The organism is Paenibacillus sp. J22P15 (assembly GCF_056269345.1).
On the sequence record NZ_JBWDNT010000001.1, the window covers coordinates 1 to 230,686 of the forward strand.

At 44.3% G+C, this 230,686-nt stretch carries 205 protein-coding genes, 7 tRNA genes, 1 riboswitch and 2 other annotated features (1 of these 215 cut by a window edge); of the genes, 165 read left to right on the forward strand and 47 right to left on the reverse strand.

Features of this window, described 5'->3' with window-relative positions; genetic code table 11:
• The 6 genes from AC0YN6_RS00005 to AC0YN6_RS00030 all read left to right on the forward strand — a co-directional run.
• The coding region (locus AC0YN6_RS00005; RefSeq protein WP_475744239.1) for an ABC transporter permease subunit at nt 1-487 on the forward strand (487 nt) is incomplete at its 5' end.
• Nucleotides 488-503: 16 nt separating this feature from the next.
• Nucleotides 504-1,388, forward strand: a complete 885-nt coding sequence (locus tag AC0YN6_RS00010) for a carbohydrate ABC transporter permease (protein WP_475744240.1) — start codon at nt 504-506, stop codon at nt 1,386-1,388.
• A gap of 24 nt (nt 1,389-1,412) precedes the next feature.
• Nucleotides 1,413-3,413: a hypothetical protein gene (locus tag AC0YN6_RS00015; RefSeq protein ID WP_475744241.1), complete on the forward strand. Its 2,001-nt coding sequence runs from the start codon at nt 1,413-1,415 to the stop codon at nt 3,411-3,413.
• Between the two features lie 361 nt (nt 3,414-3,774).
• Nucleotides 3,775-4,044 carry a hypothetical protein gene (locus AC0YN6_RS00020; RefSeq protein WP_475744243.1) on the forward strand — a complete coding sequence of 90 codons (270 nt, stop codon included), beginning with the start codon at nt 3,775-3,777 and terminating at the stop codon, nt 4,042-4,044.
• The gene (gene galA / locus AC0YN6_RS00025; RefSeq protein WP_475744244.1) at nt 4,034-6,409 is read left to right on the forward strand and encodes a beta-galactosidase GalA; all 2,376 of its coding nucleotides are present in this window, start codon (nt 4,034-4,036) and stop codon (nt 6,407-6,409) included. Before AC0YN6_RS00020 ends, galA begins: the two co-directional genes overlap by 11 nt.
• Before the next feature lie 656 nt (nt 6,410-7,065).
• Nucleotides 7,066-8,694, forward strand: coding sequence for a hypothetical protein (locus tag AC0YN6_RS00030; protein WP_475744246.1), 1,629 nt, complete (start codon nt 7,066-7,068; stop codon nt 8,692-8,694).
• A 698-nt stretch (nt 8,695-9,392) separates the two neighbouring features.
• Here AC0YN6_RS00030 and AC0YN6_RS00035 read toward each other — a convergent pair.
• Nucleotides 9,393-10,520, reverse strand: coding sequence for a glycosyltransferase (locus tag AC0YN6_RS00035; protein WP_475744247.1), 1,128 nt, complete (start codon nt 10,518-10,520; stop codon nt 9,393-9,395).
• 75 nt (nt 10,521-10,595) lie between these two features.
• Between AC0YN6_RS00035 and AC0YN6_RS00040 the strand changes: the two genes are divergently transcribed.
• From AC0YN6_RS00040 to AC0YN6_RS00090, 11 genes are all read left to right on the forward strand, one after another.
• Nucleotides 10,596-11,432 carry a class I SAM-dependent methyltransferase gene (locus AC0YN6_RS00040; RefSeq protein ID WP_475744248.1) on the forward strand — a complete coding sequence of 279 codons (837 nt, stop codon included), beginning with the start codon at nt 10,596-10,598 and terminating at the stop codon, nt 11,430-11,432.
• A 47-nt stretch (nt 11,433-11,479) separates the two neighbouring features.
• Nucleotides 11,480-12,565, forward strand: a complete 1,086-nt coding sequence (locus tag AC0YN6_RS00045) for a glycosyltransferase (protein ID WP_475744249.1) — start codon at nt 11,480-11,482, stop codon at nt 12,563-12,565.
• Nucleotides 12,562-14,466 (forward strand): glycosyltransferase, encoded by a 1,905-nt coding sequence (locus AC0YN6_RS00050; RefSeq protein ID WP_475744250.1) that lies wholly within the window; start codon nt 12,562-12,564, stop codon nt 14,464-14,466. Before AC0YN6_RS00045 ends, AC0YN6_RS00050 begins: the two co-directional genes overlap by 4 nt.
• 86 nt (nt 14,467-14,552) lie before the next feature.
• Nucleotides 14,553-14,870, forward strand: coding sequence for an alpha-helical endospore appendage domain-containing protein (locus AC0YN6_RS00055; protein ID WP_475744251.1), 318 nt, complete (start codon nt 14,553-14,555; stop codon nt 14,868-14,870).
• Nucleotides 14,871-15,027: 157 nt separating this feature from the next.
• Nucleotides 15,028-15,351: an alpha-helical endospore appendage domain-containing protein gene (locus AC0YN6_RS00060; protein WP_475744252.1), complete on the forward strand. Its 324-nt coding sequence runs from the start codon at nt 15,028-15,030 to the stop codon at nt 15,349-15,351.
• Nucleotides 15,352-15,383: 32 nt separating this feature from the next.
• A complete protein-coding gene (locus tag AC0YN6_RS00065) occupies nt 15,384-15,767 on the forward strand; it encodes an alpha-helical endospore appendage domain-containing protein (protein WP_475744253.1) in 384 nt (127 codons plus the stop codon).
• A complete protein-coding gene (locus AC0YN6_RS00070; protein WP_475744254.1) occupies nt 15,748-16,302 on the forward strand; it encodes a hypothetical protein in 555 nt (184 codons plus the stop codon). The genes AC0YN6_RS00065 and AC0YN6_RS00070 overlap by 20 nt, the downstream gene beginning before the upstream one ends.
• 223 nt (nt 16,303-16,525) lie before the next feature.
• Complete coding sequence (locus AC0YN6_RS00075; protein ID WP_475744256.1) at nt 16,526-17,689, forward strand: exosporium glycoprotein BclB-related protein; 1,164 nt, start codon at nt 16,526-16,528, stop codon at nt 17,687-17,689.
• A gap of 103 nt (nt 17,690-17,792) precedes the next feature.
• Entirely contained in the window at nt 17,793-19,271 is a 1,479-nt protein-coding gene (locus AC0YN6_RS00080; protein WP_475744258.1) for a BclA C-terminal domain-containing protein, read from the forward strand.
• A gap of 162 nt (nt 19,272-19,433) precedes the next feature.
• Complete coding sequence (locus AC0YN6_RS00085) at nt 19,434-19,757, forward strand: ArsR/SmtB family transcription factor (RefSeq protein ID WP_475744259.1); 324 nt, start codon at nt 19,434-19,436, stop codon at nt 19,755-19,757.
• Nucleotides 19,758-19,819: 62 nt separating this feature from the next.
• Nucleotides 19,820-21,277, forward strand: coding sequence for an NAD(P)-binding domain-containing protein (locus tag AC0YN6_RS00090; RefSeq protein WP_475745486.1), 1,458 nt, complete (start codon nt 19,820-19,822; stop codon nt 21,275-21,277).
• 127 nt (nt 21,278-21,404) lie between these two features.
• Here the strand turns inward: AC0YN6_RS00090 and uppS are convergent, their stop codons facing one another.
• Nucleotides 21,405-22,121, reverse strand: a complete 717-nt coding sequence (gene uppS / locus AC0YN6_RS00095; protein ID WP_475744260.1) for a polyprenyl diphosphate synthase — start codon at nt 22,119-22,121, stop codon at nt 21,405-21,407.
• A 30-nt stretch (nt 22,122-22,151) separates the two neighbouring features.
• Complete coding sequence (locus tag AC0YN6_RS00100; RefSeq protein WP_475744261.1) at nt 22,152-22,949, reverse strand: lipid II flippase Amj family protein; 798 nt, start codon at nt 22,947-22,949, stop codon at nt 22,152-22,154.
• Nucleotides 22,950-23,216: 267 nt separating this feature from the next.
• On the opposite strand from AC0YN6_RS00100, the gene AC0YN6_RS00105 reads away from it, so the two are divergent.
• The 3 genes from AC0YN6_RS00105 (at nt 23,217) to AC0YN6_RS00115 (ending at nt 26,234) form a co-directional block, all read left to right on the forward strand.
• The gene (locus tag AC0YN6_RS00105) at nt 23,217-23,900 is read left to right on the forward strand and encodes a FadR/GntR family transcriptional regulator (RefSeq protein ID WP_475744262.1); all 684 of its coding nucleotides are present in this window, start codon (nt 23,217-23,219) and stop codon (nt 23,898-23,900) included.
• A 169-nt stretch (nt 23,901-24,069) separates the two neighbouring features.
• Complete coding sequence (locus AC0YN6_RS00110) at nt 24,070-25,227, forward strand: trans-sulfuration enzyme family protein (RefSeq protein WP_475744263.1); 1,158 nt, start codon at nt 24,070-24,072, stop codon at nt 25,225-25,227.
• Between the two features lie 116 nt (nt 25,228-25,343).
• On the forward strand, nt 25,344-26,234 hold the full coding sequence (locus tag AC0YN6_RS00115) for a helix-turn-helix transcriptional regulator (RefSeq protein ID WP_475744264.1): 891 nt from the start codon (nt 25,344-25,346) through the stop codon (nt 26,232-26,234).
• A 16-nt stretch (nt 26,235-26,250) separates the two neighbouring features.
• Here the strand turns inward: AC0YN6_RS00115 and AC0YN6_RS00120 are convergent, their stop codons facing one another.
• On the reverse strand, nt 26,251-27,165 hold the full coding sequence (locus tag AC0YN6_RS00120) for a phytanoyl-CoA dioxygenase family protein (RefSeq protein WP_475744266.1): 915 nt from the start codon (nt 27,163-27,165) through the stop codon (nt 26,251-26,253).
• Nucleotides 27,166-27,498: 333 nt separating this feature from the next.
• Here AC0YN6_RS00120 and AC0YN6_RS00125 point away from each other — a divergent pair, with 333 nt between their 5' ends.
• Together AC0YN6_RS00125 and AC0YN6_RS00130 are read left to right on the forward strand one after the other, a co-directional pair.
• A complete protein-coding gene (locus tag AC0YN6_RS00125; protein ID WP_475744267.1) occupies nt 27,499-28,860 on the forward strand; it encodes a sodium-dependent transporter in 1,362 nt (453 codons plus the stop codon).
• A gap of 199 nt (nt 28,861-29,059) precedes the next feature.
• Nucleotides 29,060-29,506 carry a hypothetical protein gene (locus tag AC0YN6_RS00130; protein WP_475744268.1) on the forward strand — a complete coding sequence of 149 codons (447 nt, stop codon included), beginning with the start codon at nt 29,060-29,062 and terminating at the stop codon, nt 29,504-29,506.
• A 101-nt stretch (nt 29,507-29,607) separates the two neighbouring features.
• Here AC0YN6_RS00130 and AC0YN6_RS00135 read toward each other — a convergent pair whose 3' ends face one another.
• Both AC0YN6_RS00135 and AC0YN6_RS00140 read right to left on the reverse strand, forming a co-directional pair.
• Nucleotides 29,608-30,462 (reverse strand): SDR family oxidoreductase, encoded by an 855-nt coding sequence (locus AC0YN6_RS00135; RefSeq protein WP_475744269.1) that lies wholly within the window; start codon nt 30,460-30,462, stop codon nt 29,608-29,610.
• 47 nt (nt 30,463-30,509) lie between these two features.
• Nucleotides 30,510-31,574: an alpha/beta hydrolase gene (locus AC0YN6_RS00140; protein WP_475744270.1), complete on the reverse strand. Its 1,065-nt coding sequence runs from the start codon at nt 31,572-31,574 to the stop codon at nt 30,510-30,512.
• A gap of 167 nt (nt 31,575-31,741) precedes the next feature.
• Between AC0YN6_RS00140 and AC0YN6_RS00145 the strand changes: the two genes are divergently transcribed.
• The 4 genes from AC0YN6_RS00145 (at nt 31,742) to AC0YN6_RS00160 (ending at nt 35,943) form a co-directional block, all read left to right on the forward strand.
• On the forward strand, nt 31,742-33,367 hold the full coding sequence (locus AC0YN6_RS00145; protein ID WP_475745487.1) for a PhoX family protein: 1,626 nt from the start codon (nt 31,742-31,744) through the stop codon (nt 33,365-33,367).
• A 69-nt stretch (nt 33,368-33,436) separates the two neighbouring features.
• On the forward strand, nt 33,437-33,652 hold the full coding sequence (locus tag AC0YN6_RS00150; RefSeq protein ID WP_475744271.1) for a twin-arginine translocase TatA/TatE family subunit: 216 nt from the start codon (nt 33,437-33,439) through the stop codon (nt 33,650-33,652).
• Nucleotides 33,653-33,659: 7 nt separating this feature from the next.
• Entirely contained in the window at nt 33,660-34,397 is a 738-nt protein-coding gene (gene tatC, locus AC0YN6_RS00155; RefSeq protein ID WP_475744273.1) for a twin-arginine translocase subunit TatC, read from the forward strand.
• Between the two features lie 94 nt (nt 34,398-34,491).
• On the forward strand, nt 34,492-35,943 hold the full coding sequence (locus AC0YN6_RS00160; protein WP_475744274.1) for an amidase family protein: 1,452 nt from the start codon (nt 34,492-34,494) through the stop codon (nt 35,941-35,943).
• Nucleotides 35,944-36,094: 151 nt separating this feature from the next.
• Here the strand turns inward: AC0YN6_RS00160 and AC0YN6_RS00165 are convergent, their stop codons facing one another.
• The 5 genes from AC0YN6_RS00165 to AC0YN6_RS00185 all read right to left on the reverse strand — a co-directional run bounded on the left by AC0YN6_RS00165 (nt 36,095) and on the right by AC0YN6_RS00185 (nt 41,716).
• The gene (locus tag AC0YN6_RS00165; protein ID WP_475744276.1) at nt 36,095-36,304 is read right to left on the reverse strand and encodes a DUF2536 family protein; all 210 of its coding nucleotides are present in this window, start codon (nt 36,302-36,304) and stop codon (nt 36,095-36,097) included.
• A 51-nt stretch (nt 36,305-36,355) separates the two neighbouring features.
• Nucleotides 36,356-37,729: a sugar porter family MFS transporter gene (locus AC0YN6_RS00170; protein ID WP_475744277.1), complete on the reverse strand. Its 1,374-nt coding sequence runs from the start codon at nt 37,727-37,729 to the stop codon at nt 36,356-36,358.
• A 225-nt stretch (nt 37,730-37,954) separates the two neighbouring features.
• On the reverse strand, nt 37,955-39,298 hold the full coding sequence (locus tag AC0YN6_RS00175; protein WP_475744278.1) for a response regulator transcription factor: 1,344 nt from the start codon (nt 39,296-39,298) through the stop codon (nt 37,955-37,957).
• A complete protein-coding gene (locus AC0YN6_RS00180) occupies nt 39,273-40,724 on the reverse strand; it encodes a sensor histidine kinase (protein ID WP_475744280.1) in 1,452 nt (483 codons plus the stop codon). The genes AC0YN6_RS00175 and AC0YN6_RS00180 overlap by 26 nt, the downstream gene beginning before the upstream one ends.
• The gene (locus tag AC0YN6_RS00185) at nt 40,721-41,716 is read right to left on the reverse strand and encodes a sugar-binding protein (RefSeq protein WP_475744281.1); all 996 of its coding nucleotides are present in this window, start codon (nt 41,714-41,716) and stop codon (nt 40,721-40,723) included. The genes AC0YN6_RS00180 and AC0YN6_RS00185 overlap by 4 nt, the downstream gene beginning before the upstream one ends.
• Nucleotides 41,717-42,205: 489 nt before the next feature.
• On the opposite strand from AC0YN6_RS00185, the gene AC0YN6_RS00190 reads away from it, so the two are divergent.
• On the forward strand, nt 42,206-43,585 hold the full coding sequence (locus AC0YN6_RS00190) for a M48 family metallopeptidase (protein ID WP_475744282.1): 1,380 nt from the start codon (nt 42,206-42,208) through the stop codon (nt 43,583-43,585).
• 66 nt (nt 43,586-43,651) lie between these two features.
• Here the strand turns inward: AC0YN6_RS00190 and AC0YN6_RS00195 are convergent.
• Nucleotides 43,652-43,728, reverse strand: a tRNA-Pro gene (locus tag AC0YN6_RS00195).
• An 8-nt stretch (nt 43,729-43,736) separates the two neighbouring features.
• Nucleotides 43,737-43,812 (reverse strand) — tRNA-Thr (locus tag AC0YN6_RS00200).
• A gap of 94 nt (nt 43,813-43,906) precedes the next feature.
• Here AC0YN6_RS00200 and AC0YN6_RS00205 point away from each other — a divergent pair.
• Nucleotides 43,907-44,143, forward strand: coding sequence for a glycerate kinase (locus tag AC0YN6_RS00205; protein ID WP_475744283.1), 237 nt, complete (start codon nt 43,907-43,909; stop codon nt 44,141-44,143).
• Here AC0YN6_RS00205 and AC0YN6_RS00210 read toward each other — a convergent pair.
• The gene (locus tag AC0YN6_RS00210; protein ID WP_475744284.1) at nt 44,100-45,419 is read right to left on the reverse strand and encodes a hemolysin family protein; all 1,320 of its coding nucleotides are present in this window, start codon (nt 45,417-45,419) and stop codon (nt 44,100-44,102) included. The two genes, AC0YN6_RS00205 and AC0YN6_RS00210, sit on opposite strands and share 44 nt — an antisense overlap.
• Nucleotides 45,420-45,674: 255 nt before the next feature.
• On the opposite strand from AC0YN6_RS00210, the gene AC0YN6_RS00215 reads away from it, so the two are divergent.
• From AC0YN6_RS00215 to thiI, 11 genes are all read left to right on the forward strand, one after another.
• The gene (locus AC0YN6_RS00215; protein ID WP_475744286.1) at nt 45,675-46,442 is read left to right on the forward strand and encodes a DUF1836 domain-containing protein; all 768 of its coding nucleotides are present in this window, start codon (nt 45,675-45,677) and stop codon (nt 46,440-46,442) included.
• 77 nt (nt 46,443-46,519) lie between these two features.
• Nucleotides 46,520-46,604: riboswitch (cyclic di-GMP riboswitch) on the forward strand.
• Between the two features lie 85 nt (nt 46,605-46,689).
• Nucleotides 46,690-48,447: a methyl-accepting chemotaxis protein gene (locus AC0YN6_RS00220; protein WP_475744287.1), complete on the forward strand. Its 1,758-nt coding sequence runs from the start codon at nt 46,690-46,692 to the stop codon at nt 48,445-48,447.
• A gap of 181 nt (nt 48,448-48,628) precedes the next feature.
• On the forward strand, nt 48,629-49,540 hold the full coding sequence (locus AC0YN6_RS00225) for a UbiA family prenyltransferase (protein WP_475745488.1): 912 nt from the start codon (nt 48,629-48,631) through the stop codon (nt 49,538-49,540).
• 29 nt (nt 49,541-49,569) lie between these two features.
• Nucleotides 49,570-50,298 carry a DUF6081 family protein gene (locus AC0YN6_RS00230; RefSeq protein WP_475744288.1) on the forward strand — a complete coding sequence of 243 codons (729 nt, stop codon included), beginning with the start codon at nt 49,570-49,572 and terminating at the stop codon, nt 50,296-50,298.
• Nucleotides 50,299-50,320: 22 nt separating this feature from the next.
• On the forward strand, nt 50,321-51,724 hold the full coding sequence (locus AC0YN6_RS00235; protein ID WP_475744289.1) for an ATP-binding protein: 1,404 nt from the start codon (nt 50,321-50,323) through the stop codon (nt 51,722-51,724).
• On the forward strand, nt 51,717-52,415 hold the full coding sequence (locus tag AC0YN6_RS00240) for a response regulator (RefSeq protein WP_475744290.1): 699 nt from the start codon (nt 51,717-51,719) through the stop codon (nt 52,413-52,415). The genes AC0YN6_RS00235 and AC0YN6_RS00240 overlap by 8 nt, the downstream gene beginning before the upstream one ends.
• Before the next feature lie 83 nt (nt 52,416-52,498).
• Entirely contained in the window at nt 52,499-53,224 is a 726-nt protein-coding gene (locus tag AC0YN6_RS00245) for a YwaF family protein (protein WP_475744291.1), read from the forward strand.
• Between the two features lie 81 nt (nt 53,225-53,305).
• Nucleotides 53,306-53,908 (forward strand): nitroreductase family protein, encoded by a 603-nt coding sequence (locus tag AC0YN6_RS00250; RefSeq protein WP_475744292.1) that lies wholly within the window; start codon nt 53,306-53,308, stop codon nt 53,906-53,908.
• A gap of 784 nt (nt 53,909-54,692) precedes the next feature.
• The gene (locus tag AC0YN6_RS00255) at nt 54,693-55,367 is read left to right on the forward strand and encodes a lytic transglycosylase domain-containing protein (RefSeq protein ID WP_475744293.1); all 675 of its coding nucleotides are present in this window, start codon (nt 54,693-54,695) and stop codon (nt 55,365-55,367) included.
• Nucleotides 55,368-55,462: 95 nt separating this feature from the next.
• Complete coding sequence (locus tag AC0YN6_RS00260) at nt 55,463-56,611, forward strand: cysteine desulfurase family protein (protein WP_475744294.1); 1,149 nt, start codon at nt 55,463-55,465, stop codon at nt 56,609-56,611.
• Nucleotides 56,612-56,613: 2 nt separating this feature from the next.
• Nucleotides 56,614-57,834: a tRNA uracil 4-sulfurtransferase ThiI gene (thiI, locus tag AC0YN6_RS00265; RefSeq protein WP_475744296.1), complete on the forward strand. Its 1,221-nt coding sequence runs from the start codon at nt 56,614-56,616 to the stop codon at nt 57,832-57,834.
• A 903-nt stretch (nt 57,835-58,737) separates the two neighbouring features.
• Here the strand turns inward: thiI and AC0YN6_RS00270 are convergent.
• Entirely contained in the window at nt 58,738-59,433 is a 696-nt protein-coding gene (locus AC0YN6_RS00270; protein WP_475744297.1) for a TerC family protein, read from the reverse strand.
• A 138-nt stretch (nt 59,434-59,571) separates the two neighbouring features.
• Between AC0YN6_RS00270 and AC0YN6_RS00275 the strand changes: the two genes are divergently transcribed.
• From AC0YN6_RS00275 to AC0YN6_RS00305, 7 genes are all read left to right on the forward strand, one after another.
• Nucleotides 59,572-60,234, forward strand: coding sequence for a TerC family protein (locus AC0YN6_RS00275; protein WP_475744298.1), 663 nt, complete (start codon nt 59,572-59,574; stop codon nt 60,232-60,234).
• Nucleotides 60,235-60,402: 168 nt separating this feature from the next.
• A complete protein-coding gene (locus tag AC0YN6_RS00280) occupies nt 60,403-60,885 on the forward strand; it encodes a hypothetical protein (RefSeq protein ID WP_475744299.1) in 483 nt (160 codons plus the stop codon).
• Nucleotides 60,886-60,925: 40 nt separating this feature from the next.
• Nucleotides 60,926-62,767 (forward strand): translational GTPase TypA, encoded by a 1,842-nt coding sequence (gene typA / locus AC0YN6_RS00285; protein ID WP_475744300.1) that lies wholly within the window; start codon nt 60,926-60,928, stop codon nt 62,765-62,767.
• Between the two features lie 180 nt (nt 62,768-62,947).
• Nucleotides 62,948-63,259, forward strand: a complete 312-nt coding sequence (locus AC0YN6_RS00290) for a YlaH-like family protein (protein ID WP_475744302.1) — start codon at nt 62,948-62,950, stop codon at nt 63,257-63,259.
• Nucleotides 63,256-63,528, forward strand: a complete 273-nt coding sequence (locus AC0YN6_RS00295) for a hypothetical protein (RefSeq protein WP_475744303.1) — start codon at nt 63,256-63,258, stop codon at nt 63,526-63,528. Before AC0YN6_RS00290 ends, AC0YN6_RS00295 begins: the two co-directional genes overlap by 4 nt.
• 17 nt (nt 63,529-63,545) lie before the next feature.
• Entirely contained in the window at nt 63,546-64,595 is a 1,050-nt protein-coding gene (locus AC0YN6_RS00300) for an LCP family protein (protein ID WP_475744304.1), read from the forward strand.
• Between the two features lie 81 nt (nt 64,596-64,676).
• Entirely contained in the window at nt 64,677-64,919 is a 243-nt protein-coding gene (locus AC0YN6_RS00305; RefSeq protein ID WP_475744305.1) for a hypothetical protein, read from the forward strand.
• Between the two features lie 39 nt (nt 64,920-64,958).
• Here the strand turns inward: AC0YN6_RS00305 and AC0YN6_RS00310 are convergent, their stop codons facing one another.
• A complete protein-coding gene (locus AC0YN6_RS00310) occupies nt 64,959-65,498 on the reverse strand; it encodes a YhcN/YlaJ family sporulation lipoprotein (RefSeq protein ID WP_475744306.1) in 540 nt (179 codons plus the stop codon).
• Nucleotides 65,499-65,617: 119 nt separating this feature from the next.
• Here AC0YN6_RS00310 and AC0YN6_RS00315 point away from each other — a divergent pair, with 119 nt between their 5' ends.
• A complete protein-coding gene (locus AC0YN6_RS00315; RefSeq protein ID WP_475744307.1) occupies nt 65,618-66,949 on the forward strand; it encodes a PhoH family protein in 1,332 nt (443 codons plus the stop codon).
• A 136-nt stretch (nt 66,950-67,085) separates the two neighbouring features.
• Nucleotides 67,086-68,378, forward strand: a complete 1,293-nt coding sequence (locus AC0YN6_RS00320; RefSeq protein WP_475744309.1) for an extracellular solute-binding protein — start codon at nt 67,086-67,088, stop codon at nt 68,376-68,378.
• A 76-nt stretch (nt 68,379-68,454) separates the two neighbouring features.
• Here AC0YN6_RS00320 and AC0YN6_RS00325 read toward each other — a convergent pair whose 3' ends face one another.
• A complete protein-coding gene (locus AC0YN6_RS00325; protein ID WP_475744311.1) occupies nt 68,455-69,555 on the reverse strand; it encodes a coiled-coil domain-containing protein in 1,101 nt (366 codons plus the stop codon).
• A gap of 73 nt (nt 69,556-69,628) precedes the next feature.
• On the opposite strand from AC0YN6_RS00325, the gene AC0YN6_RS00330 reads away from it, so the two are divergent.
• Nucleotides 69,629-70,786: a class I SAM-dependent methyltransferase gene (locus AC0YN6_RS00330; protein ID WP_475744312.1), complete on the forward strand. Its 1,158-nt coding sequence runs from the start codon at nt 69,629-69,631 to the stop codon at nt 70,784-70,786.
• Nucleotides 70,787-70,892: 106 nt separating this feature from the next.
• Here the strand turns inward: AC0YN6_RS00330 and AC0YN6_RS00335 are convergent, their stop codons facing one another.
• Entirely contained in the window at nt 70,893-71,129 is a 237-nt protein-coding gene (locus tag AC0YN6_RS00335; RefSeq protein WP_053375484.1) for a DUF2626 domain-containing protein, read from the reverse strand.
• Nucleotides 71,130-71,404: 275 nt separating this feature from the next.
• Between AC0YN6_RS00335 and AC0YN6_RS00340 the strand changes: the two genes are divergently transcribed.
• From AC0YN6_RS00340 to ftsZ, 22 genes are all read left to right on the forward strand, one after another.
• Nucleotides 71,405-72,055 (forward strand): RsfA family transcriptional regulator, encoded by a 651-nt coding sequence (locus tag AC0YN6_RS00340; protein ID WP_475744313.1) that lies wholly within the window; start codon nt 71,405-71,407, stop codon nt 72,053-72,055.
• Nucleotides 72,056-72,240: 185 nt separating this feature from the next.
• Nucleotides 72,241-73,242 (forward strand): ketopantoate reductase family protein, encoded by a 1,002-nt coding sequence (locus AC0YN6_RS00345; protein ID WP_475744314.1) that lies wholly within the window; start codon nt 72,241-72,243, stop codon nt 73,240-73,242.
• A gap of 6 nt (nt 73,243-73,248) precedes the next feature.
• Nucleotides 73,249-73,644 carry a DUF3397 domain-containing protein gene (locus AC0YN6_RS00350; protein ID WP_475744316.1) on the forward strand — a complete coding sequence of 132 codons (396 nt, stop codon included), beginning with the start codon at nt 73,249-73,251 and terminating at the stop codon, nt 73,642-73,644.
• Between the two features lie 151 nt (nt 73,645-73,795).
• Nucleotides 73,796-75,436 carry a bacillithiol biosynthesis cysteine-adding enzyme BshC gene (bshC, locus tag AC0YN6_RS00355; RefSeq protein WP_475744317.1) on the forward strand — a complete coding sequence of 547 codons (1,641 nt, stop codon included), beginning with the start codon at nt 73,796-73,798 and terminating at the stop codon, nt 75,434-75,436.
• Nucleotides 75,437-75,456: 20 nt separating this feature from the next.
• Entirely contained in the window at nt 75,457-76,719 is a 1,263-nt protein-coding gene (locus AC0YN6_RS00360) for an adenosylhomocysteinase (protein WP_475744318.1), read from the forward strand.
• 111 nt (nt 76,720-76,830) lie between these two features.
• Entirely contained in the window at nt 76,831-77,835 is a 1,005-nt protein-coding gene (locus AC0YN6_RS00365; protein WP_475744319.1) for a DUF4349 domain-containing protein, read from the forward strand.
• A 145-nt stretch (nt 77,836-77,980) separates the two neighbouring features.
• Entirely contained in the window at nt 77,981-78,418 is a 438-nt protein-coding gene (mraZ, locus tag AC0YN6_RS00370; RefSeq protein ID WP_475744320.1) for a division/cell wall cluster transcriptional repressor MraZ, read from the forward strand.
• 29 nt (nt 78,419-78,447) lie between these two features.
• Complete coding sequence (gene rsmH / locus AC0YN6_RS00375; protein ID WP_475744321.1) at nt 78,448-79,398, forward strand: 16S rRNA (cytosine(1402)-N(4))-methyltransferase RsmH; 951 nt, start codon at nt 78,448-78,450, stop codon at nt 79,396-79,398.
• Between the two features lie 14 nt (nt 79,399-79,412).
• The gene (ftsL2, locus tag AC0YN6_RS00380) at nt 79,413-79,814 is read left to right on the forward strand and encodes a cell division protein FtsL (protein ID WP_475744323.1); all 402 of its coding nucleotides are present in this window, start codon (nt 79,413-79,415) and stop codon (nt 79,812-79,814) included.
• Nucleotides 79,815-79,870: 56 nt separating this feature from the next.
• A complete protein-coding gene (locus tag AC0YN6_RS00385) occupies nt 79,871-82,129 on the forward strand; it encodes a penicillin-binding transpeptidase domain-containing protein (protein ID WP_475744324.1) in 2,259 nt (752 codons plus the stop codon).
• Nucleotides 82,130-82,263: 134 nt separating this feature from the next.
• Nucleotides 82,264-84,204 carry a stage V sporulation protein D gene (locus AC0YN6_RS00390; protein ID WP_475744326.1) on the forward strand — a complete coding sequence of 647 codons (1,941 nt, stop codon included), beginning with the start codon at nt 82,264-82,266 and terminating at the stop codon, nt 84,202-84,204.
• 76 nt (nt 84,205-84,280) lie between these two features.
• Complete coding sequence (locus AC0YN6_RS00395; protein WP_475744327.1) at nt 84,281-85,768, forward strand: UDP-N-acetylmuramoyl-L-alanyl-D-glutamate--2,6-diaminopimelate ligase; 1,488 nt, start codon at nt 84,281-84,283, stop codon at nt 85,766-85,768.
• Complete coding sequence (locus AC0YN6_RS00400) at nt 85,765-87,180, forward strand: UDP-N-acetylmuramoyl-tripeptide--D-alanyl-D-alanine ligase (protein ID WP_475744329.1); 1,416 nt, start codon at nt 85,765-85,767, stop codon at nt 87,178-87,180. Before AC0YN6_RS00395 ends, AC0YN6_RS00400 begins: the two co-directional genes overlap by 4 nt.
• A gap of 4 nt (nt 87,181-87,184) precedes the next feature.
• Nucleotides 87,185-88,141, forward strand: coding sequence for a phospho-N-acetylmuramoyl-pentapeptide-transferase (gene mraY, locus AC0YN6_RS00405; RefSeq protein ID WP_475744330.1), 957 nt, complete (start codon nt 87,185-87,187; stop codon nt 88,139-88,141).
• 78 nt (nt 88,142-88,219) lie between these two features.
• Nucleotides 88,220-89,659, forward strand: a complete 1,440-nt coding sequence (gene murD, locus AC0YN6_RS00410; protein ID WP_475744332.1) for a UDP-N-acetylmuramoyl-L-alanine--D-glutamate ligase — start codon at nt 88,220-88,222, stop codon at nt 89,657-89,659.
• A 46-nt stretch (nt 89,660-89,705) separates the two neighbouring features.
• The gene (gene spoVE, locus AC0YN6_RS00415) at nt 89,706-90,803 is read left to right on the forward strand and encodes a stage V sporulation protein E (protein ID WP_475744333.1); all 1,098 of its coding nucleotides are present in this window, start codon (nt 89,706-89,708) and stop codon (nt 90,801-90,803) included.
• A gap of 6 nt (nt 90,804-90,809) precedes the next feature.
• On the forward strand, nt 90,810-90,953 hold the full coding sequence (locus AC0YN6_RS00420) for a hypothetical protein (RefSeq protein WP_475744334.1): 144 nt from the start codon (nt 90,810-90,812) through the stop codon (nt 90,951-90,953).
• A gap of 395 nt (nt 90,954-91,348) precedes the next feature.
• On the forward strand, nt 91,349-92,254 hold the full coding sequence (murB, locus tag AC0YN6_RS00425) for a UDP-N-acetylmuramate dehydrogenase (RefSeq protein WP_475744335.1): 906 nt from the start codon (nt 91,349-91,351) through the stop codon (nt 92,252-92,254).
• Between the two features lie 15 nt (nt 92,255-92,269).
• On the forward strand, nt 92,270-93,538 hold the full coding sequence (gene murA, locus AC0YN6_RS00430) for a UDP-N-acetylglucosamine 1-carboxyvinyltransferase (protein ID WP_475744336.1): 1,269 nt from the start codon (nt 92,270-92,272) through the stop codon (nt 93,536-93,538).
• 111 nt (nt 93,539-93,649) lie between these two features.
• Entirely contained in the window at nt 93,650-94,420 is a 771-nt protein-coding gene (locus AC0YN6_RS00435; RefSeq protein ID WP_475744337.1) for a cell division protein FtsQ/DivIB, read from the forward strand.
• 219 nt (nt 94,421-94,639) lie between these two features.
• The gene (gene ftsA, locus AC0YN6_RS00440) at nt 94,640-95,881 is read left to right on the forward strand and encodes a cell division protein FtsA (protein ID WP_475744338.1); all 1,242 of its coding nucleotides are present in this window, start codon (nt 94,640-94,642) and stop codon (nt 95,879-95,881) included.
• Nucleotides 95,882-95,999: 118 nt separating this feature from the next.
• On the forward strand, nt 96,000-97,115 hold the full coding sequence (gene ftsZ, locus AC0YN6_RS00445) for a cell division protein FtsZ (protein ID WP_475744339.1): 1,116 nt from the start codon (nt 96,000-96,002) through the stop codon (nt 97,113-97,115).
• An 819-nt stretch (nt 97,116-97,934) separates the two neighbouring features.
• On the opposite strand, the gene AC0YN6_RS00450 is transcribed toward ftsZ, so the two are convergent.
• Nucleotides 97,935-98,618 (reverse strand): DNA-binding response regulator, encoded by a 684-nt coding sequence (locus AC0YN6_RS00450; RefSeq protein ID WP_475744340.1) that lies wholly within the window; start codon nt 98,616-98,618, stop codon nt 97,935-97,937.
• A 526-nt stretch (nt 98,619-99,144) separates the two neighbouring features.
• Between AC0YN6_RS00450 and spoIIGA the strand changes: the two genes are divergently transcribed.
• The 3 genes from spoIIGA (at nt 99,145) to sigG (ending at nt 101,710) form a co-directional block, all read left to right on the forward strand.
• A complete protein-coding gene (gene spoIIGA / locus AC0YN6_RS00455) occupies nt 99,145-100,062 on the forward strand; it encodes a sigma-E processing peptidase SpoIIGA (protein WP_475744341.1) in 918 nt (305 codons plus the stop codon).
• Nucleotides 100,063-100,100: 38 nt separating this feature from the next.
• The gene (sigE, locus tag AC0YN6_RS00460; RefSeq protein WP_054027973.1) at nt 100,101-100,823 is read left to right on the forward strand and encodes an RNA polymerase sporulation sigma factor SigE; all 723 of its coding nucleotides are present in this window, start codon (nt 100,101-100,103) and stop codon (nt 100,821-100,823) included.
• A gap of 104 nt (nt 100,824-100,927) precedes the next feature.
• Nucleotides 100,928-101,710: an RNA polymerase sporulation sigma factor SigG gene (gene sigG, locus AC0YN6_RS00465; RefSeq protein WP_475744342.1), complete on the forward strand. Its 783-nt coding sequence runs from the start codon at nt 100,928-100,930 to the stop codon at nt 101,708-101,710.
• Between the two features lie 54 nt (nt 101,711-101,764).
• On the opposite strand, the gene AC0YN6_RS00470 is transcribed toward sigG, so the two are convergent.
• On the reverse strand, nt 101,765-102,193 hold the full coding sequence (locus AC0YN6_RS00470; RefSeq protein WP_475744343.1) for a DUF3995 domain-containing protein: 429 nt from the start codon (nt 102,191-102,193) through the stop codon (nt 101,765-101,767).
• 258 nt (nt 102,194-102,451) lie between these two features.
• Here AC0YN6_RS00470 and AC0YN6_RS00475 point away from each other — a divergent pair, with 258 nt between their 5' ends.
• From AC0YN6_RS00475 to AC0YN6_RS00515, 9 genes are all read left to right on the forward strand, one after another.
• Nucleotides 102,452-102,733: a YlmC/YmxH family sporulation protein gene (locus AC0YN6_RS00475; RefSeq protein WP_475744344.1), complete on the forward strand. Its 282-nt coding sequence runs from the start codon at nt 102,452-102,454 to the stop codon at nt 102,731-102,733.
• Nucleotides 102,734-102,914: 181 nt separating this feature from the next.
• The gene (gene pgeF, locus AC0YN6_RS00480) at nt 102,915-103,766 is read left to right on the forward strand and encodes a peptidoglycan editing factor PgeF (protein ID WP_475744346.1); all 852 of its coding nucleotides are present in this window, start codon (nt 102,915-102,917) and stop codon (nt 103,764-103,766) included.
• 3 nt (nt 103,767-103,769) lie between these two features.
• A complete protein-coding gene (locus AC0YN6_RS00485) occupies nt 103,770-104,489 on the forward strand; it encodes a YggS family pyridoxal phosphate-dependent enzyme (protein WP_475744347.1) in 720 nt (239 codons plus the stop codon).
• Nucleotides 104,490-104,492: 3 nt separating this feature from the next.
• Nucleotides 104,493-104,948: a cell division protein SepF gene (locus tag AC0YN6_RS00490; RefSeq protein WP_475744348.1), complete on the forward strand. Its 456-nt coding sequence runs from the start codon at nt 104,493-104,495 to the stop codon at nt 104,946-104,948.
• 10 nt (nt 104,949-104,958) lie between these two features.
• Nucleotides 104,959-105,225, forward strand: coding sequence for a YggT family protein (locus AC0YN6_RS00495; RefSeq protein ID WP_475744349.1), 267 nt, complete (start codon nt 104,959-104,961; stop codon nt 105,223-105,225).
• Between the two features lie 18 nt (nt 105,226-105,243).
• Entirely contained in the window at nt 105,244-106,026 is a 783-nt protein-coding gene (locus AC0YN6_RS00500) for a YlmH family RNA-binding protein (protein ID WP_475744351.1), read from the forward strand.
• A 95-nt stretch (nt 106,027-106,121) separates the two neighbouring features.
• Entirely contained in the window at nt 106,122-106,619 is a 498-nt protein-coding gene (locus tag AC0YN6_RS00505) for a DivIVA domain-containing protein (RefSeq protein ID WP_475744353.1), read from the forward strand.
• A gap of 78 nt (nt 106,620-106,697) precedes the next feature.
• Nucleotides 106,698-107,002, forward strand: a binding site (T-box leader).
• A 48-nt stretch (nt 107,003-107,050) separates the two neighbouring features.
• Nucleotides 107,051-110,149 carry an isoleucine--tRNA ligase gene (gene ileS, locus AC0YN6_RS00510; RefSeq protein ID WP_475744354.1) on the forward strand — a complete coding sequence of 1,033 codons (3,099 nt, stop codon included), beginning with the start codon at nt 107,051-107,053 and terminating at the stop codon, nt 110,147-110,149.
• Nucleotides 110,150-110,293: 144 nt separating this feature from the next.
• Nucleotides 110,294-110,632, forward strand: coding sequence for a DUF5665 domain-containing protein (locus AC0YN6_RS00515; RefSeq protein ID WP_475744356.1), 339 nt, complete (start codon nt 110,294-110,296; stop codon nt 110,630-110,632).
• On the opposite strand, the gene AC0YN6_RS00520 is transcribed toward AC0YN6_RS00515, so the two are convergent.
• The gene (locus AC0YN6_RS00520) at nt 110,633-111,364 is read right to left on the reverse strand and encodes a TraR/DksA C4-type zinc finger protein (RefSeq protein WP_475744357.1); all 732 of its coding nucleotides are present in this window, start codon (nt 111,362-111,364) and stop codon (nt 110,633-110,635) included. It abuts the gene before it with no gap.
• A 228-nt stretch (nt 111,365-111,592) separates the two neighbouring features.
• On the opposite strand from AC0YN6_RS00520, the gene lspA reads away from it, so the two are divergent.
• From lspA to AC0YN6_RS00600, 16 genes are all read left to right on the forward strand, one after another.
• On the forward strand, nt 111,593-112,114 hold the full coding sequence (lspA, locus tag AC0YN6_RS00525) for a signal peptidase II (protein ID WP_475744358.1): 522 nt from the start codon (nt 111,593-111,595) through the stop codon (nt 112,112-112,114).
• Nucleotides 112,095-113,033, forward strand: coding sequence for an RluA family pseudouridine synthase (locus AC0YN6_RS00530; protein WP_475744359.1), 939 nt, complete (start codon nt 112,095-112,097; stop codon nt 113,031-113,033). Before lspA ends, AC0YN6_RS00530 begins: the two co-directional genes overlap by 20 nt.
• A 118-nt stretch (nt 113,034-113,151) precedes the next feature.
• Nucleotides 113,152-114,387 (forward strand): LL-diaminopimelate aminotransferase, encoded by a 1,236-nt coding sequence (locus tag AC0YN6_RS00535; protein ID WP_475744360.1) that lies wholly within the window; start codon nt 113,152-113,154, stop codon nt 114,385-114,387.
• A 338-nt stretch (nt 114,388-114,725) separates the two neighbouring features.
• The gene (gene pyrR / locus AC0YN6_RS00540; RefSeq protein ID WP_475744362.1) at nt 114,726-115,301 is read left to right on the forward strand and encodes a bifunctional pyr operon transcriptional regulator/uracil phosphoribosyltransferase PyrR; all 576 of its coding nucleotides are present in this window, start codon (nt 114,726-114,728) and stop codon (nt 115,299-115,301) included.
• A complete protein-coding gene (locus tag AC0YN6_RS00545; protein WP_475744363.1) occupies nt 115,298-116,197 on the forward strand; it encodes an aspartate carbamoyltransferase catalytic subunit in 900 nt (299 codons plus the stop codon). Before pyrR ends, AC0YN6_RS00545 begins: the two co-directional genes overlap by 4 nt.
• 40 nt (nt 116,198-116,237) lie before the next feature.
• On the forward strand, nt 116,238-117,524 hold the full coding sequence (locus AC0YN6_RS00550; protein WP_475744365.1) for a dihydroorotase: 1,287 nt from the start codon (nt 116,238-116,240) through the stop codon (nt 117,522-117,524).
• Between the two features lie 59 nt (nt 117,525-117,583).
• Nucleotides 117,584-118,729, forward strand: a complete 1,146-nt coding sequence (gene carA / locus AC0YN6_RS00555; RefSeq protein WP_475744367.1) for a glutamine-hydrolyzing carbamoyl-phosphate synthase small subunit — start codon at nt 117,584-117,586, stop codon at nt 118,727-118,729.
• Nucleotides 118,716-121,940, forward strand: a complete 3,225-nt coding sequence (carB, locus tag AC0YN6_RS00560; protein WP_475744369.1) for a carbamoyl-phosphate synthase large subunit — start codon at nt 118,716-118,718, stop codon at nt 121,938-121,940. The genes carA and carB overlap by 14 nt, the downstream gene beginning before the upstream one ends.
• Before the next feature lie 135 nt (nt 121,941-122,075).
• Entirely contained in the window at nt 122,076-122,813 is a 738-nt protein-coding gene (gene pyrF / locus AC0YN6_RS00565) for an orotidine-5'-phosphate decarboxylase (RefSeq protein WP_475744370.1), read from the forward strand.
• Entirely contained in the window at nt 122,806-123,453 is a 648-nt protein-coding gene (gene pyrE, locus AC0YN6_RS00570) for an orotate phosphoribosyltransferase (protein WP_475744371.1), read from the forward strand. Before pyrF ends, pyrE begins: the two co-directional genes overlap by 8 nt.
• A gap of 179 nt (nt 123,454-123,632) precedes the next feature.
• Complete coding sequence (locus AC0YN6_RS00575) at nt 123,633-125,360, forward strand: methyl-accepting chemotaxis protein (RefSeq protein WP_475744372.1); 1,728 nt, start codon at nt 123,633-123,635, stop codon at nt 125,358-125,360.
• Between the two features lie 186 nt (nt 125,361-125,546).
• Nucleotides 125,547-126,278, forward strand: a complete 732-nt coding sequence (locus tag AC0YN6_RS00580; RefSeq protein WP_475744374.1) for an ABC transporter ATP-binding protein — start codon at nt 125,547-125,549, stop codon at nt 126,276-126,278.
• On the forward strand, nt 126,250-127,317 hold the full coding sequence (locus tag AC0YN6_RS00585; RefSeq protein ID WP_475745489.1) for an efflux RND transporter periplasmic adaptor subunit: 1,068 nt from the start codon (nt 126,250-126,252) through the stop codon (nt 127,315-127,317). The genes AC0YN6_RS00580 and AC0YN6_RS00585 overlap by 29 nt, the downstream gene beginning before the upstream one ends.
• A 3-nt stretch (nt 127,318-127,320) precedes the next feature.
• Nucleotides 127,321-130,245, forward strand: a complete 2,925-nt coding sequence (locus tag AC0YN6_RS00590; protein WP_475744376.1) for an FtsX-like permease family protein — start codon at nt 127,321-127,323, stop codon at nt 130,243-130,245.
• A gap of 20 nt (nt 130,246-130,265) precedes the next feature.
• Nucleotides 130,266-131,156, forward strand: coding sequence for an ABC transporter ATP-binding protein (locus tag AC0YN6_RS00595; RefSeq protein ID WP_475745490.1), 891 nt, complete (start codon nt 130,266-130,268; stop codon nt 131,154-131,156).
• 5 nt (nt 131,157-131,161) lie between these two features.
• The gene (locus AC0YN6_RS00600; RefSeq protein ID WP_475744377.1) at nt 131,162-132,676 is read left to right on the forward strand and encodes an ABC transporter substrate-binding protein; all 1,515 of its coding nucleotides are present in this window, start codon (nt 131,162-131,164) and stop codon (nt 132,674-132,676) included.
• A gap of 66 nt (nt 132,677-132,742) precedes the next feature.
• On the opposite strand, the gene AC0YN6_RS00605 is transcribed toward AC0YN6_RS00600, so the two are convergent.
• Nucleotides 132,743-133,255, reverse strand: a complete 513-nt coding sequence (locus tag AC0YN6_RS00605) for a 2'-5' RNA ligase family protein (protein WP_475744378.1) — start codon at nt 133,253-133,255, stop codon at nt 132,743-132,745.
• A gap of 141 nt (nt 133,256-133,396) precedes the next feature.
• On the opposite strand from AC0YN6_RS00605, the gene AC0YN6_RS00610 reads away from it, so the two are divergent.
• The 5 genes from AC0YN6_RS00610 to AC0YN6_RS00630 all read left to right on the forward strand — a co-directional run bounded on the left by AC0YN6_RS00610 (nt 133,397) and on the right by AC0YN6_RS00630 (nt 134,343).
• Entirely contained in the window at nt 133,397-133,561 is a 165-nt protein-coding gene (locus AC0YN6_RS00610) for a hypothetical protein (protein WP_475744379.1), read from the forward strand.
• 108 nt (nt 133,562-133,669) lie between these two features.
• Nucleotides 133,670-133,746, forward strand: a tRNA-Met gene (locus AC0YN6_RS00615).
• A 37-nt stretch (nt 133,747-133,783) separates the two neighbouring features.
• Nucleotides 133,784-133,860 (forward strand) — tRNA-Ile (locus AC0YN6_RS00620).
• A gap of 20 nt (nt 133,861-133,880) precedes the next feature.
• Nucleotides 133,881-133,966 (forward strand) — tRNA-Leu (locus AC0YN6_RS00625).
• 291 nt (nt 133,967-134,257) lie between these two features.
• Nucleotides 134,258-134,343, forward strand: a tRNA-Leu gene (locus AC0YN6_RS00630).
• A 125-nt stretch (nt 134,344-134,468) separates the two neighbouring features.
• Here AC0YN6_RS00630 and AC0YN6_RS00635 read toward each other — a convergent pair.
• Nucleotides 134,469-134,984 (reverse strand): RNase H family protein, encoded by a 516-nt coding sequence (locus AC0YN6_RS00635; RefSeq protein ID WP_475744380.1) that lies wholly within the window; start codon nt 134,982-134,984, stop codon nt 134,469-134,471.
• Between the two features lie 291 nt (nt 134,985-135,275).
• On the opposite strand from AC0YN6_RS00635, the gene AC0YN6_RS00640 reads away from it, so the two are divergent.
• From AC0YN6_RS00640 to AC0YN6_RS00650, 3 genes are all read left to right on the forward strand, one after another.
• Nucleotides 135,276-135,671, forward strand: coding sequence for an RDD family protein (locus AC0YN6_RS00640; protein ID WP_475744382.1), 396 nt, complete (start codon nt 135,276-135,278; stop codon nt 135,669-135,671).
• Nucleotides 135,672-135,838: 167 nt separating this feature from the next.
• Nucleotides 135,839-136,327: a hypothetical protein gene (locus tag AC0YN6_RS00645; RefSeq protein ID WP_475744384.1), complete on the forward strand. Its 489-nt coding sequence runs from the start codon at nt 135,839-135,841 to the stop codon at nt 136,325-136,327.
• Between the two features lie 48 nt (nt 136,328-136,375).
• Nucleotides 136,376-137,068 carry a uracil-DNA glycosylase gene (locus AC0YN6_RS00650; RefSeq protein ID WP_475745491.1) on the forward strand — a complete coding sequence of 231 codons (693 nt, stop codon included), beginning with the start codon at nt 136,376-136,378 and terminating at the stop codon, nt 137,066-137,068.
• 62 nt (nt 137,069-137,130) lie between these two features.
• Here the strand turns inward: AC0YN6_RS00650 and AC0YN6_RS00655 are convergent, their stop codons facing one another.
• On the reverse strand, nt 137,131-138,084 hold the full coding sequence (locus AC0YN6_RS00655; protein WP_475744385.1) for an S-layer homology domain-containing protein: 954 nt from the start codon (nt 138,082-138,084) through the stop codon (nt 137,131-137,133).
• Nucleotides 138,085-138,280: 196 nt separating this feature from the next.
• Between AC0YN6_RS00655 and AC0YN6_RS00660 the strand changes: the two genes are divergently transcribed.
• Nucleotides 138,281-138,353: transfer RNA gene (locus AC0YN6_RS00660), tRNA-Val, on the forward strand.
• A 923-nt stretch (nt 138,354-139,276) separates the two neighbouring features.
• Here AC0YN6_RS00660 and AC0YN6_RS00665 read toward each other — a convergent pair.
• On the reverse strand, nt 139,277-140,161 hold the full coding sequence (locus AC0YN6_RS00665; protein WP_475744386.1) for a helix-turn-helix domain-containing protein: 885 nt from the start codon (nt 140,159-140,161) through the stop codon (nt 139,277-139,279).
• Nucleotides 140,162-140,961: 800 nt separating this feature from the next.
• Between AC0YN6_RS00665 and AC0YN6_RS00670 the strand changes: the two genes are divergently transcribed.
• Nucleotides 140,962-146,982, forward strand: a complete 6,021-nt coding sequence (locus AC0YN6_RS00670) for a discoidin domain-containing protein (protein ID WP_475744387.1) — start codon at nt 140,962-140,964, stop codon at nt 146,980-146,982.
• Nucleotides 146,983-148,177: 1,195 nt separating this feature from the next.
• On the opposite strand, the gene AC0YN6_RS00675 is transcribed toward AC0YN6_RS00670, so the two are convergent.
• The 3 genes from AC0YN6_RS00675 to AC0YN6_RS00685 form a co-directional block, all read right to left on the reverse strand.
• Complete coding sequence (locus tag AC0YN6_RS00675; protein ID WP_475744388.1) at nt 148,178-149,281, reverse strand: acyltransferase family protein; 1,104 nt, start codon at nt 149,279-149,281, stop codon at nt 148,178-148,180.
• 815 nt (nt 149,282-150,096) lie between these two features.
• Entirely contained in the window at nt 150,097-150,264 is a 168-nt protein-coding gene (locus AC0YN6_RS00680; protein ID WP_475744389.1) for a Spo0E family sporulation regulatory protein-aspartic acid phosphatase, read from the reverse strand.
• A 191-nt stretch (nt 150,265-150,455) separates the two neighbouring features.
• Nucleotides 150,456-150,629 (reverse strand): YjfB family protein, encoded by a 174-nt coding sequence (locus tag AC0YN6_RS00685; RefSeq protein ID WP_475744390.1) that lies wholly within the window; start codon nt 150,627-150,629, stop codon nt 150,456-150,458.
• Between the two features lie 181 nt (nt 150,630-150,810).
• On the opposite strand from AC0YN6_RS00685, the gene AC0YN6_RS00690 reads away from it, so the two are divergent.
• Nucleotides 150,811-150,978, forward strand: a complete 168-nt coding sequence (locus AC0YN6_RS00690) for a hypothetical protein (protein WP_475744392.1) — start codon at nt 150,811-150,813, stop codon at nt 150,976-150,978.
• Nucleotides 150,979-151,116: 138 nt separating this feature from the next.
• Nucleotides 151,117-151,368, forward strand: a complete 252-nt coding sequence (locus AC0YN6_RS00695) for a DUF3892 domain-containing protein (RefSeq protein WP_475744394.1) — start codon at nt 151,117-151,119, stop codon at nt 151,366-151,368.
• An 81-nt stretch (nt 151,369-151,449) separates the two neighbouring features.
• Here AC0YN6_RS00695 and AC0YN6_RS00700 read toward each other — a convergent pair whose 3' ends face one another.
• Entirely contained in the window at nt 151,450-152,178 is a 729-nt protein-coding gene (locus AC0YN6_RS00700) for an MBL fold metallo-hydrolase (protein ID WP_475744395.1), read from the reverse strand.
• A 131-nt stretch (nt 152,179-152,309) separates the two neighbouring features.
• Here AC0YN6_RS00700 and AC0YN6_RS00705 point away from each other — a divergent pair, with 131 nt between their 5' ends.
• The 3 genes from AC0YN6_RS00705 (at nt 152,310) to AC0YN6_RS00715 (ending at nt 153,671) form a co-directional block, all read left to right on the forward strand.
• Nucleotides 152,310-152,513, forward strand: a complete 204-nt coding sequence (locus AC0YN6_RS00705) for a hypothetical protein (RefSeq protein ID WP_475744396.1) — start codon at nt 152,310-152,312, stop codon at nt 152,511-152,513.
• Between the two features lie 168 nt (nt 152,514-152,681).
• On the forward strand, nt 152,682-153,245 hold the full coding sequence (locus AC0YN6_RS00710) for a stalk domain-containing protein (RefSeq protein ID WP_475744397.1): 564 nt from the start codon (nt 152,682-152,684) through the stop codon (nt 153,243-153,245).
• 117 nt (nt 153,246-153,362) lie between these two features.
• Nucleotides 153,363-153,671: a DUF1292 domain-containing protein gene (locus AC0YN6_RS00715; protein ID WP_475744398.1), complete on the forward strand. Its 309-nt coding sequence runs from the start codon at nt 153,363-153,365 to the stop codon at nt 153,669-153,671.
• An 81-nt stretch (nt 153,672-153,752) separates the two neighbouring features.
• Here AC0YN6_RS00715 and AC0YN6_RS00720 read toward each other — a convergent pair whose 3' ends face one another.
• Together AC0YN6_RS00720 and AC0YN6_RS00725 are read right to left on the reverse strand one after the other, a co-directional pair.
• Nucleotides 153,753-154,169, reverse strand: a complete 417-nt coding sequence (locus AC0YN6_RS00720; RefSeq protein ID WP_475744400.1) for a DUF1885 family protein — start codon at nt 154,167-154,169, stop codon at nt 153,753-153,755.
• 131 nt (nt 154,170-154,300) lie between these two features.
• Entirely contained in the window at nt 154,301-155,770 is a 1,470-nt protein-coding gene (locus AC0YN6_RS00725; RefSeq protein ID WP_475744401.1) for an aminotransferase class I/II-fold pyridoxal phosphate-dependent enzyme, read from the reverse strand.
• Nucleotides 155,771-155,944: 174 nt separating this feature from the next.
• On the opposite strand from AC0YN6_RS00725, the gene AC0YN6_RS00730 reads away from it, so the two are divergent.
• Nucleotides 155,945-157,138, forward strand: a complete 1,194-nt coding sequence (locus AC0YN6_RS00730) for an MFS transporter (RefSeq protein WP_475744403.1) — start codon at nt 155,945-155,947, stop codon at nt 157,136-157,138.
• A gap of 67 nt (nt 157,139-157,205) precedes the next feature.
• Here the strand turns inward: AC0YN6_RS00730 and AC0YN6_RS00735 are convergent, their stop codons facing one another.
• Genes AC0YN6_RS00735 through AC0YN6_RS00745 form a run of 3 tightly spaced genes read right to left on the reverse strand, consistent with a single transcriptional unit; the run spans nt 157,206 to nt 159,695 of the window.
• Nucleotides 157,206-157,868, reverse strand: a complete 663-nt coding sequence (locus tag AC0YN6_RS00735) for a TetR/AcrR family transcriptional regulator (protein ID WP_475744405.1) — start codon at nt 157,866-157,868, stop codon at nt 157,206-157,208.
• Nucleotides 157,869-157,917: 49 nt separating this feature from the next.
• A complete protein-coding gene (locus AC0YN6_RS00740; RefSeq protein ID WP_475744406.1) occupies nt 157,918-158,937 on the reverse strand; it encodes an ABC transporter permease in 1,020 nt (339 codons plus the stop codon).
• Complete coding sequence (locus AC0YN6_RS00745; protein ID WP_475744407.1) at nt 158,937-159,695, reverse strand: ABC transporter ATP-binding protein; 759 nt, start codon at nt 159,693-159,695, stop codon at nt 158,937-158,939. The genes AC0YN6_RS00740 and AC0YN6_RS00745 overlap by 1 nt, the downstream gene beginning before the upstream one ends.
• Before the next feature lie 251 nt (nt 159,696-159,946).
• On the opposite strand from AC0YN6_RS00745, the gene AC0YN6_RS00750 reads away from it, so the two are divergent.
• A complete protein-coding gene (locus AC0YN6_RS00750) occupies nt 159,947-162,976 on the forward strand; it encodes an efflux RND transporter permease subunit (protein WP_475744408.1) in 3,030 nt (1,009 codons plus the stop codon).
• Between the two features lie 81 nt (nt 162,977-163,057).
• Here the strand turns inward: AC0YN6_RS00750 and AC0YN6_RS00755 are convergent, their stop codons facing one another.
• Nucleotides 163,058-163,705, reverse strand: coding sequence for a DUF1054 domain-containing protein (locus AC0YN6_RS00755; RefSeq protein WP_475744410.1), 648 nt, complete (start codon nt 163,703-163,705; stop codon nt 163,058-163,060).
• 656 nt (nt 163,706-164,361) lie between these two features.
• Here AC0YN6_RS00755 and AC0YN6_RS00760 point away from each other — a divergent pair.
• The 3 genes from AC0YN6_RS00760 (at nt 164,362) to gndA (ending at nt 168,591) form a co-directional block, all read left to right on the forward strand.
• Nucleotides 164,362-166,068, forward strand: a complete 1,707-nt coding sequence (locus tag AC0YN6_RS00760) for a proline--tRNA ligase (RefSeq protein WP_475744412.1) — start codon at nt 164,362-164,364, stop codon at nt 166,066-166,068.
• Between the two features lie 232 nt (nt 166,069-166,300).
• Nucleotides 166,301-166,897, forward strand: a complete 597-nt coding sequence (locus AC0YN6_RS00765; protein WP_475744413.1) for a hypothetical protein — start codon at nt 166,301-166,303, stop codon at nt 166,895-166,897.
• A 281-nt stretch (nt 166,898-167,178) separates the two neighbouring features.
• Nucleotides 167,179-168,591: an NADP-dependent phosphogluconate dehydrogenase gene (gene gndA, locus AC0YN6_RS00770; RefSeq protein WP_475744415.1), complete on the forward strand. Its 1,413-nt coding sequence runs from the start codon at nt 167,179-167,181 to the stop codon at nt 168,589-168,591.
• A gap of 14 nt (nt 168,592-168,605) precedes the next feature.
• Here the strand turns inward: gndA and AC0YN6_RS00775 are convergent, their stop codons facing one another.
• Nucleotides 168,606-168,929, reverse strand: coding sequence for a hypothetical protein (locus AC0YN6_RS00775; protein WP_475744416.1), 324 nt, complete (start codon nt 168,927-168,929; stop codon nt 168,606-168,608).
• A 145-nt stretch (nt 168,930-169,074) separates the two neighbouring features.
• Between AC0YN6_RS00775 and AC0YN6_RS00780 the strand changes: the two genes are divergently transcribed.
• The 6 genes from AC0YN6_RS00780 to ptsP all read left to right on the forward strand — a co-directional run bounded on the left by AC0YN6_RS00780 (nt 169,075) and on the right by ptsP (nt 176,062).
• Nucleotides 169,075-169,599, forward strand: a complete 525-nt coding sequence (locus AC0YN6_RS00780; protein ID WP_475744417.1) for a shikimate kinase — start codon at nt 169,075-169,077, stop codon at nt 169,597-169,599.
• Between the two features lie 76 nt (nt 169,600-169,675).
• On the forward strand, nt 169,676-170,971 hold the full coding sequence (aroA, locus tag AC0YN6_RS00785; protein ID WP_475744418.1) for a 3-phosphoshikimate 1-carboxyvinyltransferase: 1,296 nt from the start codon (nt 169,676-169,678) through the stop codon (nt 170,969-170,971).
• A gap of 54 nt (nt 170,972-171,025) precedes the next feature.
• The gene (locus AC0YN6_RS00790; RefSeq protein ID WP_475744420.1) at nt 171,026-171,460 is read left to right on the forward strand and encodes a CoA-binding protein; all 435 of its coding nucleotides are present in this window, start codon (nt 171,026-171,028) and stop codon (nt 171,458-171,460) included.
• A gap of 140 nt (nt 171,461-171,600) precedes the next feature.
• Nucleotides 171,601-172,233, forward strand: coding sequence for a hypothetical protein (locus tag AC0YN6_RS00795; RefSeq protein ID WP_475744421.1), 633 nt, complete (start codon nt 171,601-171,603; stop codon nt 172,231-172,233).
• A gap of 203 nt (nt 172,234-172,436) precedes the next feature.
• A complete protein-coding gene (locus AC0YN6_RS00800) occupies nt 172,437-174,323 on the forward strand; it encodes a glucose PTS transporter subunit IIA (RefSeq protein WP_475744423.1) in 1,887 nt (628 codons plus the stop codon).
• Complete coding sequence (ptsP, locus tag AC0YN6_RS00805; protein WP_475744425.1) at nt 174,320-176,062, forward strand: phosphoenolpyruvate--protein phosphotransferase; 1,743 nt, start codon at nt 174,320-174,322, stop codon at nt 176,060-176,062. The genes AC0YN6_RS00800 and ptsP overlap by 4 nt, the downstream gene beginning before the upstream one ends.
• On the opposite strand, the gene AC0YN6_RS00810 is transcribed toward ptsP, so the two are convergent.
• Complete coding sequence (locus AC0YN6_RS00810) at nt 176,059-176,589, reverse strand: type 1 glutamine amidotransferase domain-containing protein (RefSeq protein WP_475744427.1); 531 nt, start codon at nt 176,587-176,589, stop codon at nt 176,059-176,061. The two genes, ptsP and AC0YN6_RS00810, sit on opposite strands and share 4 nt — an antisense overlap.
• Before the next feature lie 51 nt (nt 176,590-176,640).
• On the opposite strand from AC0YN6_RS00810, the gene AC0YN6_RS00815 reads away from it, so the two are divergent.
• The 4 genes from AC0YN6_RS00815 to AC0YN6_RS00830 all read left to right on the forward strand — a co-directional run bounded on the left by AC0YN6_RS00815 (nt 176,641) and on the right by AC0YN6_RS00830 (nt 179,500).
• On the forward strand, nt 176,641-177,078 hold the full coding sequence (locus AC0YN6_RS00815; RefSeq protein WP_475744428.1) for a VanZ family protein: 438 nt from the start codon (nt 176,641-176,643) through the stop codon (nt 177,076-177,078).
• 189 nt (nt 177,079-177,267) lie between these two features.
• Complete coding sequence (locus AC0YN6_RS00820; protein ID WP_475744429.1) at nt 177,268-177,651, forward strand: hypothetical protein; 384 nt, start codon at nt 177,268-177,270, stop codon at nt 177,649-177,651.
• A gap of 140 nt (nt 177,652-177,791) precedes the next feature.
• Nucleotides 177,792-178,796 carry a catabolite control protein A gene (ccpA, locus tag AC0YN6_RS00825; RefSeq protein ID WP_475744432.1) on the forward strand — a complete coding sequence of 335 codons (1,005 nt, stop codon included), beginning with the start codon at nt 177,792-177,794 and terminating at the stop codon, nt 178,794-178,796.
• 5 nt (nt 178,797-178,801) lie between these two features.
• Nucleotides 178,802-179,500, forward strand: coding sequence for a 5'-methylthioadenosine/adenosylhomocysteine nucleosidase (locus AC0YN6_RS00830; protein ID WP_475744433.1), 699 nt, complete (start codon nt 178,802-178,804; stop codon nt 179,498-179,500).
• A 77-nt stretch (nt 179,501-179,577) separates the two neighbouring features.
• On the opposite strand, the gene AC0YN6_RS00835 is transcribed toward AC0YN6_RS00830, so the two are convergent.
• Nucleotides 179,578-180,762, reverse strand: a complete 1,185-nt coding sequence (locus tag AC0YN6_RS00835) for an acetoin utilization protein AcuC (protein WP_475744434.1) — start codon at nt 180,760-180,762, stop codon at nt 179,578-179,580.
• A gap of 50 nt (nt 180,763-180,812) precedes the next feature.
• The gene (locus tag AC0YN6_RS00840; RefSeq protein WP_475744435.1) at nt 180,813-181,448 is read right to left on the reverse strand and encodes a GNAT family N-acetyltransferase; all 636 of its coding nucleotides are present in this window, start codon (nt 181,446-181,448) and stop codon (nt 180,813-180,815) included.
• 239 nt (nt 181,449-181,687) lie between these two features.
• Between AC0YN6_RS00840 and acsA the strand changes: the two genes are divergently transcribed.
• Nucleotides 181,688-183,412: an acetate--CoA ligase gene (gene acsA / locus AC0YN6_RS00845; protein WP_475744436.1), complete on the forward strand. Its 1,725-nt coding sequence runs from the start codon at nt 181,688-181,690 to the stop codon at nt 183,410-183,412.
• An 83-nt stretch (nt 183,413-183,495) separates the two neighbouring features.
• On the opposite strand, the gene AC0YN6_RS00850 is transcribed toward acsA, so the two are convergent.
• Nucleotides 183,496-183,879, reverse strand: a complete 384-nt coding sequence (locus AC0YN6_RS00850; RefSeq protein WP_475744438.1) for a VOC family protein — start codon at nt 183,877-183,879, stop codon at nt 183,496-183,498.
• Nucleotides 183,880-183,919: 40 nt separating this feature from the next.
• Nucleotides 183,920-186,988: a transglycosylase domain-containing protein gene (locus AC0YN6_RS00855; RefSeq protein ID WP_475744439.1), complete on the reverse strand. Its 3,069-nt coding sequence runs from the start codon at nt 186,986-186,988 to the stop codon at nt 183,920-183,922.
• 122 nt (nt 186,989-187,110) lie between these two features.
• Nucleotides 187,111-187,376: a binding site (T-box leader), on the forward strand.
• Between the two features lie 54 nt (nt 187,377-187,430).
• Here AC0YN6_RS00855 and tyrS point away from each other — a divergent pair.
• The 3 genes from tyrS (at nt 187,431) to AC0YN6_RS00870 (ending at nt 190,904) form a co-directional block, all read left to right on the forward strand.
• Complete coding sequence (tyrS, locus tag AC0YN6_RS00860) at nt 187,431-188,687, forward strand: tyrosine--tRNA ligase (RefSeq protein WP_475744441.1); 1,257 nt, start codon at nt 187,431-187,433, stop codon at nt 188,685-188,687.
• 132 nt (nt 188,688-188,819) lie between these two features.
• Nucleotides 188,820-189,347, forward strand: coding sequence for an NfeD family membrane protein (locus AC0YN6_RS00865; RefSeq protein ID WP_475744442.1), 528 nt, complete (start codon nt 188,820-188,822; stop codon nt 189,345-189,347).
• A 30-nt stretch (nt 189,348-189,377) separates the two neighbouring features.
• Nucleotides 189,378-190,904 (forward strand): flotillin family protein, encoded by a 1,527-nt coding sequence (locus AC0YN6_RS00870; protein WP_475744443.1) that lies wholly within the window; start codon nt 189,378-189,380, stop codon nt 190,902-190,904.
• Between the two features lie 51 nt (nt 190,905-190,955).
• On the opposite strand, the gene rpsD is transcribed toward AC0YN6_RS00870, so the two are convergent.
• Nucleotides 190,956-191,558 carry a 30S ribosomal protein S4 gene (gene rpsD / locus AC0YN6_RS00875; protein WP_475744444.1) on the reverse strand — a complete coding sequence of 201 codons (603 nt, stop codon included), beginning with the start codon at nt 191,556-191,558 and terminating at the stop codon, nt 190,956-190,958.
• A 362-nt stretch (nt 191,559-191,920) separates the two neighbouring features.
• Between rpsD and AC0YN6_RS00880 the strand changes: the two genes are divergently transcribed.
• The 5 genes from AC0YN6_RS00880 (at nt 191,921) to AC0YN6_RS00900 (ending at nt 196,715) form a co-directional block, all read left to right on the forward strand.
• A complete protein-coding gene (locus AC0YN6_RS00880; protein WP_475744446.1) occupies nt 191,921-193,876 on the forward strand; it encodes a sensor domain-containing diguanylate cyclase in 1,956 nt (651 codons plus the stop codon).
• A gap of 145 nt (nt 193,877-194,021) precedes the next feature.
• On the forward strand, nt 194,022-194,759 hold the full coding sequence (locus AC0YN6_RS00885; RefSeq protein WP_475744447.1) for a hypothetical protein: 738 nt from the start codon (nt 194,022-194,024) through the stop codon (nt 194,757-194,759).
• A 35-nt stretch (nt 194,760-194,794) separates the two neighbouring features.
• Nucleotides 194,795-195,910 carry an aminopeptidase gene (locus AC0YN6_RS00890; RefSeq protein ID WP_475744448.1) on the forward strand — a complete coding sequence of 372 codons (1,116 nt, stop codon included), beginning with the start codon at nt 194,795-194,797 and terminating at the stop codon, nt 195,908-195,910.
• 138 nt (nt 195,911-196,048) lie between these two features.
• On the forward strand, nt 196,049-196,291 hold the full coding sequence (locus AC0YN6_RS00895; protein WP_475744450.1) for an HPr family phosphocarrier protein: 243 nt from the start codon (nt 196,049-196,051) through the stop codon (nt 196,289-196,291).
• 136 nt (nt 196,292-196,427) lie between these two features.
• On the forward strand, nt 196,428-196,715 hold the full coding sequence (locus tag AC0YN6_RS00900) for an Fpa/YlaN family protein (protein ID WP_475744451.1): 288 nt from the start codon (nt 196,428-196,430) through the stop codon (nt 196,713-196,715).
• Nucleotides 196,716-196,745: 30 nt separating this feature from the next.
• Here the strand turns inward: AC0YN6_RS00900 and cax are convergent, their stop codons facing one another.
• Complete coding sequence (cax, locus tag AC0YN6_RS00905; RefSeq protein WP_475745492.1) at nt 196,746-197,804, reverse strand: calcium/proton exchanger; 1,059 nt, start codon at nt 197,802-197,804, stop codon at nt 196,746-196,748.
• A gap of 242 nt (nt 197,805-198,046) precedes the next feature.
• Between cax and AC0YN6_RS00910 the strand changes: the two genes are divergently transcribed.
• A complete protein-coding gene (locus tag AC0YN6_RS00910; protein ID WP_475744452.1) occupies nt 198,047-198,430 on the forward strand; it encodes an Asp23/Gls24 family envelope stress response protein in 384 nt (127 codons plus the stop codon).
• A gap of 62 nt (nt 198,431-198,492) precedes the next feature.
• On the opposite strand, the gene ftsW is transcribed toward AC0YN6_RS00910, so the two are convergent.
• Both ftsW and AC0YN6_RS00920 read right to left on the reverse strand, forming a co-directional pair.
• Nucleotides 198,493-199,647, reverse strand: a complete 1,155-nt coding sequence (gene ftsW, locus AC0YN6_RS00915) for a putative lipid II flippase FtsW (RefSeq protein WP_475744454.1) — start codon at nt 199,645-199,647, stop codon at nt 198,493-198,495.
• 10 nt (nt 199,648-199,657) lie between these two features.
• Entirely contained in the window at nt 199,658-200,002 is a 345-nt protein-coding gene (locus tag AC0YN6_RS00920; protein ID WP_475744455.1) for a YugN family protein, read from the reverse strand.
• Between the two features lie 348 nt (nt 200,003-200,350).
• On the opposite strand from AC0YN6_RS00920, the gene AC0YN6_RS00925 reads away from it, so the two are divergent.
• Nucleotides 200,351-201,547 (forward strand): amidohydrolase, encoded by a 1,197-nt coding sequence (locus AC0YN6_RS00925; protein WP_475744456.1) that lies wholly within the window; start codon nt 200,351-200,353, stop codon nt 201,545-201,547.
• Between the two features lie 84 nt (nt 201,548-201,631).
• Nucleotides 201,632-202,057: a CBS domain-containing protein gene (locus AC0YN6_RS00930; RefSeq protein WP_475745493.1), complete on the forward strand. Its 426-nt coding sequence runs from the start codon at nt 201,632-201,634 to the stop codon at nt 202,055-202,057.
• Between the two features lie 56 nt (nt 202,058-202,113).
• Here the strand turns inward: AC0YN6_RS00930 and AC0YN6_RS00935 are convergent, their stop codons facing one another.
• Entirely contained in the window at nt 202,114-202,962 is an 849-nt protein-coding gene (locus tag AC0YN6_RS00935) for a thermonuclease family protein (RefSeq protein ID WP_475744458.1), read from the reverse strand.
• Nucleotides 202,963-203,164: 202 nt separating this feature from the next.
• Here AC0YN6_RS00935 and AC0YN6_RS00940 point away from each other — a divergent pair, with 202 nt between their 5' ends.
• The 7 genes from AC0YN6_RS00940 to AC0YN6_RS00970 all read left to right on the forward strand — a co-directional run bounded on the left by AC0YN6_RS00940 (nt 203,165) and on the right by AC0YN6_RS00970 (nt 210,445).
• Entirely contained in the window at nt 203,165-204,865 is a 1,701-nt protein-coding gene (locus tag AC0YN6_RS00940) for a DNA repair helicase XPB (RefSeq protein WP_475744460.1), read from the forward strand.
• The gene (locus tag AC0YN6_RS00945; protein ID WP_475744462.1) at nt 204,862-206,901 is read left to right on the forward strand and encodes a helicase-associated domain-containing protein; all 2,040 of its coding nucleotides are present in this window, start codon (nt 204,862-204,864) and stop codon (nt 206,899-206,901) included. Before AC0YN6_RS00940 ends, AC0YN6_RS00945 begins: the two co-directional genes overlap by 4 nt.
• A gap of 70 nt (nt 206,902-206,971) precedes the next feature.
• A complete protein-coding gene (locus AC0YN6_RS00950) occupies nt 206,972-207,466 on the forward strand; it encodes a YlbF/YmcA family competence regulator (RefSeq protein ID WP_475744463.1) in 495 nt (164 codons plus the stop codon).
• Nucleotides 207,467-207,559: 93 nt separating this feature from the next.
• Entirely contained in the window at nt 207,560-207,823 is a 264-nt protein-coding gene (locus AC0YN6_RS00955) for a YlbG family protein (protein WP_053375618.1), read from the forward strand.
• A 287-nt stretch (nt 207,824-208,110) separates the two neighbouring features.
• Entirely contained in the window at nt 208,111-208,536 is a 426-nt protein-coding gene (locus tag AC0YN6_RS00960) for a hypothetical protein (protein WP_475745494.1), read from the forward strand.
• A gap of 131 nt (nt 208,537-208,667) precedes the next feature.
• The gene (locus AC0YN6_RS00965; RefSeq protein WP_475745495.1) at nt 208,668-209,579 is read left to right on the forward strand and encodes a selenium metabolism-associated LysR family transcriptional regulator; all 912 of its coding nucleotides are present in this window, start codon (nt 208,668-208,670) and stop codon (nt 209,577-209,579) included.
• Nucleotides 209,570-210,445: a PHP domain-containing protein gene (locus tag AC0YN6_RS00970; protein WP_475744466.1), complete on the forward strand. Its 876-nt coding sequence runs from the start codon at nt 209,570-209,572 to the stop codon at nt 210,443-210,445. Before AC0YN6_RS00965 ends, AC0YN6_RS00970 begins: the two co-directional genes overlap by 10 nt.
• Before the next feature lie 137 nt (nt 210,446-210,582).
• On the opposite strand, the gene AC0YN6_RS00975 is transcribed toward AC0YN6_RS00970, so the two are convergent.
• Nucleotides 210,583-212,346 carry an Rqc2 family fibronectin-binding protein gene (locus tag AC0YN6_RS00975; RefSeq protein ID WP_475744467.1) on the reverse strand — a complete coding sequence of 588 codons (1,764 nt, stop codon included), beginning with the start codon at nt 212,344-212,346 and terminating at the stop codon, nt 210,583-210,585.
• A 180-nt stretch (nt 212,347-212,526) separates the two neighbouring features.
• On the opposite strand from AC0YN6_RS00975, the gene AC0YN6_RS00980 reads away from it, so the two are divergent.
• The 17 genes from AC0YN6_RS00980 to pknB all read left to right on the forward strand — a co-directional run.
• On the forward strand, nt 212,527-215,310 hold the full coding sequence (locus AC0YN6_RS00980) for a calcium-translocating P-type ATPase, SERCA-type (protein ID WP_475744468.1): 2,784 nt from the start codon (nt 212,527-212,529) through the stop codon (nt 215,308-215,310).
• A 120-nt stretch (nt 215,311-215,430) separates the two neighbouring features.
• Entirely contained in the window at nt 215,431-216,261 is an 831-nt protein-coding gene (gene dapF / locus AC0YN6_RS00985; RefSeq protein WP_475744469.1) for a diaminopimelate epimerase, read from the forward strand.
• A gap of 30 nt (nt 216,262-216,291) precedes the next feature.
• Complete coding sequence (locus AC0YN6_RS00990) at nt 216,292-218,169, forward strand: bifunctional homocysteine S-methyltransferase/methylenetetrahydrofolate reductase (RefSeq protein WP_475744471.1); 1,878 nt, start codon at nt 216,292-216,294, stop codon at nt 218,167-218,169.
• A gap of 340 nt (nt 218,170-218,509) precedes the next feature.
• Nucleotides 218,510-218,770, forward strand: a complete 261-nt coding sequence (gene remA, locus AC0YN6_RS00995) for an extracellular matrix/biofilm regulator RemA (protein WP_005548256.1) — start codon at nt 218,510-218,512, stop codon at nt 218,768-218,770.
• A gap of 13 nt (nt 218,771-218,783) precedes the next feature.
• Nucleotides 218,784-219,401, forward strand: coding sequence for a guanylate kinase (gene gmk, locus AC0YN6_RS01000; RefSeq protein WP_475744473.1), 618 nt, complete (start codon nt 218,784-218,786; stop codon nt 219,399-219,401).
• A gap of 16 nt (nt 219,402-219,417) precedes the next feature.
• Nucleotides 219,418-219,627, forward strand: a complete 210-nt coding sequence (gene rpoZ / locus AC0YN6_RS01005; protein ID WP_475744474.1) for a DNA-directed RNA polymerase subunit omega — start codon at nt 219,418-219,420, stop codon at nt 219,625-219,627.
• A 244-nt stretch (nt 219,628-219,871) separates the two neighbouring features.
• On the forward strand, nt 219,872-220,060 hold the full coding sequence (locus AC0YN6_RS01010; RefSeq protein WP_475744475.1) for a hypothetical protein: 189 nt from the start codon (nt 219,872-219,874) through the stop codon (nt 220,058-220,060).
• Between the two features lie 21 nt (nt 220,061-220,081).
• The gene (locus AC0YN6_RS01015) at nt 220,082-220,624 is read left to right on the forward strand and encodes an NUDIX hydrolase (protein ID WP_475744476.1); all 543 of its coding nucleotides are present in this window, start codon (nt 220,082-220,084) and stop codon (nt 220,622-220,624) included.
• A gap of 117 nt (nt 220,625-220,741) precedes the next feature.
• Nucleotides 220,742-221,266 (forward strand): YfiT family bacillithiol transferase, encoded by a 525-nt coding sequence (locus AC0YN6_RS01020; protein WP_475744478.1) that lies wholly within the window; start codon nt 220,742-220,744, stop codon nt 221,264-221,266.
• Between the two features lie 139 nt (nt 221,267-221,405).
• On the forward strand, nt 221,406-222,617 hold the full coding sequence (coaBC, locus tag AC0YN6_RS01025) for a bifunctional phosphopantothenoylcysteine decarboxylase/phosphopantothenate--cysteine ligase CoaBC (RefSeq protein ID WP_475744479.1): 1,212 nt from the start codon (nt 221,406-221,408) through the stop codon (nt 222,615-222,617).
• Entirely contained in the window at nt 222,617-225,109 is a 2,493-nt protein-coding gene (gene priA / locus AC0YN6_RS01030; protein WP_475744481.1) for a primosomal protein N', read from the forward strand. Before coaBC ends, priA begins: the two co-directional genes overlap by 1 nt.
• Before the next feature lie 42 nt (nt 225,110-225,151).
• Nucleotides 225,152-225,637 (forward strand): peptide deformylase, encoded by a 486-nt coding sequence (gene def / locus AC0YN6_RS01035; RefSeq protein ID WP_475744482.1) that lies wholly within the window; start codon nt 225,152-225,154, stop codon nt 225,635-225,637.
• A gap of 4 nt (nt 225,638-225,641) precedes the next feature.
• Nucleotides 225,642-226,598, forward strand: coding sequence for a methionyl-tRNA formyltransferase (fmt, locus tag AC0YN6_RS01040; RefSeq protein WP_475744483.1), 957 nt, complete (start codon nt 225,642-225,644; stop codon nt 226,596-226,598).
• Nucleotides 226,595-228,115, forward strand: coding sequence for a 16S rRNA (cytosine(967)-C(5))-methyltransferase RsmB (rsmB, locus tag AC0YN6_RS01045; protein WP_475744484.1), 1,521 nt, complete (start codon nt 226,595-226,597; stop codon nt 228,113-228,115). Before fmt ends, rsmB begins: the two co-directional genes overlap by 4 nt.
• A 100-nt stretch (nt 228,116-228,215) precedes the next feature.
• Nucleotides 228,216-229,262, forward strand: coding sequence for a dual-specificity RNA methyltransferase RlmN (gene rlmN, locus AC0YN6_RS01050; RefSeq protein ID WP_475744486.1), 1,047 nt, complete (start codon nt 228,216-228,218; stop codon nt 229,260-229,262).
• Between the two features lie 7 nt (nt 229,263-229,269).
• A complete protein-coding gene (locus AC0YN6_RS01055; RefSeq protein WP_475744487.1) occupies nt 229,270-230,031 on the forward strand; it encodes a Stp1/IreP family PP2C-type Ser/Thr phosphatase in 762 nt (253 codons plus the stop codon).
• Nucleotides 230,032-230,036: 5 nt separating this feature from the next.
• Nucleotides 230,037-230,686 carry the beginning of a Stk1 family PASTA domain-containing Ser/Thr kinase gene (pknB, locus tag AC0YN6_RS01060; protein WP_475745496.1) on the forward strand. It continues 1,462 nt past the right edge of the window, so 650 of the gene's 2,112 nt are visible here — the first part of the coding sequence; the start codon lies at nt 230,037-230,039; its stop codon lies off the right edge, out of view.

A 230,686-nucleotide genomic window follows, 5' to 3' on the forward strand; every position in this document is an offset into this window, starting at 1 on the left:
CAATCAGTTATTCGCTGTATTCGGTCTGCAGTCGACAATGTTCCTCGCCAGCAACGAATGGTTCCCGTGGATTATCGTAGGGAGCGACGTATGGAAGGAATTCGGCTTCGGCACAATAGTCTATCTGGCCGCTTTGACCGGTATAAACCCGGCATTGTACGAGGCGGCGGCGATGGACGGTGCCACCCGATGGCAGAAGTTGAAGTACATTACGCTGCCGAGCTTGAAACCAACGATAATACTATTGGCTACGTTGAGCCTGGGCAATGTGCTGAACGCCGGGTTCGATCAGATTTTCAACCTATATAATCCGCTCGTCTACGAGTCCGGAGATATTATCGATACGTATGTCTACCGGGCGGGGCTCCTGCAAGTGCAGTACGGATTGGCCACTGCGGTCGGTTTGCTGAAGTCTGTTATCAGTTTCGTGCTGATCATCATTTCTTATTATCTTGCTTCGAAGTTTGCCAATTATCGCATTTTCTGAGGAAGGGTGAAGCTTCTTGGTCCGTAACATTACATTATCCTCCCGGTTGACCGACAGTGTAATCGGCACTATCCTTGTCCTGTCATCACTGTTGTGTCTGTTCCCGATTTGGTATACAGTGATGGTTTCATTAAGCGATAAATCGGCTGTGGCAGCAGGGTTGGTCACATGGCTCCCGGTTGATTTCACGATCGCTTCTTATCGTAAAATTTTGGAGGAGCAGGCCTTCTTCAACTCCTTCGGTATATCCCTGCAGCGAGTAGGGCTTGGAGCTCTAATTAACTTCGGCGTCTGCGTACTGATGGCATACCCGCTGTCGCGCAGCACGCATCAATTCCGGCCGCGCAACGTCTATATGTGGCTCCTCGTCTTCACGATGCTGTTCAGCGGCGGCCTTATTCCATGGTTCATAACGATCAAGTCGTATGGACTTCTCGATACGATCTGGGCGCTCGTGCTGCCAGGAGCCGTCCCGGTCTTCAATGTTATTCTGCTCGTCAACTTCTTCCGCAGCCTGCCGAAGGATCTGGATGAAGCCGGTATGATGGACGGTGCGGGACCATGGTATATGCTTTTTAAGATCTATATCCCGCTATCCGTTCCGGTATTGGCTACAATTACACTGTTCAGCATCGTCGGGCATTGGAACTCGTTCTTCGACGGGCTTATCCTGATGAATAAGCAGGAGCATTATCCGCTCCAGACTTATATTCAGCAACTCGTTGTCCAGATCAATACCGACAATATGACGACGGAAGAGCTGCGGCAGGCTGCCATGCTTTCGAACAAGACATTGAATGCGGCCAAAATCGTTATTTCGATGATTCCCATTTTGGTGGTCTATCCGTTCATGCAGCGGTATTTCATTCAAGGCATTATGTTGGGCTCGGTCAAGGAATAGAAATTGGAGGAGGATTGGGTCTCAATGTCCAAACCATTTATATTAGCTAACAACCATTTTCAAATCGAAGTGGACAAGGCAACCGGGGGGCTTCGTTCACTGGTTCACCCCAAGGATCCGTACGGCATGAATTGGATCGAAGGGAGCCGTGTTTGGGGCAACTTCATATTGAATAAAAATGAACATACCGACTCGATGGCTTCGCGCACAGAAATCCAATTTACCCCTGATCAAGTTACATCGATCTATACTACGAACAAGTTAAGAATCACCGTAGACCGATGCTTTAATTCAAACGGCCTGTTTCAAGAGAACTACCGTATCCAGAACATCACTTCGGTCACCCAATCCTTAGGAAAAGCCGATTTAGGGATTCTGGCTACCTTTAATGATAATTACCAAGACGCGTCCATCTGCATGACTATGCGCTGTCATGCGCATCTGTGGTGCGCAGAAAGCATGAGTTATGTGAACGCATTGCGAATGGGCGGACAAGCTCCGCACCTAGGACTTGTCTTAACTTCCGGCCAGTTGTCCAGTTACAGTGTTCTCCGTGAGGAAACATCCAATGATCGGGGGGATTTCGTCCTGCATCCCCCTTTACTGACACTGGAGCCTCACCAGAATTATGAGTTGTCATGGGTGATGTTCTGGCACGAAGGCGCAGATGATTTTTACAAGAAGGCACTTTCCATCGCGAGCTTTGTAACCGTGAGTGCTTCGGAGTACACCTTATTTCCAGGTGAAACCGCGGTCATCCGAGCCGAAATTGAAAATACTTGGGATGAACTCGACATCAGGGTGAATAACGAGCCGTTGCCTTATGAGGAAACGAAAAATACGGTATGCGCTCACTTTCAGCCAGATGAGCCGGGAGACTATCGGATCACGCTTTATAACGGCTCAGCGTCTACTCATTTAAACGTCCTGAGTGTACCTCCTCTTGATAAAATCTTGGCCGCACGGTGCCAATATATTGTGGAGAAGCAGCAATGCCTGGATAAGAACAGTCCTCTCTACGGCTCTTATTTGATTTACGATAAAGAATCGAAAGAACAATATTACGGACAAAATCATGATGATCATAATGCGGGTCGCGAGAGAATTGGAATGGGCGTCCTGCTGGCGTCATACCTAAGCCGGCAGCCGAAATCAACTGTTGATCATGAGATGATGGCGAAGAGCTTGGAGTTGTATTACGACTTTATGCTGCGCGAGTTGTATGATGAGAAGAGCGGCACGGTTTTCAACAATGTGGGCCGTAATAACGAGTGGCACCGGTTATACAATTATCCCTGGGTCGCAATTCTTCATCTGGAAATGTTCAAATGGAAAGGCGACCCGGTTTACCTGCAAAGAATGATGCAAACCATAAGAGCTTATTACCGCAACGGCGGTCATGATTATTATTGCATCTGCTTGCCGATGTCGGAGTCCATTCGAATTCTGGAGGAGCATGGTTATGAACAGGAAAGTCATGAATTATTAGCCTTGTACCGAAAACATGTGGACCGAATCGTCGAGATCGGGACGAACTATCCGCCGCACGAAGTGAGGTACGAGCAGGGTATCGTGGCCCCTGCAGCCACTTACATCACAGAGCTCTATCTGTTGACCGGCGAAGCACGCTATTTAGAAGCTGCGGAACTGCAAGTTCAGATTCTATCCTTATTCAACGGCGATCAGCCGGATTATCATTTGAATCAAATTGCCATTCGTCACTGGGACGGATATTGGTTCGGTAAACATGCTCTCTTGGGAGATACCTTTCCCCACTACTGGAGCACGTTAACGGCTATTGCCTACAAGTACTATTATCAAGCGACCGGTCGGAGTGAATTCAACAAGAAAGCGAACACGATTCTTCGCGGTAATTTATGCTTGTTCGATGCGGATGGTTTTGGTTCATGTGCGTATCTGTATCCCCACTCGGTCAATCATAGGATGGCAAGATACTATGACCCTTGGGCCAACGATCAGGACTGGGCATTGCTGTATGCGATGAAATTTTTGGATCTCCCATGAGGCAGAAGTATTAGATTTACTACCGTAACGTTGTATATGCAGAAAAATTCCACCGGATCGGGAACAGTGTATGGCGGGGATATCGGATTGACCAAGTTTGAGATTACAGACCCAATACAAGTACGATAGAAACAAAAGAAGTGAAGTTTGCGGCAGTAACCAATAAAAAAGGCGTCAGGATTAAAATAAATGTTGCTAATTTGCAGTGGTCGCATTACGCTCTTAATGAAGTTAGTGTTTATAACAACTAGCAAGTAAAACCAACTGCAATTCCGCTTTAATTTAATAAACTTGATATTGAATACAAGGATATGAGCCTCGGTATTAAACCGAGGCTATTCCAATAGGGAGAGGCACACGCATGCATACATTGAAAAAGACCCATGTCATATTCAAAAAGCACTTGGATATCAGGTTTACGGATTTGGTGCAAAAGGTGGTTGCACCAGTATTGTCTCCCGGAGAGAAGCGGATGCTTCGATTCGATCAGACCTTTGCTCCGCTTGACGGAGGGATGCATTTTAACTTGCATAATAATATATGGGGAACAAATTTCCCCATGTGGTTCGAGGAAAATATGAAGTTTAGATTTGTATTGAACTGTCTAGCGGGGTGCATCCATGAAAAATAGTCCAAGAACAATAGATCATTTCGATTCCGACTGGATGTTCCATTTGGGTGATTTACCCGTTATGCACGCGGTCAAAGGGGGAATGACGGGAGGATTAACCGACTGCGAGGATATTGCGGAAGGGGAATGGTTAAAAATCGCCTATTTCGACGAGAGAGAAAAGGCGGTCATTCGAGACCGGGAATGGAAATCCGTTAATCTCCCTCACGACTGGTGCGTGGAAGGGAATTACGTATACGACGGAGATAAGGTTAAACATCATAGGAGTCACGGATATCTCCCTGTTGGAATCGGGTGCTATCGCAAGGTTTTTGCAATTCCTAAGGAAGATCTCGGGAAGAAGATCTCAATAGAGTTCGATGGGGTAATGCGTAACAGTACGGTTTGGGTTAACGGACATTTGATGGGTACTCATCATAGCGGATACACAGGTTTTAACTATGACCTTACGGATATATTGCGTTACGGTGAAGAAGGAGAAAATGTCGTGTTCGTAAAGGTCGATGCCAGCGACTACGAGGGTTGGTGGTATGAAGGATGCGGCATATATCGTCATGTATGGCTGGTTAAGACGGATAGACTTCACGTGGAGAGACATGGAACATACGTGACTACACCCTCTGTGAGTGAAAATGAAGCCCAGGTTCATACTATGACAAGCATTTATAATGAGCATGCACAAACAATGAAATATAGCCTTCATACATTAATTGTGGATGGATCGGGACTAGTCGTCGCTTCTAGTGCAACAGAAGGAACAATAGCCGGAGATAGTCGAACAGAAGTTGAAATTGCAATGTCAGTCATTGCGCCAATACTTTGGGCGCCTGAGCAACCTTATCTTTATGAAATCAAGACCGAAATTTATGATGCTAAAGATAATCGGTTATTGGATGTGTACAGAACTCCCCTTGGAATAAGGACCATAGCGTTTACGGCGAACGATGGCTTTCTTCTGAACGGCAAGCCATATTTGATAAAAGGAACGTGTAATCATCAAGATTTTGCGGGAGTAGGAGTCGCACTTCCGGATCAAGTAACCGAATATAAAATCAAACTCCTCAAGGAAATGGGATGTAACGCCTACAGATGTGCCCACCATGTTCCTTCACCGGAGTTGCTGGATATATGCGATCGATTAGGAATGCTCGTAATGGACGAGAACAGAAAGTTGGATGTATCTCCCGATGGAATAGCTGATTTAAAAGAGATGCTCTATCGGGATCGCAATCATCCGTCCGTAATCATATGGAGCATGGAAAACGAGGAAATATTGGAAGGGACCATCATTGGTGCTCGGATGCTGGATACTTTATCTCGAATCACGCATTCGATCGATCCTACCCGTCCAACCATTGCTTGCATGAACCATGGATGGAACGAGGGTGGCTATAGCGATTCAGTGGATATTACGGGCTATAACTATGGTCAAAGAGAAGATCAATATATTCGCGACCATGAGCAGATTCCGGAGCGGATCATGATCGGAAGCGAGAGCACGAGTTGTACGACTACTCGTGGAATCTATGAGAATGATGCAGTTAGAGGGTACTGTTCTTCCTATGGAGACAATATTCCCGGGTGGTCATGTTCGCATGAAAAGTCATGGCAAGATGTCGTCAATTATCCGCATTTAACCGGCATTTTCGTGTGGACGGGCTTTGATTACAGGGGGGAGCCGACGCCTCATCAATGGCCTTGCATTGGCTCGCATTTCGGAATCATGGATAGCTGCGGATTTCCAAAGGATGCTTACTTTTACTATCAAGCCGCCTGGACAGATAAGCCGATGGTACATGTGATGCCCCATTGGAATTGGCCGGATAAAGTTGGTCAGGAGATTGATGTGTGGACATATAGCAATTGCGAGACGTTGGAGTTACTACTTAACGGCCGAAGTCTGGGAGAGAAGGTTGTTGACCGAAACGCACGAATGGAGTGGAAAGTCGGCTACGTTCCTGGCGAGTTGAAGGCGATTGGAAGGACGGCTGGAAAGGAAATCACGCAGAAGGTGATCACTACAACAGGAGTTCCTGTTGCGATTCAATTAGAGTCCGATAAAGTCCAAATGAGTGGTAATGGTACGGATATCGCAATGATTAGCATTTCAATTCGCGACTCTAATGGTGAAGTTGTTCCTACTGCGGATAAACAAATCAAATTTTCAATTGAAGGTCCTGGCCAAATTCTCGGCGTAGGCAATGGGAATCCGAGTAGCCACGAGCCGGATAAATCTAACCAGAGAAGAACATTCAACGGTTACTGTTTAGTTATCATACAAGCCAATAAAGACTCAGGAGAAATTAAGTTAAGTGCAACTTCAACTTCTTTGGAATCATCCACCGTTGTCATTCATGTTATTTAAGGAGAGAACACCGTGAATCCTTTTCAAGTTGAAGGCAATGTTTCCTACATGGCTACTTAAATACAAGAATATAAGACTGTGTTGTAACGACCCGATCTATTTGGGCAAAATTATTGCTTACTACGATGTATTAGTGCTGAATGAAAGAGGAGACAAGTGGCAGTTTCTTACTGTCGATGAGCTCCTATGCATTTTTCACATTCCAGATTGGTTCAGGTTCCCTTCGCATATCCCTGTTTACCGAATCTACGAGATGATCGGGCAAAGTGTTTGCGGAAAAGTCATACGTGCATTTGCCAATGAAATATGCTCGATGTTCTTTCGACGGCAAGCCGGTATCCGAAGTAAGGACCCTGAGAGATGTTGGTATAACAAGAGAACAGGGCGGGCAAATCGGCTTTGTTTTTGGTTAATGGTACGTTGATTGTTAACTAAGAGGTTCCGTCTTTGGAGAAATATTGGATTATTTTTATCGTCCCACTCTTTTGGTATTTTCTCGTTCCTGGATCCATCATGACAGTGACCATGAGCTTGATTTATTGTTTGATTGGGAAAAAGAAGCCAGATGCTGACCGCTTCTGGCTTTGACCACCTTTTTCAAAAGGACTCCGTCCATTTCACTGGTTGATATAACTGAACAAAAGGAGTTAAAAATAATGAATAGTAAATTGAATAATGGTAAGTTAGTTATTTCATTTCAAGAAACTCCTAATTTCGAACCGGTTCAGGAGGATTTTACATTGTCCTTTAAAGTCGATGATAAGACAATAAACTCCAATATTAACACATTCGTATATGACGGCACGACTAAAACTGCAACCTTTGTATTTGATCCCATCGTCAATTACAACTCGGTGGAAAAAACAGTTAAAGTAACTGCTAAGTATGATGTGATTGAAGTAAGTGAGATTTTTATATTGCCTGCGGGAAGCAACAGCACTCCAGTCACATCGAATGCGACAATTGAAAATCTTTCTCCGAAGCTGGGTACAGAACCGCATGTAAAAGGCATATTGAAAGTAAGGTATACTTTTAATGATGCTGAGGGAGAAACAAAATATCAGTGGTATATTTCTGATGCAGTCGACGGAGAATACTCGAAGCTGCAAGGGATTAACACGCAAACGATTATTTTGTTGGATAAATATGTTGGGAAATACCTTAAATGCGAAGTGAAAGCTGTTGATATTCACGGCAATAGGGCAGCCATCTCAGTTATGAGTGCGGCGACTGGACCGGTGCTGGCAACGGAGGGGAATCCTCTTACCGATTGGTTTCTTGAGGCACAATATGGCGTCTCACATCATATTCTTTCCGAGTTTGTAAATCTGGATTTTGTTTCGACTAAGCCGGGTGAAGAATGGGATCGAAATCAACAGACATGGAATGAGTTTATTGGGGAATTTGATGCGGAGAAATATGCAGAACAAATCAGTCAAACCGGAGCAAAATATATTATTGTAACTCTGGGACAAAATGCGGCGGAATACTGTGCGCCAAACGAAGTTTACGACCAATATTTGCGTGAAGCAGGTCTTTTAGGAGAGGGAGAAGTAAATCCCAAAACGGTTTCTATGGCAAATGATCTGCCTATGAAGATTGCGGACGCAGTGGCACCGTATGGTATCAAGGTTATGCTCTATCTACCGTCTAATCCTCCACACAGCGCTCACTGGAACCCCGGAGAATATCGAGTGACCGTGGACGCTCTTAAGGGAATACGCGACTCCAATGGTCCCGTCAGTCAAGAAGCGAAGAAAATACATGTTGAAATGGTAGAATGGTGGTCGAAACATTACGGGGATAAGATTGCTGGATGGTGGTTTGACGGAATGTATCCAGGCGGTATATTGGAAAGCCAAAATAATATGTCACTGGAATATAACGTATCCACTCTAGCTAATGCTGCGAAATCTGGAAATCCTTATAGTATCATAACGTTTAATCAAGGAACAAATCCGTCAATTGCATTTGCTAAAAACACGGAGTACCATGATTATACTGCTGGAGAAATCAATGATTTCGATATTTTCCCATATGAAGGTCGTTGGGCGAAAAATACTACTGATGTTCAAAACTTCTTATTTGGACCCCTTGGCAAAGGTGGATGGGGTTGGGGCGCCGCCGGCACTTCTAAAACAATAGAGTATGTCGAAAATAAAGCGAGAACTGCAATTGAAAAATCGTATGTAATAGGTTTTGACACGAAGGTAAATCATTTTGGTGAGATTGACCCGGCACAGTTGGCGCAGCTGATAGAGTTAAAGGGAAGGCTCATAGAATAGCGAATACACCCGACACGAGTGGCCATATAACCGTAGTAACCGTCCTGTGGGCCAGCCTGAAACGAACGAAAGCGCCGGTTGGCATTTGTACCGTTGGTTCCGTTCGACCTAAGGACGAAGATAGCAAAAATATATTGCATCGTATAATAGCAGAGTTAAATTGACCGTTGGGGCAAGATACTCAGTATATAGATTTTGTGGTCAAACTTTAATTTGTGCTAGATACATTACGGTGAACCTTATCACAAGTAGGGCGAAACCCATGAATTTGAGTGGATATTGAAAGTTTTACCAATTTTGAATTAATTGGTTTTGGGTTATTATTAATTGTTGCATATTGTGACTGTATTGGCTGTCAATCAATTGTTTGGTATAAAGGACAGAAGATCCTTGATTCCACTAATGGGTATGATTATCTTCTTCTTATCTATGTTACTATTTTCTAACGTCGTTGAACTGAAGAGCTTTTTGAAAACGATGATACCTGTTGATGTAACTTTCGTGTTCATGATTCCTTTTATTATGTTGATTTTCCATTATATAAGAGAGAAAGTTAGCTGGGAACAGAAATAACAAATTTCATAGTCCGATTCGAAGTGTGCAAAATTTTTGTTGAAATAAATACAGCGCGAAAAAACTTCTTGGTTTACCGAGAAGTTTTTTTGCGCTGTTTGCGTACAAATATAGGAAAGACATTATCAATTGATTGCTTGAAGCCTGTGAAGCGCATCTTCAGCTATGGTATAGGTGGGGGAAAGTTCATGGGCCTTTTCATAGGCGGTAATTGCTCTTGGAATATTTCCAAGTCCTTCCCAACATAGACCTGAATAATACCAAGAATGGAAGCTGCCTGCTCCGCGTAAGGTTAGATGGTATCCTATCGTTTCCCCTAGCTCTAAGCAATGCTGAAATACGTCTATTGCCGCAGAGTACCACCCCTTCAAATAGAAAATTACGCCTTTATAAAAATGAAGATCGACATAATCCGGATATAACGCAATGGCTTTATCGATACCTGGCCAAGCTCCATCAATGCTTCCGGTGTTCAAAAGGATGGCATATTTCAGTTTATACAACATAGAGGGCGGCATTTTGCTTCCTTGAACGAATCGGACAATCGATAAATTTACATACTCAAAAGCTTTATCATATTGACGGATTCGATAGTACTCACTAGCCATGTGATATTCAATCCACGGATTGGATGATGAGGCAGGTGAGCTTGCTTCCCGTTGCAATAAATTCATGTTGCGTTCAAATTTGTTTTTTTGAATCGTGATTGGCTCCATATACCCCCGGTGGAGTAATTTAAGCGGAACAGTTTCCATCACTTCGGTATGGTTACGATCAGGAAAAAGATCATCGATATTCAGTGTTTCATGAATTGCATATTTGAACTTAAGCCCGATATGGTTACGGAAAAAACGGGGATGAGCTATATGAAAAGCTTCGTCTGTATTTGGCGAATCCCCAATATAATTAATTAAATGAAGGGATAAAACGGAGGCCTGTGTCTCTTCAAGCACCTTATATAAATCATAATCACCAAGAGGCAACAATTGTTCATCTGCATCCAGATAAAGGATCCAATCTGACTTTGCGTGTGTGAGTCCATAGTTTCTAGCATTGGCAAAATGATCATTCCATTCGTAGGAAATTACAGAAGCCCCCAAGGATCGGGCAATCTGAATGGTCTTGTCAGTTGAGCCTGTATCCACGACGATCATTTCATCAATCCAATCTCTGACACTGAGCAAACAGGTTTCGATCAGGTGCTCCTCGTCTTTCACAATCATACACAGCGAAACAGTTGGGCGATTCGTCAAGGTACACCTCCGGTTTTCACGCTATGACCATAGATATGCGACAAAAAACAAATAAATGAAAGAGGGGATGATCTCATGCAGCCATGCCCGCTTTGTAAAGCAAATGAAAGCAGTATTTTCCATTCGTATGCTAATTTTACACTTATGATGTGTTTGTCCTGTCAGCTTGTTTATCAGATGCAGGTCGATAAAATTCGTCAGGAGCAGCTAATTAATAATATTTATGATAGAGATTGGGTAGCCATGAGGGATCTATATGCGGTGAATACACTAAGGGAGCATGCTTCTTTCAGCGTTTTAATGCTGGATATGTTTTTCCATAATAAAGGGAAATTGCTTGAGATCGGTTCTGGAACCGGTGAGTTTCTGTGGTTGGCTCGGGAAGCAGGTTGGCAAGTGCAGGGACTTGAGCCGTCGGCCGTTGCTTGCGAATATGCGAACGAACGTTATGGTGTGAGTATCAGAAATGAACTTTGGGGATTGAATCTTTTTGAGGAGGATGAAAAGTTTGATGCGATTGTATTTTGGCATGTCCTAGAGCATATTCCATCTCCGATCTCTTTTATGGAGCAAGTGAGTTCTGTATTAGCCCCGGGAGGGAGGGTAATATTCAGTTTGCCCAATCAACATTCGATTACAAATGCATTAAAAGGAGTTTCATCACCGCTGTTTACAGAAGAGGACCATTTGTTTCATTATGCTAAGAAACATATTGAACAGCTTATGACTTTAAGCAATTTTGAGATTATATCCTTATTTTCCAGAGAGGAACCGGCACGGCTCGAAAATGATTTGCAAATCCATCCTATGGCAATTCCATCACTGTCTGAAAAGGATAAAATAAAGATGATGATTGGGCTGCAGGCAAGATGGCACGGACATGAAATTTTTTGCGTAGCGAGCCATCGCTAGGAGTAAATTGACGCAGCCGAACCTCGTAGCTAGGGAGGAATAGCCCATTGATAACAATAAGCTTATGTATGATTGTCAAAAATGAGGAACTTTCGCTTCACCGATGTCTACAGTCAGTTGGAGACATAGCGGATGAAATAATAATAGTAGACACAGGTTCTACGGATCGAACCAAGGAAATAGCTTCTTCTTTTACAGAGCATATATACGATTTAATTTGGAAGGATCATTTTGCTGAGGCTAGAAATTTTGCTTTTTCTAAAGCGACGAAAGACTATATCTTATGGCTGGATGCTGATGATGTAATGGAGGAAGCGGACGGTAGGAAATTCGCAGCGCTTAAAGCGTCCATCGACCCGTCTGTCGACAGCGTGATGATGCCATATCACTTAGCTTTTGACGCCGATAACAAAGTAATAACGAGTCTTAAACGCAACCGTTTAGTTCGGCGAACATGTGGTTTTCGGTGGGAAGGACCCGTTCACGAAGTACTGATCGTAAGCGGGCACGTGATACAGTCAGACATTGCCATCACACACAAGAAAGATAAGCAATATACAGATCGCAATTTGCGTATATATCAGCAGCGAGAGGCCGCGAATGAGCTCTTTTCTCCTCGAGATCTATACTATTACGCAAACGAGCTAAAAGATCATGGGCTTGATGAAAAAGCTGTTACGTATTACGAGCGATTTCTTGCCACGAAACAGGGGTGGAGTGAGGATTGTTTTGCCGCATGCTTAAAGATGGGGGATTGCTACGGCAAACTATCGAATCGGCAGATGCAGTTGAGAGCTTGGTTTAGAACGTTGCTATATGGGAAGCCAAGAGCGGAGATGTGCTGTCAGGTAGGCAATTTTTTTATGGAGGACAATCGGCTCGAAATTGCGATCTATTGGTATCAGAAGGCAACAACGTTAGGTGAACCCGCAGCGTATGTTGGTATGGTTGATCATGCCGCGTGGACGTGGCTGCCGCACCTGAAGCTCTGTTTATGCTACGACCGAATGGGACAGAAGCGGAAGGCGGAGCTGCATAATGAGATTGCAGCCGTCTATAACCCGGCGCATCCCAGCATTTTGCACAATAAAGCTTATTTTGCGAATCTTCGGCGGGAGGAGAAGGCACTTTGAGTCCTAAAAAGCGCGTGCTGATTGGAAGTCCTATTCGCCAAATTCCTGAAATACTTACTCCTTTTCTTACCTCACTTGTTGAGCTTGAGCACAAAAACTTCGTCGTGAGCTATTTATTCGTCGATGATAATGAGGAAGAAGCTTCACAGCAATTACTTCGTCAATTTCAAACGGATTATGGCAGGACAGTCATTCACATGGAGGAGAAACATCTCGAAACCTATGAGAAGGATGAGTACACCCACCATTGGCCGGAAGAAACGATATGGAAAGTAGCCCGAATGAAGGACGCTATCCTCTCTTATGCCATGGGAAACAGATTCGATTATGTATTTCTAGTTGATTCCGATCTCATTTTGCACCCCCACACCTTAGAGCTGCTTGTTTCAGCGAACAAAGATATTATCTCCAACATTTTTTGGACGAAATGGCAGCCAGATACGATGGAGATGCCCCAAGTTTGGATTAGCGACCAGTATACGCTGTATCACAAAACCAGAAAGGAATCATTATCCGATGAGGAGTCAGCTATTCGGACTTGGCAGTTCTTTGGACAACTAAGAGTGCCGGGTATCTATGAGGTTGGCGGGCTTGGCGCGTGCACCTTAATCAGCCGCAAAGCTATTAAAGCGGGTGTTTCTTTTGCTGAGATTCCTAATTTATCATTATGGGGAGAGGATCGCCACTTTTGCATACGTGCGCGAGCTATCGGCTTTTCACTCTATGTACACACCCATTTTCCAGCTTATCATATTTACCGCAAATCGGATTTAACCGGTGTTGATGCCTACAAGCAAAGCGGCAAAGCTGTGAGTACGATTGACCGAAAGATCACAATCAGTTTATGTATCATTGCCAAAAATGAAGAAAATGCGCTTCCTATTTGTCTGCATTCCGTTCGCGGCATTGCTGACGAAATTATTATTGTCGATACAGGCTCTACGGACAGGACAAAGGAAATTGCCTCAAGGTTTACGGATCAAATTTATGATTTTTCTTGGGTGGACGATTTTGCTGCAGCCCGAAACTTTGCTTTTTCTAAAGCTACACAGCAGTATATCTTATGGTTGGATGCAGATGATACGCTGACAGAGAAAGATCGTTTGCTATTTCTTGAATTAATTCGGACGTTGGAGCCGTCTACTGATCGCGTGACGATGAATTACAATCTCAGCGTTGATGAGCATCAGAATGTGACGTATAGTCTGCGCAGAAATCGGCTTGTGCGCCGAGAGTGTCATTTTCAATGGATTGGCGCTGTGCATGAATATTTATCAACTAGCGGCACCGTGCACCATAGTGAAATTGCGGTCACCCATCGGAAAGATAAAACACATACAGATCGCAATTTACAAATCTATCGGAAAAAACTCGCTAGAGGAGATCTTTTAAGTTTACGTGATCAATATTATTATGCTAACGAATGCAGGGAACATGGTTATTATGAGGAAGCAGTGATATATTATGAAGCTTTTCTTCAATCACTGGACGGTTGGCAGGAAGACAAGATTGCCGCTGCGCTTCACTTGGCAACTTGTTACAACCATTTACGACAGAGAGATCAACAGCTCATTGCGTTGTTTAGGGCATTTGAATATGATGTGCCGCGTGCAGACTGCTGCTGCCGAATCGGGTCTATTTTTCTCGAGGAACAAGATTATTTGCAAGCGATTTATTGGTACGAGTCTGCTGTGCAGTCTCCCAAGCCGAAGGAATCGATGGGTGTTATTGATCATTCGTCCTGGACGTGGCTGCCGCATGTACAACTTTGTTTGTGTTACGACCGGGTCGGCAAGCTAGATAAAGCGAAATTTCATCATGATATTTCCTATTCCTACAATCCAAAGCACCCATCTGTTATCTACAATCAAAAATACTTTGAACAAATTGGAATAAAATAGAAATTAAAATACAAGTTCAATAAAACAAGTTCACGTGCATATATATTAGAAGCTTAAGCAATAAGATTGAGACTGGAGGGAATAAAATGTCACAAGCAAATATTCCTAATATTACTCCGCAAATATCACTTACAGTAGGAGGGACTGTCAATTTATTATTAGCTTCCATCGCTTTGGAAGAGCTGGCATTGGCACATATCGTCAATGCGGAAGCTGAGAAAATACAATATGTGCTTGGCACACTTTTTCCAACAGTTACTCCTCCGCCAACGACTAGCATCTCGAATCTTTTGCTCATTAATAACAGTGTGAGGAGAACTTTACAAGATGTGATTAAGAAAGAAATGCTGCTGCAATTTAAAATGGAAAATATTTTGGAGCATTTCCCAAATCAAACTCCATAAAATGGTTCTGCAACAAAAAAGCCCGCAAGGGCTTTTTTTTTATTTCTCAAAAAGATATTAAAAAAAACATGAATGGAGACAACCATCATATACTAAATTGAAGCAGCGGATATTTGCCGTAATAGATCTTATTTCATAAACACAGGAGTTGAAAGACATGTCCATGCCTAATATTCCTGACATTAAACCAGAGATTATTCTTAAACGAAAAGAAGTTATAAATTTATTATTGACCTCAATTGCTCTTGAGGAGATCGGACTTTCTCACATCATTAATGCCGAAGCGGAGAAGCTGCAGCATGTCCTGAAAGACCGCTGTCTGACCATTAACGAAGCATTGCTTATTAATTCAAGCGTGGATCGAATGATGCGAAATGTTATTAGCAATCAGATGCTGCTGACATTTAAATTGTCGGATATTTTGAAACTCGAAGAAAAGGATGAGCTCACGGAGTATCTCATAGATGAATGTGAAGAATAAGTGTTAATTACAGGCGAAAGGGGAGTGAATCGGTGAGTGCCCATACAAAGCTTCCATTCGAGCAAGTAGCTCCTTCCTATTCATCTGCGATCACTCATTTGCTGCAGTCTCTTGCTTCTGAAGAGGAATCCCTCGCGAAACTAATGCGAACAGAAGCGGATAAAACATCATCTTTTATCGGAAGAGATCTCGATTTCCCGACTGCACCTACCACACAGGAAATTCTCATTTACAATCACAGTTTCATTCAATTTCTAGACTCCATGGTGATGACCCAATGGTTAATGCTTAAGAAGCTGCACACCATTTCGAATATGCAGTTCCTTCAAACAAGATCGTCAACGCTGCTTAAAGAAAAAGCGGCAGAAAATATTATGGAACTGGAAAACTTGGAGTATGATCACTTCGACTATTGATCAATCCGTAAAACAATGTGCAGCTGCAATTTCTCAGTTTAGTTTATCCGTTTTTCGGCTTATTGAAGCTTTATTGTATCGTATGAAGAGTCAAGAGGATGAAGTCAAAGATGTTCTATCTTTTCAAGTTTGTGTCTTGCTCACTTCTTTATTGGATATCCATGCAGCTCAAAAACGTAAAAATCAAAGTCTTTCCTTGATCGAAAAAAATGAAAATGAGCTATTTATATCATCTGAAGTGCAAGAAATGATTACAAAAATACAAGCACTTCTCCAGCAACCAGTTCTTTCATCTAATAAGGAATGTATAGAAAGGTTAGTTGATCTTGAGGTCATGTATCGGAATAATCCGATACGTGCTGAAGCTGAAATTCCGGAAAATTTAGAAACTCGCGAGGCTGAATCTGAACAAGCCCAGGTTGTAAGCACTCATCCCATCGTGGAAGTGACGAGAAATCAAACCAATAAGTCAGCATCACCGCCGCTGATGCTTACACAGCGTAAAAGAAAAGGCAACTCTAAGATACGATCGTAAGTAAAGATTAATGATTATGAAATGGGAGTACATATATAAGGGTTGTCCCTCAGTCATGAAGTGACTTGTGGGACGGCCTTTTTTGACTTTGTAGATGTCTTCGATCATTACGTATTTATTTGATTAAGGGATCATGCCTCTTAAATAAATTTCTGAATCAATATGTGATCACCATTCGAAGATCAGAGAATATTGTGTAACTATCGAATGGAGGTTGAGATACATGTCACAAGCCAATATACCGAATATTTCACCTAATATTTCCGTAACACGCGACCAAGCGATTAACTTATTGCTTTCGTCGATTGCTATGGAAGAACTGGGATTAAGCCATATACTCAATGCGGAAGGTGAAAAACTCCAGTATGTATTGGGAACATTACCGGGATTAACGGGACCGCCAGCAACAATCAGTGATATTTTATTAATTAATGACAGTGTAAAAAGTACGATTAATACGGTAGCGAGAAAAGAATTCCTTCTACAATCCAAGTTGGAAAGCATTCTTGAGACCCCTATCTCTGTAGGAGCCACAGGCCCTGCGGGTCCAACTGGTCCAACGGGTGGGCCAGCACTTGGTCCGACTGGTCCGACGGGAGCGCAGGGAGTTGCAGGAGCGACTGGAGCAACTGGACTTACCGGTGCAACAGGGGCTGGTGCAACAGGTGCGACTGGTGTTGCTGGACCGACGGGTGCAACGGGATCAATCGGAGTGACAGGTCCAACAGGAGGAGGTGCGACAGGTCCGACTGGTGTTGCTGGACCGACGGGTGCAACGGGATCAATCGGCGTAACGGGTCCGACCGGTGCAGGGGCAACGGGAGCAACAGGAGTAGCTGGCGCAACTGGCGCAACTGGACTTGATGGATCTGGACCAATTATTCCTTTTGCGTCAGGATTGCCGGCGAGTTTGACGACCGTTCTCGGCGGAGTGGTGGGCACCGTTAGTTTAGTCGGTTTTGGCAACATGGCGGCAGGCGTTACAATTTTAGGTGGCGTTATTGATTTAACAGGTGCAGGAGGAACACTGCTTAACTTATCGTTTTCCATGCCAAGAGCAGGAACCATAACGTCTATCGCTGCCTATTTCAGTACAACAGCAGCATTGTTATTGGGGGGTTCAACCGTAACAATTACTGCTCAATTATGGAGCTCACCAACGCCGAATAACTCATTCTCGCCTATCCCAGGCGCTGTGGTTACTTTGGCTCCGGGCTTAACAGGAATTTTACCGATTGGTACGATTACTAACGGTATTACGACAGGCTTGACTATACCGGTTACGGCACAAACAAGGCTTTTACTCGTATATTCCTGTACAGCTACTGGATTATCGTTGGTAAATACCGTTCTTGGTTACGCGAGCGCTGGGGTATCCATGGTATAAACCGAAAATAAAGGCATAACGAAAACAAGGGGTTGACTTCGACAAATAGTCAACTCTTTTCGTATTTCATTGCGTCAATTGAAAAGATCGGGGGGAGTTCAAAATGTGTGAAGGTGATTTTCCTAATATTACACCAGCTATCTCAATCACAAGAGAAGAAGCCATTAATCTACTGCTTGCCTCTATCGCAATGGAGGAGCTGGGATTAAGTCATATATTGAACGCTGAAGGAGAGAAGCTGCAGTATGTTTTAGGAACTCTACCCGGTGTAACACCTATTGCAGTGACGATAAGCGACATTCTACTTGTCAATGAAAGCATAACGAGAACGATTGCAGCTGTGAGTTTTGAGGAGGCCATCCTGCAAGCTAAATTAGCGGATGTCCTATCTGCGCAAACATTACCAGGTCCGACGGGCCCTACTGGAGCTACAGGACCTTTAGGCGGTCCATCAGGACCAACGGGAACGACTGGAGCGACGGGTGTAACGGGTGTAACGGGAGCGACGGGTGCAGTAGGAGCTACGGGTGCAGCGGGAGCGACGGGTGCAACGGGAGCGACAGGTGCAGTGGGAGCGACGGGTGCAGTAGGAGCTACGGGTGCAGCGGGAGCGACAGGTGCAGTGGGAGCGACAGGTGCAGTGGGAGCGACAGGTGCAGTGGGAGCGACAGGTGCAGTAGGAGCGACAGGTGCAGTGGGAGCGACAGGTGCAGTAGGAGCGACGGGTGCAGTGGGAGCGACAGGAGCAACGGGAGCGACGGGTGCAGTAGGAGCTACAGGTGCAACGGGAGCGACGGGTGCAGTAGGAGCGACAGGTGCAGTGGGAGCGACAGGTGCAGTGGGAGCGACAGGAGCAACGGGAGCGACGGGTGCAGTAGGAGCTACAGGTGCAACGGGAGCGACGGGTGCAGTAGGAGCGACGGGTGCAGTGGGAGCGACAGGAGCAACGGGAGCGACGGGTGCAGTGGGAGCGACGGGTGCAGTGGGAGCGACGGGTGCAGTGGGAGCGACGGGTGCAGTGGGAGCGACGGGTGCAGTGGGAGCGACGGGTGCAGTGGGAGCGACAGGAGCAACGGGAGCGACGGGTGCAGTGGGAGCGACGGGTGCAGTGGGAGCGACAGGTGCAGTGGGAGCGACAGGAGCAACGGGTGCAACGGGAGCGAGGGGGGAGACAGGTACTAGCCTTACAGCAAATTCAGCGTTTGCGGCGAATACTTCAGGCACTTTATTGGTTGTATTAGGTGGTCTCAATATTCCGCTACCTAATAATCAGGATATTGGTCCTGGGATCACCATTAATGGTGCCAATACTACTTTTACGCTTGCGAATGCGGGTCGATATTACATTTCCTATAAAATAAGCGCCACAGCTGGAGTGCTCGCGCAGTCTCGCGTTTTATTAAATGGTGGTTCCGTTCCAGCGTCTGTGACAACGCCTGCGGTCGCCACGTCATCTTATTTAGCTGATTTTATAATTACAGTGACTGCGGGATCAACTATTATTCTCCAATTATTCGGGTTAGTTGCAACTGTTATATTGTCACCTCCGGGAGCGACCATAAATATCATTCGACTTAGCTAATAATGATAATGAGGGACGTCTTCCTGTTGTCAATTCCAGTACTTCAATAATATTGACATTATCAGATCGGATATGATAAATTGAGCTCATAATATATAAATCAAAAAAAATTGATTTAAAGAAAATAATGCTTTTCCAAACGGATAGCGGAAGGTGATCAAGATGGTTCCAAATGTTTCGTTCAAAGCATATGAAGCAAAATTCAAAGCGCTTGCCGATGAAAAACGTCTTCATATCCTATATGAATTGGTTCAACGCGGAAATACTTGTGTGTGCGATCTCGTCGAAATCATCAATATGCCGCAGTCGAAACTGTCATACCATTTGAAAATATTGTTGGACGCAGGATTTCTTCTTAAAGAAACACGCGGTACATGGAGCTACTATGAAATCAACCCAGATGAAGTTGCTCAAATCCTCTCAGAAAAGCTTTGCTGTATCTTCATGCCAAATACAAATACAAGCGGCGGTAACAATTGCTGCTAATTTTTTTTTGTATATTAATCAAAAAAAATTGTTTTAAAGGAGGAAATCGAATGAAAAGTGTAATGAAAAATATAAAGATTACTCATGCGAAAAAGCAAGCTAGCTGTTGCGGAGTACCAGCTAAAGACGCGAATCAGCTGCCCGTTGCCGTTATAGGAGCAGGACCCGTAGGTTTAGCTGCAGCCGCGCATCTGATCGCAGAAGGAGTACCCTTCGTGCTATTCGATGCTGGAGAAGATGTGGGCTCGAACATGATGAAATGGGCGCATGTACGACTGTTTTCGCCGTGGGAGTTCAATATTAATAAGGCAGCCAAACAATTATTGCTCTCATATGGTTGGATCACTCCAGATAAGGATGCAATCCCTACTGGCAAGGAGATAGTTGAAACGTATTTAAGGCCTTTGTCGCAGCTGCCGGAGATGAAGCCTTATATACATTTGAATGCCAAAGTAACGGCTGTTAGCCGTAAGGGTGTAAGCAAAGTCAGTACAGAGGGCCGAGAACAGCTTCCTTTTGTCATCCATGTTGATAAGAACGATGAACGGATAGTCTTTGAGGCAAAAGCAGTTATCGATGCATCCGGCACGTGGTTAAATCCCAATCCAGTTCATTCAGCTGGTGTCTTTACAGCAGATGAGCAGTCACTTCAAAGCCAGATTTTTTATGGCATCCCTGATATTTTAGGAGATCAAAAGGCACGTTACAGCGGAAAGAAAGTGCTCGTTGTTGGCAGTGGTCATTCGGCTATTAACACGCTTTTGGAACTGGGGACGCTAAAGGAACAGGTCAAAGAGACTGAAATAGTCTGGGTACTTAGAAAATCGAATCTTGAAGCCGTATATGGCGGACGTGATCTTGATAACCTTCCAGCAAGAGGAGAGCTTGGGATACGTATTCAGCAATTAGTGGAATCAGGATTTGTCAAAGTGATGACCTCATTTCATATCGAAGAGTTAAACAAGCATGGGGAAAAAATTCAAGTCATTGGTTCTGTAGGGAGTGACACAGCTGCGCTTGATGGGATTGATGAAATCGTTTCAAACACAGGTTCCCGTCCTGATCTATCTTTTGTACGCGAAGTTAGAGTGACGACAGATTCAAGTCTAGAAAGTGTTTTGGCGTTAGCCCCGCTCATCGATCCCAACGTTCATAGCTGCGGGACGGTTAGACCGCATGGTGAAAAGGAGCTGCGACAGCCAGAAAAGGATTTCTATATCGTGGGGTCCAAAAGCTATGGGAGAGCACCAACGTTCTTGATGGCGACTGGATATGAGCAAGTAAGATCAGTTGTAGCTGCTTTAGTAGGGGATATGGAAGCAGCAGGAAGAGTTGAACTAGAGCTGCCTGAAACAGGAGTATGCAGTATTGGCAGCAAACCACGCAGTGCACCTGAAACAGCCGAAGACACGAACGGTTCGTGCTGCACACCAGAGTTTAAATCAGAGTTACCGACAAAGCCTTCTGCTTGTTGCGGCTCTAGCGATTCAGAAGTTCAGGAGGAACAAAGACAATCATAACTGTACACACTATTAAAAACCGAATTGAGCGCTTCCTAGAACTAGGAGAATGAGGCGTGAGTGTTTAATAGATTGCCCCATGCGGAAGCTCCACATGGGGCTTTTTCGCAAATAAAAAATTAATAATTTATTCGCGTTCTTTTCTCTTTGAATAGTTTTGTATCGCTTCTCTTAATAAAGAAAAGTTAAAATCCGGCCAACTCTTATCAGTAAACCATAATTCAGCGTACGCTCCTTGCCATAGGAGGAAATTGCTAAGCCGCTTTTCACCGCTGGTACGAATGATCAAATCTACTGGCGGATAGCTTGCGGATGCAATCGTTGCCTCGAATGTTTCTTCGATCGTTTGTGCATTTGCCCCGCTCGCTATAAGCTTCTTTGCAGCTTGAACAATTTCCATACGTCCCCCATAGTTCAAAGCCATGTTTAGCTGCATGCCGGTGTTGTTTTTCGTTATATCACATGCCTTATGAATGACATCTATTGTAGTTTGTGGAAAAGAACTTATGTCACCGATATAAGTTACTTTTACATTTTTTTTATTCAACTCATCAATTGTATTATTCTGAAAATACTTAACTGGAAGCTGAAGCAAATATTCGACCTCGGCTTTCGGTCTTTTCCAGTTCTCGGTAGAAAACGCATATAAAGTTAAGCAGCTAAGCTTTAATGATATCGATTGTTTAATTATTTTTTGCATCGTTTTCATTCCAGATAGGTGTCCTATATTTCTAGGCAGTCCTTTTCGAGTGGCCCATCTTCCGTTGCCGTCCATAATAATCGCGATATGCTTTGGAAAATATTTATAATGACTATGCTTGAAAAATAGATGTGACCACAGCATGACTTTCCTCCTCAAGCAAGTTAATCATTTTTATAATCGAGAAACTACCCACAATATCATGTATGCTGCCGGGACGAGTAATAATTGGGCTAGCAATGTACCCATCACACGAGACAACATTAGCAGTCCAAATACTTTGGTTAAGGCGGCGCTCCTCTTCTCCCCCTTTAGCACTTTATCTGTCAATAAGCCAATTTCGGGATCAATAAGAAGTGCAAGCAATATCGTTGCTACTCCATTGATTAGTCCAGAAGATTGAGAGGCGGTAATTGCATGTTCTGATGTAATGGACGATGCAAGCAATGCTGCCAGAACACCAATGGTATAAATCGCTGTGACGATAATATTGAGTAGAAACAGTCGTTTTGGAATGCCGCCGATTCTTAATCGAGCCAACATTTCAAGCTTAGGGAGACGGAAGAGTGAACGCGAGTTTTTTATTTTTTGGATAGATACCGTCGTTCTCAGCATTCCTGGGATGGACCCTGCTACCTCCAAATGGGAAATGACCCGCCTAGCCAGCATGACTGCGGTTGGAAATGCAATCATAGCAACAATCGTTCCGAGCGATGCACTAAAGATAATCATCCGGAATTGCTCGATCAAGGAGTACTCCATCGAAGTTTGGGCAGAATCTATGAGTTTGCCCATCAAAGGGGCTTGTACCATATTGGCTGTACGTGATACGAGCAGAATGATACCGGTTAAGGAAATAGCAACTGCTATCTTTCCCATCCGAACCCCGGCGAGTCGAAGCGCGTAAGTAATCGTCTCCGCAAAATGAATAATAAACGTAAAGCTGCAAACTAGAATGATCTGCTGGAGCATCGCAGCACCTCTTTCCCCAAATGGAGGTAAATAGGATTCTACTAACATTAAAAAGGAATTGTCGTAATTAAAAAATAGAAAGTATAATATCAAGTTTTTCTTATTTTATGATCAAAGCAGCGTTTTCAGCTCTTAAATAGCAATTTTTGTTGTGAAAGTTATAAACATAGCATTTCTAGTGGTTGACAAAGAAGGAAGAGTTTTATTGACATTTTACAGGTAATCGAATAAGATCCACCTATCTGATAGTCAAAAGGGATGATAGTGATGATACAGAAAGTTAAGAAACAAAATGTTCATGAGCTGGTCTCGGAGGAGATTCAAAAATACATCGAGGCAAAAGGATTGCAGGAGGGGGACAAGCTTCCTTCCGCTGAAGAGCTTACGAAATTGTTAGGCGTAGGACGTTCTTCTTTGCGTGAAGCATTGAGGTATCTTGAAGCTGTCGATATTGTCAAAGTGGTTAATGGAAAAGGGATTTTTGTTAATGATTCTGATTCCTTTCGCTATAGCGGCAAGGTAAAGATAGAGAACGAGAAGAAGTTTCTCCTTCATATTTTGGACGTGCGCAGAGCATTGGAAGGAAAGGCGGTAGAGCTGGCTGCGATACGAATTAGTGATGAAAAGATTGAGAAAATGCGCATATGCTTGGCTGAATACGATGAATGTAAACGCATAGGTGCGGATACTTCGGCAATCGATTATGAGTTTCACCAGCATATTTATGATGCTGCAGCTAATCCACTGCTTCACAGCGTGTATGAATCCATCTCTGAATTAATCAAACGTTTCTTTGCCGGCCCGTTCGGTGTGAAGGAATTATTAGATAATACGTATCCGTTTCATCGCACTTTATTTGATGGTCTAGCCAAACATGATGTTCAGCATGCAGTATCCGAATTTAATAAAATGATGGATATCATCGAGGAAACGATACGTCATTTTGAATAAATATTAGTTATTGACAAAATGAAAGTGCTTACATTATATTTAACCTATCATACAGGTAGATAGTATGACACTATGTCTCTCATCGTAGAAGGACTAACGCAGGGAGCAGAAAAGGGTTAATAAATTCATAGAATGGATAGAGGGAAACGACAAGATGGAGAGAAAAGAAATGGATAAACAGCTGCATACAAAAGTCTCTCACGATCAGGTAGATATACAACATTACGGTGCCGTAACGATACCGATCTATCAGAATAGTATATTTACATTTGAGAATTATGAAACCTTCGATATCGCGATGCAGGATGTATTGTCCGCCAACGTGTATTCACGAGGAAATAATCCAACAGTTAATTACTTGGAAAGTAAAATCGCCGAGTTGGAGGACGGAGAGCAGTCGCGTTGCTTTGCATCCGGCATGGCTGCAATTTCAGGCACCTTACATGCGCTGCTGAGTTCAGGTGATCATGTTATCTGCGTTGAACAAGCATATGGTCCAACACGGGCATTTCTGAATGAAATGACGGAAAGATATCAGGTAGAAGTCACTTATGTAGATGGCAGCTTGCTTGCTGATTTCGAGGATGCTTTGCAGCCGAATACAAGGATTATCTATTTGGAAAGCCCTACTTCAGGCCTCTTCCAGCTGCAGGATCTCGAAGGAATAGCCAAACTGGCTAAGAGAGCTGGAGCCATTACGATGATTGACAGCAGCTGGGCAACCCCGTGCTTTCAACGGCCGCTGACCATGGGCATCGATCTTGTGCTTCATTCCATGACTAAGTTTTTCTCCGGTCACAGTGATAGTTTAGGCGGAGTAGTCACAGGCGAGGCTTCGCTCATTAATCAAATTGAGAACAAAGGGTATATGCTTTTAGGAGGAGTTATGACGGCCCATACAGCGTCATTGATGATACGTGGTTTACGTACGCTTCCGCTTAGAATGGAGCGGCATCAGAAAAGTGGTATGATCGTTGCGGAATATTTGGAGAAGCATCCAATGGTCAATCGGGTGAACCACCCAGGTCTCCGTTCTCATCCTCAGCATGAACTTGCCCTAAAGCAGCTGGACGGATATAGCAGCTTGTTCTCTTTCGAAACAAAACTTCCTGTCGCTGTCATGAAGAAGTGGGCCGATGCGCTGCATTATTTCCGGATTGCTGTCAGCTGGGGAGGCTATGAGAGTCTCGTTACGGTGAATGCGACTCCAGAACGACGAAATCCTGACGGAACGAACCCTTCGGTGGTCAGAGTATACATTGGGATGGAAGATACGAATACGCTGATAGAAGACATGGAGAAAGCATGGGAGCTAGTGAAAGCATAGGAGGGGATTTCTAGTAAACTGCATCTCAATTGTTAGATATGAACTAACAATTGGGATGCAGTTTTTCTATGTTTATAAAAAGCGCGATACACTGTATTCTATAGAGGATAAACTAGATGTATTTGATAACGACATATGAAAGGACCTTTGCCGTGGATCATTATCATCTTTCGGATATAAGTCCGGTTGAAACACTCGGACTGCTGAATCATTATTACTTTCCACCATATATCACACTTGCTCACATGTTTCATGCACCCAAAGGCTGGGAAATAAGAAATCGGGAAATGTCGCAGTTTGTTTTGCAATATGTCGTTGACGGTTTCGCTTATTATCCGATCGAAGGGCGCCAATACGAGACAAAGAGGGGAGACCTTCTGTTTCACCGACCCTACGAACGCCACTCCATCCTAACCGTCGATTCCGAACCCTATGTATGTATTTCAATCGTATTTCATTTTGGTACGGAATTTTTCCCCTATGACGACTTGTTCCGCGACAATCATCTGCTGGGCAATTATGCGGACCAACAGGTAGAAACATTGCTTTCTCAGCTCGTCATGCATTATCGCCAGCCGGGTCTCAATCATCAAATCCGTTGTCAAAGTCTGTTGCTCCAGATTTTTGCTGAAGCGGCACAGTGGGTCGAAGCACAAGTGAATCAAACGAAAAGCGACTCTCTGTACATGCCAAAACTCGTATTAATGAAAAATTATTTGCACGACCATTTTAATTGCGACATTCAAATCAAGGATCTTGAGCAGGTGTCCGGATTAAGCAAGAACTATATCTTGCTCTTATTCCGAAAGCATTTAGGCATATCTCCTATTCAATATCTTGCTTGGATCCGGATCAACAAAGCTAAGGAACTCGCCATTCACAGCAATTTGTCGATTAGCCAAATTGCCGAAACGGTAGGCTATTCTGACGTACATACCTTCGGACGGATGTTCAAGAAAAAAACTGGGCAGAGTTTATCCCAGTTTTGTTCCAATTTGATTTGCTAATCGACGGATCAAATCCTTATTCAGCTCGCCAGTATTTGTCGTGCCGTAAGCGATACGTTTCCGGTTGCTTAGGCTCGGCAACGGCCAGCGCGCCTGAGGGACGGTATTCAAACGGCTTCTCGTCCTGAGTGTATGACGCCTGCTTCCGGTGTTCGATACAAGCAAGGAGTACTTGTTGTTTGAGCGTCAAATATTCGAGCGTATGCGGCCCGAATTCGACTTCTACTTCCCCGGGGCGAAACTCGAAATAGATCGTGCGGCGCAGCGCATTGCCTTCGCCCTCCGGCGAACCATGGAGCAGTTGGATGTTGTGCAAAATGACATCGCCTGGGTTCATAGGCACGGGTACTGCCCCTTCAAAGTCGAAACCCTGCTGCGAACAACGCAATTGCGATGCTTCGGCATCCCAATGGTTGCTGCCTGGGATGACCCATAGGCAAGATTTTTCGTCCGCAGAATCCAAATAAAAATCGACATTGAATATCGGCCTTGGATCTGTGCAACCATGCGGTACAGCAGCGTCACGATGCCATGGAACACTTGCAGCATTGTTAGGGACCTTGACGACGAGCGAGTCCCAGGTCGCGATAAAATTGTTCCCCTGAAGTTTCTCCACCGTCCTTAAAATAAATGGATGGCCCAAAAGCACCTTGTTGGCATCCTGTTTATCGACCACAAATTCCGTGCGCCAATAGACTCGTTCTCCATCATTGCGAATCCTATATAAGAAATCAGGATCATTGGCTTCTCCCGCGATTCCTTTCTCTACTAGTTCGAAATTTTGATCCTGCAGTAATTGAAGCTCATCGCCTTGAACGACATTCCGTATGATAAGAAACCCATTGTCGATAAAAAACTGAGCTTGTTCATCCGTAATCACCTCTTGGATACCGGCATCAGCTTCTAGAAAATGTGATTTTGACAAACTCATTTCGTTTGCCTCCTTATTCGTTCGATTACCTCCACAATACAGGATCTGTCCACAAAAAGATTTAGCCAAAATGAATATTTTAGTTGCCAAAAGCACTTCTAATTCGTTCTTGAAGAGATAAAAAGGTTGACCTTTAGGTGTTGCCATACTATAATTTCGTATATCAAAACGGACAAAAACGGTTATTTAACAGGTTGGAAACAAAATTTGTATTCAATTAGTGTGGTACCGCGTGAATAGCCACGTCCCTATCGTTAATGATAGAGATGTGGCTTTTTTTGTATTTACATTGTTTTACAAAAGACATAATAAACGTAGACTGGATTGATTATCATGCAAACAGCAGAGAAATGGTCATCGAAGATTGGTTTTATTTTATCAGCAGCGGGTTCGGCTATAGGCGTAGGTGCAATATGGAAGCTGCCTTATGTGACAGGAGTGAGTGGGGGAGGAGCCTTTTTCCTTCTATTTATTTTATTCACTTTCTTTATGGGGTTTCCATTGTTGTTAGCAGAGTTTGTTATAGGTAGAAGTACTCAAAAAGAAGCTATTAGTGCTTACCGCAGCTTAGCTCCAAGTAGTAAATGGCATTGGATTGGGAAGTTAGGGGTATTTACCTGCTTTCTTCTTTTGTCTTTTTATAGTGTAATCGGCGGCTGGATTGTTATCTATTTTGTTAAAGGCTTGTTTGGCGGAATCATTAGTGATGGAGCGGATTATGGAGCCGTCTTCAACGAGACGATCGGAAATCCGATTTTGGTTGTTGCCGCTCAATTTGCATTTTTGGCTTTTACAGTTGTAGTTGTGGCAAAAGGGATTCAAAATGGCATTGAAAAAGTGAGTAAAATTATGATGCCGACATTATTTGTACTATTCATTGTCCTAATCGTTCGGTCACTTACACTCGAAAACGCTATGGAGGGCGTGAAATTTTTTCTAGCACCAGATTTCTCGAATATTACCTCTGAAAGCATTCTGTTTGCGATGGGGCAAGCCTTTTTCTCCTTAAGTGTCGGTGTATCCGTCATGGTTACCTACAGTTCATATCTTTCCAAAAAGGAAAGCTTAATTCAACCGGCTATTTCAATCGTTACAATGAATTTGTTAATTGCTTTATTAGCGGGATTAGCTATTTTTCCGGCTGTATTTTCACTAGGACTAGAACCAGCGGAAGGTCCAGGTTTGTTGTTTGTCGTGTTACCCGCGGTGTTTGATCAAATTATTTTTGGGGAAGGTTTCCTGTTAGGATTTTTAGCATTATTTTTATTTGCTACTTTAACTTCGGCCTTCTCAATGTTAGAAATCATTGTTGCCTCTTTAGTAAAGGGGAAAGAGGAGAAGCGAAAAAAATATGCATACATTAGTGGTGCATTCATTTTTGTAGTAGGCATTCCTTCTGCATTATCTTACAGTGTTTTTGCAGATCAATTAATTTTCTCGAAAAACTTGTTTGATTCAGCAGATTATTTAGTTAGTAATATATTAATGCCGCTTGGCGTGTTTTTAATTTCGATTTTCGTACCGCTTAAGATTAAGAAAAGTGCTTTGAGAGAGGAATTATTGCAGCATTCTCGTTTAGGGGCTTCTGCATTCCATATATGGTTTTTTATTATCAGGTTTATTATCCCTTTAGTAATTATCATCGTTTTTCTTGATATTACTGGAATACTTGATAAATTAGTTTCTGTTTTTTAATACGAATACGCAATTAATGCAAAAAGATTCAGCCAGTCCATCAAAGTAATTAATTTAATTAATAGTTGCATATTACCCCTCTGCTGCAAGCGGCATTATTGTTTAATGTCCGAATCTATAAAACAAACATATGACTAGTTACGAAAGATAGAGTTGATTCATATGTTGTAAGTAGCTTCTAAGAGGAGGTAATGCGCAAATGCCAAAAGGTAAGAAAAACAATGTAACAGGTAGCGGTACAACAGGCGGCAATCGTACGGGTGGAAACAACACAAGCGGCAATCGCACGGGTGGAAACCGTACAGGCGGTACTGGAGGAAACCGTACAGGCGGTACTGGAGGAAATCGTACAGGCGGTACAGGAGGAAACCGTACAGGCGGTACAGGAGGAAACCGTACAGGCGGTACAGGAGGAAACCGTACAGGCGGTACAGGAGGAAACCGTACAGGCGGTACAGGAGGAAACCGTACAGGCGGTACTGGAGGAAACCGTACAGGCGGTACAGGTGGAAACCGTACAGGCGGTACTGGAGGAAACCGTACAGGTGGTACAGGAGGAAACCGTACAGGTGGTACTGGTGGAAACCGTACAGGCGGTACTGGAGGAAATCGTACAGGCGGTAAAAGTAGAGGCAAGCGTCCTTAAGTAATGTAGTCGTCACAATTGGGTTAGTCATACCTGGTCAACAAAAACAGCTTATTTCTCTTTCGAGGAATGAGCTGTTTTTCGTATACTAATCATAATCATCATTTCCCCTTGCGCGTCATTTCAGCTAGAGCATCCCATTGCTCGCCTTTCACCTCAGATAAACTGTTGAACTGACCTGCTCCTTGCAGCCATTCACCGCCGTCAATCGTGACAACTTCACCATTCATATATTCAGCGTAATCGGAAACGAGGTAAGCCGCTAGATTGGCGAGCTCATCTTTATTGCCGACACGTTTTAAGGGAATTCGGTTGATCATCTTCTCTTCGAGCTCAGGGGTAGGTGCGAGGCGCGACCATGCGCCTTCGGTAGGAAAAGGACCAGGTGCAATTGCAAGTTGGCGAATACCGTAAGGTGCCCACTCAACGGCCAGTGACCTCGTAAGAGCTAATACACCTGCCTTCGCAGCAGCTGAAGGTACGACATAACCGGAGCCGGTTGAAGCATAAGTAGTGACAATATTCAGCATTGTCCCGCCTCTGCCTTGTTCGATCCACCGCTTACCTACCGCAAGTGTCGTATAAAAAGTTCCGTGTAAAACGATTTGTAAAACAGTATCTACCGCTCTTGGAGATAGCTTTTCAGTTGGGCTGATGAAATTACCGGCAGCATTGTTAACAAGAATATCGATTTGTCCAAAATGATTCTCGACAGCTGCAATCAGCTCATTAATTTGTGCGGGATCTCGAACATCACAGCTTTTGTAGAACACGGCGCTGGCGGGAACGCTCATCTCCTCAGCTGCCTGTTTGAGAACGGCTTCACGGCGGCTGGCAATGGCGAGTTTAGCGCCAAGCGCAATAAATTTTTCGCCCATAGCGCGGCCGAGGCCAGTTGCTCCTCCAGTTATGAGAACGACCTTCCCTTGCAATAGATCATTTGAAAAAGGTCCCATTGCTACAACCTCCTATGAATCAATATGATTCTGTTTGATTATTCATATCAAGGAGGTCTGCAGGTTATGTGCAAAATAAAGAAGGAGCTGGGCGAAACTATCCGTTCAAAATGACTTACAAAGTCAGTCACTTTCTGCTCATAGGTGGTTGTATCCGTGCCATAGGACATCCCGTGACCAGCCCCCTCAGCAATGTAAAGAGCTTTCTCAGCTTTACAAGCCTTATAAAGCCTCGACACCATTTCAGTAGGTACAAAGGTGTCGGCTGAACCATGAATAAACAACATGGGCAGTTTGTTGTAATTCAGCTGCCTTATCGCAGATGCTTCTTGGAAGCTGTAACCTGCTAATAGACGTGTTAATAAGCTGGTCGTATGCAAAATAGGAAAGGCAGGCAATTTATACATTCGCTTGAGCTGATAAGCAAGCTGATCAAAAACCGATGAATAGCCGCAGTCCTCCACGCAGACCTTAACTTGCTTCGGTACATCTTCTCCGCTGACCATCATTACGGTTGCCCCGCCCATAGAGATGCCATGCAGTACAATTTGCACATTTTCTCCTAGCTCATCGATAACTTTGCGTATCCAAAGAAGATAGTCCTTCCGATCCGGCCAGCCGAAGCCGATGTAATCGCCTTCACTATCGCCATGTCCCCGATCATCGGGCATTAAGACGTTGTAACCCAGCTTCTGATAATAAAATTTAGCGAAGCTGCCCATCTCTTTTCCTTGCGATGAATAGCCGTGTGCGAGAATGACGGTTTTGGAGGTTGGAGTTTTGGCTGCAAGGTAATATCCAACCAGGGAGAGGCCGTCAGTTGAAGTCATTTGCCACACTTCATAAGCTTGTTTCTCCACCCATTCCACACCAATCTCCTCTACCGGAGTAGGTTCAGCATCAGCTGCTAATGCAATATCAGCTTGAGCGCCAGTGTCCTTATTGCCATGAATCTGCTTTAAATCTTGATTGTTATTCAAAAAGTTTTTGGAGTTTCGTTTAATTGCGAGGTAGTAAAAATAATAACTAAGTGCGGCAAGTAAGACTAAAAACAGGATTGTTATGCCTCCTATACCAAGAACTACGTTGCTTATCAGCATTGTCATAGTCATACATTCCTCCAGGCAGGCGCTTTATCTGTTATTGTTTCTTTTTGATTGAAAATCATTCTGTTGTTTACAATTTTTTCAAATGGAGGTGACAATCCGATGATCTTCTCCAATTATGCTTGTCTGTGAGTGGATCATAATTATGAGGAGTGGGAAAATTGAACAAAACGATGGACAGAAAAACATTTCTTTCGTATTTGGGTACAGGTGCAGCGGCACTTGCTACAGCTTCGGCTGGTTTAGGCGCATTGAATGGTAAAGCATCTGCGATGTCATCAACAGCTGATCATCTGTTTGGATTTAACACGAATCGAGTAAGCGGGTACTTCGAGCCCATTTCCCCCTCTAAGGAAGATCAGCTCCTTCTGCCAAAAAACTTTAAATATGACGTTGTAGCTGCTTTTGATGATGTAATTAACGGAGCGGGAGAAAAGTTTGGCGCAGGTTGCGACTATAATGCTTTTTTTCCTCTGAAAGGGTCAAATACTAGAGGGCTACTGGTCAATAATCATGAATACAGCACTATTTTCTCTATCGGGCCGATTAAGGATGGCAAGATGACAGCCGATCAGCTGCACAAAAATTTATATTATCAAGGGATGTCTGTAATCGAAGTATATCGTGACGAAACCGGAACGTGGAAAATGGACAAAACTTCCATGTACGCGCGCCGAATTAATGGATATACAAAATTCGAATTGACAGGTCCGGCTAAAGGAGAAACGGCGGTAGGCAACGCTATGACAGCTGTTGGAACATTTGCGAATTGTTCAGGCGGCATTACGCTGTGGAATACAGTGCTTTCCTGTGAAGAAAACTTTGCGGAGACGGCAGCGGCATCCAAGCTCCCAGAGACGCATTATGGATGGGTAATTGAGATTGATCCGTTCGATAAATCGTACTTGAAGAAGCATACTGCGCTAGGACGTTTCAATCATGAGAATACAGCAATGGGGCTAGCTGCTGACGGCCGAGTTGTTGTTTATATGGGCGACGATAAGAAGGATGCATGTGTATACAAATTTATTAGCAAGGGGAAATATGACAAGTCTAAAGGCCGTGCTAACTCTGCTCTGCTTGCGGATGGCACATTGTATGTGGCTAACCTGAAGAGCGGGAAATGGATGCCGGTAACACAATCTGAAGTCAGCAAAGCAGTGAAAGAAAAGCCAGATTTGCAGAAAAAATTCCGAACGCAGGGCGACGTCGTAACCTTCTGTCAGGAAGCAGCTTTGCTTGTGGGCGGTACGCCTACGGATCGTCCAGAGGATATTGAAATTTCTCCGTTCGATAATACAATCTTCATTTGTCACACAAACAATGATAACCATGGAAATATTCACGGCCATATTACACGAATATTCGAAACGAATAATGACCTTGGCGCATTGGAGTTTGATTTTGAAATTTTTGCTGCTGGCGGCCGTCAATCTGGGTTCAGCTCGCCTGACAATCTGGCGTTTGATTCCAATGGACATCTTTGGGTCGTAACAGACATATCGAGCAGCAGTCAGAACAAAGGCGTACATAAGTCATTTATGAATAATGGATTATTCGTTATTCCGACGAGCGGGCCAGATAAGGCAATGGCTCTGCAATTCGCTTCTGCGCCAGTTGAGAGTGAATTAACGGGACCATTCTTTACGCCTGACGAACAAACCTTATTTCTGTCCATACAGCATCCAGGAGAGAACACAACCGATTTGAGCAAGCCAACCAGTCAGTGGCCTCATCGTGCCGGTGAAAAAATTGCGAGATGCGCAGTCGTTGCGATCAGCGGATTTAAGCTCGGTTAATGATTTAACGATTGGCAGCCGCAGAACGAGTGTCTGCGGCTGAAACATAAGATGGAAGGGGTTGTCGTTATGCCGTTTGGCAATATTGGAATTGGAGGGTTAGTATTAATCCTTATTATTGCCCTCATTATTTTTGGTCCTTCGAAGCTTCCAGAGCTCGGCCGTGCATTCGGCAGAACATTAAGCGAATTTAAAGGGGCTACCCGCGGCCTTGTAAATGGGGATGATGACGAGAAACATAAAGAAGAAGAGACGTCCAAGGTTTCTTCATCGATTGTGAAGTGAGATGAGTATGAGTGATCCGAATGATCAAAGTTTGATTGGACATTTGGAGGAGATGCGGTCGAGACTCATTCGAACGTTAGTTGCGTTTCTAGTAGCGATGGCAGCAGCCTTCATTTATGTTAAGGATATTTATGGGTGGCTGGTAAGGAATATGGATCAGAAGCTTGTGCTGCTTGGTCCTTCGGATGTGATCTGGGTATATATGATGATCGCAGGTGTCGTCGCCATTGCGATAACTTTGCCGATAGCTGCGTATCAAACCTGGAAGTTCGTTACGCCAGCCGTGCCTGAAAATGCTCAGCGGGCAGCACTTGTCTTTATTCCGAGCATCAGTCTTTTATTCGTGATCGGCATATGCTTTGGTTATTTTATTTTGTTCCCGATGGTTCTTCATTTTATGAACCAAATGGCGGCTAATGAATTTGTGACGATGTATACAGCGCAAAAGTATTTCACATTTATGATCCATATGACCGTTCCCTTTGGTCTGCTCTTTGAGATGCCGGCGATCGTCATGTTCCTTACGAAGCTAGGCCTTCTTAACCCTGTCAAGCTAGCTAAAGCACGGAAGCTTGCATACTTTATTCTAGCACTCATAGCGATTACAATAACGCCGCCAGATATATTATCGGACATTATCGTTATTGTGCCGCTGTTCTTGCTCTACGAAATCAGTATTTCCATTTCCAAAATGGTCTATCGAAAGCAGTTGAGACTCGTGAGTAACGAGAATAGTACAGCATAATAAAGCTTCCAATGATGATGATGTCCTTTACCAAGAAATAGTATATACTAGGCTCATATCGTACTTATTCGGGACATATGAGGGGCTAAGGGGCATGGAAATCGTAGAGGCAACCATTTCTTCCATTCAAGCAGCTTTGGAATCTGGAGAGCTCACGTCTCGTGAGCTTGTGCTGTATTATTTTGACCGAATCGCAGCTCATGATAAAGATGGCTTAACGATAAATTCGGTGCTTGAGCTTAATCCCGATGCTTTATTTATTGCCTCAGCTCTCGATAGCGAACGGGCTGTTCAAGGTCCAAGAGGTCCGCTTCACGGTATTCCGATATTACTCAAGGATAATATTAATACAGGCGATAATATGCATACTAGTGCAGGCTCACTTGCGCTTGCAAACTCTTACGCAGGAGCAGATGCTTTTATAGTGAAGAAGCTTCGCGAAGCGGGAGCAATTGTATTAGGCAAAGTGAATATGACGGAATTTGCTAACTTTATGACGGAAGGCATGCCGTCCGGTTATAGCTCTCGAGGCGGTCAGGTTCTCAATCCTTACAATATTTCAACGCCGACAGGAGGCTCAAGCGCAGGCTCAGGGGTCGCTGTGGCGTGTAATTTTTGCATGGCTTCGATTGGGACGGAAACGTCGGGTTCGATATTAAACCCTGGTAATTTGAGCTCAACTGTCGGTATTAAACCGACGGTTGGGCTTGTGAGCAGAACAGGTATTTTACCGCTCTCCAATTCACAGGATACAGCAGGCCCTATGGCAAGGACGGTAACGGATGCTGTACACGTATTAAACGCCATCGTCGATCATGATACTGAAGATGCGGCTATGGGAGCGGGGTACTGGCGACAACAGCAGGATTATCGTATGTTTCTTGATCCAGATGGGTTAGAGGGCGCACGAATTGGTATTCCTAGAGACTATTTTTTTGAGGAGTTAACCGACGAGCAGCTTGAGATATTTAATGGGGCAGTAGCCCTTATGAGAAAACAAGGTGCGATTATTGTTGATCCGGCGGATGTAAGGACCGCACGCCAAATCGTTTATTCTTCGGTTGTGTTGAACGAATTCAAAACCTCAATTAATGCTTATTTATCCAAGCTGCCGCCAGGAGCGAAGATTCGTACGCTTAAGGATATTATCGCTTATAATAACGAGCATCCTATTGAGACGTTGAAGTATGGACAAACGACGCTGCTGCGCGCTGAGACTACGACAACAGGCACGCAAACCGAGCGGCAGTACCTTCATGATCGAATGACAGATCTTCGATTGTGCAAAGATGAGGGAATTGATGCGACCATGGAGGAGCATAAGCTGGATGCACTGCTTTTTCCAGCAGATTTTGGAGCAAGAATTACTTCCCGTGCAGGTTATCCTTCTATAGTGGTTCCAGCAGGCTATACTGCTAAAGGAGTTCCATTTGGTGTCACGTTCGCAGCAAGAGCATTCGAGGAACCAACGCTAATTAAACTCGCGTATTCGTATGAACAGCATAGCAATGTAAGACGTCCGCCGTCATTAAAGAGCTTTATTTAAAATTTTTTCCAGGAATCCGCGAACAACAGCGATCGGAAGAACGTTCGACTGTGTAGTGAATTTGGGAACCAAATTTATTCTGAATAGAAAGGGGCTATCCCATCGTCATCTTTGATGACTTTTGGGACAGCCCCTTTGCTGCACTAGCGCTCTATTTCTTCGCCTTAAAGTGTACAACTGCGGTATAAAGCATTTTTTCGATCTTGGGATTAAATACAGCTTGATGACTAACATGGTATACCTCTAGCAGCAAACCTTTATTATTATCAATCTGCTGTTCGATCTTATGCTCCAGCGTTTTCATATCATAGGCTTCAAAAAATTCAATCTTGTTATCAAGTAAATCTAAGCGGAAGTCCATTTGATTATCTCCTAAAAATAGATTTATATTTTAATCTATTATACAGAGATATTACTTTGCCCACAAAGATTCAATTTCTTCGAGTGATTTCCCTTTTGTCTCTGGTACAATTCGCCATGTGAACAAAAAGGCGAGCAATGCCATGCTGCCATAAATCCAGAACGTAGCGGCAGGTCCCGCAGAGCTAAGCATTGGCGGGAACGTTTGTGACACGACGTAATCTGCTGCCCACAGTGCCATAGCAGCGATAGCAGTCGCTTTTCCGCGGATACGATTCGGGAAAATTTCAGACATGATAACCCATACGACCGGCCCAAGAGATATTGCGAATGAGGCAACATACAGCAATATAAAGATAAGCACAAGCGGGCCGGATGTATGTCCCGTTTGGAAAGCGAGGCCGATGACGAGTAAACATATCGTCATTGAAGCCGAACCGACGAGAAGCAATGCTTTACGACCCACTTTATCAATGAGCCACAACGCAATTAACGTAAACACTAAGTTGATGAAGCCAACTAATATCGTTTGTACGAGTGAAGCGTTGGTGCCCGCGCCTGTTTCTTTGAAAATTTCAGGTGCATAATACATGACAGCGTTAATACCGGTAACCTGCTGGAGTACTGCTAATCCTACACCTACGATTAATGCTATTCGAAGACCGGGTGAAAACAGCTGCCGGATCGAACCGCTTTCCTGCTCGAACGAGTGCTTAATATCGATTACTTCTTTTTTAGCAAGCGTCTCGCCATGGATGCGTAATAAAATTGGAAGTGCAGCCGCTGCTTTTCCTTGCTTGATCAGCCACCTTGGGCTCTCAGGCACAAAAAACAGCAAGATCAAAAACAACAAGCCCGGAATTGCGCCTACTCCAAACATCCAGCGCCAAGCTGAGGCAATACCCCATGCTTCATCGCCTGAACCGGAAATCCAAAGATTGATGAAATAAGTAAGGAAAATGCCAGTCACGATGGCAAGTTGATTTAGCGCAACGAGTCTGCCGCGATATTTGGCTGGAGCAATTTCGGCATTGTAGAGCGGGCATAGTGTAGAGGTGATTCCAATGCCGATACCGCCGATAATTCTTGCAACAATAAATGCCGAGAACGTGTCCGGTATTGCTGAGCCTATCGAGCTGATAATAAATAATATTGCGGCTGCAATAAGCACTTTCTTACGTCCGAAGCGATCTCCCAAAATACCAGACATAGCCGCACCAACAATACAGCCAATGATTAAGCTTGATACTGCCCAGCCAACCTCAAGCTTCGATAAATCGAACCGATCCTCCATAAAACCGACAGCACCTGAAACGACTGCTGTATCGAATCCGAATAATAATCCGCCTAGAGCAGATACAATAGAAACAAGTGTCACAAATTTCATGCTTACTTGTTCATTTTTGGTAGAAATCGGCATTTCCATATTCGTTTCTCCTCTCTGACTAACCTATCCTTCATGAAAACGAACTTTATTATATCATGTGAAAAGTATGATTCCGCTCGTAAAAACCTTCATTAAAAAGTGTTATTCCTGCACTTATTTTGCTCAATACGATCAATATAATCCCATACTGAAAAATTAGCATTATGTTGTCATCAGAACACAAAAAAGTCCATGCAGCACGACATGGACCTTACTTATATTTGTTTATTTCGTCTGACCTCGGTAGTCGGAGGGGGTAACGCCTGTAACCTTTTTGAAGACACGGCTAAAATAGTTAGGATCATTATAGCCGACCTCAAAGCACACTTCCTTCAAGCTGAGCTGCCCCGTCGCCATTAGTGCTTTTGCTTTATCGATCCGGAGTGCGGTGACATAGTCGATAAATGTCGTGCCCACTTGCTGTTTAAATATTTTGCTGAAATAGTGGGGATTAAGATGGACAGAATCTGCGACTTCCTCAAGTGATAGGTCTTCGGTATATTTGTCCCCAATAAACCATTTTGCTCGTTCCAGTACCGTTTGCGTTTGTTGCTCGCGCTGCGCTCGAATGCGCTGCATTGCGGAGAGTACATAATCTTCTGGAATGGCTTCAATTTTTGCAGATTGCACCTTCTCGCTTTCGGAAGGAGGAGCTATGTGCTGTGTTAATTCGTCAAAGTGGCATACCTTCCCATATTGCTCGTAATAGTTGGAGGCGAATACGGCTTCAAAATAGGATTTACGCAGTCCTTCTGCACCAGAGCGGGTCTTCCCGATTCCGATTAAAATGTCTACCTCCAGCTGGCGCGCAACAGCAGCAATAAGTTCTTCGCTGAATACGGTTCCAGCTTCTTTCCAATCTGCATCCATTGATTTAGGTTCATGGTTGATGAAGATTGCTATATGGCGATCAATTAAGGAGCTTACAATACATTTTGATACATTGGTTTTGACAAAGCTTCTAATCGTATCGTAAATTTTGTGTTTAAGGTTGGCCTTTATTGGATCGGGAAAAGCAATTACGATCGCGCAGCCATTCCCGAGAGGGAAGTTAAGCCATTCTGATAACTGTTCAATGTCGGTATTCGTAATATGATCAACCATAAACATCATAGCGAGCTCATTCTCTGCTAAGGGCATCAATTGCGATAGCTTATGCCTTAACTCTAACTCATCAGAACGTTTTCGTTTGTCTAGCTCCAGATGGTGTATTAGCTGCTGGAGCGTTTGAACGATCTGCTCGCGTTTGGCAGGCTTGAGGAGATACTCCGTTACACCAAGCGAAAGCGCCTCTTTGGCATAAGCAAAATAATCATAAGCTGTCACCATGACAAACTTTGTATCCGGTAATTTATGCTTAATTTCGCGTATGGCCTCTAAGCCTTGAATGCCGGGCATATTTACATCCATCATAACAATATGGGGGCGATATTCCTCTGCCTTTTCAATCGCTGCTCGTCCATTTTCGGCATGAATGATTTGAAACATATTCGGCAGCATTCGCTCCACAATCAACTCAAGGCCTTCTCGCTCAAGCGCCTCATCATCCGCGATCAATAGTCTGTACATCCGAGTGTTCACCTTTCTTACTAGGAGGAATATGAATGGTAACTGTCGTTCCAACACCTAGTTTGCTTTCGATATCGACTAACCCAGCTGCGCCATAAAATAATTGCAGCCGCTTAAACACATTTTTTGTACCCAAGCCCGTAGATTGATTGGTGAACGTGTCAGTTTCCATCCGCAACAGCGCCTTCCTAACCTCGTCCGTCATTCCTTGACCATTGTCTGATAGGGAAATACGAACCCCATCATGCTCTTGTTTTATCGCAAGGCGGATGATCGCACCTTTTTCCATCCGTTCAATCCCATGCAAAAAAGCATTTTCTACAATAGGTTGGAGCGTGAGCGCAGGTATGGGCTGCTGGAGCACGGATGGATCGATATCCATATCCAGCTGAATACGGTCACGAAAGCGTGCTTGCTGAATGGTGAAGTATTCCTTCACATGAGCAACCTCATCGCTGAGCGTGACGGAATGCTCCAAATTTCGCAAATTGTATCTTAATAAATTTGACATCGAAACGATCAGATCGCTCGTTTTATCGGCTCCTTCAATGAGCGCAAGCTTGGATAACACATTTAAAGTATTAAAGAGAAAATGCGGATTAATTTGGCTTTGCAGCGCTTGAAGCTCTAATTCCTTGACCAGTCGATCTTTCTCCAGGCTTTCTTTATCTTTCTCGATGAATACGAGCAGGTCACTGGACATTTGCTCAAATGCGTTAGACAATAGCCCAAGCTCATCTTGGGTTTGCTGCTGATTAGAGCGCTGAAGTAAATTACCCTCGGAAATTTGCCTTGCACGAGTGACAAGCGTGCTGACAGGCCCTGTAATGCTGCGCGAGATCCATACGGCTAGTAAGATGCTCAGCAGCGTATTGGTTATGAACACGGCGGCCCCAAGCAGGTACATACGCTTATTTTCAGCTTGGACACGCTCGTAAAGCGGCTGATAGATGCTTAACTCCATATCGACGAGCTGCTGACCATCCTCACGAATGAAGCTTGCAGTTTTCTCTGCATTCTCATAATGAGCTAAAGCTGACATCGAGCTCTTCGTCGAGACAGCTGCAAAAGCGGCTTGCTGCTGCTCTAAAAAAGTATCCAGCAGATGGATATAGCTCGTAATGACTGAGGAACGAAGGGAGGCTTTGGCTTGCTGCTCAAGCTGCATCCGATGTTCTTTTATTTCAGTTAAGTTTTGCTTGTATAGTGCATTATTTCTGTCATCTGGATTAAGCAAGTAGCTATGAAGCGAGCCAAGGCTGTTTTCAACGGTCTGTGAGGTCTGGTTGTACAAGAGAAGGCGATCCATCATTTGATTATAGCCTTGCTGAACTATTTTTCCACTTTGAAACAAGAAGAAGGTGATGAGATTGACCAGCAGCACGAGCAATGGGATGAAGATCAACAGCTTTGTACGAATGGTCATGGTCTTGTTTCTCCATTTTGTTGATTTAACGTATGTTGATCATGGACTGTTATTTTTGTAAAATGCTGCGTTGGAACTGTTTTTCCATGGACATAATCGTTCAACTGTGAGACAGCATCATAACCCATGTCGTAAGGTTGCTGGACAATTGTGGAATGGATACTGCCGCTGCGGATACGCTCCAACGTTTCATCCAATGCGTCAAATGCATAAACTCGCAAGTTGCTTGTCCGATTGCGATCAACTGCCCCCGCAATGCCAATACCATCCAAAGCACTTAATCCGACGATATGGTCCAGCTGAGGAAATTTGAGGAGCAGCTCTTCCGCTGCTCCAGCAGCCTGAAGACGTGAAATATTCGAGGAGCGGACGCCAACGAGAGTCAGCTCGGGATATTGTGCGATTACGGAGCGAAAGCCCTCTAACCGCAGCTGTTGATTGGGCGCTTGCTCATTGCCAAGAAGAACAGCAACTTGACCCCTATGTCCCGAAGCTTCGGCAACTAACTCGCCCATGACTTTACCGGCATCCCTGTTATTCGAACCTACATAGGATAGTCGCTGGCTGCCTGGTTCATCTGTATCTATCGTTACAACCGGGATATGTTGGCTCACTGCTTGATCAATTAAGTCTTTATATTGCGGGTCATTGATTCCTTGTACGAGCAGTGCATCAGCTTTGGCTGCGATTGCCTTCTCGAGCAGCTTGATTTGCTCAGCAGGATTAATGCGGAACGGTCCTGTATATTGGAGCTGTATCCCATATGCAGCAGCTGCGTCTCGCGCGCCTTGTTCGATCGACCGCCAATAAGGATTATCGAGTTCTTGAGAAATGAGTACAACATGATAGGGTGGAGCTTCAGTGACTTCGTTGGTTAGAATCGGCTGAAGTAATTCCCTTATTCGCAGCGTAGAGGCAAAAAAACTTAGCAAAAGACTCAAAAATACAATAAAAACAATAGCGATTCCAATGTTCCAATTTCGATTAGTCATGATACAGCTCCCTTAAAACTTCGTAGCATATTGAACCATTATACAAGAGGTGTGTAATTTTCAGAAATTGGCGATCGTTAAAGGGAGGTTCTTCCACTGATTATCCAATGATTTGAAAAGTTACGAATTTGTTAACGGATCTAATGAAAATAATCTGATCGTATCTTGTAAAATATAGTGAGTAGATGAAGAGGGGGTACATAAAGATGGGTGTTCCTGCAGGGGTTTGGATTTTTTCGGGTATTATCGTTGTGCTGCTCACATGGTTAACGCTATGGGTTACAAAAAAAGCCTATTCGAAAAAATGGGATGAATCTGACCAGTAGCTTATGTAATGAATAAACATTCGTTAAGAATAACGGAGCATTAGACTCTTTGGCCAAGCTGCTGAAGAGTTTTTTTGTATTTTGTTAATATTCGGCAGGTTATATAATAACGATGGGAATTCGTGTATAATGTGGGTATTATTTTTAAAGGAGATGCCTTTTCTTGAATTCGTACGATTTGGAAAGATCACTGGTAAATAAGAAAGAGAATCGTTATTTTGTACTCGCACTCATTTTTAGTATTATGGTTTATCTTGGGCTGTTTTTTTCCATTGTTTTTATGTTCATTATTCCTTTGCTATTTCTTCTGCCATTGTTTGCACAGGCGATTATGATGGCTAGCATTCGAATTAATGGCGTTAGGATCACGCCTCGGCAATTTCCTGAAGTGTTCGCAATAGCGGAAGAGCAGTGCGCAAGGATGGGTTTTTCCGTTGTTCCGGATATGTATGTGATGGAGTCAAGCGGCATATTAAACGCGTTTGCCTCGCGGTTCTTTGGCCGTAATATGGTGGTGCTCTATGCTGATCTATTCGAGATCATCCAAACTGGTGGAGCTAAGGAACTGACTTTTGTAATAACACATGAACTCGCCCACATCAAGCGGAATCACTTGACGAAACAGCTGCTCATTTTACCGGCTTTATGGCTTCCTTTTCTGGGAGAAGCCTATTCACGTGCATGCGAGTATACTTGTGACCGGATGGCTGCCTATTTCATCAATGATGCAGAAGCAGCTATGAATGGTTTAACAGTATTAGCCGTAGGTAAGACGCTGTATAAGCAGGTAGACCGTGAAGAGTATTTGTTGCAAAGCAGCTATGAAAAAGGATTATTTGTCTGGCTCGCAGAGAAGCTTTCTACGCACCCTCCTTTACCAAAGCGTATTCATGCCATTCAGCAGTTCGCAGGTATCGCAACTAATATCGTCTATAAATCATCGCGTGTAGGACTAATTGTTGGATTGGCGATTGTTCTAGTAATCGGCGGGTCGATCTCTATAGGAGTCATTTTCTCGAAATCGATTGATACCTTTATGATGACCTTAGGGGATACGCAAGCGGAGAACGGGCTGCTTGGAGCTGCCTCGGATTCTGATTTGGAGCTAGTTCAATCGTTGCTTGATTCCGGTGCTGATCCTAATGTTACGGATAATGAAGGCTGGACAGCGCTAATGTGGGCAGCACAATTGAATGAATTAGCTATTGGTGAATTATTAATTGATGCGGGAGCAAACATGGATTTGGTAGAGGAGAGCTATGAAGAAACGGCTTTGACGATTGCTTTATATAATGAGAGTATGGAAATGATCGAGCTTCTGCTAGAGAAGGGCGCCAATCCTAATTTACACGACAGCGCGGGATGGACACCTCTAATGACTGCAGCAAGTAACGGCAACATGGAGGCGGCGAGGCTATTACTGGAAGCAGGGGCTGATCCTATGAAATCCGATGAAAGGGGTTATACAGCAGAGGATTATGCGCTTGAGGCTGGTTTTATTGAGCTTGCCGAACTGCTTCGAGAAATAGGGGAGCAAATATAAAAAAAAGAAGCTTGAGTAATCAAGCTTCTTTCTCTTATGTATATTCGAATTTCATTATGTTTAGGATGGTCGGGACGACACGATTTGAACATGCGACCCCCTGGTCCCAAACCAGGTGCTCTACCAAGCTGAGCTACGTCCCGAGAAAAGATGGTGCCGTCGAGAGGACTTGAACCCCCAACCTACTGATTACAAGTCAGTTGCTCTACCAGTTGAGCTACAACGGCAAGTGATATTCGCTAAACACAAGATGTATTATCGCATACAACTAGATAGAATTGCAAGTGTTTTTTCAAAAAAAATTTTAAGAGGATGATAGAGATGAAAATAATAGTCGCACCTGACTCTTTTAAAGGGTCTGCAAGTGCGGTGCAAATCGCAAACGCAATGGAAGCCGGTATACGAAAAGCACATCCGAGTGTAGAATTTCAAGTTTGTTTTAGATTCAGAATACATAAAAAAGAAGCAGCCTATGCGATTAGCAATGGCTGCTTCGATCTTGTTAATGATTTGTTTATGCGGTTTCGCCTTCAACTGCAAGTTCATTTTGCTGAATGAGCATTTCGACTTTGCGAATTCGGTTTTTACTCGTTTCACGGATAATAAATTTATAATTCTCGTAATAATGTTCTTTGCCTGGCTTTGGATCCGTTATTTGACTATACAACCAGCCGCCGACCGTATCAACATCTTCTTCCTCGAAGTTCATGCCCGTAAGATCACTGAGCTCACTTAGAGATACTTTACCATCGAGCAAGTAGCAATGATCTGCTAGCTGTTCAATTTCTTTACGCTCGTCAGCATCGAATTCATCTCGAATTTCTCCAACGATTTCTTCCAAAATATCTTCAATCGTAATAAGACCAGACGTTCCACCGTATTCATCCACGAGAATAGCGATATGAACACGTTCAAGCTGCATCCTTTTTAGCAGCATTTTTACTGGTGTAACCTCGGACACGCTAAGTACAGGATGTACAAGTTTTTTGAAATCGAGATCACGGTCTGACTCATATTCTAGAAAAAGCTGTTTCGTATTTATCATCCCGACAATATTGTCCTTGCTCTCAGAAGCAACTGGGAAACGCGTATATTGTTCCTTGCGAATAATTTCCATGTTCTCTGCTAACGATTTATTTGTGTATAAGCAAATCATATCGGTGCGGGGCACCATAATTTCTTTGGCCAGCAATTCATCAAACGCGAAAATGCGGCTTACATATCCGTATTCTGTATTGTTAATCTTTCCGCTTTGGTAGCTCTCATTAAGAATAATTTGAATCTCTTCTTCAGAATGCGCCTCTTCATGCTCTGTAGCAGGCTTTAATCCGAACAGGCGAACCAGTGCGTTAGCCGAGCCGTTAAGCAGCCAAATGAAAGGATATAAGAGCTTGTAGAATAAAATAATTGGTTTTGCTGTTAAGAAGCTAATAAATTCAGCTTTTTGGATCGCCCAAGTTTTTGGCGCGAGCTCACCGACTACGACGTGCAGGAATGTTACTGAAATAAATGCAATGAAAAAGGAAAGAATATGACTGATATCATCGTTAAGAGCAAAACGTTCAAATAAGGGTAAAAGCATTTTTTCAACTGTCGGTTCTCCCAGCCAGCCCAGCCCGAGCGCTGTGATAGTAATACCTAATTGGCAGGCTGACAAGTAGGCATCCAGATTACTCGTAACCCGTTGAACGGCAAGTGCGTTCTTCCGGCCCTCAAGCACTAACTGATCGATCCGACTGGAGCGAAGTCTAATGATGGCGAACTCCGTTGCGACGAAAAAAGCAGTTAATAAAATAAGAAGAGCAATCATGAATAAATTGAATCCTATACCCATTTTCGTTTCTCACTACCCTTTTATGTTTATATTTTTTTATTCTTATGATCTACTATAACGAATGATTACACGAAATGACAAACGCCAAATGCAACGGTAAAAGCCTTTTTTACGCTTAAAAAGCGATTTAACAAGGTGGAAAGGCTTATTCTCATCGATTATCTAGTCTTTACAAGCGTCATTCTCCGGCATATGATGAGTTCATATGAACTTGTAATACTTGAAAGTAAGAAGAATGCGCGAGGAGGAAGGGTTATGGAGTCCTTTACGCTTACTCGAAAAGAGATGGCTTGTTTGCTGCTCGCTTTGGACGGAAGTCATAATCAGAAGCCGCTGCAAGTGCTGCAAGCCGCATGGACCAAAACGCATCAATGTGATTTGGAGAAAGGCTCGGGATTGCCTGCGTTTCTATCTACGATGCTGCCTCCAATTATTGAAAAGTTGATCAAAGGGAATGAGCTGAAAGGCTTTTCACTTCACGAAATTGCTGCGTTAGGACAATTAATCGAATATTCGAATCTGTCGATTACCTCCATGCAAAATTGGGTGAAGCGAGATTTTAAACCTTATTTCGATTGTCCGAAGGCTGGCAAAAAATATTCTCTTAACCAAGCAGCGCTATTGTTCATTATTGATGATTTAAAGTCAAATCTAGATTTTGAATCAATACGCAAGCTGTTTGAGATCGTATTTAAGAAACCAGAGGATGATACGGACGATTTAGTTGGGCCTATTGAATTATATGCATCATACACCAGTATGTTTGAGGAGCTCGACGCCAATAACGATCAACTGCTCGATATTTCCGGTCATTTGAAGGAAAATCCGCATCAAGATTTATTGACAGAGCACGTCATTCGTTCATCAGCGAATCAATTTGCAAGCAGATTACCTAATTTATCGGAAAAGCAACGGGAAGCGGTACGAAATATTTTGCTTGTTGCGGTAATTTCGATTCAAACCTCTTATTTTCATTCCTTAGCGCGGCGCTATTGCAATGCAACCTTATTTCTAACTACTTAGTAAATTCATTCTAATGGGATGTACAGATTTGCTGAGTTGTCTTATACTGGGTTGTGTTGTAAATACAAAAATATACAAACTGAAAAAGGCAAATTAGTCGAAAGTCTAAGACGCAAAGTTATGGGCCTAAAGTGTATGCACTATGGCTGCCAGACCGCCGGTAGGATAATAAGCTATTCTAAGCTGTTCACCTCCTGGGGCTGGATAGCTTTTTTTGTTTTTCAGGTGACAGAGGAGAGAAAGCGGAATGGATTCAAAGGTTTGGAGAGAGAGAGCAAACATACTGTTTAAGAAAATGAAACTGAAGAAAATAACGAGCAAATTAATGCTTATCACCGCAATTATTACTCTTTTTAATGTAAGTTCAGGTGTGCTCATTTATGTTCAAAATCATTCGGTAGCCAGCTCAGTTAGAGATACTGAAAATTTGCTGAGTGCAGAGCGTAACTATCAAGACATCACTAGTCAATTGCTGAAAGCGATGCTGCTTTTGGTTGATGCGATCGAAAATGGAAAAAGCGATGCGACGCTCATTATGGACAATTTAGAGATATTGCCAAGTCAAATCGACGAACTGGAGAAACAGCTTATTGAAATGGATAAGAGATATCCTCCCGCTTCCGAGGACGGTCCATTTTATGCGAATCAGATACCGGTTCTAAAGCTGGCGTTAGACGATCTAAGAAAGACAGATACGGATGTCACCAACCTATCTTCAGATGAGAAGTCGCTGCGAATTAGTAATTTAATAAGTGTGTATACCATTATTTTGAGTTATTCAAACGATGTCATTCATGAACGGTTGACCAATGATGCGAATACGACGCAGCTTTTATTGGATGGAGATATATCCCGTGCGAACATTATTATTCTCATCAACGTTATTTTACTTGTCGTGCTGCCAGCCATTATGATCTTTGGTGTGACTCAGACCATAAAGTCGGGTCTTCTAGGTATTACTCGACGTATTCGGTCTTATGGCGATAATGATTTTACAAGTCAAGAGAGGCTGACTCGCTCTGATGAGTTCGGAGAGATCGATCATGCCTTAGCGGAAATGGGAGATCAGCTTCGAGTCACAATCAAAGCAACGCTGGAAGTCAGCGAATCGGTACTTCAAGTATCGCGTAATATGGATACGATGATTGGAAATAACCGTAAAGCGTCTGAGGATGTGAAGGGTCAGGTCGATCTTGGCAGACAAGTATTGCTCTCGCAATATGACGATGCTTCATCAATTTCAGCTGTTACCGAGCAGATTTCTGCGAGTTCAGAGCAGATAGCAGCTTCGAGTGATTATATAAACAATGACATGCTTCAAATGAAGCAGTCATCCCATGACGGCACGCAGCAGATGGCTGGCGTAGTGTCCATGGTAAATGAGACTGTGGAGCAGTTTGCCAAGCTAACCGAGGCATTCCAAACGATGAACGACCGTTATAATAATGTATCTAAGTTTTTGACTGGCATTCAGGATTTGAATACACAGACGAATTTGCTGTCACTCAATGCTTCGATGGAATCGGCTAGAGCGGGTGAGCATGGCAGAGGCTTCGCAGTCGTTGCGGATGAAATCCGTAAGTTATCTAGTCAGACCGATATGATCTCGAAGCAGATCACGAAGGAACTGACTCTTATACAAACGGATGTAGCAGCTAGCAGCCGTACGTTGGGAAGCTTTGCAAGTGTTATTAATACGACTCGTCAAGCATCGGAAACCGCCAGCGTCACTTTCCAAGCGCTGGAATCACAGAGCAGCATGCTTTCTGATCAAGTGAGTGAAATCTCCACTGCCATCAGTGAAATTACAACTGGCATGACACACATTGTTACTGCAGTTGACAAGCTGCTGAGTACGTCCTCTGACGTTAATGGGAAAATGGAGCATATGAGCGAGTTATCTGTTAAGCAAAATGATATTTCTGATGATTTGCGCTCCCTTGCGGAGAAGTTGACTCTTTCCTCTCATGATTTGACGGAAAAGGCTTCTGTTTTTAAGGTGTAATCATTGAAATCATTATAACTTTTCAACTAGAGCAGACATCATCTTAGGTTTTGAGGTGGTGTCTGTTTCTTTATAAAGCAGGATAAGCGAGTAAAGTGCCGAATTTAATCCATGAGTTGACGCATAGCAAATGGAAATGGTTCAATTGAACTATCGACAACAGAGAGGGCAGTGGCAGCTTATGTTTAAACAATTTATGAAAGCATCCAGGGTCAGAGTATTACCTGTTATGCTTATACCGGTGGCGCTGGGCGCACTCGGTGCCTTTGTATGGAACGGCATATTCAATCCATTATTATTTATTATCACATTGGTTGGAGCAGGATCAGCCCATTTATTTTCTAATATGATTAATGATTTATGGGATTATTATAATGGTACAGATATGGCCGCTCAATCAACAGAAGGAGCGATTGCGACCAATTCAGGGTATTTGACCAAAGGAACCTGGAATATTCGCACCTTTGCAGTCTTAACATGGACACTATTTGGCATTGCGGCGATTTGCGGCATTATTCTCAGCATAGCTAGCGGCTGGCTTGCACTTTTATTTGGCGTACTTGGAGCGTTGATTGCCTATTTCTACGTAGCTCCGCCGATCAAATTCGGTTACCGAGGAAAGGGCTACAGCGAAGTGGCGATACTGTTCTCCTTTGGCATATTGCCTGTTGTAGGAGCATATTACGTACAAACATCGCAGCTTGATTTTCGGGCTCTATTGCTTTCACTTCCAATTGGACTATTGACTACCCTTATTTTGTTCAATCACCATTTCTTGCATTGGCAAGCTGATAAGCAAGCGGGAAAGCGAACATTAGTGGTGGTTTGGGGCGAGAAAAAGGCATTGTTTTTTTCAAGGATTTTGCTTTTCCTAGCCTATATTTCACTCATCGTATGTGTGTTAGCGGGTGCATTACCGATTTATGCTCTGCTTGCTGTACTAACAGCCATTCCCATCTATACGGTTTATGGAAAACTATCTGCAAATAATCCCTCAGCAGCGTATTTGCCGCTAATGGGAGCATCATTGCAAGCAACCATGCGATGCGGAGCGATTATGATTGTTGCTTTAATCATTCAAGGGCTTATTTAAAACTTACAACTTAGAAAGAGGTCATGGAAATGGGAAAACAATGGACTTTAGGTGATTTTCACACGATACTTAATGAAGGCGAAGTTTGGAAAATCGGCGGATTTCCGCTGCAAGACGGCTCCTTCTGGGAGTACCGAGAGCCGAATGCAGTCGTTATTGTACGTAACGGAATATTGTATGTAAGAGCGCCGCTAAGCCGCTCAAACGATCAAATTCAAATTCTCGATAATGCTAAACATATGTATTATTCTGCTGAACCTGTTATTGTACCAGAGTCTGGTGAAATCAGCTTCGAGCTGCAAATACGAGCTCGCTCGCAAAATACGGCGCCCGGCGATCTTTATGACGGCTATGTATCATTAAATTTGCTTGATTTCACAACTGGCGGAGCACTTGATTTCTTTGCTGGAAATGACAAGTATGCCAGTGTCTATGCTGTTCTCCCTTTCCCGGGTGTAACGGTGCCTGAGACGGATAAAACGAGATATTTCTGTGTGTTTAAAGAAGACACGGACTTTGAGGCACGGGAGTTCAATACGTACAAAATTACTTATAATCGTACTGATGATGAAGTTGTTTTTTATGTGAATGGTCGTGAGGTGCGAAGAGAACGCGGAGTTCCAGTTAAATTTAATCAATTTACCGTTGCTCTTGGTATTATGACAGAGAAGGATCTGACACCTGAGGGCAGCGTATCGGTACATGGACAGACCGTTATTGGAGAATACTCGCCAATTACGATTGAAATCAAAGAGTAAGCTGTTGTGAAGGAGCTGCGTTATGTTATTCGTTCTAATTGCTTTGTGGGCTATTGCAGCCATCATATGGCTCTCCGATCGGCGAGCATCCGTTAACCATTGGTTAGGCGCTGTGGCGTTTAGCGGGGGAGCGGGTGCGCTTGCCGCCGTGCTAGACTTGCAATGGGTGCCAGCTGCGGCGGAAGCAGGAATGAATCAGGTAGCGCAGCAGCTTCTTTACCGCTTGCAAGCGATCTCCTCATTAACCTCATATTACTTCTTGCCTTATTCATTCGTGATGTTTGCTATTGCTTACAGACCCGTTCGGCTTCCTAAATTATTGAAGCAGCTTATGCCATTTTTGCTACTCATTCCGATTGTTTTATGTGTTTTGTTTACGCCTTTCTATACGACTGTATATCCGATCTCTTTTAAGATCGTTGTATGGTGGGCAGTTCCTTATATTTTGTACGGAGCGGTACAGGTATTGCTTAAGCGGCAGCTGCACGCGTCCTTCTCGCGTACACATTGGATTATTTGTTCGACGGTGCTTCCGCCGGTCATGTTCTGTATGGTGATGAATTACGTGCTGCCAAGTTTTGGGATGCTGCGAATGTGGGTTTATAATACTTGGATTGTTGGTCTTGCCGTTACAGTATTTGTTGTTGCATTGTTCACTTACGGCTTTATGGGCGTGCGAGTTAAGGTTGATCGCAGAAGATATGACTCCACATTAAGAGCGGTCACATCGGGAACGGCAATTCTAAATCATGCGATAAAAAATGACGCGGGAAAAATGCGGCTCTTTTCCGAAAAAATGAAGGCATACGCTATTGCAACGGATCAACAAGAGCTGCTTGCCGATGTTGAGACGGTGCTAAATGCATCACGTCACATGCAAGAGATGCTCCAGCGAGTTCATCGTCGTACAGAGGATCTGACGCTGCGTGTCGAGATGGTGAATATAGCGGCACTTATTGAGAAGACGCTTGAAGGATATGTTCCGAGTCTAGGCAGCATCAAGCTGCAGAGCTCTTTAAGCGAAGGCTGGGAATGTCGCATCGATCCAGCACAGGTAAGCGAGGCATTAGGTAATATTATTGCTAATGCGATAGAAGCTATGCAAGGCAGCGGAGAATTGTTTATTCTGTTGAATGAGACGAAGAGAGAGCTTATTATTGAGGTCAGAGATACCGGTCCAGGTATGAAAAAGAGTGAGATGACGAATGTGCTTGAGCCGTTCTACACGACAAAAAGCGGCAGCGACACGAATTTTGGACTTGGACTGCCATATGCGTATCATGTTATGCGAAAGCACAAAGGAATGCTCGGGTTACGAAGCATACCGGGTGTAGGTACCTCTGTAAATATGACTTTTCCGAAACGAAATGTTCATGCCCAAAAAATAGGAGTAAATGTTGCGCAGAGGAGAGAAGCAAATGGATAACATCCGTGTATGGATCGTTGAGGATGATCCGGATTGGCTTCGGGGTCTTGTAGCTTATTTAAATAAAGAGTCAGATATGGATGTCGTATGGACGGCCAGCAGGGCAGAGGATGTTAGACATGCGCTCCAAGAAGGCAAGCAGCAGTCTGCTCCTGCTGATGTTGTGTTGATGGATATCATGCTTGAGGGACGGCCAGAGGGTGTTTTACTGGCGGAAGAGGTTGCTTTATCAACTGGCGCACGTGTCATTATGCTTACTTCCATGGAAGAGAAGGAGCTCATATTCCGTTCCTTCCAAGCAGGTGCAATCGATTATCAAATTAAATCTGATTTTGAAAGCTTGCCTGCCTCGGTTCGATCTGCTTCTCGAAGTCAATCTCCGATTAACGCGGCTGTTGCCGAAAGGATGCGGGAGGAATTCCGCCGACTGAAGCAAATGGAGCGCGAGTTTGAGGCAAAGAAGCTAGGGGATCTCATTACGCCATCTGAGCTGCAGCTGCTGGATTTAATTGATCAGGGATTCACACAGCCGCAAATTGCTGACAAGCTGGTTGTCTCGATCCGTACCGTCAAGAACCATGTCAATCATATACTCAAAAAGCTGAATTTGAGCGGTTCACGCGAAGCAGCAAATAAAGCCAAGGAAATGGGCTTATTTCATAAGAAGAAGGACGAGGATAGTACCATCTAAAGTTGGTACTATTTTTTTATGTCATTTTTCACAAAATAGAGATAAGAAGAATGCTTACAGCAAAGGGATGGAGGGCTTTTTCAATGGATTTTGTGATGTTTTCTGCTGCGCATTATGGGGGATTGGCAGCTCTCATCTTGGCTGTTTTGAGTATTATCGTTTGCCGGAAACGAATGAGGCAGCCGAAAATGAACAAGTTCATTCGTGTAGGTATGGCAATATTGCTAATTTGCTGTGAGCTCTCACTCCAGATTTCTTACATCCAAAATCAGAACTGGGGAATCGGATCACTGCCATTCCAGCTGTGCAGCTTGATGCTATTGGTAAGTGCAATCGTGATGATCTGGAATCCGAAAAAACTTTACGATGCTGTATTTTTTCTTGGAAGCATGGGTGCGCTGCAAGCTCTGTTGACGCCCAACTTAGACGAAGCGTTTCCGCATTTTCGATATTTTCATTTTTTCATTGCACATATCGGTATTGTTAGTACTGCGTTGTTCATTGTAGCTGTGGAACGCTATCGACCTACTTTTCGCTCTGTGGTGCAGGCTCAAATATGGCTGCATGCACTAGCCATACCGGCGGCAATTATGAACATTGTATCGGGTACAACCAATTTTATGTTTTTGGCGGGAAAGCCTGAAACGGCATCGTTGCTTGACTTGCTGGCTCCTTGGCCATGGTATTTGATTCAACTTGAGTTCATTGCTTTTATTATTTTTTTATTGCTTTATGCTGCTGTGAGGCTGCTCGATCGATGGATAAATGGTAAGACGTTTGAAATGGGAAAGGCTGCCGAGGAGTCATAATAATGCTCACAGTGGGAATAATGAAAGGTATTGGTTTGATGCATCTAAGATGACATAAGATATTGAGAGGCAGGAGAAACAATGACATCACAGGCTTTTTTGGACGCAATTCGTAAAAGACGCTCTATCTACGGAATTAGTAAGGAGACGGTTATCTCCGACGACAAAATTGTGGAATTGGTACATCAAGCTGTTAAACACACGCCATCATCATTTAACTCACAAAGCACACGAGTAGTCGTATTGCTTGGCGACAGTCATGATAAGTTTTGGGATATAACGACAAATACGCTTCGCAGCATTGTTTCAGCAGATCAATTCGAGTCTACCGGGCAAAAAATGGCTTCATTCAAGAGCGGCTACGGCACTGTATTATTTTTTGAGGAAAAACAAGTTATTGATGGCTTAATGGAAAACTTCCCGAAGTATGCACATAACTTCCCGATCTGGTCACAGCATACGAATGGCATGCATCAGTTTGTAGTATGGACAGCACTTGAGAATGAAGGCTTCGGCGCATCACTCCAGCATTATAATCCACTTATTGATGAGGAAGTAAAGAGCACCTGGTCATTACCTGACTCTTGGCAGCTGATTGCACAAATGCCATTTGGCAAACCAACAGCAACGCCAGGTGAAAAAGAGTACCAACCAATTGAAGAACGAGTAAAAGTGTTTAAATAAGAACTATTTTAAGTTATACGATGAAAGATTGAGTCGCCTTGAACTATCACGAAAACGGCCCTGCAGGTCTAAGCCCGCATGGCCGTTTTTGGATTTTTATCGATCGTCCATCCGCGAATAACAGCGATCGGAAGGACATTCGACTGCGTTTGGGAACCACATTCTGAATAGAAAGGGGAGGGGCTATCCCATCGTCATCTTTGATGACTTTTGGGACAACCCCATTTTCCTGAAAACGATCAATTCTACACAAATAAATCTAGAAACTAGATCTATCATGCTGCCCATTCCACCAATGCGCCTCTATAGCGCCGGATTATCAGTAATAAGTCTAGAAACTAGACCTATTTCCCTGAAAACGATCAATTCTACACAAATAGATCTAGAAACTAGATCTATCATGCTGCCCATTCCACCAATGCGCCTCTAAGGCGCCGGATTATCGGAAATAGGTCTAGAAACTAGACCTATTTCCCTGAAAACGATCAATTCTACACAAATAGATCTAGAAACTAGATCTATCATGCTGCCGATTCCGCCAATGCACCTCTAAAGCGCCGGATTATCAGTTACCTCCACTTTAGGGACATCCTCTATCTATTTTGCTTATAACAGAGAAGGCTATAGCTTTAAGTTACTCTAGATCCTTCAAACCGAGTAGCTAATCCGCTAATATCGAGTAAGGGAAACTGGCTGTTTGCTCTAAAAACATGTACAATTGAAACCGATATACTTAAAGTAGACTATACATGCAATCGCATAATTACATAGCTAGGAGGATATTATGAGTATTGACCCTCGGATTATTAAGACATTATTGCAGCTACAGCTTGCACCAAGCTTAGATTTACAAGCAGCATTTAATCCCTTGCAAGCGACTAAAGGCGATGGTTCAGCTTCCTTATTTGATTCTCTTTTATCCCATTATATGTCCGACAATTCTTCAGAAAATAATTCCGCTGCACCGGTGATGCCGGCAGATGCGCTTGCTCAGCTCAATTCATTGAGCGGTCTAAATAACATTGCTTACAACAGCGAAGACGTGAAGAGCAGTTCACCAACGGCATATGACGAATTGATTCAACAAGCTTCCGCTAAATATGGCGTAGATTCTTCGTTAATCCAAGCGGTAATTAAAACCGAATCTGGCTTCCGAGCAGATGCCGAGTCGGGTGCAGGCGCTAAGGGCCTTATGCAGCTTATGGACGGTACGGCAAGAGGGCTAGGTGTAACCAATTCATTTGATCCCGCGCAAAATATTGAAGGCGGAACAAAGTATTTATCGATGCTGCTAAACAAATATAACGGAAATGAGCATGTTGCTTTGGCGGCTTACAATGCAGGTCCTGGTCGGGTGGATCGGACAGGAATTCGTACTAATGAGCAGTTAATAGAAAATCTTGAAGCGTTGCCGGAAGAGACTCAACGTTACGTTGCTAAGGTGCTTCAAGCTAGGTAAGTAAAACATCAGCAATAAGATCACGATTTAGCGAGCCGTCTTATAAGCGGCAGCGATCGATGATCTTTTTCTTTTTGAAAAGGAGACAAACGAACATGCTATATTTTGATCATTGCGCTTCATCTCCGCCGTATGAGGAGGTTGTACAAACGATGATGGAGGTGATGAGGTCGCAATATGCGAATCCCTCCTCACTTCATCGTGCAGGTACCAATGCGAATAAATTAATTGAACGCTCACGTGCCGTTTTAGCTGAGCAACTTCAAACTTCTAATGGTAAATGGATATTTACTTCGGGCGGCACAGAGTCCAACAATATCGCCATAAAGGGAATCGCACGCCAGTACGCGGGGCGAGGCAAGCATTTGATAACGTCGCAAATTGAACACGCATCGGTGTACGAATCTTTTGCGCAGCTAGAGCAAGAGGGATTCCAGGTCACTTATCTGACAGTAAACAAGTCTGGTCATGTTGACATTGAACAATTGAAAGCAGCTCTGACAGATGAGACGATACTCGTAAGTATTATGCATATTAATAACGAAATCGGTACAATTCAACCTATTGAACAGATTGCGCAATTGCTAAAACAATATCCAAAGGTCATGTTTCATGTGGATGCAGTTCAAAGTTTAGGAAAGCTGCCGATTCGTATTGAGGATTGGGGTATCGATTTGCTCAGCGGCTCAGCACATAAGCTAAGAGGACCTAAGGGCGTTGGTTACCTGTACATTCGAGAGGGGATTACACTTTACCCTTTGTTTTCTGGAGGCTCGCAAGAGTTTGGCCTTCGTGCAGGAACGCATAATGTGCCGGCGATTATCGCATCAGCGAAAGCGCTGCGCATGTCGCTAGAGTCGATGGTACAGCGAGAAGAGCGTTTGAAGGCACTCAAACTGCAGCTTATTGCGCAGATTGAACAGATTCCAGAGTTTGGGATTAATGGAACTGAGCCGGCTGCAGCACATATTATTCATTTTTCATATCCGGGAATGAAGCCTGAGGTTATCGTTCATATGTTAGAGCAACATGGTATAATGGTCTCAACGAAATCGGCCTGCTCTTCGAAGGATGACAAGCCAAGCCGCGTGCTGCTTGCAATTGGTGCAAGTCATGCGCAAGCAAGCGGGGGCGTTCGAATTAGTCTGGGTGATGAACATGACGAGCGTGATATTACAGCCTTAGTTGCTGGACTGCGCCATGTTGTTAAACAACTTAAGCCGCTTGAGAGGAGATTGACTTAACCTTGCTTTATGATCAGATTGTACTTCGTTATGGAGATCTAATGGTAAAAGGAAGAAATCGGAATAAATTTGAGAAGCGAATGCTTGATCAAGTTAAGCAGGCATTGATGCCTTACGATAATATTACTTATTTCAAATCATTTGGACGACTATTTGTTAAGTTAAATGGACATCCATATGAGCCGATTGCAAACCGATTGAAAGATTTATTTGGCATTGTTTCTTTAAGCCCAGTCGTCAGCACAGAGCCCGACCTTGAGAAAATAAGAGCTGCCGCACTTGCTCTCATGCAGTCATTGCCAGTGAAGCCAACTACGTTCAAAGTGAGTGCTAAACGTGCTTGGAAGGAGTTTCCTCATAATTCACAGGAAATGAATCATTTGGTGGGCGGTCATGTACTGCGTGCGATTCCAGATCTGAAGGTAAACGTTAATAAGCCGGAAATTGAACTGCGTGTAGATATTCAAGAAGAAGCGACATACGTGTTCTACGACGTAATACAGGGCGCTGGCGGGTTTCCCTTCGCTTCTAATGGCAAAGCTATGCTATTGCTATCTGGCGGCATAGACAGTCCCGTAGCAGGCTGGCTGGCCCTTCGTAAAGGCTTAGAGGTAGAGGCAGTGCACTTCCATAGCTATCCCTTCACTAGTGAGCAGGCCAAAGATAAAGTTATCGAGCTAGCTAAGCGCTTATCTTATTTCAGCGGAGAGCCGATTAAGCTCCATCTTGTGCCGTTTACAGAAATTCAGACGACATTTGTGCAAGCGAAGAGCGATAATCTCATTATTACGTTGATGAGAAGGGCAATGCTTCGCATAACGGAGCAGCTAGCGCAGCGCAATGGGGCAAATGGAATCGTTACAGGTGAGAGCTTAGGTCAAGTGGCGAGTCAGACGCTTCCAAGCATGAACGTGATTGGACGCGCGACTGAGCTTCCAATGCTTAAACCATTGATAATGATGGACAAGCATGAAATCATTCGCTTGGCGGAGAGAATTGGAACGTTCGAGACGTCGATACTGCCTTATGAAGATTGCTGTACATTATTTTTACCTAAATCACCAAGCACAAATCCGAATCTTCGAATCGTCGAGAAAATTGAGGCGCTCATTCCGAATTATGATCAATTGCTGACAGCCGCTGTTGAAGGAACGGAAGAGCTTTTGCTCACACCTGAGCTTCAAACAGCTGTGTCAACTGCAGGAGAAAATAGCTGGTTCTAATATAAACGGAAATAAGGCAGGTATGAGGGTCCTCGAAAAGAGGCAAGCACTCATAAAAAAAGGAGGATATCCCTAAAGTAGAGGTAACTGATAATCCGGCGCTTTAGAGGCACATTGGCGGAATAGGCAGCATGATAGATCTAGTTTCTAGATCTATTTATGTTGAATTGGTCGTTTTCAGGGAAATAGATCTAATTTCTAGATCTATTTCTGATAATCCGGCGCTTTAGAGGCACATTGGCGGAATAGGCAGCATGATTGATCTAGTTTCTAGATCTATTTATGTTGAATTGGTCGTTTTCAGAGAAATAGGTCTAGTTTCTAGACCTATTTCTGATAATCCGGCGCTTAGAGGCACATTGGTGGAATGTGCAGCATGATAGATCTAGAATCTAGATCTATTTGTGTAGAATTGGTCGTTTTCAGAGAAATGGGGCTGTCCCAAAAGTCATCAAAGATGACGATGGGATAGCCCCTTTCTATTCAGAACAAATTTGGTTCCCAAGTTCACTACGCAGTCGAATAATCTTCCGATCGCTGTTGTTCGCGGATTCCTGGAATGAATTGGACGAAGAAGGAATCCACGAACAAAGGCGACCGCTGGCGCTTCTCCAGAATCATTCGACCTGCTCCGTTTGGTAGAACCTTGAATATTTTAAAACAAAAGATACCTGCCCTTGTTAGAATGGAAGTACCACCAACCATTTCTAAATAAAGAGAGGATTCTTATGTACATCGAATATACGACGATCGATAAAAATCCAAAAACGGCCTTGCGGGCTTAGACCTGCAGAGCCGTTTTCGTGATTTCAAGGCGACTCAATCGTAATTAACTTAAAAAGTTTACCCCTTTTGAGACGGCCTCTTCTTATATATTGTTCTATCGCTGCTTGTGTATCTCGATTATTGAGGTTCGCTGCTTTTTTGTTGTGCACGTTTCTTTTTTTGTTTATTGGTCAACATACCAGCTACGATTGTGATAACGACCACAAGTATGACGAAGGACCAGAAGACGAGCTGGTTCTCGAAAAATTGTTTGAATGATTTTTCATGGGTAATCATCTTCGCCGCAGTATAAGCGAGAACGGCTGATCCCACATAGACGATCCATTCAAAGCGATTGATTAGCTTGATAAAGATCGTACTGCCCCACACAATGACTGGTACGCTAATAAGAAGCCCCAGTATAACGAGCAGCGTGTCACCGTGTGCTGCACCAGCTACAGCGATTACGTTATCAATACCCATTGCAGCATCGGCTATAACAATCGTCCGTATCGATTGCCACAGTGTATTACCAGATTTTATGTCATCATGTGCGTCTTCTTGTACGAGCAGCTTATAAGCAATCCAGACCAGAAGAAGGCCTCCAATAAGATTAAGCCAAGGAACGTTTAGGAGTTGAACGACAAGCAAAGTTGCAATAATGCGTATGCCGATTGCTCCAGCTGTTCCCCAAATTACTGCTTTCTTTTGTTGCTCTTTAGGGAGATTTCTTGCTGCCATCCCGATAACGATAGCGTTGTCTCCGGCCAATATTAGGTCGATGAAAACGATGGTCAGCAGGGCGGAGAAAAACTCGACTGAAAATAGTTCCATAAGTTATTTCCTCCTTCCATAAACAAGTACTCCTGAATTTCAATTTTAATTACGTTTTTTGGTAAAGATGGATTCACATTTTTTTTGGACATATTCCTCACGGCTTGGTCATACAGCTGATAAGAGGGGGTAATTATTTTGGACAGCCTTATTATATTTATCGAAATCGTCTTAATTAATGTATTGCTGAGCGGAGATAATGCGATTGTCATTGCGATGGCTAGCGGACAGCTGCCGCCAGAGCAGCGCAAACGTGCAGTGTGGTGGGGAGCAATGGCTGCAGTAGGGCTTAGGTGCGTACTTACACTGGTTGCCCTTAAGCTGCTGCAAGTTCCTTTCTTGCAAGCAATTGGAGCTTTGTTATTGTTCTACATCGCTGTAAAGCTGCTTGCTGATGCAGGTGAACAAAATGATACACATACAGTTAAAAAAGCTAAAACAATCGGACAAGCGATTTGGACAATTGTAGTAGCTGATTTTGTAATGAGCTTGGACAATGTATTAGCTATTGCTGCTGTCGCAGACGGAGATCCTGTTCTTATTTTGCTCGGAATTGCACTGAGCATACCTATGATCATTTGGGGAAGCCAGATGCTGGGAACACTTTTGCAGAAATTTCCTGCCCTTTCATATATCGGTGCTGCGTTGCTCGCGTATGCCGCTGGGGGCATGCTTATGCACGATCCAGGCATGAATCAGCTGCTTTTTCACAGCTCTAAGACGCTTGCTGAAGCAATTCCAATATTATGTGTACCGCTCGTTATCGTGCTTGCAATTGTCAAAAAGAAGGCTGTTTCATAAGGTTTAGGACATGCTCCGTTCACGCAAAATATTGCGGAACGGATTTTTTTTTGATTTGACCCTCGCAACATACTGGTATTTTTGCCTCAGTTCCTATAAACTAATATAGATAAAAACTGTCGTCTTTCGTCAATATATGCGAATGGCGCTGTAAGGAGCGGAACGCGAATGCCTAATAACAAATATTCCGCAGGAATTATTTTGCTGTTAGCCGGGGTCGTTATTTTGTTGGGCAAGTTAGGTGTATTCAGCTTTCTGGGCGCAATCTTCTGGCCGCTGCTCGTCTTAATTCCCGGTGTGCTTCTGCATGTTCTCTACTTCGGCAGATTAGTTCCGGCGGTCGTGCTTATCCCAGGCGGAATGCTCGTCGTATATGCCCTGCTGTTTGTCGTTTGTAACCTTTTTGGATGGGATAGTATGAAATATTTGTGGCCGCTGTTTATATTTGGGGTGGCAGCTGGTCTTTACGAATATTATTTGTTCGGTTCATCCAGACCGCGTGTAGTACTCACGGCATCGATTGCGCTTGCTGCCGCATCGGCTGTGTTTGTCATTCTTGTGCTTTTGTGGAGCTGGGGGATTTATGCGATTGCTATTGCATTAATTGCAGCAGGTGTTTGGATGATGCTAAGCAAACGCAAGCGTTGGTAACAGTTTTAAATAAAAAAACAAATGGAGTGGATTACAAGTTATGCAAGCAAGAGAGAATTTACGGAATATCGCAATTATTGCCCACGTCGACCACGGTAAAACGACATTGGTTGACAAACTGCTACAACAATCAGGCACGTTTCGCGATCATGAAGCAGTGCAAGAGCGCGCAATGGATTCAAATGAAATTGAGCGTGAACGCGGTATTACGATTTTGGCAAAAAACACAGCTATCAACTATAAAGATTATTTGATCAATATCGTTGATACACCTGGACATGCTGACTTCGGCGGCGAAGTTGAGCGTATTATGAAAATGGTTGATGGCGTACTTTTGGTCGTTGATGCGTTTGAAGGCTGTATGCCGCAAACGAAATTCGTTTTGCGCAAAGCGCTTGAATCGAATCAAACTCCAATCGTTGTTGTGAACAAAATTGACCGTCCAAACGCAAGACCTCAAGAAGTTGTAGATGAAGTTCTTGATCTCTTTATTGAACTAGGTGCAAACGATGAGCAGCTTGAGTTCCCAGTTGTTTATGCATCTGCTTTGATGGGTACTTCAAGTCTTGATCCTGAGAAACAAGATGAGAACATGGAAGCTCTTTACGAAACAATTGTAAGCAACATCCCATCACCAACTGAAGACACAGAACAACCATTGCAATACCTTGTTACTTTGCTTGATTACAATGAATACCTTGGTCGTATTGCTATTGGTCGCGTAAACCGCGGTATTATCAAACAAGGTCAGCAAGTTGCAGTTATGACTCGTGAAGGCGGCGTGAAACAAGCAAGAATCGAGAAACTGTTTGGTTTCGTAGGTTTGAAGCGTGTTGAGATCGAAGAAGCTGGAGCGGGTGATATCGTAGCGATTGCTGGTATTCGTGAAATCAACATCGGAGAAACTATTGCTGATCCCCAAAATCCTGAAGCTTTGCCGGTTCTAAAAATCGATGAGCCGACGCTTCAAATGACTTTCCTCGTAAACAACAGCCCGTTTGCAGGCCGTGAAGGGAAATGGGTAACTTCCCGTAAACTTCGCGAGCGTCTATTCAAAGAGCTTGAGACAGACGTAGCACTGCGCGTTGAAGAAACTGACAGCCCGGATGCATTTGTCGTTTCAGGTCGCGGTGAGCTTCATCTTGGTATTCTTATCGAGAACATGCGTCGTGAAGGCTTCGAGCTTCAAGTTTCCAAACCTGAAGTAATCATTAAGGAAATGGATGGTTCGAAAGTAGAGCCTTACGAGCGTCTTCTTATTGATACACCTGAAGAGAGCATGGGCGCTGTAATGGAGAGCCTAGGAACGCGTAAAGCAGAAATGCTTAACATGATCAACAACGGCAACGGTCAGGTTCGTCTTGAATTCAAAATCCCTGCTCGTGGTTTGATTGGATATCGTACACAGTTTTTGACTTTGACACGCGGCTACGGCATTATGAACAATGCTTTTGACAGCTATGGACCACTTGCTGGCGCTGGTGTAGGCGGACGTCGTCAAGGCGTTCTAGTGGCAAGTGAGAACGGTGTATCGACGTTCTACGGCATGATGGGCGTAGAGGATCGCGGTATTCAATTCTTGGAGCCAGGTACAGAAATTTATGAAGGTATGATCGTTGGCGAGCATACGCGCGAGAACGACATCATCGTAAACATCTGTAAAGTGAAACAACTGAACAACATTCGTTCAGCTGGTAAAGACGATACCGTCACATTGAAGAGCCCGCGTCTATTCTCACTTGAGCAAGCACTCGAGTACTTGAATGATGATGAGTTCTGTGAAATTACACCGAAAACCATTCGTCTTCGTAAGAAAATTTTGAACAAAAGCGAGCGCGAGCGTGCGGACAAAAACCGTAAAAATGCTCAAGCAAGCGTGTAAGATCAAATTTCTAAATGAACGTAAGGTTTTGCTCCTGCAAAGCCTTACGTTTTCTTTAAAATATAAGTGGGATTATAAGTTGTTTAACTTATAATCCCACTTATATTTCACAGTATTACAAGTTCTGTGCAACTAAAGAACAGCAAAAGTCGTTTACAATCATAGAAGGGGGTTAGTAATATGCAAGCGTGGTTAAGCGATCATAAGCTCGTTTCTTATTTGATCATTCTTGGTTTTACAATATACATATTTAATAAGGTATTTCGTGCACAGCAGAAATTGCCATTACTGAAAGAAATTTTAGTATACGCATTGATTGCCTTCGGTTCATTCGTTCTGATGATTTTGCAGGTGGATAAGCTGCCGATCATTCAATGTATGGGAGTGGCTGTACTTATGATGCTTATGCTCCGCGGTCGTCAATTGTATGACAAATGGAAGGGCAATAAACCAAGCGAGAACCCGTCTCATAATACGGAATCAGGCAAATGAAGTTCGAGGACGCACTATTTAACTGGCTTCAAATTAAGCTAGTTGCTGATACTCGTCCCGAAGATCAAGCTGCAATTGATACACTTACATTTTTTGAGCAAATATTGACGGAAGATCATGGTTTGTCTAATTTTATTGTAACAAAGACTGACGATACGATGATTCATGTTAAATACGAGAAGGATGGCCGTACTAAGCTGCAGCTCTATCCTCGTGAGCTGTGTGAGCAGCTATTAAAAGACATTGAATCAAATCCTAAATACAACTGAACTTGAAGGTGGAACATATGAGCAAAGGACCAACAGCATTACCACCAAGAACGGGCTCTCGTCAACCAGCAAAACCAAAAAAACAAAAACCGCGCAAAAAACGCTCTTTCTTAAAAATCTTTTTTTTATTGCTCTTTTCGATTCTCCTTATCGCAGCTGCGGGTATAACTTATTTGGTGTTAAAAGCGGATAAAGCGATCGATAATATTTCATCACCAGTTGAGAAAGAGGTTGTCATTCCAGCAGGCGAAGCGGTAAATGAAAAATCAGTCGCAATGCTATTGATGGGTATTGACGCGCGTTCTCATGGCGGTGGTTTGAACACGGATGTTATGATGGTTGCTGTATTTAACCCGAACACAAAGACCGCTACAATGGTTACAATTCCACGTGATTCAAATATCGATGTAGATGGGTATCGAGCACGTAAAGCGAACAGTTTTTACGCTGATTTTTATATGAACGCGCTTAATAAGAAGAAGCTAGGGAAAGAAGCGGCCTATGCGGATGCCAAGCAAGAAGTGCGAAATGTCATGAGCAAGCTCTTCGACATTGACATAAAATATACTGCAGTCATAAATTTTCAAGGTTTTGCTGATGTTGTGGATGCACTAGGCGGCGTCGAAGTGGATGTTGATATGCGAATGAAATATAAGGATTCTGCGGATGGCACTAATATTGATCTTGAGCCAGGCTTCCAGAAGCTTAGCGGTGAGAAAGCACTCGATTTCGTCAGATACCGCAAGTCCAATAATGGGAAAAATATGTCAAGTGACTTTGAACGTAACGCACGGCAAAGTCAAGTCATCGGAGCTCTTACAGACAAGATGAAATCATTTAACGGTGTAGCAAAAATTGGATCTGTTATGGATGCAGTAGGTAAAAACCTTACGCTAGATATGCCGTCCAAAGAAATCAAAAATATGATGAGTACTTATTTGGGTCTCAGTCGAGGAGATATTGAGTTTATACCGCTTGAAGGAACTTGGAGAAGTCCTTATGTTTATTTGGACGAAGCAAAGCTGAATGAAGCACAAGCTGCACTCCAAGCAAAATTGGCTGAATAACCGTAGACGATAGCTAATATGATAGCTATAATAAATCTACAGAAGTCATTTTTGAAATCTGTTCAGAAGGAGGTCATGCGAATGACCAATACCGTATCCCTAATATCCAAGCTACCGATCGAAGCCTTGCATAAGCAATCTATCGTTCAATTGCATAAGATTGATACGGTTTCTGACCAATTGACTTCTAACATTTCGAGCGGGTGGCACGCGATGAACAACGCAGCCTGCTTGTCTACTACCCTTGTGTGTGAGAAACAGAATAAGAGCCTTGCTGCGAGCAACCTTGTTGTACAGGTTCTCGCGCTTATGAAGAAAGCCTAGTGATTTGCTCACTAGGCTTTTTGTGCCTTCATAGGGTCTTTACAATTTCTTATTCTTTTTTGGTACTTCCTGTTTTTCGAGTTCCTGCGGCATGACATCACGAGGCATCTGTGGAATTATTCTTCCTATAATATCGGCCATTTCCTCTGCGAAACCTGTTATAGGTCGGCCACGACGAATGTCAGCACCGATTTCATTAATTCTCTGTGCTATATCGATATCCGCTGTTACAAGTGCATCTATGCCGTATGGATCTTTACGAAATGCTTCGGCAACCGAATATTTAATTGTGCCGACTCTTGAACGCTCCATCTTGGCGTCAACATCGATGCCGACAATTGCAGTATTTCCGAACACGACACAGTGCGCGTTCGTTACTCCTTCAATTCCTTTGGCCAACTGCTCCAGATGTACCGCAACCTGCTCCGAGTTTTTAATTTCTTTTTTTCTTGGCTCAGTTTGCTGCGTATGGACACGGCCATTATTTCGTGGAGAGGGTGATGTTTCATTACGTGCGACGGTGCTGCAACCTGTCGCTACAATCGCAACAATGATCGCTGAAGTAAGCCATTTGAACATGTTTGCCACCTCTTTTTTCTCGATGAAAAGCTGATAGTCACCTGTCCGCCATAGTTTACCCGCAGCAGCGTTATGCTATGTATGGCCTCGAATGAATATCCAACACCGGGAGGGTTCTCATGAAAAAAATATTCGTGCTCGATACAAATGTGCTGCTTCATGATCCGCAAGCGATTTTTGCTTTCGACGATAATGAAGTTATAATTCCCGCGGTCGTGTTGGAGGAAATTGATTCTAAGAAGAGGTTGGCAGATGAATTAGGACGAAATGCGCGTTCGATCTCGCGATTACTCGATAAGATGAGAGAAAAGGGGCATTTGCATGAGGGGATAGAGCTTCCAAGCGGAGGCGTTCTTAAGGTGGAATTAAATCACCGTAGTTTTATGCGAGTGCAAGAAATGTTTGGTGAAATGACTAATGATAATCGGATTTTGGCGGTTGCGCTGAATTACCATATAGAGCAGGAAAATGAACCTGAGAAACAAAGCATTGTATTAGTAAGCAAGGACGTACTCGTTCGAATCAAGGCTGACGTTCTTGGCTTGCAGGCACAGGATTATTTATCAGATAGAGTGGTAGTATCGTCGGATTTCTATGCGGGTTATTTGACACTCTACGTTCATCCCGCTGTCATTGACGAGTTTTACACTTATCGTTTTCTAACCGTGAACAACATGCACTTGAAGATCCGATTGAATCCGAATGAGTTCGTAATTTTGCGTGATGAAATGGGAACCTCGAAGTCCGCGCTGCTGAAAGTTAGTCAGGACGGAGCAAGACTTGAGCCATTATTTTTGAGCAATGATGCTGTATGGGGAATAACGGCTCGCAATGCTCAGCAGCGTATGGCGCTTGAGATGCTCCTAAATGACGATATCCCGCTCGTGACGCTTACAGGTAAGGCTGGTACGGGTAAGACGCTTCTCGCACTTGCAGCAGGCCTTTTGAAGACAGAGGATGAGCATAAGTATAAGAAGCTGCTAATCGCGAGACCGGTTGTTCCCATGGGGAAGGATATCGGGTATCTACCAGGCGAGAAGGAAGAGAAGCTGCGACCGTGGATGCAGCCGATTTATGATAATTTAGAATATTTGTTTGATACGAAGAAATCAGGTGACATCGATAAAATTTTGATGGGAATGGGAAGCATTCAAGTTGAGGCGCTAACCTATATTCGCGGTCGATCTATTCCGGGACAATTCATCATCATTGACGAGGCACAAAACCTTACGAAGCATGAAGTGAAGACGATTGTGTCGCGGGTTGGGGAAGGCAGCAAAATTGTTCTCATGGGTGACCCTGAGCAAATTGATCATCCTTATCTGGATTCCATCAGTAACGGTTTAACGCATATTGTGGAGCGTTTCAAATCGGAAGGAATTAGCGGTCATATGACGCTGGAGAAAGGGGAACGATCCAAGCTGGCTCAACTAGCAGCTGACTTACTGTAGTATAGAAATGAGGCCCCCTCTTCGAAGAGGGGGTATTTTTTATTGTTACAGCATTTTTCTAAAGGTTCATTTGGACAAAAAAACATTTTATTGATATCCTATTTTCAGTAGATTCATGGATGAAAGGAAGTAGGCTGTGACTCCCAGAAAATACGTGCTGGTTCTATTCGGCGCATTACTGTTAGCAGCGTTATTACTTATCCCATTCTCAAGAAATACAAATACGGTTAGCATCGGAAAGCCGGACGGCAAATCAAATGTGCTGCCAGCCCCTGGTGCTCTTGTTGTTGATCAGCTGTCAGACATTTCTGTAAGCGTTTCCTTGCCTTACTTACAATACCAGCAGCTGCAGGAACTGAATCGGAGTTTTATGATGAAATATCCACAAATTAAAGTGGAATTGTCCAATGTCCCTGAGAAAGAAGAAGCATATACACTCTGGTCGCTTCAGAGTCAGCAGAGAGAAGCAGCAGATATTATACTGTTAGATAATGGATTTGTTAGATCGTTTGCCGTACAAGGGTTTCTAAAGCCTGTAGACAGCATTATGACAGGTGATATGCTTACGGATCAAATGTCGGGATTGTTAGACTCTCTCAAATGGAACGGATATCTATGGGGAGTTCCGAAGGACTTGAACCCTTACATAATCGTATGGAATAGTACTCTGCTTATGGAGGCAGGGCTTAAGACACCTCCTGCCGATTGGGCTTCCTTTCAGGCTGCCGCTTTAAAAACGGTGGAGCTTCATCCGGAGGTGAGCATTGTCAATTGGAGCGCAGGTGATTTGCAGCAGCAGCTTGTGTGGTTAGCTGCATTCCAAGCGAAACCAATCCATCTGCTGAAGATGTTTCCACTCAGTGAGCACGAAGCTATACAGCTAGAATGGTTCCAGCAAATGGAACCGTATTTGAGCCGAATCCATACGGATGCGACCAACCAATTAAGCGGGGCATTTCAAGACAATCGTCTGCTGGCAGCAGTTATTCCTTGGGATCAATACGAGCGTTTACATGAGAGCTTGGGCGATAAACTCAGTATCGATCGAGAGCAAGTGAATTACCCGTGGCTGAATGGACGAAGCTATGTGATCTCTTCGAACACGGATAATGAGGATGAAACGATGCTATGGGTTCAAGAGATGACCGATCTCATGAATCAGCAGCTGACGTATGACAGTTTAGGTTATTTGCCTGCTAGAGCTTCCTTATACGCTATTAACAGCTCGCTGCTAAGTGAACAAAGTCATATACCGCCTGCTTGGTGGAAGAAAGTGCTGAACACCAAGCTGTCAGCAGAAGAAACTCCGATTCCAGATCCGCTTTGGCCTGAGAAATGGTGGCAAAGAGAGCAATTATGGAAGAAGCATTCCGAAGGCTCGTTTCAGCTCGCAGCATATATTCAATCGTTTACCGCACTTGAGGAATAACCCAAAGAGAAAGAGCCTGCCGCATTGTGTAATGACGGCAGGCTCTTTGGGTATAGTTGATGTACGATAGCAAGGGTTACAGCTTAATGCTAAGCTTTATTGTGAGCTCGCCGTCTTTCATATCAACAGCATTCGCTTTGAGAAAGGAAACGATTAAATCGGGGTAAAACCCAAGATCAAATTCCTTCTCCAATGCGCTGCGAGTAGTGTCTGGCAGAGTGAATCCGTTAAAAGAAAGTTCATCTACATGAAATAGGATGGCGTTTTTGGGATCATTCTCAATGGTATAATGACCTGTAACTTTTATTTCCATATTGTCTCGTTTTCCTTGAGCAATGACTTTTCCATCAATAAATTCAAATGAAAAATGTTTGAAAATATCATTTTGCTCGCGTAGAAATGCATTTAAATCATCTTCGGGCACTCGAATCGTATACTGAAAACCCTTAATCTCAAGCAATTCCTTATTTTCTTGCACCCAGCTTGGCAGGTTCTGCATTGCCTTTGAGAGCGCTCGGAAATATTGTTTGACCTCGTTTACACCTGACGTTTCCCAGTAAGAGGTTAGCTCTTTCATCAAAATACGTATTCGATCTTCATCCGAACGTCCAGTAAGCTGCTCATCAAGCTGCTTCTCAAGCGCTAATACGCGCTCTTTCTGTGTCAGGAGTTGTTTCTCTAATGTGTTTAGCTCATTTTTCCTCGTTTCAAGCTTCTCATAACCATCCTTAACTTTCTTATATTGCTCGACATATGTATTCAAGGTATGCTTGTCATGAGTAAGTATAATTTCTGCATAATCGAGCATTTGAAATAACTCCGATAATGAATCAAACGATAGAAGTGCGCTAAGTAAAAAATCCCGTTCTCCCATATAGTAAGCACGCAGGACATTTCCTGCTTCCTCTTGCTTGTCCGTAATTTGCTGTTCCTGAAGCAGCAGTTGCTTCTCCGTATCCGTCATGGTCAGCATAAGCTGCTGTTTCTGTTCTTGTATGCGGATAATTTCTTTATCAATTTCAACAACAGACAAGCTCTTTTCAAGCAGAGAATGCATATCCTCCTCATCAACCGGAAGGGCCCACACGGGAATCTGAAGCAGAAGCAAAGCGATTAGAAGCATCGATGTTGCTGTTATAAGTAATCGATTGCGCCTGGCTGGCAATGTCAACGGCATCGTCCCTCCTCAGCATTCATTTTATGCGGCAATCCATTCTATTATATCTTACATTTGGAAAAGGATGAACTTTATGATGAAGGAAAACGCACTGGCTGCTTCGATAGCAGCAACTATTGCCGATTCAACTGCTTGCGGATGGCGAATAGATAAGACTGACGAAGAGCAAACTTTCAGATGCATTTCGTTTTATGAGTATATGAATGCTTGTTTATATGATGCAAGATTCGGCTATTACCGCTCAGGACCGATTAGAGTTGGTAAAGAGGGTGATTTCTATACGAGCTCAGGAATTGGACGAGTGCTGGCGGGGGTTCTTGCTAAATATGTGTTGAACTATGCGAAAATTGTGAATGAGCCGCTTAACCTTATCGAATGGGGGGCAGGCACGGGCAGATTATCAGCTCAAATAGCTGAGGCAGGCTGCAATCAAAGCTCAAAGTGGATGAGCAGCATCCAATCTATTCTTATTGAGGATCATTCAGCCCATGTTCAAGCGGCGCAGAAAGCTTTTGAAGAGGTTGACTGCTTATTTGGTAAGATGCCGCTGCTTGTTTCGTCAGATGATGCTTGGGAAGCGAGTTGGTTGATGCAGCCGGCGCTGGTGCTTGCAAACGAGCTGTTTGATGCGTTCCCAGTACACCGTGTTCAACGGGTAAATGGGCAGTTGGTTGAGCTTGGCGTTGCTTGGAATGCTGTGCAAGGTTTTTTTGAGGTACATATGCCAATTACAGATACGCGTATATATGAATGGTTTGAACGAGATGGTGTGCAATTGCTGGAGGGACAACAAACTGAGGTACATACAGGTGCTGTCGATTTCCTTAAGCGATTGGGAACGGTAATGAAAAAGGGGCGGCTTATTATTATTGATTATGGACATGAAGCCGAAGAATATACGGCTGAGCACCGTATGCTGGGTACTTTTTTATGTTATTCGCATCATCAAACGAACACAAATCCGTATATTCGAATCGGTGAGCAGGATATGACTTCACATTTGCCATTTACATTTATTCGTCAGGAGGCTGAGGAGTGCGGTTTTCAGGTGAAGAGCTATATGACGCAGAAGCAGTTTTTAATTGAGAACGGAGTACTGGATATGCTTCAGAACCATAACAGCACCGATCCCTTTAGCAAGGAAGCAAGGTTGAATAGATCGATTAGACAGCTTCTGCTTAGTGATCAAATGAGCGAAACGTTTAAGGTGATGGTAATGGAGAAAACATAGCCAGGAATAAGAAAAAAGGTGTCAGTCCATAAGGAGCTGACACCTTTTTCTTGTTAAGCGTGGCTTATTATGTAGCTTGCCTTGGCGTATTTCGCTGACGCCTTTGTTAGAACGGCAAGTCCATCTTGAAGACCGACCAATACGTGAAACCCACGAATGAAATGATCATATATCCCCAGAACATTACGATGTAAGTTCTCTCGGAGAAATTCAAGTAGCCTAGAAATACGAAAGCAACGGCTTGTGCAAAAAACAATAGCGCAAATTCCGTCATATGGCCTGCAAAAGCCATAAGTCCGATTACCAGGGTCCAAAAACCTAGTACCCGATACATGCGTGCCATGATAACATCCCCCTCTCGCTGCGACCCGATTTTCTAATGATCATTATAACGTTTGAAGAAATAAGTGTAAACCATAATAAGTAACAAATCGCAAACTTTTTGTTTATTTGCTGATAACTCATGCTGAGTTAGATATAGTTTGCTCAAATATAGGACTTAACATGTATGAGTAATTGAAAATTTGGTTATACAAATTAGTATCCAATAGATTCTATGAACTCTACCAAGGGCATAGAGATAAAGTAAGCGCCTTTACGTTAGGAGGTTTTTGTTGCATGACAGCAATTAGACAAGATGCGTGGAGTCCAGACGATGATCTCATCCTCGCCGAGGTTACACTACGCCATATTCGCGAAGGAAGTACTCAGCTTGCAGCTTTTGAGGAAGTGGGCGAACGAATCGGACGTACATCCGCAGCATGCGGATTCCGTTGGAATAGTTGCGTTCGCAAACGCTATGAGGATGCAATACAAATCGCAAAGCAGCAGCGCCAGAAGCGTAATTATTTAAAAAAACAAACGATTATCGCAACGCCGCATGTATCATCAATTGCCGTTTTTGAAACGGAAGAACGTGGATTTAAGCAAGATAGCGGTTCGATTGAGGAAGGTTTATCGGTAGATGCTGTCATTCGTTTTCTTCGTGGATGGAAGACGACCTATCAGGATTTAACTCGCCAACTCAAATGGTATGAGAAAGAACTGAAAGAAAAAGAGGAAGAGCTATACCGTTTGCGTGATCAGAATGAGAGATTGTCCAAAGAGGTTAACAATGTTCAAACCGATTATCGGGCTGTTAACGATGATTACAAGACACTCATTCAGATTATGGATCGAGCGAGAAGGCTTACCGTGTTAACAAGCGAAGATGAAGCTAAGTCAAGATTCAAGATGGACGCTAACGGTAATTTAGAACGGATTGAATAAGTTATTATGTGTAAAATAGAGGGGCTAGCCTGCAATGCGGGTTAGCTTCTCTTTATTTTTTATATCATTCCATTTAAAGTAATAATAATCCAGTCAGACATATATCAGTTGCAATAATTTCGGTAAATTTGATACGATTATTAGCAATATAGCGATGAGCAGCAGATGTTCAGAAGGAGACTAATGTGCAAATTGATGTTGTGGGAGGCGGTTCGCTAGGACTGCTTTATGGGGCGAAGCTAGCAGAAGCGGGTGCTAATGTTACGATATGGACGCGCAGTAAGGTACAGGCGGATCTGCTTAACGACCAAGGAATTAGGCTTAGAGAACTTGGCGGGAAGAAAGAGCAGTTGATTCGTGTGAAAGGCTTATGCAGCGGATCGGTATCTGACCAAGGAAGAGCACACAACATAGAAAACAGGGATCATAATTTTCGCTGGGTACTGCTTACAGTTAAACAGACAGATATGGATGATCGGTTTCTAAATATGCTCGCTTTGCTGCTCAGCAGCTTTGACACGGAGCGTACTGCTGTTGTTTGTTTGCAAAATGGGATTGGCCACTTGGAGAGAATTCAATCCAAGCTTCCTCCGTATCCTTTGTTCGCGGGCGTGACAACGGAAGGAGCAAAGCGGCTCGATTCTCGTTCCGTTGAGCATACAGGCAAAGGACAGCTTTGGCTTGGGAAATGGGAAGGAAATGAGCGCAAACAAGATGAATCTCTAGATATCTCGCAAAAAATGTTGATTTCCTTGTTAGAATCGGCAGGATTTGCCTCTTATCTGTCGAAAGACTTGGAGAATCGAATATTTAAAAAGCTGCTTATCAATGCAGTGATCAATCCATTAACGGCTATTTTGGATGTCGAGAACGGACAATTGCCTCATCATCCTTCCGGAGTGAAGCTCATGGAAGCGCTGTATGCAGAAACCGAAAGCGTACTCGTAAGCGCTGGAATGTCATTGCCAGAGGACGGCTGGGAGCTAATCATGAACGTCTGCAAGCAAACGAGTCATAATATTTCATCCATGCTTAGTGATGTTCGCGCAGGAAGAGTTACTGAAATTGATGCGATTAATGGCGGAGTTTTGCGGCTGGCTGAGAAGAATGGGCTGCAGGCGCCATTAAATCAAGCAATAGTAAAGATGGTGCAAGCGCTGCATCCTAAGCTGAATATGAAGGAGTGATGACTAATGGAAGTGATTTGGGATAGCATCAAAATGGCATACGCTTATTTGGCTGTCATTCCAATCATCCCCTTCACCATCATATTATTTGGTTATGGGGCGTATATACAGGATCGGAAGAAAGCGTTTCGAATCGCGATGGATGTTACTACAGCGCTGCTGATTGGCTGTGTGGCCGTATTGTTTGATGACCTTTTTAACAGCAAATTTGGAATTTACGGTATTTTGCTATTCATGCTTCTAGGCGGAGGATTACTTGGAAATGCGCAGTTCCGCAAGCGCGGAGCGGTGGACGCCAAAAAAGTTTTTCGGACGATCTGGCGGCTTAGTTTTTTTACGATGAGCTTGCTGTATATCGTATTTATGTGCTTCGGTATCGGCAAATTGGTTCTAAGCACCTAACTGCATTTTAAAATTACTAAACGCCTCTAATAAGTAGGGGTGTTTTTATTTTGACGGACGGCTTCACCTTTGTGTACAATTGAATCGTTGAGCTTTTTTTAATTATGAAGTCGCTTTGACGACTATTAAGCGGGAGGTTATGGGCATCGCTATGAGAACAGATACCTATGCATTGCCTAGTGCTCAGCCTTTGACTGAGGCTTATATACATCGGAATGATGATCGTCTGAATGAATTATACGGCTATCATGCGGGATCGGACCAAGATTGGGTTAAACGCAGCAAGCGTTTAGAGCAAAGCGGAGACGTTAGAGCTGAGGCTGTAGAAGTAGCACGTGTGCTTCGTATATACAATGAATCAATTAATGCAGCGCCGGAAATGTTTGCTTCTATTTCTGCTATTGCGGAAGGAGCTCCAGTAGTTGTCGGAGGTCAGCAAGCGGGTTTGTGGACAGGACCGTTACTTGTCATACATAAAGCGGTATCGATCATTAGTGCGGCGAAATCCGCGAGCGAACAGCTTGGGCGGACCGTTGTACCTGTTTTTTGGGTCGCAGGCGAAGATCATGACTGGGACGAGGCCAACCATGCTTACTTCATTACAGCAGAGCAGGAGCTTCGCAAGCTGTCGGTAACGCGTCCTGAAGGGGCACGCACATCCGTGAGCCGCATTAGTATTTCAGACGAAGCATGGGAAGAGCTGCTTGCAGAGCTCGAGCAAACTCTGCCGCATTCGGAGTTTAAACCTGTTATGTTGGAAGAATTGCGTCAAATGTCAAATCAAGCAGAGTCATTATCTGATTTTTTTGCGATGATTTTGAGTCATTTGTTTGGGAAACAGGGCTTAGTTATGATCGATGCTGATTATGAGGGCATTCGTCGTTTAGAAGCTCCAATGTTCAGGAAGATTATCGAGAAGAACGATGACTTGGAGAAAGCGTATGCTGCTTCTGCTGCAAAGGTGAAGGAGCTTGGTTATAGTCTTCAGGCAGATGTAACGCCTGGCAGCGCCAATCTATTCCTATTCAACACGGCAAACGGTGAAGAAAGAACGCTTCTTCACAAGAAGGACGGACAATTTCAAGATCGGAAGGAGCAAGTCTCGCTTTCAAAGGAACAGCTCCTTCAAATCGCTGATGAGAAACCGCAGCAGCTTAGCAATAACGTCCTAACGAGGCCGCTTATGCAGGATTATCTGTTCCCTGTGCTTGCGACTGTGCTCGGACCTGGCGAAATTGCATATTGGGCGTTAACTGGAGATGCTTTCCGCACGTTAAATATGGAGATGCCAATCATTGTGCCGCGAATGTCCTATACATTAATTGAAGGAACCGTAGCCAAGAATATGGACAAGTATGAGCTTTCCTTTGAAGATGTTATGGAACATTTCGATGATCGCAAGGGAAAATGGTTGAAGGCGCAGGATGGATTGTCCATTGAACAGCAATTTACAGAAGCAAGGGAAACGTTTGAGCAGCTATACAAACCTCTGCTTGAACTGTCAACGTCTGTTCAACCGTCGCTCTCTAAGCTCGGGGACACCAATTTGCAAAAAATTGTTGAGCAAATCAACTATATGGGCTCGAAGACAGTTGACGCCTTCAATAAACAATTCGAAGCTTCCACGCGTCAGCTTGATCGTATCCATCTGTCTATTAAACCGCAGAACAAACCACAGGAGCGCGTGCTTAATATGACAGCCTACTGGAATCGATACAGCTTGACTTGGCTTGAGAAGCTGCTTGAAGCACCATATAGCCGTACAGGCGGACATGAAATTGTATATTTATGAAATAATGGGAGGTAGTTAGAGTGAGTAGAGCAAATCAAAGTATTGTCGCCGATTTATCGTTGGCGCCGGAAGGTCATTTAAAGATTGATTGGGTAGCCGCGCATATGCCGGTATTGAATACCATTCGTGAGCAATTTGAGAAGGAACAGCCGTTTAAAGGACTGAAGGTTACAATCGCTCTCCATTTGGAAGCGAAAACAGCTTATTTGGCTAAAGTGGTTAAAGCGGGCGGTGCTGAAGTCACAATTACGGGCAGCAATCCATTATCTACACAAGATGATGTTTGTGCCGCTCTTGTAGAGGATGGCATAACCGTCTATGCGAAATATAATCCAAGTGCGGAGGAATTTAAGGCGCTTAATGTTAAAGCCCTTGAGTGGAAACCGGATCTAATTATTGATGATGGCGGTGACCTTGCTACAATTCTTAACTCGGAGCATCCAGAGTTTGGTGAAAACCTGCGCGGTGGAGCGGAAGAGACGACGACAGGAATCATTAGGTTGAAAGCGATGGAGAAGGATGGTTCACTGAAATTCCCGATGGTCGCTGTGAATGACGCCTATTGTAAGCATCTTTTTGATAATCGCTACGGTACGGGGCAATCGGTTTGGGATGGTATTAATCGGACGACCAACCTTATGGTTGCTGGTAAAACAGTTGTCGTTGTCGGTTATGGCTGGTGTGGTAAGGGTGTTGCAATGCGTGCGAAGGGTCTTGGCGCCAATGTCGTTGTAACTGAGATCGATGCGATTAAAGCGGTCGAAGCGTATATGGACGGTTTTGCTGTGATGCCGATGATCGAAGCGGCGAAGGTAGGAGAATTTTTCGTTACGGTAACAGGTAATCGTGACGTCATTCGCGGAGAACATTATAAAGTGATGAAAGACGGAGCGATCATTTCAAACGCCGGTCACTTTGACGTTGAAGCGAACAAACCTGAACTTGTTGCCTTATCTTCAAGTGTACGTACCGTTCGTCGCAATATCGAGGAGTACAAGATGGAGGATGGCCGGAGCATCTACTTGCTTGCAGAAGGTCGCCTTGTTAATTTGGCTGCTGGTGATGGTCACCCTGCAGAAATTATGGATATGACCTTCGCGCTTCAAGCGGTTGCTCTAAAGTATGTAAATGAGCAATATAAAACGATTGGCAGCAGAGTCGTTAATGTGCCTTACGAGCTTGATGAGCAAGTTGCTAGACTTAAGCTGCAGTCGCTCGGTTTCGGTATTGATAAGCTGACGACAGAGCAGTCAGCATACCTCGACAGTTGGAAAGAAGAATAGAAAAATGATGAAGCCGCGAGCAATCGCGGCTTTTTTTGTTGCAACAATACTACTGTAACCTTTTATTCCCAGCCTGCGTCTAAAGGTAAATAAAAAGTAGGGGGGATTTTCTTGTATAGACATAAAAAAGAAATTGTAGCGTTCATCTCAATAATCGTTTTAATTGGTATGTTAGTGGGTTGTTCTTCCTCTAATAAAAATGCAAGCAGCACTCAAAGCTCGGAATTCGCAATGATGGATTCTACAGCACCGGGGAACATGGATGGGGAGACGAGCTATGTTGCGACTGAAACAGCTGCTAAGGATGAATCGCTTTCTGTCAAGGCAGATGACCAGGGCAAAACCATTGGCGGGGGGATAGATTCTCAGTTGGCCATCGGTACAGATGGTTTCAATCAGAAAATTATTTATACTGCTGCTTTAAGTATGCAAGTAGACGAACTGGCAACCGCTGCAACCTCGCTTCGCAACGCGATCCATCAAAGCGGTGGTTATCTCTTGCAATTTCAAGATACGAAGCATGAAGGAGAAATCGGTTCAAGCTACACGATCAAAGTGCCTGCAGCGGGGTTTATGTCGTTTATTGATCGAGTGGAGCAAATTAAACATAACGCCTTTGAACGGAATATCGGAGGCAAGGATGTATCTGAGGAATATGTTGATCTTGAATCAAGGCTAAAGGCGAAGCAGTTAGTTGAGACTAGGCTGCTAGGGATGATGGATAAAGCGACTAAGGCGGATGATCTGTTAAAATTCTCACAGCAGCTCTCAGCGGTGCAGGAGGAAGTTGAACGAATCAAAGGACGGGTTCGTTATTTGGATAATAACGTAGCTTTCTCAACCGTGGAGCTGCGAATGTACCAAACGAATCAAACGCTAAAAAATAAAAGTTTGGATAAACCGCATCTTGGCGGCAGGATGTCTGATGCATTGATTAGTACTACGAAGGTTTTATGGGATGCTATTAATTTATTGCTGGTTGTATTAGCAGGCGCGTTGCCAGTGTTAGCTGTACTTGCTGTTATTTCGATCCCCTTGTTTTGGCTTAACAGGAGATGGAGAAACAAAGAACCAAAGCAAGCCAATCGAGATAAAGAAGAGCCTCCTGTGCTGTAATGATTAATAATCTTTAATACTGTGAAATATTTTAGAAAATCCTGCTCATTGAGCAGGATTTTTATTTTAGGTGGCGAACTACTGTAACTAGGTGGGGAAAAGTGGGGCAAAGTGGTGGAAATAGGGGAAGGGGTGGTTCGAAGTCATGTTTATGGGTGAATATCAACATAGCATTGATGAGAAAGGCCGAATCATCATACCTTCGAAATTCCGAGATTCGCTAGGCGCCTCTTTTATTGCAACCCGCGGTTTAGATAATTGCTTATTCGTATATCCCATGAGTGAGTGGAGCGTCTTGGAGCAGAAGCTCAAATCGCTGCCGCTTATGAAGTCAGACGCACGTGCATTTACTCGGTTTTTCTTTTCGGGAGCGACCGAATGTGAGCTGGATAAACAGGGAAGGGTAAATATACCTAGCCATCTTCGCGAATATGCGAAGCTGGATAAAGATTGTATGGTGCTCGGCGTATCCAGTCGTGTTGAGATATGGAGTAAACAGACATGGGACGGTTATTATGAGCAATCAGAGCAAACCTTTAACGAGATCGCCGAGAAACTCGTAGATTTCGATTTCAACTTCTAGAATGGACAACAAGAATGGGGGGCTTAGGCGTGTTTCAGCATGTAACAGTACTTTTGGAAGAAGCGGTTGACGGTCTGGCAATTAAGCCGGACGGCATCTACGTCGATTGTACGCTTGGAGGAGCGGGGCATAGCGAATTAATTGCGTCCCGTTTAGGCGAAGGAGGGCGGTTAATCGCATTCGATCAGGATGACTGGGCGCTGGATAATGCCCGTGTTAGGCTTGCTCCTTATATAGATAAAGTTACACTTGTAAGAAGCAATTTCCGCGATTTGGAGCAGGAGCTTAGAAACTGCAACGTTCCAATGCGGGGTGGTGTACCGCAAGTCGATGGCATATTATTTGATCTTGGCGTTTCTAGTCCGCAATTGGATGAAGCAGAGCGCGGATTTAGCTACAATCACGATGCTCCTCTAGATATGCGTATGGATCGAGAGGGTGATCTAACTGCTCATGAAATCGTAAATACATGGGAAGAACGTGATATTTCCCGTATATTGGACCGTTACGGCGAAGAGAAATTCGCTCGTTCTATTGCTAGGAATATTGTGAAAGCAAGGGAAAAGGCACCTATCGAGAAGACAGGTGAGTTGGCAGAACTAATCAAGAATTCGATACCTGCTGCTACAAGGCGTACAGGCGGACATCCCGCCAAGCGGTCCTTTCAAGCGCTTCGTATCGCTGTGAACGACGAGCTTGGCGCTGAGGAAGAGGCGCTCGAGCAGACCATTCGTTGTTTGGCACCTGGAGGCCGGGCATCTGTTATTACTTTTCATTCACTTGAAGATCGTATATGCAAGCAGATATTTGTGAAGTTTGTAGAGAAATGTACTTGTCCAGCTGATTTTCCATTATGTGTCTGTGGAAATGTCGGGCAGGTGAAATTAGTCAATCGGAAGCCGATTGTGCCTACAGAGAGAGAACTAGAGCTTAACCCGCGTGCGAGGTCGGCAAAGCTTAGAGTCGCAGAAAAATTGTAAGAGGGGGATTTGAATTGGCGTATGTGAATGGCAATTTAGCACTGCAACCTAAGCGGAAGCAGGATCAACAAACAGTTATCAAGGAAACGAAACGGCTTGTAAAGACTCGTAAATCTTTACCTGTTCATGAAAAATTGTTGTATATGTTTACTATACTAATATGCGTTGCAGTTGCTGGTGTCATAATTTTACGCTATGCACAAATCTATGACATGAGAGTTGAAATTAAAAAACTCAACAATGACTACCAAACGATGAATGTTGAGATGGAAGACTTAAAGAAACAAGTTGAGGTGCTCAGTGATCTTGATCGTATACGCAAGCTTGCTGAGACTCAAGGGATGGTTAGCTCAGTTGAGGGTGGAATTACCGTGAACACAGGTGACGACGTGATAAAATCAGCAATGAGTGAATAGGGTGTGTGATGATGAAAAAAAGAATTAGAATGAGGACACTTTTTTTTGGAGGGGTAATGACCCTCCTTTTTCTCTTTTTAATAAGCAGAATTTATATCGTACAAGTTGTTGAAGGTGCTGATTGGTATAATCTAGCGAAAACCAGATGGTCTACTGAAGAGAAGATGTTGGCTAAGCGCGGGACAATAGCCGACCGCAATGGCAATGTATTGGCAATGGACACAATGGCCTATAATGTTTCTGTTAATCCGAGGCTGATAGACGAGCAGAAACTTACAGAGGAAGTCATTAATGGCTTGCACGACATACTTGAAGTACCGAAGGATGAACTTCGGAAAATTGTAACCGCAAAAAAAGATGACGGGAATTATTATGCTTACCGGGAGGTGCGTAACGGGGGCTGGCAAATAGACAAAGCGCATGCCGATAAAATTAAAGAGTTTCGTAAAGAATTGTCCGAAGAAAAGGGGTTATATAGCGTCGGTATCGACTTGGAAGAAAATTTAAAACGTTATTACCCTCAAAATACTCTAGCGTCGCAGCTAGTAGGCTATTTGGACAAAGAGGGCACAGCGATGACAGGTGTTGAGGCATCTTTCAACGAGCAACTGCAGGGTAAGAACGGTTATATCAAGTATGAAAAGGATGGGGAGTACGTTCAGCTCGCTGAGGGAGAAGTAGATTTTAAGCCGGCAGAAGATGGTCAAGACATGAAATTAACGATAGATAATGAGATTCAGTATTACGTAGAGGAAGCGCTTCGGGAGATTATGGAGAAATATGCTCCAAAAAGCGCAACAGCTATTGCGGCAGATCCCAATACGATGGAGATTCTCGCTATGGCAAATGTGCCGCAGTATAATCCAAATGAATATTGGAAAAACAACGCGAACTCTTATAATCATGCCATAAAATCATTGTATGAGCCAGGCTCTACTTTCAAAATTATGACACTGGCTGCAGCTGTTGAAGAAGGTGTGTTTAATCCGGAAGAGGAGTATCAATCAGGTCAAATTAAAATCAAAGGTGTACGTAATCCCATTCGTGATATCAGGACTAACTGGGGGAAAATCACGTTTATGGAAGGATTAAAGCGTTCCAGTAACGTCGCGTTCGTCAAGCTTGGTTATGAACGATTAGGCGAACAGAAGCTGAGAGAATATTATACGAATTTTGGTTTTGGGCAAAAAACAGGAATTCAGCTTGGAAATGAGCTTAGCGGCACTATTAACTTCCGTTATCCTAGTGAAATCGCAAATGCGACCTTTGGTCAAGGTGTTGTTACGGTTACTCCTATTCAACAGGTTGCGGCGGTCGCTGCGGTTGCTAACGGCGGGAAGCTGCTTCAACCGCAAATCGTGAAAAGTATGACGGACCCGACAACCAAGACGACAACGACTTTTGAACCAAAGCTGGTCCGTCAAGTTATATCAGAGGATACCTCTAAGAAGGTTGGCGAATATTTAGAGCAGGTTGTATCCGACCAGGAAATAGGTTCTGGTAAAAACGCTTATATTGATGGCTACCGTGTTGCAGGTAAAACAGGAACAGCCCAAAAGGTTACTACAGTAAATGGTAAAGCCGGATATTCAGATTCAAAGTACGTCGTTTCCTTTATTGGATATGCGCCGGTTGACAATCCCAAAATCGTCGTTTATGTTGTCGTCGATGAACCGAATTCTGCGTTTGCTTCAGGAGGCACTGTAGCAGCACCGGCGTTTAAGCAAATCGTTCAAAAAAGTTTGCGAAAAATGGGTGTTGCCCCTAGTTATTCAGATGATTCCAAAAACGTGAAAAAGGAAGCAACGATAACTGTTCCGGATTTAACTGAAATGAACGTTGCTCAGGCCAAAGCAGAATTGAAAGCAAAAGCAATGACGTCTGAATTAGTTGGCAACGGTAAAACCGTGCTGCAGCAAATTCCAGCTGCTGGTTCTGCTGTACATCCTACACAGCGGATATATCTCATAACGGAGGCGAAGGAAAAGCTGGCTATTCCTGACTTGACGGGTGTATCACTCAGGGATGCGCTAGAATTAACGTCGCTAATCGGTATTAGGCTTATTCCTGAGGGACAAGGCTATGTCGTATCTCAGAAGGAAGAGACGTTAAATAACGTAAGAGTGTTGAAGGTCGTACTTGCTCCGCCGAACAGCGTTCAGAAACTGCCTAACCCAGAGGATGCGAAAGACGCGGACAATAAGGAAAGCAAACCTGAAGCGGAAGGCGAAGAGGGCGAGGGTCAGTCTTCAAAGAATGAAGAGCAAGCAGCTGATTCCGATACAAGCAATAACGGGAACGAAACACCACAGTAAAACATTTGTTCATTCCATAGTAAGCAGGCTGCCTTGTTAATGCTTGTTCTATCGTCCGCTTGTCCCGAATAATCTGGGAATGAGCGTAATCGTGCGCTCCTTTCGAAACAGGTCAAGCGGAGGGGGAACAAGTAATGAAGGTATCCAATGTAACAGTTAGACGACGTTTATTTATCGTGCTTATACTTGCCGGGGTGTCATTCCTGGCATTATGTGTGAGACTTAGCTTTGTACAACTATGGCAAGGTGAGGAACTGGCAGATAAAGCTGAGGATTCATGGAGAAGGAACATTCCGTATGTGGCAAAGCGCGGTGAAATTGTTGATCGCAACGGTACTGCGCTCGCATACAACGTAAGTTCTCCTACGGTGTATGCCATTCCAGTTCAAATTAAAGACAAGCAAGCTGCGGCTGCTGCTCTTGCCCCGCTGCTTGATATGTCGCAGGAAACGCTGTACAAAAAAATTAAAACAAAAGCCTTAATTGTGAAGCTTGGACCAGGCGGTCGTAAAATTACTCTTGAAAAAGCTGAACAAATTCGTGATCTGGGTCTCCAAGGCATCGTTGTGGCGGAAGATAACAAACGATTTTATCCTTTTGGCAGTTTAGCAGCGCATGTGCTTGGATTCACGGGAATTGACAATCAAGGCTTAACAGGGATAGAAGCGAAATACAATAAGGAGCTTAGCGGTATCGGCGGCAGTGTTTCTTTCTTGTCAGATGCGGCAGGTAGGCAAATGCCTAATTCATCAGATACCTATGTGGAGCCTAAAGACGGTCTTACGATGCAGCTTACGCTCGATAAGCAGATACAGACGGTTATGGAACGCGAGCTTGATCAAGCGATGACGAATTTGCAGCCAGATGGTATAATCGCGATTGCGATGGATCCGAATAATGGAGAAATTCTCGGGATGGCGAGCAGACCTACCTATGAACCAGACAAGTATCGTGAGGTTCCAGCGGAGGTTTACAATCGAAATCTACCCATATGGATGACATATGAGCCAGGTTCTACTTTTAAAATTATTACGCTTGCTGCGGCTCTGGAAGAAAAGAAAGTAGATTTAAAAAATGAGCGTTTTTTTGATCCAGGTGCTGTTGAGGTAGGCGGGGCTAGACTTCGCTGCTGGAAAAAGGGCGGGCACGGCAGCCAGACTTTCCTAGAGGTCGTTGAAAATTCTTGCAATCCAGGTTTTGTAACGCTTGGTCAGAGACTTGGCAAGGATATGCTATTTGATTACATTAAAAATTTCGGCTTTGGCACGAAGACAGGCATCGATATTGGCGGCGAGGAAAATGGGATTCTGTTTAAGCTTAGTCAGGTAGGTCCCGTAGAACTGGCGACAACTGCTTTTGGCCAAGGGGTGTCCGTTACACCGATTCAGCAAATAACAGCGGTTTCCGCAGCGATAAATGGCGGTACGCTATATAAACCCCATGTAGCAAAGTCATGGATAAATCCGGAAACGGGAGCGACCGTAGAAAACGTGGAGTCGGTTGCGGTAAGAAAGGTCATATCCGAGGAAACGTCCAAACAAGTGCGCGAAGCGCTTGAGAGCGTTGTTGCGAAGGGAACCGGTCGAAATGCGTTCATTGACGGTTATCGTGTGGGCGGGAAGACAGGAACTGCGCAAAAGGTTATTAACGGGCGTTATTCACCGAATGAGCACATCGTTTCTTTCATCGGCTTCGCTCCTGCTGATGATCCGAAAATCGTCATTTACGTCGCAGTAGACAATCCTCAGGGCATTCAGTTCGGCGGTGTTGTAGCGGCGCCAATCGTACGCAATATGTTGGAAGATGCGCTCACTATTTTGGAAATTCCAGCTCGTGAGAAGCAGATTGATCGCATTTATAAATACGGAGAAACGCCAATTGTGACTGTACCGAATTTGATAGGCAAAACCGTGTCGGATTTGTATGAGGATATGAATATGAATTTCAATCTAACTACTGCAGGCTCTGGCAAAACGGTCATCAGGCAAGCTCCAGCTGCCGGAACTCGAGTGGATCGCGGATCAACAATTCGGATCTATTTGGGTGAAGAAGATAATATATCCCATTCACATTGACTATAATGGTAGTTAACGAGGGTGCTGCAGGCGGGTGCTTGGATAATCCGTCGGCGCTTAAGGGAGGAGCTGGCAGATGCGTGTAAAAGATCTTGCAGAGTTGCTTGTAACCGCACGGCTGATTGGCGATGGGGAAACAGAATTGACCGGCATTGAGACCGATTCGCGTATAATAAGTGAAGGCCAATTGTTTATTTGCTTGAGAGGGCATACGGTCGATGGACATTTGTTTGCACCGGAAGTGGTCGCCTCAGGCGCAGCAGCACTGATAGCAGAACGTGAGCTGGATCTGCCGGTACCGCAAATTATTGTAAGAGATTGCCGTCTTGCCATGGCTGTTATTGCTAATTATTATTATAAACAGCCTAGTCAAGCGATTAAGCTGATCGGTGTAACGGGAACGAATGGAAAAACAACAACGACATATTTAATTGAGCAGATTCTAAACGACCAAAATAAGCCTACGGGTGTTATCGGTACGATTGAGCGTCGCTATGCTGGTCAATCGTTCCCGATGACGGGTACGACGCCTCAAACACTTCAGCTGCAGCGTTATCTCGGTGAGATGCGAGATGCGGGTACGAAATATTGTGCGATCGAAGTTTCTTCCCATGCACTGGAGCAAGGACGGGTGAAGGGCTGTCGCTTTCGGACAGCAGTATTTACCAATCTATCGCAGGATCATTTAGACTATCATGAAACGATGAGCCGTTATGCAGCGGTAAAAGGATTATTTTTCTCTAGGCTCGGAAATGTCTATGCGGCAGCGGAAAGTGAGCGCTCTTATGCGGTTATTAATGCTGATGATGCTCTATCGGAGGAATACACGGAGCTGACAGCGGCAGAGGTTATTACTTATGCAATCGACATGGAAGCGGATGTTCGCGCTTCAAATATTCGAATCACTGCGCAGGGAACTACCTTTCATGTTCAAACGTTTCGAGGCGAGACGGATGTAACACTGCAAATGGCTGGCAAGTTCAATGTTTACAATGCACTTGCTGCTATTAGCGCGGTGCTTCTAGAAGGTGTGAAGCTAGAGGGGATTGCCGCTAGTCTTAGCGCTATACCCGGTGTTCCTGGCCGAGTCGAGGCGGTTAATGCCGGGCAGGCATTTGCTGTTATTGTAGATTATGCGCATACACCGGATGGATTGGAAAATGTACTCAAAGCAATTAAACAGTTTGCGGAAAATCGGATCATATGTGTATTTGGCTGCGGAGGCGATCGGGATCGCACGAAGCGGCCGCTTATGGGGAATATTGCAATGAAGTATGCGGATTATGCCATTATAACATCAGATAACCCGCGCTCAGAGTCTCCTGAACTTATACTAAAGGATATTGAGGACGGACTAATAAAAAGCAATATTGATTGTTCAACCTATGAATTAATTGTTGATCGGAAAGCAGCAATTCAAAAAGCTGTTGAAATGGCAAGCCTCGGCGATGTAGTATTGATTGCGGGGAAAGGCCATGAAACCTACCAGGATATAAACGGAGTTAAATATCCATTTGATGATCGAAAAGTAGCGAAAGAAGCGATAAGGGGAATCATACATTGATTAAACGTACCATCAAGCAAATTGCCGAAATGAGCGGCGCAAAATGGAATGGAAATAACGCAGAACTTAATATAACGGGTGTAACAACTGACTCGCGGCAGGTTGCAGCGGGACAGTTGTTCGTTCCGCTTGTCGGGGAGAACTTCGACGGGCATGCCTATCTGGAGCAGGCGATTCAGAACGGAGCGGTTGCTGCCCTTTGGAAGAAGGGCCGTGAGGTGCCTGCTTCCCTTGAAGGAGTACCGCTGCTCATCGTTGGTGATACACTGGTAGCTTTGCAGCGGCTGGCGACAGCTTACCGAAGTGAGCTTTTCGTTCGTGTTGTCGGAATTACTGGCAGCAACGGGAAAACGACGACAAAGGATATGGCAGCTGCCATTCTAGGAACCTCCTATAAAGTTCATAAGACAGAAGGAAATCTGAATAATCATATTGGCTTGCCGCTGACGGTGCTTCAACTTGAGGAGGACACGGAGGTAGCCGTGCTCGAGATGGGGATGAGCGGCTTCGGCGAGATCGAGCTGCTAACAAAGATTGCTCAGCCGGACGCTGCAATTATTACGAATGTCGGTGACGCTCATTTGCTGCATCTCGGTTCTAGAGCCGGTATCGCAAAGGCGAAGCTGGAAATTGCACTTGGACTTAGTGAGGATGGTTTGCTGCTTTATAATGGTGATGAGCCGCTTCTTAAAGCCGAGCTCGAGCGCTCGATACTCCCAGCAGGCATCGTACGCCGCACTTTTGGATTAGCAGAGCAAAATGAATGGTCTGCTACTGATATCAGCATTGAATCGGAAGCTGCGACATTCACAGCTATTTATAATGGGACGCCAAGTGGTCTAGGGGCTGTTCGAATTCCCGTTCCTGGCCAGCATAATGTGAGCAATGCGCTTGCTGCGATTGCGATTGGTCGTTTCTTCGGCGTGCCTGCTGCAAAAATTATTGAAGGTTTAAGCAGCCTTAAGCTGACGGGCATGCGTATTCAGCCTGTTCGTGCTTTCAACGGTGCCATGATTCTGAATGATGCATATAACGCTAACCCAACAGCCGTGCGTGCGGCGATCGATCTTGTAGAACAATTGGATGGATATACTCGCAAGTTGATCGTGCTTGCGGATATGCTCGAGCTTGGGCCGGAAGAGCAGGGATTGCACTTTGAGGTTGGCGCATATATTACGCCAAGTAAGGCGGATACCGTCCTTACGTACGGACCATTAGCTCAGCATATTGCAGAAGGCGTTAAGTCACGCTTCCCGAACGATGCAGCGAAGGAAGCTATTAAACATTTTGAAAACAAAGAAGAGCTTGCAATGTGGCTTCGCAACGAGCTGCAGCCGACGGACATCGTTCTTATAAAAGGTTCACGCGGCATGCAAATGGAACAGATTGTCCAAGCTTTGGAAGTGGGGTGAGGATATGGATATGATGGTCATTTTATTTTCGATTGGTGCTTCATTCCTGCTAGCGGTTCTGCTCGGGCCATTGTTCATACCCGTACTTCGCCGCTTAAAGTTTGGTCAGCAAATTCGCATGGAAGGCCCGCAAAGTCATTTGAAAAAAAGCGGAACTCCGACAATGGGCGGCATTATCATTATGGTCGCCCTCATGATTGCGTTCTTGAAGTTTTCTGATAAAACAGCAGAGTTTTGGGTGCTGCTAACGGCATCGCTTGGATTTGGCCTAGTGGGTTTCTTGGATGATTATATTAAAATTGTATTCAAAAGATCGTTAGGACTGACTGCAAGGCAGAAGCTGTTTGGTCAACTGCTCTTTTCAATTATCGTGTGTGCGATGCTCTATAATATGAACCACAGTACTGTACTATCAGTACCAGGTACAGGCTGGGGATTTGATTTAGGATGGTTTTATTATCCCTTTGTTGTCATTATAATGTTCGCAGCGAGCAATTCAGTTAACTTTACCGATGGTCTCGACGGTCTTCTTGCCGGTACGAGCGCTATTGCATTTGGTGCATTCACGGTAGTAGCTCTGCAAACCTCGGCTCATGAATCGGCTGTGTTCTCTGCAGCAATGGTTGGCGCGGTATTAGGCTTTCTTGTATTTAACGCTCATCCAGCTAAGGTATTCATGGGAGATATGGGTTCTTTAGGTATTGGAGGCGGTATTGCCGCGGTCGCTATTTTGACTAAAACTGAGCTGTTGCTTATTATTATCGGCGGTGTTTTTGTACTTGAGATGTTATCTGTTATTTTGCAGGTTGGCTCCTTTAAGCTCAGAGGGAAACGTATTTTCAAGATGAGTCCGATTCATCATCATTTCGAACTCGTCGGTTGGTCAGAATGGAAGGTAGTTACGGTGTTTTGGCTCGTAGGTTTGGTATTTGCAGCAATTGGTCTTCTATTTGTAATATAATGGATATAATTAAAAAGAATAAGCGGTTTTTAATCGATTAAGAACCGCTTCATGTATCTATAGAAGGGACTGTCAGAAATGAATCATCCGGCATCTTATGAAGGCCGCCGAGTTGTCGTAATAGGCTTGGCTAGAAGCGGGGTAAGCGTTGCGAAAGTATTTCATCAATTAGGTGCGGAAGTCGTAGTGAACGACATGAAAGCTCGTGAATTATGCCCCGAAGCGGACGAACTGACTGCTTTGGGCATTTCTGTGCTATGCGGTTATCATCCAGATGATCTAATCACAGAGGAAACAGCGCTGTTAATTAAAAACCCTGGAATCCCCTATACCTCTCCGCCTATACAGCGGGCAGAGGAGCTTGGTGTTGAAATTATTACTGAGGTAGAAGCAGCTTATTGGCTGTCACCTGCACCAATTATCGGTATAACAGGCTCAAATGGTAAAACGACAACGACGTCTTGGATCGGCGAAATATTAAGCGCGGCGGGCTTAAGTCCAATCATAGCTGGAAATATCGGTCGTCCACTATGCGAAGCAGCTTTGGAAGCAACGCCCGACCAGTGGATCGTTGCTGAGCTAAGCAGCTTTCAATTGAAAGGAACAAGCGAGTTCCGTCCACATATCGCTCTTTTGCTTAATATTGCGGAGACACATCTGGATTATCATGGCGATATGGATGACTATGTGAATTCAAAAGCCAAAATATTTGATAATCAGTCAGAGGAGGATGTTGCGGTCATCAACTGGGATGACCCCGAATGCAGAGCGTTATCCGAGTTTCTGATCGCACAGCTTCTGCCGTTCTCTCTCTATGAGCGACTTGAGACAGGCATTTACATAGAACCGCCGTACGTGCGGGATTTGGCTGACTCTGAGCAGGAAGATGGAGCGATCGACAGACATATCATCTTCCGCCAGTCGGAAGATACGGCAATATCAATTTTGCCTGTCGCAGAGCTTGGTATTCCAGGCCGTCATAATGCGGCTAATGCGCTTGCAGCTATTGCTGCCAGCTTAGCGGCAGGTGTAACTCCGGAACAGCTTATAGAGCCGCTCAGGGAGTTTAATGCTGTAGAGCATCGTTTGGAATTTGTGCGAGAAGTGAACGGAGTCAAATACTATAACGATTCGAAAGCGACAAATTCGGTTGCAACGACTATCGCAGTTCAATCGTTCACAGCGCCTGTCGTGCTTGTAGCGGGAGGGTTAGATCGCGGCTCAGATTATATGGAGCTCGTTCCTGTATTTCGCGAACGACTGAAAGCGCTCATTGCATTTGGTCAGACTCGGGAGAAGCTTTCCCATGTAGCTGAACTAGCAGGTTTAGGTAAGGTCGAAACCGTCGAACCTAGTGAGGACGCCGAGTCCGTCCTTAAGCAAGCGGTGAAACAAGCTGCAGCGATCGCTGAGCCGGGAGATATCGTTTTATTGTCGCCGGCTTGTGCAAGCTGGGATATGTTTACATCGTATGAGCAAAGAGGGCGCATTTTTAAAGATTCGGCGCATACCTTGTAAGTAGGGGGCATGTCCCTACTTTTCCATGCTAAGAGGTGTGTTTGCTATGGCCAAAGCGCGTTCTGCCCCGGATATTTGGATGCTGACTGCAATTGGGCTCATTCTGGCTATCGGGTTAATTATGGTGTACAGCGCTAGCGCAGTGCTTGCTTTTCATGAATTTGGTGATCGTTTTTACTTTGTGAAGCGTCAGGTGTTATTTGCCGGTCTAGGGATAGGTGCATTAATCTTTACGATGAATACACATTATACCATTTGGAAAAAGTGGGCACCGATGGCTTTGATTATTTGTTTCGGGCTGCTGCTGCTCGTTCTAATCCCTGGTATAGGTGTAGTTCGCGGCGGTGCAAGGAGCTGGCTTGGTATTAGCTCCTTTGGTATTCAGCCTTCGGAGTTTATGAAGCTGGCGATGATATTATTTCTGGCCAAATGGCTCTCGGAGAAGCAGCAAACGATCACACAATTCACGAAAGGGCTAATGCCGCCGCTTGGTTTAGTTGGACTTGCCTTCGGCCTAATTATGCTGCAGCCGGATCTAGGTACGGGGGCAGTTATGGTAGGCGCCTCTATCATATTGATTTTCACAGCTGGCGCAAGAATGAGTCATTTGGGCGGTTTGGCGTTTATCGGTATCGCAGGTTTTGTCGGACTCATTATAGCTGCACCATACCGATTAAAGCGAATAACGAATTTTCTTGATCCTTGGGCTGATCCGCTTGGCGGGGGCTATCAAATTATTCAATCTTTATATGCCATTGGACCCGGTGGTTTAGTTGGGCTTGGACTAGGCATGAGTCGTCAGAAATTCAGTTACCTGCCAGAACCGCAAACCGATTTTATTTTCTCGATCATAGCAGAAGAACTCGGTTTTATTGGCGGAGTTACACTTATATTATTGTTTTTAGTGGTCATTTGGCGAGGGATACGCGCTGCCATTGCAGCTACGGATACTTTCGGAAGCTTGCTTGCTGTTGGAATTACGGGTATCATCGGCGTTCAAGTATTGATTAACATAGGTGTCGTTATCGGCATGATGCCTGTTACGGGAATTACTTTGCCGCTCGTTAGCTATGGGGGTTCATCCCTTACTCTTCTGCTGACAGCACTAGGTATTTTGTTGAACATATCTCGATATTCGAGGTGAGGCTTTATGCCTAACGTTTATATTGGCAAAGGCTTGTTTTTCGATAAAATAACAACCAACGTCCGGCTATTGATCGGTTTGGAGTTTGCTGACCAGCGACTGCAACGATTAAAGCCGGATATTGTTGTTTGCGGACACCTCTTTCATTGAATTAAACAGACAAATCTCTGGAAGGAAAACTTAGGGATACTGTCTTTACTAAATAAATAAGCAGAAGCGCTCGGATTACTCCGTTCTTTGACAGCTGTTTCAGCTTCATATGGTGGATAGAGCTTTCAATGAGCTAACTTGCTCTGTGTAGGCAATTGTCACACAAGAGCCTATATAGGCATAAGATACACTATATTCGTGACCGTCGCTCGAAAGGAGCGTTTAATGCAACAGATGAACTGGATGCAGCGTTTTTGCTAGCTAAAGGGAATCGCGAATTGTTTTATTTTATTGTACAGCTTGCATGTGTTTACGAGGTGGTATTGCTTCGCAAAACCTAAGCTTATGCTTACGAAGTAGGTTTTGCTTCGCAAAACCTTGAGGAGGTTCAACTAATGGAAGCATTTAAAGCGGAATTGGAACAAGCTGATTTTGGCGAAGTTTTGTACAACGAACCGCTATCGAACTATACAACATGGAAAATCGGTGGTCCCGCCGATATTTTAATCCTCCCTCGAAGCAAAGAAGAATTGGTAGCGGCGGTTCGGTTGTTGCAAAAACATCAAATCCCGTGGACTAATTTGGGCAGAGGCTCAAACATGTTGGTGAGTGATAAAGGGATTCGCGGCGTTGTAATTAAACCGCACAGAGGGCTCGATAACTTGCGCTTTGAAGGATCGCTAGTAATAGCCGGTGCTTCATATTCATTAATTAAGCTGTCAGTCATGGCTGGTAAGCAAGGTCTGACCGGACTTGAGTTTGCAGGGGGAATCCCGGGTACGGTTGGCGGAGCCGTCTATATGAATGCTGGCGCGCATGGATCAGATGTGTCACGTATTTTTAAGTCAGCTGATATTGTACTGGAGACAGGAGAATTGGTTCGCTACGATCGAGAGGCTATGAATTTCTCTTACCGCCATTCTATACTTCACGAGCAAAAAGGTATTGTCGTTGAGGCAGCCTTTGAGCTTGCAGAAGGGGATAAGAAGGAAATACTCACAATGATGGCCTCCTACAAAGAGAGAAGATTGAGAACGCAGCCACTGCAGCTTGCATGCGCTGGCAGCGTATTTCGCAATCCACCTAATGATTACGCCGCTAGACTCATTCAAGAGGCTGGTTTAAAGGGTGAACGACTCGGAGGAGCGCAAGTATCGGAGCAGCACGCCAATTTTATTGTGAATACCGGGCAAGCAACAGCTGAAGACGTTCTCGCCCTCATGACTCATATAAAAAGCACTGTTCAGGACCGCTATGGCATCCTGTTGGTGCCGGAAGTATTGGTGGTGGGTGAGCGGTAATTCGGAGGTGATACATTGGACAAATTGGTGATTGAAGGCGGGAAACCTCTCTCAGGAACCATAGTTATCCAAGGAGCGAAAAATGCCGCTTTGCCGATTCTGGCTGCCAGTCTATTGGCCGATGGCACAACAACGATTGATCATGTGCCTGATTTGCTGGATATCGATGTCATGCTGAACATTTTGCGCGAATTAGGATGCCGCGCCGAGCATACGGGAGGAACTGTTGTGCTGGATACTGAACCTGCACATACATCTCACGTGCCGGAATCGTTAATGAGACAGATGCGATCTTCTATTTTCTTAATGGGGCCATTGCTTGCTAGGTTTGGTGAGACCCAGGTTTATCTACCAGGGGGATGTGCGATCGGTGAGCGAAAAATTGATCTTCATTTGGAAGGTCTTCAAGCTCTAGGTGCAGAAATAGAAGAGCTGGGTAACCGGATCATATGCCGTGCAGACAAATTACGTGGTGCCGATATACATCTAAGTTTTCCAAGTGTTGGAGCAACGGAGAACATTATGATGGCGGCTACATTAGCTGAAGGCCGAACAACGATAAGCAATGCAGCACGAGAACCGGAAATTCAAGACTTGCAAGGGTTTTTAAATGCGATGGGTGCAAAAATTATGGGAGCCGGAACCGACACGATAACGATAGATGGGGTACAGTCGCTAACGCCTTGTCGTTATAAGGTTATTCCGGATCGCATCGTTGCGGGGACCATCATGGTAGCCGCCGCCGCGACACGCGGTCAAGTCACGCTTCAAAATACGCAGCCAGCCCATTTATCCTCCTTGATGCATGTTCTGCGCCGGGCAGGTGTTCAAATCGTTGTCGACGGTGATATAATTAAAGTAGGCAGTGCAACAAGGCCTAAAGCGGTTGAAAGAATCGTAACCTCTCCATACCCGGCTTTTCCTACTGATTTGCAGTCTCAGGTTATGGTGCTGCTTACGCTTGCAGATGGTGTGAGCATTTTGAAAGAAACGATTTTTGAAGGCAGATTGAAGCATGTCGATGAGTTGTCCCGCATGGGTGCAGATATTCGCGTAGATATGAATGCCGCATTCATTCGCGGAGTCCCGAGGCTTTATGGTGCGACGGTGGAAGCAACAGATTTGCGGGCGGGAGCTGCCCTTGTAATAGCTGGTCTGGCAGCGCAGGGAAGGACAGTGGTTGAGCAAATTCACCACATCGATCGAGGCTACGAAAAAATCGAAACGATGCTGTCAAGGCTGGGTGCGCGTATTTCACGAAATTCACCAGTGCCTAATAACTAATACTATGCGTATGAGCTGCAAGATAGAAACAGCCGGTACCCTATTGATGCTAAGCGAAGGCTAATGCTGAGAGGTTAACCGGATGTTTTTTTGGGAAAGAAGGGACAAGTTATGAGTGCGCAAATGCCAGTACTGAAGGAGCCTGCAAAAAAACGAATGGGCAGTCGAAAGTTAATGACTGTACTCATACTTTTATTTGTGGCACTTTTGGCAGTATTATTTTTTAATTCCTCAATTAGCAAAATATCTGAAATACAAATTGAGGGAACTAGATTCGTTACGAGAGAAGAAATAGGAAAGTCAGCCGGGATCCTGGTGGGTGATGCCTTCTTCCGTACTACGTCCTCTACTATAGAAGATAGAGTTCTAACGTTGCCGCAAATTAATGAGGTAAGTGTAACGAAGGTGTTTCCTGGGTTGTTAAAAATTGCGGTGGAGGAGTTTCCTGTTGTTGCGTTTGAGCTATCCAAGGAAGGAGAAATGACGGCACTTCTGTCAAATGGAACAACTGTGGAAGCAGACAGTGATGAAATGCAGCTTGTAGACAAGCCAGTGCTGTCAGGATGGTCAGATGAAGATCCCGTAAAGGCGGAGCTGACGAAGCAGCTAGCCAAAATCTCAACAAAGCAGCTTTCCGATTTATCAGAGATTATACCTAATCCTTCTGCTGCATATCCAGACCGAATTGTAATATATACACGTACTAAGTTTGAAATAGTTACAGCAGTCTCCGTTCTTCCAGAAAAGATTGAAGCGTTAAATGCGGTTATCGAAACACAAGAGCCTGGTAAAATTACAATGCTTCTAGCGGATACATATGTACCTTTTCAAACGGATAGTCTAGAAAAAAAAGATTCTGAGGAAAAAGAGACTACTCAATAGGCTGAAAGAATGGTAGAATTTTATTTATCGCATTATTACTCGATGAAGCTCTACTACAATTGGAATATAGAGTATCGCAAGGGGCGTTGCTCGACACAAAACGAGAAAAAAACGAAAATCTTGCTGAAAAAAGAGGGAAAATAATAAGAGCGTTGAATATGTAGAAAGACCTTAACATGTGAAAAAATAATTATTTATTTGAAACGGAGGTGCCGCAAGATGAGCAGCAACGACATCATCGTCAGTTTGGACATCGGTACATCCAAAGTTCGTGCTATTATTGGTGAAGTGAATAATGGATCCATTAATATTATTGGAGTTGGATCTGCCGACTCAGAGGGTATTCGCAAAGGAGCAATAGTAGATATTGACCAAACTGTGCAATCAATCCGAAATGCAATTGAGCATGCGGAGCGCATGGTAGGCATTCAAATATCAGAAGTTTACGTAGGTATTCAAGGCAATCATATTGCTTTGCAAACCAATCGTGGCGTCGTTGCAGTATCCAACGAGGATCGTGAAATTGGCGAAGAAGATATTGAACGTGTATTGCAAGCTGCTAAAGTAGTAGCGCTCCCTCCAGAGCGTGAAATCATTAATTTGGTGCCCAAGCAGTATTTAGTTGATGGTTTGGAAGGTATTTCAGATCCACGCGGTATGATAGGTGTACGTCTCGAGGTGGAAGCTACAATCGTCACAGGGACGAAGACTGCTATACATAACCTTATGCGTTGTGTAGAGAAAGCGGGCCTTCGTATTTCTGGCGTCATTTTGTTATCATTAGCATCAGGCGTTGTTTCGCTGACTAAAGATGAGAAAACGATTGGCACTGTACTTACAGACATAGGAGCAGGATCCTGTACGATTGCGATCTATGATCAAGGTGGGCTAGCGGCCACTTCTACGCTTCCAATAGGCGGCGAATATGTAACTAATGATATTGCTTATGGTTTACGTACACAAAGCGAGCAAGCTGAGAAAATTAAATTGAAATATGGATGCTCTAACGTATTGGATGCAGCTGAAGAAGTGAAGTTTAAAGTTGTACGTATGGGCAGCAATGTTGAAAAAGAGTTTTCACAGGTTGATCTAGCTAGTATAATTGAGCCTCGGATGCAAGAAATTTTTCAAATGGTACGACAAGAAGTACGTCGACTCGGTTATGGAGACAAGGTTAACGGATATGTGTTGACCGGCGGCTCTGTGTCGATGCCAGGAACACTCGCTTTGGCCCAGACAGAGCTGGAGTCTTCCGTTCGAATCGCACTCCCTGATTATATCGGTGTAAGAGATCCGGCATACAGCAGCGGCGTTGGCATGATTCAATATGTGTCAAAGTATATGGGAGAACGCGGAACTGGAGCAGTGAAGAAAACGGCAAGCCGCAAAGCAAGTCCAGCACCTTCAACGAAACCCGGTATGTTCGAGCGTATCAAAAGCATGTTTAATGAATTTATTTAAAGATATAAGATAATATAAGATTCACCTTTATACGATGCTTATATTTTACCGCGAAACGATGCTGTGCCGTCTCATTGATGTTGTCAGCAGTTTACGCTTGACTGGGGGAAAATGAAAGATGTTGGAATTCGACTTTGAGCTTGAGCAGCTGGCTCAAATAAAAGTAATAGGTGTAGGCGGTGGCGGCAGTAATGCTGTTAACCGAATGATAGAGAATGGTGTAAAAGGTGTAGAATTTATAACGGTTAATACCGATGCTCAAGCGCTTCATCTGGCAAAATCCGAGCATAAGCTGCAAATCGGCGATAAGCTGACGCGCGGTCTTGGAGCGGGTGCAAATCCAGATGTAGGCAGTAAGGCTGCCGAGGAATCTCGTGAAATTATTATGAACCAACTAAAGGGTTCAGACATGGTTTTTGTTACGGCAGGTATGGGTGGCGGAACGGGTACTGGTGCAGCACCGGTAATCGCTGAAATTGCGCGTGAATGCGGCGCATTAACAGTAGGTGTGGTCACTCGTCCGTTTACTTTTGAAGGCCGCAAGCGTTCGGGACAAGCTGAGCTTGGTATCGAAGCGCTTAAAGAAAAAGTAGATACGCTTATCGTAATTCCAAATGACCGGTTGCTAGAGATTGTTGATAAGAAGACTCCAATGCTAGAAGCATTCCGTGAAGCAGATAACGTTCTTCGCCAAGCGGTACAGGGCATTTCAGATCTTATTGCTGTTCCAGGTCTAATTAACCTTGACTTTGCGGACGTAAAAACAATTATGACTGAGCGCGGCTCTGCATTGATGGGTATTGGTATAGCTACAGGTGAGAATCGTGCTGCTGAAGCAGCTAGGAAAGCAATTATGAGTCCGTTGCTTGAAACATCAATTGACGGTGCTCGCGGCGTTATTATGAACATTACAGGCGGCAGCAATCTTTCACTCTATGAAGTGAATGAAGCGGCTGAAATTGTCATTTCGGCATCTGATCCTGATGTGAATATGATCTTTGGTGCTATTATTGACGAAGATTTGAAGGATGAAATTAAAGTTACCGTTATCGCAACGGGCTTTGAGCACAAGTCAGCTTCAGCACGTCGTATTCCGCAGCAACAACCTGAAGCGGTAGATACAAGACCAGCAGGTGGCACAAGTGCTGTTAAGCCATTTGGTGCTAACAATACATCAAGCGATCAGCTTGAAATTCCAGCATTTCTTCGCAATCGTCCACGCAGCGATCGCTAAATTTGTTAAACAGCGCCTCACCAATTATGGTGAGGCTTTTTTTTATTGGTTATACTTGTAAGCACCAATATGCGCTTTCGGAGTAGAAATGTGGTATGTGCGAGGTAAGGATGGGGCTGTAAGCACGTATATGCTCCTACAGCTGGAGAGTAGCCTCAGTTTGTTGTCTGTAAGCACATATATGATCTTATTGAGTAGAAATGTGGTACGAGCGAGGTAGAGATGGGGCTGTAAGCGCGTATACGTTCTTACAGCTGGAAAGTAGCCTTAGTTAGTAGTCCGTAAGCACATATATGTGCTTATTGAGTAGGAAAGTGGTATGAGCAAGGTAGAGATGGAGCTGTAAGCGCGTATATGTTCTTACAGCTGGAGAGTAGCCTCAGTTAATTGTCTGTAAGCGCATATATGCGCTTATAGAGTAGAAATGTGGTACGAGCAAGGTAGAGATGGGGCTGTAAGCGCGTATGTGTTCTTACAAAGGAAGAACAGCCTCAGTTAGTTGCCTGTAAGCACCAATATGCGCTTATAGAGTAGAGATGTGGTACGAGCAAGGTAGAGATGGGGCTGTAAGCACGTATATGTTCTTACAGCTGGATAGTAGCCTCAATTAGTTGTCTGTAAGCACATATATGCGCTTATTGAGCAGGAAAGTGGTATGTGCGAGGTAGGGATGGGGCTGTAAGCACGTATATGTTCTTACAGCTGGAAAGTAGACACTGTTAGTTGTCTGTAAGCGCATATATGCGCTTACAGACAACGTTTGTCATTTGAGCACAGTGAGAAGGCACCCCGAGTTCCAGCGGGTCTCTATTGCTATAGTTAAAGAGTAGTAAACAAAGTAGTGTGCAATTTTTCTTGGTTAACCTTATAGCAGCGGATTCGCTTGGTGCCTTTTCCTGCGGGCATCAGAGTTTGTTTAAGGGCCATGCGATGAAGCAGCTGTTGAGCATCACGTTTTGTAATTTTCAAGAGTTCGATGACATCTGCTGGGCGGATAGGTTGCTGTAAATGAGTCGCAAATCGTAATACTTCCATCTGCAGAAATATATCAGCGCTAGTTTCGTTTTTTCTGCCAATTAAGCTCCTGCCCATAAATTGTTGGATCAGCTGTTGGCACATACGAGGTTTCTCTTTGATGTCATCATAAGAGAAACGCAAGATTTTCCAACTATCAAGGATGAGATGGTTTTGACGCATTAAGGAATCTGAGAACTGCCAGCGAGAGATTTCAGAGGAATGGGTGCGGTAGCCGTCAATTTCGATGGCTAGTCGCAAGCCGGATTTTAGATAAGCAAAATCCAAAAATCGAGTACCGTCACGGAAATCAGCAATCTCATATTCCGGAAATAACCCATCCAATTCGTTAAAGGCAGGGTACCAAACTGCTTCTAAAAAGAGTTTTTCAGCATAGCCATGTCCTTCCTCCAGCCTGCGTTTACTTTCTCCCTGACGTTCCTTCAAATGCATGCTTAGCCAAAGTTCATAAACCGCTTGATACGACAAATAAATCATCCTCCCCCGATAAAATGAAAAAAACCGCATACTGCGGGAGAGATTACTCCCGAGTAAGCGGTGTGCTTCACAGCTGTTCATATGTATAAATAATAATCTATAAATAGGCGCTAAACAAGGTTTGTTTTCAAAATAAAATCCGGTCTCTTAATTAGAAATCCGCTCGTCATGAGGTCAGGAGGAGTGTGAGCATTCAGGGAGCTCTGAGGATCATTATTAAGCTGAAAATACGACGTGTAATCATTCAGATTAAGAACGATTTTCACAGCTATAAAAATTCTATTAAAAGTCGAACCGAATTCATTATCAAAAATCGACGAGTAAATTTGAAATAGATTTTTCCAAATTATCCAAAAAAGACTTGCCGTTTTTTATACTCCTACTCGACAAAAAAAGATATGTCATGCCGTCATGAATAGACAGACTTTGAAATAGGATTTTAATATACTAGTGTCAATCGTTCTCCCGGGTGCCGGCTGCAGGCCCGTTAACCGCCAATTGCAGGAAGGTGACCGAAGTGGCTATTTATGTGGATGTTATGTTTTTGAGAGAGCTGCTTGTGGACGGTGCTATTCTATTAACTACCGCATGGGCGCGGCATCTTAAACCTAAGCCTTGGCGGGTGTTGATGGCTTCTGCTGTCGGAGCTTGTTATGTCGTATTGATGTTTTTTCCACAATTATCTTTTTTATTCACGTTTGCCGTAAAAGTTGGAATGTCGTTATTGATTTTATGGATTGCATTTGGTTTCCCGTCTTTTCAGCACTATATGAGGAATGTCGCAACGTTCTATGCGGTTAACTTTGTTGCTGCCGGAGCTGTTCTTGGACTCTATTATTTGTTCATGCAAGGTTCCAGTAAAGTTTGGAAAACGATGATGTTCGTAAACGGTAACATGCGTGTGGAGTTTAAGATGGGCCTATTTTATTTCATTGCTGCGATATGTATCGGATTGTACGTATACCGTGCCGTATTGACGCAAAAGAGAGAAAGGGAGCTGGTGCAAACTCATTTGGCGGAAGTGAAAGTAATAATTGGAGAACGGATTCAAACCTGTATTGGCCTAATCGACACCGGCAATCAGCTGTATGATCCACTTACACGAACACCGGTTATGGTCATGGAGGCTTCGTTATGGCAAGATGATTTACCTGAATCGTGGTTGAAAAGCATACGAGATGCACAAGTGGATCGTCTTATAGCGGGAATGGATGAGCATACCTTTGTATGGCAAGATCGGCTACGTCTTGTACCATTCAGAGGTGTTAATCGAGGCTCACAGTTCATGCTAGCGATAAAGCCGGATGCGGTTGAAATTACTAGGGAAGGACAAGTTTTTGAAACGCGGAAGGTGCTTATCGGGCTTGACGGCGGAGATCTAACGTCTGATGGGGCATATCGAGCCATTATCCATCCGTCTATGGTACAACAGTAACGAACGTATGCTCATACAAACGAGGAGGGATGGGTCAGATGCTCGTCAAGTACAAATTGATCCTTCAGTTATATTATTATCGTGTAATGTTTTTATTCGGATTAAAAAGCGAAGAGATTTATTATATTGGTGGAAGTGAAGCGCTTCCGCCTCCATTAACACGTGAAGAAGAAGAATATTTGCTGGAAAAGCTGCCTACGGGCGATACGGCCATTCGTGCTATGCTCATTGAACGCAATTTAAGGTTGGTCGTATACATCGCTCGTAAGTTTGAAAATACCGGCATTCATATTGAAGATCTCGTATCGATCGGCGCGATTGGTCTAATAAAGGCGGTTAACACGTTTGATCCGGAAAAAAAGATTAAGCTTGCAACTTACGCCTCGCGTTGTATTGAAAATGAAATATTGATGTACCTGCGTCGCAACAGCAAGACGCGTACTGAAGTATCATTCGATGAGCCGCTAAATATCGATTGGGATGGAAATGAGCTGCTATTGTCTGACGTGCTTGGTACTGAGAACGACACAATTTACCGCAATATTGAAGAACAGGTAGACCGTAAGCTACTTCATAAAGCGCTTGATAAGCTGTCGGAACGTGAAAGAATAATTATGGAGCTTCGCTTCGGGCTTGCGGACGGTGAGGAAAAAACACAAAAGGATGTAGCTGATCTTCTAGGTATTTCACAATCCTATATTTCACGTTTGGAGAAACGAATTATAAAAAGGCTTCGCAAAGAATTTAATAAAATGGTTTGAAGTCCGCATCCCGCTTGCAGTTGTCGAACGATGTCGCAATAGGAATAAAAAGGACTCCTGAGGAGATAATGTACAGTAATGTTTCTCCTTGGGAGGTAATCACGTTGACCCGAAATAAAGTCGAGATCTGTGGAGTGGATACCGCGAAACTGCCTGTCCTTAATAATGTCGAAATGAGAGAATTGTTTACGGCATTGCAAACCCGCAATGAGTGGGCAGCAAGAGAGAAATTAGTAAACGGTAATCTGCGGTTAGTACTTAGCGTTATACAACGGTTTAACAATAGGGGAGAGTTTGTAGACGACTTATTCCAGGTTGGCTGCATTGGACTTATGAAGGCGATAGATAATTTCGACCTTAGCCAAAATGTCAAATTTTCCACCTATGCCGTACCGATGATTATCGGAGAAATTCGCCGATACTTGCGTGACAACAACCCGATACGCGTATCGCGCAGCTTGAGGGACATCGCCTATAAGGCGCTTCAGGTTAGGGATAGCTTGACGAATAAAAATTCACGCGAACCGACTATTTTTGAAATTTCGGAGGCGTTGAACGTTCCGCGGGAAGATGTCGTGTTTGCACTGGATGCGATTCAAGACCCGGTCTCATTGTTCGAACCGATCTACCATGATGGTGGCGATCCTATTTATGTGATGGATCAAATTAGCGACGAACGAAACAAGGATGTATCGTGGATTGAGGAAATCGCGCTTCGGGAAGCAATGCATAAGCTGAACGACCGTGAAAAAATGATTTTGTCGATGCGATTCTTTGAAGGTAAAACGCAAATGGAGGTAGCTGATGAGATCGGCATCTCACAGGCGCAGGTGTCTCGTTTGGAAAAGTCCGCTATTCAGCAAATGCAAAAACATGTAAAAACATAAAAAAACGGTGCCGAGAGGCACCGTTTTTTAATTATAAGTCATGCTGCATATAAATTAAGAAGCATTCATCAACCAGAAGGTTAAAAAGCTGATAACAAGGCAAAGCGGCGAGTATACATACGTATCGATTCGTGCAAATGGAGTGTTTCTAATCGTTTTGAATAATCCAACAGCTCGAAATTCTCCAATCGCTCTAGCCAAAAATACAATGGCAAGGGCCCAACCTGCAATGGACGGCAAAGATGCTGGTACGATGACAGGAATAATTTCAGCAAACATGAGAATTAAAGCTGCCGCCATTAAGAAGAGGAGGGCAACAGCTGCCGTACCTACAGGACGGGGAGTAAAAAGAGGTTGATCAGTGTGGCTCTTCGTAGGGATAGCAATGGAAAACCCACGCCTTCCTCCAAACAGCCAGTAGATATGTATACCGCTGATAATGAACAATACCGCACTAATTATAGCGGCTAATAATAATTGCAATTCATATCCCTCCTAAGCTTAAATGATTATGTTGAGAACAGGTAATCTAACGCTAAGCATTAAGAACACTGAGAGTTCGGTGCTTATGTCGTTTATACCATCCCATGTAATAATTATTCAAGAGCTCAGAGTTATTTCTGGGCTTTTTTTCAAATAATCCGCGTTTTCTTGATAAGAAGGACATTTTGGGCGATTTCCACATATAGTTATAGGAGAGATAAACGGGTGATCACTCTACTTGAAAAGTGGTGAGCGGAAATGAAAATATCTGATTTTCAGACGAAGGACGTTATAAATATTGTGGATGGAAAAAAGCTGGGTCAAGTAACCGATTTAGAGCTTGATCTGCGGCAGGGACGAATTGACTCAATCGTAGTGCCCCAATATACGAAGTTTTTGGGGATGTTTGGCGGTGGCGGCACGGAGGTCGTTATCCCATGGCGTAATATTGTTAAAATAGGGGCGGATGTTGTGCTCGTTCGAATGGATGACACTAAACAACTTCGAACTGAGGAAGATGATTTGCACGCCCGCTCATAAAACGCTAAACTGTGACTATACCAGCAAAGCTAATTTGCTTCGCAAACCTTAGCTTATGCTTACGAAGTAGGTTTGCTTCGCAAACCTTAGCTTATGCTTACGAAGTAGGTTTGCTTCGCAAACCTTAGCTTATGCTTACGAAGTAGGTTTGCTTCGCAAACCTTTAAGAGGTGATAAAAAAATGGAAGCATTTGAGCACGAACAATCAGCGAAGGGACCTTCGCTTTTTTTATTGTCTGAATGGAATGCGCGTTATGAGCGGTTAAGCGTGGGGTTTACAGGACGACAGGGCGGTGTAAGTAAAGGCCCTTGGTCATCTTTGAACATGGGTCTGCACGTGAAGGATGAGGATGACAATGTTATATCGAACAGACGATTGATGACAGATAGCATTGGTTGGCCTTTTGAAGCGTGGACTTGCGCCGATCAGGTGCATGGGAATCGCGTGCGCAAAGTAACACAAGCTGACAGAGGTAAAGGTAAAGATGATCTAGCAGATGTGCTGAAGGATTGCGACGCTATTATGACAGATGAACCAGGCGTGCTGTTGACCTCCTTTTATGCAGACTGTGTTCCATTGTATTTCTATGATCCAGATCATGATGCGGTTGCACTCGCGCACGCTGGCTGGAAGGGAACCGTTCAGAAGATCGCTGTAGAAACGGTCCGAGCAATGGAGAAAGCTTATGGAACTAATCCAGAGGCGCTTGTCGCAGCTATAGGGCCATCCATAGGCGGCTGCTGCTATGAGGTGGATGGTCCAGTCATTAATCAAGTGCAAGCTCTTTTGAATGAGCTGAATTTGACTGGAGAAGAAGAGGAATCCATGCTAAAGTTAGCCGCTGACAGCAAGGCGAACTTAGACTTGAAAGAAATAAACCGACAGATTATGATAAAAGCAGGAATTTTGCCGATACGTATCGAATTAACAGAGTGGTGCACTGGATGTAGACGGGATTTATTTTTTTCCCATCGCAAAGAAGGTGGCTTAACCGGCCGAATGGCCAGTTGGATCGGCATTCGGGAGAGGTGAAACATGTCATTATCATTAAAGAATAGAATTGAGCTTGTGGAAGAAAGAATTTTGAAGGCTTGTAAGCGTGCAGGGCGAAATCGAGATGATGTTCAGATCATTGCAGTTACGAAATATGTGTCATTGGATACGACGAAGGCTGCACTCGAGCAAGGCTTACTTCATCTGGGAGAAAATCGTTGGCAGGACGCGCAAGCGAAATGGGAAGCGATAAGCGGTAATGTTGATCAGGTTACAGAGGATCAGCCTATCTGGCATTTTATCGGCTCTTTGCAAACGAATAAGGTGAAGGATGTCATCGGGAAGTTTACATACATGCATTCGTTGGACAGGCTATCGCTTGCTAAGGCAATTGATAAGCGGGCTTCCCAGCTTAATATTATTGTTCCTTGTTTTATTCAAGTTAATGTCTCTGGAGAAGACTCCAAGCAAGGCATTGAACCTGATGATCTCTTTCCTTTTGTAGAGCAGCTTGCGCAGTTCAAATCGATCAAGCCAATCGGCTTGATGACGATGGCTCCTTACGAAGCGGAACCGGAACAAACCAGATCGGTCTTCAGAGCTTTGCGCGAGCTGAGAGATGAACTACAATGGCGCTCTGAGATTCCACACACCATCACCCAATTATCAATGGGCATGTCGAATGATTTTGATGTTGCGATCGAAGAAGGAGCGACATGGATTCGCCTTGGTACGATTTTAGTAGGGAAAGAGGAGGAATAGGGGATGAGAGTCATGAATCGGTTTATGAGCTTTCTTGGATTGCAGGATGAAGAAGAAGAAGTAGTAGTAGAGCGAGAACGTGTTGTACAACAAGAAGAACAAGAAGCTGAAACTTCTCCCTTCGAGGCACGTAAAAACACAAAGAGCAATAATGTCGTCAGCATACACTCGCAGAAAAATGTCCGTGTGGTGCTTAGCGAGCCAAGGTCGTATGATGAAGCACAAGAAATTGCTGATCATTTGCGGTCACGCCGCGCTGTTATCGTTAATCTGCAACGTGTTCGTAACGATCTTGCCGTTCGGATTGTTGATTTTTTAAGCGGTACCGTGTACGCTTTAGGCGGGAGCATCTCTAAGCTAGGCCCCAATATTTTTCTTTGCACGCCGGATTCAGTCGAAATTCAAGGTGCTATAACGGAAATGCTGGCGGAGGAGAACGACTACAACAAAATGAGGTGACCTTGAGTTAATGGAACAAGTTTATAGTATCGTTATGATGGTGCAAAAGATTTACACATTTATGATTATTGGTTATGTGCTGCTTTCTTGGTTGCCTAACGCTCGTGAAAGCTTTATCGGCGTATTTCTAGGAAAGCTGGTTGAGCCATATTTAGGAGTTTTCAGAAAGTTTATTCCGCCAATTGGAGGAATGCTTGATCTTTCTCCGATCCTTGCAGTGTTCGCTCTTCAATTTGTAGCGTACGGCTTAATTGCTGTAATCGGATTTTTTATTTGATTAAAGGAATGAGTTCTTATGAAACAAGGAATATATGATCATTTCCATCCCGAAGAGAAACCTTTCGTAGATCGGGCGGAGGAATGGATAGAGCGGTCCGCACATCAGCATGAGCTGAAGCGGACCGATTTTTTGGACCCAAGACAAGCTCAAATATTGACAATTTTGGCGAATCGCAACCCCGACGTCAATGTTCGCTTTGATGGCGGGTATGAGCAAGCTGAACGGAAGCGGGCTATTATTGGTCCGGATTATCGAAGCTTGGACGATGAAGCGATGGGGATATCCGTTCTTGAGGTAAATGGGCCAGGACAAGCTCAGCTGGAGCTGGATCATGGTGATTTTTTGGGCGCGCTGCTTGGACTTGGGATTAAACGCGACCGAGTTGGTGACATTCATGTGCATGAACATTTTTGTCATATCATTGTTTTGGATGAAATTGCTGATTACTTGAATATCCATCTTAGACAGGTTCATCGGATAAATGTACTGACAGACGTACTTCCTCTCACCGAGCTGAAGATCTCTCTTCCGAAGCTGGAGGAAATGAGCTTGTCAGTTGCTTCCATGCGATTAGATGGGATTGCAAGCGATGTATATCGTATTAGCCGATCCAAAATCGTAGATCCGATTCGAGCAGGAAGATGCAGGGTGAATTGGAAATCGGAAGAAGATCCATCCGAGCAGCTCCGAGTGGGTGACGTTGTGTCATTCAAGGGTCTTGGCCGGTTTAAAGTACTAGAGATGGATGGCGTGACAAAAAAAGGCAGAATTCGAGTGAAGATCGGCAAATTTATTTGAACGATTGCAGGAATTTACCTGCAGTTGTCGAATTAATCTCATCAAATAGTGTAATTCGGTTACGAAAGTCTCAAATACCATAAGGAGGTGCTCCAATGCCGTTATCGCCGTTGGACATACATAACAAAGAGTTTGGTCGGAGATTACGTGGCTACGATGAGGATGAAGTTAATGAATTTCTCGATCAAGTCATCAAAGACTATGAATCACTCATTCGTGAAAATAAAGAAATGCAAAATCAAGTGCTGGGCTTGCAAGAAAGATTGAATCACTTTACGAACATTGAAGAAACACTTAGTAAAACAATTATTGTTGCACAAGAAGCTGCTGACGAAGTTAGAAGCAATGCGAAGAAGGAAGCTCAACTGATTATCAAGGAATCCGAGAAAAATGCGGATCGTATTATCAACGATTCACTTGCAAAGTCTCGTAAGGTTTCTCTTGAAGTCGAAGAGCTTAAAAAACAAGCATCAGTTTATCGTGCTCGTTTCCGTACCCTCGTTGAAGCTCAGCTTGAGTTGCTCTCTGTTGACGGTTGGGATACGTTAGAACCGCAAACGAGACAAGCGGAGCATGAATTGACTCGCGGCTAAATAATAAAAAACAGGCTAAATGTTATTTGACATTTAGCCTGTTTTTACGCTATAACTAATAGTAATTAATTCATGATCTAAACTTCGTTGATGAGAACAAGTACGTTTTAAGTTCACTCCTCAGAGAGCCGGCAGCAGCTGAAAGCCCGGTGTGTGAGCTATTGCGGAATATCCTCTCTGAGAAGCGGCGCCGAACCTGCGAATGCAGCAGTAAGTGCTGACGGTTGTCCCCCGTTATAGGGAACGCGAGCTTTATGCTCGCGACTAAGGTGCCGCATGAAGCACAGCTCTAGCGAGCTGATTGTTTTCATTAAACCTGTTTGCTGGATTTCAGCATCAGATGCGGAACAAGGGTGGTAACGCGACTAAGCCTCGTCCCTTCTCATAGGGATGAGGCTTTATTTTTGTTTAAAAAATAGGAGGCTGGAACGATGCAACGCGTAGACGTTAAGGAACGTGCCCGCAGCCGTGAGCTGCGTGTCTTGGAACAATGGAAAACAGATGATACCTTCAAAAACTCAATCACTAATCGGGAAGGCAAACCTAATTTCGTATTTTATGAAGGCCCGCCAACTGCTAATGGAGCACCGCATATCGGTCATGTACTTGGACGCGTAATTAAAGACTTTATTTGCCGCTATAAGACGATGGATGGCTATCGTGTTATCCGTAAAGCGGGCTGGGATACGCACGGACTTCCAGTAGAGCTTGGAGTGGAGAAGCAGTTAGGCATCTCTGGCAAGCAGGATATCGAGGATTACGGCGTTGAAAAGTTTGTGAAAAAATGTAAAGCCAGCGTATTTGAATATGAGAAGCAATGGCGTGAGCTTACTGAAGCAATCGCTTATTGGACTGATCTAGACAATCCTTATATCACGCTTAAAAATGAATACATCGAGAGCGTATGGAATATTTTATCGACCATTCACGGTAAAGGTTTGCTGTATCGCGGACATCGTGTAAGTCCATATTGCCCAGATTGTCAAACAACGCTCAGCTCGCATGAAGTTGCACAAGGTTATGAGGATGTTAAGGATCTAAGCGCAACAGCGAAATTTAAGCTTGTGCAATCTGGTGAATTCGTTCTAGCTTGGACGACAACACCATGGACGCTGCCTGCAAATGTGGCGCTAGCTGTAAATCCAGAGCTCGATTACATCCGCGCTTCCAAAAACGGTGAAGTATATATCGTAGCTCAAAATCTAGCGGAGAGCGTTCTGAAGGATGGCTACGAAGTTTTATCTGTATTGAAAGGCGCTGAACTAGTTGGTCTTAGCTACGAGCCGCCATTCCAATATGTAACTGTGGAAAAAGGACATATCGTCATTGCTGGCGATTTCGTTAGTGATACAAGCGGTACGGGTATTGTTCATATTGCGCCGGCGCATGGTGAGGACGATTACCGTGTTTCTCGCGAGAACGGAATCAGCATGCTGAGTGTTGTTGATTTAGCAGGTCGTTATACGACAGAGGTTACTGACTTTGCAGGTCGTTTTGTGAAAGACGCAGAGCTTGATATTGATATCGTCAAAAACCTGAGCGAACGTGGTCTTCTATATTCGAAGGAGCGTTACGAGCATAGCTATCCGTTCTGCTGGCGCTGCAAATCGCCGCTTATCTATTATGCAATGGAAAGTTGGTTTATCAAAACAACGGCAGTTAAGGATCAACTGATTGCGAATAACAATAGCGTAGATTGGTATCCTGGTCATATACGCGAAGGGCGCTTCGGTAAGTTTTTGGAGGATCTGGTGGATTGGAACATCAGCCGCAATCGTTATTGGGGTACACCGCTTAACGTGTGGGTATGCGATGTGACAGGCAAAGAGTATTCTCCAAGCAGTATTGCTGATTTACGTGCAATGGCAATCGGCGACGTTCCTGAGGATATCGAGCTTCATAAACCATATGTAGATGACATTAAGCTGAAATCACCTTTTGCTGAGGGTGCTGAAATGACACGTACTCCTGAAGTTATCGATGTTTGGTTCGATAGCGGTTCAATGCCATTTGCACAGCATCATCACCCATTCGAGAACGAACAGCAATTCGCTGATCAATATCCGGCAGATATTATTTGTGAGGGTATCGACCAAACTCGCGGCTGGTTCTACAGTCTGCTTGCTGTATCGACGCTATACAATGGCAAAGCGCCATACAAAGCGGTCATCTCGACTGGTCATATTTTGGATGAGAACGGACAGAAGATGTCCAAGTCGAAGGGGAATGTTATCGATCCTTGGGAAATCATCAATGAATATGGAACAGACGCTTTCCGTTGGGCGCTGCTTGCTGACAGCGCTCCTTGGAACAGCAAACGATTCTCGCGCGGTATTGTTGGTGAAGCGAAATCGAAGGTTATCGATACGATCGTAAATACACATGCGTTTTTCGCTTTGTATGCTTCGATCGACGGATTCGATTATTCTGCTCATGAGGAGTCCAAATCAGACAACAAGCTGGACCGTTGGATTATCTCACGTCTGAACAGCTTGATCAATTCGGTGAACAAGGGTCTTGTAGTTAATGATTTCTTAAATCCAGCGAAATCGATCGAAACTTTTGTTGATGAGCTGAGCAACTGGTATATCCGCCGTTCGCGTGACCGGTTCTGGGGAAGCGGGCTTTCAGCAGATAAAATAGCAGCTTATCAAACACTTCGCAGTGTATTGCTTACCCTCTCACGTCTCATTGCTCCATATACTCCTTTGCTTGCAGAAGATGTATACGGAAACCTTGGCGGAGTTGGCAGCGTACATTTGGCGGATTATCCGAAAGCGGATGAGGCTCTGATCGACGAGACTTTGGAACGCGACATGGAAAGCGCGAAACAAATCGTTGAGCTTGCACGCAACGTTCGTAACGAGACAGGGATTAAGACTCGTCAGCCTTTGTCGGAATTGATCGTGTCACTAGACCGTGAGTTTAATGTTGCGGACTTTGAGGATATCGTGAAGGATGAAATCAATGTAAAAGCAATAACGGTCCAAAATTCGGATAGTGGTTTCGTTGATTTCACACTGAAGCTAAATCTTAAAGTTGCCGGTAAAAAATACGGTAAAAACGTTGGTCCTATTCAAGGTCAACTGAAAGGTTTGTCAGCAGAGCAAACGCGCAGCATCGTAAATGGCGGAAGCTTCGACTTCACAAGTGCAGAAGGCGAACAGCTATCAATCACTGTTGATGAGCTATTGGTTGAGAAGCAGGCGAAATCAGGCTTTGCATCCGCATCTGGAAATGGTGTTACCGTAGCACTAAATACGGATATTACAGCCGAGCTAGAGCAAGAGGGCTGGGTGCGCGAAGTGATTCGTGCCGTTCAGGATACACGTAAAAAATTGGATCTGCCGATTGAGAAACGTATTGATCTCGTGCTCAATGTCGATGGAGAGCTGAAAGCGGCGCTTGATGCGTTTGCACAAGTACTGCATGACAATGTGTTAGTGCAGACGGTAGTCTATGGTGTAGAATCAGAGATGGAAAAAGTTATGCTGGGCGACAAGGAAATAGGGATTTTCATTCGCGGATAAGGTTATAGTATAAAGGAAATTAACAAGTAAAAAAACGAGGCCGTCCCCTACAGACAGCTGCAGCTTGCGATGGGAAAGTCGCGAAGCATGCAATGTCCGTCAGGTCTGGCCTCGTTTTATTGTTTGACAGAGGGGATGGCTCGTATGACAACAAATAACCCGGAACAGCCGAAAAATTTGAACGAGTTACAATCTTCACTCAGCAAGCTTGATAAACGACTGCAAACGTTAGCCGCCGAAATGGAGCATACCCAAATAGCGGACTATGTTAATCTCCTTAATCGACCATGGACGATGATTTGGAAAAACTTGCTCGCTGGTACAGCTAAAGGCGTTGGAATCGCTATCGGTTTTACTTTTTTTGCTGCGACCATTCTTTATGTCTTACGTATATTAGGAGCGCTGAACTTGCCGATAATCGGTGACTACATTGCGGACATTGTTCGAATAGTCCAAATCCAGCTTGAAGGAAAGATGTATTAGTTACAGACCTTCGTCAGCAATGTCTGATTCTAATCCATGATCCCCTTCATCCGATTCTAAGTAGTGACGATACTCTCGATTTCGAATGACAGTGACATGACGGCCTGTAATATCGGTCGCAAGAAAGCTTTCAATCGATTCGACGAATCCATCATTCTCGAAGGCTTCAATGCCTACATGGTCATAGTCTTCGACATCTCGGTTCTCGGACATGGCTGGTGAATCGGAATTTCCCCATTGCTCCACAATTTGCCAAGCATCCTCGCCGTCAAAGCCATTGATGGAATCATGCTCATCCATGCTTGTGCGGCCGAATGGGGGATCGAGGACTAGTTCTTCAACGGGCCTGCGATAGGTTAAATGCTGCCGCGGCGCGTGTTCAATACAATGAAGCGTGTCCGGTACTGCATCTAGACGTTCGAGTGGAATAGGCTCACTGCAAGTTTTGCAGATGCCGTATGTGCCATCAGCAATTGCGGTTAATGCTGCCTCAATGCGGCCAAGATGCAGTTCCTCTTGCTCGTGCAAGGCAACATCCTTTGCTCGTTCATAAAGCTCCGTAGCGACATCAGCGGGATGATTGTCGATTGCAGAAAGCTCACCGGTATCGTCGCGAAGGGAATGCGCTAAGCCAAAATGTTCATTTTCTTCAAGCCGCTTCTCAATTTCACGTTGCTCATCTAATAATCTGCTTTGCAGCATCTGGAAATGAGCGGTTGTTGCGATTGTCATGTTGAGCACCCTCCTTAGCAGGGAACATAGTTGCTGTATTAGCTTTTGCTGAAAATCGGATTTTCAGTATGGTCTTCAATGGAAGAACAACGTCGAACGCTGGCTCTTGTTTAGTCCAATATGCTACAATTGATTAGCAAACTTGTTAAGTTAATGATGTTTGTAGGTTTTTATCGAAGCGTTTCTCGAGTGGAAAACGCTGCTTTACAAAAAAATAGGAGTGATACGATGCGTTTTTATTATTACTGGATAGCGGTACTGGTGTTAATCCTTGATTTTGTAACAAAGAAGTTAATTGAAACAAAATTAGAAATCGGGGATCAAATTAGCGTTATCGGTAATTTTTTTCTCATCACATCGCATCGAAATCGTGGTGCAGCATTTGGTATTTTGCAAGAGCAACGACTTTTTTTCATCATCGTCACCGTTATCATTGTAATCGGAATTATTGTTTATTTACAGGCAGTACGCAAGACAGCTAAAGCGTGGCTGTTAGTTGGGCTAGGGCTTGTACTTGGCGGCGCGATTGGTAATTTTATCGACCGCGCACGTTACGGGGAAGTTGTTGATTTCCTGCAGTTTAATTTCGGCAGCTATAGTTTCCCAATCTTTAACGTAGCGGATTCGGCGATTGTATGTGGTGTAATATTAATATTAATTGACACCTTATTAGCAGCTAAAGATGAGAAAAATTCTTTGCAAAATGGAGAGGACAAGGATCAAAACAATCATGAGCAGCAACCTGTATAATGAAGAACCGTTGGAATGGGTCGTAGAGGCGGAGCAATCCGGCGAGCGAGTAGATAAGTTTGTAACTGACAGTATTGACGATCAAGGCGTATCGAGAACACAAGTACAAGAATGGATCAAGGCAGGGGCCGTGCAAGTCGATGGCAAATTAGCAAAAGCGAACGTGAAGGTAGCAGAGGGCAATCGCGTTGTTTTACAAATTCCCGAGCCCGAAGAAGCTGCAATAGTACCTGAGAACATACCTCTTGAGATTATTTACGAGGATTCAGATGTAATTGTCATCAACAAAAAACGTGGCATGGTCGTTCATCCTGCACCGGGTCATTCATCAGGCACGCTAGTCAATGCTTTGATGTATCACTGCAAGGATTTGTCTGGCATTAATGGAATGATCCGTCCGGGTATTGTTCACCGTATTGACAAAGACACAACCGGATTATTAATGGCTGCCAAAAATGATCTAGCTCACGTTTCACTTGCCGAACAGCTCAAGGAGCATACGGTAACCCGTAAATATATTGCATTGGTACACGGCAATTTGCCGCATGACCAAGGGACGATTGATGCGCCGATTGGGCGTGATTTGAACGATAGGAAGCTGTTTACAGTAACAGAGCACAACAGCAGACACGCTGTAACTCACTTCCACGTAATTGAGCGCTTAGGCGATTACACGATTGTAGAGCTGCAGCTTGAAACGGGACGTACCCATCAAATTCGTGTGCATATGAAATACATCGGACACCCGCTGGCGGGAGATCCGGTCTATGGTCGGAATAAGACGGTAGCCTTAAAAGGACAAGCTTTGCACGCCACGCTGCTTGGCTTTACACATCCGAGAAGCGGAGAACGGTTGGAATTTGAAATGCCTTTGCCGGCAGACTTTGAATATGTACTAAGCAGCTTGCGCTCCAGATAAAGCAATTTGTTCAATAGTACAAACTTTTCACCACATTATTCATTATTTCAAGCACCTAAGTACGTTATTCTAATTAATAACAACTGAAGTAAATGAAAATAAGGATAGGTGATGTGAAATGACTTCCATTAACCAAAATTACTTGGAGCTGCAAGGCAGCTATTTGTTCTCTGAAATTGCAAAACGCCGTACGAAATTCATTCAAGAAAATCCAAATGCTGAAATAATAAGCTTAGGCATAGGCGATGTTACACGCGGCTTGCCGAGTGCAGTTCTTAATGCGATGCATAGTGCTGTGGATGAGCTGGCAGCTCCAGGCTCGTTCCGTGGATACGGACCTGAACAAGGCTACGATTTTCTAATTGATGCGATTATCGAGAATGACTATAAATCACGCGGCGTTGACATCGCTTCAAACGAAGTGTTCGTAAGCGATGGCTCCAAATGTGACGTGGGTAATATTCAAGAGATCTTTAGCCAGAATAGTATCGTTGCGGTTCAAGATCCTGTTTACCCGGTATACGTTGATACGAATGTTATGGCTGGCCGCTCGGGCAAATACAACCAAGAAACAAAGCGTTATGAAAACATTGCCTATTTGGAGTGTACGGCTGAGAATGACTTCAAGCCAAGCCTTCCTAATCGTAAAGTAGATATTATTTACTTGTGCTACCCGAACAATCCGACGGGAATGACGCTTACAAAGGAAGAGCTTAAAGTATGGGTTGATTATGCGAAAGCAAACAACTGCATCATCCTTTATGATTCTGCATATGAAGCTTATATTCAAGAAGAGGATGTTCCTCATACGATTTACGAAATTGAGGGTGCGCGCGAAGTAGCGATTGAATTCCGCAGCTTCTCCAAAACAGCAGGCTTTACGGGCGTACGTTGTGCTTACACAGTTGTTCCGCGCGAGCTTAAAGGTCTAGATGATTCTGGCAACGAGGTGCTGATTAACGATTTGTGGAATCGCCGTCATACGACGAAATTTAATGGCGTATCTTACGTTACACAACGTGGAGCTGCTGCTATTTACTCGGAAGAGGGCAAAGAACAGATCAAGTCACTGGTTGATTATTACATGAAAAATGCTGCAATTATTCGTGACGGCCTAGCATCCATTGGTCTAGAGGTGTTTGGCGGGGTCAATGCTCCGTATATTTGGCTAAAAACACCTAACGGTATGGATTCCTGGTCATTCTTCGATAAGCTTCTTACAGAAGCAAATATCGTTGGAACTCCAGGTGTAGGATTTGGCCAAAGCGGCCAAGGTTATTTCCGTCTTACTGCTTTCGGTAGTCTTGAGAATACACAAAAAGCAGTAGAAAGAATTCGTAAGCTAAGCCTATAGTAACCAACGCTATCCTCGCATAGTTCATCGGGATTGGATCACACTAAGTACAAGCGGAAAAATTCGTTTTTACTTGACTTCTTTTGTCGAATGTGGGATAATTCCTATGATATACAGCAGTACCTTTAACTCAGTCCCGAGAGGCTGGCAAGGTAGCGTGAATAACAGGTCTATAGAAGAGAAGAATAGGACAGCCTAATACGCCGCTCTCTGTGACGAGAGCGGCAGGGGCTTGTATCTATCTCTTCATGCCTACTCACAAACTCCTTGCGATTTAATGCAAGGAGTTTTTTGTCGCAACCTGTCAATTTGGACGATTATGGAGGGAGTCAGCGGAAATGACGGAAGAAGAGCATTTGGTCATCATGGATGAAACGGCAATTCGCCGGGCATTAACGCGAATTGCTCATGAAATTGTGGAGAAGAACAAGGGCATCGATAACTGTGTGATCATTGGCATTCGAACGAGGGGGATCTACCTAGCTCGCCGAATTGCAGAGCGCATTGGTGAAATCGAAGGAAAGCCTGTTCCGGTGAGTGAGCTTGATATTACTCATTACCGCGATGATCGCAAAGCAGTCATTGCCGCAGACGTGGAAGTAGCAGCAGCAATTGGCGATACCGACGGCGTGCCCTTTACGGTTCAAGACAAACGCATCATTTTGTTCGATGACGTATTGTATACGGGACGCACGATTAGGGCGGCGATGGATGCACTTATGGATTGCGGACGGCCGCAAAGCATTCAACTGGCTGTACTTGTAGACAGAGGACATCGAGAACTGCCGATTCGACCTGATTTTGTCGGCAAAAACGTTCCAACCTCGAAGCAGGAGGAAATTGATGTGGCTCTTTCTGAAATCGACCTAATTGACCAAGTAACTATTATTAACCAGAGGGGGCAAGCCGGATGACGATTACACAACTTAAGCAACGGAGTTTGCTCGGATTAAAAGATTTAAGCCAAGAAGAGATTGAATCAATTCTTGATCGCGCTGCTTATTGGGAGAATCATTCAAGCAAAGTACACACGACGATGCAAGGCAAATTTGCAGCTAACATGTTTTTTGAGAACAGCACTCGGACGCGCTTTTCATTCGAGGTAGCTGAGAAACGTCTTGGAACTGAAGTGCTAAATTTCTCCGCTGCCGTCTCGAGTGTGCAGAAGGGCGAATCGATTTACGATACAGTACGCACGCTTGAATCGATGGGAATTGATGTTGGTATTATTCGTTTGAAACCGATTGGCGTGCTTGCTGAACTGGCAACGAAGATTAAGGTGCCTCTGATTAATGCCGGAGATGGCAATAATGAGCATCCAACACAAGCACTGCTCGATATGTACACAATGCGTAAGCATTTTGGACAACTCAAAGGATTGACGGTCTCGATTATCGGAGACGTGCAGCACAGCCGTGTTGCAAGATCAAATTTGTGGGCGCTGCAAAAATTCGGAGTGAATGTGAACTTTTGCTCACCGCCGAATATGCAGGCTTCAGAGCTAGATGTCTCTTATGTGTCAATAGATGAAGCAATGAAATCAGATGTTGTTATGATGCTGCGCGTACAGCTGGAGCGTCATGAGAGCGGCATGCTGAGTTCTGCAGAAAATTACCGCGAGCAATACGGCTTGACAGTGGAAAGAGCGAGCAAGCTTGCTAATCACGCTATTATCATGCATCCTGCTCCGATTAATCGCAATGTAGAGATTGACGATGAGCTGGTTGAGCATCCACAATCACGCATTTTTCCACAAATGGAGAATGGTGTTCCAATCCGCATGGCGGTTGTAGAACGGGCACTTAGCTAACAATAGCATCATAGATTGAAATCCGGAGGGTGAAACGACAATGTCATTATGGATTATTAACGGTAACGTATGGAATGAAACTTCGGGCAGCTTAGAAAGTAAGCATATTCGAATTGAAAACGGCAAAATCGAAGCGATCATAGATGGTGCCGAGGCAATTGATACAGGCAGCGCTGAAGTCATTGACGCACAAGGCAAGTTGGTATCGCCAGGCTTTATCGATATGCACGTTCATTTACGCGATCCTGGGTTTGAATATAAAGAAGATATTGCTACAGGAACACGATCTGCTGCTAAGGGTGGATTTACAACGATTGCTTGTATGCCTAACACTCGCCCTGTAACGGATACGGCGGAAACGGTTCGTTACATCACGAACAAGGCTGAACAAGTAGGTGTAGTGAAGGTATTACCATACGCTTCAATTACAAAAAATGAGCTTGGCCGCGAATTGACTGATTTTGCTTCCTTGAAAGAAGCAGGGGCTATAGGCTTCACGGATGACGGAGTAGGCGTTCAAAATGCTCAAATGATGAAAAACGCAATGGCACTTGCAAAGTCGATGGATATGCCGATTATCGCTCACTGCGAGGATGACACTTTGGTTGAAGGCGCTTGGGCATCGGAAGGCGAATTCTCACGCAAGCATGGCTTGAAAGGCATTCCGAATGAATCAGAGGCGATTCATGTTGGAAGAGACGTACTACTAGCGGAAGCGACTGGCGTTCACTATCATGTATGCCACGTTAGTACTGAGCAATCGGTACGGTTAATCCGCCTTGCTAAGCAAATCGGAGTTCGCGTAACTGCTGAGGTTTGCCCGCATCACCTGATATTGTCCGATGAGGATATCCCAGGTCTTGATGATGCTAATTGGAAGATGAATCCTCCACTACGCACACCTCGTGATGTTCAAGCGGTTATTGAAGCGATTGAAGATGGAACGATCGATATGGTCGTAACAGATCACGCACCGCATAGCGCAGAAGAGAAGGCTCGCGGCGTGCAGCTTGCACCATTTGGTATCGTAGGGTTCGAAACGGCTTTTCCGCTCCTTTACACAAAGTTTGTTCAAACGGGTAAGTGGACGCTTGGCTTCTTGCTGCAGCGTATGACTGCAGACCCAGCTCGTGTTTTCAGACTGCCAACAGGACGTTTGGAGCAAGGTGCGCCTGCGGATGTTACGATTGTAGATTTGAATAGCGAGCGTGCGGTTGATCCAAGCACATTTGCTTCGAAAAGCAACAATACGCCTTTTGGCGGATGGAAGCTTAGCGGCTGGCCTGTAACTACGATTGTAGACGGCGCTGTCGTTTGGTCAGAATAATACCATTTACTTATTAAAGCCAATATATTGGGACAATCAACACCTGAGGAGTGATACGGATGCAAGCAAGATTATTGTTGGAAGACGGTACGTTGTTCACAGGACTTTCGTTCGGTGCAGAAGCACAAATGATGGGCGAGGTTGTATTTAATACAGGAATTACAGGTTATCAAGAGGTTCTATCCGATCCGTCTTACTGCGGACAAATCGTAACAATGACATACCCGTTGATCGGGAACTATGGCATTAACCGCGATGATTTTGAAGCGATGCGTCCATTTATTCATGGATTTGTTGTCCGTCGTCATGAAGAAGTACCTAGTAACTGGCGCGCACAATATTCACTTGGACAGCTTTTGAAAGAATACGGCATTCCAGGCATCAGCGACATTGATACACGGATGCTTACTCGTAAGCTGCGTAACTACGGCACTATGAAGGGTCTAATTACAACAGGCAACGAGCGTGTAGAAGAGCTTGCTGAGCGTCTTAACATCTCAAGCTTAATGACGGATCAAGTAGCACGCACATCCACAACTCATGTATTCTCAAGCCCTGGTCAAGGCGAGCGTATCGTGCTTGTTGACTTCGGTGCAAAAAGCGGTATTTTGCGCGAACTTACGAAGCGCGGCTGTGATGTGATCGTAGTTCCTCATGATACGACGGCAGACCAAATTCGCCGCCTAGCTCCAGACGGTATTCAACTGTCTAACGGCCCTGGGGACCCGAAAGATGTACCATACGCTGTGAAAATGATTTCTGAATTGCTTGGCGAATTCCCGATCTTCGGCATTTGCTTAGGTCACCAACTGTTCGCACTAGCTTGTGGAGCAGAAACAACGAAGCTAAAATTCGGACATCGCGGCGGAAATCACCCGGTTAAAGAATTGGCAACTAACCGTTGCTACATTACTTCACAAAACCATGGCTACACCGTGCTTGAAGAATCAGTAGGCAGCACGCAACTTGAAGTAACACACATTAATAATAATGACCGCACGATCGAAGGACTTAAACATAAAACATTCCCAGCTTTCTCGGTTCAATATCACCCAGAAGCTGCTCCTGGACCATACGATTCCAGCTATTTGTTTGATGAGTTCCTGCAAATGATCCGTAAGCACAAGATTAATAACCCACAAAAACCTCGTCAAGCGGTGTTATCGGAGACGTTGAAAGGAGAGCTTCAGTATGCCCAAAAATAATGAACTCAAAAAAATTCTCGTGATCGGTTCCGGTCCAATTGTCATCGGACAAGCGGCGGAATTCGACTATGCCGGCACTCAGGCCTGCCAAGCACTCAAGGAAGAGGGCTACGAGGTTGTACTTATAAACAGTAACCCAGCTACAATCATGACAGACACAAACATGGCAGATAAAGTATACATCGAGCCTATTACACTAGAATTTGTTTCCCAAATCATTCGTCAAGAGCGTCCTGATGGACTTCTTCCGACACTTGGCGGTCAAACTGGCCTAAACATGGCAGTTGAGCTTGCACGCGCAGGCGTTCTAGAGCGTGAAAATGTGAAATTGCTTGGAACACAGCTGACAGCTATTGAAAAAGCTGAGGATCGTGATCTTTTCCGCGAACTTATGCGTGAGCTAGAGCAGCCAGTACCAGATAGTGATATCGTAACGACTGTCGAGGATGCAGTAAACTTCGCTAACACGATCGGATATCCTATTATCGTTCGTCCTGCCTACACACTTGGTGGAACAGGCGGCGGTATTTGTGCGAATGAAGAAGAGCTTCGCGAGACGGTTGCTTCCGGAATCCGTTACAGTCCGATCAGCCAGTGTCTAATCGAGAAATCGATCGCAGGTATGAAAGAAGTAGAGTATGAAGTTATGCGTGATGCGAACGATAACTGTATCGTTGTGTGCAACATGGAAAACTTTGACCCCGTTGGTGTTCATACAGGCGACAGCATCGTTGTAGCGCCAAGCCAAACTTTGTCCGATCGTGAGTATCAAATGCTTCGCTCGGCTTCCTTGAAAATCATTCGTGCTCTGAACATCGAGGGCGGCTGTAATGTACAGTTCGCGCTTGATCCACAAAGCTATCAATATTATGTAATTGAAGTAAATCCGCGTGTTAGCCGTTCATCGGCACTAGCTTCCAAAGCAACGGGTTACCCGATTGCAAAAATGGCAGCAAAAATCGCTATCGGTTACACGCTTGATGAGCTTGTAAACCCTGTTACTGGACAAACGTATGCATGTTTCGAGCCAACACTCGATTATATCGTATCAAAGATTCCTCGCTGGCCGTTTGACAAGTTCGTTAACGCGAACCGCAAGCTAGGCACGCAAATGAAAGCAACAGGCGAAGTTATGGCTATCGGCCGTACTTTTGAAGAATCCATCCATAAAGCGGTTCGTTCACTAGAAATCGGTGCACACCGTATTCACCTTAAAGAAGCTAGTTCTTTAGAGGATGCAGTGCTTCGCACGCGTCTAGAGAAACCGGATGACGAGCGGATGTTCCTTGTAGCGGAAGCGTTCCGTCGCGGCTATCAGCTTCAAGAAATTCAAGATATTACCAACATCGACTGGTGGTTCCTTGATAAAATCCAATCGATCGTAGCATTTGAGGATCGCATGCGCAGTGAATCAACGTTGAATCAACAAACGTTGTATGAAGCAAAACGCAAAGGCTTCTCTGATCGCTCCATTGCTGAAATCCGTCAAGAAGGTTTCCCGAACGGCAGTCATACGACTGAAGCTGATGTACGCGCACTTCGTTTACAGCTTAACTTGAAGCCAGTCTACAAAATGGTTGATACATGCGCAGCTGAATTCGAAGCTTCGACACCATACTACTACTCCACTTATGAAGTAGAGAATGAAGTAACAGCTACGGACAAACAAAAGGTTCTTGTTCTTGGATCTGGACCAATTCGTATCGGTCAAGGTATTGAGTTTGATTACTCGACAGTTCATGCTGTATGGGCAATCCAAAATGCAGGCTACGAAGCGGTTATTATCAACAATAACCCAGAAACAGTTTCAACTGACTTCAGCACATCGGACAGACTCTACTTTGAGCCATTGTTCTTCGAAGATGTGATGAACGTTATTGAGCAAGAGAATCCAATTGGCGTAATCGTACAATTCGGTGGCCAAACGGCGATTAACCTTGCTGCTCCGCTTTCCAAAGCAGGAGTTCGCATTCTTGGTTCTAGCCTAGAGAGCATTGATGCTGCAGAAGATCGCAAGAAATTTGAAGCACTGCTTCGCAGCTTGAACATTGCACAACCTGATGGCAAGACAGTAACTTCTGTTGATGAAGCAGTTATTACAGCACAAGGACTTGGTTATCCGGTACTTGTTCGTCCGTCTTACGTACTTGGCGGTCGTGCAATGGAAATCGTGTACTCAGATGAAGAACTACTTAACTACATGGAAGTTGCTGTAAAGATCAACCCAGAGCATCCAGTTCTGATCGACCGTTATATGCTTGGAAAAGAAGCAGAGGTTGACGCAATTTGTGATGGCGATACTGTTATTATTCCGGGGATTATGGAGCATGTTGAGCGCGCAGGGGTTCACTCCGGCGATTCAATCGCGGTTTACCCTCCACAATCGCTTTCAGAGGATATTAAGCAACAGATCGTTGATATCACAATAAGCATCACGAAAGCTCTGAATGTTATCGGCCTTGTAAATATCCAGTTCGTTATTCACCAAGAGAAAGTGTACGTAATTGAAGTTAATCCGCGTTCATCACGTACAGTACCTTTCCTAAGCAAAGTAACGAATATTCCGATGGCAAACCTAGCTACAAAAGCTATTCTCGGAACTAAGCTTACTGATCTTGGTTATGTAGAAGGTTTGTGGCCTGAAGATGAGTATGTATCGGTAAAAGTTCCGGTCTTCTCCTTCGCGAAGCTGCGCCGGGTTGATCCAACTCTAACGCCAGAAATGAAGTCAACAGGCGAAGTAATGGGTCGCGATGTACAATATGCGAAAGCTCTTTATAAAGGACTCATCGGTGCTGGAATGAAAATTCCTACATCTGGCGCCATTATTGCAACTGTAGCAGATAAAGATAAAGAAGAAGCAACCGAATTGCTTCGCGGCTTCTTTAACCTAGGCTACAAAATTATCGCAACAGGCGGAACAGCGAAAGCTTTGGAAGAAGCAGGCCTAATCGTTACGACTGTTAATAAGCTAAGCGAAGGCTCTCCGAATATTCTAGATCTTGTACGTGAAGGGCAAGCACAATTTGTTGTCAATACGTTGACCAAAGGTAAAGCTCCTGAGCGTGACGGATTCAGAATTCGTCGTGAAGCGGTTGAGAATGGCGTAGTTTGTATGACGTCGCTTGATACGGTTCGTGCATTGCTTGTAATGCTTGAAACGCTAAACTTCTCATCTCGTTCTATGCCAGTGGTGCTACAAAAGAAATAAGCTCATTTGAGCTTAAAAGTACGGCCAGCGTTAATTGCTGCGTATCCACCTCAAGGCGTTTAGCCTTCAGGTAGATAGGCAGCAGACGTATGGCCGTTTATTTTGCAAAGGAACAGAGAAATGGAGTGATTTCGGATGAAGTTGACTAACGAGCAAGCAGCAGGACGGATTATGGTTGCACTAGACTATCCTGATGCAGCAGCGGCTGAGCGTTTAATTGCTGAGCTGCATGGCATTCCTTGTTATATGAAGGTGGGAATGCAGTTGTTTTACGCAGCAGGCCCTTCATTTGTACAAAGCTTGAAAGAGCGGGGTTACTACGTTTTTCTTGATGTGAAAATGCATGATATTCCGAACACCGTTAAGGGTGGAGCTAACAGCGTAACGAAGCTCGGTGTAGATATGTTCAACGTACATGCAGCAGGCGGCAGTCACATGCTTGAGGCTGCGCTTGAAGGTGTAGACATCGCTCTTACAGGAAGCGGCCTACGTAAGCCAACGGTTATCGCAGTTACTCATTTGACAAGTACGAATCAATCGATGCTTAACGATCAAATAGGAATTAATGGTACAGTAGAGGCAGCTGTGCTTCGATATGCTGAGCTTACCAAAAAAGCTGGTTTAGACGGAGTTGTTGCTTCCCCCTCCGAGGTTGAGGCAATTAAAGCGTTGTGCGGCTCTTCATTCAAAACAATTACCCCTGGTATTCGTCCAGCAGGTGCAGATGTGAATGATCAATCACGCATCATGACACCAAGCGAAGCACTTCGCCAAGGTACTGATTATATGGTAATCGGTCGTCCCATTACAGCAGCACCAAGCCCTAGAGCTGCACTAGAATCTATTATTGAGGAGCTGACTTCTTATGAGTAAATTAACTTTAGCTGAATTGCCTAATCAAATTGCCAAGAGCCTGCTTGAAATTGAAGCTGTTGCACTTCGTCCGAATGATCCGTTCACTTGGACATCTGGCATTAAATCACCGATCTATTGTGATAACCGTCTTACGATGACATACCCTGCGATTCGCGATCTCGTTGCAGAAGGTTTCGCAACCATTATTCGCGAGAACTATCCGGATGCTGAGGTTATCGCGGGTACATCAACTGCCGGCATTCCTCATGCAGCTTGGGTTGCACAGAAGCTAAACCTGCCGATGGCTTACATTCGCGATAAAGCGAAAGGGCATGGCAAGCAAAACCAAATCGAAGGCCGAGTTCTTCCTGGTCAAAAAGTTGTTGTCATTGAGGACTTGATCTCGACAGGGGGAAGCTCATTGAAAGCTGCGCTTGCTGTTAGAGAAGCTGGTGCAGAAGTATTGGCGGTGCTTGCCATCTTTACTTATGAATTCGATTCCGCTATTCAAGCGTTTGCCGGTGAGCAAATGCCGCTTGTAACGTTGTCGAGCTACAGTGCTTTAATTCAGACCGCAGTAGAGCTTGGTAAAGTTGCTCCTGAGGATGTAGCTGCACTTCAAGCTTGGAGAGAAGATCCACAATCTTTCGGCAAATAATTGCTTTTTATAAAAAGGCGTACTCTCGTTTCAAGGGAGTGCGCCTTTTTTTGTCACAAAATTGTTCTAAATTCGATACAAATATTTATTTTTTTTTGAAAGGAGCTCTACTTTATTGAAGTGATACTCCGATAAATAATAATAGAAGTGTTGTGAAGAACTGAGGGGCGGGAGTATTAATGAGAATACCTTTAAATGTTAGACTAGTTTTATTGTCTGTGGTTCCACTATTGTTTTATGCATTTACGGGATTGTATTTGCTCCAAGAGCAGCGTGCCGTATTAAATGACATGACCGAAATAATCTATGAGACTGTTAATGAAGTAGACACTTTAATCCTGAACGCGGATAAGGATATGCATCAAGCTTATCAAGCTTATTTGAGAATTGAATCGGGTACATTAGATAAAGTCAACATAGAGGCTGCTCAATTTGAATTGGCTGAGAATATTAAACAAGTTGAGGATAGGGTAGGAGAAGCGCAAACTATTATATATGCCAAAGGACTTCAAACCTTAGATTCGGGAGAGTCTGAGCGCAGCATCGATCAAATTTTGATTGAATTTAAGGCTAATTTTAACTATTGGAAAGACTCAGCTACGAAAGCAGCAGCTGATGGAAAGAGTTTGTTTATAAATAAGCAGATCGATAATAGCTTCCTAACTGGTAGATCCGGAATCGATGAGATAGGACAAAACATTAATCTTTACGCGAAATTAGCGATTTCTGACATCACCAAGGAATTTGATAAAACACAGCTTAGTGTTTTTTTAGGAATCATTTTTGTGACGATCGGTTTGATGATATCCGTTTATTTTACCGTTCGACATATTATGAAGACAATCAGAAGTGTAGTATTTAAAACACAGCGTGTAGCAGACGGGGACTTGACTGTACCTCCCGATAAGAAATACAGCAAGGACGAGCTTGGCCGCATCTCGCTATCGGTCGATCATATGATCGAAGCAACAAAGCTGCTAATTAGCGGCATAGCCAATAATGCGGCTGAAGTTACCAAATCGACAGTTCAATTAACGACCGCTTCGAAGGAATCTGCATCAGCAGCTGAGCATGTTGCTCTTAATATTCAGGAGGTAGCAAGCGGCTCTGAAGCGCAAGCAAGAGGAGCAGAAGAAACATCAAGAGCGATAGAAGAAATGACGATTGGCATTCAACGAATTGCAGAAAATACATCATCAATTGCTGAGAAATCTTCTTCTACCTCACAACAGGCTGATCTTGGGCATGAAGCGCTGCTGCGGCTAGTTGATCAATTTGAAGAAGTGAGCTCTGTTATCGTAAGACTATCCGATAAGATTGAAACATTAGAACATCGCTCAAAGGAAATTGGGCTAATTGCCGATAATATAACTAGCTTTTCTAATCAAACGAACATATTATCGCTTAACGCTTCAATAGAAGCAGCACGCGCGGGTGAGCATGGCAGAGGCTTCGCGGTCGTTGCAGGTGAAATTCGTAAGCTGGCTGCAGGATCACTTGCTTCGGTGGATGACATACATCAGCTTGTAGATGTGACACGCAGCGAAATTGCTGGAGCTTCTGCATACATGTCACAAACGATAGAGGAAATGAAGCGCGGCAGTGATCGAGTGAGCGATGTGCGTAAAAATCTAGATTTAATTATTGCTTCTATTGTACAAATGAGTGGGCAGATTCATGAAAATTCTGCGATTACGCAGCAAATGTCCGCTAGTTCTGAGCAGGTAAGCGCCTCTATGGAGCAATCCGCTGCAACAGCTGTCGTTAATCTTGAGAAAACTGAGAATGTCGCTGCTGCAACAGAAGAACAGCTTGCATTAATGGATAACATCTCTACTGCAGCCATTCATCTGGATGAGATTGTACACGAACTGGATCATGCCATATCTCATTTTAAGGTGAAATAATGACATAGAAATGACTAAATAAGGCTACTTTTCATGCGAAGAGCAAGTATTCGCTAAAAGTAGTTTTTTCTTTCAAAAATGTTTTATAAAGTTGTTTGAAATTGACGTAACTTTTTGAGCATGTCCTACGTCTATCATTTAAGATGAGAATTATGAAAGTTGGTTAAGGAGGGATCGGAAGCGCTAATGGCCATTCCGCAGGAAGAGAAACAGACGATAGAAGCGCAGATTGAACCTGCCGAGGAAAGACGTGATCTGCTTCAGGTGATCGATGTAGAGCGTACGTTTCAGGTTGGCGGATCACCGCTTCCAGTATTGAAGGGCATTCGAATGGAGCTTAAGGAGCGCCAATTAGTTATGCTTAGAGGGAGATCAGGCTCAGGCAAGACAACGCTGCTGAATTGCTTGGGTGGGCTGGATACACCGAGCAAAGGGGAAATTTTATTTAATGGTTTGCCCTTTCACAGTATGAGCGATGATCAACGCACATTAGTTAGGCGAAAGCACATGGGCTTTATCTTTCAGGCCTTCGCACTTATGCCGCTTTTGTCCGCGAGAGAGAATGTGGAGTTAGCCCTTCGTATGGCTGGCGTTCCTCGTGCGGAATGGAAAAATAGAGTTAACCACTGTCTAGAGCTAGTTGGCCTCGAGAAGCGAATGAATCACCGCCCTTTCGAGCTCTCCGGCGGCGAGCAACAGCGTGTAGCTATTGCCAAGGCCATCGCGCATAAACCAATGCTGCTGCTGGCTGATGAGCCGACAGCAGAGCTTGATACGAATATGTCAGCTCAAATTATGGCCGTTTTCCAAAATATTATTCGCACTGAACAAGTTTCTATTTGTATGACTACACATGATCCTACGATTTTGGAGGTTGCAGACATTGTCTATGAAATGGTTGACGGAAAATTTATTTAAACGTTCTATGGTTGTTGTTTTAAGTGCTTCCTTAGTGCTTACAAGCGGATGCTCCTTGCTACCGGCAGAAGATGAAGAAGAAATCATACCTGAAATATCCCCAGCACAAATATCGAAGAAACCCGAGTATGAGGTTACAACGGCTACATTAGAAACAAAGGTACCTTTGATTGGCAAGCTGATTTCGTTAGAAGAAGAGACGATGTTTTTCACTTTGGACGGTAAGAATTTAAAAGAGCTGCATGTGAAAGTAAATTCGACGGTAAAGGCTGGTCAAGTGATCGGAGAGTTGGACGTTGATTCATTGGTCAAAACGTTGCGGCTCGAACGTCTTGCATTTAAAAGAGAAGAAGCTTTGATGAAAGAAACGCTGCGTGAACGTGATGAAATGGACCCAATTGATTTTGAGACGAAGTTGATTGCATTTGAAGAAAAGAAGCAGAAGCTTGTAGATATGGAAGAGGAGATTGCGAAAGCAAGCTTGAAGGCTCCATTCTCAGGAACGATTGTAACGCTTAATGTACAGAAGGGCGATCTAATCAAAGCCTATGCGCCAATTGCGATCGTAGCCGATACGAGTAAGATTACTGCAGCAGCCAAGATTACAAAAGCAGAACTTGAGAAATTGGCGGTTGGCATGGAAGTAGAAGCCAAAATTTCAAATGTAGGTACTTTTAAAGGCAAGATAAAACAACTTCCTGTCAAGACCGAGGAACAGAATAATGGTGGCGGTAATGGCGGAATGCCAGGGGAAGTGAAACCTGAACGTCCAGAAGACTACTTAATATTTGATCTTACTGGATTACCTAAAAATCTAAATCGCGGTACACCGATTTCAATCAATGTCATAACGAGCCGAACTAAAGATGCTATTGTTATTCCTCCTTCTACGCTTCGCTCAATTGGCTCTCGTACTTATGTGCAGGTTATTGATGCAGACGGCAAGCGCGAAGTAGACGTTGAGGTCGGCCAGCAAACCTCGACAAATATTGAGATCTTGCAAGGTTTGAAGCCGGGGCAGAAAGTTGTAGGTCGATAGCCAATGGGAATTCCGCTGTTTCGTTTTTTGTTCCGCAAAATGTGGAACACGCGCTGGCTAACCCTGAGCACACTTGCTGGGCTGACCCTAGCAGTTGCATTTGCAACGAGTATACCCATGTACGCAGATGGCGCACTTAAGAGAGTGGTTGCCGAATCGCTTCAGGAGAAGAGTAGTGGATTACCAGCAGGCTCACTTCTCATGAGGTACCAATCACCTGCTGGCGGGAAAACGGATTTAGCAGCGTTGTCAGAGGTTGAGCGTTACATTTCTGAAGGAATACCTAAGGAAATTGGATTTCCTTTCGGCACGTTTGTAAATAGCAATTCCATTCGCGGAGCTGAAGTGGTTCCTGAGGATCCAACGAAGGTAGACGCTGGTCGCAGCCGCCAACTGACGATTATGAACATGTCAGGTCTCGAGACAAATACTGAGCTGACACAGGGCAGATGGTTTGTAAATGCCGAAGGGGATGGAGAGCTGCTCGAAGCAGTGATGTTCGAGGAAGCGATGTATCGAAATGATGTACATATCGGCGATGTATTTGAATATCCGATATACGGTGGCTTAGATCTGACATTACGTGTGAAAATTGTCGGTTCTGTTAAGCCGCTGACTGATACGAGTTCATATTGGTATCAGGGGATGGAAAGCTTGCTGAATACGCTCCAAATTAGTGATGCTGCATTTGACAAGATGCTGCTTGCAAAGAAAGGCATTCCGCTTCATAATGCCAGCTGGTACTATGCATTCGATTTGTCTGAAATTAAAACGAGTCAATTAACACCGTTAAGCAGGACACTTGAGCGATTGAACATCGACTTGTATCAGCGTCTTAAAGACACAAGAGTGGAAATTTCCTTTGCATCCACGCTTACGGAATTTAAGAAACAAAGTTTGCAGCTGCAAACTTTGCTGTTCACCCTAGCTGCCCCCATGCTCGCAATGGTATTTTTCTTCATTGCGATGAATGCAAGGCAGTCATTGGATAAGCAGCGAAGCGATATTGCAGTGCTTCGAAGCAGAGGCGCAGGTACGCGGCAAATTATTTGGATTTATTTGCTCGAAGGACTTCTCTTGGGCGGTCTAGCTCTTGCGAGCGGTCCCTTTATCGGGTGGTTCATGGCTAAGAGTATTGGATCGGCAAATGGCTTCCTATCCTTCGTTAATCGGAAGTCTATACCGGTCGGTTTCTCTACGGAGGCGATTATCGCAGGTGGTGCTGCGGTATTGATTGCCCTTATGGCGACAATTATTCCTGCAATCATTTATGCAAGATCTTCAATCGTAAGCTATAAACAAGATTTGGCTCGATCTGATCGGAAGCCAGGATGGCAGCGTTGGTATCTTGACGTTTTGTTAATTGCTGCTGCTGGTTATGGCTGGTATATGTTTAATGAGCGTCAGATGTTGACATTCAAGACGGGTATGACGACGGATCAATTAAACGTACAACCATTTTTATTCTTTGTGCCAGCGCTCTCGATTTTTGCATTTGGGCTGTTTTTCTTGCGGCTATTTCCATGGCTGCTGAAATTATTTACTTGGATGGGACGTAAATTTTTACCTGTTCCGTTGTATTTGACACTGACGCAGCTTTCACGTTCATCCAAAGGGTATTATCCGTTGATGATTTTATTAGTGCTTACGCTTGGACTTGGTGTTTATAATGCATCGGCAGCTAGAACGATCGATTTGAACTCCACTGAGCGTACATTATATAAGTACGGCGCAGACGTTACGATTCAGACCGTGTGGGAAGGCTCGGCGGAAATTACTAAGACGCCTGGCAACAATGGCGGTAATGGCGGTGGTGCTGGCGGCGGTGGAAACGGCGGAAACGGCGGAGGAAACGGTGGCGGTGGTAATGGAGGAAATGGCGGCAATGGCGGTGGATCAGGCGGCGGCGGTCAAACCGTTCCTTCGAAGATGCTGTTCAGTGAACCTCCATTTGAAATATTCCGTTCTCTTGAAGGCGTAGAAGCTGCTGCACGTGTGCTGCAAACGAAGGGGAGCGTAGTCATCTCAGGAAAATCGATTGGTCAAGGTACTGTAATGGGTATTGATAACGTCGATTTCTCCAAAGTAGGCTGGTTCCGCAACGATTTGTATCCCGCTCATCCCAATTATTATTTAAATAACTTGGGAAAATTTGAGCATGCAGCACTAATACCTTCAAAAGTAGCAGAGAAGTATCAGTTAAAGGTTGGCGATCCTGTTTCCGTAGGATTCTCTGAGGGTAAGGTGGATTTTGTGGTTGTTGGAATTTTGCCTTATTGGCCTAGCCAGTATCCTGATAAATCACCATTTATTATTACGAATTTGGATTATGTTTATGATCAGCTTCCACTTATTCCTTATGAGGTTTGGCTGAAGATGAAGCCTGACGCAAAGGTAGCGCCTATCATTACGGAGCTGCAGAAGGCAGGAATCGAAATAGCGGCCGTTAAGGATGTAAGAAGCGAGCTCATCATGCAATCGAAGCTTCCAACCAGAGGCGGCGTATTCGGTATTCTGAGCCTAGGCTTTCTCGTTTCGGTAGTTATCACACTAGCAGGTTATGTGCTCTTTTGGTTCTTTAATCTCTCGGGCCGTGTTGTCCAATTCGGGGTACTGCGGGCGATGGGACTATCACGTAGACAACTAACAGGCATGCTGCTTTTGGAACAGTTATTTACAGCCGGACTTGCGATTGGACTTGGCGTTTTAATCGGTAAGGGAGTCAGCTTACTCTTCCTGCCATTCTTGCAAACGACAGAAAACGTAGCTGAGACCGTACCGCCATTCCGAGTCATATTTGAGTCAAGCGATACGAATCAATTGTTCGTTGTAGTCGGATTTATGATGCTGACCGGGGCGTTGCTGCTCTTCCTGCACATTCGCAGGCTGAGAGTGCATCAAGCGGTCAAGATGGGAGAAGAACGATGACAACAGCGGTGACAACTGCGATGATCGATTGCGAAGGTCTGGTGAAAATTTATAAGACAGATGATCTAGAGGTCGTCGCCCTGCAAGGCTTGAACTTAAAGGTTAATGAAGGCGAGCTTATGGCCATCATCGGCAACAGTGGCAGCGGAAAGTCTACACTTCTGAATACGCTTGGCGGTCTTGACCGCCCTTCAGCTGGTCAGGTGCACGTAGGACCATGGGATTTGCTAAAAATTTCCGAAGAGGACTTAGTCAAGTATAAGAGAGAAACGGTAGGCTTTATTTGGCAAAATAATGCTAGAAACCTGCTGCCTTATCTTTCTGCCCTTGAGAACGTAGAAATGCCGATGATGCTGTCGGGCAAGGTCGATCGCGCTTATGCGAAGCAATTGCTTGAGTGGGTCGGTTTGAAAGAGCGCATGCATAATAAGCTTCATCAATTATCCGGCGGCGAGCAGCAAAGGGTAGCCATTGCAATCTCGTTGTCGAATCGTCCGAAGCTATTGCTAGCTGATGAACCGACAGGTTCTGTAGATACTTCAACCTCCGATTTGATTATGGGTATTTTCCGCAGACTCAATCGTGAGATTGGTATTACGATCGTGATCGTAACGCATGATTTAACGCTTGCAAGTAAGGTGGATAGAGTTGTTGCTATTCGTGATGGCTTGACGAGCACAGAGTTTATTAAAAGAAATCCGAATATTTCACAAGATGGCAGTGAAGTAGTGCTTCCCTCAACAAATACCGGATTGCAATCTGTACATGAGGCATACGTAGTTGTCGATCGAGTAGGTCGGTTACAAGTGCCCAAGGAATATTTATCCGCATTAAATATTAAAGACAAAGCAACAATGGAATTTGACGGTGAGCGGATAGTTATTACTCCGCCAAAATCATTAGGGGGTTAAGTCGAATGAATAACAAAAGATTGTCAGGAATGCGGATTCGTAAGTTTACAGTGGTTAGCTTGACGCTTGCTTTGCTAGTAGGTTTGCTTGCAGCATGCAGCGGCGGCGGCGCAGACAATTCTACAGAAAAACGAGTTTTACGTATTGGTGTGCTTTATGGCGGCGCAGATCAAGAGCCATATTTCCGTCAGCAATACACAGATATGTATGAAATGTCTCATCCTAACATTGAGTTCGAAATTGTAGGGGCAATTAACAATGATGATCAACGCTTTGATCAACCTGATCCCAACAAGCCTGCAACACAGCCTAATCCTTATGAGAAAATGAAGGAAATGCTAAACGGAGAAAATCCGGTAGATGTGGTCGTCTTGGATTACAACATGCTGCGTCGTATGACGCAAGATAATCTGCTTCAACCGCTTGATCCGCTAATTGCAAAGGATAAATTTGATTTAACGGATTATGTACCTACTGTCATAGAGGGAATCAAGTCAGCAGGAGACGGCAGTTTGTTTGCTTTGACACCTACATTTAACTCTTCAGCGCTTTACTACAATAAAAAATTATTTGCTGATGCCGGAGTAACTCCTCCATCAGATAAAATGGAATGGTCTGAGGTTCTTAATTTGGCACGTCAAGTATCAAAAGGCGAAGGCGAAGATCGCAATTTCGGCTTTACATTCAATCGTTGGTCTTCTGATGCCTTTAGCAATGCAAGTGCATATAGCCAAGCACTGCAATTGAAAATGTGGGATGACAAGGGCGAGAAAATGCTCGTAAACAGTGAGCAATGGGAACATGTATGGAATACAATTTCTTCTATGTACGAAGAGAAAATTATTCCAACACAAGAATTTATGAACAAGATGTATGAAAAGCAAAATTCTGAGGGGGTCAATGATCCTTTCTACGGCGATCTGTTTATCAAGGGTAAAGTAGCGATGACAATCGGTGATTACGGTTATATCAATGAATTGAAGAGGGCTTCGGACAATGCTACGAAAATGAAAGATTTTGAACCAGTAGATTGGGATGTCGTAACGGTTCCTGTCAATCCGAGCAGTCCAGATGTTGGAAGCAGCATCTATCTTAGCCAATTGATGGGCATTAACAACAAAGCTCAAAACGATAAAGACGCTTGGGATTTCATTAAGTTTTCGAATAGCAAGGAATGGGCAAAGCTGAAGTCGAGAAGTCTTTATGAGATGGTTGCACGTAAGGAGTTTCTGACTCCGATCGGCGGCTTGCAATACAATATGGATGCCTTTACTTCGTTGAAACCATTGCCGCCTTCTAGTTCGGATGCGGAAAATCTATTCAATACGAAACCAGGAATTTGGGAAGCGCAACAGCCTGGCTATGAGTTGTTCCAAGAAGTTATCGACAAGAAAAAGTCTGTAAAAGAAGCTTTAGCTGAGTGGGAGACACGCGGTAACGCAGTGCTGGAGAGAATTAAAAATAATCCTACTGGTGGAGGCACCGACGGCGGTGTCGAAATCATGCCAATGCCTAGATAACCAGTTATAAGGAAAAAGCCCGTAATCGACCTGTGCGTCGTTTGCGGGCTTTTTCCTTATATTTGTCTAACCTCGCAAGAGAAATGACTGGTAGGCGGTCCAAGCGCCGTTATCGGTCTGATATAGTAAATGTATGCGGTCAATTTTGGATGTGAGGTCAATGGACTGCATTCTCAGATTACCATATAAATCGTGCAGTTCGTCGTCGGAGAGCTCTTGCCCGATGGTGACATGAGGTGTGTAGACATATTTAGATTCTCCATTTGTTAATGGACCGCTGCATACACTCTCGTGCAGCTTCTGCATGGATGCAGGTTCGTGGAGCGCTAAATAGAGCACATTGCTTACGGGATAAAAGCTGGAAACGCGGTTCAAATGGACAGAGAAAGCAGGCAGTTTAGACGTCACTTCCTCTAAATGGATGACTGCCTGTTGAAGCTCTTCGTCTGACCAATTGACAGCTTCTTTCACTGTCAGATGAGCAGGGATGGCAGCGTAATGAGGATCATGGCGTCTTCGCCAGCTGTTAGCGATGTCCTGTACATGCTTTTCGGGAAAAACTACAATTCCATATAACATGGCTTCAGCTCCTTTGAAATGACCTATTTTGAGTATACCCCATTTGAATGTATCATCCCAATTTTGGGGTATTCTAATGTATACAGCACTTATTGGAGCGACAATCCTGTTGCTTATCCTATATAATAGCGGAGGGATTACATGAAATGGGTATATTGGGTTCGACTGTACGAGACAAAATTTCAAGCTGGTTGTTTGGTCAGAAGAATGGAGAATGATGGTTGGATGTACGGCTACGAAACACCACATGAGGTGGAGGTATTTCGATCCCGAAAAGGCCGCTACGGCGTGAGGTTTATACCTTGAAAAAATAAAAAAAATAAATTAGTATATTTTGCTTGACTTAAAACATGCGTATATAGTATATTATTTTATGTCGCCAATTCAACTGGCTTTGCTCAAATGGAAATACGTCGCGGGGTGGAGCAGCCCGGTAGCTCGTCGGGCTCATAACCCGAAGGCCGCAGGTTCAAATCCTGCCCCCGCAACCAACCTTTCGATGAACACGTAGAAATATACGGTTTTCGAGGGCCCTTAGCTCAGTTGGTTAGAGCGGTCGGCTCATAACCGATTGGTCGGGGGTTCGAGTCCCTCAGGGCCCACCATAAGCAAAACCTTACATTATGCCGGGGTGGCGGAACTGGCAGACGCACAGGACTTAAAATCCTGCGGTGGGTGACCACCGTACGGGTTCGATTCCCGTCCTCGGCATACCTAGAAAACTTTGATGATTCAATAGTTTTCACGAAGTACATAATCTATTTGAATCTTGTGCGCTTTAATTAGTCACATAGGATTCAATAGAAGATGATAAACCTCCTTTCTAGTATCTGACTAAATCAGGTACAACTGAAGGAGGTTTTTCTCTGAGTTTTTTGAGGGTTATCGGCTGCATTCATGTCTATCCCGTACTGTCGAATATATTTTGTAAATGCTATTGCTAAGGTATCCTTAATATGATATGATAATATCTGCTTCTAATAAACAGTTCATTATTTTTGCGCCGGGGTGGCGGAACTGGCAGACGCACAGGACTTAAAATCCTGCGGTGGGTGACCACCGTACGGGTTCGATTCCCGTCCTCGGCATACCTAGAAAACCTTGCATGTTCAACGGTTTTCACGAAGTACATAAGAGATACAAAGAGACTCCTTTTCAACACTTGCTATAAGCAAGAGACGAGAAGGAGTCTTTTTGTTGATATACGTTGCACTTATGTCTGAGCAGCTTGTCTGGCAGCATTATGAGCGAGCCTGTGAAACGAGTTGTTTTTTTTATGTTTACTTATGTAGCGTATTCTAACTTCAATTGTAGGGAACATCGTTTTCAAATGATCAAGAGAAGCCAATATTTCAGCTCTTGCCATTTTATAATTCGGATGTGAACAGGCGTTTTGTTTTAAAATTTTTGTAATAAAGCTATAATCCGTGTAGATGATAGCAACTTTTGGTTGATGTTCAGTTAATGCCTTGGAGAGTATTGCTAGACTATATTTGATAGCTAGCAGCTCGCCGTAATTTGAACCTCCATCATGGTTAATTAACAGCTTTTCACCGGTAACGCGGATCGTTTGGTTGTAAACAAGGCAGCAAGCGATACCATGATTGCTTTGCGTGAAGAAACCTGAGTAATCGCAATACAAGTAGATTATACCTTTGTTAAAAATATTTTGTCTTAGCCTGGGATCGGCATATGCTTTTTTTATTAATAAGTCCGTTGTAGGATCCATGAATTCGAACCTTCCTTAATGAGATTAGTAATGGGTACGAGAAAATGACGGTTGAACAGCGCATATCATATTCAATATTCCCAATTAAGGTTTAGAATAAGCGCAAAAAAAGTTTTTAGTGTTTAGTAGGGACGAAAATGAGAGCAGGAAGCGAGCGGATAATGCGGATAATGTCTATTCACGCAATTGTTATTTATGGCATACATCTGATTTAATGAGCGTAAGTTTTATTGATAAAGGACCCCAATGCAGGTGCAATGTTATTCGCAGGCTATGAGGAGGGATTAATACATGAATGCAGGATTTTGGATTCGATTAGGTGCTTCACTATTGGATGGAATCATTGTAGGTATTCCGTTATTTGTTATTTCGTTGTTGATTACTGGAGGAGATGAGGGAAGGGATTTTTTCACAGACGCCATTTCTTTTCTCTATTCGTTGTTGCTTCCGGTATTTTGGAGGGGATACACTATTGGTAAGCGGATATGCAGCGTGCAGATTCGAAAACTAGATGGTTCGCCCCCTGGGTTAGGAACGATGTTATTGCGTAATGTTGTCGGAGGACTCGTCTATGCTGTAACTTTGGGGATAGGGGCTATCGTCAGCGCATTTATGGTTGGGTTACGAGAGGATAAACGAGCTATTCATGATTTTATTGCAGGAACAGAAGTGGTGCATTCTGATTAAGTTTCCTAATATGCTCGTTGCGATGAAACGCAGCGGGCTTTTTTTATTTGCCTGAGAAATACAATACAGAGGATTGATTCGTGAACATTTTTGCATTCTCTATTTTGAATGAAGTAAACTAAGAGTTGAAATGATATGCCTGAGCAATAAAGGAAGCAGGTGGTTGGATGAAGCAGAACGAGAACGAAGAGACTTTACTTAGGCAAAACGCACGCCGATTATATGTTGAGGTTTTTTCCTTAAAGGATACACTGTATAATGACCTTCTCGAAAGGTTTAAGGATGATATTTCATTAACAGACAAAGCTGAACAGTGGAAAACGGGTATCATGGCAGCAGTGATCGCTACAGCGCTTTACAGCACCTCTCTAGCTGGAAGCAAGGAGTTTCCGTATGTATATTCCTATTTGAACATAAAGCTCCAAGCGCATCATTCTGAAGGTGAGGCGGCCATTGAAGATTGTATGGGTACGATCTCAGGTCTATTGAAGGATGGGCAATATCAACCAGAATCATTCACTGAGGGGATCGCTTTATGGCTGTATTTTAGCATTAAAGGGAGAGATTCGTTTGTAGAAGAAGAAACAGTTCCTTATTTATTAGCTGGACAGTATATTCATCAATTCTTTTTTAATTGGTTCGATAAGCAGAATTAATGGGGTTGTGCTTGCTCGAAAATGTTTAACTAGGGGATATTATCTGTGATGATTAGTTTGACAAACGATTGGTCGCAAAAGTTGGAAATGGAGCTTGCCGCTCCTTATATGCAAGAGCTGTTAGCTATGCTGGAAGAAAAATATAAGACGGTGACGGTTTACCCGGAACAGCAAAATATTTATAACGCACTTCATCATACATCGTATGAACAAACCAAAGTGGTCATTTTAGGACAAGATCCCTATCATGGTCCTAATCAGGCGCATGGGCTTAGCTTCTCTGTGCAGCCGGGAGTGAAGATACCGCCTTCTCTTAAAAATATTTACAAAGAGCTAGAAGCTGATGTAGGGGCGGAAATACCAGATCACGGAAGCTTGCTTGCATGGGCTCAGCAAGGTGTGCTGCTTCTAAATACAGTGCTGACAGTGGAGGGTGGAAATCCGAATTCTCATCAAGGAATGGGATGGGAACGATTTACCGATGCGATTATTGCGGCTTTAAACGACAGGGACAAGCCGGTAGTGTTCATCCTTTGGGGGAAGAACGCGGAGGAGAAAGTGAATCAAATTGATGCGGACAAGCATCACGTTATTATTTCACCGCACCCGAGCCCGTTTGCAGCTCGTAAAGGTTTTTTTGGGAGCAAACCGTTCACAAGGGCAAACGCTTTTCTAGAGACAATTGGGAGCGACGCTATCGACTGGACGATTCCTAAGCTGAACGAGCTTGAAATCAAATAGAAAAAGGCTTCTCTACTGTCTGAAAGATAACTTAGACAGATAGAGAAGCTTTTTTTAGTTTTTTATTCTGTGATGATTGGTGTGCCTGTCGACGACCCGCTTGAATTCATCGTTTGAGGAAGCACCGGTTTTAGTTTTGAATCAACATACGTGGAAGCAGATGCATCGCTAATGACCTGAGGGTACATTTTATCAGGGTCAGGCAACACGGTTTCTACATAAATAATAGCTTGATCTCCTTCAAAACCAATAGAAGCAATTCGGATGCCGTAGCCTGGATGTGGTACTTGTGTACTAATGGTTACTTTATTGATAGCTGGACTCACTGCTTCTATAGAAAGTTTGAGGTCAAGGCTCGGCTGGTCGGGTTGATCTGGAATAGGAGTCGTCTCCTTTACAAATGTAATGGCATTATAAAGCCATCCTGCTGCATCACTGCGTAGTAGTGCTTTTTTAGGGTAAAACTTGTTTGAGCTATCCAAAGTGATAACTTTGCTAATGAGGAGCTTTTGAATGCTATGCATATACGTATCATTAACGTCAGCAGCATCTTCTATCTGTATGAACATTTTAATATAGGCAAAGTCACCTTTGGTCATCATCGCTTTGAACAGGTGATGAGCGAATTGCTCACGAGTCATAACGTCGTTAGCTTTGACCGTTTTTGGAATCTCTAGTCCGTTCAGATTCGCAATAATAAAAGCTTGTGAGTACCATGCGTCATCTTTGAGGTTAGTAAAATAGTCGCTAGCTTTAGGTTCCTTAATGAAACGGATATGATCAATATTTATATCTAGCCCTTTCACAATTAAAGTAACGCCTTCTGCATAAGTGAGCTTACCCTTCGGGTTAAACTTATCATGTTTATCGCCGCTAAGTATTCCCAGCTTCTTTAGCTCGTTAATTTTTTGCTCGTTTATATCATTTTTGACATCCTTGAAAGCCCAAACGGATTGTCCCAGCGTAAAGAGCATCATCGCAACTAGTGTCATTATCAGTATCATGCGTTTTTTCATACGGTCACCTCTTCTTTTCTTTTATTTGCTTATTTGACGTCAATCTTTAACAAATTGTTGCAATTCGTATACAATTATTATGGCCTATTCGATCCTGGTGAAGACGTCGAAATAGGAGCGGGAGACAACAATAAAAGTTAGGAAAAGTATTGACTTGGTTTGTTTATCCTGTTATATTATTAATTGTCGATAACATGATCTGGTAGCTCAGCTGGGAGAGCACTATCTTGACAGGGTAGGGGTCACAGGTTCGAACCCTGTTCAGATCATACAATTTAAAAACCAGAAACCCCTTATGTAACAAGGAGTTTCTGGTTTTTTTTTTACCCGTTTTTTAATATGAAGTTGTTCGGGATTTAGTTAAATTTAACGACTTAACTTACATACTCCCCGCTCAGAATGAGAATAAATAGGTGTGGGTGATTGTATTTATGAGTAAAAAGTGGAGTTTCATTCTAGTCCTTTTCATTGGGGCTATATTATCGACTCAGTCAGCAAGTGCTGCTCATCCGCATGAAAATAGAACGTATGTTAACAACAGAATTGTAAAGAAGGATATTACTAGCCCTTCAAGAAAAACGGTACTTGAAGACAGGAAAAGAATACGTCTACTGGTTTGACCCATTTCAAGTAACGGATATGAGAAAAGTCGAGGGAGGTTTTTACGAATTAGATGTTTTGGCAACAGTTCAAAGAGTTATAGACAATAAAAAAGACAAGAAGGTTGAGAAGTATAAAATCACATTCAACCATAATTATGAATCAGGGTTTATCGTGACTATGGTAAGTGAATTATAACGAGGAGCTTAGATTGAACTAACGGGAAACGATAGTTGAATGAACGCAGCGTAAACCAGTCCGTTTCAGGGACTGGTTTTTTTCTATACGGTGATAACTCTCTGTCTATAAAACGATGAGTAACGGGGAACTAATAATCTAGTATTTTTTTATTAGATAGAGCGCCGGATGCTGGTAAACTAGCACGTCCGGTGCGGAGCAGGGGAAAAGCTGGAGATCACATCAAACGCTTAACTATTGCTACTAGAGTTACAAAATTTAACAAGGAGTGATCTCGATTTCCTGCTGTTCTCCTTTTTTGGACGAGTTCAACCATTTTGCGATAGTTAAAATCCTTATCCATAACCTTAAGGTGCCAGCCTCGTATCATGATCTGTGCGGACTCTTAAAAAATTCAACTTGTAAAATCTCGATGTATTGATGTGCTTCTGAATTCAGATGGGGTTATGCCGGATGTTTTCTTAAAAACTTTGCTGAAATAAAAGGGATCATTATAGCCGACAATTGCCGAAATCTCAGTTATAGAGAGACTTGAATCATGTAAAAGCTCCTTGGCCTTTGCAATTCTTAGCTTTTCTATGTATTTGGCCGGAGAATACCCTGTATGCTTTTTGAAGTTTCTAATAAATTGAAAAATGCTTAATTCGCTCATTGTAGCGTAATATTCCATTTCATGCCCCTTCTGAAATTCTTCATTCATAACCTTGATTACATTTTCAAGATAGCTATTTCCATGTACTTTTTTGCCGTTCCTTAAAGCGTCTGCATCCCGGGAAAAGGAAGACAACAGCTGTAGCAGATAGCTTATACTCAACTGTTGGTAACAAGGCTTTTTAATCTGCAGCTCATGAATGATATTTTCGAATAGCTCTATAAATTCCGAATGTATTCCCACCTGAAAAAAATGACTGCCGGTAAAATTCAATTCAGTCATCAAACTTTCAACCTGGCCACCGGTGAAATGAATCCAATAAAGCTCCGCTTTTTCAATGGATTTATAATAGAAATGCTGTTGCTCGTCAGGTCTGTATATGATTATGCTGCCGGCCTTCGCGGTTATAGCGCCGTTTTCTGTAATATAATGGCCAGCACCGTTGATTAAATAAATCAAATAAAAATCTATTCTTGTTCTATTTAAAGACCCATCATAATCATCAATCTTCGCATACCCGCAGCAATTAATGTAATACGGTGTTGATAATTGTCTGTGTCCCAGGTAAAGATTATCCTCCTGCACTGATCCACCATAAAAGTACATTATTATCAAGCCTTTCTTCATAAAAGAATGACAGCAATATATTACAGGTAAATCGCAAGAGTATTCATGTACATTAATTATTTTATCAGTAAGATTAAGTTTAATAAAGCAGTAAAATCAAGACATTCCTTATCGATGATTAATTGTTTCTGTGCCATTCAAATTCAAAATATTACAGGCGTGTAGAGGGAGGAACTTAATATGCATAAGAAAGTTAACGTAGCGGAAATCGGCGATCATGGTTTGGGTCTGCCGAAGTGTCGATGATGCTGACCAGCTTGGAGGTCCGGGAGTCTATATCCAGAAGGATACGGGCTTTATATGCACAATCGATCATGTTGATGCGAAAGCCAACGAACTATCGGAAACGGAGATTCGAATTTCCTGCGCAGTCCTATGTGGAAGAATCCCCCATAATGACATAGAGTACAACATTTTAAAGAAAGCGCTTTCGGTTCCTGTTGCAGTCCATCAAGAAGCTAAGGCTCGGCTTTATCGGGTTTCGGCCCGTTAAGCATATATCATTAAGAACATATGGAGGCCAGACGATGAAAAGATGACGAAATCGCTTTAGGTATTCTCTCAATCATGCTCACCGAGTGCGGCAAAAAAAAGACAGCGAGGCGGAATCGAGGGCATGTCAGAGTCCGTTCACCGTTTTTGTGTATCAGGTTGAAAACGGAGCTGTCTTCACTGTTTCTGCAAGCGTTTTCTTAGGGGGAGTGTTACAAATCATATCAGTAATAGAGGTGATTGGACAAATCGGAGAACCATTATGCGGAAAAGTAGGTTAACCATGAATATGAAAAGAGGGATTGAAAATGAAGCTGAAACTGAATAAGCGTGTGAAGAAAGTAGTCTCTTTAGGCGTAGCGTTATCCATGATAGCAGGAATTTTCACTTTTGGACCCAATGCTCCTCGGGTAGATGCACAGCAGGCATCAGGAAATGCTCCGTTTATTAATAGCTGGCTGTTAGCGGGGCCCTATGATACGGCAGTTGCAGATGAAATGTATGGAACAGTTGTCCTTGAGGACCCGAGACCAATAGATGGAAACTGGGCTAGAACGGCTGCAGCGACTTCAAGCTCCACTTGGAAAACTGGCCCTGATGCTTTCCCAGGTGGAACAGATTCCGCTTCAAAGTTGCCAAAGTTTGCTATTGACGGCGATAAGAATACGGAGTGGATTTCACAAATGCATGATACAGGCGGTGCACCAACTTCTTGGCCGAATTGGGATCCTACACCGACGTTATATTTATCTTGGAATCAGCCGATCAAAGTGAAACAAATTGAGGTGTTTGACCGACATAGTCAAGGTTGGCCGGCCAATACATCGGATGTTCAGAAGGTGAATTACACGCTAAAGGGTGCAAATAATGAAGTGCTCGGGACGGGTACAATCACAAATATCGATCCATTGGGAAAGAACCCTGGTGTAGTAACGCTTGAACAGGTTGTGAACAATGTTTCAAAGGTTGAACTGTTGATTGTACATGACGGGCAGAAAAATTTGAAAAATGTCGGTCTAGGTTTTACTGAAGTTAATGTATTTGACGGCGATGGGATTGTTGAAACCGTAGATCCAGAACCGACAGCTCATATTACACCGAAAATCGGCGAAGCCTTGACTAGCGGTGAAGGCAATCGGAATTGGGAATATTTTGATGATCGGATTTGGAATAGAAACTATGATGATTACCAAGATTTATATGGCTACTACACGGTGAAAAAAGGTATCGATACACAAAATAAGTTCGTGTATGCGCATACCTATGTGTACAGCCCAAATGCACAAAATGCTCAGTTTAGGTTTGGGTCCAGCGGCGTAAACCGGTTGTTCGTCAATGATATTGCGGTAACTAATCCATCAGTAGCTGCTGAAGTACAGAAGGATATGAAAATAGCGAACATTAAATTAAAAGCTGGCTGGAATAAAATCCTGTTACAGATAAAGCATAGCTTCACCGAGGATCTGAATGCTAATGGCGTTCCGATTGCGCAGGATGCGAATGTATCTTATCTAGGATTCTACGGTCGTGTGACGGATATCAATGGCAATAAAATTGACAATCTTACTTATTCCGTTTCAGGTGAAAGCGAAACATTGTCGATTGCTACGCAAGGAATTGCGAGCGAGGATGCATCTTTTCCAACCAACAATATGCCGATTGGTTACAAGGAATGGCCTTACGTTTGGAATAAATCTACATCAGGTAACAAATTCGGAGTTGCCGCATCGGCTTTTCAATTTATGGCGAGTGGAGGTGCACCTGGTTATACTTGGAGTATTATAGATGGTGAACTGCCAGATGGTTTGGAATTAAATCCGGATGGTACCATTGCAGATGGATTAGTGAATGGAAGAGTTGATTTGAACAGCAATAAAGGCATTATCAGCATCAATAGTGCACCGGGAGATTACCCATTCACCGTTCAAGTAAGTGACAAGAATGGAAATACAGCTGTGAAGGAATTTATGATCACAGTCAAAGAGCGTCCGAATAAATGGTTCGAAGAAGGTAGGGTTAGTGCGTTAAGCCACACTATTGTAACCTACGACTATTTTAATGATCCTAATTATTCCGTTGATTTATGGGCAGAGAGAGCAAAACGACAAGGGCATTCATTAGTGTCGGTTGAAGCGCTACAACAAAATTATTACTGGCCTTCAAAATTTAGCGATCCGAAGCATGAACGACAGTTATATTACCCAAAAGGTGAAGATGGGAATGTCATTGATGGCATCAAGCCGTTTGAAGAAGCAATAAAACGTTACGGTATGAAATTTGGCTTGTATTATGCAACCGAGGGCGGCGGTCTACAGCATATGTCTACGGATGTGTTTGTGCAAAATGTTGAGGATCTTATTTTGCGTTATGATCCGACTTACCTTTACTTTGATGGTCCGCAAGCAATGCCTAATTCCAATTATGACGTAATGTTCAGTATGGTCCGAAATTATAGCAATGATATCATTATCAACTCCAACGCGTGGGGCCAAGAGTACGGCGACCCAGACTTAAGAACTGCCGAAGCAAGCCATATTTATGAAAACGCACCAGCCAATCATCTTGTGAAACGTACTACTATGGAGCCGTGGAAGCCTGTTCAAACCAAGACCACTCCGTCATCCTATGCGAGACGCGATGATTACCGTCTGGTCGCTAAAGAAATGATCATGAATGCCGGCAGAGGATATGTGGACAACAATGACCAAATGCCACTAATGTTCCGCGGAACGAACTGGGATTCTCCGGAAGTTGTCGCAACAAATTACCCCAAAACCATTCAAGAGTTTAGCGATATTCGTGAAGGGCTTGCAAATTGGTTCGCGCCTGTAGACAAGCCGGAGAGACACGAGTCTACAACGGGTACGATGCCGTATTTCTTGTCGGGCTATGGCTACGAAGATGACGGAAAAGGCAACTATGAGAAATTTGCTTTCCCGAACAGCACGAGAGGTCCGCAATGGGGCTATGCAACCTATCGGGACAACAATATTTACCTGCATATTATGAAAGGCCCTGACAGCAAAAAAGGATTTGGTGCGATTGCCAATAAGGTATTAACGATTAGTCCAGTTAAAGATCATGTGACAGCTGTTTCTTGGCTAAACGAGGATATTCCGGTAACCTCATTTGAACAAAATGGCGATAGTCTGATCATCGATCTGGCCAACGTGCAGGAGGATCCGATCGATACGATTATCAAGATTGTAACCGATAATCTTAAGCGCCAATATGCACTGACGAATATCAACGCAATAGGCGAACAGCTGACACCCGCATCGCTCAAAATCAACGTCGAAGGCTATATGACGTATACAGCGCTTAAAGTCAAGCTTACTGAAGTTAATTACAGCAGTGCAAATTCTGAAATCGCGGTGGTTAACGTCGACGGCATCGTGACACCGGTATCGAACGGTACAACGACAATCACTGTAAGTGGTACTTACGATGGGGTAACTAAACAAGATACGTTAAAAGTAACGATAAAAGACGGGAAAATTTATATTGGAGAAACGATGATAGGTGCGGCTTTAAAAATTAACGGAAACGAAGCCTATGGCGAGTACAGCACATTAGAAAGACTTCGGTATCAAATCGAAGGCAGATCGTCGAAAGGCGGACCCATCGGGCTGAACGCAGCACAGATTAAATGGCATGGCGGAATCGTCGATCTGAAAGCAGGCGATAAATATAAGCCTGTCGTGATCCAGGAAGTAAATACGTTTACTTTTAAATCAAATGAAATCATAACGCCTTATGTAGAACAACCTACTAGAGGAGTCGTTTGGGCTGATGTAACGTTGGACGGCACAACATTCACGACAAATAGAGTATTTATGGACCTGTTACCGAACCAAAATCTTGCAAAGACTGCTGAGATTACGGCTAGTCACGAGCAAGATGCCATCGTTCATCTAGTTGATGGCAAAACCATTGACGGCATTCATGTTGATCAATCCAAGTGGTCGGTGCCAGCGGGTGAACAGGCGTGGATTCAATTCAAGCTGCCGGCAAAGTCAGGCATTGCCAATGTAAATATCAATTTTAATTCATTAGATCAAAATTATCTCAATACACCTAAAACAATCAAAATTCAAACGAGCACTGACGGCATGGAGTGGAAGGATGCCAGCACAGTTAACGGCCCTACGGGCGGTGCATATTTCGGATACTATAACTCATATCCATTAATCGCCGAAGCGCAGTATGTGAAACTCGTCTTCGACGGTGGATCGAACGGTTCAATGATCGATTTGCTCGAAGTGGCTATCAATGGAATGGACACGACTCATTTGTTCGACCGCTTCGAATCCGCATATAAGCCGATTGATGCGACTACTGGTCAACTTGATATTCAAGCCTATACGGGTTTGGGTGAACCGATGGATATGAAGGACGCCGAGATCACTGTAACAAGCGAGAATCCGGATGTCATTGCGGTGAGTAATTCCAACCTACTGACTGCTGTTTCACAGGGGATGGCCAAATTGAATATCAAGGTTCAAATAGGCGGACGTTCTATCAATCAAGTATCGTATTTATTTGTTGATGCGCAAGGAAATATCTATGAAGCTGCCTATTTGGACAAAGTTAACGTTAGCCTAAATAAAACGATTATTAAACGTAATGAACCTATCGTTGCTACATTAGAAGGCTTGCTGAGTAATGGCGAACAAGCAGATTTGTCGAGAGCTACTGTGGAGTATCAATTCAGTGACGGTAGACTTTCTGTTGTGGAAGGCAGTAACACAATCATCCTGGCAGAAGATGTTCGCAACAGTTTACAAGCAACGGTTACGGCAAATGTTATTCTAGATGGGGTGACCGTTGCAAGCCGTCCGGTGTCGATTAAAGTAGCGGGGAGCAACATTGCATCGCTGTCGACCGTGACGGCGAGCTCAGCTTATAACGCTACTTCCTTTACGGAGCGAAATGCGATAGACGGGAATCGGACGACAGCTTGGGCCAGCAATGGTAGTCTGGGTGACCCGTGGATCAAGCTGACATTCGATCAGGAGGTTACGCTCGGCAGCATCAACCTCGTAGAACGGGAAGGTTCGCCTCTTGATGGGTTTACGAATGCTAAACTCGAATGGGAAGGCGGATCGAGAGAATTGTCAGGACTGAAAGCCAGTGGAGATAATATAGTAGAGTTTGAGACACCAATTAAAACCAGTTGGTTGAAGCTGTCGATCAAGAAGATCGCTAACAATCCCGGACTGATGGAATTTGAGGTGTTCGAAGCGCAGAAGCCATTTGTGAAAACAATTGTAGACTACAAATCGGTTACTGTAGATACGGAGCAAGGTGAAATCCCAGCACTGCCTGCACAGGTGGGGGCCGTATACAACGATGGGACTACCGGTATGGTTGACGTTGCCTGGGATTCTATTACACCAGACATGGTGGCGAACAAGGGTGTATTCTCCGTTGCAGGTACAGTGGACGGAGCAACAGCAAGAGCTAAAGCAATAATAACAGTTACTGCAAATGTCGAAGCGGGCAGCTACATCCTAACGGCTACCGGAGCCGCAAGCGTCATTGCGGGCGAGTCTTTTGATGTGACCTACACGCTCAGCAATGTTGCAGAACACGTGTATGCGCTGGATCAAACGATCCATTATGATCCAACGCAAGTAACATTCCTTTCAGTAAATGCCGAGCAAACTGGATTTACGATCGTCGGACAGAAAGAAGCAGAAGGTGAGGTTCGCATTCTGATGGCAAGTGCTGGGCCCGGAAGTGCCATCAAGCACACTGCTCCTGTATTGAAAGTGAAATTCAAGGCCAAAGAGGCTGGTCAAAACGTAACGAGCTCCATCTTCTTAACCGACGTAGCTGTTGCGGGTGAAACCGGAATCGAAACGACGGTGAACAACGGATCCGCCTACACGATTCAAATTATTGTCGTGGATAAAGCGACATTGCAAGCACTTATTGCAAGTGCGCAAGCATTGCATGATGCAGCGGTAGAAGGAACTGGAATTGGTCAGTATCCTGCTGGTTCGAAAGCGATATTGCAAGCGGTAATTGATCGTGCTAAGGCAGTCTCGGAACAAGGCGGGGCTACTCAAGATCAAGTGGAGCAAGCGACGAATCAGTTACAAGCAGCGGTGCAAGCATTTATAGCCTCCGTGAATGTAGCGGCTTCAGGTGATCTAAATGGAGACGGTAAATTCAGCATCGGTGATCTCGCTCTCATCGCAGTTGGTTATGGAAAGACTTCTGCTGATGCAGACTGGTCTATGTATGAAAAAGCGGATATGAACGGTGACGGTTTAATCGACATCGTTGATCTTGCAGAGGTTGCTAGATTGATACTGGGTTAATTTCGAAGAGGGGAAGGTGCGATGCCTTCCCCTTTTCTTATTTATCGATAGGATGAATTAATCAATGCTTCTCAATAAACAGATTACCAACATGACTGCCACTTGCTCAATTTTCAGGAAGGATATTTATAAGCATGATTCAATGCTGGTGTAATGTGGAGTTTTAGACTTGCTAGATCCCTGATAAGGAGTAACATTTATCGATAAATCAACATGTGAATTGCTTATTCATATTGTATTGTGGACGAGATACTTGTCCTTCTTCCACGCTCAACAATTGTCAGAAAGATGTAATACATCTATGACCTTATCTATGTCGCATCTTTGACAGTAAAAACCCTTATTTATCAATATATTAAAGTCTTTGTCACAGATGTAATAGATAATTAATTATATAAAGTGAGATATATGAGGTGAAAGGATCGTATCGGATGAACGCTAATCTATCAAGATGTTGTAGGTTGAAAACGCTATATTGGGTATGATGAAAATACATCAATAAATTGATGTAATACTGATGTGAAAATTTTGCATTAAGCATCATACCAGGCACCATTACAGCACAAAGACAACTAATTAACATGTGGTTTTATAAGGAATTCTGCCATCCAACACACCGAGTGAAAACTGTGTCCTCACTTTGACAGGGTAGGGGTCACAGGTTCGAACCCTGTTCAGATCACCATAACTTAAACGCCGAAAGCCTTGTCCAGCAAGGCTTTTTTTTATGGAGATAGTTACATGTCTATATATGGTTCCGATTGGTGCCGTGATACGAATTTGTTAACGAAACCTCGAGCATGATTGCGGCGACGACTCAGAATGCGGAGCATTAATGTAAAAAAACTCACTCCAAAACGGAGTAAGTTGTGGGAATCATTAGTTCAATCCGCTTTAAATACGTCGGGTTCATGAACTATTCTTCTAGCTAAAAGAAAAGTTTTTTCCAATGGGGCTTGTTGATGCTAGTGAGGAATACATTGGATGTAGAAATGAAATGTATCATTTTATTTCTACTTTCATATATGCCAAAATGACCTACGATATCGTTGGATTGGATGATTGTCTGGTACGTAAAAAACAATAAATCGGCGAGTGGTTTAAGATCAGAGACATCGAGGGTGCCCAGATTGAGGATTGTACGTCATCAAAAAGAGCAGCTCAAGTTTAATATCGAACTGCTCTTTTTACTGTTTTACTGTGTTTTAGGTGCAATGCCTTTGCTTTTTACTGAATTCATAACTTTTTTGGCAAAAAACTTATGAATCAACTTTCTTACTTTATCTGTATGGTTTTCGGTCAACATTGCAATAATCCAAGCGTATCCAAAGACCAAAATAGCAAGTGTGGCTTTTATTAATAGTGAATTTCCATCAAAGGGCCATTGCGGGGACATACGCCATGTAAGTATGAAGTTTGCCAGTGGATAATGTGTTAAGTATAAAGTGTAAGAGAATCCTGCTAAATATTTAGGTAAATTATATTTCATTGTACTGCTGCGGTCATTCAGAAATGAAATAATAAGATAGGTGAGGATTGCGAATGCTACACCAACCCTTAAATCAAGGAAGTAGCTGCTGCCTGCCTCATAATCAAGAGTAGCTATTGATAATATCGTAGTAATAAATAGCAATAAATATTTTGCATAGGTTCTCACTAAGTTTAATGGTTTAACGATTGGAATGATTGCACCTAACATCCAAATTAGAAAATATTTCATGATCTCTTGGCCTACAAAAAATGCAATTGCGATTGAGATCAAAAGAAAAGTGACCTTATGTATTTTCTTGTTTGAACGAAAAATCAATATGATGCATGGGAATAAAATATAGTACCAAAATTCATAGGTTAAGCTCCATAACGGACCATTTAATCCGAAGGGACCATCTACTAATATCCCTTGCATGAAAAATAAATTTCCCAATAGTAAATCCCAGCTAAGATAGTCAGAGATCTTTAAATCTGCGGGGCTCAAATCTTCCCCGAAGAGTCCAAGTTGTATTTTCGCAACGATGAAAGTAAGTAACAGTGCGGGTAAAAGAACTATCCATAATCTTGTTACTCTTTTAAGCAGGTAGTCTGGCCAACTCCATTTGTTTTGTTTCATAGCTTTTAAAATGCTTGAAGAAATAAAATATCCACTTAGAACGAAGAATACCATCACAGCTTGGCTACCAGGTAAAGGAACATAAAAATGAAAAAGGAAAACAGTCATTGCAGATAAAAAACGTAATAAATCTAGAATACTTGATGCTTGACTATCATTTTTAACTAAATGTAACGACATTTTAGCGAACACTTATACACCGCCTAAGTTGATTATAGAATTACCAATAATAAGTAATTGTAACATATTCATTCTTTATAAAGAACAAAAACTTTTAATTTTGAGCTTATTTTGGATAAAAAAAATAACCGCTTAGCGAATCTTAAACTCGCAAGTGGCTTTAATATAGTGCATACCTGCTATAGTGATGGTGTGAACGGCACCCCCTAAAATAGACATTAGAAAAACCCCCTGGGTTAATCAAACTATTTTAGGGGGTGTTTGGCATTGGCTACAAATGGACAGAAGTTAAAGTTACAGTCAGGAGACCAAACTGCAAGCAATCGAGCTAAAGTTAGGCGGGAAAATAAAAAGCTGTTTTCGTAAATATTGTTGCTTCTTTAGCTACAAGTCGGGATGTTCTACAAACTTGCAACATTTATCATTAAGTTAACTGGAAAGATGCGCTAATACGGGAAGGAAAGTATATTTCACTTCGCGAATACCTCAAATATAGGAGACTATTGGAGGGAAACGATGGGCATTATTCTTATTTCGGAGTGGAGAATTTTAACTAATGATAAGTTAGTCAAGTCGCCCAAATAGAGCGGCTTTTTTTTCATCTCAGAATTTTGTAAGACAAGAGCAACACCGCTCAGTGGACCTGATGTACAAGTGATTTGTGTTATCTATATGTGCTTAAGCAACGTGAGATCTTTTTTCTCATTTCGGAAAATTGCTCAAGGTTAAAGAACGGGGACGTATTGATGAGTGAATTTTATAGCGTTAATCATAATATTTTGAACTTGTTTGATAAGGAGGTTATACCTGCATTCATAGAAAGAATGCTAATTGACTTCATTCGCTAAGTAACCAGAATATTGATTTAGGAGATAATCCAGCTCTTGGCTGATTTTGAGAACAGCATGATCAGTAAAGTTGTTGCAAGCAGCAAATACTTCAACCATTTCAGCTCGTACTTCTTCAATTCTTTGTTGATAGAAACAGTTGTTCATAATAATCCCTCCAACAATTCATTTGTTATATTAAAGATAAACGAAGGTTGTTAGAATTTCTCAACAAAGAGATTAGGATAATGTTAGTTTTCTAAACAATCCAAAAAAAAGTAAGCCTTCGTATTACTTCATTTGAAACATTTTAAAGGTGGAAACCCCCAAAAGAGAGTAGATGCCTCTGGGGGTTATGATTAAACGCGAATATCGATGCTCTGGCCAAGATTCGGTTGTGCATTCTTCATCATTTGAAGTATGTCTTGCGCTTGCTGCGTAGCCTGATCTTTCGCCAAAGACATAACACGGATGCTGGCTGCAAGCGCTAAGCTGTTCTGACTCATCGAGATTGATGCTGCTGCAATATCCATAAAACACCTCCTTCTTTTCATTATCGGCAAATGAGCGGAACTTCTTTATAAGAAATTATAGCTTGAACGAGAATTGTATATTATATCGGATGTATAGTGGAGAAGTTGATTTCATTAATGGAATACTAAAGGGAACAGTTTCAGCATATCTTGATAGAAAGCGCGCAGGAGGCGGTTTCTGTTGGCTGCAGAGTATGCCTACTTAGCCATTTGGCTTATGGGGTTGTTTGGAATTATCGGTATTGTTGTTGGTGCTGTTGCAAACTTCGCAATACATGATTCCTTGTCACATGATGAGCAGTTCGTATGGAGAAGGAGAATTCCAGCAGAAGCTTACAAAAGAAAATAAATCAAAAATCCGGTGGTTGCGCACTCAGCGTACACGCTGGATTTTTTTTTATGAAGCGCCATTGCATAATAAAAGCATTCTAGAGGGCATGATAAAGATTGGCTGTACATTCTTCTAATCTGAGAGGAGCTTACAAAGATGAGTGAATTGCTAGACGGACAAGATACAAGGGAGCAAATTGTTGCCGTACAGAAGGATGGAGACGGAGATCTTACATCATTCAAAACGAACACAGGCCGCGTGCTTGATTATGCAACGGCGCTTCAAGAAGTTCAGGCTGGGCATATTGCAGGCGTTAACGCTTTTAAAGGCAGGGACGGCGATATTTATATTCGCGGGGATGCTGATGGTGATCCGACGAACAATTTGGATCAGCTGCCTCTCTTTTGAGTCAAATGGGATAGATTGATGTAACGAGGAATAATACCAATAAAAAGGCGCGGCATTGTTTATGCTGGCGCCTTTTTATTTTCAGATAATTTCATAGTATTCATGCTGCTTTACAATTCGCATTTGGCCAGTGAGGCCCTCGTACTGCTCTATAGCGTCTCCGTAATGCATAAGCCATATTTTCCTTTGAATGGACTCGGGAAGGCTTAGAAGCTCGTCTAAGCTGGCGTGAACAACGCCTGGCGCTTCAAGCTGGCAATCATGATAAATGGTAGTCACGCCTTCTTGCACTAATTGCTGAAGCAGCTCAGGATCAAATCTCATGTCGGCAGAGTAGAAGAAGCTGTTGTTAAACAGAAAAGAATAGCTAGGCTTATTAGGAATATGCTTGGTTTGCAGCAGCTTAACCTTCAACCCCAGATGAATTTCGATTTCTTTATTTGGCTCAATCGGACGAACCTCGAAGAAATCTTCGAGCTTGTTTAACGGCTCTTGCGATAACCCCCCGCGGAGAGTCTGCTCCCACAGCGGTTCAACTAGCGTCTTAGCAATGTATAAGATAGGCTTGCGATTATACTTGAACATCATTTGAAAGGCGTATTCTTCGAGTCCTCCAACATGATCCCCATGAATATGACTGATGAGCACCGCGTTAAGCTCATTAAAGGATAATCCCTGCTGATGTAATGCTTTCGGTAAAGTGATCCCGCAATCAACGAGCAAACGAAAGCCATTGATTTCAATAATGGCGTTGTTATTATCATATTTTTTTGCAAAGGCGCTTCCCGTTCCGATCATTTTGATTTGCAAAAAAAACACCTCCTCAATTTTCCATTTATTTAATGTACCAAATTTTCAGTATCTATGACAATAAATGATGCACATTCGCCCTTTTCTACATACAATGCTAAAGCGATACGTATAGTGGAGGCGAATGAAGGATGAGCAAAGGAAAAGGTAAAGTAGTTAAGAAAAAAAAGGCTGCAAGTGATCGGAAGCAATACAATTATAAACTAGTGCTGTCGGATACTTGTGCTGTATGTAAAACACCATGTGCAAGAGGGATGAGCTACTTGGCAAGAATGAGACAACCGGGCATGATAGGCAAGGGCGTTCCATGTGTGTTAACGAGAACGTATGGGTAATAAGTTTTTGAACAATTATATTTCCCAGGCAAGCGCAGCTTTCAACATCATTTGTCATTACTGGTCGAATAGTTAGCTTTGCTGAAAAATGTTTCGGAGAAGGCGCAACTTTGCACGCATAGATGAGTATAACCTTACATCCAGGCAATCGGATGGAGGCTTACAACTATGAAATTCAGAAAAATCGTTATTCTGCTTCTACTGCTCTCTATTTGGGGTGGAACAATGATGTTTGCGGACTCTGCAACACAGAAGGTACGCGTCATCATAAACGGAGAAGATCAGGGTGACGGTGGATTAATGACTGAGGGCAAAACGTATTTGCCGCTTCGTCAACTAGCCACATCTATGCAAGCCATCGTGCAATGGGACAATCAGGATAAACGAGCGACCGTGTATAAGCCAAATGTGCATATGTTCCTTTTCCAAAATAATGCGGTATTCGGAAATGTGTCAAAGGGCTATCAAGCGAAGTTTAAAGTGTTAGCCCAGATCGATAATTTGCAAACAAGTATCTCAGCTGTTAAAGTGTCCATTTTCGATCCATCTGGAAAAGAGAGAGTCATTCAAACAGAAAGTGTGAAAACATCAAAGGACAATTTCTGGTTTGCAACAGATGTAATCGATTATAAGTTCGATGCTAGCGGTAAATATGCGATTCGTTTCTTCCTAAAGCTGCAGGGTTCGGATGAATGGACTGCGGTTTCAGAAAAATTAATTTCATCATTATGATCAAATGGTTTATCAAAGGCGCTCCTTTTCTCCGAAGGAGCGTCTTCGTTTGACCGTTGATAGAATGTCATGTTAATATACGAGAGTCTGTAAACATTATTGAAATGGGGTAATAACATGAGCGAGCATCAGCATGGCGATAATTGTGGCTGTGGTGAAGACCACGAGCATGAAGAGCATGTCTTTATCGTGTCTGACGACGAGGGCCAAGAACGTGAAATGGTCATAGTTTATACGTTTGAATCCGAAAGCAAAGCGTACGCAGTATTGATCGATCGTAACGATCCGGAAGCGGACGGCGTCATCTTCCGTTTTGAAGAAGAAAACGATGAATCCTTCCTAGTCGGCATTGAAGACGACGCAGAATGGGATCGCGTAACTGCGATTTACGAAGAGATTGCTCGTACGGAAAGCGAAGAGAATTAATTCTCGTTCGCTAATTAATGAGAAAGTACTGGAAAAAACGATCTGCGAGATTCACTTGCAGATCGTTTTTTTTGTTTACACTTATTTCCGCGGATTGAAATAAATCGTACGGCCATTAAACATAGTCAGCTCCGCTTTCAACTGCTTGGCCATATATCTGCATAGCTCGTTTGCTTTCGATTTGTCGCCGTGCGTAGCCTCGTCTGGTAAAACGACTTGAACGCAGGGAGAGCGTTGTCCAGCAGCATTGGTTGTCTCGCTTGGACCGAAGATGATGTGTTTATAAAGTGGATTAATACCTTTTAAATAGAACCAACGGTCGTCCTGCTTCGTTTCGATCGTGTACGGAAACGCGGCTTCGGCATAGTCCCAATCTAATTGCGATCCGGTAAGCGCCGTTTGCGCCTTATAGGCGAGCAGTTGATCTTTAACTTCCTCTATCGTTAGTTTTTCCACGGATGATCCTTGCACAAATTTGATGTAAGCGCTTTGACTCATCACATTTCACCTCTGCCAACATCATAGCATGCTCGAAATAGGTTGACAATAAGTGGAATTCCACAAAAAAACACATAAAAACCGACCTCAGGTTTACTTTCGTTTCCCCCTAGATCGGTTTTATTGTTTTATTATGATATTGCAGTTTCTTCTACGATTACTTTAACGAATTCAATACTGCGATCTTCAGGTCCTTTGACGGGCAAGCCGACTTGAACATGATCTACGATATAGTCGATATTTTTTTGAGTAATGACTTCACCCGGCAATAAAATAGGGATACCCGGAGGGTAAACGTAAATGAACTCAGCAATAATTCGACCTGCAGATTCTTTGAACGGAAGCACTTCTGTCTCACCATAGAAAGCGTCGCGAGGCGTTAACGAAAGCTGCGGGATATCTGGAATTTTGACGATTAATTCACGAGCTTCAGCGCCTTCATGGAAGTGCTCTGACAGACCACGGAGCGCTATTAACAATTTTGACACGGAATCAGAGGTATCACCAGGCGTAACTAGGCAAAGAATGTTATACATATCGCTCATTTCGATCTCAACATTATAGTTGTCACGAAGCCAGTTTTCAGTTTCGTAGCCCGTGATGCCAAGGTGGCGGACATGAATGGAAACTTTGGTTGGATCGAAATCATAAGTTGCCTCATCGCCGAGAATTTCTTCTCCGAAGCAATATAGGCCTGGAATCTCATTGATTTGTTTGCGTGCGGTTTGAGCGAGCTCAATTGCGCGTTCAGCGATAGCATGTCCGTTCAATGCAAGGTTGCGTCTGGACGTATCCAAAGAGCCTAACAAAATATACGATGTTGAAGTTGTGGTCAGCATGCTTATAACGGTTTGAATGCGGTGCGGATTCACTCTGCCCTTACGAACATTAAGAACCGAGCTTTGTGTCATGGAGCCGCCAAGCTTATGAACACTTGTAGCAGCCATATCTGCGCCGGCTTGCATAGCAGACATAGGCAGCTTCTCGTGGAAATGAATGAGAACGCCGTGCGCCTCGTCCACAAGTACAGGGATATCAAAGCTATGAACGAGATCAACAATCTCTTTAAGGTTGGCACAGATACCGAAATAAGTCGGGTTAATGACAAGAACAGCCTTTGCATCCGGATGACGCTCAAGCGCCTTGCGTACGGAGCGGGTCGTAATGCCATGATCGATTCCAAGATTATTGTCACGAGCTGGCGATATGAACACCGGTCTAGCACCTGCAAAAATAATAGCAGCCATGATGGATTTGTGAACATTGCGCGGTACAATGATTTTTTCACCTGGAGCGCATACGCTCAAAATCATTGTCATAATCGCGCCACTAGTTCCTTGTACGGAGAAATAAGTATAGTCTGCTCCGAATGCGTCAGCAGCTAACTTCTGAGCTTCCTCAATAACGCCTGTAGGCTGATGCAGGTCATCAAGCGGTGCTATATTGATTAAATCGATCGACAACGCGTTATCGCCGATAAATTCGCGAAATTCTGAATCGCTGCCTAATCCCTTTTTGTGTCCGGGAATATGAAACTGAACGGGATCCTGCTCCGCATGTCTACGAAGCGCGGTGAAGAGCGGGGTTTTGTTATGTTCCATCGCTGTCATCCCTGCCTTTCATTAGAGTTTACAAACAAAGTTGAGTATAGCAAATACAGGGGGGAATGCAAGCTTCATTTTGAGAAATGGGCATGATTTTCAATTTGTTCTTCAATTGTTCATACATGATCGATAAATGGATATGGTAACATAGGTTGGTGGAGGGGTTGCAGCATGAAGGATAAACGTATGCTAATTGTAATGGCTACATTAATGACAACATTTATAGGGTTTGGCATTATCATTCCGGTTATGCCAGAAATTATTCAAGCCGCAGATCCGAATAAAGCGGAGTTACATACGGGTTGGATGCTAGCGATTTATTCAGCCGTTTCTTTTGTTTTATCGCCATTTTGGGGTAGCTTGTCTGACCGAATCGGCAGACGGCCGATTATTTTAGTTGGGATTCTTGGTTTTGCCGCAAGCTTCTTGTTATTTGGTTTATCCTCTGGGAATTTAACGCTCATGTATCTTTCACGGGTGCTGGGCGGCTTGTTCTCGGGGGCGGTCGCTTCGGTAATTGTAGCGTATGTCGCTGATATTACCCCGCCTGAGGAGAGAACGAAGGGGATGGGACTCGTCGGGATGTCAATCGGTCTTGGGTTTACAATCGGACCTGGCGTCGGCGGTTTGCTAAGTGTGATCTCACTTGAAACGCCATTCTACGCAGCATCAGCGTTAGCGCTGTTAACGTTCCTCTTGGCTGCATCGAAGCTGAAGGAGTCACTTTCTCCAGAGCAGCGGCGAAGAAAAACAGAAAAGAGCGTATCAAGATGGGCTGCGTTCACAGGGCCGATTAAGTACTTGTATGTACTAGCCTTTTTTGTAACGTTCACGCTAGCTGGAATGGAAGCTACTCTTCAATTTTTTGGCATGCGACGGTTCGACGTGACGCCATTTCAAGTCGGCATCCTGTTTTTTGTGTGCGGCTTTGTAGGGGCGCTCGTACAAGGCGGAGTTGTTCGTCGAAGGATCAAGACCGGGGAAGAGCCGAAATATATTGCAATCGGGCTCGTCATTTCGGCAATTGGTTTTTTCATGCTTCTCGGAGCACATTCCTTATGGTGGGCTACGTTGTCCCTCGCTGTATTTGGAATAGGCAATGCTTTGATTAGACCATGTGTAACTTCGTTAATTACGCAGAAGACGACTGTTGGTAAAGGGGTGGCATCTGGTCTGAGCTCATCGATGGACAGCCTGGGACGTATTGCCGGACCGCTGCTTGGTTCCTTCCTCTTTACAATCCAATTGGGCCTGCCATACTTGCTTGGCGGCATATTATGTTTAGCTGCACTGCTGTTGCTGTTTCGTTTCCGTCAACTGGATAAGAACAGCTTTGGGGAAAAGGAAGTTAACGCTGCTAAATAATCGAATAAACATAAACAAGCCGGTTATTCATCTTGCGATGGGTAACTGGCTTGTTTTCTTTACGAGTTTACGGAGCGAGTCCTTTTATGATAAAAGCGATAGTGGCTTCCTTTTCCTTTTCGTCATCCCAATGGTTATCCTCCTTATTTCCTAAGAAGGCACGACAGAGCACATAACCAATTAGGGAAGATACGATTAAACGAACGACGGTGAGGGGAGCCCAATTAACGATATCTCCTTTATGCTGGAATGATTTAATATTAATACTGAATTTTTCAAGTACCTTCGCAAGGATTAGTTTTTGGAATTGCTCCTGAAGATCAGGGTGGAAAGGGACCTCTTGAATGAAAATTTTGAATACTTGCAAATGCCGCTCCAGAAATGAAATACGATTCTCAATAATAGCCCTCAGAAGCTGATCGAAGCTGTCAAAGCTGCTTTCAAGTACTTTATAGAAATCTCGGAGTACAAAAGGCGCCACAAGCTTAGTCATGACTGGAGCGACGATGGAGAGCAGTAAATCCTTCTTGGTTTTGTAGTGGCGAAAAATCGTGCCTTCTGCTACTCCGGCACGCTGTGCGATTTCGCTGGTTGAGGAAGCAGCAAAGCCCTTCTGGGCAAAAACCTCCGAGGCAGCTTGCACGATCTTAGATTGCTTCTCCGTCATTTTTACTTCTTCATCATCTAGCTTCAATAGCTTCTGCAGCCACAGGTCTATCGGTTCTTGCATGTAAGACACTCCTTTTCCGTAACGCAGGTCCCTATATTCTAACTGACCTCTACATACGGCGGTGCTTCTTCAATGCTAGCACGTTCAAGAGAGCGAACAATAAGGAAAAGCCGACTAATACGTAAACATCCAGTTGAAAATCATTCCAGCCCTCACCGCGAATCATAATGCCGTGCATAGCATCTGCGCCATAATAAAGAGGCATAACAAGGCTAATCTTTTGCAGCCAAGGGTTCATGGCATCTAAATTAAACAATCCTGAGAAAAAGGCCTGCGGTACGATAACAATCGGGATAAATTGAATAATTTGAAACTCACTGCTTGCGAACGAGGAAAGCAGTGTTCCAAGCGTTAATGCCGTTAAGGATAAGAGCAAATTAATGATCAGCATGTAACCGATGCTGCCTGCCATGTACAATCCGAGTACATTGACCGAATACCAGGCAATTAATGAGGCTTGCAGCAGGGTGAAAATACCGAAGCCCGCTAAATAGCCTGCTACGATTTCGTAGCGCCTAATCGGTGTGGCAAGTAAACGTTCTAATGTTCCGCTTGTGCGTTCCCGCAAGAAAGAGACGCCTGCAAGGAGAAAGACAAAAAAGAAGGAAAAGAAACCGATCAGGACAGGACCAAATGAATCGAACGCTGCCATGTCTGGGCCGCCGTGTAAATAAGAAATAGCTGGCGCCGGGCTTTCAGAGCTTGTTTGCATCACATTTTGCATAAGCAGTAGTACTGCTCGACTGATTGAGGGATCGCTTCCCTCAAGTGTAAGTGCAGGTATGCCGTTCTTTGCTTCTATAATAGCGTCAAGCTCGCCAGCTTGTATCGCAGCTAGTGCTGCAGCTGATGTGTCATATTGAGTGATATTAGCATCCAGCTTTTCGAATTTCTCGGTTAAAGCTGCAGGGACATTAACCATACCGATATCTGGAGCGATGGCTTGCCCATCAAAAACTAACTTCATTAAGCTTAATATCAGTAGAGGGGCTAGAAATAATAAGGCAAGTGTTCGTTTATCACGCAGAAATTGCTTAATAATGCGAATGGCGAGTGCACGTATTCTCATTATTCATCTCCTCCGCTTTGGCCAAATACAATAAACGCTTCTTCAAGGGTTGCGCAGTCAGCTTGCTGAATAAGAGCCTGAGGAGTATCAACTGCAATAAGCTTACCGCCGCGTATTAGCCCAATCCGATCACATTTTTCTGCTTCATCCATCACATGGGTCGTCAAAATAATAGTCACGCCTTGCTTACTGAGTGCCGATAGCTCCTTCCAAATCGATAGACGCAGCACGGGATCAATACCTACGGTTGGTTCGTCTAATACGAGCAGCTCAGGCTCATGCAAAAGGGCGATTGCAAGTGACAGACGACGCTTCATACCACCAGAATAGGCTGAAGTTTGCTTGTTAAGATGATCCGTTAACGCAACAAGTTTGGAAACGGTTTGAATTCGAGTTCGAAGAAGCGCCCCCCTTAATCCAAACATTGCCCCAAAGAACGCTAGATTTTGCTTGCCTGTCAATTCGCTATACAGAGCATCTGATTGAGCCATGTAACCAAAGGCTTGCAGCATTTTAAGCTGCGGCATGGGTTCTCCGAGCATTCGGACGGTTCCTGAATTGGCGTTATCGATGCCTGTCATCACTTTAATTAGTGTCGTTTTTCCCGAACCGGAAGGCCCGAGTAGGCCGAACAGCTCGCCGCGAGGGATAGAAAGCGTAATGCCATCAAGGACGGTGTGATCGCCAAACGTACGAGTAATATTTTGCAGTTCTACGGTTAAGGAGGTTCCAGTTGATCCTGTGGAGACGGTATTCATCGTTATTCACGCTCCTCAATTTAGAAAATGAGTAAGTACTCACTTCATTATATGCTGAGCATATTCCTACGGAAAGAGTGTGCAAACTCATTCCGAGAATAAGTTGTCCTCGGTCTACAGTCGTAGATGATTTGCGACTAAAGGCGAGAGTGAAATCCCTTCTCTGGACGTTTTTGTTAATCTTTCCCTCCCCGTATGATTAGAAAAGATAAAAAATAGAAATCCGTAATGGGAGAAGGAGTCGGGAACAAATGAGTAAATTGACAGAATGGTCGTTCCGAAATAAGGCGGCTATTATTCTGATCGTCATCATGTCTTTAGTTATGGGGGTAATCAGCTACTTCAGACTGCCGATGGAGTTTCTGCCAGCAGCCGATAATCCACAGGTCATGGTTACCGCGATAGGGCCGGGTAATGACGCGAAGACGATGGAGCAGATGGTCACAAATCCGTTAGAAGCAGCTGTAACGTTAGTTAAAGGAAAAACGGATATGTTCTCGACATCAGGTGATGGATATGCTCAGATTAATTTGAATTTCGATTCGAAGACAAATATGAAAGAAGCAAAGGCTGAAGTTGAGCGTTTGGTCGCTCAGGTACAGCTGCCGCAAAATGTAGTTAAGCCGTTTGTTTTACAATTGAATACTTCTATGATACCTATATCATGGGTAACTTTAACCTTTGATGAAGGTATGACAGAACAAGAAAAAGATGCAAAGATAAAAGAAGTAATGACTGAGCTCCAAAAGTCCAAGGGAGCGGGTGAGGTGGTCATTAGCGGTAAGTCTTCGCAAGCGATAGACGTCGTACCGGATACGGATAAGCTTGCTGAAGCAGGAATTTCGGTACAGTCGTTAATGGGTGTACTTCAGGGAAGAGGAACATCCGTCTCGCTCGGAGAACGGACGTTAGACGGGACTGACGGCAACATCAACGTATTCGATCAAGTAACTGATGTGGAAACGCTGCGCAAGCTTCCTGTCGCTGCAGGTGTGAAGATAGGTGATGTAGCGAGCGTTGAGCCTGCAAAAAATCAAGAGAGCATAAATCGTATGAACGGAAAAGATGCAATTATGTTCACTGTGTCCAAAGCTGCTGATGCGAATGCCGTTACCGTAGGTAATGGAATCAAAGACACAGTTGAGCGCCTAAACAAGGATTTAGAAGGAATCGATGCTTCTATTATATTGAGCACATCAGATTCGGTCGTTTCTTCCGTGAATAGTATGATGCGCGAGGTATTGCTCGGAGCTCTGTTCGCAACCATCGTGATTTTATTGTTCATGCGCAACTTTAAAGCGACGATCGTGACGATTGTCTCCATTCCGTTGTCGCTAGGCATTACACTATATTTGCTTCAGCTCTCTGGTGTATCGCTTAATATCATTACTCTTGGCGGTGTTGCGGTTGCGGTCGGTCGTCTTGTAGATGACAGCATTGTCGTCATTGAGAATATTTATAGAAGGCTGCAGAAGGAATCTTTCTCGATTAAGCTGATCACGGATGCAACGAAGGAAGTGGCTTCTGCCATTACATCGTCAACACTTGTGACGGTAGCTGTATTTCTTCCAATGGGTCTTCTGCGCGGTTCTTTGCAAGCATTCCTACTGCCATTCGCACTGACCGTCGCTTATTCCTTGCTCGCTTCTCTTGTTGTAGCTTTGACAGTAGTACCTCTTCTAAGCGCGATATTGCTGCGCGGGACGAAGGAGAAGGAGCATGCTGGATCTCCGAAATTCGCATCGTTCATTCGCTGGAGCCTTTCTCACAAAGTAGTGCCGTTACTTATTGCGTTAGTGTTGTTTGCAGGATCAATTAGTGCCTACATGTTCATGCCAAAAGGAGCGCTAGACTCCTCAAGCGCAGGGAATCTTAACGTGGCGCTGCAATATCCGAGTGATACGCCCGAAGATCAAGTGCTGGAAGCAGGGAAGAAGCTTGAATCCTTCATGACATCGAATCAAGATATTGAGTGGGTAATCATGATGCTCGGCAATAGCGAAGATGCGGCCAAGTATGGCTCAGTGACTTCACCAACGTTGATTACTTATATGGTTGATTTGAAGGAAGGCGTTGACGCAGAGCTTCTGATGGACAACATCAAGGCCCAGAAGGATAACTATAAAGAAGCAACCTTGACCGTAGATGCTGCTGATCTCATTATGGGCGGCGGTTCATCACAAATTTACATCGATGTAACTGGCGATAACTTGGATCAGCTATCTCAAGCCTCAGACCAGCTGTTGACAGCTATTAAACCTATCGACGGTGTGTTAAAAGTAGAAAGTAACAATGAAGAGAAGAAAGCAGTCTATTCCTTCAAAGTAGATCCAACTCTTGCGAAAGGCCAAGAAGTAGCACTGCAATTGCAAAGTATTCTTAATCCTTTGCCGATTGGTTCGATTCAGCAAGAGGGCAGTGAAATACCAGTTATTTTGCAGCCTATCGTAAACCCTGACTCAAAGGCAGAGCTCGAGCAATTAACAGTGATGACGGAAGCTGGAGCAACGCCGATGTCGAAGGTTGCGGAGTTGGTGCGTACGGAAGAGCCTTCTTTGTACTACCATAAAGATGGAAAAACGTATATTCGTGTAATGGCTAACGCGGAGCCCAAAGAGCTTTCGGTTGTCGGAGCTGAAATTACGAAAGTAACGAAGGATCTTAAGCTTAAGCTTCCTGAGGGAGTTAGTCTTGTTGTTGGCGGAGCTTCAGCTGATCAATCAAGTGACTTTGCCGATTTGGGCTTAACGGCACTCATTTCTATCGGTATTGTTTATCTAATCATGGTGTTGACGTTTAAGACACTTCGTGCACCTCTGGCGATCATGATCTCCTTGCCGCTAGCTGCGATTGGGGCTGTGACAGGACTGCTTGTATCAGGTGTAACACCAGACTTCACAGCAATGTTCGGAGCGCTAATGCTCATCGGAATTGTTGTCACGAATGCTATCGTATTAATTGATCGTGTTAAACAAAATGAATTGACGATGCCTATTCGCGAAGCGTTGATTGAAGCTGCTACGACGCGGATGCGGCCAATCGTGATGACAGCGGTAGCGACGGTGTCCGCGATGCTGCCACTTGTATTCGGTTCTCATGAATCGGGCAGTATCGTCTCCCAAAGTTTAGCCATCGTCGTCATTGGTGGATTAATTGCTGCTACATTGCTTACGTTAGTTATTGTACCTTGTGTTTATGAGCTATTATTCTTCCGTACCTCGCGCAGGCAAAGACGCTCTATCGCAGCGTCTGCACAAGCAGAGGCCGCAGCAACTCAGTAGGTGTAAATGATAAAAGGCTGTACCTCTTAGGTCATTATTGACCCTGAGGTACAGCCTATTTACTTAAATAGAATTCTATACTTATAGGTTTGCCATATGATACAACGGCATAAGTGTTTCATAGGTGGAGGAAGCGAGGGCTAGAAGCGCATCGCCGTCTTGAAGGATCGGATCGCCTGCTTGCACATGACGACCGATTAGCAGCTCAGCTTTCCCTACATCCCGGAAGCGAACGAGCGCGTCATTCCAGTCCTGCTTGGACATGGTGCTGATCGCTGTAGATTCCTTCTTCATATGGTCAAGTGAAAGGACGTAATCCTTTGGTACGTTCGCGATAACATGATCGATTTGATTGAGGAAAGCGGTAGCAATATTGGATTTATTCGGAACCTCATAGATGAGTGCTAACCAGAGAAATAAATGATCATCAAACAATCCAAGCTGAAAATGCGGGTGTGCTTTGTAGCCGCGCTTGTTGCTGCAAATCGCAAGCCATGTATCCTTTGGCGGATTTACTTTGCGACGTAAATGCCTTGCAACATGCAAATACATTTCATTGCCAGCATGGACAGCAGCATCGACGCTCAGTTGTTCACCTAGCGCACGAAATTTCGGCTGAATTTGGTTTTGGATTGCCGCCATTCGTTCTTCTAGACCTGGAAGTGAAAAAACATCAAAGTCGGCTTGTGTAAAGCCAGCAAGTGTTGTAGATGCAGTCTGTGTTGTCATCGTATTAATCTCCTTCAATCGTACAATTATTGGTGCAATAATTTCATATAAAAGATAGCGATTTGAGTGCGGTCACGCAGTTCAAGTTTATTTAGTATTTCTGTAATATAATTTTATCGAATAGCTCCTACAGCTGAATTTGTTTCATTATAGCACATTGTCTTATGGACGAACGACATAGCAAGGCACATTTCATCGAACCTTCATGCCGATAACCGTACATATTCCAAGAGATTAAAGATAATGAGTCTGGTCACATTTCGCGAAGTTTTCAAAAAATCCGATAATAGTGAGAGTCGGTGTGTACATGAAAAATGGCTTGACTTCGCCAACATTGTATTGTAGATTTGTCAAAAGTTAGTGACATCATAATAGTGTTGACCAAGGCTATGTTAATCAGCAAACGTTTATATCAGAGAGGAAGCCCGAAGGCTGCAAGGCTTCTATGAACGATTGATTAAACCCTACCTTGCGAGCTGCAGCGCTGAAGGGTAACTTCTACCGCTTGCCGGAATATTCATTCCGTTATCTATTGAGAGCTGATCTGAGTAATCGACAGCTATATGAGGGTGGTACCACGAACGCATTCGTCCCTTCGAATGCGTTCTTTTTGTTTTTTTCTAATTGAATCTTAATTAAATGGAGGGTTATCCATCATGAGACAGAGTCAACTATTAATGCCTACCTTGCGCGAGGCGCCGTCGGAAGCGGAAGCCGCCAGCCATCAATTAATGCTGCGTGCAGGACTTATCAGACAGCTCGCTGCGGGCATTTATTCTTATCTGCCATTAGGTAGACGCGTGCTCAGAAAGCTGGAGCAAATCGTGAGGGAGGAAATGGATCAAGCTGGTGCCCAGGAGGTACTAATGCCTGCTATGCAGCCAGCAGAGCTATGGCAGCAAACTGGCCGCTATGAGGTGTATGGTCCTGAGCTCATTCGACTTCGCGATCGCCATGAACGAGAATTCACACTTGGACCGACACATGAGGAAGTGATTACAACACTAGTACGCAGTGAGGTAAGCTCTTATCGACAGCTGCCAATGACGTTATACCAAATTCAAACCAAGTTTAGGGATGAGAAGCGTCCTCGTTACGGCTTGCTGCGCGGAAGAGAGTTTCTGATGAAGGATGCTTATTCCTTTGATGAGGATTGGGAAGGGCTTGATCGAAGCTATAAAAGCATGTATGAGGCCTATAATCGTATCTTTACACGCTGCGGGCTCCATTATCGTCCAGTAGAAGCAGATGCAGGCTCGATCGGCGGAGAAGGCGAAACACATGAGTTTATGGCGCTTGCTGATATCGGCGAAGATACGATTGCAGTATGCAGTTCATGTAATTACGCCGCGAATGTGGAGAAAGCCGAGTATAAAATCTTGTCCCAGCAAAATAGTGACACTATTAAGAAGAAAGAGCTTGAGATGGTCCGCCATCACACACCGGATATTAAGAAAATAGATCAGCTCGTCGAAGCATTTGGCACTGGGGCAGATGCTTTTATGAAAACATTAATATACGTTGCTGACGGCAATCCAGTCGCAGTGATCGTCCGCGGAGATCATGAAGTTAATGAAATAAAAGTGAAAAACACGTTAGCCGTAACTCAGTTGGAACTTGCCGATCAAGCTACGACAGAACGTGTGACCGGTGCTCCTACCGGCTTTGCCGGCCCAATCGGATTAACTATTCCTATTCTTGCTGACCATGCTGTTCTAGCCATGGAAGCGGGCATAGCAGGCGCGAACGAACAGGACTTCCACGTAGGAAATGTAATTCCGAGCGTTCATTTGACGAATGTGCAAGCAGGCGACTATCGGAATGCGGAAGCTGGCGATGACTGTCCACGCTGCGAGCAAGGGCGATTGACATTTTACCGGGGCATTGAGGTTGGCCATGTGTTTAAGCTAGGAACGAAATACAGTGATGCGCTGAACGCGAAGTATCTAAATGCATCGGGCTCAGGGCAGCCTTTGATTATGGGATGTTACGGCATTGGCGTATCGCGTCTTCTATCCGCTGTGCTTGAGCAGCATTCGGACAGCAATGGGATCATCTGGCCGAGGGCAATTGCTCCTTATCAGGTTCATGTCGTTCCTGTTTCAATAAAGGATCAAATTCAAATGGATTTGGCGATGCATATAACAGCAAGGCTTCAGGAGGCTGGTGTTGAGACGCTGCTCGATGATCGCGATGAACGCCCAGGCGTCAAGTTCAAAGATTCTGATCTTATCGGTATTCCGCTGCGGATTGTAGTAGGGAAACATGCGGCAGATGGGATTGTTGAACTCAAGGCAAGGAATGAAGCAGATGCGAAAAAGCTTAGTTTAGAAGAAGTAATTGCATTTGTTTTGCAGAACTAAGCAAGCCGCTAGTTAATAAAATTTATATGCTTGCCTATGGAATATTTTGAAAAAAGGGAACGAGATGTCTTCATTTGGAGACGTTCGCGCCCTTTTTTAAGATAAGTCGGCTATAAGCGTAAAATTAGTCAATAATCCAAGTTGCCATAACATAAGATGGAGTATAAGATAAAAGTAAGAAACAATTATCAGAACATTTCGTCAATTATTCTGAGGTAAGGGAGGGATTGCCGTGAACAAGAGCCACGAAGTCGAATACTGCAATTTGGAGCTGCGATTTGACCGGCGGCAAATCCAAAATCTCATCCGCGATCTTATTCAGGAAGGTTACTCTTTGTACTGGAGTGAGACGGAGGGGCAGTTCCTTGTATCCGTACGAACTGGCCGTAAGCTCGTTAAGCTTCAATTTCAGCGAATGAAGAATCGCTACAAAATTGTCGGGGACTACATTATTAAAGATGAGAAGCTGTCAGAATTAATTGAAAAGCTGATTAATGACACACGTGGACATGCGATTGTGAAGCGCATTAAAGATCGTCAAATCGTCATTGAGAGTATTATGTTCGGTGAGATTATACGACTCGTGGAGGTGTCCGGTATGGAACATCGGATTATTTATCAGAAGAAGCCTTTCGTTACAATAGAAGAAATGATTAGAGCTTTTCAATCAAAGCGTGCAGAGGAAAGAGCAATCGTGCTGCGTTATGAGCTAGATTACGAGCTGTCGATGTTGTTTGACGCACTTCAGGGCAGCGATGAGGAAGCGGTTACGGAATCGAAAGAACGACTCATGACACTACGTTCGGAAATGTTGCAATTGGAACTTTGATGATAGATTCCGGTCCCTACTTGAAAACATAAAAACGATCAAAAGCTGGATTTCACTCAGCATTTGATCGTTTTTATGTTTTTTCTAATCAAAAATAGTTGCTTTGTTTTATAAAAACGCAACGGTTTAAGCCATATATAAGATAAACTTTTCTGTTGACTCAATATTTTTGATGCTTCTTTTGCGACATTTTTCAGCATAGATAGTTTTCTTATTGGCGCAAAAAGAGTAAAATGAAACTATTGTGACCAAAAATAGATGATGAAGGATGGAAGAACCAAATGTCTAAACAACAAATTGGCGTAATTGGATTAGCCGTAATGGGTAAAAACCTTGCCCTTAACATTGAAAGCAGAGGCTTCACGGTATCGGTGTTCAACCGCTCACGCGAGAAGACTGATGATCTCGTTCAAGAAGCAGCAGGAAAAAATCTTGTACCAACATACACAATTGAAGAGTTTGTTCAATCTTTGGAAGTGCCTCGCAAAATTTTGATCATGGTACAAGCAGGAGCAGGAACTGACGCAACAATTGATTCTCTTGTCCCACATTTGGCTGAAGGCGATATCATTATTGACGGCGGTAACGCTTATTTCCCTGATACAGTACGCCGCAGCAAAGATCTTGAAGCTAAAGGCTTCCGTTTCATCGGTACGGGCGTTTCCGGCGGCGAAGAGGGCGCATTGAAAGGTCCTTCTATTATGCCGGGTGGACAAAAATCCGCTTACGAGCTAGTAGAACCGATTCTTAAAGCCATTTCCGCTAAAGTTGGAGATGACGCTTGCTGCACATATATCGGACCAGACGGTGCAGGCCATTATGTGAAAATGGTACATAATGGAATCGAGTACGGTGATATGCAGCTAATTTGTGAAGCATATGACCTGCTTAAAAACGTGCTAGACGTTAGTGCTGAAGAGCTTCATGAGATCTTCTCTGAGTGGAACAAAGGCGAGCTTGACAGCTACCTTATCGAGATCACAAGAGATATCTTCTCGAAATATGATCCTGAGACAGGCAAGCCAATGGTAGATGTTATCCTTGATTCTGCTGGTCAAAAAGGTACTGGAAAATGGACGAGCCAAAGCTCGCTAGATCTTGGCGTACCACTTTCAATCATCACAGAATCCGTATTTACACGCTTCTTGTCTGCTATGAAGGAAGAGCGCGTTGCAGCAAGCAAAGTGCTTAACGGCCCTGCGAAAACTCCTTTCCAAGGCGACAGAGCAGCATTTATCGAATCCGTTCGCAAAGCGTTGTTCGCAAGTAAAATTTGCTCGTACGCACAAGGCTTTGCTCAAATGCGCGCAGCTTCTGAAGAATATAACTGGGATCTTAACTACGGCGAAATCGCAATGATCTTCCGCGGCGGCTGCATTATCCGTGCTCGCTTCCTGCAAAACATCAAAGATGCTTATGACCGTGATCCTAACCTGCGTAACCTGTTGCTGGATTCTTATTTCCAAAATATCGTTGAGTCGTACCAAGGAGCTTGGCGTGAAGTGATTTCTGCTGCTGTTACAAACGGTGTGCCGGTTCCTGCTTTCTCAAGTGCGATCGCGTACTTCGACAGCTATCGTACAGAGCGTTTGCCTGCTAACCTGCTTCAAGCGCAACGTGACTACTTCGGTGCTCACACGTTTAAACGCCTAGACAAAGAAGGCAGCTTCCACTTTAACTGGATGCAATCTTAATTCGAGAAGCCATATCAACGCTTCGTATCACGGGAATTATCCTTATTCAATCCAAATGCTGCCTGACGAAGACAGTCACGCAGTCTGTCGGCCTCTTGATTGGAATAATGTCTACGATGTATGAGCGACATGGCCGCTTCGGCAAAGAAATGAAAGTTTTGCAATAAGCGTGGCTGCGAAAGATCCATTAAGGTTGGATCTTCGTCAGCCACCTTTTTTTTAATAAATTCAAGCATCCAAACGACATCCTCCCGGCAAAGGGGATGATCAGGATCGAGAATGCGATTGATTCGGTTTTGAGTTGGGCTTGGGTTTGGTAACTGAAGCTCACTGCTCATCGCTAACGTCACTCCTATTCTCAATTAAACATCTTTATCATCCATACGACATATGCAACTTTTTTATACCCTAGAATTACAAAAAAATGATATGATGTTGTAGAAAAAATGGTTTAACAAGAACGAAAAGGGTGAAACGGTTACGATGGAAAAGCAACAATTGAGTAAATTAGTGCTTATCGGGTTCATGGGAACCGGCAAATCTACCGTCAGCAAGCAGCTTTCCGAGAGGATGGGCTGGAAGCGCATCGACGGCGATGAGGAAATTGAACGTCTAGAAAATAGACGGATTTCTGATATTTTTGCATCGGATGGCGAAGCCGGCTTTCGAGCTATCGAAACGAAAGTGCTGGATACGATTTTGGCAAACGAGGAGTGCTGCGTAGTTGCAACAGGTGGCGGTGCAGTACTTAGCCCTGTCAACCGTGAGCTGATGCTGAACAGCGGTTTTGTTGTAGCACTTAAAGCAAGTCCCGAGCAGATCATCGCTAGAGTAAAGACGGATACAGAACGACCTTTGCTGCAAGGGGATGCGGTCGAGCGAGTAAATTTGCTGCTGGCGCAGCGTGAGCAAGCTTATGATTTCGCACATTTTATAATTGATACTACAAACCTGACGGCAGAAGAGGTAGTTGCTGCGATTTATGAGCGATGGTCGATTCAGCAGTAATTGAAATCATCAGCACTTCGAATAGTCTACGGCTTTAGAAGTGTATATATGAATGTAAAAGGAGATCATACGAACTATGGACGTTTTAGTGACACCAACGCCAAGACTTGAAGGAGAACTTCAAGCGCTTTCTTCAAAAAATTACACGACCCGCTATCTACTGGTAGCAGCACTTGCGGAAGGCACTAGCACGATTTATTTTCCTGCTCACAGCGAGGATAGTGACGCAATGCGCCGCTGTATTCGAGACCTTGGAGCAACTGTGGAGGAAGATGATGAGAAAATCGTCATCACCGGCTTTGGCCGTCATCCGAAACCAGTTGAACAGCTTGATGTAGGAAACGCAGGAGCTGTATTGCGCTTTCTTATGGCTATAGCTGCTCTTTGTCCAGATGTAACCTTTATTAATCGTTATCCAGATTCGCTCGGCAAACGTCCTCATAGCGATTTGATTGAATCGTTGACAGCGATGGGAGTTACTATTGAGCATAATGATGGTAAACTGCCAATTCGTATTCAAGGCGGATCACCTAAGGGCGGAAAAATTCAAGTATCAGGCAACATCAGCTCACAATTTTTGAGTGCTCTGCTATTTTTGACACCTTTATTGGAAGAGGATAGCGAAATTGAAGTACTGCATGATTTGAAGTCGAAGGTTGTTGTTGGCCAAACGCTTGAAGTATTGGAACAGGCGGGCATCGTTATCCATGCTGATGAGGACTATATGCGCTTCCGTATTCCAGGCGGTCAAAGCTATGCTGCGAAAACCTACTCCGTACAAGGCGATTATCCCGGCTCTGCAGCGATTCTAGCAGCAGCAGCAGTAACGCAGTCGGATGTCATCGTTCATCGGTTGGAAGAGAAGAGCAAGCAAGGTGAACGTGCAGTCGTCGATGTATTGAAGATGATGGAGGTTCCTTTAACGCATGAGAACGGTATCGTTCATGTAAAAGGCAACGGCAAGCTGAAGGCAGTTGAGTTTGATGGAGACCATGCGACGGATGCGGTACTTGCAATGGTTGCAGCGGCTGTTTTTGCCGAAGGGACTTCACGATTCTATAATGTAGAAAATTTGCGTTATAAAGAGTGTGATCGCATTACCGATTATTTGAATGAGCTTCGTAAAGCAGGCGCAAACGTAGAAGAGCGTCAAGCCGAAATCATCGTTCATGGTCGTCCAGAAGGTGTAGAAGGCGGAGTTGAGATAAATGCTCATTATGACCACCGGGTTATCATGGCATTATCGGTAGTGGGATTGCGTGCGAAGCAGCCAATTCGTATTCGTGATGCTCACCATGTAGCCAAATCATATCCGATTTACTTTGATCATTTACAAGCATTAGGGGCCAATGTCGAGTGGATTGATGGTTAATGTAGAGAAGGCGTAAGAAAGCTTGTTCATAAAATAAAGAATAGAGGGATTAAGATGGCATTTGAGAATCCAACACGTGAGCAGATTAAAAGTATTTTGGAGAAAAGCACAACAGTAGCGGTTGTTGGCTTGTCAGATAATCCAGAGCGTGTATCGTATATGGTATCCGAAGCGATGCAAGCAAAGGGTTATACGATTATTCCTGTCAATCCTAATGCCGATTCTATATTGGGACAAAAAAGCTATGCGTCGCTAAAAGATATCCCTGTACCTGTTGATATTGTTAATGTTTTTCGAAGAAGTGAACATACACCGCCTGTAGCAGCTGAGGCAGTTGCAATTGGTGCCAAAACGTTTTGGTTGCAGCTAGGTATAGCGAATGAGGAAGCCGCAGCGATTGCTGAAGCAGGCGGTCTTGAGGTCATCATGGATCGCTGCATTAAGGTGGAGGATTCCATCTTGCTTCCAGGCGGGAAATCCATAACATAACAGTTATAAAAAAAGGGTCACTCCTGCACAATAAGAAAGCTTCAAGAGCGGGTGCCTAACTTGCATTCGCATGAGCAATTAGTCGAGGCAGGCGGCATTCACTTGAGGACTTTATGAGTGTAATCCTAGGAGGACATGACGTGAATCAATTTTCGCAACAACCGGGTAATTACCAAGGTCAGCAGAGCTACCTTAACCAAGGCACGCACTTTGAGCCAACCGGCTACGTGCAATCGCATTACCAAGGGCAGCTTAGCCAACCGACTTTTGGCAGACAAACAAATGATATTGTTTCAAATATGCCAAACGGTTATCAAGCATCACATTCCAATAGCCAAGGTATGCAGCACTATGCGCCTAGCAGCTATTCGAATATGACGCATCCGGTAGGAACGAACAATTCATTCATCTCGCATCAACCGGTACACAGCTATGCAAGTTCGCCAGCGACGGCGTTTGGCAACGTTGGCCCAGTTATTGCGCATGTAGGCTATCAAGCAGCACCAAACGGACAACATCAACATTCGTATTACCAGCCAACCTCGAATCAGGGATCACAGTTTGCTCAGCAAGCAACGTCCAATTACGGTGGTTATGGACATTCACCTATTCAACACGGATATGGCGGAATGACGCAGACACACTCGAACACATCGCTTCACCCTGTGTATGAAGCAACTAATGCATATCAACAAGCAGGGCCAGTTATTTCTAAGATAGGCTGGCAGGCGACAAGTGCAGCAAACACTCCATATTCAGGCGGCATGCGATAACTTTTTTATAAAATATGAAAAGAATCATCAACATCGGCGGGCCTTTACAGGCTCGCCGTTTTACTTTGACAAAAACGCAGCAAACGCTTAACATCGATATAGATGTGTGCGGTTTCATGCTTACGAAGTCAGTTTTGCTTCGCAAAACTTAGCTTATGCTTACGAAGTCAGTTTTGCTTCGCAAAACTTTAAGGAGGTGCAAGATGGTTTTCATAGGAAGCCTGCAGCAGCTTGGCAGAGCATTTATGCTGCCGATGATTGTGCTGCCGGGTGCAGCCATATTTTTGAGCTTAAGCAAGCTGCCTTGGGCGTACTTCGGTCTGCCAGGTATGGAAGGCTATTTATTAGCTGCAAGCGAAACGATTTTTACGTTTTTACCATATATCTTTGCGCTTGGTATATCGCTTGGTTTAACTGGTAATGCGCTCGCAGCGGGGATGGCTGCCCTCGTAGGAATGATGATTTACAGCGGAATTACAAGTACTGCCGAAGTGCCGATTGAACCAACTGTGCTTATTGGTACGTTCATTGGAATCATCGCTGGTGTTAGTCATGAGAAGTTTAAAAGTTTGAAATTACCGGAATACATACAGTTTTTTGGCGGTCCTAGATTTGTACCGCTATTTGTAAGCGTAGTTTGTTTACTATTTTCTATAGGTATGATCAACATCGCGCCCTATTTGCAAAAGATGCTTGTAGAGCTGGGGGATATCGTCGCGTCGGGCGGAGGATTCGGCATCTTCTTGTACGGCTTTGTACATCGGATTTTGGTAGTATTCGGATTGCATCATTTGGTTAGCCATGTATTCTGGTTTCAAATTGGCGGCTACGAGACAGCGACCGGACAAATGGTTTACGGTGACCTGCCGAGGTTCTTCGCAGGTGATCCTACAGCAGGCGTGTTTATGGCCGGTTTGTACCCAACAATGATGTTCGCATTACCTGCAATTGCGTTTGCGATTATTCATGAAGCGCGTGAGGATTTGAAGCCGAAAATCCGGAAAACATTCATGTATGCAGCACTTGCCTCTTTTTTAACAGGTGTAACCGAGCCGGTAGAATTTGCATTTTTGTTTGTAGCACCGTATTTGTACGTCGTTCATGCATTTTTGTCAGGTATTATTATGTGGGTTACCTATGAGCTTGGTATAAAGCATGGGTTCTCTTTCTCCGCTGGAGCCATTGATTTTGTCATTAATCAGCACTTGGCGACTCGTGGATGGCTTATCATTCCGATAGGCATTGTAGTCGGTTTTATTTATTACTTCTTATTTCGCTGGGCGATACGCAGGTTTCGAATTCCGACTCCTGGCCGTGAGGAAGGCTCACAGCTTGATGAGTGGGCAGGTGATATTCCTTATCGCGCACCGCTTATTTTACAAGCGATTGGCGGCAAACAAAATATTGAAAAGATGGAGTCCTGTATTACAAGATTGCGGCTTAAAGTATCCAATGATAAGCTGCTTGATATAAATGCGTTACGAAATTTGGGCGCAGCTGGTGTTATTAAGCTAGGCGGCGGACATGTTCAGGTCGTATTCGGCACATATTCTGAGCTTATCCGTGAAGAAATGATTAAGACGATACACCGGGATCAAGCACAAGTGTTGTTTCATTCTCCGATGCAAGGCCGTATGATACCGCTTGATGAAGTGCCGGATCCGATCTTTGCGGGCAAGCTTGTGGGACAAGGCGTCGCTTTTATTCCGGAGAAAGGCGAGCTTGTGTCTCCTGTCAAAGGAAAAGTGATTATCATTTATCCAACGATGCATGCGATCGGTATTCTTACCCCGGAGGGGCTAGAGGTACTGCTTCATATCGGTATCGATACCTCTGGTTTGGCGGGCAAAGGATACTTTAATGCTCTTGTTAAAGAAGGGGATGAAGTTACGCCAGGCATGATGCTCATCAAATTTGATTTGCAACGAGTTCGAAAGGAGAGTAAGTCCCTTGCTACTCCAATGGTAATAACAAATTCTGATCTGGTTCACTCATGGCGGTTTGCGCCGTTCAAAGCGGTGAAAAAGGGGCAGTCCTCGGTATTGTCTGTTGTACTTAAAGAGAGAAACGGTGGAGGGGAAACACAATGATTCAAGGAATAGGGGCGTCAGCAGGCATAGCGATTGGGAGATCGTTTGTGCTTCCGAATTGGGAATGGGAGTTACCGGAGCAAAAAATCGATGTAGCGGATTTTGCTCGAGAGTTCGAACGTGTATACGAGGGTATTCGTACTTCAAAGTCCGAAATTGAGCAGATTAAGGATGATCTGCGAGATGTTGTCGGATCCGAAGAAACACATATTTTCGATGCTCATATAGCCATTTTGGACGATCCTGTCTTTATGAATGAAATACAAGGTATTATCCAACGCCAGTACAAAGCAGCTGAAGTTGCTGTTAAAGAAGCTATTGACCATTTTGTAACGATGTTTGATCTGCTTGATGATGAGTATATGAAGGAAAGGGCATTAGATATTAAGGATGTTGGCAATCGGTTACTGAAGCATCTGCTAGGTGCTCCGGAAATTACACTTCCATCGGATACGCAGCCCTTTATTCTGATTGCCAAGGAATTGTCTCCTTCGCAGCTCGCACATATTAATCCTCAGCATGTACTTGGCATTGTGACACTTGCAGGCAGCAAAACATCACATTCAGCCATTATGGCTAGAGCGCTCGGAGTACCACTTGTTGTCGGTGTTGAGAATAAGCTAGAAGAGCCTATTCAAACGGGGCAAACGATTATTATTGATGGTAATGATGGTACTGTGTTTATTAATCCTATCGAGCAAATCATTAATTACTATACTGAACTGCACACTCATCAATCAGAGGCAAAGAAAAGGCTTCATGGCATTGCCGGCCATCGCCCCGTAACGCCAGATGGAAAAAGGCTGGAGTTAGCTGCTAATATAAGCTCCTTCAAAGAGCTGGAAATTGCGATGTCCAGCGGGGCACATGGTGTTGGTCTGTTCCGGACAGAGTTTTTGTATATGGATCGGAACCGATTCCCGAAGGAAGATGAGCAATTTGAAGTATATCGAAGTGTGGCCGAACGTCTCGGAGGGGAACCGCTAGTTATCCGAACTCTGGATGTAGGGGGGGATAAACAGCTGGATTATTTTGAACTTCCTGAGGAAGACAATCCTTTCCTTGGCTATAGAGCCATTCGGATATCGTTAGATCGAAAGGATCTATTCAAAACGCAGCTGCGTGCTATTTTGCGAGCGAGTCACTACGGTCAAGTAAAGCTTATGTATCCACTCATCTCATCCGTTGATGAGGTGCGTGCTGCTAATGCTATATTAAATGAAGCGAAGCTTGAACTCGAAGAGGCAGGTTTTCCCTATGATAAAGGGATGAAGATCGGAATCATGATCGAGGTGCCAGCAGCGGTTATGATTGCTGATTTGCTTGCGGAAGAGGTTGATTTCTTTAGTATTGGCACTAATGATTTGGTTCAATTTACTTTAGCTGTGGATCGGATGAATGAGGAAATCGCACATTTGTATGAGCCCTTTCATCCAGCCCTGATTCGAATGTTAAGAATGACGGTTGAAGCAGCTAAACGGAGCGGCATAACCGTTGGGGTCTGCGGTGAGCTTGCGGGAGATTTAAGAGCGCTGCCGATTTGGCTTAGCTTGGACGTGGATGAGCTCAGCATGTCCTCGCACTCGATTTTGCCAATAAAGGAAAGACTTCTGTTCACTTCTCAAATCGAGAGCAAAGATGTATTTCAGCAATTACAAAACTGCCGTACGAGCACTGAAATATTGGAGCAATTAAATGGTTTTATGGGGCGATTAGACAAAAAAACAGCGAATGGTTAACCCATTCGCTGTACTAGTGCATCGACAAATGCTTTCGCATAGGGAGGAAGATCAGGTGGACGGCGTGCAGAAATGAGGTTTCCATCGACAACGACGGCTTCATCGAACCATGTCGCTCCTGCGTTTTCCATATCATCCCGAATGCCAGGCGTTGATGTTACTTTACGACCTTCGAGAATTTTGGCTGAGATGAGTACCCATCCAGCATGGCATATTTGCCCAATCGGCTTGTCAGCTGCATTCAGCTCTTGAACGAGCTGCAGCACTTTTGGATAGCGGCGCAGCTTATCGGGTGCCCAGCCTCCAGGAACTAATAAACCGATAATATCATTGCTGTTTACTTCATTGAAGGATAGATCAGCAACTGCAGGTACACCGTATTTGCCAATATGTGTTTTGCCTTTCTCAGGACCAGCGTATAGTACGGTCGCACCAGCTTCGCGTGCTCGGTATACAGGATACCATAGTTCCAAATCCTCGAATTCGTCGTCTAGCAAGCAGATGACGGTTTTATTTTGTAACGGCATATTATCCCTCCATCTATTAAAGATCCCTATTATTGTATCGAAGGAGAAACAATGAAGCAAACAAAACGTAATTCAAAATCATTTTCATATCTAAGACTGCTGCGGTTTTTACCTGCGATTTCTTGGATGGCTATCATATTTATGCTATCTTCACGGACTGGTGACGAGATCAATACTATGCTTCCTTTCTTTCAAAAGTTTCTTCCTTTCATGGAAGGTTTTAATTGGGGGCACTTTGTTTCCTACTTTATTCTTGCCATTACGATTGACTATGGAATTGGCAAAAGGGCTGACCGTTTTTGGATGAAGGTCATCATCGTACTTATTTGCGGATTATATGGAATTACGGATGAATATCACCAGTCCTTTGTTGGAGGTAGAATGCCAGACCCAATAGATGTGCGGAATGATCTAATTGGTGCAGCGATTTGGACTGCTTTGTCAGCGGTGCCGCAAGTGCGGAAAATTTGGAGAAAAATAGCAACATAATTGGCAGCCTTCAAGCGTTTCCGAGCGGGATTTTAGTAGTAAAAATTACAAGGAAGAGCAAGCAGGAATTTGTGCGAAAATAGTCGAATCATTTATACATTATAACTCTGAAAGCTATGCTTCGTAACGATAGCTGCTACTAAGAAGGAGTGGACCACTTTGCATAAGAGTTGTCATTGTGGCGACATCATGAAGATGAAACTACGCACAGTTATTTATTCAGGGAAGGTAGAGATCGATAACGTTCCCATCTTTTCTTGCTCAACCTGTAATCGGAGTGAAGTGTTTCCAGAGGTTAAGCCGGATTTATCAGGATTAATCGCAAAATTAGGTGCTCTTCCAGATAAACAAACTTTTCTATTTAATGAATGCAATGAGTGGGCTAATTTATTGGTAGAGGCTAAGGCAGACAAACTACAGACAGATCAATCGGCCTTCGAGAGATTGATTGAGCAGCGAATCAATAAGCTTCTTGATTTGTACTTGCTCGCTCAAACTCTTAATGATGAATCATGGATTGCGGATTTGAAAAAGAGACTTGAACAAATAAGCCGTCGAACACTGCTTACATAGTTGTTCAGATTATTGTTTTTTCATGTCGCTGAATTGAGCGAAACATGCGTCAACATTGCGAAAAAAAATTTTTTGTCGTATGATAACTCTAATATGCGTCGTGCGTAAATATAAAATCTGAGCTAATGGAGAGAAACACTGTGACGGTAACCATTTATGATGTAGCAAGAGAAGCAGGAGTATCAATGGCTACGGTTTCTCGGGTTGTGAACAATAATCCCAATGTGAAACCAGCAACACGCAAAAAGGTATATGAAGCAATAGAACGACTAGGATATCGTCCAAATGCTGTAGCAAGAGGTTTGGCAAGTAAGAAAACAACTACTGTGGGCGTAGTTATTCCTGACATTTCAAATGCTATCTTTGCCGAAGTAGCACGTGGAATTGAAGATATCGCGAATATGTATCATTATAATATTATTTTATGTAATGCGGATAAGAAAAAAGATAAAGAAATCCGTGTTATCAATACGCTGCTTGAGAAACAAGTAGACGGCTTATTATTTATGGGCGGAGCAGTAACTGAAGAACATTTGCAAGCATTTAAGACAGCTAATGTACCAATCGTACTTTGTGCGACTTCAGATGAGAGCGGTCAAATTCCATCTGTTGATATAAATCATGAGGATGCTGCATTTGATGCAGTACAAAATCTTTATGAGCAAGGACATAGAAGAATTGCAATGATCAGCGGAACGCTGCAAGACCCTTCAATTGGCTATGCAAGATTCCAAGGTTACAAGCGTGCGCTTGAAGCAGTTGGTATTACCTATGATGAAACATTAGTTCGTACGGGCAACTACCGCTATGAATCAGGTGCAGAAGCGATGAAGTACTTTATTGAACTGGACGAGCGTCCTACAGCAGTATTCTCCGCGACGGATGAAATGGCGATCGGTGCTATTCATAGCATTCAAGATTCCGGCTTGAGAGTTCCTGAAGATATTTCGGTTATTAGCGTTGATAATAGTCGTATGGCATCAATGGTTCGTCCACAGCTTACTGCTGTAGCACAGCCGATGTATGATATTGGTGCAGTATCTATGCGTTTGTTAACTAAGCTGATGAAGAAGGAAAATGTGGATCAATCAAAAGTTGTCCTACCGCATGAGATTATTTTGCGTCAATCGGTTGGAGGAATATAAAAGAAATGTCATTTAATAAAATCGGGATTATAGGCGCTATGGCGGAAGAAATAGAATTGCTGCATGAGCAGGTGAACGTAGCGTCTGAGGTGACAAAAGCAGGCATTACATATTATGAAGGCACACTTCATGACAAAACGATCATCTATTGCAAATCGGGTGTAGGTAAAGTTAATGCTGCTGTCTGTACACAAATTTTGCTAGATCTCGGAGCTGATTGCGTTCTATTCACAGGTGTTGCCGGCGCAGTTGATCCACAGCTGAATATTGGTGATATCGTCGTTTCTACGAGCTGCGTGCAGCATGATATGGACTGCACTCCACTAGGTTTTGCTCTTGGAACGATTCCTTTTCACCCAAGATCAGAGTTTCCTGCTGATGAACGATTAATCGAACTCGCTTCAGCTGCGAGCAATCGATTATTCTCAGGACGTAGTCTGCAAGGAAAGGTGCTTTCAGGCGATCAATTTATTGCTAGCCGTGAGTCGGTCAAGCTGCTCCATGAGACGCTGCAAGGCGCATGTGCGGAGATGGAGGGCGCTTCGGTAGCTCAAGTATGCGATATGAATAATATACCATTTGTCATTATTCGTTCGATGTCTGACAAAGCGGATGGGTCGGCTCATGTTAACTTCGCTGAGTTTACAGTAACAGCCTCCAACAATTCATATCAAATTATTGATGATATACTGCAACATATTTAACCATACAAAGAACCAGCTCTGATGCCAGCATCAGAGCTTTTTTTGATATTGTACTGGAGCTGGATACGTAGGTAGATTTATAGATCCTGAATAACGATGTTTTGGGTTAAACGATTTTTGTTCGTTATTTCTGTACGTCTAGGCATCGGTGCAATGTCAGCTTGATCGTCCATCCAATGCGTTGGGAGCTGGTTGGGGCTAATCGATTCCCAGCGGTCCAGCCAGCTGTCTGGAAGTCGTGCTTCTTCTCCGGCAGCAATAGCACGAGCAATAGGATGGTTAATCATCGTAAGCCAAACTAAAGACCATGCCCGCGGAACGACGCGGAAAATATCATAGCCGCCTCCGCCAAGAGCGATCCAGCGGCCTTCGGTAAAGGTATGCGCTAATTCATGTATAATGGCGGGTATTTCAGCATAGATTCGCATGCTGCAATGAATGTGGGAGAGCGGATCAAACGCATGGGCGTCACAGCCGTGCTGACTAATGATGATGTCTGGTTGGAAGGCTGAGATGACTTTGCGTAAAGTAATATTGAAGCTCTCCAGCCAAGATTCATCTTCTGTATAAGGCTCAAGAGGTACATTAAAGCAAGCACCATGCCCGTGGTCCGTACCTTTCTCATGAACGTAGCCGGTTCCGGGAAACAGAAATTTGCCTGTTTCATGTATCGAATAAGTACATACGTCCGGATCATCGTAGAAAACCCATTGGACACCGTCTCCGTGATGGACATCGGTATCAATATAAAGCACTCTGGCCCCATATTTTTGACGGATATGTTTAATGGCGACGGCTGCATCGTTATATACACAAAAGCCAGAGGCGCGATCAGGGAAGGCGTGATGCAATCCGCCGGCTAGATGGTAGGCATGCTTCGTTTGACCGGTCATAACGAGCTCTGCGGCGGTCACAGAGCCACTGACGATGGACATCGCGGCTTTATGCATCCCAGGGAAATAGGGTGTATCCTCTGTATGCAGTCCAAATTGTTCTGCTAGCACATGACTATCGTCAATGTCGGTGTCCTCGCTCAATTGTTTAACAGCCGCCAAATAATCAGTTCTATGTACGAGCGGCAACAGCTCTTCCTCGGAATAATCGACGGGAGTCACGAAATGCTCCTCCACCTCAGACAAAGCATGAACTTCTTTAAGCAGATCAATCGTTAAAGTTAGACGCAGCGGATCGAAAGGATGCTCCTCACCGAATTTATATCCGCTAGCATCCGAATGATAGATGAAAATAGAGTCAGAAGCCATTCCTATCCTCCTTAAGGTTTGCGAAGCAAACCAACTTCGAAAGCATCAGCTTAATACATAAATCGTTGACGAAAGCGCACGCGGTCAAAGTGTTCGACGGAGCTCAGCGGAACCTCTGTCCCAATTCGGACCATTAGACAATTCGCGGGGTGGGAGCATATTTCGGGATCATCAGTAGCAAACCAGATCATTCCGACCGCTTTCATCAAGTTTTCCATCATTTTGCGATAGTCCCATACATTTAACTTCGTACCCTCAAGATCCCAATGCCAATAATATTCCGTTGTGAATACAATCATATTTTCTAATTGTTCCTCGGCGAAGGCAAGCTGAATCATACGTTTTCCTAAGCCGCAGCCGCGATAATCATCTGCTACTTCTATAGCGCCGAGCTCGATGAGATCAGTCATTCCGCCCTCGGACCAGCGCTCCAACTCGTCTGCATAATGGAAGGTGACATAACCAACGATAACGGAGCCCTCGCGTGCCAAAATAATTCTTCCTTCATCTAAACCGGCGATTTCAACAAGCGCAACATGCTGCTCCTTTGGCCTGCGGAATGCATCTAGTGATTCATGGATCGTCATACTAGCTAGTCGATCTGGCGGTACGGGTCCTTCCAAAATAAGTTCGCGACTGGTGTCCAAAACGAGCTGTTCTCGCTGCAAACGCTTTCGGTGTTCCAAGGCTGCCCCCCCTTTGCTGTTAAATTCATCTTAAAACATAAATCTCTAATACTCTTTATAACAAACATTTTAGTAAATGAAAAGCATAGTCGAATAGAAAAAGGTTATGTTATAATAAGTTTGGCGGTTTATCAAGGGATGAGCTTGTGGAGTTCAGCTTGTATGCCTCAAGATTTGACTCCATACTGAAAGCGTATTCTTTAAAATCAGAAACCTAGATTTGATGGGAGAGTGATAGTATGATCAACTTACATCAAGAACGAATTCCAGCGACAGCGCAAAATTCGAACTTACCGAATTATGAAGAAGCAGTTAATTCTTTTGAATGGAGCCAGATCGAAAGTCAATTTAGTTGGTATACGACTGGGAAAGTGAATATGGCTTATGAAGCCATTGATCGCCATGTTGAGCAAGGAAGAGGAGCCAAGGTCGCTCTATACTATAGTGATAGTGAACGCGATGAATCCTACACTTTTGAGCAACTGAGCAAGCAATCGAATCGATTTGCCAATGTTTTGCGGAACCTAGGTATTACTAAGGGAGAGCGTGTATTCATCTTCATGCCGCGTTCACCGGAGCTTTATCTAAGTATTCTTGGCGCATTGAAGATCGGTGCTGTTGTAGGACCGCTTTTCGAGGCTTTTATGGAGACGGCGGTAAAGGACAGACTTCAAGACAGTGAAGCTACAGCAATTATTACAACTCCTGCATTATTAAAAAGAATTAAAAGAGATGAGCTTCCGAATCTGAAGCATGTAATCGTATTCGGTAAAGATTTAGAGAATGAAGAGGGAATTATCGATTTCGCGAAAGTAATGGCTGATGCTTCCGATGAGGCCGAGATTGAATGGCTGGATCGCGAGGATGGTCTCATTTTACACTATACATCTGGCTCAACTGGTAAACCTAAAGGTGTCTACCACGTCCAAAATGCGATGGTTCAGCATATGTATACAGGACAAATTGTACTCGACTTGAAAGAAAATGATATATACTGGTGTACGGCTGATCCAGGCTGGGTGACCGGAACATCTTATGGTATTTTTGCACCATGGCTTAATGGGGCAACAAATGTCGTTCGCGGCGGGCGTTTTAGTCCAAGTGATTGGTATAGTGTCATTCAGAAATATAACGTTACTGTATGGTACAGTGCACCTACTGCGTTCCGTATGTTAATGGGCGCGGGGGACGATATATCACAGCAGTTTAATCTTTCAAGCTTGCGACATGTCCTAAGCGTAGGAGAGCCGCTGAACCCCGAGGTCGTAAGATGGGGCATGAAGGTTTACGGTCAACGCATTCATGACACTTGGTGGATGACAGAGACTGGCGGTCAATTGATTTGTAACTACCCGAGTATGGATATTAAGCCAGGTTCAATGGGCAAGCCGTTGCCAGGGGTCAAAGCTGCTATCATTGATGATAGCGGGAATGAGGTTCCTCCATATCGTATGGGTAATTTGGCGATTCAAGTTCCTTGGCCGTCTATGATGCGTAAAGTATGGAATAATCCATCTAAGTATGAGGAGTATTTCTATATTAAAGGCTGGTATATTTCCGGTGATTCAGCGTATATGGACGAGGATGGCTACTTCTGGTTCCAAGGGCGTATAGATGATGTCATTAATACTGCAGGCGAGCGAGTCGGACCCTTCGAGGTAGAGAGCAAGCTTGTTGAGCATCCAGCAGTCGCAGAAGCAGGAGTTATTGGTAAGCCTGATCCGATGCGTGGAGAGATCATTAAAGCGTTTATTGCACTGCGCGAAGGCTATGTGGCTTCAGATGAATTGAAGCTTGAGATTTCGCAATTTGTAAAAATAGGTTTATCCGCTCATGCGGCGCCAAGAGAAATCGAGTTTAAGGATAAACTTCCAAAAACACGAAGCGGCAAAATTATGCGTCGAGTGTTGAAGGCTTGGGAGCTAAACCTGCCGACAGGCGACCTGTCTACGATTGAAGACTAAGAAAACAATGAGAAAGAGGCTGTCTCCAAAAATTAGGAGCCAGCCTCTTTTTTTCAATTACTATGTCCATTCTTGTTTATCACTTACCGTTGAAATAATTCTACTCGCTCGCCCTCTGGTCCGCTTATGAAAAAATATTGATAGCCGTTAGGGAGCACAGTGATATCCTCGTCTATGAAGGTAACGTTCAGTTGCTTTAAGCGATCGAACTCTGCATGTACATCAGATACAGAGACTGCAAAATGATGCACTCTTCCTTCAGTAGGAAGGCTGTCGTTGTAACCTTTGATCAACTCAAGCTCCGTTTCGTCGGAATCGCCAAAGCCGAGAAAAGCGAGTTCAATGATACCGTTTGTATGCGGTGTTCTTCCTTTAAGTTCAAATCCGATAATCTCCGTGTAAAAAGTAATGGAGGCTTCAAGATCTTTTACCATAACTCCAACATGATCGATACGTTTTTTGGTCATTGTTATTATTTCCTTCCTAGTGTGGAATATGGAATATTAGCTAACTGATCGTTTGCTTCGAGGAGGGCTTTGACTGGCCGCTCGCGTTTTCCGATGTCACGTAAAACGAGCCAGTGATAAGCGGTGCAACATACTCGAAGCTTGTTTCTGAGGTAGATCCGATCTTTGAAAATTTTCCATCGTTATTTGCGCTGTAGTATATATGATATTGCGTTACTTGGTCAGACACACTGTTAGAAGCCCATGTCAAACGTACGCTAAGATCCGTTTTCGCAGCTTTTAAGTTCGTTGGAGCTGAAGGAGCTGTTGTAGCTGACCCGTTTCCACTAGAATTGCCACCGTCCTCAGGTAGACCAGGTAACCCAGGATTCACAGGTGTGTTACCATATTGAACAAGCTGACTTGGTGCTGATTCTTTCCCGACTACATCAACGGCTGTCACGTAATAAGTGTAGCCCTGAGCGTTAGAAGCGTTAAGCTTCATCCGTTTGTCCGCACCCAGCGGAATAGATTCGCCGTGCTTCTCGTATGAACCTTGATTAGCCGCTCGATACACACGGTATCCTACGACATCAGCAGCGGTACTATCGTTAAATGTCAGAATGAACGCCCCATCCGATGACTGCAGCTTAACACTTGCAGGAGGCGGTGGGGCAGCCCCGTCATCGACACGAGGGTCAGGCTTAGACGGCGCATTATTTGATGCATCCGCAGGCAGGTATACACCAAGTGGTCGACGGCTGCTAGCCGGCAGTTTCTGCTGAGCTGCCTTAATCTCATCCATTAGGACATCTAATGGTTTTTTACGTTTAATTACGATTTGTTCCTTAACCATATCATTAGGAGTCGCAGGGTTAGGAACGTAGTTCACGCCATTGTAAGTAATGTAAGACATCTTAACAAGGGCATCGTCTGTTTTCTTAGGTATATCCTTTTTGTTAAACCAATCGGTTACAAACATGCCTGATTCCTTCGTCAATTGGCTTGGAAGCAAGCCGCTTGCGCTGGATACGGTAGCTTTGACTATGCCAGATGGACGTTCAAATTCCTTCGTTACGAATACGTCTGGTTTCTTTTCGGCCATCTTATTCATAATTAACGCCCAGATTGAACGAGCCCGTGTTTTACCTTTTTCGGATAAGGAGTTAACTTGCTCCTCATAACCGGCCCAGACCCCTAAAGTAATATCCGGCGAGAAGCCCATGAACCATACATCACCGTAGCTTTGTGTGGAACCTGTTTTGCCGGCAATCGGAATTTCTCCGTATTTATCAAATTGTGATTTCAGTTTGTTTGCAGAACCGCTTCTGCTTGAAATAACGGTCGACAACATATCTGTCATCAAAAAGGCACTTTGCTCCGAGAATACTTGTTTGGGTTCTTGTTTGTGCTCGTATATCGGTTTTCCGTTTGCATCTGTAATTTTTGAGATCATGTAGGCATCGTTGAAAACGCCTTTGTTCGGAATTGCCCCGTATGCATTCGTAAGCTCTTCTACGGAAACGCCGATGCTTAATCCGCCAATTACACCGGTTTGTGCATAAGCATCTTCCGGTTGAAGCGTTGTAATGCCAAGTTTTTTGACAAATGACCATGCATTCTCGATTTTGACTTCCTCATTGAAAATTTTCAAAGCTGGCAAATTCAATGAGCGGTTCAATGCTTCACGCGCTGTAACTAATCCCGCAAATTTACGGTTTACGTTCATTGGGATATGGAAGCCCTTCTGACCATCCTTGAGTACAATTGGTGCATCATCAATAATGCTAGCGGGCTGTATGATGCCCATATCTATGGCTGGAAGGTAGGCCGCTAATGTCTTCATTGTCGAACCTGGCTGCCGTGTCATCTGTGTAGCATAATTTAGCTGCTCTTCATAGAAGTCACGACCTTCGAGCATCCCTAATATAGCACCTGTTTTGTGATCCAGCATGACAGCTGCGATCTGCTCAAGACCTTTTTTCTCACTGTACGGCGTGAAGTTTTCATCGTTTGTTCCGATCTCACGCATAAGCTGGTAGATATCTTTGTCAATCGTTGTATGGACGTGGTATCCTCCGCGAAGCAAATGGTCGCGTGCTTCTTCGATAAGAGGTGCGTTTTCTTTTTTACGTAAGTCAGCTTTGGTTAAAGTAGAATCCTGTGCCATGAGCATAATCTCGGCGGCTTGACGCTCTGCTTCAAGCATCAAATAAGGATAAGTTGTATAAGCCTTTTCAGTAGGCTCAGCCAGCGTCTTCCTTATATCGAATTGGAGCGCTTCGTCATGCTCCTGCTTGGTGATGCGTCCTGTTTCGAACATACGCTTCAATACCGTTTTTTGACGTCCAAGCGCCAAATCGAAGCCTGCTTGATTAAATTGACCTTTGCCCGTAAACGCGGTATAGGCAGATGGTCGCTGAGGCAGGCCGGCTAAATAAGCAGACTGCGCAATGTTAAGCTGGTTTAGATCCGTGATGCCAAAGATACCTTTGGCAGCTGCTTTGATACCAAACAAGTTGTAGCCGCTAGAACCGTTTCCGAAAGGAACTTTATTCAAATAAGCTGTTAAAATTTCCTTTTTCGTTAAGTAACGCTCCATGCGCAGAGACAAAAATATTTCTTTAATTTTACGACTGTCTGTTTTGTCCAAACTTAGGAATACACGACGTGCAAGTTGTTGAGTAAGCGTACTTCCGCCTGTTTGTATATCCTCGTTTAAAACCTTTTGTTTCACCGCACGACCAAGTCCATTGATGTCTACGCCGTTATGTTCAAAAAAGTTATTATCTTCGATGCCAAGGACGGCATTAATAACTTTTGGCGGCAAATCATCATATGTAATAATCATTCGGTCTTCTGACGTTCTTAGCTGTCCGACAAGTGAAGCATCATTGAAGTAAACAAATCCGGTTATTGCATTTTCGCCGACTTTCTCTTCAATAACGGATCGTGGCCGTACATCTTCGTCTTTCACAGTTGCTGCCACATAACCCGTTACTGCTCCGCCAGCAAGCAATCCGATGAAAATTCCGAAATATACCATCCATTTTACTGTTATTAAGGTTACGATTCCAAAAGTACGCCATCTGCTTCGTTTCACTGGCGTAGGTTGATGATCCTCTTGCATTCCTATGACTCCTCCTCCAAATAGCACACCTATTATAACATAAATCGATAAAGCTAGGCATTTTTTCGTATGAATTGACTTCACAGCATTGCTATGGTATAAATTCAATAATGTTTTATCTAATCAATGCTTTGAAGGGCACGAGTAGACAGCGAATCGTATTATCAGAGAGCCGGTGGGTGGTGGAAACCGGTATGCGCCGCTTGTTGAATTACCGCCTGGAGCTAAGTGAAGGAACCGTATGCTGATCTAATCAGCCGTAGTAGTTCACTTCGGAGCCCGTCTCCGTTATCAACAACGAAGTGAGAGTACCTCTTTTTTTTCATTAAAAAAGGCAGGCGTACTCTAACGAGGGTGGTACCGCGAGCTAATCCTTCTCGTCCCTTGGGGCTGGAAGGATTTTTTATGTCTATATAGACGCATACAAAGGAGGAAAAGTTCTATGGTAAAGTGGGAAAGTTTAACGAAGGAGCAGCAAAGTGAGGTTGAGCGCCAGCTGGCCGTCATTCGCCGCGGTGTCGTGGAGATTGTACCTGAGGATGATCTGAAAAACAAAATTGCGAACGCAGTCGCGACAGGTACGCCATTAAATGTGAAGCTAGGACTTGATCCTTCTGCACCTGACATTCATATCGGCCATACGGTTGTTCTGCATAAGCTGCGCCAATTTCAGCAATTGGGCCATCAAGTTCAGCTGATTATCGGAGACTTTACAGGCAGAATTGGTGATCCTACCGGGAAATCGGAAACACGGAAACAGCTGACTGAAGAAGATGTGAAACGAAATGCGGAAACTTACCAAAAACAAATTTACAAAATATTAGATCCACAGCAAACAAAGCTTTACTATAACTCGGAATGGCTTGCGCCGCTTAATTTCGCAGATGTCGTTAATCTAGCTGGAAAAGTCACGGTTGCGCGTATGATGGAGCGAGATGATTTTAATAAGCGCTACACGACAGGCTTGCCAATCAGTATCCATGAGTTTTTCTACCCGTTAATGCAAGGTTATGATTCCATTGCGCTTAACTCCGATGTGGAGCTTGGGGGAACGGATCAGACATTTAATCTGTTGATGGGCAGAACCTTGCAGAAGGAATACAATAAACCGGGACAAATCGCGATTACAACGCCTCTAATTGAAGGATTAGACGGCGTAAATAAAATGAGCAAAAGCTTAGGTAATTACATCGGTATCGATGAAGAGCCAAACCAGATTTACGGTAAATCTATGTCGATTCCTGATGAACTTATGCTTAAATATTACGAGCTTGCTACCGATTTAAGCATGGAGGAGCTTGCCGCATTGAAAACAGGTCTAGCTGATGGCTCTGTACATCCACGCGATGCGAAAATGCAGCTTGCAGCGACATTTGTACGGATGTACCATAGTGAAGAGGCTGCCCAAGCAGCAGAAAATCATTTTATTACGGTCTTTCAGCAGCGTGCGCTGCCAGATGATATTGAAGAGGCTGCAATATCTCCTGAGCACTTGGATAATGGTCAAATTCGAATCGTGAAGCTCCTTACGGTGCTTGGCTTACAGCCAACAAGCAGTGAGGCGAGAAGAAGCGTGCAGCAAGGAGCAGTACGTATCAACGAAGAGAAAATTATGGATATCAATGCTGATATTACTCCTAAAGATGACGACGTTATTCAAGTCGGAAAACGTAAATTCATAAAAATTAAATTAATTTAATTGTTCTAATAAAGCTTGTTGAATTGATAAAATTCAACAAGCTTTATTTTTTTTCGAAACAAAAAAGCGTTTTCGACGTATTAAATAACGGAAGCTTTTACAAGATGTGGATACTATGAGAGGGGGAGGAAGTTGGAGACGCTATTTATGTCATGTCTAGTTTTCGGAATTCTATTTGCGCTCGTCAGCATTATTTTTGGAGATTTGATTGGGCAAGCGCTCGATGGAGCACTCGATTTTTTATCGTTAGACGGTCATTCATGGTTGTCACCGACTGCGCTGGTGGGCGGGATTACTGCGTTTGGCGGAGCAGGGATTCTACTTGAGCGTTACACGGCCTTTGGCTCGATTGCTGTCGTAATTATTTCTTTGTTAATTGCACTCCTAGCAAGCACAGCTGTTTTTTTTCTGTACATTAAGCCGATGGAGGAAAGTGAAAACTCAATTGCCTTTTCGCTTAATGATTTGTCCGGTAAGCTTGGAGAGGTGCTCGTATCCATTCCCGCACATGGTTATGGAGAAGTAATGGTTAAGGCTGGAGCCGGGAATACGAACCAGATTGCAGCAAGCTTCGATGGAAGTGAGATCGCAGGCGGCTCGAAGGTAGTCGTTGTTGAGGTAAGGGATAGTACGCTTTATGTTTCGGAAGTTAATTTATAATAAATGATGCAGCTGAAAGGGGAAAACACAATGCCAGATATTTATATTATTCCAGCTATTGTTGTCGGAGTTTTTATCATATTAGGTCTTGCATTCTGGGCGCGCTACAAAACAGTCAGCCCGGATGAGGCAATGCTCGTAACAGGCTCATTTCTAGGTACACGAAATTCGAGCACAGACGACTCGGGTCGAAAGGTGAAAATCATTAGAGGCGGAGGCGCGTTTATTCTTCCGGTATTTCAGAAGGCTGAATTTCTATCATTATTATCACATAAGCTGGATGTGTCCACGCCAGAGGTGTACACGGAGCAAGGCGTTCCTGTGATGGCCGACGGAGTGGCGATCATTAAAATAGGCGGCGCAGTTGAGGATGTAGCGACGGCAGCAGAGCAGTTTTTGGGCAAACCGACTGAGGCGCTTAAGGGTGAAGCGCAGGAAGTATTGGAAGGACATTTGCGCGCTATTCTAGGTTCTATGACGGTTGAAGAGGTTTATCGAAACCGTGATAAATTTGCGCAAGAGGTTCAAGGGGTTGCTGCAAAGGATTTGAAGAAAATGGGCCTACAAATCGTTTCTTTTACAATTAAGGATTTAAGAGATAAGCATGGATATCTAGATGCACTTGGTAAGCCGCGAATTGCTGCAGTCAAGCGGGACGCAGAAATTGCGGAAGCGGAAGCGATACGGGATGCTAGAATTCAGAAGGCGCTTGCTGCTGAGGCTGGTCAAAAAGCGGAGCTCGTGCGAGATACAAATATTGCTGAGGCAGAGAAAGAAAAGGAAATGAAGGTAGCTTCATTTAAACGTGATCAGGATACAGCCAAAGCGGAAGCGGATCAGGCGTATTCGATTCATGAAGCTCGTGCGAAGCAAAGTGTAGTTGAGGAGCAAATGAAGGTCGAACTCGTGCGCAAGGAACGTGAAATCGATCTCGAAGCGAAGGAAATATTACGTCGCGAGAAGCAATATGATGCTGAAGTGAAGAAAAAAGCGGATGCTGACCGTTACGCGGTTGTTCAAGCGGCTGAAGCGAATAAAGCGAAGCTTCTAAACGAAGCAGATGCTCTGCAATATCGTATTGAAGCGGAAGCAAAGGCGCACGCTACACAGAAACGATTGGATGGCTTAGCTGTTGCGGAAGCAGAGAGAGCGAAGGGAACAGCAGATGCAGATGTTATTCGTCTTCGCGGATTAGCAGAAGCGGAAGCGAAAGAGAAATTAGCTGAAGCCTTCGAGAAATTTGGAGAAGCCGCAATACTAGATATTATTGTGAAAATGTTACCTGAACTTGCTGGCAAAATAGCAGAGCCTATAGGCAATATTGATAAGCTTACCGTTGTTGATACGGGGAATGGTGAAGGGGCTGCAAGAGTAAGCAATTATGTTACCTCATTAATGTCTACTGCGCCGGAGATGCTGAAGAGCGTATCGGGTATTGATGTAAATGCAATTATAAAAGGTCTTACGACTAGAGGAATTGAATTACCGGCTGCTAGCAAAACCGTGGATATTAGCGCTGCCGCTGCAGCAATTAAACACCCTGATTTGTCGCAATAATGTTAACAGAAAAAAAACCTTGAACCAAATGGTTCAAGGTTTTCCTTGTTATTAACGGCTGTAGAATTCGACGATTTGTTTCTCGTCGATATCTTGGGAAAGCTCACCGCGGTCTGGCATGCGGATGAATTTACCTTCCATTGCTTGGTCGTTAAACTCCAAGTAGTTTGGAAGGTGATGACGACCTTCCATAGCTTCTTTAATTGTTCTAAGGCTGCGGCTGCGCTCGCGCAAACCGATTACATCGCCAAGAGAAACGCTGTAAGAAGCGATATCCACTTTCTTGCCGTTTACTGTTACGTGACCATGTGATACCAACTGACGAGCTCCTGCGCGGGAGTTGGAAAGGCCAAGACGGTAAACCAGGTTGTCAAGACGGCTTTCAAGGAGGCCCATGAAGTTTTCACCGGCTTTACCTTTCATTTTTGCCGCTTTGTCAAACAAGTTGCGGAATTGTTTTTCGTTCAAACCGTACATGTGACGAAGCTTTTGTTTCTCTTGCAATTGAACGCCGTAACCGCTCATTTTTCTGCGTTGGTTAGGGCCGTGTTGACCTGGTGGAAAAGCGCGTTTTGCAAGTTCTTTACCTGTGCCGCTCAAAGAGATTCCAAGGCGACGGCTTAGTTTAAATTTAGGTCCTGTATAACGTGACATACGTAATATTAACTCCTTCATCAAATAAATTTGTGAATGGGGTTGTGTTTCGCCGAATACGTTCAACGTCCGAGCAAGCTCGTCCCTGATAGGCTAGTCAGCCGCTGGCCTACAGTGAACGTATTTCATGAGGGTGACACAAAACCGTACGCCCATCTATTCATCAATAAATAATATATGAAATGGATACTCGTTGTCAAGGTTAACATAGGAATTTTAATGTTACACGAAACGCATCTAAAGTCCTATATTTCATAGAGATAGTAGTGCAAAATTCTCAATAATGGAGTATGATGTTTGTAATATTGAGTGAAAATAGGAAGCTCATCACCTTGGTTGACAGATGAAAGGGTTGGGGCTGCATGGTTGATCGAATGAAAAGCAATTTTGCGTATCGTAAAACATCAACAATTGTGAATGCATCAGCAGAGTCACAACCGATTTGGTTCATCAGCGAAGATATTAGCGATGCGGACAAGCCCTTGCTATCTCCATTGTTCCAAGACAGTTTCAATCAATGGGTGAATGAAACAGCGGGATTAGCCTCATTTGAGGCTGGTGAATTTGTGTTATTTAATACAGAAGCAGAAGAAGTAGCAGCGGAAGTAGCAGCGGAAGGACTATTTAACACGGATGAGAGCGAGAAACGAAATTCTACGCTTGCGAAAGTTGTTCGAACCGTTTTAAGCAGCAGTCTGCCTAGTTGTAATGAAGAAGAAGATCTATTTGCAGCAGCCGTTCCGATATTCAGAAGAAGCGATGGTGCTATTTTTTGCATTCTAGCCTATCTCACTCCAATTGGTTCCCAGAAAGACATCATTCAGCTTGAAATGTGCTCATTGCATTTCCGCAGCTGCTTTTACCATAAATTTGAACAGATCTATGTTAAGGATTTACTTCTTCAGCAGCAGCGCGCTGAGGAGGAAGCGAGCAGAAGAGATTCTTTGTTTCATGCGACCAAGCGACTGTATGATCAAATTGACGTTGCATCCGTGTTGTCAGAGCTGCTTCGCAGCTTGGAACAGCTCTACCCATACTCCGAAGTTCATTTGTACTTATCGCAAGATCACTTAAACGGCGATCCACGGGTAAAACCGCTCGTATTCAAGAACTTGGAGCATGATCTGGTTGCCAAAGCGTTTTTGAATGGGAAATCGGTAACGGAGCATGACAGAGACGGCACGCTTAGGCTCGCTGTTCCGATGAACGGCAAACAAGCTGCTTACGGTGTGCTCTGTTTGTATAGTGGTCCTGGCAGATGGGATGATGCAGACCTGCCTGCTTTCCAGCTGCTTGCAGATACGGCGGGCTCAGTCTTCGAGAATGCGAAGCTGTACGAGCAGTCTAATCTGCTCATTAATGAGCTTCGCCTCATCAATGAACTTACGAAACGTTTAAATCAATCATTAAGACTTAATGAAATTATTCAATTTGCGACAAGCGAGCTATTAACGATATTTGATGCCGATTTCTGCTGTGTTCTACAGCTAAACAAAGATAATAATCAATTTATCGTGATGTCAAGCAATTTCCCATCTCTCATAAGCGAGCAGTTCTCGCCTGATTATGGATTCTGCGGAATGGTTTATCGCACGAAAGAGCCGATGATCATATCCGATTACTGGCATACACGTGTTGTAACTTCAAAGCTTATGGATAATACGGGTTCAAGATCGCTTATTGCTTCACCAATTATGGTTGATGGCGAGGTGGTTGGTGTTGTTTTGATTACACATAAAGCGCCAAATTTCTTTTCCTATGACAATTATAAATTGCTTCAAGTGATCAGCACGCACATCGGACTTGCAGTAACGAATGCATCGCTGCATGCAGAAGTGCGCCGGATGGTTATTACCGATAATCTAACCGGACTTCATGCCAGGCATTTTTTAAATGAACAAATTCAAAATCGTCAGCGGAGTGACCCGTTTGGCTCACTGATTCTAGTTGATATTGATTTGTTCAAACGCGTAAATGATACGTATGGGCATCAAGTTGGGGATCGGATACTGATTCAGGTGAGTAATATTATTAGGGGTTCGATCAGACAAGGTGATATTGCAGCACGCTGGGGCGGAGAAGAGCTTGCCATTTATTTACCTGGCATTCGAGCTGAGCAAGCCTATCGAATTGCCGAACGAATACGGCTGCATGTTGAGCAGGATACCGATCCTGTCGTTACCGTATCCTGCGGGGTGTCTGAATGGACGTTTGAAGATGAGAAGATTAGTGTGGAATCCCTCTTTTATCGTGCGGACATGGCGCTATATGAAGCTAAGCATAAGGGAAGAAACTGTATCATTGTTGGACAAAACTAAACAAGTATATTTATATTACCGAATAGGTGATTCCTGTGTTAAACAGGAGTCACCTTTTTTTAGTTTCAATTGATATCTAAATCAGAATAAGGAGCTGACAGTTTAGGGAGGATATTATAATACAAGTGGAACGGGAGGTGTACGTATGAGGAAACAACAAGCAGTTGGCATGTTTATGCTTACTTTAGCGACCGTACTTCCGCTGATCGGATGTGGGAATGGAGGCAACCATCGAACGCCGGAGGAGTGGCTTTCATTATCCTATTCGGGGCTAGCTGCAATGGATCAATATGATTTTACAGGCTCGATGAGCATTGCAACAGAGGATGGCGCAGCGTTTAAGCCGGAAATATTCGAAGGCAAGGTTGTCGATCATCAGCAATTGACATTGCAGACGAATAGCCAAGATAAGATGCATTGGAATCCGGTTAAGGTGCTTGAAGCACTCAATCAATCGAATGCCCAGGTGAAACTCTTGAATGAAAGGAACAGCCCGGACACCGTTACGCTATTGGTAACGGAGGAAGCAAGTGTCTCGAAGGAGAAATGGGATCAGCGTCTGCGCCAGCAGCTGGACCAGCTCGGTTCAAATATGCCTGCTGCGAATGTGCCATATCGGAAAGCATGGATGGAGGAGCTTTCACATTCGCGCGAACAGCTGGACAATATGTTAACGTCAATGACTGCGACAACGGAATATGAACTTGTGATTGACCGAAAGAGGCTGTTGCCGCTCAAAATGGATGAAAAAACGTCTTTCCAATATATCTCTAATAAACAACCATTTAAGGAGTCAAGACATACTGCAGTTAGGTTTCAGTCTTTCAATGGGGATTCGAGTGAGGCTGTTCAGCAGTTAGGAAAACGTGTTACGATGGATTAGTTTATGAGCTACTGTGAGAAGGAGAGGATATTAACATGCGTGACCCAAGATTGCAAAAACTAGCACGTAATTTAGTCGAGTATTCCATCGATGTTCAACCTGGAGAAAATGTGTTAATTGATATGGTCGGTTCAGAACGAGAACTGGCTAAATGTTTAATAGAAGAGGTAGCAGGGCGGGGCGGCAGACCTTTTGTAGAGACGAGTGATCGCTCGGTTCTTCGAACATTGCTAAAGCATGCCACCAAGGAGCAGATGGAGCTTTGGTCTTCGCTTGATTTGGAGCGGATGAAAAATATGCAAGGTTATATCGCTGTACGATCAGGAGATAATGTGAACGAACTAGCAGGAATTCCTGATGCGAATATGCGGTTGTATGAACAAATTTATAGAAACCCTATACATTCGGAACAACGTGTCAAAAAAACGAAATGGGTTGTTTTGCGTTACCCTAGTCCATCAATGGCACAGCTTGCTAATATGAGCACAGAAGCGTTTGAGGATTTCTATTTCGATGTATGTAACTTGGATTATGCCAAAATGGACAGTGCAATGGATCCGCTTCAAAAGTTAATGAATCAAACGGATCGTGTCCGCATTGTGTCACCAGGAACAGACTTAACCTTCTCGATTAAAAATATTGGAGCAAAAAAATGCTCGGGTCATCGCAATATTCCAGACGGAGAAGTATTCTCAGCACCTGTTCGGGATTCTGTGCAAGGCACGATTACATATAATGCGCCTAGCGTGTATTCAGGTGTTACATTCCAGAACATTTCTCTCACCTTTGAGAATGGGAAAATCGTGAAAGCAGAAAGCAATGACACTGCTCGGTTGAACGAAATATTAGACATGGACGAGGGAGCGCGCTATATCGGTGAGTTTGCGATTGGGTTTAATCCTCATATTTTGCATCCGATGAATGATATTTTGTTTGACGAGAAAATTGCGGGCAGCTTGCACTTCACTCCAGGCCAAGCTTATGAGGAAACAGATAATGGAAATCGCTCTGCTGTTCATTGGGATTTAGTGCTCATTCAGCGTCCTGAATATGGCGGCGGAGAAATTTATTTTGACGATGTACTCATTCGTAAAGATGGTGTTTTCGTTATTCCAGAGCTGGAAGGCTTAAATGCTGAAAATTTAAAGTAAAGTATTGATTTTATTACGTGTATCAAAGAATAAAATGGAAAATAAAGCGTTTTTCATTTTACCTCTTGCTGGATAACTCTTTTCAGGTTATCATGGTGACAAAGGTAAGCTTTACTAATTTAACTGGAGGGATCTTCCATGTCCAACAACGCAGCAATCGTAGAAATTTCTCAAACGGCTAGCCAATTCACTTCGTCCATCGTTCTGCAAGCCGAGAGCAAATATATCGATGTAAAAAGTATCCTCGGACTATTCACTACACTAGTAGGCGGACATGCGTATGAACTGCATGTACACGGCCCTGATGCTGAAGAAGCAAAGGCTGCAATGGCTGAAGTATTTGCCAAGCACAACCTAAATGTAAATGTAATTACGGATTAATAGATCATATTTTCCGTGAATGAGCACCTCTTCATTTTTGAAGGGGTGCTTTTCTGTTTTGACCTTGTATAATCCCTCTTTTTCGTCTAATATAGTGGTATAGAAGACGGCGGATACGCGCACAGGGGGGAAAACGATGTCTTCACCGGAAATTACGGTACAATTGCATGAGAAAGCGCTTCGTCTCCTTCAGGAAGATGCGAGTAAAATAGAAAAGCTAATCGAAGTTCAGATGGAAAACTTGACTACTCGTCAGTGTCCACTTTACGAAGAAGTGCTAGATACACAAATGTATGGATTCTCGCGAGAGGTTGACTTTGCTGTTCGTGCCGGACTAATTGCTGAGATGGCAGGCAAGGAAATAGTGAGTAGATTAGAGCGAAATTTAGCTATGCTATACGAAGCATTGGAAAGAAGAGAGTAGCCTCCGTTGGAGACTACTCTTTTTCTTTGCTTATACGAGGTAGAACGCAATACCTAGTATGACATAGACCATGATAAGCAACACGCCTTCATACCAGTTCGTTCGCCCATCACGCGATACGGACTTGGCAATAAATACGGATACTCCGATTGCAGTTAATTCGATAGGTGTAAATACGATATCCATCGTGTTACCGAACAATGCGCTGATGAGGATAAGAACAGGAGCTACGAATAAAGCGATCTGCAAGCTGCTTCCGATCGCGATTTCGACTGCAGCGCCAATCTTATTTTTCATAGCCAAAATGACAGCAGCACTATGTTCAGCGGCATTACCGACAATGGCGATTACGAATGCCCCTATAAACAATTCAGATAGTCCGAATTTCGCACTGAATGCATCAAGGGTATGTACGAGCCATTCACTTACAAAGGCGACCATAACGGTAGCTAGGAGGAGGTAGAGGATCGACCTTCTTTTTGACCAGGCTGGCTCTTCGCCATGATCAGCGTTCATGACCTCATCCGAGAGCATGTCCTTATGAGTGACCATAGAAAATATGAGCCACAGAATGTATGAGAAGATCAATATACCTGCGACTGCGAGACTTAGAAACTGATCCTTCTCAAACGTAAATTTCTCAGAAACAACGAATACTGCAGGCACGAAGAGACCAATTACAGCCATGATCATGAGCGTTGAGTTGTGATCGGCCAGTCGGCCGTTGAAGCGCTGCTCCTTGTATTTCAATCCGCCTAGCAAGATGCTGAGGCCTAACACAAGCAACAAATTTCCGATAATCGCACCTGTTAAGCTGGCCTTCACCATGTCGAATTGCTGGGCTTTTATCAAAAATATCGCGATAATCAATTCGGCAGCATTTCCGAACGTTGCATTGAGAAACCCGCCCAGCCTTTGACCAGCATAATGTGCGACACTCTCAGTAGCTTTACCAAGGAAGCCTGCCACAAAGATGATAGCGATGGCTGAAATGACAAACTGGGCGGTATTATCCCAATGAGCATAATGGCCGATCGCGCTAAGAGCAAACATGATCAACAAACCAGAAAAAAACAGTTTTTGATTCAACATAACCACCCCTTTAAATTGTACGTAAAACATGAACATAATATATAGTAAATCGATATAAATGTAAATTTTTGATTGTTGACGAGATGGCGGTTCGATTTTTATATAAATGGTGTATCTGTGAACCTTTTAAAAATTTATTCGTTTAATATCAGATAATTACATTTAATTAAAAGTGCTGTTCTTGCTTCACGACTGACCTTCCATTACAATAAACATATATGGTAAAAGGAGTGAGTCACATGACCGAAGAACTTCAAACGGGTCTTATTCGAATCTCTGATGATGTAGTTGCAACGATAGCTGGACTTGCGGCGCTTGAAACACCAGGCATTGCTGCAATGTCGGGAGGAATTTCCGAAGGGCTCGCTAAACGACTTAGTGGAAAAAATGTGCAAAAAGGCGTGTCTGTTGAGGTAGGAACTACGGAGGCTGCAATTGATCTTCGTATTATTGTTCATTATGGTATTCCTATTCAAGAGGTTTGCAGACAGCTTCAGCTTAATGTTCGTGAATCCGTTGAGAATATGACAGGACTGCACGTCGTTGAAGTGAATGTAAAGGTTGAAGGCGTTGCCTTCAAAGAGGACGAAATAGATGAAATCCAGCAACAACGCTTGAAATAAGAACGAGAAATGAATGAAAAAAGGGTACCTCTTTTTTAAAATAAGAGGTACCCTTTTTTGATTTAGCGTTTTTTATTTGTAGGCTCTACACGGTTCGCTTCTCTAGATATACTTAGCAATACGCCGATAGACATAAGACTAAATAGCAGTGATGAGCCGCCGTAGCTTATGAATGGCAGCGTAACGCCGGTCAGCGGTATCGCAGCAGTAACTCCGCCAATGTTGACGAATGCTTGAATGGCAATCAAGCCAACAATACCCACACCGACAACCGTACCATAATGATCAGGACACCTTAGAGCTACAATAAGTCCCCGCCATAAGAAAAATAAATAAAAGAGCAAGAATATGGTGCTTCCAATAAAACCGAACTCTTCACCGATAATTGCAAAAATAAAATCATTGTAAGGATACTTCAAGTAATGAAGCTTCTGTACGCTTTCACCGAATCCTGCTCCGGTTAAGCCGCCGTGACCGAAGGCTTGCAGTGAAGATACCAGATGCCAGCCTGTATCCTGTGAATCACTGAGCGGATCTCGGAAGACGGTAAGCCGATCAATCCGGTATTTCCAAGCTTTTGGGTTGATCGCCATCGAAATACTGAATATGACAGTCAGAAAGATACCGATGATCGTTCCAGACATAAACACCTGCTTTAAATTCGCACCGCCAGCCAAAATCATAACGGAAGCACATGCAGCAAGTACTAAAGTGGAGCCGAGATCCGGCTGCATCATAATCAAACCGCAAATGAAGCCGACGATAATGATAACGGGCAGCAGCCCTTTTTTGAAGCTGCGAAAATTATCGCCCTTCTTCGTAATCAGAGCGCCTAGATACAAAATGATGGCAAGCTTTGCAGGCTCTGTAGGTTGAATGCCTAGGCTTCCAATACCGAACCAGCTTTGCGCACCATTAATCTCTTTGCCTACGAACGGAACAATCATAAGCATAATGACTACGGGGATGAAAAACAGCATAAAAAACTTTTTGAATACTTGGTAGCGTAAATTCATCATAAATAACATAACCATTATGCCAAGGCCAGCCCACATGAACTGGCGCTTGGTGAAATACAAGGCATCATCTTCCGTTACAAGCGCGACACTTGAGCTTGCACTGAATACCATCACAAGCCCGAAGCCTACGAGCAGAAGAGTCAAAATGAGAAGCAGAAAGTCCGGTCTTCCACGGCTACCGTTCTGCGTGGCTTTCATGTCAGCACCGTTACGCTAGCAATTGTTTCAATTGCTGTAGTCTTTGTGTCGCAGTACTCATAATCGGCTGCGGGATCGGTGATTCATATTCAAGGCCATGTGGGAATGTAGAGCGTCCGATGTATACGGATTCGATAACAAGCACAGCATGAGGAGATTCGAGCTTTCCTTCAATTGCTCTAGTTGTAATTCTTAGATAATAGTCGGAGCCGCTTGTGCGATCCTCAAGTTTCAAGTCGTATGTAGCGCGATAATATTCCCATTGCCAACGGACAAATCCAACTTTTTCAGCTGAGTCATCCAAATGGTCTAGTTCGCTTTTAACACCGTTCAATCCGGTATTTTCAATAATCATGGTAGTTCCTCCCAAAGGTTTTGTGAAGCAAAACTGACTTTACAAGCATATGCTCCCAAGTTCAAAAGACAGAGTTGTACATTCTTTTCTCATGATAGTATGTTTCCCCAGCAAGCGCAACCCTTACTCCCACCTCTTGTCGTGAACAAAAGTGATATTTTTAAGAAATGTAATATTCCATACGATTCTAAGACGGATTTGCTTCCTTAGTAAGGCTTTCATCTGGTAAACTAAATGAAATGATCTCATTCGTTCGGAAGAAACTACTTTCGAGTAGAACTTTTTATAAAAGAGCAGAGAAAAGCGTACAAAAAACTAGTTTATTGAAAATGTCAGGAGGTTTGCGATTTGCAGACAGAGGATATCGTAGATCTACAGCTTGAGCAGTTATTTCCCAAAATGATTCGTTGGAGAAGGCATCTTCATCAGTATCCAGAACTTTCGTTTCATGAACGTGTCACGTCAAGCTGGATTGCCGGCCAATTAAGCGACATGGGCATTGAGGTCCAATCAGGGGTAGGGGGACATGGATTAATTGCAACGATTAGAGGTGATCAAGCAGGTCCGGTCATCGCGCTGCGTGCGGACATTGATGCACTTCCTATTCAAGATGAGAAAACCTGTGATTACGCATCTAAAGTGCCGAACGTTATGCACGCATGCGGTCATGATGCACATACATCTACACTGCTCGCTATTGCCGCGTATTATTCAACTAATCGATCCGCATTCAGCGGTGAACGCAGACTTTTGTTCCAACCAGCTGAGGAAGTTACGCCTGGCGGGGCGATGCCGATGATTAAGGATGGTGCGCTTGAAGGAGTAGATGTTATCTATGGCGTGCATTTGTGGACACCGCTCGATTACGGTGTCGTTTCTTCCAAGCCAGGAGCATTCATGGCTGCAGCGGATGAGTTCGTCATCGATATTATCGGAAGAGGCGGGCATGGGGGATTACCTCATCAGACTGTTGATGCAATTATGATTGGTTCAGCACTAGTACAGTCTGTGCAATCAATTGTAAGTCGCAATGTGAACCCATTGCATCCAGCAGTTGTGACCATTGGTTCTTTTCAGGGAGGCACTACCAATAATGTCATTGCGGAGCGCTGCAGATTGAAAGGAACGGTTAGATCCTTTGACGAGCAAACGAGAATGATGATCCATGAGCGATTGGAATCACTCGTTACGCATACCTGCCAAATGCATGGCGCTGAATTCGACTATCAGATGAGAATCGGCTATCCGCCAGTAGTGAACGACGATGTCGAAGCGGAGCGTTTCTTCCAAGTTGGCGAGAGATTGTTCGGTGATCGTGCAGTTATTCGTTCAGAAGCGATAACGATTGCAGAGGATTTCTCATATTATTTAGAAAAGGTGCCTGGCTGCTTTATGTTTGTCGGAGCAGGCAATGAGAGCTGCGGAGCATCTTACTCTCACCATCATGCCAAGTTTGACATCGATGAGAGAGCTATGCAGCGCGCTGCAAGACTGCTCATTGGAATGGCTGAGGATTATGCGAGCGATGTTGCTGCATCCGTTTGAAGACGGATGCTCAGCTGCAGAAACGGATATGCTAAACCTCGAGTTACTATTTGAGGAGGTATAGAAGTGAAAACAATTAAACAAATGATGTCCACAGACTGTGTGACGGCGACGTTGCTTGACAACGTATACGAACTAGCTGTAAAAATGAAGCAAAATGATATCGGTTTTATTCCAATTGTTGACGGCAAGAAACTAATTGGGGTAGTTACTGATCGAGATTTAGTCGTAAGGGGTTATGCTGAGAAACATTCTGGGTCAACGGCAGTCGCCGAAGTCATGACAACGGAAGTGGATTCGATAACCTCAGACACATCTGTTGATGAGGCTGCCCATCTAATGGCCTCAAAACAGATACGGAGGCTCCCGGTGGTTGATGGAGGTGAGCTTGTCGGTGTTGTGGCAATTGGGGACTTGGCTGTTCGAGAAATATTTGTCAATGAGGCTGGAGAGGCGCTGAGCGCAATTTCTGAGCAAGAGCATACAACGACACATTCATCGTTCCATTAATACAAAAAAGGCTGACCAAGCACGTTATCTCATGCGCTTGGTCAGCCTTTTTTTCTCTATTTATCTTCCCACACAGATACTAGCTCATTTTGTTCATTGTAGAGCTCCGCTGGATCAGATTCCTTGTTATTCCATATATTCGTTGCTCCCCATTGGAGAAGGTCATCATCTGAAGAAACGTCATCTTCTGCAGAGGAAATAACAACTTTTTGCTGTGCGCCCAAAACATAATGTCCAAATGGAAAGGTTTGATTACCTCGAACACTGACTAGTTTCCAGTCCTTCATAGCAATCGGTGCTTCCGTCGTATTCGTAATGGTGACAAGTTCAGCTTGTTTGTCTACCTCAAGAATGATGCCGAGCCGAGCCGCTTTCTTCACAGGGAAATTGGTATGATTCACTTCAGCATCGTTGCTCCACAAGCCATGCTTCGCTTGTTCCGCTTGCTGCTCCAACTGCTTGTATGCGTTTTCCATCTTGACGTTTGGTTCCACGATCAGTACCTTCGCCAGACCTTCCTCCAACAGTAACTCGTTTAAAATGCGGCCGTCCTTCAGTTCGACGATTGCCAGAGTACGATCGAAGCGATCCTTCAGCTCTTTGTCAAAGGTAAGTCTCACTTGCTCCGATTCGGATAAAAGCTTTTCAGTAAAAGCGGATGCTTCAGGTCCGAATGGCTCTACAGGGCTGTCTTGTTTTTTGGTTTCCGGCGTATCTACATAAAGAAGGCGTACCGTCGTTTCGGTCGATCCAGTTTTGATTTTAAATGTATCTCCATCTATAAACCCAGCTACCTGATACCATTGGTTGGTTTGAATAACGTTTGAAGAAAGCTCAGATATGGCCGTACAACCGGCAAGCGGTATGCAAAGGAGCATGAGGAGAATGAATATAATTCTTTTCATAGCTGTGGTTCCTCCACCCCAATTTCCGATTATTTTAAAGCAGTTATTGTTACTATAACACATTTTGCACATTAAAATCGCGCACATCTAAAGAAAGCACTAGCATAAAACAGTGTTAATTTCTTCATACTGTGAGGAGAAGAGCAATATTCAGATCTTTTTTTTGCGAATTAAATTCGTGAAATGTTGAAGGAGGAGAACGATGCAAAATCTAAATGAACGGCCATTAATCGTACAATCAGATCTGATGGTATTGCTTGATGAGCGCAAGCCACACGCACAGCAAGCTAGAGAGAAGCTTGTTCTCTTCATGGATGCGGTACGAAGAGCAGGCGATATCCACACTTATCGAATGACACCATTGACGCTCTGGAATGCAGCTGCTGCGGGCATTACAGGAGAGGACATCGTGGGTTGGCTGAAGGAATACGGCCGTTATGAATTGCCATTTCAAGCGGAGGTAATGATCCGGAAGCTAATTAGCAGGTACGGTAAGCTGCGGTTATCGACTGATTCGAATAAGTTAATTTTGCACGGAGACCAGGCCTTATTGGATGAGCTGTCGGAGCAGTCCTCCATTATGCAATGGGTAACCTCTCGGCTCACTGCTGCGTTGGAGCTGGACGATAACTGCAGAGGTGCCTTGAAGCAGGAGCTGACACGCCTTGGCTATCCAGTTATCGACTTAGCGGGCTATCATGCTGGCGAAGAATTAGCGGTAGAGCTGAGAGAAAGAACATTGCGAAGTCGTATATTTGAATTGAGAGACTATCAGAAGGCGGCTGTCGAGCTATTTTATAAGGAAGGGACCGTACAAGGCGGGAGCGGGGTAATCGTGTTGCCGTGCGGAGCGGGAAAAACAATTGTAGGCATAGCGGCATTGGCTCGTTTGGGAAGAGCGACGCTTATTCTAACTTCCAATTCTACCTCTGTGAAACAATGGAAGGATGAGCTGCTGGATAAAACTTCGCTGAAGGAAGAGGAGGTTGGCGAATATTGCGGCACGTTGAAGCAGGTTCGTCCCATTACGATTGCCACCTACAATATTTTAACGCACAGAAAATCGAAGGAGTCTCCCTTCACGCATATGAAGCTGTTCTCTGAACGGGATTGGGGATTGATTATTTATGATGAAGTACATCTGCTGCCTGCTCCCGTGTTCCGTATGACCGCGGATATACAAGCAACAAGAAGGCTTGGATTAACGGCTACGCTTGTTCGTGAGGATGGCTGCGCTGAGGACGTTTATTCCTTAATTGGGCCGAAGCAATTTGATATGCAATGGAAAACAGCTGAGACTAGCGATTATATTGCTGCAGTATCCTGTACTGAGATTAGAGTTCCTTTACATAAAAATACGATAGCCTTGTACACACAAGCCAGCGCGCGTTCCAAGCTTAGATTGGCTGCGGAAAATCCGAGTAAAATCCCGGTTGTAGAGCAGCTGTTACGAGAGCATGCGGGCAAACCTACTCTTATTATTGGACAATATTTGCATCAGCTGCATGAGCTGGCTGGAGCGATAGGGGCTCCCTTGCTTACGGGGGAAGTACCGCAGCAGGAAAGGCAAAAGCTGTATGACAGCTTTAAAGCTGGAGACATCTCAGTATTGATCGTATCAAAGGTAGCCAATTTTGCGGTGGATTTGCCTGATGCTTCAGTGGCGATTCAGCTGTCCGGCAGCTTTGGATCACGGCAGGAGGAAGCGCAGCGAATTGGAAGATTGCTAAGGCCAAAGGCTGTGAATAATAACGCATGGTTTTATACGATTGTAACGGATCAAACAAAGGAAACGGAATTCGCAATGAAAAGACAACTCTTCATGCTGGAGCAAGGGTATCAATATGAAAAACTTAGCTTGCCAAATGATGAAGATAAGCTTGAGGAGGCTGCGGCACTATGAGAATGAAACAGCTGCTAAGCAAGCTTTCTGCTGACCGTTTGGACAATATTATGCAAAGGCCTATATGGCAGAAAGCGGGACAAAGAGGTCTGTCATGGGATGAAGCTGTTGTAGATGATGAAGCGATTAGAGAGGCAGCTGTTTTACTCGTGCCATACGCAGAAGAAGTAATGAGGGTAATGCTGCGTCTTTTTGCTGCTGCTCCAGTAGAAGGAGAGAAGCTCCTTAAACATTTGCGAATGAGCACCGGTCTCTCAGGTGCGGAATGTCAGCTGGGATTAGCAGAGCTAGAGGAAGCAGGTATCTTGTTCTCTATTCATAAAGTATGGGGGGAGAGCTTATATTTTATGCCTGTAGAATGTTTTGCTGTTTGGCAAAGGGTACTATTCCCATTCCAAGCGGAGCACTTGCTTGATCATGAGAGGGAAAGACTAATGAATGGGGTCATGCGGCCTTATTGCAGACCTCTTGGCAGACAGCTGCTTTGTGCTTTTTCCGTACTCGGGAGAAGCGGGATGTCACTTACGGCAAACGGTACTCTTCCCAAAAAAATTATTACGAAGCTGTTGCAGACGATCGATTTGGAGGAAGACTGGATTAAATCATTTGATGTTAAATGGTCTTATTCCGACGTCTACCCAGTGCAGGTTGCATTTATTATGGAAGCCGGCTCTGCTCTGGGGCTATTTGCAGCAGAGGATAGAGCATTGCATTGGCATGAAACTAAACTTAGAGCGTGGCTTACGCTTGAGGATGATGTGCGGGAACATCAATTAATGAATTGGTGTACGGCGTTGCTGCTTCCATCGGCAGCAGGAACTGCTCATTTGGCAGCCTCGTTGACGAATCAGAAAACAGGGGAATGGTATAGTACTCGGAGTGTTGAAACATGGATGGAGAAGGAACGTATTGTCGTGGATTTGGGAGTGGATCAGAGCGCGAATCGGATTCAATCCGTGCCAAGCTGGTTTGGCTTATGGCATAACTTGGGCTGGATGGAGCTTGTCGATGGTAATCATTCCGAAGGGAGTGAGCTTTTTTTTAGATGGAAATTGAACGCTCCTTTGCGGGTTGAGAAGCATGAACGAATGCAGGCTCCTCTATCAGTTGTTGCTGTTCAACCGAACGGAGAGCTGATTGCTCAGCCTGAGTGTCCCTTCTGGATGAGATGGGAGCTTGAGCTCATTGCGGAGCGGAAGTCAGATGAACAGCTCTCCATCTACCGGCTGGAAGCTGAATCGATTTCAAGAGCACTGGAACAAGGGAGGACACGATCATCTATTCAGTCTTTTCTTGAACAGTCAGCAGGAGGACAAAGCTTGCCTCCTACAGTGGATTCGCTCTTGGAAGTATGGACAAGTCGAGCGTGCCGTACTTGGTTCGCGGAGGTTGCTCTACTTCGCTGTGACAACGATGAGATGGCGTCTATTGTGGAAAATGATTTAAGGATTGCACCATTTCTGATTCAGAAACTAGGTTCATTCGATTTTATCGTGGATAAGGCTTACATCATTGAAATACGAGCATTGCTGCAAAAGACGGGATATCCCGCGCGCAAAATGGTTCAATTCGGAGCTGCGGTCGACAAACGCAGTTACCCGGTCATCGATATTCAAAGTGAATGGCCAAGTGTATTAATATCAGCGGAGCAATCAGAAACAAAAGCTCCTTCCTTCATTTATGATTCATTTCCGCTCCATCATTATGAGCTTAGTGATTTAGGCGCAAAAAACAAGCTTAGATCTTGGACGCAAATGGAACAATTACCATCTATGTGGACGAAGCAGCTGCGCGCATATCATCACTCCACAAGAAAAGAGATGATTGAAAAAGCTTTGCTATGGCAAACGCCTGTTCAGCTGCGTATTTCAACAGAGCTTCGTTCATTTGTGCCCGAGAAGCTCGAGCAGCAAGGCGATGAATGGGCGGTCGTTGGGCTTCTCCGAGATGACCCGCAGAGAGAGCTGATCAGGCTGACTCCTGATATGTGGGAAGAGATGCGGATAGTTATTCCTGGCCCAGACAGCCTAATATAATCTATATCTATTGGCTAATTGAATATGATATGATAGTGTAGAATTTAGCGAATGGAAATGAGGTGGATAAATGCCAACTGCTGAAGGTTTAACGGCTGTTCAGTTGGAGCAACCGCAAGGCGGCGTTTCTTCTCTCGATATGGCGTCGCTGCTGCTTAGTGCCTATGAATTAGGTGATTGGATCAATCAATCGGCGGAAGTTGCCGAATATTTATATTGGAAGTCAGCTGTGAATGAAGATGACCAAGTGAAGCAAATATCCAGACGGTTCGATAAAGCAAAGGAACTTTTTGAAGAATGCCAACGCTTCGGACGCTTTCACCCTGACTATAACGAAGCGAAGGACAAGGTCAAGCTCATTGAGCGGGAATTAAGTGAAATCGAAAGTGTTCGCCGCTTCAAGCTTGCTGAGCAGGTTGTGGATGAAATGCTTTATGATGTGTCTCGCACCATCGCGGAGTCCGTTTCGGACAATATTAAAGTGCCTGGCAACGAAAAGGCTGCTGGCGGCGGCAGTTGTGGAAGCGGCGGCTCATGCGGCTGCGGAAGCGGCGGCTGTGGTTGAATTGGGATGATGCATTGCTTAGGTTTGCTACGCAAACCTAAGCAGATGCTTACGAAGAGAGGTTTGCTACGCAAATCTTTGAGGAGGGAAAAGATGCTACCGGATCGAACAGGTTATATCGTATGGGTAAGTGATTTGAAAGCTGCGAGGTCACTCGAGAGGTTCGGGACGGTTCATTATATGTCGCGGAAGATGCATTACGTAGTGATGTATATGAATGCGGAGCGCTCTGAAGAGGCTGTGCGGCAGATGGGCAAGCTTTCGTATGTGCGTAAGATTGAACGCTCATACAGAAATGAAATCAAGACGGAATACAGCAAGGACAGCGAGGACAAAACTAGATTTTATAGTCTGTAGATGCATAGACGACTATTCTACTTTTGAGGATGTAGCGTTTAGCTTGCTAATCATACTTTTTGAATATAATAATGATAAAAATTTAAAAATAGCATTGAAAGACGCTTCTCTAAGTGAAATATCGCTGAGAAACGTCTTTTTTGTATTGATATAAACAAAAATTAACATATATGGTCGGACTTTATTTTTTTGTTGTAATATCGGATAATCATGATAGAATGGAATTAAATTAATAGTATAAAAGCCCTGGTTCCTTGGGAGGAGTAGGTTGCGAATTGAAAGACAGGATGACGAGAAGATGGAGTACTTATGAGTCGTTTTATATTGATCTCGGTGATAAGAAAGTAGCAGACATCGTTATTACGAACCATGCCAAAAGTCGCTGGCTTGACCGGATTGAAAGTGAGAAAACCGGTTATGAAGATATAGCTGAATTTTTGTGGGAATGCCTGAAACAAGGGCGAATCCAGCCGTATTACCGCAATGAACAGGACGTTTATTTAATTGATGATGATCTCGTATTTGTTGCTGAGTTTGCGGATTCATTAACAGAAACGGATATTACGGGAACTCCTCTACATAAAATGATTATAGTAACATTTCTTGGACGTATGTCAGAAACGATAGAGCTTAGAGACTTAAAGTCCTATTATTCATGGCTCCGTCATTCTCGACGAATGACGCTTGTCAAGAGCAGCAGAAAGCGAAAGTGAGACTTTATACCTATATAATGTAAAGCGAGCGTCCAATCTCAAAAAAGATTGCACGCTTTTTTTGTTAAGCTTGTAAGATTCTACACAAGGTTTGTAGTATAATAAGCACCAGAAGAAAGGATGAATGAATGATGGCGCTTAATTTTCATCAGCTGCACATTTTTTGCACGGTTGCGGAACGTGGCAGTTTTTCTGCTGCGGCGCAATCTTTACATATGACTCAACCAGCAGTTACGATGCAAGTACAGTCATTGGAAGATTATTTCGGGACGAAGCTGCTCCAACGCTCAACGAAACGAATTGAGCTGACGGAAGCCGGAAGGGCGCTTATGCCTTATGCTCAGCGAAGCATTGATCTAATCCGTGATACAGATCAGGCAATGTCTGCTTTCACGAAGCAGTTGAAAGGAAGACTGCAGCTCGGTTCGAGCTTAACGATAGGTGAATATATTTTACCACGCTTGTTAGGTCCATTTGGACAGGAATATCCACATATTTCGATAAGTATGAAAGTAATGAATACATCGCAAATTATGGAAGACATTATAAACCATCAGCTTAATTTTGGATTAATTGAGGCTCCTGTCAATCATCCGGATATGCATATGGAGGCGGTAATGAGTGATGAGCTCAGATTAATTGTTTCCCAGTCGCATCCATTAGCAGATCGAGATTCTGTCACATTAGAAGAAGCTATGGAATACCCTTTCGTCCTGCGCGAGCAGGGATCAGGGACGAGGCTCGTCATGGAGAATCAACTGAGGAAGAAGGATATAGATCCTGCATCAATGAAAATTGTAATGGAGCTTGGAAGTACAGGAGCTGTAAAATCGGCAGTTGAAGCTGGTTTAGGCATTTCCTTTGTCTCATCATCATCTGTAAAACATGAGGTAACACTTGATTTAATTCGAATGATCAAAGTGTCAGACGCTAAGTTTCAACGCCAATTTTATTCAATCTATTTAAAATCGGCTATTTTGCCGATATCCGCTGTTACGTTTCTAAGCTTTTTGAGAGAGAGGGATCTGCAGCAATGGCTCTAATTGATGGACTTGCTGATTTGCATACACATACGACTGCCTCGGATGGCATGCAAAGCCCAACAGAAAACGTAAGGCTCGCCAAGATGGCGGGTCTTGCGGCGATAGCTATTACCGATCACGACACAGTAGCTGGAGTAGCAGAAGCGTTGATTGAAGGCGAGCGTTTAAATATTAAGGTTGTTCCCGGTGTTGAGGTGAGCACAGTAGCAGATGGAACGGATATTCATATTCTCGGATACTACACGAACAATGATGATGAAAAGTGGTTATCACGACTTGCAAGCCTGCGCGGAATAAGAGATCGACGGAATGAGATGATATTAAATAAGCTAAGAGAGCTCGGAATCACTCTAACGATGAATGACGTTATCGCCGCAGCGCACGGAGATAGTACGATGGAGGAGCTGCAGTTGGCCGAAGTGAGCATTGGTCGGCCGCACATTGCTGCTGCGCTCATCCACAAAGGCATTGTTCAAAATATGAAGGAAGCATTTGATCGTTTTCTAGCCTCCGGAGCAGCAGCTTATGTCAATCCTCCAAGACTGACCCCGTTTGAGGCAGTTGATTGGATCCGAGAGGCAGGAGGGACTAGTGTCATTGCGCATCCAGGATTATATAATAATGATTCATTAGTCGAAGAAATCATAAGGTATGGCGTACAGGGTATCGAAGTGTTTCATTCGGATCACGGACGAGAAGAAGAACAACGATATGGGCAGCTTGCAGCGAACTCGCAGTTGATCGTCACAGGCGGATCGGATTTCCACGGATCGCGTCAGGGTGTTGTTTTTCATGGTGAGGTGGGCAGCCGTACTGTAGCTGCGAGTGTTCTGCGTCAACTGCAGCGTCCAGGGTTTAGAGCTTAGCTCACCTCTCGCTTAAGAAAGTATTAATCAACCAAAATTGAAACGGGATGGAGCAGAAATAACTTCTGTTCCATCCCGTTTCAATTTTTTATGCGATTGTTTAGTGATTTGAGGTTAGTTATTACTTTCTTTTGGGACTATTTCAACTGACACGCGAGCGACTTAATGCGTCGCTCGTCCGGTGTAATAAACAATGTTTTCTGGTTGTCATAGATGACAAAACCTGGCTTAGCACCACTTGGCTTGCGTACATGCCGTATCGTTGTATAGTCAACTGGAATCGAGCTGGAGTCACGAGCTTGACTATAATGGGCAGATAGCATGGCAGCTTCTTCTAGTGTTGCATTGCCAAAGTCCCCGCCTTTGATAACGACATGCGAACCAGGGATATCCTTCGTGTGAAGCCAAGTATCAGAAGGCGATGCAAGCCGATTCGTTAAATATTCGTTTTGTGTATTGTTTTTGCCGACATACATCGTTACACCCTCCGAAGAAGTGTAGCAAAGCAAGGTTGGCTTAAGCACTTTTTTCTTCTTTGGTCCACGCCGTCCGCGTTCCTTCATATAGCCCTGCTCCACGAGCTCATCGCGAATTTCGCCAATATCGCCAAGTGAAGCGTTATCCACTTGCTGCAGCAGCGTTTCAAAATATTGAATTTCATTGCGAGCGAGCTCCATTTGCTCTGCGACGATGGATAGACTGTTTTTGTGCTTCGTGTACCGGCGGAAATAACGCTGTGCGTTGTCAGAAGGAGTAAGATGGGGGTCAAGATCAATCTTTACTACTGCCTGCTCCTCATCGTAGAAGTTGACAAGCTCAATTGTCGTATCGCCACGCTTCATTTGATGCATATAGGCTGTTAGAAGCTCGCCCAGCACTCTATATTTTTCAGCATCCTTCGCTTCTACGAGCGTATCTTCAAGCTTTTTGATTTTTGAAATGTTTTTGGCTTTTTCATTTTGAACGAATCGGATGAGGTCGGCAGCACGCTGCTTAACCGTGTCTCTCTCTGCTTTGTTTCCGTAGAATCCTTCAAGGCAAGCGCTAATGTCCGGAAATATCGTTTCTTCACCATCAATATGAGTGAGCTCTGTAAGTGAGAAAAATGATTTTCCGGTTTCCGGATTTGTTTTTATAGTTGGTGTATATTGATCCTTCTTCACTTGCTCCATAAAGCTTGAGAAGCTGCTCCAAATGGCAGCAATGCTTTGTTGTGAACCGTCTTCATCAATCGGAAGCGAATCTGCTTGTGAACGATGAACAAGCTCCTTAGCAAGCAAAGGACTAAAGCCGCTTAGTTTGTCCACCATCCGCTTATAAAGCGGTGCAGTTTCATCGGTATCGCTAAGCGCGTCCAAAAACTGCTGCTCGTTTACGATTGCCAGCGGGTCTATTTTGCCTTGTTCAGGCGGTGAAACGTAGCTGCTGCCAGGCAATACGATACGATGACTGCTTATCGCAGGCGTTACATGGTGAATGCCGTCGTGAATAAGTCCTGTTGAAGGATCCATCAGAATAATGTTGCTGTGACGTCCCATTATTTCCACAACGATAGTTTTATTCGATAAATCGCCGAGCTCGTCCCGATGTTTTACCTCAATATGAATAATCCGTTCCCGTCCGACTTGACGAATGGACTCGATCATTCCGCCTTCACAATGCTTCCGAAGCAGCATGCAAAACATAGGCGCTTCCATAGGGTTGACGTATGTGCCAGTAGTCCAGTGCACACGAGGGTATGTTGGGTTGGCGGACAAGAGCAGCTTGCCCTGCATACCAGCTCCGCGAATGCTAAAAACCAGCTCATGATTGGTAGGTTGATGAATCTTATGTATACGCGCTCCAACACAGCGCTGTAGATCATGCGTTATTGCATAGGTGACGATGCCGTCTAATGCCATGGTCTCGTGTTCCTCGCTTCCTTTGTAAGTCTTTCTCTATCATGCCATAGTTGAGCCAAAAACTTAAGTCTTTTATGGGATATTTTAAAGGCTGTCCGAATACATTTACCCTATAAAGGCTGTCCGAAGGGCCGGTATCTTTGCTGCTTGGCCCGGCATATTACGGGAGGGAGTTATACCATGGAACAAAAGAAGTGGCATCAAATGGGGACAATTGAACTAATTGAAAAATTAGTCAGCTCCCCAGATCAAGGGCTGACAACGTCGACTGCGGCGCAGCGTCTAGAGGAAAATGGTAAAAACGAATTGTCTGAGGGCAAGCGTGTCTCACCGATTTTGTTGTTTCTGAATCAATTTAAAGATTTTATGGTGCTCGTGCTGATGGGCGCAACTTTGATTTCAGGCTTGCTAGGTGAATATTTAGATGCGATTACGATTGTGGCTATCATTGCGCTCAATGCTGTACTTGGATTCGTTCAGGAATTTAGGGCGGAGCGTTCCTTACGTGCGCTTAAGGAATTATCCGCTCCGACGGCAAAAGTTATTCGTGGAGGGGATCTGTTGACGATCCCTGCTAAGGACCTTGTTGCCGGTGACCTTATTTATTTGGAAAGCGGCGACCGCATTCCAGCCGATGTTCGGCTGCTCGAAGCGAACAGCTGTTATGTGGAGGAGTCTGCCTTGACGGGTGAATCTGTGCCTGTCGGCAAGCATGCTGCAGCGATAGCGGAAGAGGATCTGCCACTCGGTGACCAGCGAAACATGGGCTTCATGGGTACGATGCTCACAAGGGGAACTGCTCGGGCGGTTGTTATTCGTACAGGCATGGATACAGAGATGGGCAAAATTGCGGGTCTGATCCAGCAGACCGAATCGATGGAGACACCGCTGCAGCATCGGTTAGAGCAGCTGGGCAAAATTTTGATCGTTGTGGCGATAGCTTTGACGGTCATGGTTGTTATTGCAGGGATTTTACATGGTCAGCCAGCGTACGGCATGTTCCTTGCTGGTGTGAGCTTAGCAGTAGCTGCCATTCCAGAAGGGTTACCAGCTATTGTGACCATTGCACTCGCACTTGGCGTGCAGCGCATGATCAAACGTAAGGCAATCGTTCGCAAGCTTCCATCCGTTGAGACGCTTGGCTGCGCATCGGTAATTTGCTCAGACAAAACAGGGACCCTGACACAAAACAAAATGACCGTTACTCACGTATGGATTGGCGGAAGGCAGCTCGAAGTAAGCGGCGAGGGCTATGATCCTAATGGCGCCATTTACGAAGCTGGAAATGCTCTTGATATTAAACATGATTTGTCGATCAAACGGCTCCTCCAAGTTAGCGCTTTATGTAATAACGCTCAGCTGGCAAAGGCGGAAGTATTAGAAACGGGCAAGCGCAGAAACAAGGAGTTTTTTGAGGAATGGGTGCTTAAAGGTGATCCAACGGAGGGTGCGCTAGCAGTTCTGTCGGCTAAGCTTGGTTCCTCCGCGAAATCTTTGGAACAGCACTATAAACGGGAGAAGGAATTTCCGTTTGATTCGGAGCGCAAGCGTATGTCGGTCGTTGTGGCGCACCAAGGCGGACGTCTTATCTGCACCAAGGGAGCTCCTGATTTGTTGATGGATCATTGTACTTATGTACTGTGGGAAGGCAAGGTAGTCCCGTTCACTGCGACTCTTAAGCGTAAATGCGCGGAAGCGGGCGAGCTTATGGCGCAATCCGCTCTTCGAGTACTCGGTCTTGCTTATCGTGATTTGCGGGCTGCCGATGCTTGCGAAACGGAAGAAGATGTGGAAAATCAGCTCGTTTTCGTTGGTTTGACGGGTATGATCGATCCGCCGCGCCGCGAAGTGAAAGAAGCAATTGCAAGCTGTAGACGTGCAGGAATTAAAACCGTGATGATCACTGGAGATCATCAGTTGACAGCTGAAGCAATTGCTAATCAACTCGGCATTATGCCGCGCGGGGGCATCGCAATGAGCGGCAGACAGCTGGAAGCGATGGACGACGAACAGCTTGATCGCCTCGTTGACAATATTTATGTCTATGCACGGGTATCTCCAGAGCACAAATTGCGTATCGTCAAGGCGCTTCAGCGCCAAGGGCATGTCGTTGCCATGACAGGGGACGGCGTTAATGACGCACCGGCAATTAAAGCGGCTGATATCGGAATTTCCATGGGGATAACCGGGACGGATGTTTCGAAGGAGGCGTCTGCGCTCGTGCTGAGCGATGACAACTTCTCGACCATCGTAGCTGCTATTGAAGAAGGAAGAGGTATTTACGAAAATATCCGAAAATTCATCCGCTACCTATTAGCATCAAACGTAGGTGAAATACTCGTAATGTTTCTCGCGATGATGGCGGGATTACCGCTTCCGCTCGTTCCGATTCAAATTTTGTGGGTCAATCTTGTGACGGACGGGCTGCCGGCAATGGCACTCGGCGTCGATCAGGCGGAAAAGGATTTGATGCAGCAAAAGCCGCGTGCAGCAAAGGAGAGCATCTTCTCCCGCAGGCTTGGATGGAAAATTATTAGTCGAGGCATCTTGATCGGAGTATGTACGCTTGGCGCTTTCTGGATTACTCTTCAGGAAGGTCCCAACAATGCAGCGCATCTCATGAAGGCGCAAACGGTAGCTTTCGCTACCTTGGTCATGGCTCAACTTATACATGTATTCGACTGCAGAAGCTCACGTTCTATTTTTCACCGCAATCCTTTCCAAAATAAATATTTGGTACTTGCAGTATTGTCTTCACTTGTGCTGATGATTGGTGTACTATATATCGATGCCCTGCAGCCAATCTTCAAAACGGTTCCGCTTAACTTCCGTGAGTGGTGTCTTGTCTTTGTAGCAGCAGGAATTCCGACTTTTTTAATGGGAGTTGGCAGCGTGTTCGGTACTTCCAAGAAAAATAAGGGCAAATCGAAATGGCCATTAGGGCCGCAAACCGCGGCAAGATAACAAAAAAATGCAAATGATGATACAAATTATGAATAGCCTTTCTCCTTGCTTTGCGGTATGCTATTAGGAATTAATTCTAGCTTTATCATACCTAGCGATATGCAAGGAGAGGGCATTCAGATGAATTTTACGAAAATGAACGGATTGGGAAATGATTTTGTGGTCGTTGCTGGCGAGCGGCAGCTTCCTGAGAATGTAGCGGATTTGGCGATCGAGGTTTGCAACCGGTTTTTTGGAATCGGAGCTGATGGTCTTGTCTATATTTTGCCTTCGGAGATCGCTGATTTCCGTATGCGCATTATTAATTCCGACGGATCTGAAGCGGAGCAATGCGGCAATGCTATTCGCTGCGTGGCTAAATATGTGTATGATAATGGTTTAACCGATAAAGAAGAAATTACAATCGAAACGTTGGGCGCAGGTGCTCAGACGGTACAGCTCACTGTTCAGGGTGGAGAAGTGTCATCTGTACGTGTAGATATGGGAGAACCGATTCTTAATGGTCTTCGTGTACCGACAACTATCGATGCTGAACGGGTCATTGAACACCCAATTGAGGTGGATGGTCATGAGTTCCGATTTACCGCTGTATCGATGGGTAATCCTCACTGTGTCATCTATGTTGATGATGCGGTACAATTTGATCTAAGCACTTGGGGTCCGAAACTTGAAACGCATCCATTATTTCCTCGTAAAATCAATGTAGAGTTCGTGACGGTTAATTCCCGTACTCATACTGACATGCGCGTCTGGGAACGCGGTGCAGGCCCTACGCTAGCGTGCGGTACTGGCGCTTGTGCTACAGTGGTAGCATCCGTATTGAATGGCAAAACGGATCGTACGGCAACCGTGTCACTCAAAGGCGGCGATCTCTTGATTGAATGGAACGAATCGGATAATCACGTTTATATGTCAGGTCCCGCTGCAGTTTCATTTTGCGGCACATTTTAAGAGCAAAGTAAGATGGGTGGAATGAATATAATGAAACCGGATTTGAGGGGAGCGCTCAAGCAGCGTATCTTAACCGGGGACGGCGCGATGGGAACCTATCTGTATCAGATGGGGTTCCCTGTCGGTGTTTCTTATGAGGAAATAAATACGACTCGTCCCGATGTAATTGAGAACATTCACCGGCGTTACTATGAAGCGGGCGCACGTGTTATCGAGACGAATACGTTTTCAGCCAATTTGGAGAAGCTCTCCAAATATGGCTTAGATGGCGATATGGATGCGATTAACCGTGCAGGTGTTCGTGCTGCGCGTGCAGCAATTGGCGACGACGCTTATGTAGTAGGTGCTGTCGGCTCCATACGTGACGGCAAGCTGAAAAATTTGCGTACAGCCAAAGTAATTGAAGCTTACCAGCGTCAAATGCATGCCTTGCTGGACGAAGGCGTGGACGGGATTCTGCTTGAAACTTTCTATGATTTGGATGAAATGCTGCTTGCGCTTCGAATTGCCAGATCGGCGACAAACTTGCCCGTTATTTGTCAATTCGCAGTAGAGGATGTTGGCCGTACACAGGATGGAAATGGCATGAAGGGAGCCTTCGATCAACTGCAAGAAGAGGGCGCTGATATCGTAGGATTTAATTGCCGCAGCGGTCCTAACGGTATTATGAGTGCTATCGACTCGATTACTGGACCGATAGGATTACCGTTATCGGTATATCCAAACGCTGGTATACCAGACTATGTTGATGGTAAATATACGTATTCTGCTGGACCGCAATATTTTGCAGAGACAGCGTTACGTTTCGCTGATCGTGGAGCAAGGCTGATTGGCGGCTGCTGTGGTACGACGCCAGAGCATATCAAGGCTATTGCAGAGGCGCTCGATGGTTATATCCCGCAAATCGTACAAGCAGCTGCAGGTGCGGCTACAGTAGAAAAGATCATCATAAAGCCGGTTGATAAACCAACTGAACCATTAGAGACAGCTCCTAAGAAACCGTCGATACAGGAGCCCAATATTGTAGAGCTTGTTAAAGATCGTCATACGGTCATTGTTGAGCTTGATCCACCACGTGATTTGGATATCCGTAAATTTATGGCGGGCGCAGCAGCGCTCAAAGAAGCAAAAGCGGATGCAGTTACAATGGCGGATAATTCTCTTGCTGTTACGCGTATGAGCAACATTGCGCTCGCAGCACTTGTGCAGGAGAAAGTGGGCATTCGTCCACTTGTGCATATCGCTTGCCGGGATCGCAACTTGATCGGTACGCAGTCTCATATGATGGGACTCGATGCACTCGACATTGATCATGTGCTGGCCGTTACAGGAGATCCTGCTAGGTTCGGCGATTTGCCGGATTCCAGCTCGGTGTATGACCTTACTTCATTTGAAATGATTCGCATGATCAAGCAGTTGAATGTTGGAACGGCGTTCTCTGGCAAACCGCTTAAGCAAAAAGCGAAATTTGTTGTTGGCGCCGCATTTAATCCGAACGTGAAGCATTTGGACAAGGCTGTCCAACGACTTGAGCGGAAAATTGCATCGGGCGCAGATTATATTATGACGCAGCCTGTTTATGATCCGAGTTTGATCGAACGAATGGCAGAGGCGACTAAACATCTTTCGGTTCCAGTCTTTATCGGAATTATGCCTCTAGCTAGCGGACGTAACGCAGAATATTTGCATAACGAGGTGCCAGGCATTCAGCTTTCGGATGAGGTTCGCCAGCGTATGTCAGGCCTTGAAGGTGAAGCAGGACGAGCGGAAGGTGTACAAATCGCGAAGGAACTGCTGGATGTGGCATTACCGCATTTTAAAGGCATATATTTAATTACTCCTTTTATGTTTTATGATATGGGTGTTCAGCTTACAGAGTATGTTTGGCAGAAGACAGAACGTATATAGCTAAATATGGTAGAATAGATGCGAAAACAGCCTTTTTTTGCTTGTTTTCGCATTTTGGCTTGTTCGTTCGTGAAAAATCAATTAAAATAAAACATGGACACAGATGCCACACTTGTTTTACGTGGCTAGGACAAACTGCTAGCAGGGCGCTGTCATTGATGTTGCAGCCTGCAATAGAAGTATGTCCGGCACTTTTTTCGTCAACAATAGTGCAGTAGTTCTGTCGGTATTTGACAAGAACGCGAACTTGTCGTATTCACATTTATTAAATATAAAAGAGTATTTGAACATTTGCAGACAGATGCACCTGGGAAGACCGTCGGCGGAGGAGGAACGTGGCTTGGCTATTAAACTTATTAATATCGGATTTGGTAATATTGTATCAGCAAACCGCATTATATCAATCGTAAGCCCTGAATCGGCTCCGATTAAGAGGATCATTCAAGAAGCGCGTGACCGACATATGTTGATTGATGCTACATATGGCCGTCGCACACGTGCGGTTATTATTACAGATAGTGATCATGTGATTTTATCGGCAGTTCAGCCGGAAACAGTGGCGCACCGATTATCTACTAAGGACGACGATAACGACGAATAGTACGGGGAGTAATATGGATAAGGGATTGTTAATTGTATTGTCCGGCCCTTCAGGGGTTGGCAAAGGGACGGTTTGTTCCGTTCTCCGCAACAAGGTGCCTGAGCTGGTGTATTCGGTGTCGGCAACGACTAGAACACCGCGTCAGGGTGAAGAAGATGGCGTGAATTATTTTTTCAAAAGCAGGGAGCAGTTCCAGGATATGATTGCGCGTGACGCACTTCTGGAGCATGCTGAATATGTTGGTAACTACTACGGAACACCGCGTGATTTCGTTGAACGTACTTTAGAGAGCGGTAAGGATGTTATTTTGGAGATCGAAGTACAAGGAGCGCTTAAGGTGAAACAAAAGTTTCCCGAGGGTATCTTCGTATTTTTATTGCCACCATCTTTGGATGAGCTAAAGCAGCGAATTACCGGACGTGGTACGGAAACTGTGGATACGATCAATAATCGCATGTCTGTGGCTGTAGAGGAAATGAATTTGCTCGGTCACTACGACTATGCGGTGTTGAATGATGAGATAGATGCTGCATGCGATCGTATTCGCAGCATAATGATTGCAGAGCATTGCCGCAGGGAAAGATATCAACCTTACGTTTCGGGAATGGTCGCAGCAATTGAGAAAGTATGAGTGAGGAGAATGAACGATGTTATATCCGTCCATTGACGAAATGGTGAAAAAAGTTGACAGTAAATACACGCTTGTCGTAGCAGCTTCGAGGCGCGCTCGCATGCTTCGCAACGGTGACAAGTCAGAGCTTAAAAACCCGCGCTCCCGTAAGTATGTCGGTGTTGCTCTTGAAGAAATTTACGGTGAAATTCTACAAGTAGAAAACCTAGCAACAAAAGAGGATTAAGTACAATTAACATTATAGTAAGTGCTTCAGCGGAGTGTGTACTGGCGACAGTATTACACTCCGTTTTCTTTTCAAAAGTGAAGGACGAAGCAGATGGAGATGCTTAACACGGAGATTCAAATGCTAAGGAAAGAAATCAAAGAGAATAAGCATATTATTGATAAACACGTTTAATTGGAATATTTTAATTTGTGAAGCGGCATTTCCATAAACCAGTGGAGGATATTCGAGGGGATTGAGAAATATGGCAAACGAGCAGGAGCTTCGTGAGATTAAGGAATCTTTGAGCAAGCTGGATGAACGCATCAAGCAGATCAATGATAGACCCAAAAACAGACGTTCTGGACTAGCGAACTTTGTTATCGGTTTTTTAATCACGTTTGTCATTATTCTTATATCTATGGGAGCGCTTGAGTTCTTTAATCTTAAATAAATGATAAGGACGTATATTAAAATGAACATTACTTTGCAATCTTACCCGGTATTATCGAAAGGTATCGTATGGGGCTTCGTTGAGAATTGCTTCTCATTTGAATATGAAGTTCCGGAAGCTTCGATCAGCAACATTAGTATCATCCCTACGGTTGGCGATCGATATGTCGTGATGAAGCTTGACGATGGAAGATGGGAGCTTGCAGGAGGCACATTGGAGCCGCAGGAACATTATATGGATGCCCTTGTGCGCGAAGTGAAGGAAGAGCTAGGTGCAGAGCTGGTGTCGTACACGTTGTTCGGATGCTTCAAATGCCACTCGTCCGCAACTGAACCATACAGACCGCATATCCCGCATCCGCATTTTGTGAGATTGGTTGGTTATGGGGAGGTTAAACTTGTTGGAGCGCCCCTCAATCCGCCTGATGGTGAGCAAGTTGTGGCAGTAGATGTCGTAGAGATAGAGGAAGCTGTAAGCAGGTTTGAGGGAATAGGGAGATCGGATATTGCCGAGCTGTACAAGATAGCCCATCAGTTAAGACAAGAAGCGGTCAGCAAAAGTTAAAATAAAGCATAAATGATCGCCCAAAATGTAAACAGATGAGTTAGATTTTGATGCCGTATATGGTATGATAGAAGGAGTGTTTGTAGGTGTAGGGACGAATGAACAGGAGGGAACGGAATGGACAAATTACGTTATCCAATTGGTAGGTACTCGTTCGACGGAATGACGGTTAAACAGCGAGAACTGTGGATAGTAGAGATGGAGAAGCTCCCGGGACAGCTTAGAGCAGCATTGGCAGATTTGGACGATGACAAGTTGAACACGTCTTATCGCAGTGGCGGCTGGAGCTTGCGTCAGGTTGTACATCATCTTGCGGATGCTTCAATGAACAGCTTCTCGCGCTTCAAACTTGCCCTTACGGAGTCTAATCCGACGATTAAACCTTTTAACCAGGAACGTTGGGCAGAATCCGCAGACAGCCTGCAAGCCTCACCAGACATTAGCTTAGCGATCGTAGAAGGAATCTATGCACGTTGGGTGCTGCTGCTGCGTTCGATGAACGCTTCTGATTTCGAGAAAATGTTCTATCATCCGGAGAAGGGCAGTCAAATAGGATTGGCTTATTTTCTAGGATTTGTTGCTTGGCATGGCAAACACCATGTTGCCCAAATTACAAGTTTAAGGGAACGCAAGGATTGGTAGCAGCGGCTACTGCCGTATACACTTTAAATATTAACAAGATAAATAGAACATAAGAATACGCAGCTTATATTTCATCGTGAAACGAGCTATTGCCGCCAAAGGACGGCGTCAGCCGTTTACGCTTGACGGGAGATACACCATGTTAAAAGGGAAAATGATTATACTCGGTATTACCGGCGGAATAGCAGCCTACAAAGGTGCAGCATTATGCAGCAAGCTGGTGCAGGCAGGCGTGAATGTGCACGTTATTATGACAGAATCAGCTACGAAATTTATTACACCCCTCACGTTACAAACGTTATCTCGTAATCCAGTGTATATCGATACGTTCGATGAGAGAGATCCTGCGGTTGTTTCTCATATTCATTTGGCTGATCAAGCAGATTTGATCGTAATTGCTCCGGCTACTGCTAATGCGTTAGCTAAGCTAGCCGGAGGCCATGCTGACGACATGCTGAGCACTACGCTGCTCGCTGCTACTTGTCCGATACTTATTGCTCCAGCGATGAATGTACATATGTATGAACATCCTGCCGTTGTAAACAATCTAGAGCTGCTCGCTTCGCGCGGCGCGATGTTTGTTGAGCCTGGAACAGGCCAACTAGCCTGTGGCTATGTTGCTAAAGGGCGGCTTGCAGAGCCGGAAGATATCGTAACTGCGATCGAATCGTGGTTTGGCAGAAGCGGTAAGCTAAAAGGAAAACAGCTGCTAGTAACTGCAGGAGGAACGATTGAGCGACTTGATCCCGTGAGGTATTTAACGAATGATTCGTCCGGTAAGATGGGCTTTGCAATTGCTGAGGCGGGTCAGATGATGGGAGCGGATGTAACTTTGGTTGCAGGTCGTACATCGGTTGCTCCGCCAGCAGGTGTTAAAGTCATACGTGTAGAATCTGCTCAGCAAATGCTGGAAGCTGTAACAAGCATTTATGATCAAATGGATATTGTTGTGAAATCGGCAGCGGTAGCTGATTACCGAGCAGCGCATGTGAGCGATCAGAAGATGAAGAAAAACGGCGAGAAGCTTGTGCTTGAGTTAGAGCGGACGACGGATATTTTGGAAACGCTTGGGAAGTGCAAGCAGCAGCAATTTCTTGTTGGTTTCGCTGCAGAAACCGAGCAGATTGAGCATTACGCGATGGACAAGCTGCGCCGAAAGAACTGTGACCTTATCGTGGCTAATGATGTAAGCAAGGACGGAGCCGGCTTTAACGGTGATACAAATATCGTGAAGGTCTTTGGTTCTGATGGACTCGTTCAGGAGATGCCGCTTTTGTCTAAGCGGGAGGTTGCCGGTCGCTTGTTGGAATTGATTGCAGAGCGGCTTGATTCTTCTGGAGGGAACGGCTAATGATTGCTAAAGTAATTGTTGACGTGCCGAGCCGCCAGACGGATCGGCCGTTTGACTATGAGGTGCCTACAGTCTTTGAAGACTGGATTGAGGTAGGAAGCCGCGTTGGCGTTCCCTTCGGGGGACGAGTTTTACAAGGCTTTGTCACACAGTTGGCAGAGACGACAGATGTGGCTATAAACCGTCTAAAGCCCATTTCTGAGCTGTTGGATCATCTCCCGCCGTTGCTGCCAGATCTGATAGAGCTGGCCAAATGGATGAGCGAGAAATATTGCTGCTCGTGGACAACGGCTCTGCAGGCTATGATACCAGCAGCCTTGAAAGGGAAGGCTGAACGGCTTGTCGGGATTCAAGACGAAGAGGCTGCAATGGAGGATCTCCCGCCAGCTATGACGGAATGGCTAGGTTCCAGCGGACAGCTGGTTAAGCTTGAATTGCTGCTGGAGCGTTTTCCTGATTATGCCGAGATCGTTAAGAATGCACTCCGTGAAGGGGTGCTGGTTGAGCATACCTCGATTAAAGACCGACTAGCTGTGCGTAAGGTGCTGACGGTATTCCTGCCAGATGATGTGGAGGCTGTTCGTTCCCAAATGGAAGCTTTACCGTCTCGTGCTGCGAAGCAGCGTGAAGTTCTTGCTTTTATGCTGGAGCATGGCGGCCCCCTCGCACTTCAACAGCTGCTTGCTCTTGCTGGGGGTTCTGCGGCAAGTGTTCGTTCGCTGGCGGAGAAAGGGCTGCTCGTTCTGCAAGAGGTGGAGCAGCAGCGTGATCCTTATGCGGGCAGGGAGTTCGAACGAACAACTCCATTAGAGCTTACAGAGGGTCAAATGGATGTGTATGATCGTATAGTCAGAGCAGTGGATGCGGGCGAACCTCAGACAATGCTTCTGCATGGCGTAACAGGAAGCGGAAAGACCGAAGTCTATTTACAAACGATCCAATTTTGCTTGGAGCAGCAGAAGCAAGCAATCGTGCTCGTCCCCGAGATTTCGCTGACTCCTCAAATGGTGGAACGATTCAAAGGGCGGTTTGGAGACGCGGTTGCAGTGCTGCACAGCAGACTTTCAAATGGAGAACGGTATGATGAATGGCGAAAAATTCGCAGCCGTAAGGTTCAGGTAGCTATTGGAGCACGCTCGGCTATTTTTGCACCTTTTGAAAGAATTGGGCTTATTATAATTGATGAAGAGCATGAATCGTCCTACAAACAGGAAGAGAGTCCAAAATATCACGCTCGTGATGTTGCTGTAAGAAGAGCAAAGCAGCATGGAGCGGCGGTTGTGCTTGGATCTGCAACGCCTTCATTAGAATCCTTTGCTGCTGCGAGCAGACCGCTAACTGCACGAGATGAAGGGCGTGAACCCGCGCTTCTGCCGATGCCAATCCGCGTGGGAGGCAGACCGCTTCCGCCAGTTGCTGTTATCGATATGCGCGAGGAGCTGAAGGAAGGCAATCGTTCGATGTTTAGTCGTCTGCTGCACACCTCGCTGGCAGAGCGGCTTGAGCGCGGCGAACAGTCCGTTTTACTGCTCAATAGACGTGGTTATTCCACGTTTGTTATGTGCCGCTCTTGCGGTTATACAGCCGCATGTCCACACTGCGATATTTCATTGACTTATCATCAGAAGTCAAGGGCGCTGCGCTGTCATTATTGCGGTCATGCCGAGCAAGCGCCAACCACTTGTCCTTCCTGCCAAAGCGAGCATATTCGTTATTTTGGAACGGGCACTCAGCGTGTAGAGGAGGAGTTGTCGAAGCTGTTCCCGGGTATTCGGGTAATTCGGATGGATGTCGATACGACTACAGAAAAAAATTCGCATGAAAAGCTTCTTAAACAGTTTGGAGAGCGGAAAGCGGATGTGCTTCTGGGCACGCAGATGGTGGCGAAAGGTCTTGATTTTCCTTACGTTACTTTAGTTGGAGTTATCGCTGCGGATACATCGCTGAATTTGCCTGATTTTCGCGCTGCGGAACGAACGTTTCAATTGCTTACACAAGTTGCAGGCCGTGCAGGAAGGCATCATTTGCCAGGTGAGGTTGTTATTCAAACGTACGCCCCTGAGCATTATGCGGTAGTTACAGCACAGCAGCATGATTACGCAGCTTTTGTAAGTGAAGAACTGCGACATCGCAGTGCAATGGGGTATCCGCCATATTGCAGACTTATTCTCGTTACGATGTCACACGAACAGTTGCCTTTGTTGTCATCAATTAGCGAACGCTTCGCTTCTGAGCTGCGGGAATTGGCGGAACATGAAGGTGTGCTTATTCCACTGAGCAGTGGATTTGGTAGAGCACTTGAGGTACTTGGGCCTGTTGCATCACCGATTTCGAGAATCAAAGATCGCTACAGATTTCAATGTGTGATAAAATATCGTGGGAGTATCGATGCTTCGGCCATTGTACGCAAGGCGCTCATCCCATTCACAGACGGGCCGCCGCAGCGACAGGTGCAGTTCAGTATTGACGTAGATCCACAAGTTATATTATAAATAGCTATTACTATTTTATTGAACGTAAAGGAAGGGAATACTATGAGTATCCGTATAATTGTGAAAGACCCTGATCCGGTATTGCGGGAAGAGGCTAAGGAAGTAACGAAGTTTAATGCGAATTTGCAAAAGCTTTTAAAGGATATGGCTGATACGATGTACGATGCAGAGGGAGTAGGACTTGCAGCGCCTCAAATCGGCATTTCAAAACGGGTAATCGTTGTTGATGTAGGCGATGAGAATGGTTTGGTTGAGATGGTAAATCCGGTCATCGTAGAGCAAGAAGGGGAGCAGCTTGGTCCTGAAGGCTGCTTGAGCATACCTAACCTAAATGGTGATGTGCTGCGCGCTGAACGTATCGTAGTTACAGGGCAAGACAGCAGTGGAAAGACGTTCACGGTTCAAGCATCGGGCTACTTCGCGCGTGCGTTCCAGCATGAAGTCGACCATTTGAACGGCATATTGTTTACCGATCTGGCGGAGAGTATTTACGACATTTCGGAAAGAGCTAGAAAAGGCGGCGAATAGCTTCATGCGTATCGTATTTATGGGAACGCCGGATTTTGCCGTTCCCTCTTTAAAGCTGCTCTTAGAGCAGCAGTATAATGTTGTAGCAGTTGTAACACAGCCTGATCGGCCCAAGGGCCGCAAAAAAACGCTGACGCCGCCGCCTGTAAAGGAAGCGGCGTTGTCGCTTGGTCTGCCGGTGCTGCAGCCTGAGCGCATGCGGAATGCAGATGCGGTTGCAGCCGTTGCAGAGCTGAAGCCTGATCTTATTGTAACTGCCGCTTACGGCCAAATATTGCCGAAGTCGCTTCTTGAAATTCCGCGTCTTGGATGCATTAACGTGCATGGCTCCCTGCTGCCGAAATATCGCGGCGGCGCTCCGATTCAGCGTTCTATTATGAATGGAGAGAGCTCTACCGGTGTTACTATTATGTATATGGCAGAAGGTTTGGACACTGGTGATATGATTAGTGTTGTTGAGCTTCCGATAACGGATGAGGATACATCGGGTACGATGTTTGAGAAGCTAAGCATCGCGGGTGCGGATCTTTTGGGTAAGACTTTACCCGCTATCATTGCTGGAGATGTAAAAGCTGAGCCGCAGCAGAATGAGGAAGCAACGTATGCGCCTAATCTGTCCCGAGACGATGAGCGAATCGATTGGACGAGACCTGCTCGTGCTATTTTTAATCAGGTGAGAGGTTTGTCCCCGATGGCTGGAGCTTTTACCTACTTAAATGGTGAAGTGTTCAAAGTGTGGAAATGCGGAGTCCCGTCGCTAAATACGACTTCTGTTTCAGCTGTTGAGCCTGGGACTGTGATAGCAGCAGACAGCGACGGCATTCACGTACAGACAGGTGAAGGCGTTTTGGTGCTGAAAGAAATCCAGCCGGCTGGCAAACGCACGATGAATGCAGCAGAATGGCTTAAGGGTGCTCGTCTTGAAGCGGGCACACGACTAGGGGATGGTGGAGCAGCATGACGGAAAGTACACAAAAACCAAGCCCAAATCGCAATAATGTTAATAGTGCAAAGGGGAAAACGAGAGCAAAATCAGGTCATAAGCGACCTGCAAACGGCGGGAAGCATGCTCAAAATGGTCAGCAGTCGGAGCAGCAGGGAGCAAGAAAGATAAAATCTCCGCGCGAGCTGGCGATGGATACATTAGTTAAGGTTGCGCAAACCGGAGCATACAGCAATTTGCAGCTTAATCGGACACTGCAGGATGCAGGATTGCAGCGAGCAGATGCGGGACTTGTTACTGAACTCGTGTATGGAACAATTCAGCGGCAAGTGACCCTAGATTATTGGCTTGGCCGGTTCGTTACCAAAGGGTTACATAAGCTTGAGCCTTGGGTGCATCAATTGCTTCGCATGAGTGCTTATCAGTTATTGTATTTAGATCGCATCCCGTCACATGCAGCTGTGAATGAAGCGGTCACTATTGCTAAGAAACGCGGTCATGCCGGCATTTCTGGTATGGTGAATGGCGTGCTGCGCAGCATCGACCGCGGTCGTGCGGAGCTGCAGCCCTCAGAAATTAAGCACAAAGATCCAATCGTGCAAATTGCATTGCGTCACTCTTATCCAGAATGGCTTGTCAGCCGCTGGGTTTCAGCTTATGGTCCGGAGAAAGCTGAAGCGATCTGTGCTGCAGGCAATGATCACCCGCATAGCAGTGTCCGTGCAAATACGCTAAGGGGCGATCGCGAAGCTGTAATCGAGCTTCTCAAAACAGCAGGCTATGAGGCTGAGCCTTCTAGAATTGCCCCTGCTGGTATAACCATCAATCGCGGAGGGAATCTTGCAGATTCAGACGGATTCCGTGAAGGTGTATGGTCGGTACAGGATGAAAGTTCCATGTTGGTGGCTGAAGTGGTTGCTCCGAAAGCTGGCATGCAGGTGTTGGATTGCTGCGCGGCACCAGGTGGGAAAAGCGCGCATATGGCAGAATTGATGGGTGGCAAGGGCAAGGTATGGGCCAACGATTTGCACGCGCATAAACGTGACTTAATCGTAATGCAGACCGAACGCTTGAAGCTTCGCAATGTTGAAGCGATTACCGAGGATGCTCTTAAATTAGGCGAGCGCTTCAAACCGCAATCTATGGATGCTGTTTTACTGGATGCACCATGCTCTGGATTCGGTGTCATTAGACGTAAGCCAGAAATTAAATGGACCAAAACTGCAGGTGATGTATCAGATATCGCTGCGGTGCAACATCGTTTATTAAATGCTGTATGTGATTTAGTTAAACCTGGCGGTGTGCTCGTATACAGCACATGCACGATAGAGAAGGACGAGAACGAGCAGCAAGTCGCTCGGTTTCTGCAGGAGCATCCTGAATTTGAATTGGATCGCAATTGGCCGAAGACTATTGTTGAGCAGCTGATGAAGGCAGGCGCTATTGATGAGCATTTTGATGGTCAAGCGCAGCTGCTTCCACAGCATTTTGACAGTGACGGTTTTTTCATAGCAAGGATGATCAAGCGCCCATAATCGCTGCTTATGGCTGAACATAAGCGTTTGTGGTAAAATAAATCGATGGCGGCATTCAGCTAGTTTGAGCCGCTCTACTTTAAGGTACAGGTGTGATGAAATGAAACCATGCATATATGACTACACGCTCGAACAGCTTCAGCAATGGATGAAAGATAACGGTGAACCTGCATTTCGCGGCGGACAACTGTTTGATTGGCTTTATGTGAAGCGGGTAAAGAGCTTTGAAGATATGTCCAACCTATCAAAGACGCTTCGTGATAAGCTGGAAGAAAACTTCCAGATTACAACGTTAAACGAGATTACAAGGTTTGAATCGAAGGACGGCACCGTTAAGTTTTTGTTCGGTCTTCATGACGACCATGCGATAGAGACGGTTATTATGCGCCATAGCTATGGTAATAGTATTTGTGTAACAACACAGGTCGGCTGCCGTATCGGTTGTACTTTTTGTGCTTCAACGCTTGGCGGTTTGAAGCGTAACTTAACTGCAGGCGAGATTGTTGCTCAAGTCGTAACTGCACAGATGATGCTTGATGCAACCAATGAGCGTGTTTCCAGTATCGTTATTATGGGATCTGGCGAGCCCTTCGAGAACTATGACGCTACGATGACCTTCTTACGCATTATGATCCACGAGAAAGGTCTAAATATCGGACAACGTCATATTACTGTATCTACTAGCGGAATTGTGCCAAGCATGTATAAATTCGCTGAGGAGAATACGCAAATCAATTTGGCTTTATCGATCCATGCGCCGAATGATGCGCTGCGCTCTAAGCTAATGCCGGTTAACCGTCGTTTTCCTTTCGATGACGTAATGGCTGCTTGTCATAACTATATTGCGAAGACGGGTCGGAGAATCACGTTTGAGTACGCCTTGATTGGTGGAGTTAATGACCAAGCTGAGCACGCACAAGAACTGGCAGAAGTGCTGAAGGGCATGTTGTGCCACGTTAACTTGATTCCTGTAAACCATGTTCCAGAACGGAAATATGTTCGGACTCCGCGTGAAGACATCTTTGAATTCCAACGCATTTTGGAGAAAAATAAAGTAAGCGTAACGATTCGCAGGGAACAAGGGCATGATATTGCAGCTGCCTGCGGTCAATTAAGAGCGAAACATATGGAGTCTCAGGCGAGGTGATGATTGATTGTTATCGGCAAACCGCAGTGATATTGGACGGGTTCGTCAAGTCAATGAAGACCAATCATGGGTTAGTCAACTGAATAATGGGGTAACCCTTGCCATCGTAGCTGATGGCATGGGAGGTCATCAGGCTGGAGATGTTGCAAGCCAGAAGGCTGTTGATGCGTTCCGCAGCATGTTAGAGAAAAGCGCTGCTAAAGCGGACTTATCCCTTCAAGAAGGGAAAATGCTCATTCGACAAGCGATTTCGTATGCGAATGATGCTGTATTTGAGCTGGCTTCCCATAACGAGCAGTATCGAAACATGGGTACTACGATTGTAGCCGCAATAGTGAAGCAGGAGAATGCCATTATTGGTCATGTTGGCGACAGTCGTGCTTATAAGATTACCGAGGGCGTTCTTACACAAATAACGAATGATCACACGCTTGTTAATGAATTGGTCAAATCTGGCCAACTTAGCGCGGAGGAGGCAGCTCACCACCCTCGTCGCAACGTACTAACTCGTGCAGTAGGTACGGATTCTCAAGTTGAAATCGATGTTCAAGCTGTCGAGTGGTCCCCTCACGACGTACTGCTGCTGTGCAGCGACGGCTTAACGAATATGGTGAGCGAGCAGGAACTATTGCAAACAGTCACGAATGATCAACTCGACCTGGATGCAAAGGCTGATCATCTCATTCAGCTTGCGCTTCAAGCTGGCGGAGACGACAATATTACTGTCGTCCTTCTCCATGAAGCAGCTGGTACGAATCGAGAGGAGTGACAATGATGATTGGACAGGATTTGGGCGGACGTTATGAGATATTGACTCGCATAGGCGGCGGCGGCATGGCGCTTGTATATAAAGCGCATGATGTGTTGCTTAATAGAAAAGTCGCAGTGAAAGTGCTGAGACAGCAATTTGTGCATGACGAAGAATTTATTCGACGTTTCCGTCGTGAAGCACAGTCAGCAGCTGCGTTATCTCATCCGAATGTCGTCAGCATTTATGATGTAGGACAAGAAGAAGATACGCATTATATCGTTATGGAATATATCGAAGGCCATAATTTGAATGAAATCATACAAGAGCGTGCGCCGTTGCAGACAGATGAAGCGGTGCGCATTGCTATGCAAATCGCAGATGCTCTAGATCACGCGCATCAGAATCATATTATACATCGTGATATTAAGCCGCATAATATATTAATTGGTAAAAATGGACGAGTTAAGGTTACGGACTTCGGTATCGCAAGGGCCGTTACTTCATCGACCATTACACAGACAGGATCAGTTATCGGATCCGTTCATTATTTCTCCCCTGAGCATGCCAAAGGTATCAATACTGGAGAAAAATCGGACTTGTATTCACTTGGCATCGTGCTCTATCAAATGCTGACAGCGAAGCTGCCGTTTCTTGGCGAAAGTCCAATCAGCGT

Coding starts and splice junctions, on each gene's coding strand:
- AC0YN6_RS00015 (WP_475744241.1), top strand. CDS start 1,413: ATGTCCAAACCATTTATATTAGCTAACAACCATTTTCAAATCGAAGTG.
- AC0YN6_RS00020 (WP_475744243.1), top strand. CDS start 3,775: ATGCATACATTGAAAAAGACCCATGTCATATTCAAAAAGCACTTGGAT.
- galA (WP_475744244.1), top strand. CDS start 4,034: ATGAAAAATAGTCCAAGAACAATAGATCATTTCGATTCCGACTGGATG.
- AC0YN6_RS00030 (WP_475744246.1), top strand. CDS start 7,066: ATGAATAGTAAATTGAATAATGGTAAGTTAGTTATTTCATTTCAAGAA.
- AC0YN6_RS00040 (WP_475744248.1), top strand. CDS start 10,596: ATGCAGCCATGCCCGCTTTGTAAAGCAAATGAAAGCAGTATTTTCCAT.
- AC0YN6_RS00055 (WP_475744251.1), top strand. CDS start 14,553: ATGTCACAAGCAAATATTCCTAATATTACTCCGCAAATATCACTTACA.
- AC0YN6_RS00060 (WP_475744252.1), top strand. CDS start 15,028: ATGTCCATGCCTAATATTCCTGACATTAAACCAGAGATTATTCTTAAA.
- AC0YN6_RS00070 (WP_475744254.1), top strand. CDS start 15,748: ATGATCACTTCGACTATTGATCAATCCGTAAAACAATGTGCAGCTGCA.
- AC0YN6_RS00075 (WP_475744256.1), top strand. CDS start 16,526: ATGTCACAAGCCAATATACCGAATATTTCACCTAATATTTCCGTAACA.
- AC0YN6_RS00080 (WP_475744258.1), top strand. CDS start 17,793: ATGTGTGAAGGTGATTTTCCTAATATTACACCAGCTATCTCAATCACA.
- AC0YN6_RS00085 (WP_475744259.1), top strand. CDS start 19,434: ATGGTTCCAAATGTTTCGTTCAAAGCATATGAAGCAAAATTCAAAGCG.
- AC0YN6_RS00090 (WP_475745486.1), top strand. CDS start 19,820: ATGAAAAATATAAAGATTACTCATGCGAAAAAGCAAGCTAGCTGTTGC.
- uppS (WP_475744260.1), bottom strand. CDS start 22,121: ATGCTGTGGTCACATCTATTTTTCAAGCATAGTCATTATAAATATTTT.
- AC0YN6_RS00100 (WP_475744261.1), bottom strand. CDS start 22,949: ATGCTCCAGCAGATCATTCTAGTTTGCAGCTTTACGTTTATTATTCAT.
- AC0YN6_RS00105 (WP_475744262.1), top strand. CDS start 23,217: ATGATACAGAAAGTTAAGAAACAAAATGTTCATGAGCTGGTCTCGGAG.
- AC0YN6_RS00110 (WP_475744263.1), top strand. CDS start 24,070: ATGGATAAACAGCTGCATACAAAAGTCTCTCACGATCAGGTAGATATA.
- AC0YN6_RS00115 (WP_475744264.1), top strand. CDS start 25,344: ATGTATTTGATAACGACATATGAAAGGACCTTTGCCGTGGATCATTAT.
- AC0YN6_RS00120 (WP_475744266.1), bottom strand. CDS start 27,165: ATGAGTTTGTCAAAATCACATTTTCTAGAAGCTGATGCCGGTATCCAA.
- AC0YN6_RS00125 (WP_475744267.1), top strand. CDS start 27,499: ATGCAAACAGCAGAGAAATGGTCATCGAAGATTGGTTTTATTTTATCA.
- AC0YN6_RS00130 (WP_475744268.1), top strand. CDS start 29,060: ATGCCAAAAGGTAAGAAAAACAATGTAACAGGTAGCGGTACAACAGGC.
- AC0YN6_RS00135 (WP_475744269.1), bottom strand. CDS start 30,462: ATGGGACCTTTTTCAAATGATCTATTGCAAGGGAAGGTCGTTCTCATA.
- AC0YN6_RS00140 (WP_475744270.1), bottom strand. CDS start 31,574: ATGACTATGACAATGCTGATAAGCAACGTAGTTCTTGGTATAGGAGGC.
- AC0YN6_RS00145 (WP_475745487.1), top strand. CDS start 31,742: ATGGACAGAAAAACATTTCTTTCGTATTTGGGTACAGGTGCAGCGGCA.
- AC0YN6_RS00150 (WP_475744271.1), top strand. CDS start 33,437: ATGCCGTTTGGCAATATTGGAATTGGAGGGTTAGTATTAATCCTTATT.
- tatC (WP_475744273.1), top strand. CDS start 33,660: ATGAGTGATCCGAATGATCAAAGTTTGATTGGACATTTGGAGGAGATG.
- AC0YN6_RS00160 (WP_475744274.1), top strand. CDS start 34,492: ATGGAAATCGTAGAGGCAACCATTTCTTCCATTCAAGCAGCTTTGGAA.
- AC0YN6_RS00165 (WP_475744276.1), bottom strand. CDS start 36,304: ATGGACTTCCGCTTAGATTTACTTGATAACAAGATTGAATTTTTTGAA.
- AC0YN6_RS00170 (WP_475744277.1), bottom strand. CDS start 37,729: ATGGAAATGCCGATTTCTACCAAAAATGAACAAGTAAGCATGAAATTT.
- AC0YN6_RS00175 (WP_475744278.1), bottom strand. CDS start 39,298: ATGTACAGACTATTGATCGCGGATGATGAGGCGCTTGAGCGAGAAGGC.
- AC0YN6_RS00180 (WP_475744280.1), bottom strand. CDS start 40,724: ATGACCATTCGTACAAAGCTGTTGATCTTCATCCCATTGCTCGTGCTG.
- AC0YN6_RS00185 (WP_475744281.1), bottom strand. CDS start 41,716: ATGACTAATCGAAATTGGAACATTGGAATCGCTATTGTTTTTATTGTA.
- AC0YN6_RS00205 (WP_475744283.1), top strand. CDS start 43,907: ATGAAAATAATAGTCGCACCTGACTCTTTTAAAGGGTCTGCAAGTGCG.
- AC0YN6_RS00210 (WP_475744284.1), bottom strand. CDS start 45,419: ATGGGTATAGGATTCAATTTATTCATGATTGCTCTTCTTATTTTATTA.
- AC0YN6_RS00215 (WP_475744286.1), top strand. CDS start 45,675: ATGGAGTCCTTTACGCTTACTCGAAAAGAGATGGCTTGTTTGCTGCTC.
- AC0YN6_RS00220 (WP_475744287.1), top strand. CDS start 46,690: ATGGATTCAAAGGTTTGGAGAGAGAGAGCAAACATACTGTTTAAGAAA.
- AC0YN6_RS00225 (WP_475745488.1), top strand. CDS start 48,629: ATGTTTAAACAATTTATGAAAGCATCCAGGGTCAGAGTATTACCTGTT.
- AC0YN6_RS00230 (WP_475744288.1), top strand. CDS start 49,570: ATGGGAAAACAATGGACTTTAGGTGATTTTCACACGATACTTAATGAA.
- AC0YN6_RS00235 (WP_475744289.1), top strand. CDS start 50,321: ATGTTATTCGTTCTAATTGCTTTGTGGGCTATTGCAGCCATCATATGG.
- AC0YN6_RS00240 (WP_475744290.1), top strand. CDS start 51,717: ATGGATAACATCCGTGTATGGATCGTTGAGGATGATCCGGATTGGCTT.
- AC0YN6_RS00245 (WP_475744291.1), top strand. CDS start 52,499: ATGGATTTTGTGATGTTTTCTGCTGCGCATTATGGGGGATTGGCAGCT.
- AC0YN6_RS00250 (WP_475744292.1), top strand. CDS start 53,306: ATGACATCACAGGCTTTTTTGGACGCAATTCGTAAAAGACGCTCTATC.
- AC0YN6_RS00255 (WP_475744293.1), top strand. CDS start 54,693: ATGAGTATTGACCCTCGGATTATTAAGACATTATTGCAGCTACAGCTT.
- AC0YN6_RS00260 (WP_475744294.1), top strand. CDS start 55,463: ATGCTATATTTTGATCATTGCGCTTCATCTCCGCCGTATGAGGAGGTT.
- AC0YN6_RS00270 (WP_475744297.1), bottom strand. CDS start 59,433: ATGGAACTATTTTCAGTCGAGTTTTTCTCCGCCCTGCTGACCATCGTT.
- AC0YN6_RS00280 (WP_475744299.1), top strand. CDS start 60,403: ATGCCTAATAACAAATATTCCGCAGGAATTATTTTGCTGTTAGCCGGG.
- typA (WP_475744300.1), top strand. CDS start 60,926: ATGCAAGCAAGAGAGAATTTACGGAATATCGCAATTATTGCCCACGTC.
- AC0YN6_RS00290 (WP_475744302.1), top strand. CDS start 62,948: ATGCAAGCGTGGTTAAGCGATCATAAGCTCGTTTCTTATTTGATCATT.
- AC0YN6_RS00295 (WP_475744303.1), top strand. CDS start 63,256: ATGAAGTTCGAGGACGCACTATTTAACTGGCTTCAAATTAAGCTAGTT.
- AC0YN6_RS00300 (WP_475744304.1), top strand. CDS start 63,546: ATGAGCAAAGGACCAACAGCATTACCACCAAGAACGGGCTCTCGTCAA.
- AC0YN6_RS00305 (WP_475744305.1), top strand. CDS start 64,677: ATGACCAATACCGTATCCCTAATATCCAAGCTACCGATCGAAGCCTTG.
- AC0YN6_RS00310 (WP_475744306.1), bottom strand. CDS start 65,498: ATGTTCAAATGGCTTACTTCAGCGATCATTGTTGCGATTGTAGCGACA.
- AC0YN6_RS00315 (WP_475744307.1), top strand. CDS start 65,618: ATGAAAAAAATATTCGTGCTCGATACAAATGTGCTGCTTCATGATCCG.
- AC0YN6_RS00325 (WP_475744311.1), bottom strand. CDS start 69,555: ATGCCGTTGACATTGCCAGCCAGGCGCAATCGATTACTTATAACAGCA.
- AC0YN6_RS00330 (WP_475744312.1), top strand. CDS start 69,629: ATGATGAAGGAAAACGCACTGGCTGCTTCGATAGCAGCAACTATTGCC.
- AC0YN6_RS00335 (WP_053375484.1), bottom strand. CDS start 71,129: ATGGCACGCATGTATCGGGTACTAGGTTTTTGGACCCTGGTAATCGGA.
- AC0YN6_RS00340 (WP_475744313.1), top strand. CDS start 71,405: ATGACAGCAATTAGACAAGATGCGTGGAGTCCAGACGATGATCTCATC.
- AC0YN6_RS00350 (WP_475744316.1), top strand. CDS start 73,249: ATGGAAGTGATTTGGGATAGCATCAAAATGGCATACGCTTATTTGGCT.
- bshC (WP_475744317.1), top strand. CDS start 73,796: ATGAGAACAGATACCTATGCATTGCCTAGTGCTCAGCCTTTGACTGAG.
- mraZ (WP_475744320.1), top strand. CDS start 77,981: ATGTTTATGGGTGAATATCAACATAGCATTGATGAGAAAGGCCGAATC.
- AC0YN6_RS00385 (WP_475744324.1), top strand. CDS start 79,871: ATGACCCTCCTTTTTCTCTTTTTAATAAGCAGAATTTATATCGTACAA.
- AC0YN6_RS00390 (WP_475744326.1), top strand. CDS start 82,264: ATGAAGGTATCCAATGTAACAGTTAGACGACGTTTATTTATCGTGCTT.
- AC0YN6_RS00395 (WP_475744327.1), top strand. CDS start 84,281: ATGCGTGTAAAAGATCTTGCAGAGTTGCTTGTAACCGCACGGCTGATT.
- mraY (WP_475744330.1), top strand. CDS start 87,185: ATGGATATGATGGTCATTTTATTTTCGATTGGTGCTTCATTCCTGCTA.
- murD (WP_475744332.1), top strand. CDS start 88,220: ATGAATCATCCGGCATCTTATGAAGGCCGCCGAGTTGTCGTAATAGGC.
- spoVE (WP_475744333.1), top strand. CDS start 89,706: ATGGCCAAAGCGCGTTCTGCCCCGGATATTTGGATGCTGACTGCAATT.
- AC0YN6_RS00420 (WP_475744334.1), top strand. CDS start 90,810: ATGCCTAACGTTTATATTGGCAAAGGCTTGTTTTTCGATAAAATAACA.
- murB (WP_475744335.1), top strand. CDS start 91,349: ATGGAAGCATTTAAAGCGGAATTGGAACAAGCTGATTTTGGCGAAGTT.
- AC0YN6_RS00435 (WP_475744337.1), top strand. CDS start 93,650: ATGAGTGCGCAAATGCCAGTACTGAAGGAGCCTGCAAAAAAACGAATG.
- ftsA (WP_475744338.1), top strand. CDS start 94,640: ATGAGCAGCAACGACATCATCGTCAGTTTGGACATCGGTACATCCAAA.
- ftsZ (WP_475744339.1), top strand. CDS start 96,000: ATGTTGGAATTCGACTTTGAGCTTGAGCAGCTGGCTCAAATAAAAGTA.
- sigE (WP_054027973.1), top strand. CDS start 100,101: ATGCTCGTCAAGTACAAATTGATCCTTCAGTTATATTATTATCGTGTA.
- AC0YN6_RS00475 (WP_475744344.1), top strand. CDS start 102,452: ATGAAAATATCTGATTTTCAGACGAAGGACGTTATAAATATTGTGGAT.
- pgeF (WP_475744346.1), top strand. CDS start 102,915: ATGGAAGCATTTGAGCACGAACAATCAGCGAAGGGACCTTCGCTTTTT.
- AC0YN6_RS00485 (WP_475744347.1), top strand. CDS start 103,770: ATGTCATTATCATTAAAGAATAGAATTGAGCTTGTGGAAGAAAGAATT.
- AC0YN6_RS00490 (WP_475744348.1), top strand. CDS start 104,493: ATGAGAGTCATGAATCGGTTTATGAGCTTTCTTGGATTGCAGGATGAA.
- AC0YN6_RS00495 (WP_475744349.1), top strand. CDS start 104,959: ATGGAACAAGTTTATAGTATCGTTATGATGGTGCAAAAGATTTACACA.
- AC0YN6_RS00500 (WP_475744351.1), top strand. CDS start 105,244: ATGAAACAAGGAATATATGATCATTTCCATCCCGAAGAGAAACCTTTC.
- AC0YN6_RS00505 (WP_475744353.1), top strand. CDS start 106,122: ATGCCGTTATCGCCGTTGGACATACATAACAAAGAGTTTGGTCGGAGA.
- ileS (WP_475744354.1), top strand. CDS start 107,051: ATGCAACGCGTAGACGTTAAGGAACGTGCCCGCAGCCGTGAGCTGCGT.
- AC0YN6_RS00515 (WP_475744356.1), top strand. CDS start 110,294: ATGACAACAAATAACCCGGAACAGCCGAAAAATTTGAACGAGTTACAA.
- AC0YN6_RS00520 (WP_475744357.1), bottom strand. CDS start 111,364: ATGACAATCGCAACAACCGCTCATTTCCAGATGCTGCAAAGCAGATTA.
- lspA (WP_475744358.1), top strand. CDS start 111,593: ATGCGTTTTTATTATTACTGGATAGCGGTACTGGTGTTAATCCTTGAT.
- AC0YN6_RS00530 (WP_475744359.1), top strand. CDS start 112,095: ATGAGCAGCAACCTGTATAATGAAGAACCGTTGGAATGGGTCGTAGAG.
- AC0YN6_RS00535 (WP_475744360.1), top strand. CDS start 113,152: ATGACTTCCATTAACCAAAATTACTTGGAGCTGCAAGGCAGCTATTTG.
- pyrR (WP_475744362.1), top strand. CDS start 114,726: ATGACGGAAGAAGAGCATTTGGTCATCATGGATGAAACGGCAATTCGC.
- AC0YN6_RS00545 (WP_475744363.1), top strand. CDS start 115,298: ATGACGATTACACAACTTAAGCAACGGAGTTTGCTCGGATTAAAAGAT.
- AC0YN6_RS00550 (WP_475744365.1), top strand. CDS start 116,238: ATGTCATTATGGATTATTAACGGTAACGTATGGAATGAAACTTCGGGC.
- carA (WP_475744367.1), top strand. CDS start 117,584: ATGCAAGCAAGATTATTGTTGGAAGACGGTACGTTGTTCACAGGACTT.
- carB (WP_475744369.1), top strand. CDS start 118,716: ATGCCCAAAAATAATGAACTCAAAAAAATTCTCGTGATCGGTTCCGGT.
- pyrF (WP_475744370.1), top strand. CDS start 122,076: ATGAAGTTGACTAACGAGCAAGCAGCAGGACGGATTATGGTTGCACTA.
- pyrE (WP_475744371.1), top strand. CDS start 122,806: ATGAGTAAATTAACTTTAGCTGAATTGCCTAATCAAATTGCCAAGAGC.
- AC0YN6_RS00575 (WP_475744372.1), top strand. CDS start 123,633: ATGAGAATACCTTTAAATGTTAGACTAGTTTTATTGTCTGTGGTTCCA.
- AC0YN6_RS00580 (WP_475744374.1), top strand. CDS start 125,547: ATGGCCATTCCGCAGGAAGAGAAACAGACGATAGAAGCGCAGATTGAA.
- AC0YN6_RS00585 (WP_475745489.1), top strand. CDS start 126,250: ATGAAATGGTTGACGGAAAATTTATTTAAACGTTCTATGGTTGTTGTT.
- AC0YN6_RS00590 (WP_475744376.1), top strand. CDS start 127,321: ATGGGAATTCCGCTGTTTCGTTTTTTGTTCCGCAAAATGTGGAACACG.
- AC0YN6_RS00595 (WP_475745490.1), top strand. CDS start 130,266: ATGATCGATTGCGAAGGTCTGGTGAAAATTTATAAGACAGATGATCTA.
- AC0YN6_RS00600 (WP_475744377.1), top strand. CDS start 131,162: ATGAATAACAAAAGATTGTCAGGAATGCGGATTCGTAAGTTTACAGTG.
- AC0YN6_RS00605 (WP_475744378.1), bottom strand. CDS start 133,255: ATGTTATATGGAATTGTAGTTTTTCCCGAAAAGCATGTACAGGACATC.
- AC0YN6_RS00610 (WP_475744379.1), top strand. CDS start 133,397: ATGAAATGGGTATATTGGGTTCGACTGTACGAGACAAAATTTCAAGCT.
- AC0YN6_RS00635 (WP_475744380.1), bottom strand. CDS start 134,984: ATGGATCCTACAACGGACTTATTAATAAAAAAAGCATATGCCGATCCC.
- AC0YN6_RS00640 (WP_475744382.1), top strand. CDS start 135,276: ATGAATGCAGGATTTTGGATTCGATTAGGTGCTTCACTATTGGATGGA.
- AC0YN6_RS00645 (WP_475744384.1), top strand. CDS start 135,839: ATGAAGCAGAACGAGAACGAAGAGACTTTACTTAGGCAAAACGCACGC.
- AC0YN6_RS00650 (WP_475745491.1), top strand. CDS start 136,376: ATGATTAGTTTGACAAACGATTGGTCGCAAAAGTTGGAAATGGAGCTT.
- AC0YN6_RS00655 (WP_475744385.1), bottom strand. CDS start 138,084: ATGAAAAAACGCATGATACTGATAATGACACTAGTTGCGATGATGCTC.
- AC0YN6_RS00665 (WP_475744386.1), bottom strand. CDS start 140,161: ATGAAGAAAGGCTTGATAATAATGTACTTTTATGGTGGATCAGTGCAG.
- AC0YN6_RS00670 (WP_475744387.1), top strand. CDS start 140,962: ATGAAGCTGAAACTGAATAAGCGTGTGAAGAAAGTAGTCTCTTTAGGC.
- AC0YN6_RS00680 (WP_475744389.1), bottom strand. CDS start 150,264: ATGAACAACTGTTTCTATCAACAAAGAATTGAAGAAGTACGAGCTGAA.
- AC0YN6_RS00685 (WP_475744390.1), bottom strand. CDS start 150,629: ATGGATATTGCAGCAGCATCAATCTCGATGAGTCAGAACAGCTTAGCG.
- AC0YN6_RS00695 (WP_475744394.1), top strand. CDS start 151,117: ATGAGTGAATTGCTAGACGGACAAGATACAAGGGAGCAAATTGTTGCC.
- AC0YN6_RS00705 (WP_475744396.1), top strand. CDS start 152,310: ATGAGCAAAGGAAAAGGTAAAGTAGTTAAGAAAAAAAAGGCTGCAAGT.
- AC0YN6_RS00710 (WP_475744397.1), top strand. CDS start 152,682: ATGAAATTCAGAAAAATCGTTATTCTGCTTCTACTGCTCTCTATTTGG.
- AC0YN6_RS00715 (WP_475744398.1), top strand. CDS start 153,363: ATGAGCGAGCATCAGCATGGCGATAATTGTGGCTGTGGTGAAGACCAC.
- AC0YN6_RS00720 (WP_475744400.1), bottom strand. CDS start 154,169: ATGAGTCAAAGCGCTTACATCAAATTTGTGCAAGGATCATCCGTGGAA.
- AC0YN6_RS00725 (WP_475744401.1), bottom strand. CDS start 155,770: ATGGAACATAACAAAACCCCGCTCTTCACCGCGCTTCGTAGACATGCG.
- AC0YN6_RS00730 (WP_475744403.1), top strand. CDS start 155,945: ATGAAGGATAAACGTATGCTAATTGTAATGGCTACATTAATGACAACA.
- AC0YN6_RS00735 (WP_475744405.1), bottom strand. CDS start 157,868: ATGCAAGAACCGATAGACCTGTGGCTGCAGAAGCTATTGAAGCTAGAT.
- AC0YN6_RS00740 (WP_475744406.1), bottom strand. CDS start 158,937: ATGAGAATACGTGCACTCGCCATTCGCATTATTAAGCAATTTCTGCGT.
- AC0YN6_RS00745 (WP_475744407.1), bottom strand. CDS start 159,695: ATGAATACCGTCTCCACAGGATCAACTGGAACCTCCTTAACCGTAGAA.
- AC0YN6_RS00750 (WP_475744408.1), top strand. CDS start 159,947: ATGAGTAAATTGACAGAATGGTCGTTCCGAAATAAGGCGGCTATTATT.
- AC0YN6_RS00755 (WP_475744410.1), bottom strand. CDS start 163,705: ATGACAACACAGACTGCATCTACAACACTTGCTGGCTTTACACAAGCC.
- AC0YN6_RS00760 (WP_475744412.1), top strand. CDS start 164,362: ATGAGACAGAGTCAACTATTAATGCCTACCTTGCGCGAGGCGCCGTCG.
- gndA (WP_475744415.1), top strand. CDS start 167,179: ATGTCTAAACAACAAATTGGCGTAATTGGATTAGCCGTAATGGGTAAA.
- AC0YN6_RS00775 (WP_475744416.1), bottom strand. CDS start 168,929: ATGAGCAGTGAGCTTCAGTTACCAAACCCAAGCCCAACTCAAAACCGA.
- AC0YN6_RS00780 (WP_475744417.1), top strand. CDS start 169,075: ATGGAAAAGCAACAATTGAGTAAATTAGTGCTTATCGGGTTCATGGGA.
- aroA (WP_475744418.1), top strand. CDS start 169,676: ATGGACGTTTTAGTGACACCAACGCCAAGACTTGAAGGAGAACTTCAA.
- AC0YN6_RS00790 (WP_475744420.1), top strand. CDS start 171,026: ATGGCATTTGAGAATCCAACACGTGAGCAGATTAAAAGTATTTTGGAG.
- AC0YN6_RS00800 (WP_475744423.1), top strand. CDS start 172,437: ATGGTTTTCATAGGAAGCCTGCAGCAGCTTGGCAGAGCATTTATGCTG.
- ptsP (WP_475744425.1), top strand. CDS start 174,320: ATGATTCAAGGAATAGGGGCGTCAGCAGGCATAGCGATTGGGAGATCG.
- AC0YN6_RS00810 (WP_475744427.1), bottom strand. CDS start 176,589: ATGCCGTTACAAAATAAAACCGTCATCTGCTTGCTAGACGACGAATTC.
- AC0YN6_RS00815 (WP_475744428.1), top strand. CDS start 176,641: ATGAAGCAAACAAAACGTAATTCAAAATCATTTTCATATCTAAGACTG.
- AC0YN6_RS00820 (WP_475744429.1), top strand. CDS start 177,268: ATGAAGATGAAACTACGCACAGTTATTTATTCAGGGAAGGTAGAGATC.
- AC0YN6_RS00830 (WP_475744433.1), top strand. CDS start 178,802: ATGTCATTTAATAAAATCGGGATTATAGGCGCTATGGCGGAAGAAATA.
- AC0YN6_RS00835 (WP_475744434.1), bottom strand. CDS start 180,762: ATGGCTTCTGACTCTATTTTCATCTATCATTCGGATGCTAGCGGATAT.
- acsA (WP_475744436.1), top strand. CDS start 181,688: ATGATCAACTTACATCAAGAACGAATTCCAGCGACAGCGCAAAATTCG.
- AC0YN6_RS00850 (WP_475744438.1), bottom strand. CDS start 183,879: ATGACCAAAAAACGTATCGATCATGTTGGAGTTATGGTAAAAGATCTT.
- AC0YN6_RS00855 (WP_475744439.1), bottom strand. CDS start 186,988: ATGCAAGAGGATCATCAACCTACGCCAGTGAAACGAAGCAGATGGCGT.
- tyrS (WP_475744441.1), top strand. CDS start 187,431: ATGGTAAAGTGGGAAAGTTTAACGAAGGAGCAGCAAAGTGAGGTTGAG.
- AC0YN6_RS00870 (WP_475744443.1), top strand. CDS start 189,378: ATGCCAGATATTTATATTATTCCAGCTATTGTTGTCGGAGTTTTTATC.
- rpsD (WP_475744444.1), bottom strand. CDS start 191,558: ATGTCACGTTATACAGGACCTAAATTTAAACTAAGCCGTCGCCTTGGA.
- AC0YN6_RS00880 (WP_475744446.1), top strand. CDS start 191,921: ATGGTTGATCGAATGAAAAGCAATTTTGCGTATCGTAAAACATCAACA.
- AC0YN6_RS00885 (WP_475744447.1), top strand. CDS start 194,022: ATGAGGAAACAACAAGCAGTTGGCATGTTTATGCTTACTTTAGCGACC.
- AC0YN6_RS00890 (WP_475744448.1), top strand. CDS start 194,795: ATGCGTGACCCAAGATTGCAAAAACTAGCACGTAATTTAGTCGAGTAT.
- AC0YN6_RS00895 (WP_475744450.1), top strand. CDS start 196,049: ATGTCCAACAACGCAGCAATCGTAGAAATTTCTCAAACGGCTAGCCAA.
- AC0YN6_RS00900 (WP_475744451.1), top strand. CDS start 196,428: ATGTCTTCACCGGAAATTACGGTACAATTGCATGAGAAAGCGCTTCGT.
- AC0YN6_RS00910 (WP_475744452.1), top strand. CDS start 198,047: ATGACCGAAGAACTTCAAACGGGTCTTATTCGAATCTCTGATGATGTA.
- ftsW (WP_475744454.1), bottom strand. CDS start 199,647: ATGAAAGCCACGCAGAACGGTAGCCGTGGAAGACCGGACTTTCTGCTT.
- AC0YN6_RS00920 (WP_475744455.1), bottom strand. CDS start 200,002: ATGATTATTGAAAATACCGGATTGAACGGTGTTAAAAGCGAACTAGAC.
- AC0YN6_RS00930 (WP_475745493.1), top strand. CDS start 201,632: ATGATGTCCACAGACTGTGTGACGGCGACGTTGCTTGACAACGTATAC.
- AC0YN6_RS00935 (WP_475744458.1), bottom strand. CDS start 202,962: ATGAAAAGAATTATATTCATTCTCCTCATGCTCCTTTGCATACCGCTT.
- AC0YN6_RS00940 (WP_475744460.1), top strand. CDS start 203,165: ATGCAAAATCTAAATGAACGGCCATTAATCGTACAATCAGATCTGATG.
- AC0YN6_RS00945 (WP_475744462.1), top strand. CDS start 204,862: ATGAGAATGAAACAGCTGCTAAGCAAGCTTTCTGCTGACCGTTTGGAC.
- AC0YN6_RS00950 (WP_475744463.1), top strand. CDS start 206,972: ATGCCAACTGCTGAAGGTTTAACGGCTGTTCAGTTGGAGCAACCGCAA.
- AC0YN6_RS00955 (WP_053375618.1), top strand. CDS start 207,560: ATGCTACCGGATCGAACAGGTTATATCGTATGGGTAAGTGATTTGAAA.
- AC0YN6_RS00960 (WP_475745494.1), top strand. CDS start 208,111: ATGACGAGAAGATGGAGTACTTATGAGTCGTTTTATATTGATCTCGGT.
- AC0YN6_RS00965 (WP_475745495.1), top strand. CDS start 208,668: ATGGCGCTTAATTTTCATCAGCTGCACATTTTTTGCACGGTTGCGGAA.
- AC0YN6_RS00970 (WP_475744466.1), top strand. CDS start 209,570: ATGGCTCTAATTGATGGACTTGCTGATTTGCATACACATACGACTGCC.
- AC0YN6_RS00975 (WP_475744467.1), bottom strand. CDS start 212,346: ATGGCATTAGACGGCATCGTCACCTATGCAATAACGCATGATCTACAG.
- AC0YN6_RS00980 (WP_475744468.1), top strand. CDS start 212,527: ATGGAACAAAAGAAGTGGCATCAAATGGGGACAATTGAACTAATTGAA.
- dapF (WP_475744469.1), top strand. CDS start 215,431: ATGAATTTTACGAAAATGAACGGATTGGGAAATGATTTTGTGGTCGTT.
- AC0YN6_RS00990 (WP_475744471.1), top strand. CDS start 216,292: ATGAAACCGGATTTGAGGGGAGCGCTCAAGCAGCGTATCTTAACCGGG.
- gmk (WP_475744473.1), top strand. CDS start 218,784: ATGGATAAGGGATTGTTAATTGTATTGTCCGGCCCTTCAGGGGTTGGC.
- rpoZ (WP_475744474.1), top strand. CDS start 219,418: ATGTTATATCCGTCCATTGACGAAATGGTGAAAAAAGTTGACAGTAAA.
- AC0YN6_RS01010 (WP_475744475.1), top strand. CDS start 219,872: ATGGCAAACGAGCAGGAGCTTCGTGAGATTAAGGAATCTTTGAGCAAG.
- AC0YN6_RS01015 (WP_475744476.1), top strand. CDS start 220,082: ATGAACATTACTTTGCAATCTTACCCGGTATTATCGAAAGGTATCGTA.
- AC0YN6_RS01020 (WP_475744478.1), top strand. CDS start 220,742: ATGGACAAATTACGTTATCCAATTGGTAGGTACTCGTTCGACGGAATG.
- coaBC (WP_475744479.1), top strand. CDS start 221,406: ATGTTAAAAGGGAAAATGATTATACTCGGTATTACCGGCGGAATAGCA.
- priA (WP_475744481.1), top strand. CDS start 222,617: ATGATTGCTAAAGTAATTGTTGACGTGCCGAGCCGCCAGACGGATCGG.
- def (WP_475744482.1), top strand. CDS start 225,152: ATGAGTATCCGTATAATTGTGAAAGACCCTGATCCGGTATTGCGGGAA.
- fmt (WP_475744483.1), top strand. CDS start 225,642: ATGCGTATCGTATTTATGGGAACGCCGGATTTTGCCGTTCCCTCTTTA.
- rsmB (WP_475744484.1), top strand. CDS start 226,595: ATGACGGAAAGTACACAAAAACCAAGCCCAAATCGCAATAATGTTAAT.
- rlmN (WP_475744486.1), top strand. CDS start 228,216: ATGAAACCATGCATATATGACTACACGCTCGAACAGCTTCAGCAATGG.